The organism is Clostridium intestinale, from assembly GCF_035905475.1.
Taxonomy (GTDB): domain Bacteria; phylum Bacillota; class Clostridia; order Clostridiales; family Clostridiaceae; genus Clostridium_T; species Clostridium_T intestinale.
Map to the genome: position 1 here is coordinate 2,303,911 of NZ_CP121166.1, position 230,686 is coordinate 2,534,596.

The 230,686-nt window shown below is 30.7% G+C and carries 235 protein-coding genes, 1 other RNA gene, 2 pseudogenes, 1 riboswitch and 1 other annotated feature (1 of these 240 cut by a window edge); of the genes and pseudogenes, 41 read left to right on the plus strand and 197 right to left on the minus strand.

From position 1 onward, the window contains the following. Positions 1-518, minus strand: partial view of a 50S ribosomal protein L11 methyltransferase gene (locus P8F83_RS11965; protein WP_326514758.1) — the 5' portion only. The gene continues 364 nt to the left of window position 1, outside the view; the window shows 518 of its 882 coding nt (coding positions 1-518); the start codon lies at positions 516-518; its stop codon lies beyond the left edge, outside the window. Between the two features lie 69 nt (positions 519-587). Continuing rightward, on the minus strand, positions 588-1,850 hold the full coding sequence (locus tag P8F83_RS11970; protein ID WP_326514759.1) for a metallophosphoesterase: 1,263 nt from the start codon (positions 1,848-1,850) through the stop codon (positions 588-590). 161 nt (positions 1,851-2,011) lie between these two features. Between P8F83_RS11970 and P8F83_RS11975 the strand changes: the two genes are divergently transcribed. The 4 genes and pseudogenes from P8F83_RS11975 to P8F83_RS11990 all read left to right on the plus strand — a co-directional run. Beyond that, positions 2,012-2,569 carry a hypothetical protein gene (locus tag P8F83_RS11975; protein WP_326514760.1) on the plus strand — a complete coding sequence of 186 codons (558 nt, stop codon included), beginning with the start codon at positions 2,012-2,014 and terminating at the stop codon, positions 2,567-2,569. A 91-nt stretch (positions 2,570-2,660) separates the two neighbouring features. After that, a complete protein-coding gene (locus P8F83_RS11980) occupies positions 2,661-2,837 on the plus strand; it encodes a spore coat associated protein CotJA (protein ID WP_021800854.1) in 177 nt (58 codons plus the stop codon). 10 nt (positions 2,838-2,847) lie between these two features. Beyond that, positions 2,848-3,105, plus strand: coding sequence for a spore coat protein CotJB (locus P8F83_RS11985; RefSeq protein ID WP_326514761.1), 258 nt, complete (start codon positions 2,848-2,850; stop codon positions 3,103-3,105). A 20-nt stretch (positions 3,106-3,125) separates the two neighbouring features. After that, a pseudogene (locus tag P8F83_RS11990) lies at positions 3,126-3,332 on the plus strand (manganese catalase family protein); the annotation flags it as partial. A gap of 87 nt (positions 3,333-3,419) precedes the next feature. On the opposite strand, the gene P8F83_RS11995 reads toward P8F83_RS11990, so the two are convergent. The 3 genes from P8F83_RS11995 to P8F83_RS12005 all read right to left on the minus strand — a co-directional run bounded on the left by P8F83_RS11995 (position 3,420) and on the right by P8F83_RS12005 (position 6,387). Then, positions 3,420-4,607 (minus strand): phosphoribosyltransferase, encoded by a 1,188-nt coding sequence (locus P8F83_RS11995; protein WP_326514762.1) that lies wholly within the window; start codon positions 4,605-4,607, stop codon positions 3,420-3,422. Next, complete coding sequence (gene dprA, locus P8F83_RS12000) at positions 4,600-5,757, minus strand: DNA-processing protein DprA (RefSeq protein ID WP_326514763.1); 1,158 nt, start codon at positions 5,755-5,757, stop codon at positions 4,600-4,602. Before dprA ends, P8F83_RS11995 begins: the two co-directional genes overlap by 8 nt. Before the next feature lie 147 nt (positions 5,758-5,904). Further along, positions 5,905-6,387, minus strand: coding sequence for a hypothetical protein (locus P8F83_RS12005; RefSeq protein ID WP_326514764.1), 483 nt, complete (start codon positions 6,385-6,387; stop codon positions 5,905-5,907). A gap of 296 nt (positions 6,388-6,683) precedes the next feature. On the opposite strand from P8F83_RS12005, the gene P8F83_RS12010 reads away from it, so the two are divergent. From P8F83_RS12010 to P8F83_RS12020, 3 genes are all read left to right on the plus strand, one after another. Continuing rightward, positions 6,684-6,866 carry a type II toxin-antitoxin system HicA family toxin gene (locus tag P8F83_RS12010; protein ID WP_326514765.1) on the plus strand — a complete coding sequence of 61 codons (183 nt, stop codon included), beginning with the start codon at positions 6,684-6,686 and terminating at the stop codon, positions 6,864-6,866. A 61-nt stretch (positions 6,867-6,927) separates the two neighbouring features. Next, on the plus strand, positions 6,928-7,335 hold the full coding sequence (locus tag P8F83_RS12015) for a type II toxin-antitoxin system HicB family antitoxin (protein WP_326514766.1): 408 nt from the start codon (positions 6,928-6,930) through the stop codon (positions 7,333-7,335). A gap of 397 nt (positions 7,336-7,732) precedes the next feature. Continuing rightward, positions 7,733-8,455 carry a DUF421 domain-containing protein gene (locus tag P8F83_RS12020; RefSeq protein WP_326514767.1) on the plus strand — a complete coding sequence of 241 codons (723 nt, stop codon included), beginning with the start codon at positions 7,733-7,735 and terminating at the stop codon, positions 8,453-8,455. Positions 8,456-8,782: 327 nt separating this feature from the next. Here the strand turns inward: P8F83_RS12020 and P8F83_RS12025 are convergent, their stop codons facing one another. From P8F83_RS12025 to P8F83_RS12295, 55 genes are all read right to left on the minus strand, one after another. Beyond that, positions 8,783-9,751, minus strand: a complete 969-nt coding sequence (locus P8F83_RS12025) for a collagen-like protein (RefSeq protein WP_326514768.1) — start codon at positions 9,749-9,751, stop codon at positions 8,783-8,785. A gap of 226 nt (positions 9,752-9,977) precedes the next feature. Continuing rightward, positions 9,978-11,018, minus strand: a complete 1,041-nt coding sequence (locus tag P8F83_RS12030; RefSeq protein ID WP_326514769.1) for a peptidoglycan recognition protein family protein — start codon at positions 11,016-11,018, stop codon at positions 9,978-9,980. Positions 11,019-11,078: 60 nt separating this feature from the next. Further along, the gene (locus P8F83_RS12035) at positions 11,079-11,411 is read right to left on the minus strand and encodes a hypothetical protein (protein ID WP_326514770.1); all 333 of its coding nucleotides are present in this window, start codon (positions 11,409-11,411) and stop codon (positions 11,079-11,081) included. A 3-nt stretch (positions 11,412-11,414) separates the two neighbouring features. After that, positions 11,415-11,843, minus strand: coding sequence for a hypothetical protein (locus P8F83_RS12040; RefSeq protein ID WP_326514771.1), 429 nt, complete (start codon positions 11,841-11,843; stop codon positions 11,415-11,417). Positions 11,844-11,909: 66 nt separating this feature from the next. Beyond that, positions 11,910-12,176, minus strand: coding sequence for a hypothetical protein (locus P8F83_RS12045; RefSeq protein ID WP_326514772.1), 267 nt, complete (start codon positions 12,174-12,176; stop codon positions 11,910-11,912). 81 nt (positions 12,177-12,257) lie between these two features. Then, on the minus strand, positions 12,258-12,374 hold the full coding sequence (locus P8F83_RS12050) for a CD1375 family protein (RefSeq protein WP_326514773.1): 117 nt from the start codon (positions 12,372-12,374) through the stop codon (positions 12,258-12,260). Positions 12,375-12,379: 5 nt separating this feature from the next. Beyond that, on the minus strand, positions 12,380-12,781 hold the full coding sequence (locus tag P8F83_RS12055; protein ID WP_326514774.1) for a hypothetical protein: 402 nt from the start codon (positions 12,779-12,781) through the stop codon (positions 12,380-12,382). 12 nt (positions 12,782-12,793) lie between these two features. Beyond that, entirely contained in the window at positions 12,794-16,837 is a 4,044-nt protein-coding gene (locus P8F83_RS12060; RefSeq protein ID WP_326514775.1) for a gp53-like domain-containing protein, read from the minus strand. After that, entirely contained in the window at positions 16,834-17,397 is a 564-nt protein-coding gene (locus tag P8F83_RS12065) for a phage tail protein I (protein ID WP_326514776.1), read from the minus strand. The genes P8F83_RS12060 and P8F83_RS12065 overlap by 4 nt, the downstream gene beginning before the upstream one ends. Then, positions 17,398-18,555, minus strand: a complete 1,158-nt coding sequence (locus P8F83_RS12070) for a baseplate assembly protein (RefSeq protein ID WP_326514777.1) — start codon at positions 18,553-18,555, stop codon at positions 17,398-17,400. After that, positions 18,548-18,847, minus strand: a complete 300-nt coding sequence (locus P8F83_RS12075; RefSeq protein ID WP_326514778.1) for a hypothetical protein — start codon at positions 18,845-18,847, stop codon at positions 18,548-18,550. The genes P8F83_RS12070 and P8F83_RS12075 overlap by 8 nt, the downstream gene beginning before the upstream one ends. Positions 18,848-18,855: 8 nt before the next feature. Continuing rightward, the gene (locus P8F83_RS12080) at positions 18,856-19,545 is read right to left on the minus strand and encodes a peptidoglycan-binding domain-containing protein (protein ID WP_326514779.1); all 690 of its coding nucleotides are present in this window, start codon (positions 19,543-19,545) and stop codon (positions 18,856-18,858) included. A gap of 4 nt (positions 19,546-19,549) precedes the next feature. Next, positions 19,550-19,750 carry a hypothetical protein gene (locus P8F83_RS12085; protein WP_326514780.1) on the minus strand — a complete coding sequence of 67 codons (201 nt, stop codon included), beginning with the start codon at positions 19,748-19,750 and terminating at the stop codon, positions 19,550-19,552. Between the two features lies 1 nt (position 19,751). After that, positions 19,752-20,675, minus strand: a complete 924-nt coding sequence (locus P8F83_RS12090; RefSeq protein ID WP_326514781.1) for a phage late control D family protein — start codon at positions 20,673-20,675, stop codon at positions 19,752-19,754. 3 nt (positions 20,676-20,678) lie between these two features. Then, positions 20,679-20,891, minus strand: a complete 213-nt coding sequence (locus tag P8F83_RS12095) for a tail protein X (RefSeq protein ID WP_326514782.1) — start codon at positions 20,889-20,891, stop codon at positions 20,679-20,681. Beyond that, positions 20,884-23,376 (minus strand): tape measure protein, encoded by a 2,493-nt coding sequence (locus P8F83_RS12100; RefSeq protein ID WP_326514783.1) that lies wholly within the window; start codon positions 23,374-23,376, stop codon positions 20,884-20,886. The genes P8F83_RS12095 and P8F83_RS12100 overlap by 8 nt, the downstream gene beginning before the upstream one ends. Positions 23,377-23,531: 155 nt before the next feature. Continuing rightward, a complete protein-coding gene (locus tag P8F83_RS12105; RefSeq protein WP_326514784.1) occupies positions 23,532-23,849 on the minus strand; it encodes a phage tail assembly protein in 318 nt (105 codons plus the stop codon). 29 nt (positions 23,850-23,878) lie between these two features. Continuing rightward, positions 23,879-24,394: a phage major tail tube protein gene (locus P8F83_RS12110; protein ID WP_326514785.1), complete on the minus strand. Its 516-nt coding sequence runs from the start codon at positions 24,392-24,394 to the stop codon at positions 23,879-23,881. A 12-nt stretch (positions 24,395-24,406) separates the two neighbouring features. Next, positions 24,407-25,831, minus strand: a complete 1,425-nt coding sequence (locus tag P8F83_RS12115) for a phage tail sheath family protein (protein ID WP_326514786.1) — start codon at positions 25,829-25,831, stop codon at positions 24,407-24,409. A gap of 12 nt (positions 25,832-25,843) precedes the next feature. After that, positions 25,844-26,368 (minus strand): hypothetical protein, encoded by a 525-nt coding sequence (locus tag P8F83_RS12120; protein WP_326514787.1) that lies wholly within the window; start codon positions 26,366-26,368, stop codon positions 25,844-25,846. Further along, complete coding sequence (locus tag P8F83_RS12125; protein WP_326514788.1) at positions 26,369-26,962, minus strand: phage tail protein; 594 nt, start codon at positions 26,960-26,962, stop codon at positions 26,369-26,371. Between the two features lie 4 nt (positions 26,963-26,966). Beyond that, positions 26,967-27,281, minus strand: coding sequence for a hypothetical protein (locus P8F83_RS12130; RefSeq protein WP_326514789.1), 315 nt, complete (start codon positions 27,279-27,281; stop codon positions 26,967-26,969). A gap of 2 nt (positions 27,282-27,283) precedes the next feature. After that, positions 27,284-27,532: a hypothetical protein gene (locus tag P8F83_RS12135; RefSeq protein ID WP_326514790.1), complete on the minus strand. Its 249-nt coding sequence runs from the start codon at positions 27,530-27,532 to the stop codon at positions 27,284-27,286. A 12-nt stretch (positions 27,533-27,544) separates the two neighbouring features. Then, on the minus strand, positions 27,545-28,600 hold the full coding sequence (locus tag P8F83_RS12140) for a major capsid protein (RefSeq protein ID WP_326514791.1): 1,056 nt from the start codon (positions 28,598-28,600) through the stop codon (positions 27,545-27,547). A 15-nt stretch (positions 28,601-28,615) separates the two neighbouring features. Beyond that, positions 28,616-28,966, minus strand: coding sequence for a hypothetical protein (locus P8F83_RS12145; RefSeq protein ID WP_326514792.1), 351 nt, complete (start codon positions 28,964-28,966; stop codon positions 28,616-28,618). A gap of 1 nt (position 28,967) precedes the next feature. Continuing rightward, on the minus strand, positions 28,968-30,062 hold the full coding sequence (locus P8F83_RS12150; RefSeq protein ID WP_326514793.1) for a head maturation protease, ClpP-related: 1,095 nt from the start codon (positions 30,060-30,062) through the stop codon (positions 28,968-28,970). Continuing rightward, the gene (locus tag P8F83_RS12155; protein WP_326514794.1) at positions 30,055-31,674 is read right to left on the minus strand and encodes a phage portal protein; all 1,620 of its coding nucleotides are present in this window, start codon (positions 31,672-31,674) and stop codon (positions 30,055-30,057) included. Before P8F83_RS12155 ends, P8F83_RS12150 begins: the two co-directional genes overlap by 8 nt. A gap of 13 nt (positions 31,675-31,687) precedes the next feature. Next, the gene (locus tag P8F83_RS12160; protein WP_326514795.1) at positions 31,688-31,921 is read right to left on the minus strand and encodes a DUF6148 family protein; all 234 of its coding nucleotides are present in this window, start codon (positions 31,919-31,921) and stop codon (positions 31,688-31,690) included. A gap of 24 nt (positions 31,922-31,945) precedes the next feature. Next, positions 31,946-33,841, minus strand: a complete 1,896-nt coding sequence (locus P8F83_RS12165; protein ID WP_326514796.1) for a phage terminase large subunit family protein — start codon at positions 33,839-33,841, stop codon at positions 31,946-31,948. Then, entirely contained in the window at positions 33,828-34,343 is a 516-nt protein-coding gene (locus P8F83_RS12170; protein ID WP_326514797.1) for a hypothetical protein, read from the minus strand. Before P8F83_RS12170 ends, P8F83_RS12165 begins: the two co-directional genes overlap by 14 nt. 277 nt (positions 34,344-34,620) lie before the next feature. Further along, a complete protein-coding gene (locus tag P8F83_RS12175) occupies positions 34,621-34,836 on the minus strand; it encodes a hypothetical protein (protein WP_326514798.1) in 216 nt (71 codons plus the stop codon). 16 nt (positions 34,837-34,852) lie between these two features. Next, positions 34,853-35,608: a DNA adenine methylase gene (locus tag P8F83_RS12180; protein WP_326514843.1), complete on the minus strand. Its 756-nt coding sequence runs from the start codon at positions 35,606-35,608 to the stop codon at positions 34,853-34,855. 307 nt (positions 35,609-35,915) lie between these two features. Then, entirely contained in the window at positions 35,916-36,464 is a 549-nt protein-coding gene (locus P8F83_RS12185; protein ID WP_326514799.1) for a hypothetical protein, read from the minus strand. 23 nt (positions 36,465-36,487) lie between these two features. Further along, on the minus strand, positions 36,488-36,730 hold the full coding sequence (locus P8F83_RS12190) for a hypothetical protein (RefSeq protein ID WP_326514800.1): 243 nt from the start codon (positions 36,728-36,730) through the stop codon (positions 36,488-36,490). Next, positions 36,731-37,291, minus strand: a complete 561-nt coding sequence (locus tag P8F83_RS12195) for a 3'-5' exonuclease (protein WP_326514801.1) — start codon at positions 37,289-37,291, stop codon at positions 36,731-36,733. It abuts the gene before it with no gap. Between the two features lie 17 nt (positions 37,292-37,308). Further along, on the minus strand, positions 37,309-38,028 hold the full coding sequence (locus P8F83_RS12200) for a hypothetical protein (RefSeq protein ID WP_326514802.1): 720 nt from the start codon (positions 38,026-38,028) through the stop codon (positions 37,309-37,311). A 5-nt stretch (positions 38,029-38,033) separates the two neighbouring features. Further along, positions 38,034-38,564, minus strand: a complete 531-nt coding sequence (locus P8F83_RS12205) for a hypothetical protein (protein ID WP_326514803.1) — start codon at positions 38,562-38,564, stop codon at positions 38,034-38,036. A 62-nt stretch (positions 38,565-38,626) separates the two neighbouring features. Next, a complete protein-coding gene (locus P8F83_RS12210; RefSeq protein WP_326514804.1) occupies positions 38,627-38,980 on the minus strand; it encodes a hypothetical protein in 354 nt (117 codons plus the stop codon). 30 nt (positions 38,981-39,010) lie between these two features. Beyond that, complete coding sequence (locus P8F83_RS12215; protein WP_326514805.1) at positions 39,011-39,580, minus strand: hypothetical protein; 570 nt, start codon at positions 39,578-39,580, stop codon at positions 39,011-39,013. A gap of 6 nt (positions 39,581-39,586) precedes the next feature. Next, a complete protein-coding gene (locus tag P8F83_RS12220; RefSeq protein WP_326511364.1) occupies positions 39,587-39,859 on the minus strand; it encodes a hypothetical protein in 273 nt (90 codons plus the stop codon). A 29-nt stretch (positions 39,860-39,888) separates the two neighbouring features. Further along, positions 39,889-40,224 carry a hypothetical protein gene (locus P8F83_RS12225; RefSeq protein WP_326511365.1) on the minus strand — a complete coding sequence of 112 codons (336 nt, stop codon included), beginning with the start codon at positions 40,222-40,224 and terminating at the stop codon, positions 39,889-39,891. A gap of 11 nt (positions 40,225-40,235) precedes the next feature. After that, positions 40,236-41,378, minus strand: a complete 1,143-nt coding sequence (locus tag P8F83_RS12230; protein WP_326511366.1) for a ParB/RepB/Spo0J family partition protein — start codon at positions 41,376-41,378, stop codon at positions 40,236-40,238. A gap of 35 nt (positions 41,379-41,413) precedes the next feature. Beyond that, positions 41,414-42,169, minus strand: a complete 756-nt coding sequence (locus P8F83_RS12235) for a ParA family protein (protein WP_326511367.1) — start codon at positions 42,167-42,169, stop codon at positions 41,414-41,416. A gap of 2 nt (positions 42,170-42,171) precedes the next feature. Continuing rightward, positions 42,172-42,495: a hypothetical protein gene (locus tag P8F83_RS12240; protein ID WP_326511368.1), complete on the minus strand. Its 324-nt coding sequence runs from the start codon at positions 42,493-42,495 to the stop codon at positions 42,172-42,174. Between the two features lie 14 nt (positions 42,496-42,509). Continuing rightward, positions 42,510-43,034: a Holliday junction resolvase RecU gene (locus P8F83_RS12245; protein WP_326511369.1), complete on the minus strand. Its 525-nt coding sequence runs from the start codon at positions 43,032-43,034 to the stop codon at positions 42,510-42,512. Continuing rightward, positions 43,028-43,192, minus strand: a complete 165-nt coding sequence (locus P8F83_RS12250) for a hypothetical protein (protein ID WP_326511370.1) — start codon at positions 43,190-43,192, stop codon at positions 43,028-43,030. Before P8F83_RS12250 ends, P8F83_RS12245 begins: the two co-directional genes overlap by 7 nt. A gap of 10 nt (positions 43,193-43,202) precedes the next feature. Further along, positions 43,203-43,436 carry a hypothetical protein gene (locus tag P8F83_RS12255; protein WP_326511371.1) on the minus strand — a complete coding sequence of 78 codons (234 nt, stop codon included), beginning with the start codon at positions 43,434-43,436 and terminating at the stop codon, positions 43,203-43,205. A 13-nt stretch (positions 43,437-43,449) separates the two neighbouring features. Continuing rightward, a complete protein-coding gene (locus tag P8F83_RS12260; RefSeq protein WP_326511372.1) occupies positions 43,450-43,746 on the minus strand; it encodes a hypothetical protein in 297 nt (98 codons plus the stop codon). Next, positions 43,737-44,516: a rolling circle replication-associated protein gene (locus tag P8F83_RS12265; protein WP_326511373.1), complete on the minus strand. Its 780-nt coding sequence runs from the start codon at positions 44,514-44,516 to the stop codon at positions 43,737-43,739. The genes P8F83_RS12260 and P8F83_RS12265 overlap by 10 nt, the downstream gene beginning before the upstream one ends. Before the next feature lie 282 nt (positions 44,517-44,798). Continuing rightward, complete coding sequence (locus tag P8F83_RS12270; protein WP_326511374.1) at positions 44,799-44,975, minus strand: hypothetical protein; 177 nt, start codon at positions 44,973-44,975, stop codon at positions 44,799-44,801. A 30-nt stretch (positions 44,976-45,005) separates the two neighbouring features. Next, entirely contained in the window at positions 45,006-45,134 is a 129-nt protein-coding gene (locus P8F83_RS12275; protein WP_326511375.1) for a hypothetical protein, read from the minus strand. Then, positions 45,122-45,262, minus strand: coding sequence for an aspartyl-phosphate phosphatase Spo0E family protein (locus P8F83_RS12280; RefSeq protein WP_326514844.1), 141 nt, complete (start codon positions 45,260-45,262; stop codon positions 45,122-45,124). The genes P8F83_RS12275 and P8F83_RS12280 overlap by 13 nt, the downstream gene beginning before the upstream one ends. An 11-nt stretch (positions 45,263-45,273) precedes the next feature. Beyond that, positions 45,274-45,426: a DUF6906 family protein gene (locus P8F83_RS12285; protein ID WP_326511376.1), complete on the minus strand. Its 153-nt coding sequence runs from the start codon at positions 45,424-45,426 to the stop codon at positions 45,274-45,276. 98 nt (positions 45,427-45,524) lie between these two features. Beyond that, entirely contained in the window at positions 45,525-45,728 is a 204-nt protein-coding gene (locus P8F83_RS12290; protein WP_326511377.1) for a hypothetical protein, read from the minus strand. A 77-nt stretch (positions 45,729-45,805) separates the two neighbouring features. Further along, positions 45,806-46,024 carry a DUF739 family protein gene (locus P8F83_RS12295; RefSeq protein ID WP_326511378.1) on the minus strand — a complete coding sequence of 73 codons (219 nt, stop codon included), beginning with the start codon at positions 46,022-46,024 and terminating at the stop codon, positions 45,806-45,808. Positions 46,025-46,187: 163 nt separating this feature from the next. On the opposite strand from P8F83_RS12295, the gene P8F83_RS12300 reads away from it, so the two are divergent. From P8F83_RS12300 to P8F83_RS12320, 5 genes and pseudogenes are all read left to right on the plus strand, one after another. Continuing rightward, a complete protein-coding gene (locus P8F83_RS12300; protein WP_326511379.1) occupies positions 46,188-46,736 on the plus strand; it encodes a transcriptional regulator in 549 nt (182 codons plus the stop codon). Then, complete coding sequence (locus P8F83_RS12305; protein ID WP_326511380.1) at positions 46,727-47,068, plus strand: helix-turn-helix domain-containing protein; 342 nt, start codon at positions 46,727-46,729, stop codon at positions 47,066-47,068. Before P8F83_RS12300 ends, P8F83_RS12305 begins: the two co-directional genes overlap by 10 nt. 95 nt (positions 47,069-47,163) lie before the next feature. Further along, positions 47,164-47,625 carry an ImmA/IrrE family metallo-endopeptidase gene (locus P8F83_RS12310; protein ID WP_337250875.1) on the plus strand — a complete coding sequence of 154 codons (462 nt, stop codon included), beginning with the start codon at positions 47,164-47,166 and terminating at the stop codon, positions 47,623-47,625. A gap of 16 nt (positions 47,626-47,641) precedes the next feature. Next, the gene (locus P8F83_RS12315) at positions 47,642-49,177 is read left to right on the plus strand and encodes a recombinase family protein (RefSeq protein WP_326511382.1); all 1,536 of its coding nucleotides are present in this window, start codon (positions 47,642-47,644) and stop codon (positions 49,175-49,177) included. A gap of 16 nt (positions 49,178-49,193) precedes the next feature. Next, positions 49,194-49,568, plus strand: a pseudogene (locus P8F83_RS12320) (manganese catalase family protein); the annotation flags it as partial. 81 nt (positions 49,569-49,649) lie between these two features. Here P8F83_RS12320 and feoB read toward each other — a convergent pair. Continuing rightward, positions 49,650-51,776 carry a ferrous iron transport protein B gene (gene feoB / locus P8F83_RS12325; RefSeq protein ID WP_326511383.1) on the minus strand — a complete coding sequence of 709 codons (2,127 nt, stop codon included), beginning with the start codon at positions 51,774-51,776 and terminating at the stop codon, positions 49,650-49,652. A 13-nt stretch (positions 51,777-51,789) separates the two neighbouring features. After that, positions 51,790-52,011, minus strand: a complete 222-nt coding sequence (locus P8F83_RS12330) for a FeoA family protein (RefSeq protein WP_326511384.1) — start codon at positions 52,009-52,011, stop codon at positions 51,790-51,792. A 144-nt stretch (positions 52,012-52,155) separates the two neighbouring features. Here P8F83_RS12330 and P8F83_RS12335 point away from each other — a divergent pair, with 144 nt between their 5' ends. Together P8F83_RS12335 and P8F83_RS12340 are read left to right on the plus strand one after the other, a co-directional pair. Continuing rightward, positions 52,156-52,626, plus strand: coding sequence for a metal-dependent transcriptional regulator (locus P8F83_RS12335; protein WP_326511385.1), 471 nt, complete (start codon positions 52,156-52,158; stop codon positions 52,624-52,626). Between the two features lie 60 nt (positions 52,627-52,686). Continuing rightward, complete coding sequence (locus P8F83_RS12340; protein ID WP_326511386.1) at positions 52,687-52,998, plus strand: hypothetical protein; 312 nt, start codon at positions 52,687-52,689, stop codon at positions 52,996-52,998. A 41-nt stretch (positions 52,999-53,039) separates the two neighbouring features. On the opposite strand, the gene P8F83_RS12345 is transcribed toward P8F83_RS12340, so the two are convergent. From P8F83_RS12345 to P8F83_RS12370, 6 genes are all read right to left on the minus strand, one after another. Further along, positions 53,040-53,366 carry an energy-coupling factor ABC transporter substrate-binding protein gene (locus P8F83_RS12345; protein ID WP_326511387.1) on the minus strand — a complete coding sequence of 109 codons (327 nt, stop codon included), beginning with the start codon at positions 53,364-53,366 and terminating at the stop codon, positions 53,040-53,042. Then, a complete protein-coding gene (locus tag P8F83_RS12350; protein WP_326511388.1) occupies positions 53,366-54,118 on the minus strand; it encodes an energy-coupling factor ABC transporter permease in 753 nt (250 codons plus the stop codon). Before P8F83_RS12350 ends, P8F83_RS12345 begins: the two co-directional genes overlap by 1 nt. Before the next feature lie 26 nt (positions 54,119-54,144). Continuing rightward, a complete protein-coding gene (locus P8F83_RS12355; protein WP_326511389.1) occupies positions 54,145-54,966 on the minus strand; it encodes an energy-coupling factor ABC transporter ATP-binding protein in 822 nt (273 codons plus the stop codon). A 12-nt stretch (positions 54,967-54,978) separates the two neighbouring features. Then, entirely contained in the window at positions 54,979-55,809 is an 831-nt protein-coding gene (cbiQ, locus tag P8F83_RS12360) for a cobalt ECF transporter T component CbiQ (protein WP_326511390.1), read from the minus strand. A gap of 294 nt (positions 55,810-56,103) precedes the next feature. Then, positions 56,104-56,289, minus strand: a riboswitch (cobalamin riboswitch). 67 nt (positions 56,290-56,356) lie between these two features. Beyond that, positions 56,357-56,905: a BMC domain-containing protein gene (locus P8F83_RS12365; RefSeq protein ID WP_326511391.1), complete on the minus strand. Its 549-nt coding sequence runs from the start codon at positions 56,903-56,905 to the stop codon at positions 56,357-56,359. 1 nt (position 56,906) lies between these two features. Next, positions 56,907-58,235 carry a 4Fe-4S dicluster domain-containing protein gene (locus P8F83_RS12370; RefSeq protein ID WP_326511392.1) on the minus strand — a complete coding sequence of 443 codons (1,329 nt, stop codon included), beginning with the start codon at positions 58,233-58,235 and terminating at the stop codon, positions 56,907-56,909. Positions 58,236-58,587: 352 nt separating this feature from the next. Between P8F83_RS12370 and P8F83_RS12375 the strand changes: the two genes are divergently transcribed. Both P8F83_RS12375 and P8F83_RS12380 read left to right on the plus strand, forming a co-directional pair. After that, positions 58,588-58,830 (plus strand): hypothetical protein, encoded by a 243-nt coding sequence (locus P8F83_RS12375; protein WP_326511393.1) that lies wholly within the window; start codon positions 58,588-58,590, stop codon positions 58,828-58,830. 62 nt (positions 58,831-58,892) lie between these two features. Next, positions 58,893-59,588 carry a DUF2461 domain-containing protein gene (locus P8F83_RS12380; protein ID WP_326511394.1) on the plus strand — a complete coding sequence of 232 codons (696 nt, stop codon included), beginning with the start codon at positions 58,893-58,895 and terminating at the stop codon, positions 59,586-59,588. A 74-nt stretch (positions 59,589-59,662) separates the two neighbouring features. Here P8F83_RS12380 and P8F83_RS12385 read toward each other — a convergent pair whose 3' ends face one another. The 22 genes from P8F83_RS12385 to P8F83_RS12490 form a co-directional block, all read right to left on the minus strand. After that, on the minus strand, positions 59,663-61,072 hold the full coding sequence (locus tag P8F83_RS12385) for a glycoside hydrolase family 1 protein (RefSeq protein ID WP_326511395.1): 1,410 nt from the start codon (positions 61,070-61,072) through the stop codon (positions 59,663-59,665). Between the two features lie 23 nt (positions 61,073-61,095). Then, entirely contained in the window at positions 61,096-62,439 is a 1,344-nt protein-coding gene (locus tag P8F83_RS12390; protein ID WP_326511396.1) for a PTS sugar transporter subunit IIC, read from the minus strand. A 14-nt stretch (positions 62,440-62,453) separates the two neighbouring features. Beyond that, entirely contained in the window at positions 62,454-62,747 is a 294-nt protein-coding gene (locus P8F83_RS12395) for a PTS sugar transporter subunit IIB (RefSeq protein ID WP_315109282.1), read from the minus strand. Between the two features lie 15 nt (positions 62,748-62,762). After that, positions 62,763-63,086: a PTS sugar transporter subunit IIA gene (locus P8F83_RS12400; RefSeq protein ID WP_315109285.1), complete on the minus strand. Its 324-nt coding sequence runs from the start codon at positions 63,084-63,086 to the stop codon at positions 62,763-62,765. Between the two features lie 12 nt (positions 63,087-63,098). After that, on the minus strand, positions 63,099-65,765 hold the full coding sequence (locus P8F83_RS12405; protein ID WP_326511397.1) for a PRD domain-containing protein: 2,667 nt from the start codon (positions 65,763-65,765) through the stop codon (positions 63,099-63,101). Between the two features lie 565 nt (positions 65,766-66,330). Then, positions 66,331-67,380, minus strand: coding sequence for an ATP-binding protein (locus tag P8F83_RS12410; RefSeq protein WP_326511398.1), 1,050 nt, complete (start codon positions 67,378-67,380; stop codon positions 66,331-66,333). 142 nt (positions 67,381-67,522) lie between these two features. Then, positions 67,523-68,596 (minus strand): NADH:flavin oxidoreductase, encoded by a 1,074-nt coding sequence (locus tag P8F83_RS12415; protein ID WP_326511399.1) that lies wholly within the window; start codon positions 68,594-68,596, stop codon positions 67,523-67,525. A gap of 19 nt (positions 68,597-68,615) precedes the next feature. Continuing rightward, on the minus strand, positions 68,616-69,194 hold the full coding sequence (locus P8F83_RS12420; protein ID WP_326511400.1) for a TetR/AcrR family transcriptional regulator: 579 nt from the start codon (positions 69,192-69,194) through the stop codon (positions 68,616-68,618). Between the two features lie 264 nt (positions 69,195-69,458). After that, positions 69,459-71,798: a transglutaminase-like domain-containing protein gene (locus P8F83_RS12425; RefSeq protein ID WP_326511401.1), complete on the minus strand. Its 2,340-nt coding sequence runs from the start codon at positions 71,796-71,798 to the stop codon at positions 69,459-69,461. Beyond that, the gene (locus P8F83_RS12430) at positions 71,785-73,008 is read right to left on the minus strand and encodes a DUF58 domain-containing protein (RefSeq protein ID WP_326511402.1); all 1,224 of its coding nucleotides are present in this window, start codon (positions 73,006-73,008) and stop codon (positions 71,785-71,787) included. The genes P8F83_RS12425 and P8F83_RS12430 overlap by 14 nt, the downstream gene beginning before the upstream one ends. After that, complete coding sequence (locus tag P8F83_RS12435; protein WP_326511403.1) at positions 73,009-73,950, minus strand: AAA family ATPase; 942 nt, start codon at positions 73,948-73,950, stop codon at positions 73,009-73,011. It lies immediately after the preceding gene. Between the two features lie 289 nt (positions 73,951-74,239). Further along, positions 74,240-75,061 (minus strand): VanZ family protein, encoded by an 822-nt coding sequence (locus tag P8F83_RS12440; RefSeq protein WP_326511404.1) that lies wholly within the window; start codon positions 75,059-75,061, stop codon positions 74,240-74,242. 1 nt (position 75,062) lies between these two features. Next, positions 75,063-75,395 carry a PadR family transcriptional regulator gene (locus P8F83_RS12445; RefSeq protein WP_326511405.1) on the minus strand — a complete coding sequence of 111 codons (333 nt, stop codon included), beginning with the start codon at positions 75,393-75,395 and terminating at the stop codon, positions 75,063-75,065. Between the two features lie 130 nt (positions 75,396-75,525). Further along, complete coding sequence (gene cax, locus P8F83_RS12450) at positions 75,526-76,569, minus strand: calcium/proton exchanger (protein ID WP_326511406.1); 1,044 nt, start codon at positions 76,567-76,569, stop codon at positions 75,526-75,528. Positions 76,570-76,615: 46 nt separating this feature from the next. Beyond that, positions 76,616-77,149, minus strand: a complete 534-nt coding sequence (locus P8F83_RS12455) for an ECF transporter S component (protein ID WP_326511407.1) — start codon at positions 77,147-77,149, stop codon at positions 76,616-76,618. A 78-nt stretch (positions 77,150-77,227) separates the two neighbouring features. After that, positions 77,228-78,592, minus strand: a complete 1,365-nt coding sequence (locus tag P8F83_RS12460) for a sensor histidine kinase (RefSeq protein WP_326511408.1) — start codon at positions 78,590-78,592, stop codon at positions 77,228-77,230. Beyond that, complete coding sequence (locus P8F83_RS12465; RefSeq protein ID WP_326511409.1) at positions 78,592-79,290, minus strand: response regulator transcription factor; 699 nt, start codon at positions 79,288-79,290, stop codon at positions 78,592-78,594. Before P8F83_RS12465 ends, P8F83_RS12460 begins: the two co-directional genes overlap by 1 nt. 108 nt (positions 79,291-79,398) lie before the next feature. Continuing rightward, entirely contained in the window at positions 79,399-79,851 is a 453-nt protein-coding gene (locus P8F83_RS12470) for a GNAT family N-acetyltransferase (RefSeq protein ID WP_326514845.1), read from the minus strand. A 291-nt stretch (positions 79,852-80,142) separates the two neighbouring features. Beyond that, positions 80,143-80,577: a DUF3021 domain-containing protein gene (locus P8F83_RS12475; RefSeq protein ID WP_326511410.1), complete on the minus strand. Its 435-nt coding sequence runs from the start codon at positions 80,575-80,577 to the stop codon at positions 80,143-80,145. 12 nt (positions 80,578-80,589) lie between these two features. Then, complete coding sequence (locus P8F83_RS12480) at positions 80,590-81,027, minus strand: LytTR family DNA-binding domain-containing protein (RefSeq protein ID WP_326511411.1); 438 nt, start codon at positions 81,025-81,027, stop codon at positions 80,590-80,592. 181 nt (positions 81,028-81,208) lie between these two features. After that, positions 81,209-84,733 (minus strand): 5'-nucleotidase C-terminal domain-containing protein, encoded by a 3,525-nt coding sequence (locus P8F83_RS12485; protein ID WP_326511412.1) that lies wholly within the window; start codon positions 84,731-84,733, stop codon positions 81,209-81,211. A 198-nt stretch (positions 84,734-84,931) separates the two neighbouring features. Beyond that, positions 84,932-86,578, minus strand: coding sequence for a glutamate synthase-related protein (locus P8F83_RS12490; RefSeq protein WP_326511413.1), 1,647 nt, complete (start codon positions 86,576-86,578; stop codon positions 84,932-84,934). Between the two features lie 407 nt (positions 86,579-86,985). On the opposite strand from P8F83_RS12490, the gene P8F83_RS12495 reads away from it, so the two are divergent. Further along, positions 86,986-87,495: a GNAT family N-acetyltransferase gene (locus tag P8F83_RS12495; RefSeq protein ID WP_073018490.1), complete on the plus strand. Its 510-nt coding sequence runs from the start codon at positions 86,986-86,988 to the stop codon at positions 87,493-87,495. Between the two features lie 61 nt (positions 87,496-87,556). Here the strand turns inward: P8F83_RS12495 and P8F83_RS12500 are convergent, their stop codons facing one another. After that, entirely contained in the window at positions 87,557-87,802 is a 246-nt protein-coding gene (locus tag P8F83_RS12500; RefSeq protein WP_326511414.1) for a hypothetical protein, read from the minus strand. 167 nt (positions 87,803-87,969) lie between these two features. Here P8F83_RS12500 and P8F83_RS12505 point away from each other — a divergent pair, with 167 nt between their 5' ends. Continuing rightward, positions 87,970-88,749, plus strand: a complete 780-nt coding sequence (locus tag P8F83_RS12505; RefSeq protein ID WP_326511415.1) for a 3'-5' exonuclease — start codon at positions 87,970-87,972, stop codon at positions 88,747-88,749. Between the two features lie 38 nt (positions 88,750-88,787). On the opposite strand, the gene P8F83_RS12510 is transcribed toward P8F83_RS12505, so the two are convergent. The 12 genes from P8F83_RS12510 to P8F83_RS12565 form a co-directional block, all read right to left on the minus strand. Then, a complete protein-coding gene (locus P8F83_RS12510; RefSeq protein WP_238906485.1) occupies positions 88,788-89,951 on the minus strand; it encodes an aminotransferase class I/II-fold pyridoxal phosphate-dependent enzyme in 1,164 nt (387 codons plus the stop codon). Continuing rightward, on the minus strand, positions 89,948-90,427 hold the full coding sequence (locus tag P8F83_RS12515; protein ID WP_021800814.1) for an Lrp/AsnC family transcriptional regulator: 480 nt from the start codon (positions 90,425-90,427) through the stop codon (positions 89,948-89,950). Before P8F83_RS12515 ends, P8F83_RS12510 begins: the two co-directional genes overlap by 4 nt. Before the next feature lie 56 nt (positions 90,428-90,483). After that, positions 90,484-90,733, minus strand: a binding site (T-box leader). A 90-nt stretch (positions 90,734-90,823) separates the two neighbouring features. Next, complete coding sequence (locus P8F83_RS12520) at positions 90,824-92,194, minus strand: MATE family efflux transporter (RefSeq protein ID WP_326511416.1); 1,371 nt, start codon at positions 92,192-92,194, stop codon at positions 90,824-90,826. A gap of 111 nt (positions 92,195-92,305) precedes the next feature. After that, complete coding sequence (locus P8F83_RS12525; RefSeq protein WP_326511417.1) at positions 92,306-93,142, minus strand: HAD family hydrolase; 837 nt, start codon at positions 93,140-93,142, stop codon at positions 92,306-92,308. Positions 93,143-93,353: 211 nt separating this feature from the next. Next, entirely contained in the window at positions 93,354-94,781 is a 1,428-nt protein-coding gene (locus P8F83_RS12530) for a HAMP domain-containing sensor histidine kinase (protein ID WP_326511418.1), read from the minus strand. Beyond that, a complete protein-coding gene (locus tag P8F83_RS12535; protein WP_326511419.1) occupies positions 94,778-95,473 on the minus strand; it encodes a response regulator transcription factor in 696 nt (231 codons plus the stop codon). The genes P8F83_RS12530 and P8F83_RS12535 overlap by 4 nt, the downstream gene beginning before the upstream one ends. Before the next feature lie 18 nt (positions 95,474-95,491). Beyond that, positions 95,492-96,265: a hypothetical protein gene (locus P8F83_RS12540; RefSeq protein WP_326511420.1), complete on the minus strand. Its 774-nt coding sequence runs from the start codon at positions 96,263-96,265 to the stop codon at positions 95,492-95,494. Positions 96,266-96,277: 12 nt separating this feature from the next. Continuing rightward, positions 96,278-97,102 carry an ABC-2 transporter permease gene (locus tag P8F83_RS12545; RefSeq protein WP_326511421.1) on the minus strand — a complete coding sequence of 275 codons (825 nt, stop codon included), beginning with the start codon at positions 97,100-97,102 and terminating at the stop codon, positions 96,278-96,280. Continuing rightward, positions 97,102-97,854 carry an ABC transporter ATP-binding protein gene (locus P8F83_RS12550; protein WP_326511422.1) on the minus strand — a complete coding sequence of 251 codons (753 nt, stop codon included), beginning with the start codon at positions 97,852-97,854 and terminating at the stop codon, positions 97,102-97,104. The genes P8F83_RS12545 and P8F83_RS12550 overlap by 1 nt, the downstream gene beginning before the upstream one ends. Before the next feature lie 140 nt (positions 97,855-97,994). Continuing rightward, positions 97,995-99,953 (minus strand): glucose PTS transporter subunit IIA, encoded by a 1,959-nt coding sequence (locus P8F83_RS12555; protein ID WP_326514846.1) that lies wholly within the window; start codon positions 99,951-99,953, stop codon positions 97,995-97,997. Between the two features lie 202 nt (positions 99,954-100,155). Beyond that, positions 100,156-100,983 carry a PRD domain-containing protein gene (locus tag P8F83_RS12560; protein WP_073018477.1) on the minus strand — a complete coding sequence of 276 codons (828 nt, stop codon included), beginning with the start codon at positions 100,981-100,983 and terminating at the stop codon, positions 100,156-100,158. A gap of 243 nt (positions 100,984-101,226) precedes the next feature. After that, positions 101,227-102,165, minus strand: coding sequence for a metal ABC transporter substrate-binding protein (locus P8F83_RS12565; RefSeq protein ID WP_326511423.1), 939 nt, complete (start codon positions 102,163-102,165; stop codon positions 101,227-101,229). Positions 102,166-102,317: 152 nt separating this feature from the next. Between P8F83_RS12565 and P8F83_RS12570 the strand changes: the two genes are divergently transcribed. Beyond that, entirely contained in the window at positions 102,318-103,130 is an 813-nt protein-coding gene (locus P8F83_RS12570) for a metal ABC transporter permease (RefSeq protein ID WP_326511424.1), read from the plus strand. A 145-nt stretch (positions 103,131-103,275) separates the two neighbouring features. Beyond that, on the plus strand, positions 103,276-104,562 hold the full coding sequence (guaD, locus tag P8F83_RS12575) for a guanine deaminase (RefSeq protein ID WP_326511425.1): 1,287 nt from the start codon (positions 103,276-103,278) through the stop codon (positions 104,560-104,562). 140 nt (positions 104,563-104,702) lie between these two features. Here the strand turns inward: guaD and P8F83_RS12580 are convergent, their stop codons facing one another. The 13 genes from P8F83_RS12580 to fsa all read right to left on the minus strand — a co-directional run bounded on the left by P8F83_RS12580 (position 104,703) and on the right by fsa (position 120,682). Beyond that, positions 104,703-105,305: a DJ-1/PfpI family protein gene (locus tag P8F83_RS12580; protein ID WP_326511426.1), complete on the minus strand. Its 603-nt coding sequence runs from the start codon at positions 105,303-105,305 to the stop codon at positions 104,703-104,705. Between the two features lie 54 nt (positions 105,306-105,359). Then, entirely contained in the window at positions 105,360-106,175 is an 816-nt protein-coding gene (locus tag P8F83_RS12585) for a Cof-type HAD-IIB family hydrolase (RefSeq protein ID WP_326511427.1), read from the minus strand. A 219-nt stretch (positions 106,176-106,394) separates the two neighbouring features. Further along, positions 106,395-107,219, minus strand: a complete 825-nt coding sequence (gene manZ / locus P8F83_RS12590) for a PTS mannose transporter subunit IID (RefSeq protein ID WP_315109365.1) — start codon at positions 107,217-107,219, stop codon at positions 106,395-106,397. Between the two features lie 15 nt (positions 107,220-107,234). Next, positions 107,235-108,005: a PTS mannose/fructose/sorbose transporter subunit IIC gene (locus P8F83_RS12595; RefSeq protein WP_326511428.1), complete on the minus strand. Its 771-nt coding sequence runs from the start codon at positions 108,003-108,005 to the stop codon at positions 107,235-107,237. A 19-nt stretch (positions 108,006-108,024) separates the two neighbouring features. Then, positions 108,025-108,513 carry a mannose/fructose/sorbose PTS transporter subunit IIB gene (locus P8F83_RS12600; RefSeq protein WP_238907509.1) on the minus strand — a complete coding sequence of 163 codons (489 nt, stop codon included), beginning with the start codon at positions 108,511-108,513 and terminating at the stop codon, positions 108,025-108,027. A gap of 1 nt (position 108,514) precedes the next feature. After that, complete coding sequence (locus tag P8F83_RS12605; RefSeq protein WP_326511429.1) at positions 108,515-108,931, minus strand: PTS sugar transporter subunit IIA; 417 nt, start codon at positions 108,929-108,931, stop codon at positions 108,515-108,517. 176 nt (positions 108,932-109,107) lie between these two features. Next, a complete protein-coding gene (locus P8F83_RS12610) occupies positions 109,108-111,894 on the minus strand; it encodes a sigma-54-dependent transcriptional regulator (protein ID WP_326511430.1) in 2,787 nt (928 codons plus the stop codon). A 232-nt stretch (positions 111,895-112,126) separates the two neighbouring features. Then, positions 112,127-113,767, minus strand: a complete 1,641-nt coding sequence (locus P8F83_RS12615; protein ID WP_326511431.1) for a cellulase family glycosylhydrolase — start codon at positions 113,765-113,767, stop codon at positions 112,127-112,129. Positions 113,768-113,935: 168 nt separating this feature from the next. Then, positions 113,936-114,598, minus strand: coding sequence for a PHP domain-containing protein (locus tag P8F83_RS12620; protein ID WP_326511432.1), 663 nt, complete (start codon positions 114,596-114,598; stop codon positions 113,936-113,938). 101 nt (positions 114,599-114,699) lie between these two features. After that, positions 114,700-117,459, minus strand: a complete 2,760-nt coding sequence (locus P8F83_RS12625) for a DEAD/DEAH box helicase (protein WP_326511433.1) — start codon at positions 117,457-117,459, stop codon at positions 114,700-114,702. 100 nt (positions 117,460-117,559) lie between these two features. Next, entirely contained in the window at positions 117,560-119,281 is a 1,722-nt protein-coding gene (locus P8F83_RS12630) for an ABC transporter ATP-binding protein (protein ID WP_326511434.1), read from the minus strand. Between the two features lie 308 nt (positions 119,282-119,589). After that, positions 119,590-119,937, minus strand: coding sequence for a hypothetical protein (locus P8F83_RS12635; protein ID WP_326511435.1), 348 nt, complete (start codon positions 119,935-119,937; stop codon positions 119,590-119,592). 64 nt (positions 119,938-120,001) lie between these two features. Further along, positions 120,002-120,682 carry a fructose-6-phosphate aldolase gene (fsa, locus tag P8F83_RS12640; RefSeq protein WP_181601144.1) on the minus strand — a complete coding sequence of 227 codons (681 nt, stop codon included), beginning with the start codon at positions 120,680-120,682 and terminating at the stop codon, positions 120,002-120,004. A gap of 192 nt (positions 120,683-120,874) precedes the next feature. Between fsa and P8F83_RS12645 the strand changes: the two genes are divergently transcribed. Both P8F83_RS12645 and P8F83_RS12650 read left to right on the plus strand, forming a co-directional pair. Next, entirely contained in the window at positions 120,875-121,648 is a 774-nt protein-coding gene (locus P8F83_RS12645) for a DeoR/GlpR family DNA-binding transcription regulator (RefSeq protein WP_315109398.1), read from the plus strand. Between the two features lie 102 nt (positions 121,649-121,750). Continuing rightward, entirely contained in the window at positions 121,751-122,464 is a 714-nt protein-coding gene (locus P8F83_RS12650) for an HAD family hydrolase (RefSeq protein WP_326511436.1), read from the plus strand. 67 nt (positions 122,465-122,531) lie between these two features. On the opposite strand, the gene P8F83_RS12655 is transcribed toward P8F83_RS12650, so the two are convergent. Then, entirely contained in the window at positions 122,532-124,316 is a 1,785-nt protein-coding gene (locus P8F83_RS12655; protein WP_326511437.1) for an ABC transporter ATP-binding protein, read from the minus strand. Beyond that, positions 124,313-126,043 (minus strand): ABC transporter ATP-binding protein, encoded by a 1,731-nt coding sequence (locus P8F83_RS12660; protein ID WP_326511438.1) that lies wholly within the window; start codon positions 126,041-126,043, stop codon positions 124,313-124,315. The genes P8F83_RS12655 and P8F83_RS12660 overlap by 4 nt, the downstream gene beginning before the upstream one ends. A gap of 92 nt (positions 126,044-126,135) precedes the next feature. On the opposite strand from P8F83_RS12660, the gene P8F83_RS12665 reads away from it, so the two are divergent. Further along, on the plus strand, positions 126,136-126,963 hold the full coding sequence (locus P8F83_RS12665) for a MerR family transcriptional regulator (RefSeq protein WP_315109405.1): 828 nt from the start codon (positions 126,136-126,138) through the stop codon (positions 126,961-126,963). Between the two features lie 50 nt (positions 126,964-127,013). On the opposite strand, the gene P8F83_RS12670 is transcribed toward P8F83_RS12665, so the two are convergent. The 24 genes from P8F83_RS12670 to P8F83_RS12785 all read right to left on the minus strand — a co-directional run bounded on the left by P8F83_RS12670 (position 127,014) and on the right by P8F83_RS12785 (position 150,828). After that, a complete protein-coding gene (locus tag P8F83_RS12670; RefSeq protein WP_326511439.1) occupies positions 127,014-128,396 on the minus strand; it encodes a L,D-transpeptidase family protein in 1,383 nt (460 codons plus the stop codon). A 350-nt stretch (positions 128,397-128,746) separates the two neighbouring features. Beyond that, complete coding sequence (locus P8F83_RS12675; RefSeq protein ID WP_315115007.1) at positions 128,747-129,559, minus strand: glycosyltransferase family 8 protein; 813 nt, start codon at positions 129,557-129,559, stop codon at positions 128,747-128,749. A gap of 192 nt (positions 129,560-129,751) precedes the next feature. After that, complete coding sequence (locus tag P8F83_RS12680; RefSeq protein ID WP_326511440.1) at positions 129,752-131,413, minus strand: FAD-dependent oxidoreductase; 1,662 nt, start codon at positions 131,411-131,413, stop codon at positions 129,752-129,754. A gap of 149 nt (positions 131,414-131,562) precedes the next feature. Further along, positions 131,563-132,126 carry an alkyl hydroperoxide reductase subunit C gene (gene ahpC, locus P8F83_RS12685; protein ID WP_073018446.1) on the minus strand — a complete coding sequence of 188 codons (564 nt, stop codon included), beginning with the start codon at positions 132,124-132,126 and terminating at the stop codon, positions 131,563-131,565. Between the two features lie 169 nt (positions 132,127-132,295). Then, positions 132,296-133,714: an aldehyde dehydrogenase family protein gene (locus P8F83_RS12690; RefSeq protein ID WP_326511441.1), complete on the minus strand. Its 1,419-nt coding sequence runs from the start codon at positions 133,712-133,714 to the stop codon at positions 132,296-132,298. A 28-nt stretch (positions 133,715-133,742) separates the two neighbouring features. Beyond that, entirely contained in the window at positions 133,743-134,561 is an 819-nt protein-coding gene (gene eutJ / locus P8F83_RS12695; RefSeq protein ID WP_315115016.1) for an ethanolamine utilization protein EutJ, read from the minus strand. A gap of 12 nt (positions 134,562-134,573) precedes the next feature. After that, a complete protein-coding gene (locus P8F83_RS12700) occupies positions 134,574-135,212 on the minus strand; it encodes a phosphate propanoyltransferase (protein ID WP_315115019.1) in 639 nt (212 codons plus the stop codon). Positions 135,213-135,249: 37 nt separating this feature from the next. Further along, positions 135,250-135,528, minus strand: a complete 279-nt coding sequence (gene pduA, locus P8F83_RS12705; RefSeq protein ID WP_021800772.1) for a propanediol utilization microcompartment protein PduA — start codon at positions 135,526-135,528, stop codon at positions 135,250-135,252. A 24-nt stretch (positions 135,529-135,552) separates the two neighbouring features. Continuing rightward, on the minus strand, positions 135,553-136,422 hold the full coding sequence (locus tag P8F83_RS12710; RefSeq protein ID WP_326511442.1) for a DUF7973 family transport facilitator: 870 nt from the start codon (positions 136,420-136,422) through the stop codon (positions 135,553-135,555). A 21-nt stretch (positions 136,423-136,443) separates the two neighbouring features. Then, positions 136,444-137,643: a methionine adenosyltransferase gene (metK, locus tag P8F83_RS12715; RefSeq protein ID WP_326511443.1), complete on the minus strand. Its 1,200-nt coding sequence runs from the start codon at positions 137,641-137,643 to the stop codon at positions 136,444-136,446. Between the two features lie 30 nt (positions 137,644-137,673). Beyond that, the gene (locus P8F83_RS12720; protein WP_326511444.1) at positions 137,674-138,684 is read right to left on the minus strand and encodes a response regulator transcription factor; all 1,011 of its coding nucleotides are present in this window, start codon (positions 138,682-138,684) and stop codon (positions 137,674-137,676) included. Positions 138,685-138,688: 4 nt separating this feature from the next. Further along, a complete protein-coding gene (locus P8F83_RS12725; RefSeq protein ID WP_326511445.1) occupies positions 138,689-140,002 on the minus strand; it encodes a sensor histidine kinase in 1,314 nt (437 codons plus the stop codon). Positions 140,003-140,066: 64 nt separating this feature from the next. Continuing rightward, complete coding sequence (locus tag P8F83_RS12730) at positions 140,067-141,182, minus strand: 1-propanol dehydrogenase PduQ (protein ID WP_326511446.1); 1,116 nt, start codon at positions 141,180-141,182, stop codon at positions 140,067-140,069. Between the two features lie 16 nt (positions 141,183-141,198). After that, the gene (locus tag P8F83_RS12735; protein ID WP_326511447.1) at positions 141,199-142,548 is read right to left on the minus strand and encodes an aldehyde dehydrogenase family protein; all 1,350 of its coding nucleotides are present in this window, start codon (positions 142,546-142,548) and stop codon (positions 141,199-141,201) included. Positions 142,549-142,591: 43 nt separating this feature from the next. Continuing rightward, complete coding sequence (locus P8F83_RS12740) at positions 142,592-142,855, minus strand: EutN/CcmL family microcompartment protein (RefSeq protein WP_021800765.1); 264 nt, start codon at positions 142,853-142,855, stop codon at positions 142,592-142,594. 31 nt (positions 142,856-142,886) lie between these two features. Further along, the gene (locus tag P8F83_RS12745; RefSeq protein ID WP_326511448.1) at positions 142,887-143,519 is read right to left on the minus strand and encodes a BMC domain-containing protein; all 633 of its coding nucleotides are present in this window, start codon (positions 143,517-143,519) and stop codon (positions 142,887-142,889) included. 76 nt (positions 143,520-143,595) lie between these two features. Beyond that, positions 143,596-144,354 (minus strand): hypothetical protein, encoded by a 759-nt coding sequence (locus P8F83_RS12750; RefSeq protein WP_326511449.1) that lies wholly within the window; start codon positions 144,352-144,354, stop codon positions 143,596-143,598. A 25-nt stretch (positions 144,355-144,379) separates the two neighbouring features. Then, complete coding sequence (gene pduA / locus P8F83_RS12755) at positions 144,380-144,658, minus strand: propanediol utilization microcompartment protein PduA (RefSeq protein WP_021800762.1); 279 nt, start codon at positions 144,656-144,658, stop codon at positions 144,380-144,382. A 63-nt stretch (positions 144,659-144,721) separates the two neighbouring features. Beyond that, positions 144,722-145,513 (minus strand): propanediol utilization microcompartment protein PduB, encoded by a 792-nt coding sequence (pduB, locus tag P8F83_RS12760; RefSeq protein WP_326511450.1) that lies wholly within the window; start codon positions 145,511-145,513, stop codon positions 144,722-144,724. Positions 145,514-145,543: 30 nt separating this feature from the next. After that, on the minus strand, positions 145,544-146,464 hold the full coding sequence (locus P8F83_RS12765) for a glycyl-radical enzyme activating protein (protein WP_337250831.1): 921 nt from the start codon (positions 146,462-146,464) through the stop codon (positions 145,544-145,546). Between the two features lie 174 nt (positions 146,465-146,638). Beyond that, complete coding sequence (locus tag P8F83_RS12770; RefSeq protein WP_326511452.1) at positions 146,639-149,173, minus strand: glycyl radical protein; 2,535 nt, start codon at positions 149,171-149,173, stop codon at positions 146,639-146,641. 180 nt (positions 149,174-149,353) lie between these two features. Next, positions 149,354-149,929: a DJ-1/PfpI family protein gene (locus P8F83_RS12775; RefSeq protein WP_326511453.1), complete on the minus strand. Its 576-nt coding sequence runs from the start codon at positions 149,927-149,929 to the stop codon at positions 149,354-149,356. Positions 149,930-149,980: 51 nt separating this feature from the next. Continuing rightward, entirely contained in the window at positions 149,981-150,439 is a 459-nt protein-coding gene (locus P8F83_RS12780; protein WP_326511454.1) for a EutP/PduV family microcompartment system protein, read from the minus strand. An 8-nt stretch (positions 150,440-150,447) separates the two neighbouring features. Further along, positions 150,448-150,828: a BMC domain-containing protein gene (locus tag P8F83_RS12785; protein WP_181601165.1), complete on the minus strand. Its 381-nt coding sequence runs from the start codon at positions 150,826-150,828 to the stop codon at positions 150,448-150,450. Positions 150,829-151,040: 212 nt separating this feature from the next. Between P8F83_RS12785 and P8F83_RS12790 the strand changes: the two genes are divergently transcribed. The 3 genes from P8F83_RS12790 (at position 151,041) to P8F83_RS12800 (ending at position 154,462) form a co-directional block, all read left to right on the plus strand. Continuing rightward, a complete protein-coding gene (locus P8F83_RS12790) occupies positions 151,041-151,493 on the plus strand; it encodes a GlcG/HbpS family heme-binding protein (RefSeq protein WP_326511455.1) in 453 nt (150 codons plus the stop codon). Between the two features lie 101 nt (positions 151,494-151,594). After that, on the plus strand, positions 151,595-152,239 hold the full coding sequence (locus tag P8F83_RS12795; protein WP_326511456.1) for a flavodoxin family protein: 645 nt from the start codon (positions 151,595-151,597) through the stop codon (positions 152,237-152,239). 903 nt (positions 152,240-153,142) lie between these two features. Further along, positions 153,143-154,462, plus strand: coding sequence for an FAD-binding oxidoreductase (locus P8F83_RS12800; protein WP_326511457.1), 1,320 nt, complete (start codon positions 153,143-153,145; stop codon positions 154,460-154,462). Between the two features lie 72 nt (positions 154,463-154,534). On the opposite strand, the gene P8F83_RS12805 is transcribed toward P8F83_RS12800, so the two are convergent. From P8F83_RS12805 to P8F83_RS12890, 18 genes are all read right to left on the minus strand, one after another. After that, complete coding sequence (locus tag P8F83_RS12805) at positions 154,535-156,400, minus strand: APC family permease (RefSeq protein ID WP_326511458.1); 1,866 nt, start codon at positions 156,398-156,400, stop codon at positions 154,535-154,537. A gap of 284 nt (positions 156,401-156,684) precedes the next feature. Continuing rightward, the gene (locus P8F83_RS12810; RefSeq protein WP_238903534.1) at positions 156,685-157,848 is read right to left on the minus strand and encodes an ABC transporter permease; all 1,164 of its coding nucleotides are present in this window, start codon (positions 157,846-157,848) and stop codon (positions 156,685-156,687) included. Between the two features lie 13 nt (positions 157,849-157,861). Continuing rightward, the gene (locus P8F83_RS12815; RefSeq protein WP_326511459.1) at positions 157,862-159,040 is read right to left on the minus strand and encodes an ABC transporter permease; all 1,179 of its coding nucleotides are present in this window, start codon (positions 159,038-159,040) and stop codon (positions 157,862-157,864) included. 9 nt (positions 159,041-159,049) lie between these two features. Next, on the minus strand, positions 159,050-159,988 hold the full coding sequence (locus P8F83_RS12820; RefSeq protein ID WP_326511460.1) for an ABC transporter ATP-binding protein: 939 nt from the start codon (positions 159,986-159,988) through the stop codon (positions 159,050-159,052). A 117-nt stretch (positions 159,989-160,105) separates the two neighbouring features. After that, a complete protein-coding gene (locus P8F83_RS12825) occupies positions 160,106-160,762 on the minus strand; it encodes a response regulator transcription factor (protein WP_326511461.1) in 657 nt (218 codons plus the stop codon). A gap of 27 nt (positions 160,763-160,789) precedes the next feature. Next, a complete protein-coding gene (locus P8F83_RS12830) occupies positions 160,790-161,983 on the minus strand; it encodes a sensor histidine kinase (protein WP_326511462.1) in 1,194 nt (397 codons plus the stop codon). Positions 161,984-162,113: 130 nt separating this feature from the next. Next, positions 162,114-163,292, minus strand: a complete 1,179-nt coding sequence (locus P8F83_RS12835; RefSeq protein WP_326511463.1) for an MFS transporter — start codon at positions 163,290-163,292, stop codon at positions 162,114-162,116. A gap of 169 nt (positions 163,293-163,461) precedes the next feature. Further along, positions 163,462-164,136, minus strand: coding sequence for a response regulator (locus P8F83_RS12840; RefSeq protein WP_326511464.1), 675 nt, complete (start codon positions 164,134-164,136; stop codon positions 163,462-163,464). After that, positions 164,129-165,733 (minus strand): sensor histidine kinase, encoded by a 1,605-nt coding sequence (locus P8F83_RS12845; RefSeq protein WP_326511465.1) that lies wholly within the window; start codon positions 165,731-165,733, stop codon positions 164,129-164,131. The genes P8F83_RS12840 and P8F83_RS12845 overlap by 8 nt, the downstream gene beginning before the upstream one ends. Before the next feature lie 148 nt (positions 165,734-165,881). Beyond that, complete coding sequence (locus P8F83_RS12850; protein WP_021800745.1) at positions 165,882-166,847, minus strand: 2-keto-3-deoxygluconate permease; 966 nt, start codon at positions 166,845-166,847, stop codon at positions 165,882-165,884. An 18-nt stretch (positions 166,848-166,865) separates the two neighbouring features. Continuing rightward, entirely contained in the window at positions 166,866-168,038 is a 1,173-nt protein-coding gene (locus tag P8F83_RS12855) for an NAD(P)-dependent malic enzyme (protein ID WP_315108767.1), read from the minus strand. A gap of 241 nt (positions 168,039-168,279) precedes the next feature. Beyond that, a complete protein-coding gene (locus P8F83_RS12860; protein ID WP_326511466.1) occupies positions 168,280-169,023 on the minus strand; it encodes a LytR/AlgR family response regulator transcription factor in 744 nt (247 codons plus the stop codon). An 18-nt stretch (positions 169,024-169,041) separates the two neighbouring features. Beyond that, complete coding sequence (locus P8F83_RS12865; RefSeq protein ID WP_326511467.1) at positions 169,042-169,371, minus strand: hypothetical protein; 330 nt, start codon at positions 169,369-169,371, stop codon at positions 169,042-169,044. Positions 169,372-169,393: 22 nt separating this feature from the next. After that, complete coding sequence (floA, locus tag P8F83_RS12870; protein ID WP_315108762.1) at positions 169,394-170,377, minus strand: flotillin-like protein FloA; 984 nt, start codon at positions 170,375-170,377, stop codon at positions 169,394-169,396. A gap of 27 nt (positions 170,378-170,404) precedes the next feature. Beyond that, positions 170,405-170,902, minus strand: coding sequence for an NfeD family protein (locus tag P8F83_RS12875; protein WP_073018396.1), 498 nt, complete (start codon positions 170,900-170,902; stop codon positions 170,405-170,407). 105 nt (positions 170,903-171,007) lie between these two features. Then, positions 171,008-171,853, minus strand: coding sequence for a sensor histidine kinase (locus P8F83_RS12880; RefSeq protein ID WP_326511468.1), 846 nt, complete (start codon positions 171,851-171,853; stop codon positions 171,008-171,010). A 138-nt stretch (positions 171,854-171,991) separates the two neighbouring features. Beyond that, complete coding sequence (locus P8F83_RS12885; protein WP_326511469.1) at positions 171,992-172,567, minus strand: cupin domain-containing protein; 576 nt, start codon at positions 172,565-172,567, stop codon at positions 171,992-171,994. Positions 172,568-172,627: 60 nt separating this feature from the next. Beyond that, entirely contained in the window at positions 172,628-173,164 is a 537-nt protein-coding gene (locus P8F83_RS12890) for a coiled-coil domain-containing protein (RefSeq protein WP_326511470.1), read from the minus strand. 221 nt (positions 173,165-173,385) lie between these two features. Between P8F83_RS12890 and P8F83_RS12895 the strand changes: the two genes are divergently transcribed. Next, entirely contained in the window at positions 173,386-174,021 is a 636-nt protein-coding gene (locus P8F83_RS12895) for a hypothetical protein (protein ID WP_326511471.1), read from the plus strand. A 50-nt stretch (positions 174,022-174,071) separates the two neighbouring features. On the opposite strand, the gene P8F83_RS12900 is transcribed toward P8F83_RS12895, so the two are convergent. Continuing rightward, positions 174,072-177,485: an FtsX-like permease family protein gene (locus tag P8F83_RS12900; protein WP_326511472.1), complete on the minus strand. Its 3,414-nt coding sequence runs from the start codon at positions 177,483-177,485 to the stop codon at positions 174,072-174,074. A 12-nt stretch (positions 177,486-177,497) separates the two neighbouring features. Next, positions 177,498-178,199 carry an ABC transporter ATP-binding protein gene (locus tag P8F83_RS12905; protein WP_286905233.1) on the minus strand — a complete coding sequence of 234 codons (702 nt, stop codon included), beginning with the start codon at positions 178,197-178,199 and terminating at the stop codon, positions 177,498-177,500. Positions 178,200-178,429: 230 nt separating this feature from the next. On the opposite strand from P8F83_RS12905, the gene P8F83_RS12910 reads away from it, so the two are divergent. Both P8F83_RS12910 and P8F83_RS12915 read left to right on the plus strand, forming a co-directional pair. Further along, positions 178,430-179,005 (plus strand): TetR/AcrR family transcriptional regulator, encoded by a 576-nt coding sequence (locus P8F83_RS12910; RefSeq protein WP_315108747.1) that lies wholly within the window; start codon positions 178,430-178,432, stop codon positions 179,003-179,005. Positions 179,006-179,182: 177 nt separating this feature from the next. Then, positions 179,183-179,932: a DUF975 family protein gene (locus P8F83_RS12915; protein ID WP_315108743.1), complete on the plus strand. Its 750-nt coding sequence runs from the start codon at positions 179,183-179,185 to the stop codon at positions 179,930-179,932. 75 nt (positions 179,933-180,007) lie between these two features. Here the strand turns inward: P8F83_RS12915 and P8F83_RS12920 are convergent, their stop codons facing one another. Further along, the gene (locus P8F83_RS12920; protein ID WP_326511473.1) at positions 180,008-180,970 is read right to left on the minus strand and encodes a tRNA dihydrouridine synthase; all 963 of its coding nucleotides are present in this window, start codon (positions 180,968-180,970) and stop codon (positions 180,008-180,010) included. 150 nt (positions 180,971-181,120) lie between these two features. On the opposite strand from P8F83_RS12920, the gene P8F83_RS12925 reads away from it, so the two are divergent. The 3 genes from P8F83_RS12925 to P8F83_RS12935 all read left to right on the plus strand — a co-directional run bounded on the left by P8F83_RS12925 (position 181,121) and on the right by P8F83_RS12935 (position 184,026). Continuing rightward, complete coding sequence (locus tag P8F83_RS12925; RefSeq protein ID WP_326511474.1) at positions 181,121-181,576, plus strand: hypothetical protein; 456 nt, start codon at positions 181,121-181,123, stop codon at positions 181,574-181,576. Between the two features lie 101 nt (positions 181,577-181,677). Beyond that, positions 181,678-182,355 carry a response regulator transcription factor gene (locus P8F83_RS12930; RefSeq protein ID WP_326511475.1) on the plus strand — a complete coding sequence of 226 codons (678 nt, stop codon included), beginning with the start codon at positions 181,678-181,680 and terminating at the stop codon, positions 182,353-182,355. Positions 182,356-182,358: 3 nt separating this feature from the next. Beyond that, on the plus strand, positions 182,359-184,026 hold the full coding sequence (locus P8F83_RS12935) for a sensor histidine kinase (protein WP_326511476.1): 1,668 nt from the start codon (positions 182,359-182,361) through the stop codon (positions 184,024-184,026). A 59-nt stretch (positions 184,027-184,085) separates the two neighbouring features. Here the strand turns inward: P8F83_RS12935 and P8F83_RS12940 are convergent, their stop codons facing one another. Beyond that, on the minus strand, positions 184,086-184,742 hold the full coding sequence (locus P8F83_RS12940; protein WP_326511477.1) for a DUF6796 family protein: 657 nt from the start codon (positions 184,740-184,742) through the stop codon (positions 184,086-184,088). 361 nt (positions 184,743-185,103) lie between these two features. On the opposite strand from P8F83_RS12940, the gene P8F83_RS12945 reads away from it, so the two are divergent. Then, a complete protein-coding gene (locus P8F83_RS12945; RefSeq protein WP_326511478.1) occupies positions 185,104-185,781 on the plus strand; it encodes a helix-turn-helix domain-containing protein in 678 nt (225 codons plus the stop codon). Positions 185,782-185,936: 155 nt separating this feature from the next. Next, positions 185,937-186,122 carry a hypothetical protein gene (locus P8F83_RS12950; RefSeq protein WP_073018374.1) on the plus strand — a complete coding sequence of 62 codons (186 nt, stop codon included), beginning with the start codon at positions 185,937-185,939 and terminating at the stop codon, positions 186,120-186,122. Between the two features lie 70 nt (positions 186,123-186,192). On the opposite strand, the gene P8F83_RS12955 is transcribed toward P8F83_RS12950, so the two are convergent. The 6 genes from P8F83_RS12955 to P8F83_RS12980 all read right to left on the minus strand — a co-directional run bounded on the left by P8F83_RS12955 (position 186,193) and on the right by P8F83_RS12980 (position 192,491). Beyond that, positions 186,193-187,308: an SLC13 family permease gene (locus P8F83_RS12955; protein WP_326511479.1), complete on the minus strand. Its 1,116-nt coding sequence runs from the start codon at positions 187,306-187,308 to the stop codon at positions 186,193-186,195. 193 nt (positions 187,309-187,501) lie between these two features. Then, the gene (locus tag P8F83_RS12960; RefSeq protein ID WP_315108726.1) at positions 187,502-188,308 is read right to left on the minus strand and encodes an ABC transporter ATP-binding protein; all 807 of its coding nucleotides are present in this window, start codon (positions 188,306-188,308) and stop codon (positions 187,502-187,504) included. Further along, positions 188,308-189,339 carry a FecCD family ABC transporter permease gene (locus P8F83_RS12965; RefSeq protein ID WP_326511480.1) on the minus strand — a complete coding sequence of 344 codons (1,032 nt, stop codon included), beginning with the start codon at positions 189,337-189,339 and terminating at the stop codon, positions 188,308-188,310. Before P8F83_RS12965 ends, P8F83_RS12960 begins: the two co-directional genes overlap by 1 nt. Next, on the minus strand, positions 189,336-190,334 hold the full coding sequence (locus P8F83_RS12970) for a FecCD family ABC transporter permease (RefSeq protein ID WP_326511481.1): 999 nt from the start codon (positions 190,332-190,334) through the stop codon (positions 189,336-189,338). Before P8F83_RS12970 ends, P8F83_RS12965 begins: the two co-directional genes overlap by 4 nt. Further along, positions 190,331-191,362 (minus strand): iron-siderophore ABC transporter substrate-binding protein, encoded by a 1,032-nt coding sequence (locus tag P8F83_RS12975; RefSeq protein ID WP_326511482.1) that lies wholly within the window; start codon positions 191,360-191,362, stop codon positions 190,331-190,333. Before P8F83_RS12975 ends, P8F83_RS12970 begins: the two co-directional genes overlap by 4 nt. A 244-nt stretch (positions 191,363-191,606) precedes the next feature. Next, on the minus strand, positions 191,607-192,491 hold the full coding sequence (locus P8F83_RS12980; RefSeq protein WP_326511483.1) for a cobalamin-dependent protein: 885 nt from the start codon (positions 192,489-192,491) through the stop codon (positions 191,607-191,609). Between the two features lie 151 nt (positions 192,492-192,642). Here P8F83_RS12980 and P8F83_RS12985 point away from each other — a divergent pair, with 151 nt between their 5' ends. The 3 genes from P8F83_RS12985 (at position 192,643) to thpR (ending at position 195,183) form a co-directional block, all read left to right on the plus strand. After that, positions 192,643-193,803, plus strand: a complete 1,161-nt coding sequence (locus tag P8F83_RS12985) for an ABC transporter permease (RefSeq protein ID WP_326511484.1) — start codon at positions 192,643-192,645, stop codon at positions 193,801-193,803. Next, positions 193,796-194,503 carry an ABC transporter ATP-binding protein gene (locus P8F83_RS12990; protein ID WP_326511485.1) on the plus strand — a complete coding sequence of 236 codons (708 nt, stop codon included), beginning with the start codon at positions 193,796-193,798 and terminating at the stop codon, positions 194,501-194,503. Before P8F83_RS12985 ends, P8F83_RS12990 begins: the two co-directional genes overlap by 8 nt. Positions 194,504-194,625: 122 nt before the next feature. After that, complete coding sequence (gene thpR / locus P8F83_RS12995; protein ID WP_326511486.1) at positions 194,626-195,183, plus strand: RNA 2',3'-cyclic phosphodiesterase; 558 nt, start codon at positions 194,626-194,628, stop codon at positions 195,181-195,183. 14 nt (positions 195,184-195,197) lie between these two features. Here the strand turns inward: thpR and P8F83_RS13000 are convergent, their stop codons facing one another. Then, entirely contained in the window at positions 195,198-196,016 is an 819-nt protein-coding gene (locus P8F83_RS13000; protein WP_326511487.1) for a helix-turn-helix domain-containing protein, read from the minus strand. A gap of 138 nt (positions 196,017-196,154) precedes the next feature. On the opposite strand from P8F83_RS13000, the gene P8F83_RS13005 reads away from it, so the two are divergent. Together P8F83_RS13005 and P8F83_RS13010 are read left to right on the plus strand one after the other, a co-directional pair. After that, complete coding sequence (locus tag P8F83_RS13005; protein ID WP_326511488.1) at positions 196,155-197,372, plus strand: MFS transporter; 1,218 nt, start codon at positions 196,155-196,157, stop codon at positions 197,370-197,372. Between the two features lie 14 nt (positions 197,373-197,386). Further along, positions 197,387-198,181, plus strand: coding sequence for a nitroreductase family protein (locus P8F83_RS13010; RefSeq protein ID WP_326511489.1), 795 nt, complete (start codon positions 197,387-197,389; stop codon positions 198,179-198,181). Between the two features lie 115 nt (positions 198,182-198,296). Here the strand turns inward: P8F83_RS13010 and P8F83_RS13015 are convergent, their stop codons facing one another. Together P8F83_RS13015 and P8F83_RS13020 are read right to left on the minus strand one after the other, a co-directional pair. Continuing rightward, the gene (locus tag P8F83_RS13015; protein WP_326511490.1) at positions 198,297-198,743 is read right to left on the minus strand and encodes a NanQ anomerase/TabA/YiaL family protein; all 447 of its coding nucleotides are present in this window, start codon (positions 198,741-198,743) and stop codon (positions 198,297-198,299) included. A 110-nt stretch (positions 198,744-198,853) separates the two neighbouring features. Beyond that, positions 198,854-199,861 (minus strand): hypothetical protein, encoded by a 1,008-nt coding sequence (locus P8F83_RS13020; protein ID WP_326511491.1) that lies wholly within the window; start codon positions 199,859-199,861, stop codon positions 198,854-198,856. A 265-nt stretch (positions 199,862-200,126) separates the two neighbouring features. On the opposite strand from P8F83_RS13020, the gene P8F83_RS13025 reads away from it, so the two are divergent. Further along, positions 200,127-201,866, plus strand: a complete 1,740-nt coding sequence (locus tag P8F83_RS13025; RefSeq protein WP_326511492.1) for an ABC-F family ATP-binding cassette domain-containing protein — start codon at positions 200,127-200,129, stop codon at positions 201,864-201,866. 247 nt (positions 201,867-202,113) lie between these two features. Here P8F83_RS13025 and P8F83_RS13030 read toward each other — a convergent pair whose 3' ends face one another. The 8 genes from P8F83_RS13030 to P8F83_RS13065 all read right to left on the minus strand — a co-directional run bounded on the left by P8F83_RS13030 (position 202,114) and on the right by P8F83_RS13065 (position 209,196). Then, positions 202,114-202,776 (minus strand): SDR family NAD(P)-dependent oxidoreductase, encoded by a 663-nt coding sequence (locus tag P8F83_RS13030; protein ID WP_326511493.1) that lies wholly within the window; start codon positions 202,774-202,776, stop codon positions 202,114-202,116. Between the two features lie 218 nt (positions 202,777-202,994). Beyond that, entirely contained in the window at positions 202,995-203,813 is an 819-nt protein-coding gene (locus tag P8F83_RS13035; protein WP_326511494.1) for a M55 family metallopeptidase, read from the minus strand. Between the two features lie 94 nt (positions 203,814-203,907). Then, positions 203,908-204,765: an AraC family transcriptional regulator gene (locus tag P8F83_RS13040; protein ID WP_326511495.1), complete on the minus strand. Its 858-nt coding sequence runs from the start codon at positions 204,763-204,765 to the stop codon at positions 203,908-203,910. Positions 204,766-204,780: 15 nt separating this feature from the next. After that, on the minus strand, positions 204,781-205,644 hold the full coding sequence (locus P8F83_RS13045) for a transglutaminase-like domain-containing protein (protein ID WP_326511496.1): 864 nt from the start codon (positions 205,642-205,644) through the stop codon (positions 204,781-204,783). 172 nt (positions 205,645-205,816) lie between these two features. After that, positions 205,817-206,140 (minus strand): PTS sugar transporter subunit IIA, encoded by a 324-nt coding sequence (locus tag P8F83_RS13050; protein WP_326511497.1) that lies wholly within the window; start codon positions 206,138-206,140, stop codon positions 205,817-205,819. 11 nt (positions 206,141-206,151) lie between these two features. Further along, positions 206,152-206,454, minus strand: a complete 303-nt coding sequence (locus P8F83_RS13055; protein ID WP_326511498.1) for a PTS sugar transporter subunit IIB — start codon at positions 206,452-206,454, stop codon at positions 206,152-206,154. 38 nt (positions 206,455-206,492) lie between these two features. Continuing rightward, positions 206,493-207,791 (minus strand): PTS sugar transporter subunit IIC, encoded by a 1,299-nt coding sequence (locus P8F83_RS13060; RefSeq protein WP_326511499.1) that lies wholly within the window; start codon positions 207,789-207,791, stop codon positions 206,493-206,495. A 16-nt stretch (positions 207,792-207,807) separates the two neighbouring features. Beyond that, positions 207,808-209,196, minus strand: coding sequence for a glycoside hydrolase family 1 protein (locus P8F83_RS13065; protein WP_326511500.1), 1,389 nt, complete (start codon positions 209,194-209,196; stop codon positions 207,808-207,810). A gap of 211 nt (positions 209,197-209,407) precedes the next feature. On the opposite strand from P8F83_RS13065, the gene P8F83_RS13070 reads away from it, so the two are divergent. Further along, entirely contained in the window at positions 209,408-210,151 is a 744-nt protein-coding gene (locus P8F83_RS13070; RefSeq protein WP_326511501.1) for a GntR family transcriptional regulator, read from the plus strand. A gap of 162 nt (positions 210,152-210,313) precedes the next feature. On the opposite strand, the gene P8F83_RS13075 is transcribed toward P8F83_RS13070, so the two are convergent. The 16 genes from P8F83_RS13075 to P8F83_RS13150 all read right to left on the minus strand — a co-directional run bounded on the left by P8F83_RS13075 (position 210,314) and on the right by P8F83_RS13150 (position 230,536). Continuing rightward, positions 210,314-211,057 carry a YwqG family protein gene (locus tag P8F83_RS13075; RefSeq protein WP_326511502.1) on the minus strand — a complete coding sequence of 248 codons (744 nt, stop codon included), beginning with the start codon at positions 211,055-211,057 and terminating at the stop codon, positions 210,314-210,316. A gap of 235 nt (positions 211,058-211,292) precedes the next feature. Next, a complete protein-coding gene (locus P8F83_RS13080) occupies positions 211,293-212,033 on the minus strand; it encodes an NADPH-dependent oxidoreductase (protein WP_326511503.1) in 741 nt (246 codons plus the stop codon). Then, positions 212,030-212,194: a DUF1304 family protein gene (locus tag P8F83_RS13085; protein WP_326511504.1), complete on the minus strand. Its 165-nt coding sequence runs from the start codon at positions 212,192-212,194 to the stop codon at positions 212,030-212,032. The genes P8F83_RS13080 and P8F83_RS13085 overlap by 4 nt, the downstream gene beginning before the upstream one ends. 450 nt (positions 212,195-212,644) lie before the next feature. Further along, positions 212,645-213,796: a DUF262 domain-containing protein gene (locus P8F83_RS13090; protein WP_326511505.1), complete on the minus strand. Its 1,152-nt coding sequence runs from the start codon at positions 213,794-213,796 to the stop codon at positions 212,645-212,647. A gap of 3 nt (positions 213,797-213,799) precedes the next feature. After that, positions 213,800-214,552, minus strand: coding sequence for an FRG domain-containing protein (locus tag P8F83_RS13095; RefSeq protein ID WP_326511506.1), 753 nt, complete (start codon positions 214,550-214,552; stop codon positions 213,800-213,802). Positions 214,553-215,034: 482 nt separating this feature from the next. Beyond that, the gene (locus P8F83_RS13100) at positions 215,035-216,159 is read right to left on the minus strand and encodes a Shedu anti-phage system protein SduA domain-containing protein (protein ID WP_326511507.1); all 1,125 of its coding nucleotides are present in this window, start codon (positions 216,157-216,159) and stop codon (positions 215,035-215,037) included. Positions 216,160-216,467: 308 nt separating this feature from the next. Continuing rightward, positions 216,468-217,052, minus strand: a complete 585-nt coding sequence (locus P8F83_RS13105) for a hypothetical protein (protein ID WP_326511508.1) — start codon at positions 217,050-217,052, stop codon at positions 216,468-216,470. Positions 217,053-217,276: 224 nt separating this feature from the next. Further along, positions 217,277-217,629: a transfer-messenger RNA gene (gene ssrA / locus P8F83_RS13110) on the minus strand. 1,084 nt (positions 217,630-218,713) lie between these two features. Next, a complete protein-coding gene (locus tag P8F83_RS13115; RefSeq protein ID WP_326511509.1) occupies positions 218,714-219,154 on the minus strand; it encodes a GtrA family protein in 441 nt (146 codons plus the stop codon). Continuing rightward, positions 219,151-220,767 carry an N-acyl-D-amino-acid deacylase family protein gene (locus P8F83_RS13120; RefSeq protein WP_326511510.1) on the minus strand — a complete coding sequence of 539 codons (1,617 nt, stop codon included), beginning with the start codon at positions 220,765-220,767 and terminating at the stop codon, positions 219,151-219,153. The genes P8F83_RS13115 and P8F83_RS13120 overlap by 4 nt, the downstream gene beginning before the upstream one ends. A 128-nt stretch (positions 220,768-220,895) precedes the next feature. Beyond that, on the minus strand, positions 220,896-222,494 hold the full coding sequence (locus tag P8F83_RS13125) for a xylulokinase (protein WP_326511511.1): 1,599 nt from the start codon (positions 222,492-222,494) through the stop codon (positions 220,896-220,898). A gap of 122 nt (positions 222,495-222,616) precedes the next feature. Beyond that, positions 222,617-223,267: a TetR/AcrR family transcriptional regulator gene (locus P8F83_RS13130; protein WP_326511512.1), complete on the minus strand. Its 651-nt coding sequence runs from the start codon at positions 223,265-223,267 to the stop codon at positions 222,617-222,619. A 5-nt stretch (positions 223,268-223,272) separates the two neighbouring features. After that, positions 223,273-224,406 carry a class II aldolase/adducin family protein gene (locus P8F83_RS13135; RefSeq protein WP_326511513.1) on the minus strand — a complete coding sequence of 378 codons (1,134 nt, stop codon included), beginning with the start codon at positions 224,404-224,406 and terminating at the stop codon, positions 223,273-223,275. A 31-nt stretch (positions 224,407-224,437) separates the two neighbouring features. Then, complete coding sequence (locus P8F83_RS13140; RefSeq protein WP_326511514.1) at positions 224,438-225,916, minus strand: aspartate aminotransferase family protein; 1,479 nt, start codon at positions 225,914-225,916, stop codon at positions 224,438-224,440. A 321-nt stretch (positions 225,917-226,237) separates the two neighbouring features. After that, a complete protein-coding gene (locus P8F83_RS13145) occupies positions 226,238-229,654 on the minus strand; it encodes a fibronectin type III domain-containing protein (RefSeq protein ID WP_326511515.1) in 3,417 nt (1,138 codons plus the stop codon). 120 nt (positions 229,655-229,774) lie between these two features. Beyond that, a complete protein-coding gene (locus P8F83_RS13150; protein ID WP_326511516.1) occupies positions 229,775-230,536 on the minus strand; it encodes a MurR/RpiR family transcriptional regulator in 762 nt (253 codons plus the stop codon). Positions 230,537-230,686: the final 150 nt, after the last annotated feature.

Genomic DNA, 230,686 nt, shown 5'->3' on the forward strand with positions numbered 1-230,686 from the left:
GAAGCTGCTAAACTTAAAATTCCAGAACCAGCTCCTAGATCTAAAACTGACTCCCCTTTAAAATCTCTATCTAAAATATAACGTAACAAGTCTTGAGTAGTTTCATGAAGACCTGTTCCAAAAGATCCTTGAGATTCAAAATTAATCTTATTTAAACCATTTGGTGAATAATCCTTTTCTGCTATTATCCATCCATTATTTAAATCTATAGGTTCAAAACTTTGCTGCCAATTGTCTTCTGAAACCTCTACTAGCTCCAAAGTCTCTTTAATCTCAAATTCATCTTTTATCTTATCTACTAAACTTTCTGCCTCTGACCTATCCTCATCATAAAAATATACATGTAAATCTATCTCTTTATCCTCTTTTTCAAAATACCCATACCCGTTATCATCAACTGTAACCTCATAAGGTACATCATAATAGGTAGATGATACCCCTAAAATCTCAAGTTTTTCTATTGCATCGTTGATTAAAGAATTCTTAACCCTTAATAAAACTTCAAAAATAACAATCACTCCTACTCCATATTTTGCTTCATTAGTATTTTACACATATTTTGTAGGTTTTTAAACATATATATAAATTTAATCAAAATCTATACTGTTTTCTTCTATTCTTGATATTGAGAGAAGCTTGTTAAAGTTTATTAAAGAATCAGCTATACTTAAAGTCTTAAAGTCAGTCTGCAGATAGTTTTCACTCTTGTTTCCAAATGATTCTATAGCTTTTATTCTGACAGTATACTCCGTGTTTGGAAAAAGCCCTTTTATCTTAAAGCTTAATCTCGACTTTATATATTCCATATAAAAATCTGAAAAAATCATCATCTTTTTAAACTCTTTATTGTTCTTTCTATTAACTACGCTAATCTCATAGGAATGAATGAAATCCTCATGCATAGCTTGAGTGAAACTTATCTTTGCAACATTGTTAGTAACATATTTAATGTGAACTGAACTTTCTTTTTTAAAATAAGGCTTTTTTCTTAAATTCCTTCTATTATCTATATATAGAAAGTTATCCTTATTCCATGGTTCATTTATTATCCATCTATCCTCATTAACTTGGTTTTTTGTAAAATCAATAGTAGATATCTTTACCACATTATCCTCTGATACTTTTACTATTAATCCTTGTGATACCTTGCCTGCCTTTGGCTGAATTGTCCCGTTTACCTTCCCCTTTTCTAACTCCATATAGCTAGTCGAGCCAGCACCTACAGAAGTAAAGTCTTTTTGATGAATGCTTCTTTCATCATTCAAGGGGTAATGAGAATGTCCAGAAAAATTTATTACTTGGGGGAAGTCCTTTAAAACTTCATATAAATCCTTGTTTCCCCAAGCCACACTTCCATAAACAGTGTTTTCAATATGCTGATGAACCCCTAAAAATATAGGTTTCTTATAATCATCATCCCTAGCTACCTCAAGTTCATTTTTAAGCCAAGCCAAAAGTTTTTTACTAAATAGTCCACTTAATCTTTTTCCTTCTGTACTTATTGAAATGAAATGATACCCTTTTATGACTTTGTGTGAATTGATGTCTTCATCTAAATTATCTTTAAATCTTTTCTGAGCTACTTTAATAGATACCCCACCCCAGCAGTCATGATTACCCATAAGAAATATCTTTTCTCCTAAAAACTCTGAATACTTATTATAAATCTTGTTAAACTTCTTGTATTCTTTCTCTCTTCCACTATTAGTTATATCTCCAGTAATAATTAATGCATCTAAATTTTGTTGATATTCTTTCAATCGGCTTAATGCTAAATCAAGTTTTTCATCTTCTTTAGAATTATGAGCTTTTACATGTATATCACTTATTACTGCAAAATTTAATTCCACAAAATCATCCTCCAAAATTTATTTCTAATATCAATTTAACAAATGAATGTTAATCAAAGATGTAAACTATGTTAAAACTCCAAGAACCCATTTTATAAATAATAAATAGTATATATTAAGAAAACAGAAATTCTCTGTAGAAATATTAGGAGGCAAAATAAGTGTCTAAGAAGCGTGATAAACCTAGTGGATCAAAAGATACTAAGAAATCTAAACATAATAATACCCCTGATGTAAATAAAGACAATTTTTCTAATAATTCAAATAAAAATAATCAGTCTTCTGATGATTCTACGAACTTTGATCCAGCCCAATATAGACATGATATGGGAGAATTAGTTCTTCTTAGTGACCAACTTTACGCATGTTATACAGGAATAGTTGCTTATCTACTTCTAATTAAAGCTACCCAGGAAACTATAGATCAAACAGTGGTTAAATATCAAGGTGGGGATGTAACTAAGCTTCGTAATCCGGCAATAGATGCAAATTTGTCTAGTATTTTTAATTTTTTTACTCTCCTTCAATTTACTAAAATTGGTTATTCAAGATTTGTACAAGTTTCTCGTGAATATGAGGAAGGAACAACTGATGTTGATCCAAAATTCAGACGTGAGATACTTTATGGACTTATAATAAGCTCTGTAAATATGTTCGACCAAAGAATGAGAGAATTAAATTCACCTTATTCACCAATATTAACTCCATTTCCAGGTTAATGTGTTCCTCTATTTGTAACAATAACAAGTACAACTTCATAAATTGTATTGATTGGTAATATAAGTAAATTTAATTTAGGAGGCCCATGTTATGTATGATAATAACGAAAGACATTCGAGTAAATCTCATAAAGAACACAAAATGGATTATGCTAAAGCCTATGTAAGACTTCAGCCTTTTGAAAATGTCTATGATGCAGACACTTCTCTAAAGCGTGGAACTATATTTAGAGATTTAGACAAACCTTATGCTAAACAATTACTTTAGGAGGATTACAATGGATAAAAAAGATCTACTAAAAAAAATTCAAGAAGTTGGATTTAGTCTTGTTGATGTAAATCTATATCTTGATAACTATGAAGATAATAAAGATGCCCTTGAATACTTTAACTGCTTATCAAAAGAACTTATGGATTTAAGAAAAGAATATGAAAAGAAATATGGTCCACTAACTAACTATGGTTTACAAACTGCGAAAGATTGGGATCAATGGGTTTCTGGTCCTTGGCCTTGGGAACGTAAATTTAATGATTAGAATTTGGAGGGAAAATTTTTATGTGGTATTATGAAAAAAGACTAGAGTATCCTGTGGACATAAAACAACCTGACTTACGTTTTGCTAAACTAATCTTAACTCAACTAGGAGGACCTGACGGAGAATTAAGTGCATCAATTAGATATCTTAGTCAAAGATATACTATGCCTACTGGTAAGTCAAAAGGTCTATTAACAGACATAGGAACAGAAGAACTAGCTCATTTAAGATATACGTTAAAAAGCCCTACTGTAGGGCTTTTTCTCTTTTATAAATTTCTTTATTATCTTTAAATATTTAATTTAAACATATTTTTATTTATGATCTTTAATTGTAAATATATTTTTAAGTTCAGTCAATTCTTCCCTAGCTTCATCGTTATACTCATCATCTTGTATAATTTCTTTATGTGATATTACATAATCAAAACCTTGTGCTTCAAACACATCTCCATTAATTTCATAATCTTGATATATGTAATCTCTCCTAAATTTCCCTAAAGATACGAATATTATCTTATCTGCACCCGCCTCTTTTAATAAATTTCTTAAAGCTTCAAAACTATTTCCATGAGTTAAATAATCGTCAAATATACAAACATTTTTTCCTTTTAGCTTACTTTTTAATTTTTTATCATAGTAAGCTGGATTAATGTTTATAGTCGAAAGATGTCTTGTAGCTCCTTGATTTATTCTTTGTAGTACAGATGTATGATGAGATTTGGTAACTGCCTCATTTCTAACAAAGATATTATTCTCTAATGGCTTATCTTGCAAGGCTTTAGGAATTTTCCCTCCCATAAAATATCTAACTCTTTCTTTAAATTCCAGCATATCTTTATTTAAGCTTAATCCAGAAGAAGGCATAATTCCCCAACAATTTATATCTCTAAATTCTTTACTGTTTGATATTGATGCAAGAAAGTGACACAACAATACCTTGTAATACTTTCCATTTCCTCTTTTTAAAAAGTCTTCAAATCCCTCAACAATTTCTTTCTCATCTGAAGGTATTGATCCTCTACTATGTGCACAAATCAACGAATATACTTTAGTTCCATCGGGTAATTCCGCTGAATAGTACCACTCATTTTGATTATTAATTGCCTTTATAACCTCTTCAAACATCTCAAGATCTTCAATCATAATTCCATACTTTTGTGATTTCTCATTTATATGCACAGTCCATTCAGGAACTAAATACAATAATTTATTTCTTACTGCAAACAGAAAATCTACATCTCTATTTCCCAAAACTACGAAATAGTGTTCTTTGCCAGTATTTTTTTTCATTGTATCGTCTAATTGATATCTTAATTTATAGTAAAATTTATCATTTCCTATTTCTTCTTTTATGTCCTTTAACTTCTTGGCATCTCTAGAGACAAAACACACCTGATTTTCCTCTTCAATTAAGTCTTCTAAAATTTCTACAAGTTCTACCCTACCATCTTCATCTAAATCTGAGTAAACTTCAGTTGAAATAATAATCGCCTTATTCATCTCTTTTCCCCTTCTTATAATTTTTAACTATATTTAATATGACAGCATTAAAAAACTCTTTTAAACTTAAATCATTCTCACTTAATATGCTTTTAAAGTTTTCATAGACTTCTTTTTCAACTCCAAAACTTGCTCGCTTATCCAAAGTAAGCGTATATATTTCTTTCAACAGACCATCTTCAGTATTTATTAAGCTTGACATCTTTTCGTGTTTATTTCTCATTATTAAATCTTTATCATTTTTAACTTTATAACCGAGTTCATTAACTATAACATCATAATTATCTTTTGTTTTTATCCCTATAGCTTTTTTTTCATTTAATAGCTTATATAAGCCTAGCGTTTGTTCTTCCTTCTTGACTGGCACTGGACAAAACACTTTCTTTTTTTGACTTAATGCAAAATTAACTGTATGCATTGTCCCACTTTTCTCCTTAGCTTCAAATACAATTAAGCCTTTAGATAATCCACTAACTATTCTATTTCTATCGACAAATCTAAATTTATCTGCTTTAGTTCCTACAGGATATTCAGATATAATAGTCCCATCATTTTTTAGTATTCTTTCTTCTAAATCACTATGCTCCTTCGGGTAAAGAGTATCTAGCCCATGAGCTAATACAGCTATTGTTTTCCCATTATTATTTAAGCAAGCTTCATGAGATTCTTTATCTATTCCGTAAGCTAAACCACTAATTATTGTAAATCCTTCTTTAGTAAGATTACTAACTATTGAAGCGACCGCTCTAGTTCCAAATTCAGTTGGAACTCTAGTCCCCACACACCCTACTGACTTCTCATCATCTTTTACTATATTTTTGCCTTTTAAATATAAAATAGCTGGAGGATTATCTATTTCTTTTAATATTTTTGGATAATTACGACTATTTATCGGTATTATTTTTATGCCTAATTCCCTACTTTTAGTTATTATCTCCTGAGCCTTAATCCTCTGTTTGTATACATTTGATTTATCATTTAGTGCTGAATAAACTTTACTTAAATCTAAAGAATATTTAAACTGAAAATTTAAACATTCTTCTGTAAAAAGTTTGCTTAATTCTTTTTTTGGTACAATATTAATAATATCAATAAGCAACTTATTATTTACTCCCAGTAAATATAGTGTAATGTAATATAAATTTCCCATCATATTCCCTCCATATATAGTTATATTTTAACACCCCTTTGATATATTGGGAATATAAAACACAAAGATGAAAATTAATATTTATATATAATAAATATTAGGCTCCAGTATATTTAACATCGAGGTAAATTATACTAGAGCTTATTGCTATTTAAAATTATTGAATACTTCTAATATTTTATCTTTTTTACTATGGTCATTAACTCTTCCTAACATTAGTCCATCTTTATAAATCACTGGTACATTAAACCCAGATACATCTATAGAACCATTCTTTGCTTGCTCTACTTTCTTTTTACCTTCTTCAGTTAAGTTATTTGAATCATAGTAATATGTTTCTATTAGTTCACCATCTAACTTATATTTATATCCACTTGTTGCTCCTACCATATCAAAAGCTAACGTTTCATTATCTCCAACTTGTAAGCCTGCATCTTTAAATGCTTGCTTTAATTTATCTAATTTATTTTCTTCCTTAACCTCTTCCTTTTTTGTATCATCTTTCTTTGTCTCTTCTTGCTTAACCTCTTCTTTGGTATCCTTTGATGAAGTATCATTATCTTTGCCACAAGCAACTAATCCAACCATCACTATTAATGATATAAGTAATAAAGCTATTTTTTTATGCATATACAAATCCCCCTTTATTTTCTATTTTAATATATCATGTTTGGGTTATTTTGTATATCTTTCAAATAATTTGTCCAAACTTTAATGAGGTGTATTTTATGAAAACAAAAAGTTATATTAGATTAGACATAGCCATATATTTATCTATCTTATCTGTTATTTTATTAGGACTTTTTAGTTTAGTTTTAAGCCTATTTTTCTAGGCTTATTTTTTTAAATTTCTTCATAATTTCTCCAAAAAACATTTGACACGTGTTATTTATACGTGTTATAATATACTTGTAAGGAGGAAGGAGATGAAAGTTAGAGAAATACTTAAAATTTTAAAAGATGATGGTTGGGAAATTAAAAATCAACGAGGTTCACACATACATCTGATACATCCTACTAAAAAAGGTAAAGTACAGATACCCAACCACTCAGGAGACATTAAGATAGGCACAATGAACAGTATACTTAAACAGGCGGGGCTTAAATAGCCCTAGCTTGTGAAAGCTTAAATATAAAGGTTGTATAAATTAATAAAGGATGTGAGTAAATATGAATAAAGAAAAGTATATTTTCCCAGCAATTTTTGAAGTAGCTGAAGAAGGTGGGTATTGTATAACATTCCCCGATTTACCTGGATGTATAACTGAAGGTGACTCTTTAGATGAGTCTATGTATATGGCTAAAGATGCATTAGAATTGTTTTTATGGAATATGGAAGATGATAATGAAGATATTCCTGAAGCCACTAAGCCAGAAAATTTAGAAGTTGCTAAAGGGCAATTTATAGTCCCTATAACTGTTTACATGAATGATGTAAGAAACGAAATGAAGAACAAAGCAACTAAGAAAACTCTAACTATCCCTTATTGGCTTAATAAATTAGCTGAAGGTGAAAAACTTAATTTCTCTCAGATTCTCCAAACTGCTTTAAAAGAAAGATTGAATATACGCGAATAAATAAAAAAAGCCACAACCTAGGATTAGTTTCCTTGGTTGTGGCAATAATTTTTTAATCTGCATATATTATACTAAGGTCATACTTAGTTGAATAAGCTATAAATATCATCTCCACTCCTGTATCTTAATTGATGCAGGAGCTTTATTTTATTCTTTCTGCCTATACCACTTTACATCATTATTTATTATAGGGAAGAAACTTGAAATTCCGTGTTTTAGAAATATTGAAGTAGATATGAGAGAACAAAAAAAATTTTTCCGAGAAGATAATATATTCTCAGACTAATTGCAATATAGAGTCAGTAAATAAACTAAAGTTTTTTAACTCATAATACATGTGAAAGAAGCTTGAATGGAACTGAATTATATTTTAAATATATGAGGAGTTATTAAATATATGGGTAATGTTTTTATAATAACAATTGCAAAATGTGTTTTTGTATATTTTATAGCTTTATTTCTAAGTAGAATGGTTGGTACAAAAATTATTTCTAAGATGAACTTTTTGGATTTAGTAATGGGAGTTTCTATGGGATCGATGATTGCTAATGCAGTAATTGATAAAGATTCACCAATAATATCCGAAATAACAGCCTTAGTATCATTTTCTATTTTAACTATAGTGGCTAGCTATATAACCTTAAAAAGTTTTAAAATAAGAAGATTTTTATATTCAGAGCCAATTGTATTAATTAAAGATGGTACTATACTAGATAAAAATATGAAGAAGCTTAGAGTAACAATAGGTGAACTTATGATGAAACTAAGAGAAAAGAGTGTGTTCAACTTATCTGATATTGACTTTGCAATAATGGAGAGCGATGGAAAAATATCTGTTTTATTAAAAGGAGATAAGAAGCCTTTAACCCCTTATGACATGAATATAACCGTTCAGAGTGGGGGCTTTTTAAAAGATTTAATAATTGATGGGAATTTAATTGAAAGAAACTTGGATATAGCAGGAATAAATAAAAAATGGTTATTAGATAACCTAAATAAAAGTAAGATAAAAGATATTTCAGAAGTATTTTATGCTGGGATAGATTCAAATAAAAAACTCATTATGTCTAAAAAAGGTGAAAGAGTATCAACGTCAAAAGATGAAGATTGGATAGAGTAACAATTTTAAAATATAATGTGTTAAGTTAAGCTCCTGTATCTTAATTTATGCAGGAGCTCCTATATTTATATTACAATCTAAGAAATTTCTTCAAGTGTTCTATCCAACAACATCTTGATATTTGCATATCATTATCAAATCTATTTTTTAGGTGTTTCGAATAAATTTCTACATACATTAATAATGTCTACATTTATATATTTATATCCTCAAGAGTATTATAAATATTTGTTTAAAATTTAACATTTTAAACATCATAGTAACAAGAATAAATAAACTTTTATTCATTTCTATAATAGGAGGCTATATGAATAATTAGTTACTATTTTAAGGATTAATTACTTCAATATGACAAGTTGCTATTGCAGTATCTGTATTAGTAGGCGAAACTCCAGCAAATGCTACTCCAACAGCAATGTCATTAATAACTCTATTACCAGTAGAGCTTCCACCTGCCCTTATGCTATACTCTGTTCCAACTGCTAAACTACCTCTAATAGCAGCTTCACAAACTTCTGCACAACTTGTTACAGTAGGTTCAGGTAAATCTAATGGAGTTATACCTCCAAGGGATTCAAAAGAATCTCCTCCTGTAACTCTTATCCATGCTATTTTGCATAAAGATATTATATCACCATTATCTAATGTTATTATTCCGTCACCTACCTGTGCAGGATTACTAACAGTCCCAACTACAGTTCCTCCATTTTCTACATTTATTTGAAGCCCAACTGGATCTCCAGAGGTAGCAGCAGCTGTAGCGATTTGTTCCAATACATTCTCAATTTGAGCGGTACAATCACATCCAACATTCTCAGCTGTAGGTCCTGTTACTCCTGTTACTCCTGTTGCTCCTGTTGCTCCAGTTGCTCCAGTTGCTCCTGTTGCTCCTGTTGCTCCTGTTACTCCTGTTGCTCCTGTTGTTCCTGTTGCTCCTGTTGCTCCTGTTGCTCCTGTTACTCCTGTTGCTCCTGTTACTCCTGTTGCTCCTGTTGCTCCTGTTGCTCCTGTTGCTCCTGTTGCTCCTGTTACTCCTGTTACTCCTGTTGCTCCTGTTGCTCCTGTTGCTCCTGTTGCTCCTGTTGCTCCTGTTGCTCCTGTTACTCCTGTTGCTCCTGTTGCTCCTGTTACTCCTGTTGCTCCTGTTGCTCCTGTTGGACCAGTAGGTCCAGTTACTCCTATTCCAGGCCCTGTAGGACCAGTGGGTCCAGTAGGACCGGTGGCACCAGTAGCATTGGTTCCACTTCTAAATACAAGAGTGCAACACTTATTATTATTTACACATTTGTTAAGCATTTTTTTCCCTCCATGTTTATCACCTTTTATAAAATATTCTCCATATATTTTATGAAATATATCAATTTTGGGAACATATTGTCTAAAAATATTCAGGATTGCAACAATAAATCTAAGAAATATTACTTTTTAGCAATACATGTCTATATTTTATTCTTAATATATTTTTACTCTTATTAATAGCAATCTTGACTCCTACACTTCTAAAGATGTAGGAGCTTTTATATTATATACCTAAAAGCTTTCTCCAAGTATTTTGTCCAACTACTCCATCTGCTGATAATCCTCTTGATACTTGGAAAGCTACTATTGCAGCTCTAGTCTTTTCTCCAAAAACTCCATCTACAGCCCCACAATTAAACCCTAAATAATTTAATCTATCTTGCAGCCATTTAACTACATTTCCTGAAGAACCTTTCTTAACTAAAGGACATTTGCTTAATGTAATTGATCCAGGAATATTATCTTGACTTACTCCAACAAATCCTTGTAATCTTCTAAAATCATATTCCTTAATCTTTGTTTTATTTGAAAGTAATTCATATAATTTATTAAATGTATTAGTACCAGCTAAACCATCTACCACTAATCCATTATCTTTTTGAAATTTAAGAAGTGCATTATATGTTAACTTTCCAAAATCTCCATCTACTCCATATGTTCCTAAGTCATATCCTAATGCAATTAACTTTTCTTGAAGCTCCTTGCACCTATCCCCTATAAATCTCTTTCCTTTTGATATTGGATCATCTTGCACTGGTGTAGTCACTACAATATTTCCTATAGCTTTTCCTCCTACTGCTTCTTTAAATTGACCCCATAATTCAGGATGGTCTTGTATCATATACTTAGGACATATCTTTCCAGAAACATCATGATGTCTTATCACATTCTCTACTGGTATATTATACTTATTCATTAAATACTTAGTTAACTCAATTCCATTTATTAATGTCTTAGCAAAATCATTGTCCTCATTAACACAAAGTTCTATACCTATACTATTAGAATTATTTATTTTAGGATTATAGACATCGCCACAATGCCACCCTCTCCATATATCCTCTAATACTTGAATAATATTATCTTGGTCTACAGTATAATGAGCTGAAGCTTGAGCATCTGGATGATTAGCAAAATAGTCTCTATTTGCCTTTGCATTAGCTCCTCTATTTCTGTTATCTGTGTCATGAATAACTATATATTTTGGATTTATAGTTACTCCTTTTGAATAGTTCACTGATATTAATTGCCTTTGAATATTCATAATATATTCCTCCTAGATTTTATATTTTTATAATTTAAAAGGAGCCCTAAAGCTCCTTAACTACTCTGATACACTATTATTAAATTCTCCATCGTCTATATAATCTTTAGCTTTAACATATAGAAAATCAACTATCTTAAACATTAACTCTTCACTTATAAATAATGTTATAGGCTTAGGTAGAAATTGTTGCATTTTTTTAACTACCCATTCCTCTTGTTGCTTTCCACTCTTTAGAAATGCATCTTTAGCTAGTCTTTTAGCCTGAAGCATTAAAGAATACGCCTTTACCTTGGCCCTTTGCCACTCAAACAATGAATAAACTGCTACAGCAGCCACCACAATAACTATATATCTCCATTCCCAAACTAAACTTAATAATTTATCACTCATTTTTTATTCCTCCTCATTATCCTTTTTGTAATTTCCTAGACATCCATAGGTTCTATCATCTATTCTTATAACTCTTTTCTGTGTATCTGTGACTGTAGTAAGAATATTATCCAGTAAGCTAATAGTTACTTTTTGATCTTTATCATTTGACAACAAAACCTCATTTAACTTTTGTGTATAACTTGCATTACTTGTAATCAGACCATCAATCTTATCACATAGCTTTTCAATTTTATTACTATTTCCCTCTGTTTGAGTTTGTTGTGCCTGATTTATTGTTTGTTGAGCTTGGCTTATTACTGCCTGTAATGAGCTACTTGTTTTGCTATTATATCTAAACTGTAAGACTATAGATATAAGCACTATAAGTAATGCCCCTCCCGCAACCCCTAACTGTATATATAAATTTGCTACCCCGTCTGAAACTGGCATGATGCACCTCCCTTTATTTTTATAAAATAAAAGAGAGCTGATTTAATCAACTCTCTACTTACTTCTTTATATCTTCCACAGCAGCCACTTACAGGTTAATATTTCAAATTTCAATTCATAGACTTTCATAACATTATTAATAAGGCTCTGGCACGTAAATACCTTCATTGGATTCCCTGCCAACTTTTCCTCTTCATAAGAAATTACTTTATCAACTTTAATTACTGAATTAGATTTATCATCATTCTTCAACCTAAATCTTACTGGATTTATTTCTCCAGCTTTAGTAAACCATGCTATGACCTCAATCTCTTGTGCAATTAATTTCATCATTTATCTACTCCTTGATAACAACTCAAATCAAATTACTAACCCCATTATAGCGAACTGGTGTTTCCATGTAAAGAATCAATTTTAATCTTCTTCTTCAGTTTTGTTTAATATATCTTCAACTTTTGTTTTCCATGTACTAGGTACTTTATCTATGGTCCATAATCCAGCTTGTATCAAATCAACATAAAGTTTTACCATATACTCTACTCACCTCCTAACAATGTACTTGTAAGCTCTGCAATTGCTAACTGGGTTTCTAATTTATCTTTCTCCCTTTGTGTATCAAGCTCAACCATAGCTAATTTTAAACTTTCATTCTCTTTTCTAAGACTTTCAACTTCTATCTCTAAATTAGATTTTGGTATTTCTATAGTCTCTGTTTCTTCCGCCTCTATTTCTTCAAATAAATCCTTGTCTTTTATCGTATATATTGGTGGATAGACTTCTTTTCCTACAAATTTATATAATCCATTTAGTAAATATTGATGCAGCTCTCCGTCTATACTTATACTTTTATCTGGTAAATCCTTATATAGATCCAACATATCAAGGGGATAAAACCCTTGCAACTTATTATCCTCTGCTAGTCCTACTAAAAAAAACATCTTTTCTCCCCCTTAATGCCCTACCGCAAACCAGGTTACGGATATCGGATTATTATTGTCTGTTCTTCTTACGTTTGCTATGAAATTAGCGGCTTGCATTGAAGATGGTGTCGCGTCCATCATTAAAGGTATCGCTCCATGGGGTACAATCACTATAGATCTACAAGCGTTAGGGAACACTATTGGGAAGTTTACTGTTTGGGATACCGTAGCCCCAACTGTAGTAGGTGTGATTGATAAACTGCCCCATTGTTCAATTTTTCCTCCAGGATACTTTTGATACCCACTGGCTCCTAATGAGTTTACAAAATCATCGTCAGTTATACTTCTTCTCCATGTTTTCCACACATTACTATGTAATGTTCTAGTGTATGTTTGACCTGAGTTCGTATCGACGTAAGTTTGTACAAGGCTTAAAAGTCCACTTGCAAGAAGTCGTTTTTGTACAAATAATACTCCGTATATTCCCCCCGAAAAAGGCGCATTAGTTATCGCCGTAGTCGAAGAGATTGCATATATACCTGTTTGCGTTACGTTATTAAAATCCGTAACCCCTGACGCTGTAGGAAAACCGTCATACGTGGTTAATTGAAGTTGCTGTATGTTACTATTACCGTCTATAGACTCAACCCAATTAGACCATGTAACAGTACTTGGGTTGTAGCTTCTCGTATACCTACAACCTCCGTAAGATCCTATATAATCTTGATCGTAAGTAAACTCTTGTATAATTCTCCCTGTGTTTAGCTTTTTAACCTCTAATATTCCTCTAGCTGAGGTGCCTTGTCTTGGATTATTGTCGCATGTACCGTCAATAGTGTATTGACCAGGCGCTAGCATTGTATTGAAATTAGATGTACCCATGTAGGACTTACCTGTACCGTCTGCACTAGTTAATTGATAACGCTGTAAATTCCCCCAACTTGACCAGGTAGATCCTGATTTCGCCCTGTTCAATATATCCCCACTATCAAAATATATAGTTTGTGCTAGTCCTGTACTTGTTCCGTAAACAACCTCTAAAGTACCGTATATAGCGGAAGTAGGTCCATTAGTATAGTTACTACCTTGTAGCCTATAAAAGCCTGTACTTGTCATAGCGTTTAGGTCTGTAGTACCTGGATCTTTAGCAGCTCCGCTAGGTTGTGTTAATGCATATGATTGATTACTTAAGCTAGCATCTAATGATTGTATGTTAGTTAATCCTGTTTCACTAGCTATAACCGATATGTCCCAACCAGTATCCCAGCCAGTTTGGTTAGAAAATGCTGCTAAAACTTCAGATATTATTAATTTGGGGTAATTCCATGTCGTAGTTAAAGTACCCAATAGGATACAACAATTTGTGCCATCATGAGCGAAACGTACTTGTGTAAAAGGTGCCTCCCTATTAAGTACAGCTGATAATTGTTGCCAAATAGGACCCGAAGCGTAGTTATAACCACCTAGTCTAAGTTCCCAGGCTCCTGACCCAATTCCCCCATGAGTATGACCCTTTATAACTAGATCAAGCATGGTATTAGACCAGCTCTTAGGAAGTTTAATTTTTAAGATTCCTGTAACACTTGTATTGTTGTTATTGTACGTCGCTACGTCTCTGTAATGTACTCCCGCGCTATTACCTCCAGCTACTAAAGGCATAGGGGTGTTTTTAGGCAAATATAGGGCGTCTGAGTAAGCTTGTGTCATTATATAATCCCATGAACTCCAAGACCCAACGGAAGAAGCTTTTTTCCTCCATACGGGATAGTTATTTCTTTGCCACAAAACTTGATTAACTGCGCCGTTTGACTCTGTGGTTACTTGCAATATGCCGTAAGCTCCACCGCCGCCCCAATTTAGAGGTGACGCTATACTTAACGCATAAAATCCAGTACTAGTATAGTTATTTAAGTCTTTTTCAGAAGATACTAACCCGCTTCCGTCAGCGTTAACTAGTTTGTAGTTATCAGCTCCCGCTACTTTCCAATCCGTCCATGCCCCAGTAAGACCTCTTGATCTTGTAGCCAATCTAGCTGTGCCATTTACGTCGTCGAAAGATACTATGGTTTGAGTAGTAGCTGTTACATTAGATCCTACAACGGTTAAAAAAGCATTAGAAAAACCTTCGTCAGGTACATTTACGCAACCTGGAGTCACCTGGTAAAAGCCTGTACTTATTATGTTATTTAAGTCTACAGAATTTAAGGTGCTAGACGCTCCCATGTCGCCTAAGTCACTTTGCGTTATAGATTTTCTCCAAGCTGTCCATGTACCCGCATAATTGACTCTATTGTATATATCACCTGACATGTACTCTACTGCTAATTGTGATACATAATTATTATCATGTTTAGCAACCATAACGTACCACCATTTTGAGCTGCTATGCAACCCCGATTTATACGGTGGGGAATTAGTTAAATTGCTACCTCTATAAAAACCTGTTATGGTATAACTGTTCCAATCTCCAGTTACTATTTGGGCTATTGTACCTAACCCAAACCCACTAGGCGCGTAAAGCGTATCAGCATAATTCTTGTTTAGTATTCTTTCCCAAGGTGTCCAAACAAGCCCCGAGCTATGACTTTTTCTAATCCACATCATATTCCCGCTGGTGTTAGTCATATCAAAGGCTAATTGTGTTACGTACTTAGGGTCGCCCGAACATACTACAATTACACTTGTCCACCCAGTACCGATTTCGGGAACTCCATTTGTTGCGTTGTTTACATCGTACCACCCATTATTAGTTAATGTGTTTAAATCGTAGCCTGTAGCTAATCTCTTAGCAACTCCTCCAAGTCCATATCCACTAGGCGCATGTCCAGTGTGGGGCGCATCTGCAAATATATGATTTTTTGCGTCAACTAATGTAACAGATGGTGTTGTATACCAACTAGCCCCACCTGTTACACGCTTTAACATGTTTGCTAGCTGTCCTAGTAAAGATGTTAAACTATCAGCAGCCCCTGAAGTCTGTGGGGTAGCGTCATTAATAGTCCTAACTCCTATCATTCCATCACTAACAGCCCCGCCACCTATCGCTAGAGTGTTTCCTGACTTAACCAACCCTCCACCAGCTACTATTTGACCAGCTCCCGAGAATTGTACCCAATTTATAGCCGTAGTTCCAATGGTAATTGCTCCATCTGTAGTCATTAAAAAGGAACAATCTAAATTAGATGTCCCTTGTTGTACCAATACAAAAGCTGAAGCTAATTTTGCTGACGTATTTGCATCTGATGCTCTACTCCATGAAGTAGCTGATACTACATATATTCCATTTAGACTAGCTGTAGTTTGATTCTTAACTAAAACCCTATCACCAGCAACTACTGCTACCCCATCTATTGTCTGAGTTCCACTTAATGTTATATTTACTGTTGTCGCAACCTTTACTGGTGCTTTTATCGCTAATCCTTGTATAGCAGCATCAACATAAAGCTTAAAATTAGCTAAAACTGTTTCTACATCATTTCCAGCTACTCCCGCTATTGATGGAATACCTATCTTTTTAGCTCCGCTAGCTCCAATTGTAGTTGAGCCTAATTCATCTTCAGTATAGTATCTTCCATCATGATCTCCGCTCTCTTTATGCTCACTTAACATTTCTAAAGTAGCATACACCAAAGATTCATCTATAACTGCTGAAACATTAGAAGCATTTCCTATAGATGCTACTACCTGAATATTTTTTTCAAATATATCTGAACCATTTACTCCAGGAATATATTCTGCTAAGTTTCCTGCATTGCCATAACAATATAGTATCTCTCCTATGTCTGGATCATTGGCATATAGCCCAAGCTCTCTCCAAAAAAATCCTGATGCTAAATCCTGATTAGTAAATACCCCTCCTACAACTACTTTTCCCTCTGTTAATATCTTTAGTTTATTTATCTGTAAAGATTTAATCTCATGTATAACCGTATTTAAATCGCTTATAGATTGACTTCCTAAAGTTCCATCTCCTAGTACTATTCTTGTAAATTTAAGTAGATTGTTTCCTGTTTGAACTTTAGATTGAAGCATTCTTCCTTTGTTAGTAAAATAAATTCCTCCGAATGTACTCATTTGTCCACCTGCCTTACTTGTATATTATCTCCAACATGAACTATTCCACCATAAAATATATTAAGATCTGCACTTAGAGAAATAACAATCTGCTCTAAATGAGATCTTGTATTTTTTACTGTATTTAAAACTTCTATAAATTGATTTGCCAAATCCGTAGTTACTGAAGGATTAGATATTAAAACTTTAAACATGTATGGTTCACCATCATACTCATACCATTCCTGAACTTCACCGTCTCCAAAATATATATTAATTACCTCTTCTACTGCATATGGAGTACCTATATGTCTAAATACTTTTATAGCCTTTTTTACAAGACTTCTTTTAATTTCTGTATCTGCATTTGCGTTGTACCAAGTTATATCCATTTGCCATGCTAATTCATCAAGAGCCTTTTCATCTAAATTATCTAAATTAGAATATATCAAAACTTTCTTTACATCTTCAGCTAATTGTTGAAATTTAGGATTTAAAGCAATACATAGAGCTTGCGTTGTAGGATCGTTTTTCATATGAGTAGTTTGGAGGTCTAATAAACTGACATTCTTTAAGTCCATTTATTCTAACCCCCCATATACAACATTAATAGTTCCTACCTTAGCTACCTCTGATGCTTCAATCTCTCCAAAAGTGGGAAGTGTTATTTCTATTCTTCTAACTACAGTATAATTTTTCCCATCTGAATTAGTATATCCTGCTGCTGTTTGTATTCTATATCTTAGTTCATCTGGATTTATTGCTCTGCCAAGCTTCTCCTGTTGCCAGTTTATATAATCCCTTATTGCCCCATTAGAAAAGTCAAAGTTATCCCCTTCAATTGTCTTTCTATATTTTAATTCTTCAGTTTTATATAATTTATCCAGGTAATATTTAATATTTATATTGTAACTAACTATAGTTGGCACTCCTACTTGGACATTATCAGTTAAAGGTCTCCTGTCTTTTGTACTACATACTTCTCTTACCTTTTCTAATATATCTTCTGTAGGTATCTCTCCATCTTCCAATAAGACTATAATTCTTACTACTCCAGGAGAAGGTGAGTCTATAGATACATCTGATACTAAAACATCTGCTGATTTAGCCCAATACTCATATGCTCCCTCTGGTCCTGCTGTACTAAAAGCTTTTGGAGCTAGTCGTATTCTCTCTAAGTACCTTTCATCATCTTCAGTATCAGAACCACCATAAGAAGTTTCTAAATTAACTATTGATTGAACATATAAACTAGGATCTACAATATTTTTTATTTGCCCTGGAACAAAATCATTGTATTTACTCCCTGCACCTATACTTATGAATTCAGTATCAACACTTATGGCTCCTTTAGGGATAATTACATCATTTTCTAAAACGAAAAAAATAACTCCATCTGGAGTTATCCTTAAACCTTTATTTATTTTTGTATCGTTTGGTTGAGCTGATGAAAGGGTTATTCTACATAAAATTTTTGAATTCTGCGCTTCAAGTCTTAATGTATCGTAAAGCTCCCCTATTGCATCTAACTTCTCTCTCCTTGCATATCTTAAATAGTTTTGTCTTGCACTATCATTAATATCATTTTGAAGTCCAATAATAACTTGTACTAACTGCTGAAGAAATACTCTTCTCTCATCTGCTGGATAAAATGTTTCTCCAATAGCAGCTTCAAAAGCATTTATAAGCTCATTATTTATCTTTTGTGCATCTATTTCTATAAAATTAACTTCACTCAACTCTTATCACCACCTCTATTGTTGGCTTTCCTTCTTCACTATTTACAACTTCAACATTTATAATCGTTGCTCTAGGCTCATATTCTGTTATAAGCTCATATGTCTCCGCAATAATTAGTGGTATCATATCACTTGTAGGTTTATCTAAATTAGCGGGATTTCTTCCTAAAATTCTATTATAAGCAACTTCATACCTAAAAGTATTGAGGAGATTATACACATTTTGAACTATTCTTTCTGCTCCTTTAGCATTCCAATTTATCTTCATACCTTCTGATACTTTATACTCCATCTAATCACCTACCCAAACAACTTAGCCCATGTAGCAGGACCTACAATTCCATCTTGTTTTAAGCCGTTATTTCCTTGAAACCTCTTAACTGCTGCTAAAGTATTATTCCCAAAATATCCATCTGCTGTTAACCCTCCAAGTTTTTGTTGTATCTTTACAACATTGTTATCTTTTTTGTTAGGATTATACATAATTAAGTATCCTGGATAACTACTTTGTCCACTTGAACCCGCTGACTTTGCAGCATCTGCATTAGTATTTTCTCTTTTTTTATCGCTATTATCTTCCTCTTCCTTTTTCCCATATCGTGCAAACTCTTTAAATTGTAATTGTATATTTGCTTTTTGATAGTCTCCTGATACATCAAGAACGACATCCTGAACTGATACATTTACTAACAAGAATTTATTTTGGCTTACAGCCTTATTAGCTAGTAAAAGCATATAAGGTGTAGCTGTCTCTTTTATCTTCTTCCATTTATCAATTTCACTCTTTATATTTATAGATTGTTGAGCTATTAAAGGAACTGTAAAATTAACTTCATCTAACTGTGAACCTTTTATATATGTTGAAGGTTTTTGTCCTTCAACTTCCTGCTCCTCAATATTTAATCCACTTGTTATTGCCAATTCATTAAGTGAATATATTTTATTAAGACTTACATTAAAAATCATATCCCCAAAACAAGCTATAGCCACAATATCACCTCATTTTTGCTATTATTACACCCTCTGATACATCATTGTTTAAAAAAGCTATAACCACCTTATCTCCTGGGCTAAGTTCCTCTATATGTTCTCCTATAGGTAATTCGCTAGTTACTAGTCCATCAAGATCTGGGAGCATAACTCTTGCTAGGGATTTAGTATTATCTGCTGTTGATACTATACCTCTTTTATTCATTTTATCCCTCCATTAACTTTCTAGCTTTTAAACTAGTCTTGTCCTCAGTAAAATAGTGTTTAGTTTTTTCTACAAAATACTTTCCACTAAAGTTACCCAAACCTACAATCTCTATAACATTTCCTGAAGCTACATTGGTATTTAATCGTATAGATAGTGAAGCAGTAATTTCATTTTTATTATGGAAATTTAATAAATTCATAGAATATCTTTCTGCTTCTGCATGATTCATCACTCTAACTTTAGGCTTTAATATAGGTCCTTGTGGAGCATTTACTGGTTTATATTCATAACTGATAATACTATCTTTATAGACATCTGAAACTAAACAGGATGAATATATACCACTAGATAGATTTTTAAATTCATAGTTAGCTGGAAGATCCGCTTCAGTTAATTTTAAAACTGGTTCTGATTTTTCTAATATATTCTCACTATAAATTATAGCTTTATTATCACTTACTTTTAACCTATATCCCTCCAATATACATCTCATATTCAAGAGATCTAGACTATTTTGATTAATCTGTTCTACTCTCTCATATATCCAGTCAGTATTAAGATTATAGGTAGCCAACTCCAAATCTAAATCCTTAATTAGATCTTTAGCTAACTTACTAAAACTAATATTTTCCCAAGTTGCATTTTTAGGAGTTTTTGCTTTTAAAGGAGTAGATATAGCTTTTAGCCTATACAATCCTTTTTTCATATATATTTCATCCAAATACATTACCCCACTTGAAAAATTATCATTTTTTATAATAATTTTATTATTCTTGCTAGGGTTCCATTGTCTCCAGAGTTTATTTTCATCATTGAATATTAACTCTAAACTATCTGCTATGCCACCTGCACTATCTTCTATAGCTGCATAATTTATATTTATATCACTTGTAATATCAACATTTTCATATATTATATTCATATATTAGCTCCTCTTCCATGGCGGTAATGTTGATGTGTTTTGTTTTTCAATAATTGGTATCTTTAATTCTATATCTGCATCAAATATCAATGTTTTTATATAATCCTTATTAGCATTCATAAGTTCAGTTACATAAAATTCACTATCATAAAAATCAAGAGCGATACTATCCCAAGTATCACCCTCTAAAGTTTTATATACATAGTAATTATCCATCAAATCTCACCCTATCTTCTTCCTGGAAGTATCTTTCTATATATGCTTTCCACTTTTCATAATCATCCTCTAATAGCTGTTTAGTCTCCTGAGGATTATTAGAATTAATTTGAGGAGAGTATATAAAAGTATTTCCTCCACCTCCTGAAGGACTTCCTTCTGGCTTCTCTGCTTTCTTATTAAATAGTGAAATAGACCTAGGCTTTTTAGCTTCTAATGGAGCAGGTGCATCTAATATATTTGGTACTTTAATATCTAAAATATTAGATGTATCTTTAGACTTTTCTTCTCTTGATAACCCCATCATTTGTGTAACCTTTTTAAGTAAATCTATTGATTTAAATGGAGTTTTCTCTGATATAGTAGATGTATTTCCTGTACTTGCTTCTCCATTTGTAAATCCTATCATTTGAGCCGCCTTTTGTAGTAAAGCTATTGATCTAGGATGTTTATATTTTAATGGGATAGCCATTTCTGGACCAGCTTCTCCAAAGATTGAAGGTCCTGTTGCTATTCCCCCCTTTGCAAACGCAGGTATTTTAGCTATACTAAAGCCTAATTCACGCCCTCCAACTAGTGGTACCCAATCAGGGACTTTAATATTTAAAGAATTAACTGCATCAATCATTTTATTAAGCCCACCAATAACCCAGTTTACAACTCCTTTAAATCCACTCCCTATTCCTTCAAATACTTGGTTAAACCAACTTGCTATCCCTTGAAAGAATGGAACTACGTTATTTTGCCATACGCTAACTAGCGAAGCACTTATTGTCTCCCAGTTTTGATAAAGCAAATATACTATTCCAATTAATGCAACTATAGCTACAATAACTAATCCAATTGGGGAAGTTAAAAATGCTATAGCTGCTCCAAAAGCCCATGTAAGTCCTGTAGCTATTCCACAAATAACATTCCAAGCTCCAGTTGCTACTGTCATAGCTGTAGTTGCTACAGCATTAGCTATTTTAGCGGCTGTATTGGCCACAAAACTAGCTGTTCCACTTATTATTGCAATAGTTCCAGGTATTAATGTACCTGTTAAAAATGCATAAGCTGTACTTAATGCTGCTGATGCTGTTGTTTGTGCCCATGTCGCAGCTGTCATAGTTCCAGTTGCTACTGCATTTGCAACTTTCGCAGCTGTGTTAGCTATAAAACTAGCTGTTCCACTTACTATAGCAATAGTTCCAGGTATCAATGTACCTGTTAAAAATCCATGAGCTGCACTTAATGCACTTGTTGCTGTTGTCTGCGCCCATGTTGCAGCCGTTTTTATTCCCATTGCTACAGCATCTTTTGCATACAAACCCATTAGATATAATGTTTCTATTTTATCTTTTGATTTAGCTATTGATAATAGTATATATTGATTTTTTAATGTTCCTAGTGCTTTAGATAATACTCCAATAGTTTGTATTGCTGAAGCTATCCCACTCAATGCCTTCCATCCAATAAACCCAATTGCTATTTTATCAATAGTACTAATTATCTGTGGTCCATTATCTATAACCTTTTGTCCAAACTCTATAACCTTAGGTACTATTTCCTCAACCTTTTTAAGTCCATTACTTGCTAAGTTGGATAATTGCTTTTGAAGTTCTTCAAACTTACCGCTTTCCTGAAGCTCTGAAAACTTATCAGCTAATTGAGAAACTTTTTGTTTAGCTATATCAAAAGCACTATTGGGTATAATTTCACCATTTTTTGATATACCAGCTATTGTAGCTAGGCCTGATGAAATAGTTCCTTGAATATTAGACATAATACCTTTCCATGATTTAGATTGTATATCCATAGAACCTTTATATCTATCTTCCATGAGGCTCATTAATGCTTCATTAAATTTTTGCTGATTAGTAATCTGCCCTTTATTATTTACTATTTCAATGCCTTGCATCTTCTTATTTGCCTGTTCAATTATCATGTTTTTTGTTATACCAAATTCTTTTAATCTTTCAAGTTCTCCAGTCTGGGCATCTGCTATAGCTTCTACTGCTTGATCCATACTTTTACCCATTGCTGATGCCATATCCCCGATTATAGGGAGTGTTTTTTGAGCTTCTACCCCATAACTTTGAAGTTTTACAGTTGCTTCTACTATTTCATCTGTTTCAAAAGGAGTTTTATTAGCAAAATCTACAGCCCAAGCAAATATTTCACCCGCCTTTTGTTGGTCTTTCATAACAACATTAAGCGTATTCTTGTATTGCTCTAAATTGGCTGCTTGATCTAACATTGCTTTACCGCCTAATATTGCTGCTCCACTCAATGCTCCACCTACTACGCTTATTGTCTTAGCAATATTGCCTACACTAGAAATCTTATTTCCTAATATCTCTGCTGAGTTGCTAATACTAGAATTGGTTTTTTCTATGATACCTGCAGCTTTACTGGCATATTCTCCAGCGTTAGCGAAAGCCTTTTGTAAACTAGGGTTTATTTTGCCTCCTATGACTATATTAGTTTCAAAATTCTTAGCCATGGACTCCCCCCTCTACCTCTTACTATGCTTTTCATATTCTTTATTTTGTCTATCTGCCTCATTTGCTAAATCTTCATAATACTCTATTAAATCAACAAGAGACATGTCCATACAGTCTTTTCTGCTGTTCGATGTCTCTAAAGTAATTTGAGTTACTATTGTTCGGAGGTATTCTTTTGTTGGGAATCCACCGAATCTACCATGAAAAAATCCCTTACACAACCTGTTGCTCTCATATAGTCTTTATATTTCAATCTTTTTATATCTTCATAGTCTAATCCTGAAGCTTCTGCAAATATATGAGCTTGCATTATAGGATCTAATTCCTGAACTGTTGGGACATACCCCTTTTTCTGTAGTGCCTTCATTGCATTCTCTACAGCTCCTCCACTTAATTCTTCAAGATCATAGGTTATTTCATTTACTACTTCTCCATTTATTTCTACTGGTTTTCCTAATTTTAATATACTCATTTTAATCCCTCCAATAATTAAAGCAGCCCTTATAGAGCTGCATTCACATTTTTCAATAAGTTAACGCCGTTAACTTCAAATATTCCATTAAATTTATCTATATTAATTACTGTCTTTCCATTTACTATTCTCTTATATGAAAAAACTTCATAGTCAAAGGTTCCATCTTGTGGTGAACCCGGTTCAAGTTTTCCCTCATCAAACTTCTTATTAATACATTTAATAAATGCTTTATGAGAATTAACTCCTACACTTACGTTATTAGTGTCAAACACATCTGTAACCCATCTAATTTCTACATCTTTTAATGCTACTAAAATTGGTAGTTGGTCATTTGTAGCTCTAACATTTATAGTTAACCCCATAGATCCTGGTTGATAAAGACTTGGAAAGTCTACTTCTCCAACTATTCCAGCACCCTTAATTGTATCCGTTAAATATTCTATTGAAGGTAATTGCACTCCCGTTGAATCACATATTTTTGTTGCTGCTGTTCCTTTTCTTTCATACACATTATAATTAATTACTTTATTAACTACATTCAATTATCACACCTCCTATAATGTGTCAATGCCTTGACTTGTGTACTGTATTCTATTCGTTAAGCTCTTTCCAGGTGGAGTATTAGTTACTGCTGTATCAAAAGTAAAATCTCCACTCATTATATCCTCATTTGTGTTATTCTTAGCAAGAAAATTAAACTTTCCATATAATAACTTACCATCTGCAACTAAAGCATTTAGTTTACTTTGTTCTGTGTGGATTAATGCGTCTACATCATTTCTACTCATAGGCGTATCTACTATATCCGTATTTCTTAATTGGAAGTCATTCAGTAAATATAAATTCATCCTTATATTTGAATCAAACATGTCTTCCACCTTTATAGATGTTCCATACTTAAAATTCGCCATATGTGGACCCCAAAGAACATACTTACCACCATTATATATAGCTGTAGTTATACCCTTTTCATTTAACTTATTACCGTTCGTTAGGTTAATTCTAATCATCTTATCACTTGCTATTGTTGATACTATATCAAGTTGCTTATTTGATGGAGTTTCATAAGGGACGCCATCTCCTATATAATCTGTCTGCATCATTCTAACAATAGTTAAAATAGACATAAACACATCTCTTGTTCCCATTCTTCCCTTTGGCCAGCACACTTTATTTCTTACCGAAATGTATCCTTTAGCTTCTTTCCATGCTATAGCCTTATCTATTGTTTCCTCTTCTGGGTCTATATCAGTAACACATATAGCCTCCCATCTTCCCCCTATTTTCGTACAAGAAGAAGTTAACGCTTTTTCTACTTCCTGAATATGATTAAACCCTGGAGCTGAAAGTATTGCAGGAATAACATTTAATTCTTCATACAAAGTATCTATACACTTCAACCCTGTTAATGTATCCTCATTTTGGTTGTAAGTTCCTATAATGTCTGTTGCTACAACCTTACTAGTGTCAATCTTAATGTAACTAACTTGTACTGGCGACGTTAACCCATTGCCAATACTTTCAACCAATGCCTTTCCATCCCCTGAATAGGAAACCTTATAATGTGTTCCTGCTGTTTTCCCATCTATCTCAATAGAATCTAAAATCACATCATCCTCTAAGGCTCCAATTCCATTTATTAATATTAATGATTTAGTAGTTTCCTCTGTTGCTTTATGCTTATTAGGATCTAGTACATTTATAACTACTATAGGACCTATTGGATTTATCGAATTACTAAAATGTGCATACACTACACCAGATAAGGTAAATTCCATAAAATCATCGTTAGGATTATATCCTAACTTTTTGTAAGCATCTTCTAAGCCAGAAATAAGCAAAGGCTTATTTAAATATTCATCCCACTCTGAAAGTCTATGAATCGGAGCGGTTCCAACATAAACAGGTATATTGGACCCTGAGGTTATACTAATCGAACTAGGTATTAAATCACTATAAATACCATGTTTATAACTCATATCTACACCACCTTATAAATATTTTTCTATATCATTATTCTCATAAACTAAAGAAGGAGTCACAACTTTAAATGTTATCCACCCATGCCAAAAGGGATAGTTTTGTTCTTCATACAATCCCCATTTAACAGGCTTTTCCACTGTCGTAACTCCCTCTATATTTATATTTCTTGAAAGTTCTGTCCTAATTATTGAGATTAAATTTAATGTATCTTTGTATCCTTTAGTATTGGGTTTAAGTTGCCCATTTATAGTTTCCCCTACGTCATAAGTGGCAACCCCAATCCTAATGTTTAGGTAAGCTTCTCCATCATCATCTTCTCCCCCATCTTCCATTACTAAAAGCCCTGGTACATCATAACCAAACTCATCTAAATAGTTTTTTGGAGGTATCCAACCTATATAAACAGCTGGCGGAACTAATTGAATTGTATCATCTATAGTTCCCTCTTCTGGTGGCTTCTCTAATTTTATCTTAGTAGCTACATTCTTAATTAGAAATGTCCTTATTGCCTCTAGTATAAGATTATCATTCACCTATTTACCTCCTTTTTTTGAAGCTGCTTTATTTAATCTCCATTCTATCTCATGATTTATTCTTTCTTGAAGTTTCTTTTGAGCAGCTTCTTGTATATTATTTAATATCTTTTCATTTGCTATCATCTGAGGAACAGATAAAGATCTTAGTTTGATAACAGGAAATCTTTTAGACCCTTTCCTCATGTAAATATCTGACTCACTTCCATATATCTTTTGTACAAAAGCTTTAGGATTAGTTTTTATAACCTTATACCCTTCAGCTTTTTTAATCCTTACATTAACAGCTTTAGGCTTCTTACTGTAGTTTCTCGGAGTATGTTGAAAGTTCCCTAGTGAAATAGTTGGTCCAGTACTAGATATATAAGCATAAAGAGAGTTTCCCCTTGCTCTAACCTTTTTCAAAGTACCTTTAACAGTTTTATTTTTCACTGTATATTCCTTTGTTACCTCTTTTACAGTCTTTGTATTAGTAAAATCTATAGTTCTATTAATAGCACTTGTAGTTGCTCCAGGAATTTGTTTTGAAATACTTTGTAAATCAACTCTTATTGAGCTTAAACCTTTAGTATCTATATAAAGATTAGCTGACATAATACTAATTCGTACTCCTCTTTAATATAATTTCATACATTCCTGAATCAATTCTTACATCAAAGACTTTACAAGGAATATTGTCATACATCTGTACTTCGTCTACTTTTGGTGCTTTTCCATAGTCCTCAGAAGTAACATAATAAAGGATGTCACCTACCATGACACCCTCATACTCTATCTTTGACCTATTCATTAGTTGATTATTGTCTACAACTATATTCAAGAGCCTTCCATTTATATTGTGCTTCTCTGAAAATTCATTATTATTGAAAAACACTTTTGAATCTTCAACTAAACACTCTTTAAAACTTTTCATTCTTATGCTCCAGGATATCCAGTATCAGGACCAGAGCTTTCTCCACCCTTATCTGAATTTCCATCATTACTCTTTGTATCTTTGCTATCAGTTTGAGTAGCTTTTACTTCTTTTGTATATTCTGCAAACCCTCTATCAACTAATCTCTGCTCTTCATCTTTAGTTAAGTCTAAAATTTCATCTGGCTCATACCCTTTAAGATTACCTTTTTTATCACGAGTACTTAATTTTATTAAGGCTTTTATTGACACTATAACCCCTCCTTATAGAACTGTAGAAACATACCAGCTATCTACTTCCTGAGGTGCTGGTAATGGTCTACTTTGCACTGCTAAATATCTAGCTGCTGGGTCTTTTTCTATCCAGGTATCAGCAATTTTATCACTTATAAATGATCTGAATTTAGTAGGAGAACTATCATCTGTTATAGTTAATTCACCATAGTAAATAGCACTCTTTGCATTAGTTGATCCAAGTAAGCAAGTCCCATTTGGCACTATTGGAAGCTCTACTGGAACTTCTGGGTTTGTCCAATCGTCAATATACCATTCATTATAAATATATATTGGCATATTGTATTTTAAAATCATACCTCCATATATTACATTCTCAGTTAATTGACTAGGTTTAATTGTTGCCAGTTCAACATTACCACTATATTGATTTGTATAACCAAGTGCTATAATTCTTTTAATAAATGCATTATGTGCATCTGCTGACATTAAGCAAACATTAGGCGTATGGTAACCATTTTTTTGGCACTTTACTACCCATCTATCAATATCAGCAAGTGGATCTGATGCATTAGAATCCCATTTAGCTCCATCAATCAGTGCTTCTTTATTAGTGAATCCAAAATCTATTGTATAATTCACGCCCTCACCAATTACAGGAATTTTGCCAGTTAACATTGCTTGTGAAGCCATCCATTCCTCTCTTCTAATTAGAGAATCATTAAACTCTGTCAATTTATCTGTTAATAAAGCTAAAGCTCTTTCTTCTCTTGAATATCCTCCATAAAGATTTTCGCCAGGTAATCTTACTGATAAACTCTCAATAGTTGTTACATCTTTAGGTTTTAATAGTGGTGTTTCAAAAGTATTAGTTTTATAACCTATTTTCTCCATAACTTTTGCAGTTGATTTAGGGTTAACAAAAGGAGCAATTCTTCTCTTTCCTTTATAAAAATCAACATCAATTTTTGTACCCGTAACTGGCACACGTCTTTTGAAGAAAGTATCTCTAAAGAAACCTCCACTTGATGGTAGTAATCTAACTACTTCGTCTAATACTCTTGGATCATAAATACTTATTGGCATTCTTTTATCCCCCTCTTATTGTCTTTGTGCACTAGTCAAATATATTGATTTATCTGCTAGTATATCTTTATTGTTATCTACTGTTGAAGCTCCACCGAACCTCATAGCATTTGAATTAAAATATCCTGTTCTATAACCGATGCTTTCTACTGTTGTAGATGCATCTGTTTTTATATTTTCTGAGGCAATTACTATAACATCCGTAGCTATTACAGCAGCTGAAGCCTTTTTATACTTTCCTGATGCCTTTATAAGAACATCGCCTCTTAAAATATCTTGTGAAGAATCAATTGTTATCGGTTCTGTGACTAAACAATAATCTCCTGCTATAAGATTGTCATATTTAAGCGAATCTAATTGTGACATACTATTTCCCTCCTCTTCCTAATGTTTTGCTTGCTGTATTTTTTACAAAATTTAAAATACCAGCTTCTTCATCTATATCTTCATCAGATGTCGAACCTGGTACTTCATTAACGTTTTGAGCATCAATTAATGTATTTTTTATAAAGGTTGATGTAGTATTTATTAATTTACCTTCTTGCATTGCTTTAAACAATACACTTTCAGCTGTTACTCCATCTTTATATTTTTCTTCATTTAAAAATACTGGATCTACTTTTCCATTTAAAATATCAAAAGCTTTAATTCTTTCCCTTTCTGCTTTAATACCTTCTGTATTCCCTGAATTATACACTTCATTATGTATATCAGGATGTTGGTTTTTAAAATCTACTGAATTTTTAATAGACATTTTTTCTCCTCCATTTTCTATAATTTCTGGTTGCTTACTTTTATTTTCAAAATCAATAAGGGTTTTAAGTGCTTTATTTGCACTATTCACTATAGCCAGCCTATTATATGCTAAATTCATTACCTTTGTAGTGTCTGTATTTTCTTGATAAAGAACAGAATCCGCAAAACCTTCTTTTACTGCTACATCTGCGCTCATCCATGTTTCTTTATCCATCATTGATGATATATCATCTCTGGACCTTTTTGTTTTACTCTCATATGCATTTATTATAGTTTCCTTTACCATATCTAACACTTCTGCTGTCTTTCTTAAATCCCTAGAATCTCCCTCGACTCCTGTAAGTGGATTATGAATCATCATAATCCCAAGTGGTGACATTAATATTTCATCCGCTGCCATGGCTATTAGCGAAGCGGCTGACATGGCTTTAGTAACTTTAGCTGTAACTTTGCCCGTATGTTCTTTTAGAGCATTGTATATTCCTGCTGACGCTAATACATCTCCCCCATTACTGTCTATCCATAGTGTTATTTCTTGCCCCTTATAATTGTTAAGTTCATTTCTAAACTTATTAGGCTCAGTTGCCTTTATTCCATACCACTCATAAATCCAACTTTCATCACTACTTATTATTTCACCTTCAATCCTTAACTCAACTTTATTATCTTCAGTTTGATTTTTAATGAAGTTCCAAAACTTAGACATTTATATTCTCACCTCCTTTCAAAGTTGTATTATCCTCAATTAATCCTGCATCTTTCATTTTATTTTGCTCCCTTTTCGCTTGCTGAATGTTTTTATCAAAGTTCCCCCCATTTATCTCCATGGTTTCTTGCTCTCTTGTAGATATACCATTATTTATTCTTTTCTCAGCTGCATTAATTTCTTTAAGTGGATCTATTTGTCCTGGAGCTGGTCCATTCCACTCTGCCTCACACCAAGCTTTTTTTATTACAGGATCATCAAAGAAACCAGGTGCTTTTATTCTGCCCATTGCTATTGCTTGAGATAACCATTCTTCATATATTGGTTGGCAAAAGTCACTAGAAATCCATGTCCTTCTCATTCTAAACATTTTCCAAGCTTCTAATAATGCCGCTCTAGCTGCTGAATAACTAGACTGAAACGCCTTTTGTAGTAACTCCTGTGGTATTTCAAGAGCAGCTCCTACATATCTAGTTAATGAACTAACGAAACCATCAAAATTAGCATTTGGTCTTGCGGGATTAGCAATCTCTACCGACTCTCCAGGAGCAAGTACATTCACAGCACCAGGAGCCATCTCATAAGAATAGTCACTAGAATCTACTTTGTCATCATCACTCATCATACTTCCTAAAGGATTATCTCCACTTGAACCCTCACTTTTTATGAAAATTGTAAACATCCCCGATATTACAGCTGCCATTAATTCCGCTTCTGTATATCTAGTAATTTGTTTAAGAGGTTCTATTACAGCTGCTAAGAATGGAACTCCTCTTCTTTGCTCTGGTCTTTCTGACTCCATAAGATGTAATATGTTTCTTCTTCCTGTAAGTTTTCCAAAGGCTTCAACCCTAGTCCACTTAATAGTTTCTGCATTACCCATTAAATAAAAGCTTTGAGGATATCTATTAGATACATGATATGCAACTACTCCGCCCTCAGAATCTATCTCAACACCTGAAACAATTCTATTTCCATTGCTACCTTTTCCTTCTATAGCAAATAATCCATTACTAGTAACATTATTTAAACTATTTGGAGTACTAACTCTATCAGCTTCAATTAAATGTATCCTCAATCCATAAGGCATATACGGCAAAGGATTAGTTTGCTTTAGTAATGCAAATACATCGCCTGATTGCATCCAAGATAATTGAGCTAATTGTTGTTGCTCATAAAAATTATTTAATCTACATGAATCACAATGAACTGAAGAAGCCCATAAATCAAATTCTCTTTCAGCATTCTGTTCCCACTCGTCCGCCTCTTCCTCTGTTAATCCCAAAAACTTAAAATCTATTCTCGACTTTAACCTTAACCCTGAACCAATTACATTAGTTCTTGTTGTATGAATTGCGGATCTACCTAGTGGAGAATTATATAAATCTCTACATCTATTCCTCAAAATAAATAAATTTAAATCTATATCTTCTTCTGGGCTACTGCTTAAAGAATTCCATCCTTTCATAGACTTCTTTTTTGTACTTGCTCCACTTTCTGAGTAACCTGTATTCATAAACTTTTTTACCACTGTAGCTTGTGCTCTTGCAACTTCACGTTTTAATCCTGCCTGAGGGTTTATATAGCTTATTGCTTTATCTATAATATTCAAAAAATATCACCTCTTAATAATCTCTAGGGATTATCCCAAAAACTTTATTTCTACCTTTCCCACTTGCCTTAGATTGCTCTATTCTAAATTCTCTTTCTAAATACTCAATCATTTCCTTTATGTGCGATAAGTTTGCTCTTGTTAGCTGCTTCTCACCTATTTGATATGATTGAGCCCCTCCTAATATAGCTTCTTCAGCTTGATAATACATATCTAACCTTTGTTTTAATCTTTCTAATCTTGTCAACTCGGCCAAAATATTCACCTTCTCCTATAAATCTATTCCTCTTGAAACATTACCTCTTCTGAGTTTTTTATTTTGCTCTTTTGATTTAATTACCTTATGTTCATTTTTAACTATATTTTCATCACAATTTAATTGCTTATATAAAACATCTAATGGTGGATTTAATATTTCTAGTGCTGCTGTTGCATAGTTACGTAAGTCAAAAGGTTCATTTCTTGAACTTGTTGTCTTTTTAACCCATCCTATTACTGTTCTTCCTTTTCTATAAGAAATAACTCTTCGCTCACTAGTCAACCCCTCAAAATATGCCTCATCGTAGCCTTTATTTATTTCCATAGGAAAATGACAAAAGCCTGGTTTCCCAGGCGACTGTACTTTTAGCCTTGATGTTATTGTATCTTTACCAACATCAACTCCTATATTAAATAACCATACTCCAGCTGCATTTTTCTTTTTAGGTCTTTGTATGAAAGGTATACCATTTCCCCCTTTTCCTTTTATAGCCCATACTCTTTTATCAACATGTTTTTTACAGTATTCGTAAGTCTCTGTAGTATAGTGACCACCTGAGTCAATGCATGTTGTCATTATCTTTAATTCTAATCCATCAATCCTTATATATGTCTTTTCTAATATCATCGTTAATGAATCCCACACAAAAGATTGTCCAGGATCACCCATAATTACACCATACCTTACACCCCATGTTTCTTTTTCTAAACCCCATCCAACAATTTCATACTCTAGTCTATTGTCTTGTACGTCTACACCTGCAGTTAAAACTAAAACATCCTTAGGAACATCTTTTTCTTTTAAGTTATACATTTCCCTTCTTCTTGCAAGAAGCTCATCCATGTCTAACTCTCCAAATTCCTCCCAGGGAAGTCCAAGCGATGTATTCCACCAAGTCTTTAATTTTTCATTTTTATCTTTTGCTTTTAAGTAATCTTCAACTATTTCACCCCATGTTTTCCAAGGGGAAGTGAGCTCATTTAAATGGAATCCTCTTTTTTTAAATCTATCTGGATATTTAGCTATCCATTTTCCTTTTAGTAAACCTCTTTTCCACTCATGTTCACTTCCAATAGCTCCACAACTAGGACATACCATACCATCAACGCTAATAAGTTCATCATTGTTAGTGTTATACTTTACTCTATCCCACTCTAAAGTGTGATAGTCTCCACAATGAGGGCACGGTAAATGCCATTGCTCCATAGTACTACTTTCATATTCATCCTCAATTCTTGAAGCTCCCTTTATAGTTGGAGTTGAAACAGAAAATATTTTCCTATTCCAGAATGTATTAGTTCTTTTTGTTGCAAGTAAAACTGGATCTCCTTCACTTCCTGCTGATACTGGAAATCTATCAACTTCATCAAACAAGACTATTCTTATTGGCCTACTTGCAAGTTGAGAAGGAGCATTTGCTCCAATCATTGTTATGTGTCCACCATTAAAAGATTTATGAAGAATTGTATTCCCTGAATTTCTCGATTTAGCTTCTTGAACTTTATCACTTAGCTTAGGACAGTCTCTAATCATTGGTGAAAGTCTATCCTTCGAGAAAGTTTCGGCCATAGTGTCTGTAGGTTGTACTAACATCATTGGAGCAGGGTCATAGTCTATATGATATCCTATTGCATTTAATAAAAGCTCCGTCTTACCTACCTGCGCCGATGACATTACAACAATAGACTCTGTTTTACTATCTGTTATTGCATCTAATATCTCACGTTGATATGGAGCCCTATCAGTTCTCCATTGTCCAGGTTCTGCTGAAGCTTCTCTAGATAATTTTCTATATGTGTCAGCCCACTCCGATACAGTTAAGTCTGGTGGTGGAGCTATACTTTTTATTAACTTTTTCCAAAGTTTTAAGCTTTTTTCTTCAATATTTCTTAAATCAATCGTCTCCATCATCATCTTCCTTGATGGATTTATGAAAATTATCAGGATTATATTCAGCTAACTCAGTTAATATTTCATCAACTTCTTTTCTTATAACTGAATTAATTTCTTTTAAGTCTGTTAATACAGTGACTTGTGGAGAAATCTTAGTAGGCAATGACCGTATTTTAGATTTAAAGTTTGATATACTCCAATTCCATAGTCTTTCTATATCTTCTGCTTTATGCATAGTCCCTTCCATTTCAGCAACAATTATCTCAAGTTTTTTCTTTTTTGCTCTTTCTAATAGGACTTTTTCAATCATCAATTCTTGTTCCAATTTGTCCATGTCCTTGTCCATCAAGTTCTGTTTTTCAGTTATATGTTTTATATAACGATTTGTGCAATCGACAATATCGTACTGTCCATTTTTTACTTTATTTAATACGCCTTCTTTTACTAACCTTCTAACTGTCCTGTCACTAGTTCCTATCGCAGCTCCAATAGTTTTTGCATCAACTAAAATTTCCACACTCTCACCTCCTGGACGGCGGACACGCCTTAAAAATTTTTTTGCGACTAGAATTGTTTCGGGGGTCGGAGCCTCCGCAGTGGTTCCGAACTTCCCAAAGTACCTATTGCTAGGTGTTTTGGATTTTTTTACAAGTATTTTTTTCTTATAGAGCTCTACTCATTCCTCTTCTTGCTATCAATTAATTACTTCTCTTTATCAATCATTTATTTAATATAATAAATAATATTTTATATTCCCATACAGTACATAGGCACATGCATACCTATTAAGCTCTTTATCTTTGAACGATTACTCCATGAATTCTTTTATAACTTCGTTCTCTCATACATTCTTTTATACTATTTGATGTTCCCACATTCTTTACTCTTTTAGAATTACAATAAGGGCAAGTAATATACTTCCCCTCTCTTGATGCTGCTTCTAGTTCTTCAGTTATTAAAATAAATTCTTTCTTATCGCTAATACATTCATAGACTGTATACTCATCCATGCCCTCACTTCCCTTATTAGTAATTGCAGATAATTAACTCTTTATATTTTTTCCTTGCCTTATTTTCTCTGGAGACTGAATAACCCACCTCAACCTCTTCTATGCTAAATCCTTTATACATATCTCTAATCACATCATGATCGTTTATAGTTAAAAGGAACTTACCCTTTATATTCCCTAATTTATTTCTAAGTAGTATGTGCTCCTCTTCTCCAAATGTATTACCATATCCAGCGGTTTCTAAGTATGGAGGATCTGCAAAGAAAAAGGAATAATCTCTATCATACTTATCTATTATCTTTTCAAAAGATAGATTCTCAACGTAAGTATTTCTTAATCTTGCTTTGAGCTCATCTAATACTCCCTTATAGAATATCTGAGGGCTAGGTCTTGTATTAGTTCCATATCCATAGTCCTTACCCTTTCCTGCGAAACTTTGACTTATTAAATATAAAAATCTTACAGCTCTATTTATTTCCGTAAGACTCTCTATACTATAATTCTTATACTCTTGAAAAATATCTCTTCCTGAAAATTCATATTCTAGCATTCTTTCGACTTCTGGTGCATGATGTTTTATCATTCTAAATAAATTAATAAGCTCTTTATCTATGTCATTTATAACTTCGACCTTAGACATTTCCTTACCAAAATAAACCCATCCAGCACCGAAAAATAGTTCAATATAACATATATGCTCTGGAATTTTCTCTATAATAGTTTTTCTTAGTTTTGATTTTCCTCCCATTCTTGTAATAGGAGGTCTTAACATTGTCATTAATACCACTTCCCCTTTTATTTTGATATTGGGTTAAACACACCGCCCATTACACCAAAATAAAAAAGACACTCAATATGAGTGCCTTTATGCAGTAACCACGTTGTAAGTCCCTGCCTACTGCTTATATAATACAAGCCAAAACTTAATTATATACAAAATCAATCCTAATTTTTCCTAATATCATATTACTATATTATATATATCCTTTCAATCCCACCCAAAAGGACATAAATTTCAGCCCTTTTTTATATAACTTTAGCTATATTACTAACTTCATGCTTAATATTAGAAGGACATTTTAAAGCCTAATTCCATCTATCCCGAATAATAAAATTGATAAATCATTTATAGCTGATTTAACATCTCTTCCAACAGTCTTTATAGTAATGTTAAAATGTTCAGCAACTTGTTCATATGTTGGTACTGTTTCTAAGCTTAAATCTAAATACATATAATTTATTATCTTATATCTTCTTTCTTTAGCTTTATCTTCTGATTCACATATAGTTTTATAATATCTGCAAGCTTTATTTATGTGCTCAACCATAATTAATGTCCTTATCTTGGTCCTACTTAAAGCCTGTACATATTGTTCCTCATCATCTATTGCTTCTATATCATCAAGAATATCAACCGCATTTTCTTTAAATATTTTTATTGTAGTATTTTCTGTAATGTTATTGTGTTCATATAAGGCTCTAAAGTGTTTTAGTAATAACTTAGTGTTTCTTAGCCTTCTATCATATCTTTTTGTAGTCTTGCGGTACTCTTGCTCCTTTATATACTTAATACCTTCTCTTATCCCTATTTTTACAGCTTCTTCTAAACTTATATTTGTTTCAGCCATATACATCCCTCCTACTTGTCACATCATTCCTCTTCTGTATTACCTTTATTTAATCTACTTGCTCTCCCTGTATCTACTCCATGAGCTTTAACTATCTCTAAAGCTTGCACTTCTGTAAAACCCGCCTTAACTAATTCATCAAAATACGCTTTCTGTACCTGCGAATGTATTTTTATATTTTCTATTATCATATCTAGGCTATCATTAAGCTCTTTTATTGCATTTTTATGATTAATTCTCTCTAATTCCTTGTCAAATTGATTCATTTAAAAATTCTCCTTCCATATAAACTTTTTTAACTTTTCATATAGCTTTATAGCTGCTTTTGTGTCCTCTAGTGCTGTATGTCTAGAATTAGTTTCTATATCAAAATATTTTATAGCTGCTTCTAAACTTGCACTTTCAATATCTATCTTTCCTGATAGCATTAGAAAATTTATAATACTGCATGTATCCAGTTTTCTATGAGAAACATATCTATTAAAATAGTCTCTTTCTCCTGAGAATAATCTTTCTATAAATTTAATGTCAAACTCAACATTGTGTCCTCCAATTACGGGCTTCTCCTCTTTGAAGTTTTCTTTTATAAATTCAATTATCTCTTGAACTACTATTTTAGGATCTTTAGCATTTGTATCATGTTGTACTAGATTTATATTATTTATCTTTAATGCCTTTGCAGTAACAATATATTCTTTATGTCTTATATCTATTTCTTTTTCCGCTACTATTTTCCCATACTCATATACCGCAAGTCCAATCGTTAAAAGAGAATGTTTTTCTGGATTTAATCCACCTGTCTCACAATCTATAAATAGAATTTTCATATTTCCTCTTCTCCCCTCTAATCAATAACTTCTATATTATTTTTATTTGCTAAAATTATTATTTGTTGTACTGTCAACTTATCATCCCTAACATTGTTTATCCACCAGTCAAGCAACTTTCTCTTTTTTATCTTCGTCACATTTAAACTCTCGAAAATTGATAGTGAAAGATCCATTCTTTGAGTCTTTACTCCTTTAGCTGCATCAATTTTCTTTATAGCTTTTTGGTATAAGTCTTTATCCACTTCCTTGCACATATTTATACTATGCTGAACTTTTGTATAACTAAAGTTTAATTGCTTTGCTAGTTCACTTATATTTAAGTCACACTCTACAAAGCTTGTTACTATCTTTATAATTGACTCAACGCTCTCTTTACTTCTTTCTCTCTTAGCACGAGGCTTTCCTATTACTCTTTTTCTCCTCTTTGGAGCTACACTTGTTGTGTCAACTGGTTTCACCTCTTCTTGTGTTTTTGTCAACTCTTTTGTTTTTGTCTGCTCTTTTGTTTTTGTCTGCTCTTGTACCATTTCAAAATGTTCAAAAAACCAACTATCTTTATCCCACACTCTTTTATCATCTGTTGCAATTATATGTTCTTGTCCATCATCATCTAATACAACTAAATCCTCTTCACCGCCAATACATTTATATCTAGGTACTATAGAGTGTATTGGATATCTCTTTTCTTTGGTGAATGCCCTACACCCTTTTATACATTCAACTTCTATTCTCATTGTTTTTACTCCTCTACTAACTCCCTGTATCTTTTAAACAGTCTTTCAATGTCTTGATATCTATAATGACACCAAAACCTTTCTCCATCTTCATATTCTGCACATACTCCAATATCAAGTGTATCTCCAGAAAACATTGCAATTTTAGGTATAATATCTTTGCAATATCCAACTATCTTAATCTTATCTTTTATACAATACTGAGCCATTTCATAGGGTGTTCCATATAGCCATGTATTCCACCCCTCATGGTACCCAATCTCATCTAAATGTAATTTATTTTTTATATTCTTCAAAATTTCCTTTGCAGTTTCTTTATACTTATCTTTAAATTCTTGCTGAGTCATTTCAATATCAAATAAGCTTCTGGAATCAATTTTTTCTTCTATTTTTCCCCATTTTAATATAGTTACATAAGCTGGGTTAATAGCCTTAACAATAGCACTATAAGAGCTTGATAAATTTTCTAGTTTATGACCTTTAATTTCTTGTCCTATTTTTAGATTCTTATATGTTACACTTTTCTTTTCACTCATTATCTTAACTCCCTCACAATAATTTCTTTACCCTCGTCATTATGACGAAGGTAAAAATTCATTTAAACATCTATTTCTATCAATTTATCTGATTCATACGTTATGTTTGTACTAGGGCTTCTTCCTAAAATCCTGTCAAATATAGCTTGCAAGTCATTTATGTCTTCAACTGTAACGTAATAATTGATATTATCGTCCCAATCCTCATACATTCCATTGCATTGTTCATTTTCTATTGCATCATCTAAAATGCTTTTAGCATCAAAAGAAGCATGATGCTCTGTAGTAGTATACAATTCCTTTTCTCTGTAATACTCTAAATCATTTAAGACCTCTTCAACATCAATAACACTTGTTACTCCTTCAGCATATACTACAGTGTCTTTTGATAGTGTTGATATTTTAACCTTTTCCATTTCCTATTCTCCTTTTCAATTACTTTATATTTAATAGTCAGTTGAAGCTATAATATAAGGAGTCTCTGAATCTCCTTGAAGCTTTATAACTTCTCTAAATGACATTAACCTTTCAACTATATTTTTATCTTCTCTTCCTTTTCTCAGATCACCTATTCCGCCTTTGCAACTTTCATCATTATCTCCTAATTCCTCTATATCTTTTGGATTATTGGTTTCATACCACATACAGCCGTCATTCAAATCGCATTCTTCCAAACATTCTGCTATATCTTCATCTAAATATAATTTTTCAATTAACCAATCTATAGTTTTTTCTTTATCCCAAGGAGTTGCATACCATGTGCTATCTCCATCAAAATACACTTTTAAATTACTCTCCCTAATTTTTGTAAATCTTATTCTGCCCACTGTTCTAAATAAACCAACAACAACACTTCCCCACTCCCCTTCAATAATATTTCTAAAGGCAATGGCGCTACTATATAAGTGAGGTTTTACAATCCCATATAGAGTATCATAATCAATCTTTTCTACCTCCACTGACTTTTCAACATTATTTGAACCAAGTTCCTTTACTTCTATCTTAAAATTCGCCACTTCAACTCACTCCTTCACAATCATTTCATTTTCAGTTTCTACTTGTCCTGATTCTTCTAACCATTTTTCAATACATTCTAAACAAGTATAAGCTGCTACTGCTCCATCATCAGTAAAACCAGTTTCACATAATGCTTCTTCTCCTACTTTTATATCCCTTTCACAAGATACACACTTATGAGGCTTTCTACATTTAACTATTTTCTCTTTTTGGTTTCTTATCTCTTCATCAAATCCATAAATGCCACTATCGACATATAAACCTTTATCATATTTCATAAAATTCACTCCTTTACACTGATATCTAACTAAATCATTTTGAATTTTCTTCTTCTTCTTTCTGCTTCACGTTCTGTATAATAATCTGACATTTCGAATTTATCACAGTTAAACTTAACCACATGCATACTCAAGCTATTATCATCCATTCCATAGTAATAACATTCATCACAATTCCAGCAACTTCTATCGCCTACCTTATCACATTCTTCTTGCTTTAAATTTGGATCTATCTCTACGCTTAATCTGCATCTATGGCAACAACACATGTAACATATGTTAGCGTTATATTCTATGAATGGATCTTTATTCTTTAACTTTTCTACTTCCATCTGTTCTAAAAATGATAATTGCTCGCCTTTCAATTTATCACCTTCTAAGCTTCATAATGATATTGATTAATCTTTATTCCTAAGATTACATATCCTTCTGGAACATATATCTTCTCATCTTCATTTCTGCCTAGAATATAAGTAATTTCAGCTTTAATCTGATCTACTAAATATCTTCCCTTGTCCCACTTACTTAGTACTAAAGTATCTCCAACTTGATAGTCTCTATCGTCTTTCCTAACTTCGAAAAGCTTTATTCCTTTTTCGATAGCTTTAAAATACTTAGGTAGTACTTTTAGATTATGTTCATTTATTATTTCTCCTGTACTTGGATCAACCACAATTGTTTCTGAGTTCTTTTCACACCCATTTATTGATTCACATTCTTCTTTTTTACCTACTTGCAAATCTTCTTTATCGATATTTAAAACCTCTTCAACCGAAACTTGTCCTTCTATTATTTCTATATCTTTATTTTCAATAGCTGCATCTTTAACTCTTCTAATTGTCAAACTTTCCTCTTCCTTGTTTTCTTTGTATATCTCTTTTTGCTTTTCTACAGGTAATTTAGAAAGCTCATATGCTGCTGAAATTTTAATCTTATCTCCTTTTAGTTCTTCTTTATATTCATGTATCAATTTTTTATCCACACTTTCCATTCTGGCTATTTGTGTAGATGAAACATTAAGAATATTTGCAATTATATCTCTAGTTCTTCCAATTATCTTTTCTCTTTTTTTATATTCTGTTAATAATTCTCTTAATTCTTTTACCTGTGTGATCTTTTCCCAATCGCTAAGTTCTCTAGTTGTGGAGTTAGTTATTATAAGTCTTAACTTGTTTTTTATATTGTCATCTTCTTCTACCTTACAGGGAACATATTTAAAGTTTTGATTCCCTTCTTCATACAGTTTCTTAATAGCCCTATATCTTCTATGTCCAGCTATTATTTCATACTTACCATTAGATTCTTTTTTCACTACTAAATTTTGTTGCAATCCAACTAGCTCAATAGTATCTTTTAAATCCTTTATACTTTCCTGTTCTATAGAATAGAAATTGTCTTTAGATGGCTTCAAGTCATTTATGTCTACTTGAACAATTTTAAATTTATTTATATCCTCTTCTTTATCCACTGTATTTTTTGAGTTATCATTTAACAAATCCATCATGTTAAACTTAACCATACTATCCTCCTTTTTGTGTCCGATTCGGACACATTTTATTTACTTAAATATTCCTTTACTAAAGAAATATAGTCTTTAGCAGCTCCACATCTCTTGCTATATTCAAGAATGGGTATATTAGCAAATGTACTTTCATCTATCTTTGCAGTCCTTCTAATATGAGTGTTAAACATCTTATATTTTTTATTACTGTTTAATAAGGCTTCTCCTTGTAAGTTCACATCATTCTTAACAAATAATGTTACAAAACATCCTCTGAAATTCAGCTCTGGATTCATTTCTTTTGCGTTTTCTATTTGCTCTATTAATTCCTTCATTCCATCAAATGCAAAATTGTCTATCTTTATAGGAATAATAACATCATCACTTGCCACTAGAGCGTTTATAACACTAACGTTTATATCAGGAGGATTATCTATAACACAATAATCATATTCCTCCTCTATTTTCTTTAAGTGCTTTTTCAATCTAAATTGTTGTGGCTTAGATACATCCATAATTACGTCTAAATTTGCTTTTAATAAACTCATATTGGCTGGTATTAAGTCTAAATTCTCAAAGTCCGTTTTAACTATTACCTCCTTTATGCTACATCTGTTAGTAAGTAAATCAGCTATGCTATAGGCATTTTCATTGTGTCTATTAAAAAACTTTGTTGTATTTCCTTGTTTGTCATTGTCTATTATTAAAACTCTCTTGTTATATACCGTAGCTAATATATGCGCTATATTAGTACTACTCATTGTTTTCCCTACTCCACCTTTTAAATTGATTATTGATATTCTTTTCATTGCTATTCCTCCCTACAATACTCTTCTTCAATTTCTTTAATTATTTTTTCGCCTCTTCTTAAATCAACATCTGAAAAATAGTTTATTTCTCCTGTACCAGGATCTATAGAATAAGATATATTTTCTCTATTAAATCTTTCTAAAATTTCTCCAGCTACATAATCTTCATTCAAATCAGACTCTTTTGTTATCTGTAAAATTTTAATGTCTCCTATATTCACAACAGAACTCCAGCAGTCATAATATTCATTCTCTTCATCCTTAACTATAACTTCCATATCATCATCTAAGTCTTTTATGATCTCTTTTAATTGTTTAATATTCATAATTAACCTCACCTTTACTTTTTTAAAGCTTCTAAATAATCTAAAAATAAATCATCATCAAAGAAGATCTCTTTCATTTCACTTAAAGGAATATAGTTATATCCTTTTTTCCCTTTGTTCGCTTTCCACCTGTCCCAATACTCAATAACTAAATTACCAGGAATATAAAATCTTCTATCAATTGCTTTCATCAAACATAAGATAAAGGTTGTCTCATTCACAGCTATAGCACTTCTCATATATTCAACTTGATGTTCTTCTATATTGCCTAGTGGTAATCCCTTTTCTTTTTGTGTTTCCTTGCAATCAAAGCTTATTGATACCCCGCCTTTTACTGTTCCTCTAAAGTCAACAGTACTCTTTCCCTCAGGAGTCGCTGATACTATTATGTTTCTTCCTCCAACCAACTTTCTTACTACTTTCCATGGAGTACTTATTTTCTGTACTAGTGCTTTTCCTATAAATGAATAGTGTTCATTAGCTATTTTCACTTCAAGCTCAAATCCCATCCCTTTATTCGCCATATCCATATTTACCATTTATGATTCCTCCTAGTTCTTTCAGGTTGTAACCTTTTATTTATCCTTAATGCGTTCTCTATTGAATGATCTCTTGCGTCCCGTTCTCCCTTTTCTTTAAGTAGCTGCTTCTTTTTAATCCGATAATTTGCATACTGCATAAACTCGGCTTTGCTCATATATGCCTCCTTAGTACCATGTATTAGGTCCAGTTACATGAAGCCACTTCTTACGCCCATAAATCATATAATCAAATCTTAAATAAGACTTACCTTTTACTTTTGAAACCTCCAAGGGAACTATTGTATTCCTAGCACCTTCTCCCCAGGCACTTATAAATTTATTTAGAAATGTTTTGAACATATTTTGACTAACTTTTAAAGTCTCAAATCCCTTAACCTCTTCTGCTTTTATTCCATCCATAGTTTTATCCTCCTTAACTTCTGCTAAATTTCCTAACATCATTATTGATTGAATTGAATATTGCTCTGCTCTCTACATGCACATATTCCATAACCTTCATTTTGGATCTTATATACTCTTTTAGGTCTGACTTTGTTTTATCCTGAGTTACCTTTACTGTATTAACCTGTATTCTTATTTCATTTAACCGATCATACATAGATAGTGCTAATTGACTTAACTTAAAAGCTCCTACTCCATCTTCTGGTGATAAGTTCATATACTGTTCTAATATTTCTCTGCATAGCTTTAAATCTTCTTCTATATCCATTCTCCATCTCCCCACTCTAACTTCCGCATTTTCAAATAAATATATATTTCCGAGGTTTCCTTATTAACTTCAACACTACACTTTGTAAGAAAATACCCTGGATATAATCTTTCAAACATTTCTCTATCCTCTGGAGTTTTAGACATCTCAACTATTTTTTTCTTGCTGAATCTAAAGTCATTTATATCTGGTATTGGTGGTTTTAAGTTCTTTGATGGTACCCATCGCTTTTTCCCTTGAGGATCTTTAGTAACATACCTTGCTAACGCTTCATATCCGTACTCATCTGCCTGCAGCCTATCAACATTAGCTCTTCCTTTTTTCCATAAATCTTCTAAAATATCTCTATCCATATCATTGATGATTACATGATGATGAATTCTAATTGCTTTTTTACCTTCAACTTGATCTCTATACTCAATAATTGCTATATATTTCAGTTCCTCTTTTATTCCATTCTTTTTTCTCCAACGTCTTACCCTTAGTAAATAATTCTTTATATCTTTTCTCGCCTCTTCTTCACTTTTAGGTAAATATTTATCTATATATGTGAGATGAGCAATTAAATCTTTATCCGTAAAGTTATGATTAATTATTCTTATTAAATACTTCTTTGCATTTTTATCATTTAAGTTCTTCTGCTTTGGTATTGTTTCTTTTTTCTTATCTTTTCTTCTCTTACTTCTTTCTTTAAAACTTATTGGGAAATGTTCAACTTCTAAGTACTTTCTAGTTGATCCTAAATAAAACTTCTTCTCTCTATAAGGCACTCTTACCCCTCCACTCTTTAGTTAAATACTTTTACCTCTCTCTTCTCTTAAGAATACTTACTTTATTACTTCTACTATTTAATCTCTTCTACTCATCTTTATATCTAAGTAATTATTCTTAATGTTTGATATGTTAATACCAATTACGAGGGCGGTAAAAGCCTTTAAAATCGCATTTTTTATTGATTCTGAGTGCCATATATAGTAAAATATATATATACCTAACACTCAGTTTTTAAGAAAACACATTACGCTACCGCCAAGTAAATGTAATGTGTTTTTTCATGCTCTTTTTTCTTTTTTCATATGCTTTCTAAAAGTACAGTGAATCCAGCTTGTCTCATCATTAAGCCATTTACATTTAAAGCAATGACTCATACAAACTTCATCATTTGCCTGAGGACAATGTACTGTACTTTTTACTTCCTTTAAATTCTTACAGCAAATAATACAATTCATTATGTTAACCTTTGATTTAAACCAATCTTCTTATTTATAGTCAAAGTCCTCCTCTCTCTCTTTTTTAATTAATTCAACATCAACTCTAATTACTTCCGCTATTGCAGCTAATACTATAGCTACCCAAAATAGAGATATGATTTTTACTACTTGTTCCATCCAAGCTTCTCCCTTTGCTCTATTACTATAATTTCATCTAGTTCCTGACTTTTCTTTATTACCTCTGGATCTAATAATCCACGTTCTGCTACTAAATCATTTAACTCTTTTCTTAAAACTTCCCCCATCTTATCCACCCCTATCTCCTTATATCCACTATTTGTTTAGTGTTCCTGTGGAAAAACTTATAGTTCTCACTAGTACTCTGCATAATTAGAAATTCTTCTGGATTAAGTCCTTGCTCTGATAAAAACTTCTTATGTTTACGAGTTAACTTCTTAGGATTTTTCAACCCTCTTCCCCCCTTTTTAAATTTACAAATTATGTTAACTTTTAGTGTAAAGGCTACTCTGCCTATTCATCTTTTTGTTTCCTAATCTCTTACCTTAGTTAGCCTAACATTTCTTTATCTTGTTTCTGTTTTTTCAAAAGAAGATTTTTCTTCTTAGTTTCCTCTGTTGTATAAAAACATTCCCTCTTATCTCTAAACAACTCATTGCAAACGTCATAGCATCTTTTTATATCCTCTTCTTTTGCTACAGTTTCACGAATTATAATAGTTGTATTTCCAATTTTAAAAGTTTGCCCTTTCATTGTTTCACCCCCCTAGATTATGCTATGAAATCGCCACTGTTTTAGTTCTTAAAAATTTCAATTTACATTAGTTCAATTTATTGAACTTCTTTCTCAAAAAAATAAACTTGAATCTTATCTGCACCTATGTTTAATAGCTCGGAACCCTTTGTTATTTCATCTTGGGAGAAGAATATTTTATTATTTAACTTTAATGATAAAGTTCTTTCAGAAACTCCTAAAGCCTCTGCAAAACTGCCTTGAGTTCCATATTTCTCTTTTATTCTACCCCTAAGTTTATTGTAATTAAATGACATATCTTCACCTCCAATTCAAAAGTTCAATTCTTTGAACAATTTAATATTAACATCCATAAAAATCAGTGTCAATACTCCAGTTCAAAATTTTTAACTTTTTTGTTTTATCTCTTGAACTTTTGTTCAAAATAATGTATTATATTCACATAAAGGGGTGTGTATTGTGCAAATAGAAAATTCTTCAACTAGATTAAAACAAATAATGCAAGAAAGAAATTTAAGGCAAGTAGATTTATTAGAATTAGTTAAACCTTTTTGTGAAAAGTATAAGGTTAAAATGAATAAATCAGATATTAGTCAATATTTATCTGGTGTAGTCAAACCAGGACAAGAAAAGCTTTCAATGTTAGGTATGGCATTAAACATTAATGAATCTTGGCTAATGGGCTTTGATGCTCCAAAAGAAAAACCTAACTATACTGACCAAACTGAGCTAACTAAAAATGAGAAGCAATTATTAGACTGTTTTAATAAACTAAATGATTTAGGTCAAGTTGAAGCTCTTAAAAGAGTTGATGAACTTACTTATGTAAATAAGTATTTAAAAGCTGATAACATAATTGAGCTTCCTAAAAACAAAAAAGAAATTTGGGAAGAAAAAGATAAAGGACATCTCATGCCTCAAGCTTCACACGATAACGATGGCACTTTTAGTGAAGAAGATTATAAACATGATGATGATATCATGAAGAATGATGATCTATGGAAATAACCGAAATTATATATAAAAGACGTAAAGAATTAAACTTAACTTATGAACAATTAGGAACCATAATTGGAGTTGGTAAGAGCACCGTTAGAAAATGGGAATCAGGACTTATTCAAGATATAAAAATAAATAATTTAATTTCTTTGTCTAAAGCACTAAATATTCCATTAAATCAATTAATTAATCATAAAGAATATGCTATAGACAAACAAAGTCTAGTTTTATCTTTAGAAGAAATTACTTTGCTAGAAACTTTTAGAAAATTAGATATCGATAACAAGCAAAAAATACTTACTTTCATCACTTCTCTATCTTTTCACGATAACTATAAATAAACTCAAAATAATAAATAGAAATAATTGAATATAAGAGAACTATAAACATAATATAAATATAATAATTTATGAGAATAACTTTGACATAAAGGGTGATGTATTTGACTTACGAAGAACTATTAGTAGAAGCTGATGAACTTGGTATAATGGTTAATGAAATTAATTTAAAAACAAGAAAAGGTCATTGTTATGGCAAAAGAATTGCTATACACAAAAACTTATCAAATTATGAAAAAGTTTGTGTCCTAGCTGAAGAGTTAGGACACTATCATCTTACAGTTGGTGATATTACCAATCAAGAAAATATTAATAATAGAAAACAGGAGTTGCTTGCTAGGAGATGGGGATATGATAAAAATATAGGTCTTTTGGGACTTATACATGCTTTTGAACATGGTTGTTCAAATAGGTATGAGATTGCAGAATATTTGAATATCACAGTAGAATATTTGAATGAAGCTTTAGAATATTATACTAGTAAATATGGTTTAATGCATTCTATAGATAATTATATTATTTATTTCTCCCCAACACTTTATATAGGTAAATTTTTTTAATCAATGAGGTGATTAAATGATTAATAAAGATCTATTTGCAATATATCTTAGAAAGTCTAGAAAGGATTTAGAAAACAAAGACTATGATGTATTAAAAAGACATAGAGAAATCTTATTAGACTTTGCTAAGAAAAAACAAATAGTTATACATGAAGAAGATATATATGAAGAAGTAGTATCTGGTGAAACTATTCAAGATAGACCTGTGGTACAAGAACTCTTGAAAAAGATTGAAACTGGATACTATAAAGCTGTGTTAGTTATGGAAATTGAGAGACTTGCTAGGGGTAACACAATAGATCAAGGCATAGTTGCTCAAGCCTTCCAACTAACTAATACTCTTATAATTACACCACTCAAAACTTATGATACTAGGAATGAATTTGATAATGAATATTTAGAGTTTGGATTATTCATGTCTAGACGTGAGTATAAAACTATTAGTAGAAGAATTCAAACTGGTAGAATACAGTCTTGTAAAGAAGGAAATTTTGTAGGTTCCGTTACCCCTTATGGATACAATAAAGAAAAGCTTAAAGGTGAAAAAGGTTATAAGCTAATACCTAATGATGAAGCTCCTAATATAAAACTAATTTTTGATTTGTTTTTAGAAGGTCTTGGTACTTCTAATCTTTCCTATAAATTAAATGACCTTAATATAAAATCCCGAACAGGAAGTTCATGGACTCCTGCTATGGTTAGAAATATCTTAATTAGTAAAGTATATATCGGTATTCTTACCTGGGGTAGAAGGGCTAATGTAAAAACATTAGAAAATAATTTAGTAAGTAAAACTCGACCAATTAATAGTGATTATATCGAAAGCAAAGGAAAACATGAACCTATAATAGATGAAATCACGTTCTATAAAGCACAGGACATATTAAAATCAAATTCATGGAAAAAAGTTCATAAAGATAAATCTCTCCAAAACCCATTGGCTGGAATTGTTGTTTGTAAGAAATGTTTTACCAATATGACTAGACGTCCCTATAAAAACATTCCTGATACTTTACTTTGTAAAAATCATTACTGTGATAATATTTCTAGTTATGTACATTTAGTAGAAGAAAGATTGATAAACTCTTTAAATTCAACATTAAAAGAATATTATTATTATATAGATAACTATGAAAAAGAAGATATGAAAATTAAGAAAAACTACGATACTCAGTTAAAAAGAATAGATAAAGAAGTTGAACAGCTTAAAAAGCAGCACATAAAAGTATGTGAATCTTTTGAAACTGGAGTTTATTCTTTAGACCTTTACAAAGAACGTTCTACATCTATTAATCAAACTATAGAAAGCCTAAATAATCAAAAAGAAGAACTAATAAAGTTAAATTCAAGCAATAAAACTCAAAGAATAATACAAGCAATTCCTAAACTAGAAAACTGTCTAAAAACTTATCACACATTAGATATTGAAGGTAAAAATAAACTTCTTAAAACAATTATAAGTAAAGTTTACTACCTTAAAACAGAAGCAGGTGGTCGTTGGAACAAGGAGGCTCAAGATAAGTTTACCCTTGAAATAGAGCTATTACTTTAACATACATCATTGATGTTCTAAAGAGCTTGCACATGTAGAAATAATTTCTACAATGATGTACCAATTAACAAAAGGCACTTCTATAGAAGAACTAAAGAAACATGGTTTTGATACGAACTATGCAGTACATGGAAAAGCCATATATCCTTCTGACCCAGGCGGAGTTCCTTGGACAGCAGCTTATATTCAAGCTACTGGAGATCCAGTTGCAGACCTTACTGAAGATATGGCTGCAGAACAAAAAGCAAGAGCTGCTTATGAAAGACTAATTCTTTTAACAGATGATCCTTCTGTTAAAGATGTATTGAAATTTTTAAGAGAAAGAGAAGTCGTACATTTCCAAAGATTTGGTGAAGCTTTAGTAATGGTTCAAGATCACTTCCAAAAATAAATTTATAGTGTAAATTACTTATTTTATTACTTAGAATTACACATAAAACTCCCATTGAAATTTCCTTCAATGGGAGTTTTATTATACAAAAAGTCTGTAAATTGTAGTTGTTATAAAACATAAACCTACTCCTATAACTGTAGGAAGTATTGCTGCTAAAATTGTCCACTTTATGCTTCCAGTTTCTTTTTTTATAGTTAATAATGTTGTTGCACAAGGCCAATGCAGTAAGGTAAATATCAGCACATTTAATGCTGTTAGTGTGGTCCATCCATTAGATACTAATATTTGACGAAGAGAATCTATACTCTCAAACTCCACCATAGATCCTGTTGATAAATAAGCCATAAGCAGTATAGGTACAACTATCTCATTTGCCGGTAATCCTAAAATAAAAGCTAATAATATAAATCCATCTAGTCCTATATACTGCGCAAAAGGATTTAATAAACTTGCCGCATGGCTTATTATACTCATATCACCTATATAAATATTACCAAGTATCCAAATGGCTACTCCTGCAGGGGCAGCTATAGCTACTGCTCTTCCTAAAACGAATATTGTTCTATCTATTATTGAAGTATATAAAACACTTCCAAACTTCGGTTTTCTATAAGGTGGTAGTTCTAATGTAAAACTTGAAGGAATTCCTTTAAGAAGAGTTTTAGATAATAAATATGATACCCCTAATGTTATAAAAATTCCTAAAATAACTATTAATGAAACCATAAGTGCTGGTATTATACTTGATTTATCATTTATTGTTGCAACTCCAAAAAATACGGTAGAAACAGCTATCAAAGTAGGAAATCTACCATTACAAGGTACAAAGTTATTGGTTAGAATAGCTATAAGTCTTTCCCTTGGTGAGTCTATAATTCTACAACCTATTACTCCTGCTGCATTGCATCCTAACCCCATACACATAGACAAACATTGTTTTCCATGGGCACAAGCTTTTTTAAATACATGATCTAAATTAAATGCTACTCTTGGAAGATACCCAAAATCCTCTAACAAAGTGAATAACGGAAAAAATATTGCCATAGGCGGAAGCATAACAGAAATAACCCAGGCCATGGTTTTATATAGACCTAATATTAAAACTCCATGAAGCCACTCTGGTGCATTTAGTTTAATGAAAATATCGGTTAATACATCTTGAAATTTAAATAAAATATCAGCTAAAACTTGTGAAGGAACGTTAGCTCCTGCTATTGTTATCCATAAAACAACTGCTAACATAAGCATCATAAGTGGAATTCCAAATCTCTTTGAGGTTATAATGTCATCTATTTTCTTATCCCTATCAACTTTCTTATTTGTTATTTTTACATAACTGTCCCTTAAAAATTCTGCTTGTTTATAGTTTTTAGAAGTTATATCTTCTCGTATTTCTTTATTATTAATTGAATCAATCAAATCTTTGTTCTTTTCTATAATATTCTTTATTTCATCATTTCCTAAATACTCTTCTACACCCTTTATTATAGATTCATCACCATCAATTAATCTTAATGATAACCATCTAGAGTTTAAATCAATACTTAATTTCTCAACATCCTTTTGAATTATATCTATAGCTTTTTCAATTTTGGAATCATATTTTATATAATTATGCTTAACTGTCCCTAAACTTTTAAGTTTTTCAGCCACCTTTTTATCTATTTCTTCTTTTAAGTTATCCATTCCTATATTGTTTCTTGCAGAGGTTAAAACAACTGGAATTCCTAAATCTTTTTCTAAGCCTTTTCCATCTATAGTTATTCCTTTTCTTTCTGCTTCATCTATTAGATTTATACACAAAATCACATCAGCGGTTATCTCCATAACTTGAAAGGCTAGATTTAGATTTCTCTCTAAACTGGTTGCATCAACTACAACTATAGTTAGGTCAGGTTTTCCAAAACATATAAAATCTCTTGCTACAGCTTCCTCAACAGATGTTGCAAATATAGAATAAGTTCCTGGAAGATCTACTAAAATATATTTTTTATCTTTATATTGAAATTCACCTCTAGCGTTGACTACAGTTTTTCCCGGCCAATTTCCAGTATGCTGATGCAACCCAGTTAAGGTGTTAAACACAGTACTTTTACCGGTGTTAGGATTACCAGCTAAGGCAATCACGTATTCACCATCATTTTTATCTATATTAAACATGTCTTTTAAAGCATCTTTTTTAACAGATTCATAAGTAAGCCCCATAATATTTACCTCCTTATGCAACTTCTATTAATAAAGATTCTTCTTGCCTAAGGGCAATCATGGTTTCTCTTACCTTAAAAACTGTAAGATTATTTTTAGGTCCTTTTCGTACAATTTCAATAACTGTCCCCTTAACAAAGCCTAAAGCTAACATTCTTTCCCTTATTAATCCATCGCTTAATAAATTTTTAATCATAACTTTTTCTCCAACTTGAAAATCACATAATCGTTTCATAATCTTACTCCTATCGATTGTTTTATTACTGAGGTTAAACATCTTAACCTCAGCTAACTCTTACTTAATAACCATAGTATGTATTTTATCTAAAGTAGTGAATATATTTTATTAATGGAGAACTAATAATAAGGATGGTTTTAAATGCAGGAAAAATTTTTTACCTTCTCTCAATATATGAAAAATGACACTAATATAATTTCAGCTTCTGCTGAGGATTACATAGAGATGATTTATAGACTTTCTCTAAAAAATGGTTTTACAAGGGTGAATGAACTTGCCATTTCATTAAATGTTCAACCGCCATCTGTAACTAAAATGGTAAAGAAATTATCTTCTCTTAATTTAATCAAATATGAAAAGTATGGAGTTATAATCTTGGAGGAAGAAGGCAAATACATTGGAAAGCTTTTATTAAAGCGTCACAATACAATTGAAAATTTTTTAAAGCTTTTAGATATTAATGATAAGGTGCTAGAAGAAACTGAAAAGATGGAACATACTATAAGCAATGATGTACTTAGTGGAATATGTAAGCTTTTAGATTTCTTTGAATCAAATCCAACCTTAAAAGAAGAGTTATCAAAACATATTAGAAGTGATATTAAAGAATAGCATCTTATTAATTTGGATAATATAACCTTATAAGCTACTGTTGTTGGAAGGAATGATATTATGAACACAGAAAACCCTATAATATGCACAAAATGTAATACTAAAGATTTTGTTATGAAACGTGAAGCTACTTACTTATACACCTATGATATAGATAATACGAATATCTTAAAGTCACTTATGAATACTGAAGAAACGCCTTATACCTTTAATAATAGAGAGATGGTTTGCGAAGATGATTTTCTTATATGTAAAAATTGTGGTGAAAGATACTCTTACTCTTTAGATAAAGTTAATTCAAAAATCAAACTAACAATTGTTCAAAGAGCAATTAGATCTGATCATCAAGATGTACCTGAATTTTTAGGATGATAGAAAAGATGGGCCTTAATTTAGGCCCATCTACTTATTTTTCAATTTATATTATTACTTTCTAATTTTTCTTTTTTAGTTCTTTCAACAAATCGGCCCATGAAGAAGGCAATTATCCCCACTCCTATAGCTGTTTGTACACAAAATAATAAGCTTTCAGTTTCACCTGGAATTTCTCCACCTATCCATCTTTCCATAACAGGAGTAGCCCACGGCTCATATTCTTCCCCTGTAATTTCAGAAATAGCTTGGCTCCCAGCATCATCAGAGCCTCCAAATTCAGCACCTTTTAAAATAAATAATGGTACAAGAACAATAAGTATTGTAATAAGTAATAGTATGATAACTTTTTTCTTAGTTTTTGTCATTATTTCTCACTCCCCTTTAAAAACCCTATACCCTTTAACTCTGACTTTGCATATGTTTCAAGGCCTATGATAATAATTACACTTAAGATTCCCTCAATAATTGCAAGTGGAATCTGAGTAGGTGCAAACACTCCAAGGAATTTAACTGCTGATGCTAAAACTCCACCAGTTTCAGATGGATATGCAATTGCAAGTTGAATACTTGTTACGCAATAAGTAAATAAGTCTCCTAATGCCGCTGCTAAAAAAATTGAGAAGTGTTTATTAACCTTTAATTTTTGAAATAATTTATATATTCCATAAGCAAGAAATGGACCTGCTATAGACATAGAAAAAGTATTAGCACCAAGAGTTGTTAAACCACCATGAGCAAGTAATATAGCTTGAAATAAAAGTACAATTATTCCAAGAATACTAACTACACTTGGTCCAAATAAAATAGCACCAAGACCTGTACCTGTCATATGAGAAGAACTTCCTGTTACTGATGGAATTTTTAAAGATGAAAGCACAAAAACAAAGGCTCCTGCCATTGCAATAAGTGTTATAGACCTTCTATTTTCTGCTATAGTTTTCTTAAGTGAAATATACCCTAAAACTAAAAATGGAAGACTTATAACTCCCCATAAAATACAGTACTTTGGTGAAAGGTATCCTTCCATTATATGCATAGCATTAGCTGCTGGCGTTATTCCAAAAATTATTGCAAATGCTATCGCAATAATTATAAACTTCTTTTCTTTTTTATTCATATTATTAACCCCCTTGATTTCTTAATCTAAAAAATATTCTTTAATTCCTGAACTGTTTTAGGATAGAGATTTTCATCTTTTAATAATTCTTTTTCTAAAAGTAGTTCATACACCTCTAACATAGTTGGCTTTTTAAGGTTTGCTTTTTTTAAAACTTCTTGATCCTTAAATATCTCTATAGGTGTACCATCAGCTATTATTTTTCTATCAGAAAAAACAACAACTCTTTCTGCCCATCTATAAACAAAATCAACATCATGAGTGGATATCAGCATGGTCTTTCCTTCTAATCTCAGCTTATCTAAAACTTCCTCAAGCATTATGGAGTTTACAGGGTCTAACGATGCTGTAGGTTCATCAAAAATTATGATTTCAGGTTTCATAGCGATTATATCTGCAATACTTACTCTTTTCTTTTCTCCTCCACTTAAATAATGAGGAGGCCTATCTTGAAAATCTAATAGGTTCATGTACACTAGGGCCTGATGCACCCTATCTATCACCTCTTGTTTTGAATGTTTTAGGTTCATGGGCCCAAAAGCGACTTCTGATTTTACAGTAGATGCTATTATCTGATTATCAGGATCTTGAAAAACAATCCCTATATTTTTTCTTAATTCTTTCATGTTTTTCTTGTTTATGATGGTACCTCTATATGTTATTTCTCCATCATCAGCCATGAATACCCCATTCATGTTTAAGAAAAAAGTTGATTTCCCAGAACCATTAGAGCCTACTACGGCTATTTTTTCTCCTTCATGAACCTCTAGATTTATTCCCTCTAAAGCAACTTTTCCATTTCCATAGGTGTAATGTAAATCATCTATTTTTAATATTACTTTCTTCATAAAAATCTCCTCTTATTTTGTAAAACTCCAAAGTCCAACTAAAAAAATTATAAAGAGAAATGCCCAAAACACTAGCTTTTTATCTAACTTCTTTTCTTCCTCTAAAAATATAAGTTCTCCATCATAACACCTTGCTTCCATGGCATCATAATATGCATTTGCTTTCTTAAAAGAAACAATCAGCATGTTGCTCCCAATCCTTCCAAAGGTATAATAAGAGGTTTTGATGTCACAGTACCCAAGACGGGCCTCTGCTGAATTTTTCATTTTACTTGATACATCCATCAAAACAAAAATGTATCTATAAATCATATTCATAAGTTCTATAATAAGTTTCGGAACATGGGCCTTTCTAAGTACATATATGATATCTGAAGATGGAGTAGAAAGTGACATCATTTGAAGAGCACTTATGGCTCCTAAAATCTTCAAAAGTAAAAATACCCCTTTTGTAAGCATCTCTTTTGAAGTAAACACATACCCAACACCTAAGTAAAGGTTGTACTCTCCTATTGGATTTCTTGAAATATCCACACTTATGGTAAAAATACTTATTAAAATAAAAACAATAGGAATCATAAGTACCGATAGATAATCTCTTAAAGAAAGACCACCTTTTATAATAGTAAGATAGTCCATCCCCAAAATTACTGAAACAGATACGTATGGATTATCTAATAAAATACACATAGCTATCATGGCAATTGAAAAAAGTATCTTAAAGCTTGAGTTCCAATGCTTCATTTTTGAAGCATAAGCATAAAAATCAATTGAAATATTTTCTCCATGTTTATGTCTTATTCTTTTATTACTTTTTTTCCTTAAGATATTGTTTTTTCCCACCTAATGACTCCTTTGAATCTTATTTCATCTACTCTACAAGCCTTAACTCTATTCATAAATACTTAAATTCCCCCTTATCTATATACTAATAATATTGTATCTTCATTCCAAAATAACATGTACAGAAACAAGTAAATTAATTAAACCCATCATGAAGTCTTTAAAAGACTTCTACAGCAATAATGTGTAAAAAAAATCCTCCTAACTCAAAGTTAGAAGGACACAACAAAAAACTATACCCATATAAGTATATTAAGTACATATTTATTATGACTCCTCCATCGCTCGTAGAGACTTTAGTCAAAAATATAGGCAGGTCTTCTGACTCAAAGATCATAATTTAAGTACGTCTTCCCTAAAACTTAAGTGACATCTTGTACCTAAACTCCCTTAATACAGCTACGGGATAGCTCAGGATTTTCACCTGATTCCCTTTTAATCAATCACGTTACTGATTAAACCTATATTTCATTATTAAATTTACTAATAGATTCCAATATTATCATGGTAAGAATACCATTATTATGCTGAAAAATCAATACTACATTTAAAATAGAGTTTGAATAAGTCTATCAGATGGTGATGGAATAACTTCAGCATTAACAAGTAAACCCTTCTCTTCCATCTCAGCTTTCCCTGCTTCTATCCCTACTTCTACTGCTCCTACATTACCTGTAAAAGTAAAGTAGGATTTCCCTCCAAGTCCTGTACCAAGCCTAAGTTCTATAGGTTCTAAACTTGCAGATTTTAAAATTTTATCTGCTGCAACTACCATGTTAGCTATTGAAAAAGCTTCAATTATCCCTAAAGCTTGAACTTTCTCTGGCATTGTTGCCCCAGTAATTGCTGGAAAAACTAGAGGACTTACATTTGGTATAATTATTGAATCAATCCAAAACTCATCTGCTGTTTTCTCTCCAACACTTACTGATTCCTTAACAGATTCAACATCTCCAGTAACTATTGCAATATATTTTCCTGGGCATGTGGAACTTGCAGTAACTATCTCAACATCAGAAACCTTAACCATTTGGTCTGAGGAAAAAATACCTCTTGATATACTTGTAAATTCAACTATTCCTATTGCGTTAGCCATATTAATTCCTCCTTATAGATATAAAGTCATTTGTGATTTCTGTTATAGTTCCTGATATACTTGCATGAATAGGTGCACCTAAACTGCCTTCTGGTATATCACCTATCAAATCACCTGCTTCAACATGGGCCCCTACTAGAACAACTGAAGTTGCTGGCGCACCAACATGTTGACTTCTTAGTACATGTACCTCTTCAGGTTCAACAAAACCATCTATAAAAGGTGCAGGTCTATCAAAACTTTTTAATCCAAGTCTTGCAATAAGTCTTTTACTTGGTACTAATCTATATTGACGGGCCTTTCTTGGTTCAAACTTATCCTTGATGGGCCTATACTTAATCTTTTGCTCAAAAAGCTTTTCTTTAAAATATACATTAGAGGCCTTAGGATAAAGTCCTGCTGGGCAAGAAAATAACTCACATAAATTACATTGACAACATAGCTGAGCATTCTTTTGCCCTTCTACATTCTCTAGATTATAAGCCATCGCTCTCATCATTTTATGAGGCTGTGTATCATGTCCTAAAAGATAACGTGGACACATATCTGTACACATTCTGCATTGTTCACAAGAAGCTCTATTTACTCTTCTAGCTTGATTCATTTCTGTTGATTTTTTACGTATTAAAGAATGTTCTTTTTTAAGTATTACAAAACCCTTGTTTTTCTTAGTAATATATCCATCTAGATTTTTCATAACTGGGCCCATCATAGGTCCACCATCAATAACTGCATAATCATCAAAATCTGTTACCCCACTAAGTTTTAATACATCCATTATCTTAGTACCAACTGGTACACAAGCTGTTACTGGACTTGGTACATCACCTGAAACAGTTATATATTTTCTGGTTACTGATTTTCCAAGTGATGCATTATAAATGTTTAGTGAAGTTTCGCTATTTACAACTACACATCCTACTTGAATCGGAATTCCAGCCTCAGGAACAACTCGTCCTGTTAATTCATAAACTAAAACCTGTTCATCTCCAGCTGGATAGATATCTTGAAGTTCTTTAACCTCAATCTTTTCATTAAGGTTAAGTTCAATTATTCTATTTCTCAAAATAGAAATTACCTCTTTATGTTTTTCTTTTACACCTATAATTCCTTTCTTTGCTGAAACTAATTCTCTAGCAGCTTCAAACCCCTTAATTATTTCATTAGGATAGATTTTCATAAGCTGCTGATCCACCCTTAATAAAGGTTCACATTCGGCTCCATTTAAAAGTATAAATTCTGCCTTCCCAGATAGTTTTGCATGAGTAGGAAATCCTGCCCCTCCTGCACCAATAACTCCTGCATCTTTTACTTTATCTAAAAGATTCATAGTTTGTACTCCCCCCCTTAATTCTTTTATGCCACGACGTTGTTAATTAATGACTTTAATGAAATCCTTACAGGATTTCTACAGCACTAAAGTGTATAACGTTTTCAAATTGTCTATTTAAGGGTATTGTAGCACAAATTTAAAGTTGACAGTTAGTAATATTAAGTACTCTTGAAGGTCTGTTTTTTACCTAAAAAAGTCTCTATGAAAATTTAAATACTCCACATATTCCTTTTTAAGACCTTGGTCGATTATTACTAAATTTCGTGCTTTTATTACATAATTTTAGCTTGTACGTATATACATGGTATAATATAGTAAAGATTATTTATATTAAAAGGAGGAGTTATTTATGTTTTCATTTAAAAAAGAAGATGTTTGGATTGGCTACTCTTTAAAGGATTTATCAAAAGTTATTAGAGTATTATTAGATAATAATATAGAATATACAAACAATAAAGTTAGTACCTTAAAAAATGATGAAAATACAAATTTAAGAAGAAATGATGAAACTCAATATACTATAACTGTAAGTAAAAGAAATGCCAAGGAAGCTAAATATCTTATAAATAATGTTTTAAGTAAAGATGTCTAACTAGTGCTTTCTTTTAATTATCTAATATAAAATACATAAATACCATAAAAGGAGGCTTTCCTATGTCAACTATAGGTGAGAGAAGCTTTGAAGGTTTCTCGAATGAAACTATAGATTTTTTAAAAAATCTAAAAGAAAATAATAATAAATTGTGGTTTGAGGAAAATAAAGAAAAATATATACATCATTTACTTACTCCAATGAAATACTTAGTTATGGATTTAAGCAGCTTTATCCTTTCTATTGACCCTTTGCTGGAGGTAACCCCATCTTCTGGATACACAATCTCAAAAATTTACCGTGACACAAGATTTTCAAAGGATAAATCTCCTTATAAAATTAGGATGTGGATAACTTTTAAAAGAAGATCAAAAGAATGGTCCTCAAATCCAGCCTTCTTTTTTGAGTTGTCTCCTGATTCCTATAGATATGGAATGGGTTTTTTTCAAGCTAATCCAACTACTATGAAAATATTTAGAGAAAATATCGATGCCTCCTTAGATACATTCAAAAATGCAATATCTTTTTACTCAAAACAAGATGTTTTTGTTGTTGAAGGAGATAAATATAAACGAATTTTAGACAAAGAAAAAACTGAAGATATAAATGAGTGGTATCAAAGAAAAAACTTATATTTAGTTTGTAATAAAGAAATAGACAACTTATTATTTTCAAAAGAACTTGTTGATAAGCTAATCGCTGATTTTGCACTAGTAAAAGATTTCTACAGTTATTTATATGATATATCAAATAAATAACTAACATATGTAATAAAAAGGGATTGATAGATAACCTAAACTATCTATCAATCCCAAATTCTATTGATTATAAATCAATATTCTAAGCTTTCTCCATTGGTAGCTATAACTTCCTTATACCAATAGAATGACTTTTTCTTATATCTTTCTAATGAACCTGTTCCATCTTGATTTCTATCAACATAGATATAACCATATCTTTTCTTAATTTCAGCACTTGCAGCACTTACTAAATCAATACATCCCCAGCTTGTATATCCCATCACATCTACTCCATCTTCGATAGCCTTACCAACTTGAACAATATGGTCATTTAGATACTTGATTCTATAATCGTCATATACAGTTTTATTTCCATTCTCATCAGTAACTAATTCATCATTTGCACCTAACCCATTTTCTACTACAAACAGTGGCATCTTATACCTATCATAGAAATGGTTTAATATAACTCTAAGTCCTATAGGATCAATTTGATTTCCCCATTGAGTGAATTCTAAGTGCTGATTTTTTAGCCCTCTAAAGACATTTCCACTAACATAATCATATTTTGATTCATCAGCTGCTGCACATTTGCTATTGTAGTAACTGAAAGCCACAAAATCTACAGTATGCTTAAGTATTTCCCTATCTCCTTCTCGTATATCTAATTTTACATTGTAATCTTTAAATAATTTTTTAGTATAATGAGGATATTCTCCATTAACGTGAACATCTGTAAAAAACATTAGCTCTCTTTGTTTTTCATAAGCAGACATAACATCTTCTGGATTAGTTGTCATTGGGTAAACTGGCGATGCCACTACCATACATCCAATCTTAGCATTTGGCATTATTTCATGGCCTAATTTTACAGCTAATGCACTTGCTACTAATTCATGGTGGGCAGTTTGATAAATATCTTGTTTTGTAAGTTCTGTCTTAGGAGTCAAAACTGATGCTCCTAATAGTGGTGAAATAAGCACCGCATTTATTTCATTAAAAGTTAGCCAATATTTAACCTTATTTTTGTATCTATTAAACACAGTTCTACAATACTTTTCAAAATATCCAATCAAATCTCTGCTTCTCCATCCATCATATTTTTTAGCTAAATATAATGGTGTTTCATAATGAGATAGAGTAACTAATGGTTCAATATTATATTTTAAGCAAGTATCAAAAACTTTATCGTAAAATTCTAGACCTGCTTCATTTGGATTTTCTTCAATACCATTTGGATAAATACGAGTCCAGGCAATAGATAGTCTGAATACTTTAAAGCCCATTTCAGCTAACAACTTTATATCCTCTTCATAGCGATGATAAAAATCTATCGCTATAAGCTTTAAATTATCTTCTGTCGGCCCCTCTGTAACTGGTCCTCGTGGACCTTTTGGCATACAATCTTGAACAGAAAGTCCTTTTCCATCTTCATTATATGCACCTTCACATTGGTTTGCAGCTGTAGCTCCACCCCATAAAAAATCCTCTTTAAACCTCATGTCTTCTCCTTTCTAATCAAAAACTAGCTTGCTGATTTTTCTTGTGCATTTTCTTGATCTAATAATTGTTTTTCATATACCTTAAAGAATGGATAGTAAATTAACGCTGAAACTATAACTAATACCCAACATATTATAAAATTTCTAATATCTAAAGTACTTAAAAATGCAGAGAATCCATTAGGTAAATATGCTTTAACATATACCTGATAGCCACCTATTAATCCTAAATTACCTGCTAGTATACCTAATAAAACATTTACAATAGGTGCAAAAACAAAAGGAATTAGCATTATAGGGTTAAGCATAAGCGGTGCTCCAAATATTATTGGTTCATTAATAGAGAAAAGGGCTGGTATTAAACTAGCTTTAGCTAATACTTTCATCTGTACTGATTTACTTCTAAGCATAAGGAATGCTAAACCTAAAGTTGCACCTGATCCACCTATTAAAGCAAGTCCAAATGCATGTACTGGATGATATATTGCTGTTCCACCGGCTGCAACAATTTCAGCATTTTCTGTAATAAGTTGCATACTTAATGGCATTATTATTGGATAAACTATTGCCATACCATGAATACCAAAGAACCATAAGAACATTCCAAAACCTACTAAGAAAGACATTCCTAAAGGAGTATTAACACCTTGAAGTCCTGGAGATAATACTTTTGTTAGTCCAGTTACAAGATTCAATCCTGTTGTTTTAAGTAATACTACATTGCTACCATAAATTACAATTATATTTATTAGCAACGGAATAACTGTTGAAAAAGATTGTGCTACAATTGGTGGAACTGAATCAGGAAAACTTATTTTAATTCCTTTATTATTACATAACCTAGTAATTTCTACAGATATTATTGCTACTAGCATTGCTGTAAATAAGCCTGCTGTTCCAAGTCCAGAAGTTGGAATAATACTAGTAGCAGTATCTTTACCAGTTGCAAGTGTTGATGAAAGTACACCTGTTGTCATAGATCCAGCAACCATAAAGAATAAACAAAATGATACAAGACCATTTAAAACTGCTGACATTTTATATGAAGTTGAAAGTCTATATGCTATGGTAAAAGAAGATAATAATCCAAATAAGTTCATAGTCATATTATACGGAACTTTTAATACATCACCATAATTAGTTGCTAAACTAATCCAACCTTTAAGAAATCCAGAAAAGATTCCAGACTGTTCTGCTAATTCTATTGATAATGGTTGTGTTGAAATTATATTAAAAATAGCTCCAACTAAAGTTAGCGGTACTAATAATGCTAAACCTCCAGAAATTGCTTGTAAATGTCTTTGATTTGCTATTTTTGCTCCAAATGGAGCAAGTTTTGCTTGCATAAATTCAACAAATTTTTTCATTTATATCTCTCCTGTTACCCTAATATTTTTTTTGCAAGATTAATTACTTTTTCTGCATTTCCTAACGCATAATCTAAACTATCTATAACAGCTACTGGTTTAGACGTTTTCCCTTTTAGTTCAGCTAACTTATATGAAATTTGCGGTCCTACTAAAACTGCCTCAAACTCACCTATAACATCATCAAACTCTTGAACAGCATGAGCTTCAACCAAAAGATCAATCCCATTCTGTGATGCATAATTCATCATTTTCTTCATTAATATACTTGTAGAAACTCCACCTGCACAAACTAATAATATTTTCATTTTTTCTACACCTCTCTATCTATCTTCTTTACATTCATGTAATTCTATAATCTCTTTAATAAGTTCTTGAGCCAATATACTTGTCATCAAATGATCTTGAGCATGTACTAGTAATACGCTCATTTCTGTGGTATTTCCATTGGATTCATTAAACAAAAGTTTTGATTGAGCCTTATGAGCAACTAAAGAACTTTTCTCTGATCTTTCTAAAAGTGCTTTTGCCTCTTCAAACTTTCCGCTTTTAGCTTTTTTCAGTGCCTCGAAAGCCAATCCTCTAGCTTCTCCAGAGTTAACTATTAACTCCATTGAAATTTGTTCTATATTAAGTTTATCTTCCATATTAAAACCTCACTATAATTTTTTAATGATACTGATGATATTCGCAACTTCGCTATCTGTAAATATAATATTGAATTCCTTTTCTAATTTTGATAGTGCCTTATTTATAATCTTAAATAAGTCTTTATACTTTCTAATAATCTCTATGGTATGAATATTTTCATACATTTCTTCCTTAGAAACTAGTCTATTTACGCTACAAGCTATATGAACAAATAAACCTAATTCTTGTTCATTACTTATATCTTCAATATTACTTATAATATCATTCATTACAAATGGCATAATATCTTTAAGTCTCGAAACATCAATGTGTGTTAACTGCTCATTTAAATATTCATATATTCCTTCATATATATCATTATTTAATACATTTTCAGGTTCTATCTTTAGTAATTTTTCAAAATTTAGAGATTTAGTTTCAAATATTTGTTTAATTGATACAAACGGAATACCATATAACTGTGGATCATAAGTTCCAACTAAACAAAGTATATTTTTATCTTTTCTTATTTCATTTACCTCTTTTAACAAATAACTTCTATCTGAAATTGCAAGAGATATTATCTCTACATTCTTGTTACTTATATTATTTTCAATATAACTTTTAAGTTGAACCGCCCCACCTTCACCACTCATGCATAAAGTGATAATAACATTTGAACTTTTATTTCTATAGTATATTTCGTTATTAAGCCAAGCTGTCTTCTTATATGAATCAATAACGTTATCATATATGGTGTCAATATTAGTCTCCATCATGGCTTTTCTAGAACAATCAAGCCCTAATAATGTTACAGGCATTTCTATCATTTTTATCTTTATATTTAATTCATTCGAAATCATTTCTACTATAGTTTTTAATGATCCCATATCATATATGAATATAATGCCCTTACCTCTATGAATGTTAGTTATGAGCTCTTTCATTTCCTCATAAGCTGTTTGTGGATTTTTATCTAGTGAAAGATCATAAGAATACGTGTTATTTCCCTTTACTAGAGTATTAATAACTTCAGCTATAGAGGATGCTGTATTATTACCATGCATAGCTACTAAAACAACGGGTTTATTATCTGTAGAATCTATAACTGATTTTTCGCAAACAAACATTGTTATAAAAATTACTTCATCTATTGGTAGCCTTATATTATATACAGACTCTAATTTTGTAGCAAAATTTACACAGAAAGTATATTCTTTTTTATACCTTTCAATAATATCAGTTATCTGAGTATTACTTAACCTTTGAGTAAAGGCTTCTCTTTGTAGAGCAGCACCCAAATGAAGGCACAATCCGTAAAATACAGAAGTAGAATAAACTCTATCGAAAAGATTACCCGCTTCATCTAGAAAGTTACTTACTAAATTTATTATTTTACTATCTACAATTTTTGTTAGTTGTTCTCTATTATCAATTTTATTGGAAAGCCTTTTTGTATACTGTTTAAACTCATTTTCAATGTCTACGCTTACAATAACATTTATATCCTCATCAGGAATTCCTCGTTTTCTAAGTTCCTCAGCTTTTCTATCAATAACACTATATACTGTTTGTGAATCCTCATAACTAGGTTCAGTAACTTCTATTCTTTCAACATTCTCAACTGAATAAGAATAACTATAGTTTTGTGGAATAAGGTTCTCAACCTCTTCTCTGTTATTCTTATAATTTAAATATCCTTTTCTTATATAATGTTGAAAATCTGATAAGTAGAGTTTCAATGTTTTCTTTTCTGAAGAATTGAATTCTCTTACATATGCATTAGCACAACCAATTTGTATATCTTTTCTTAGTTGCTTTATATTAAAATCACACTCATACAATAAAAGGCATCTTAAAACTTCAGAATTTATTTCTATGACTTTTCCTATATGCATTGATTCAACAGCAAAAAAGTGCTGAATTAATTCTAATCTTTCTTCTAACGGTCTATCCTTTAAAGTTGGAATATTGATATGAACAGTAAACTTATTCATATAAGTTTCTAAAGTATCATTTTTATTAGAATCGTTCATAGCACAAATTATTATAATTTTACTTTTTAAGCTATCACTTTTCTCTTCAAAACTTCCAGTTTCCATTAAGTCAAAGAGATAGTTTCTTGATTTAACCGTCAAAAGCTCTATATTATTTATAAATAACACTCCACCATTTGCTTGTTCAACGATGCTATTATCTTTTAGGAACAATTCATGATCCATTTTAGCTAAATCATTTACATAATTTTTGCATGAAAATTTTATAAAAGGTGCTTTTTCATTAATAATGTTGTTTTCTATTGCAAATTGATGCATCAAATTTGCAAAATAGCTCTTTCCAGAACCACTTTTACCTAGAATCAAAGAATGCAAACTTTGAGTAGGGTAAAGTATAGCCGCTTTTGCAAGTTTCACTCCATTTTTTAGACTTCCATAGTTTCCTATTAATTTTTTAAAACACGAGTACTCCCTATCACTAGTTGCAGAATTTTTTATACGATATAGAACTGGTCGACCATTTATTTTTTCTATCTCGTTTTCTAAAACTAATTGATTTAAAACCCTGCTTACATTGGTACGTTGCATTCCTAATTTATTTGACAGATATTGTGTAGAAACACCTTCTACAGTCTCTCCAGTAACAGAATTGGAATACTTTTTAATAAAATCTAGTATTAACTCTCTATTGGATTTCATATTTTCCCTCCTCTGAACTTATACACAATACACTGTACAAGTTCATTCTAAAATCATTTTCATAACATGTCAATCGCTCTAAATTTGCCATTTTAATCCTATATATACACTTAATCAAATACATAATTAGTGTATTAATATAGTTCAATTAAAATACTACTGTATATAGTGTGTAAACATATTTAATACTATCATTTTAATCAATCTGTATCAAATAAAAAAATAGTGTGCAAGGATTAATCTAATAATTCATGCACACTATTTTTTATTAGTATTTTATATTTTTAAATAAAATCTAATAAAAAATAAATTGCCCTATTGTGTTTAGAAAACTCTATTGTTATAATATAATTACAAGCTGATATTACAATATAAGTTTTATCTACAAACTCTTATACATATGAAGTTATATACGCAGTTTAAATGTAGCAATTATCAAAATATAATTTATTTCAATATTCATATTAAGAATGCAAGTTTTCAGCTTGCAGGCAGAGTTTGTAAACGACTTCCCTAAAAATGTATATTATAGGAATAGGATTCTTTATGAAACCTATTCCTTTTTTTATATAAGTTTGTATTTTTGCTTTCTACTCCTTATGTTTGATGGTACAGTATAAGTTATTAACTTATGTTCTAACAACTTACAAATAGCTCTTTTTAGATTCCCACTCTTATCTCCATATCCTAGATAGTTTGATAGTTCTTTCTTTGATAAAGGTCCCTGAGCCAAAAGTTCTAATATCTTCTCTTCTCTTTTGTTTAAAAGAATATCTCTTTGTTCCTTTTTATTTGATTGCACAGCTTGTTTTTCTTTTTCATCCATAAAATGAGAATTTACATATAATTTGACCATGAAATATGATCTCTTCTCATCAGTTTCAAATATAGGTTCTTTTGAATTATTATTTTTCATTGCTTTCATGATTTTTGATAGACCTGTAGCTATCCCCCTTGATAACTTAAGGTTTTTTAAACTTTCACCTATTCTCTTGTTTCTATATCTTCTAACTAAAACTTCGCCTTTATATATATCCTCTTTTTTTATAAACTTATCTGGTCCTGGATAATTTATAATAACAATTTTCTCCCTATCTATTTTTATTTCTGTAGGTGTACCATTTAAATAGTCTCTATGATAAAAAGCATTTACAACAGCTTCTTTTATCGCCTCTAATGGATAGTTGTAAATTCTATCTCCTTCTATATATTTTAACATTATCACGTAGGTTTCCATATATCTTAAAACCCCTCTTATCTTCTCATAAATAGGCCCATCAAAAGTCTGTTTTATGATCTTATCAGAAGTAAGTCCTACAATGTGTACCAACTGTAACTGACATCCTTGAATAAAGTTTTCTGGTTTCTCATTAAACATCAAAAGTCCTATGTTTTTAGGTTTTAGTTCATCATCAATCATATCTAGCTCTTTTAGTAACTTTTCTTTTGAAGTCTTTAATTTTTCTTCAAATAATGGACTTTCTATATCATAAAGATATTGTCGTATGAATCCCAATCTTAAATCCTCAATATTTCCTTTTGGATGTACCATGTCATCATAAGAGGTTACTTCAAACTCATTTGATTTTACCTTGTTGTTTTCATATTTTCTCATAGACCTCATCATCTCCTAATTAAAGTTCCATGTATTATATGTTAAGGTATTAATTTCGGTTAAAAAGACAAAAAACTCAGCTTCACTGAGTTTTTTATTTTTGATATTGATTGTACCAATCAAAATATCATACTATATGATTTTATTTATTAAATATGCATTTTGTTTCTACACCAAAACACTTGGTACATGAAATACATTTTGCTGGTGTCTTATCACCACTTATCCAACGATTAACAAGCTCTGGTTCTCTTATGAAAGGTCTACTAAGAGAAACGTACTCAATTTTTGTTTCCTTAATAATATCTGTTAAGTTATCTATATCTCTATGACCGCCAACACATATAACTGGAATGTCAACTTCTTCTGCAATTTCTTCTGCATACTTTCTAAAATATGCTTCTGTTTCTGAAGTTACTCTTCTAATTGTTCCTTCATTAGCTCTAGATCCTGCTGTCCCCCCGCTAATTTCAACAGCACTTAACCCTGCTTTCTCTAACACTTTACATACATACTTACACTCTTCAAGATTTAGTCCTTGCTCCATAAAATCTTCACAATTTATTTTTGCTAGAATAGGATAATCAGTACCAACTGCTTCTCTAATACCGCTACAAATCTCCACAACCACTCTTGCCCTATTTTCTATATTTCCACCATATTCATCAGTTCTTCTATTAAAATAAGGAGTTAAAAAGCGGCTAAGTAAATATCCATGTGCTACATGTAATTGCACTCCATCAAAACCAGCTTTTTTTGCTCTTACTGCTCCATTAATAAAGCTTTTTTTCATAATTTCTATATCATCTTTAGTCATTTCTTTTATTCCAGGCATTGATGCTAAATCTTCAATTACAGTAGGCGCCCATAATGCACCTTCATTATTACTTCTGTTTTGAGCTCCATTACAAACAAGTTGCATAATAATATTAGCACTATGCTTATGCACGGCATCTGTAAGTTCTTGGTACTCTGATATAAAGGAATCATTATAAATTGCCATTTGTCCTGGAACAATTTTTTCTATATCTGTTACATTTGTTAACCCAGTTATAATGGTTCCAACACCGCCTTTTGCAAGTTCTTCATAATGATTAACAAGCTTTTCTGTAACATGTCCTAAGCTATCAGCTCTACCATCATGGGTTGCTGAACGAACAAATCTGTTCCTCATATTCATTCCTGACAATTGTGTTAAATCAAATAATGTTTTCATAAAAATACTCTCCTCTTAATTAATTTTTAAACATTGCTAATAAATTATTTACTATATGATGTAACTTTTCTTTGCTCACTGAAGTTCTAGTATATACCCTAATTCCAAGCAGTGTGCTATGTAAAATTCCCGCTAAATCATCCGCATTAAAGTTTTTTGAAAATTCTCCTGTCTGTTGTCCTTTTCGAACAAGTTCCGCAAAAAGACTCTCTGTTCTTAAAAAAGACTCTTCTGTCTTTTCCTCAACCTCTCTATCTCTTAGCGCCAGTTCAGTAGTTGCATTTACAAGTAAACATCCTAATGATTTATCTTTTTCTCCTCCAATAGCATATTCAAAGATAGTTTCTATAGCTTTACTTGAAGTTTCAGCATTTAGCGTTTTTTCTTTTATCTTCTCTTGAATATATTCTTTATAGCAATCTATAGCTTTAAGATATAAGGTATGTTTATCACCAAAGGTATCATATAAACTTTTTCTATGTATTCCCATATGATCCACTAAGTCTCCCATAGATGTCTTCTCATAACCTTGCTCCCAAAATAATTCCATCGCTTTATGAAGAGCAACTTCTTCGTCAAACTCTCTGCTTCTTCCCATTTTTACCTCCCAACATATACTTTCTTTATTTGAACTTATTTTCATAATTTAGAATTAAAGAATGACCGTTCTTTAATTTATATACTGAGTATATCAATAAGAGAATGAACGGTCAAGTATTTTTTTATTTAATTAAATTGTTAAAACCCCAATATAACAATCACTACAAATGATCTCGTTATATTGGGGTCTTTATAAAGTTTTTATTTTACTATGACTGCTACAGCATTAACTCAAAAACGCGTTCTAAAAGTAATCTACTATTTATATCACTCCAAGTATCTTGCTATAAAGAAAATACTTAAATACTCCTATTCTCTCCTTAGAGTACCGTGGAAACTTACAATAAAAATCCATTATAAATTTTAGTTCTTTCTCATCAACCGAAGTATTACTATATCTAGCCTTTATAAATATATAAGTTACTCTATTAAATTCTGATAAATTAGAGTTTTCTGCTACTCTCATTGAATATTTTAGTGGAGTCTCTCCCGGTTCAAGCTTAAGTCCTTGAACAGAAAGAGCTTTTAAAAAATAATCATAAAACTCTATTACTTGTTCTTCAGTAGTTAATTTTTTTAATTTATCCATATAATATCTTCTTTTAATTGGAGAAAAGCCTGCTATCCATAATACTGATATTAAAAATATAGCTAAGCCAACTTTTAAACCTAGGTTTTTAGGATCAGAGCTTTTAGTAACTGTTTGAGTTTCCTCTTCCTTCTCTTCTCTTAAATTATTGTTGGTACTTGATGAACCTTCATTTCTCTCAGGTTGATTTTCTCTATTATCTACAGGATTATTTATAGGATTAGCAACAGTTTCCTGACTTAAATTTTGTGAAAATGCTGCTGTAGGTTCAAAAGGAATCCACCCTAAACCATCGAAATAAACCTCAACCCAAGCATGTGCTCTATTATTTGTAACTTGATATGTTGTACCATAAGTTGGGCTATTGGGAAGAACATATCCCTCAACATATCTAGCTGGAAGTCCTAAGGAACGAGTTAAAATCGTCATAGCTGAAGCAAAATATGTGCAATAGCCAACTTTTTTATCAAACAAAAAGTAGTCTACAAAGTCGCTACCTTGAGGTACACTTCCAGGTTTTAAGGTGTATTTATAGTTTTGAGATAGATAACTTTCGATGGCTTTTACTTTACCATAATCATTTTTAGGCTTAGATGTTATTTCTAACGCTAGTTCTCTTACTCTACTTGGTACACTAGCTGGAACTTCTAGATATTTCGAATACCTATCATTTGAAATATCATCATACTTTTTAATATTCCATTGTGATGATGAACTTAAAGCATACTGACCACTCTTTTTAGTTCCACTTAAATAATCTCTATATAGTCCTCTGCTGCTTTTTGAGCCTAGATAATCCAGTTGTTCTCTATTTTTATTGATATCATAAAGATTGACCATATACTCAAATTGTCTATCAAGTAAAATGTCACTAGATACTACTCCATAATTATCAACAAAAACCCCTGTATTTTTATCACCGAAATTTAACTCCTCTGTTTTTGATGGTACAAAAATCGTATTTGTTTGTAGATTTTCATAAGTGATTTTTATTGGTACCTTATCAAAGAGTTGATCTAAAACAATAGGCCCATCAAGTATAAGTTTGCTTCCTTCTGATAGTTCAAGCAAATCCTCATTAAATGATACAAGTGTATTCACTTCTCCTAGATTCGTAAGCTCTGAATCACTAGTTTCCCAGGAGTAGCCAGTATATGTATCTCGTACTGCACCTTTTAAATATATACCTCCCCTAGGGGATTCCACACTCATTACTAGTGTATTATCAAGATCTGTATCGCCTCCTAATTTTGAACCTTTAGGATTAAACCCTGTAGAACTTAAGTTAAAAGGTTTTGTGGTATTTATATTTAGTTTTGTTCTAACATAGCTATGAGCTGATTTTATCTTTAAGTCCATCCACTTCCACTTTATATCTTCATTGCTTAAAGGAGGAATCATATATGCAAATATGAAAATCACTAAGCATATTGGAAGAGCTGAAAGTAAAAATGATGCTGGAACTTCACTAGAACTTCTTTTCTCTTTAGGAATATTTCTTATATATATATGCTTAAAATAGGAAAGCAAAATCAGAAATACATAAAGATAAAAAGATGATTTAATAAAGAATTTATTAATCCACAGTATGGAAAATAAGGCTCCCCCCACAATCAATAGAAAATAGAAGTTAAACTTTCTAACTGTAAATATATATACTAACAGTGAAACAACAATAGCTATTCCAAAAAAGATATATTTTTGATGTTCTATTGTAGGAGTTTCTTCACCAGCTATATAACTTTCTATAATCTTAAAGGTTTGTTGATTTTTGATAAAATAAAGAAATAAACCTAATGAGATTAAGAAAAAAGCTGAAGCTGAAACTTTTTCACTTCTTTTATCTCTTAATATGATGGTGTATATGGAGGTCAATATAGAAACTACTATAAAAACATATAATGAGCTATAACTTGACTTCATAACTGTAATCTGAATAATTGAGTGAATAAAGCTGAAGCTAAAAAATATACTAATTATTATATTTGTAAAAGTATTTTTAAAGTTTTTCATCTATTATATCCCCTCCATTTTCAAGCACAGTTTTTATATCACTTGTTATATTTATATAATATAAGTTTATTCCAATCTCTTTTAATCCTATAAGAATTCCACTTATATCCTTGCCTTCGCCTTCAATTTCTTTAGGAGATACATAAATTAACCCTATATTATTACTAGCCCTTTTTACCTTATATAAAACTTCATAAATTTCACAACTTATATTTGAAGTTGCTATAAGTATGTTTTGCATATTTACATTTTCATCTACCATAAGGGAGATAATATCTTCAATATTTATATCTTGATTAAACTTAACTGTGGAAAAAAATCTATAAAGATTTTCAAAATCCATAGGGCTTCTGCATTCCAAATTAACTATCTTTTTGTCGTAATAGGAAAATTTAACTTCAGCACTAGTATCTATCAGATATTTTAAAACCCCAATTGAAGCCTCAATTTGTTTATCTTCAATTAGGTTATTGCTTTCTTCTTTATAAGAGTTTTTCTTAAGATCAAATATAAACAGTAGATTCTGAGCTTCAGTTCCTTCAAACTTCTTTACCATCATCTCATTCATCTTTGCTGTAAGCTTCCAATGTACCCTGTTTAAGCTATCTCCATAATTATATTTATTTATTTCATCAACTACAGAAGTATCCTCATATATACCCTTGTGATTTAAAGAGTTATAAGCGTGCATATCTTCCCTTACATAAAATCTTTCTATATTTATAACTCTAGGATAAACCTTGACTTTAAGAGGTTTTTTAGCTTTATATCTTAACCTAAATATTCCGAGGAAGTCCCGCATTTCAATGCTCTTAACCCCTACTTGAAATTCTCCTCTATATTTATAAATATACTCAAGCTTAAATCTTCTTTTACTAAAAGGAGGGATAAACACATTTTTACTTGAAGCCTTTCGTGATTTGTTATTAGCGCTGTCATGTAATTCTATATTCACATATGGAAGAAGAAACAATCCATTGTTTATAACAGTTAGGGTGTACCTTACCTTTTCTCCCTTTTCAACTGACTCGCTCTCTACTTCTTGTGAATATTTAAAACCAAAGTATCCAAAAACAAGATTTGAAAATGATACTATAGGAAGGGTTAGTACTGTATATAAAAGCATATATGGAACCTTGCCTCCATAATAGTATACAAACATCAGTACCATGAAAAGAATGAATATATATGAGACTCTATTTGCTTTCATCTATCTCACCATAGGAACGCGTACACTTTGTACTATATCTTTTAGAATATCTTCTGGTCCAATTTTCTTAAGCTTTGCTCCTTGGCTTAAAACTAATCTATGAGAAAGTACTGGTACCATCATTTTTATGATATCATCAGGAATCACATAATTTCTGCTATTATAGAAAGCCCACGCCTGTGCTGCTCTAAATAGAGAAATAGATCCTCTTATACTTGAACCTATAACTACATCAGGATGATTACGAGTTTTCTCAACTATAGCTACTATATAGTTTCTTAAGCTTTCATCTAAGTGAATCTTTTTGATTTCTTCTTGAACCCAAATTATATCACTGCTATCTGCAACAAAACTAAGATTATTAAGGGGATTTTCATACTGAAGATTTGCAAGTATTCTACTTTCATCTTCATTTTTAGGATAACCTATTGATATCTTCATAAAGAATCTATCAAGTTGTGCCTCTGGAAGGGGATAAGTACCTAGGTACTCTATTGGATTTTGAGTTGCAAGAACCATGAAAGGTTTAGGAACCTTATATGTTGTACCATCAACTGTTACTTGATTTTCTTCCATTACTTCAAGTAAACTTGCCTGAGTTTTAGGAGAAGTTCTATTTATTTCGTCTGCAAGTATTATTTGACTCATTATTGAACCATGACGATACTCAAACTCCCTAGTCTTTTGATTAAACATAGTAAATCCAGTTATATCTGATGGTAAAATATCAGGTGTAAATTGTATTCTCTTAAAACTAGCATTTATTGATTTTGCAAGAGCTGAAACAAGACTAGTTTTCCCAACTCCAGGTATGTCCTCTATAAGAACATGTCCATTACATGCCAAAGAAATTACAACTAACTCAACAGTTTCTCTTTTTCCTATTATTACATTCTCAATGTTATCAACAATTCTTTGTAGTATGTTCGCAATATCCTTCATTATTCACCTCGATTATCTAACTTTTCTGTAATTATATCCAATTTTCTTACATATTATAATTTTATCACATAATTCTACTTTTTTTCAGTTAATATGTGTTATCATGTTGTGAAAAAATGGTTACAAATTATGGAATCAGACTTGTATTTGGAATATTATTTGACCAATTAGCACTTGGACTATGTCTCGGTATCGTAATTGGACTTGCTTTAGACAATAAAAAGAATAAATAAAAAGGAGTTACTTGAACTCCCATTTAAAAATGTTTCTGAAGTTAATGAATACACAACTAAAAGTTGAGCTTCATATGCTTTTTAGAAATACTATATATACAATATCCCAATAAAGATCCAATAATATTAATTATCAATAAATCAATAAAAATAGCTCTATACACTCCCATACCAAGTAATGATATAATTACTACAAAAATACTTTTTATAACAAGAAATAAGACGGTGAGAAATATAACTTTTTTTAGAGATTTAAATCTTTTACTAACAATAGGTGTTAATGCCCCTAAGGGAATAAAATATAGAATTTCTCGTATAATTGTAGTTATCTTATAAGATAAAGGTGCACAAATATCTGGAAAAGAGCTTTTAGATAAATCAGGATACATTTCTACTGGAAATAATAGTTTTCCAAATAAAATTACTAAATAAACAATAAAACAAAACTTTGTAAATTCATAAAGTTTATTTATAACAATATGCTTTTTTAATTTTATAATAATTAATAAAATTGTATAAATACTATATACAGGAATTAATATAATCAAAAGACTAATTCCTGAAAATGTACCTGGTCCTGTAAAATAAGCTATAGAATATGCAATTGGTATATATATTAATGATAATAATATCAATGTTATTGTATTATCTTTTTTTATATTAAATACTTGAGTAAGTTCTCCTTCAAGATGAAATTTATCACCAAACTTTTCAAGAGCTATTGTTATACTTTCATCCTCCGAATAACCTTCCTCTTTTAATTCTTTAATAGCTTCAACTAAATGACTCCTCATCTCTGATTTTAAATCATTTAATTCTGAACTATCAACTTTTAAATTTCTATAAATTGAATTTATATATTTATCAACTCTTTCCATATTAACACCCCTTATAAACACTATCTAAAATTTCTTTAAAGAAAATCCATTCTTGTTTCTTAATAGATAGATATTCTAAACCCTTCTCAGTTATTTTATGGTACCTTCGTCTTCCACCACCACTGTCATTATCATTCCAATATGAAGTGATTAACCCTTGCAATTCTAGTCGCTTAAGAACAACATATAAGGTACCTTCCTTAACTTCAAAATTATTATGGCTTATTTTTTTTATACTTTTTAATATTTCATATCCATAATTATCTTCATCCTTTATAATACTTAAAATTATACTTTCAATATATCCCTTAATTTGCTCTTTATTTAATTCCATAAAATTACCTCCTAAAGAAAATTATAGAACACAGTACTCTATTCTGTAAAGTACTATATTCTATAAAATATTAATCTATTCTAAAATAATAAAGGAAGCTAAAAAGCTTCCTTGTATTTTTTATTTTATTTTAAAATATGAAAAACGCTGCCCCAATTATTGCATATACTGCTAACAGCTGAACTCCTTCAAGCCAGTTTGATTCTCCATCACTAGCTACTCTATTAGCTATAAGTACTGCAACTATAAGGGATATAAGTTCAAACTCATTAAAAACTATATCCATAGGAGTAAATAATAAGCTTAAGAATATAAGTACTGGAGTTACGAATAAAACTATTTGTAAGCTTGATCCTATAGCAATTTCAATAGCTACATCCATCTTGTTTTTTATTGCCATCACTATTGCAGTGCTGTGCTCAGCTGCATTTCCTATGATAGGAATAAGAATTATACCAACAAAGAAAGTGCTTAATCCCAAAGCTTCTGTCATTGGTTCCACTGCACTTACTAAAAATTCACTTTCCACAGCTATTAAAACTGTTGCAAATACTAAAACCAAAATAGATTTCTTTAAGGACCACTTAGCTTCCCCCTCTTCTTCATGTTCAACTGCATATACATCTTTATGAGTATAGAAATTAAAAAACAAACTCAATAAATAAATTATAAACATGATTGCAGCGACTACAATACTTAACCCCTCATATGTACTATTTAGAAGTTCTGGATTCACTGTATGAGTAAATATTGCAGGTATAGCAAGTCCAATTACTGCAAATAAAAGCATACTTGAGGATACTTCTACTACCTTTTTATTGAAGGTTTGAGTTTTATACTTTATTCCTCCAGCGAGTATACTAGCTCCAAGTACTAAAAGTATATTTCCTATAACAGATCCTGCTATAGAGGCTTTAACCACATCAAATAGTCCTTGTTTAAGTGCAAAAAATGATATTATAAGTTCAGTAGCATTACCAAAGGTTGCATTTAAAAATCCTCCAAGCTTAGGGCCTGTGTAAACTGATATTTCCTCAGTTGCCTCTCCCATTAATCCTGCTAAGGGCACTATTGCAAGAGCTGCCAGTAAAAACATAATCGTAGGTGAAAAGTGTAAGAATTCTCCCACTATGCTGATTGGAATAAAAATTAATAAGTATCTTAATATTTTCATAAGTCTTCACCAATATGTAGGGTGTACTAGATAATTCTAGTACATCTTAGATAATAACCTTTCTTTGTTTAAGTATTTTTATAATAATCACAGTTATAATTCCACCTGCAATTGCAGTTATAAATTGAGTAAAGCCCATTGACACTGCAAGTTTTACTAATATTTTCTCTGGTAAGTTTAATCCAAATACATATACAAGCTTTGTTGCTGATAAATATAAGAATATAAATTTAATAAATGCACCTACTACAATCCCTATATAAAGACCAAGGTTTTTATCTTTTAATAATCCAAATAAAACCACATATAAAATATTTCCTATCATTATAAAAGGTATAAAAGGCATCATTGGTGAGGCAAGTTGTCCAACAAGTAATGCCATTATAGGTGTTAAAGCTCCTGTTATTCCTCCCAATTTAGTTCCACAGATAAATGCTGTTAACAGAAGTACACTGTTTACTAAAGGACCAACTAAAAATTGGTTTACTTCTGGAACATTTTTTCCTATAAACTGTACCACTATAGCTATTGCTAATAGTATTGCTGCTCTTACGATATTTTTTGTATTTTTATTTTCCACGACATTCCCTCCTTTTAATAAAATTATATACTTATATTATATTATTTTCCATATCAAACAATTAGAAGCCATCAGAATTTAATTCCTAATGGCTTCTTCAAAATATATTCTAAAGGTAGTTCCTTCTCCAACTTCACTTTCTACTTCTATTTTTGCAGAATGCATCTGCAGTATACTTTTAACTACTGTAAGTCCAATACCATTGCCTTCTGTTTTGTGCCTGCTTTTATCTCCTCTATAAAGCCTTTCAAATATAAAAGGCAAATCCTCCTTATTAATACCTACTCCATCATCCTTAATCTCAACTATACTTTTATTGTTTTTTGAGTACAACTTTATTGAGATATTGCCTTTTCCCTTAGTGAACTTTATTGCATTGGATATTAAGTTTATAAAAACTTGCTTTAACTTATCAACATCAGCAGAAATACTAAAGTCATTTTTTGATTCTACAAAATAATTAAGTTGTATATTCTTCCTTTTGGAAATCATATAATAATCCTTACATATATCATCTAATAGTTCTTCTAAATTTATTACTTCAAAGTTGTATCTTATGCTTTCTGATTCAAATTCCTTTAGAGTATCTAGATTGTTTAGAAGTTTTCCAAATCTTATAACCTCTTCATTTAGATAGTTAAGTCTTTCATCTGTAACAGGGAAAACTCCATCTATCATTGCTTCTAGATTATTTTGAAGTACATTTAATGGGGTTCTTATTTCATGGGAAATATCAGAAATCAACTGTTTTCTAAGTTTGTCTTGATTGCTAAGTTTTTGAGCTAATACATCAATACTGATTTTTAACTCTTCTAATTCTTTGATATTAGTTTTCATGTTTGATGTACCTTCAAATTCCCCATTAGATAAATTTACAGACCTATCTATGACCGCTTTAATAGGAGATGTAAACTGTTTAGAGAAATACATACTTATCCCTATTATTAATATCATGGCTGATACTCCACTTAAGATAATACTCTTGTTTATAGATGATTTGAAGTTGATATCCTCTTCTGTTAATAATACAGATGAATATTGTCCTATATCCACATATCCAACTATTTGATTATCAACAACTATATCAAAATTTTTAGTTGAATATACTCCATTACTCTCCATCATCATAGAGTTAAACTTTATATCTTTAGGATCCATGCCCCATACAACATCCTTATTTTTATCATAAAGAGTGATGCAGTAGCTTCCCATATAAGCTTCATGAGCTAACTCTTTTCCCGAATTCTCACTCCACTTCCCATCTTTCTTATATACTTCCTGCATGTAGTCAACTATTCTTTCATACCTCTTATCTTGTATATCCTGCATGTATTTATTAAACTTGTTGTTTATAGTAAGATTAACAAACAGAATTATAAAAAGAATAGCTATAATAGAACATGCGACAAACAGTATACTTAATCTTCTTCTAATTGATTGCACTAACTATCACCACCAAATTTATAACCTACCTTCATTACAGTTATTATATATTTAGGATTTTTGCTATCTTCCTCTATCTTCTTACGAAGATTTTTAATATGTACATCTATTGTTCTATCATATCCATCAAAATCTAATCCAAAAACTCTATCTATAAGTTGTTCTCTTGTTAGTACATTTCCGTTATTTTTAGCTAATACATATAAGATATCAAACTCATTTGGAGTAACTGATATCCCTTTCCCATTTATCAAGACGCATCTTTCATCATAGTTTATTATGAGTTTACCATCATTAAAGGAAAGTATATCAGATTTATCTAAAGCACCTATTCTTCTAAACAATGCATTTACCCTTGCTGTAAGTTCTCTAGGGCTAAAGGGTTTAACTAAATATTCATCTGCCCCCATATTTAAACCTTCTATTTTGTTTTCTAATGATCCTTTTGCAGTTAACATGTACAGATATACCTCTGATTTATTGTCAGAAAAATTTCTTATCTTTTCACAAACTTCTTCTCCACTGATATCAGGAAGCATCAAATCTAATATAACAAGTTTAAAATCTATTTTCTTGAACAGTTCAAGGCCCATCAGTCCTCTTGTTTCATGGTACACCTTATATCCCTCTTTTTCTAGATAGGCCTTAATTACCTCTCCAACCTTTTCTTCATCTTCTATTATCAATATGTTGTTCATGTTTCACCTCTAGTTTTATAGATTCTCTTAAATTATATCAAGTTTTTTTAAAGATTATATGAAGAAAACAAAAAAGATGCTGTATGATATCACACAACATCTCTTATCTTATACAAACTTAGCCATCTTTATTATTCTTTCACCGAAGGTAATCTTATCATATATCTTTTTGTAATCTAACTTCTCATAGAATTTTGATACCTGTTCATTCTTAGCTAATAGCGAAACACCATTATAATCTTCCTTCTTAGCGGTTTGTTCAGCATATTTCATAAGAGCTTTACCTATTCCTAAACCTCTTGCTCTAGATGAAGTTGCAATATTAGATACATATAAATCACCTTTTTTACATTCACGAAATCTTATATAATTAACTCTTTTCATCAAAAAATAGAGCTTATCTCTTAATCCTTCAACCCAATTAATAACTCTAAAATCAGTTCTAATTGTTAGTTTATCTAAATCTTCATAGGGTATCATAACTATTGCACCTAAAACTTCATCATTAAAAGCAGCTACAGTTATATTTTCTTTACTATACCTTGAATCTTCTTCTCTGATTAATTCTTCTAAGTTTTCTAATGTTTCCTCAGGAGTTTCTCCCCCTCAAACGTATTTAGGATCTGGCTCAGTATTGTAAATAAGCGTCGCTATTTTACTAATATCCTTATCTTGTGCCTCTCTAATAATAATATCTTTCATAATAAAACCTCACTTTTCAATCATCTTACTTATATTATAGTAAAGAAGGTCCTATTATTAAATTCACTTATATGCTCACATATTAGTACTAAAGCGATGAATTCTACCTCTTCATAAACTTACCAAACCTACAAAAGTACTTTTAATTACTCATATCTTTCCTTCATTGTACTTACTAAGCTTTTCATTAAGCTGTTTTGCTTGTATATTTCCATTGATATTCATCATCACATATACTAGTACCTTTACAATACCTATCACTAAAACATAAAGTATCATGAGCCTTCTATCAATATTACTGTTAGTAGTAAATAAGAATAACCATATTATAACCATACTATATGCAAGAAAAGAGAATACAGAAAAATTAATAAGCTGAGCTTTTTTCTTGAAATCATATTTGTTTATAAGTGCAAACTTGTAAAAGGTATATGCACATGATAACAATATAGCCTGTAAAAGAAATGATATTTCGATCATATCTCTAGAATAAAGACTCGAAAATAAAACAATAGCACCAGTTAACAAACCACAAGTTGTAAAAATATCTTTAGTTATATCTTTAATATATCTACTTAAATTCATAATAAATCCTCCTCATAATCCTAATTTTTTTCTTAATACAGGAACATATTGTCTAGAAATAAGCACCTTTTCTCCATTTTGAAGTGAAGCTTCAAATTTTCCATAGAATATAGGACTTATAGATGCTATTTTCGTAATGTTCAAAATCGTTGATTTTGTAGCTCTAAAAAAATCTCCATTTTTATATTCTGCCTCTATCTCATAAAGCTTTAACCTAGATTCAAAAACCTTGTCCTTACAGTAAATAAAAACCTTATTATCCACTGACTCAAAATAAAACACATCTTTAGGATTGATAACATGCAATTGCGAATCTATAACTCCAATAAGTTTTTTATTAGATGATTTGATGGAATAAATAAGTTGTAATAATGATTCATCTGGCTCATTACATCTTATTATTATCTCTGGTTCACATTCATCTGGAATATTCTCAATAGTAATCTTCATTTCACTCCCCCTTGTCTTTCTCATTACATCTATAGTATATGCCTGTGATTTACTCCACTCAATAGTCTCTATAGTAAGTTGTAATATATGAATGGTAAGTTGCAATATTTAATACTTAACTACAAAAAAGACCCATCAAACAACTTTCTTGTTTGATGGGCCTCTTGATATCTGTTATAAGTTATGCTATTGTTTTTCTTCTTCTCTTTTCTCTAACTAATACAACTGTTCCAAGGACTGCTATAACTGCTCCCAATCCTCCCAAAGTATCTAAATCTATTAATGAACCTGTTTTTGGAAGATTTCCTCCTGATGTTTCTCCACCATTATTTCCTGGAGTTTGTGATTCTTCATTTCCACCTGATATTGGAGGTTGTCCAGCTATTGCATATTCTACTTTAGTAACTGATAATTCTTTACCCTTAGCTTTTAGTTCTTTTAAGCTTTCAACTAGGGCTTCTCTTATTGGAATTCCTGTATCTAATACATTCTTAGCACCAGTAAAGTCATAACCGTCTCCGCCAGTTGCCATAAAGTCATTAGTAACTACAGTATAGTACTTATCCATATCAACCTTAGTTCCGTCCATTAGGTACATTCCTAATATTCTGCTTCCTAAAGGTTTATTTATATCATAATATACCTTTACTCCTGTGAATTGTCCCCATCCTATGGATTCATTTCCTATAGCATTTTCTAAAACTCTTTTTAAATCTGAACCTTTAAGTTCCATTTTTACTAAGGTGTTATCAAATGGCATCAACTCATACATTTTACCCATAGTGATATTACCTTTTTCGATTAATGGTATTCTAAGTCCACCACCATTTGTTATAGCTATTTGAGTATCAGCTTTTGCTTTCATAACATCTGATGTCCATTGTCCTATTAGTGAAACTCCTGGAGCATTTTTATCATGAGTTAGATCCTTATCTGTGCTACCAACAACTTCATCAAGTATAGGTTTTAATTCTTCATTATATTTATCAACAATCCCCTTAACTGTACCATCAACTGCTAAAGTACCTACTCTTGTATAAAGATCGTCTCTAGATGGTGTTACCCCTAAAATCTTGTTGCTTGAATCTAAGTTTATAGTTAATCTCGCAAGTGATCTTCCATTATAATAACCTTCAACTATCGGAATGTTATTAACTGTTCCACTTACTTGTAAATGTGTATGTGCAGCAATTATTCCATCTATTCCAACTGCACCTTTAGCTAAATCTGCTGCTTCCCCAGTAATAACTCCAGTTTTTGAATCTTGAGCTGCTCCAAGATGAGTTAAAGCTATTACTACATCAACTTTACCTTCTGGAACTTCACCGCTTTTTAGCTTAGCAGCCCATTCATTACCAGCTTTAACTGGATCTCTAAACTCTAAATTTTTAACATTTTCAGGTTTTGTTTTGTATGCTGTTTCTGGTGTAGTAAGTCCAATAAGACCAACTTTTACTCCATCTTTTTCTATTACCTTATAAGGTTTTGCCCAAGTTACAGGTTTTCCTGTAGCTTTGTCATATATATTAGATGCTAAGAAATCAAATTCTCCATCTTTTGCCCATTGATTTATATAATCTAGCCCCCAATCAAATTCATGGTTTCCTACTGATGATGCCTCAATTCCTATAGCCTTAAGCATATCTGATACTGGCTTACCATATTTAAGATTTGACATAGCACTTCCTTGGTAAATATCCCCTCCAGCAACAACTATTGTGTTAGGATTTGATTTTCTTACATCATTTATAGCTTGAGCTAATTTAGCTGCTCCAATGTTTTTCCCCTCTTCTTTAAGTGAACCATGGAAATCATTAAAGGATACCACATCAATATTTTTATATCCTAATCCTTTTAAATCACTAAAGTTTATAGATTTAACATTTGGAGTTCTACCATCTTCTGATGTTGGTAATTTTAATGTACCATCATTTATTAACTTAACTGCTGTAGCTCTTTGTACAGAGTCCCAATTGTTGCCTATTATCTTCCAGTTATTATCAACTTCTGGAGTAATAGTTCCACCTTTTACATCTTTAATGTATTGTCCTATTAAGTCTCTTACTCCAACTCCACCTTGTACATCGCTTTCTATAAGCTTTGGAAGATCTTCTCCTTGTTTATATACTTCTCCAGCTTTTAGAAGATGTGAGTTAGCTCTATAATTATTTACTGCAATAATAAAACTTTCATCATCTTTAACTGCTTTTCCTGTATCTGCCCAGGTTAGATTTTTAATTCTACTTCCTTCTGGCTGAGATATATCAACATCATATTTAACTCCGCTAAACATATCATAGTTATATGCTCTTACATTTGGATTAAAGGATATTGTTAAATCTCCTTGTTTAAATTGATTATAGTATTTCGCTGACCATTCCATATAAGCTTTAAGTTGTTTTCCATTCATTTGAAGTTTATATAAAGTATTATCATATGGATAGATTAATGCTGATCCTGATTTTTGAATATTTCCTTCTTTGATGTTTGCATTAGCATTAAACATTGCAGAAGAAGCTACTTTTGCACCAGTGTAATTCATTTGAACATTATTTATAAGGTCAATCATAGCTGTATCTTGAACTTGAGCGCTAGGAATTCCACTTACCTCATTTGATGGTACTAAGTCTCCACCTTTAAGTGTTCCTATAACTGTTTCTGCATCTGCTTTCGCTCTTTCATGGTACGGCATAAACTTAGAAGATAAATCTGTATCTGCTTCATAGTTTATAGCTTTTGTAGTTTGATCTTGAACCCATACAAGTTTAGATGTAACATCTTTTGTTTTATCTTCAACTACATATTTATTATCTTTTTTAACAAGTTTTATATTCATTTGAGCTAAAGTTGCTGCTCCATTTTTGTTTTCGGTAGTTAAAATATTATTATGGAATGTTTGATTCATTGCTTTGTGTTCGTGTGCTGCAACTATTGCAGTTAAATCAGGGCAAGCATTTGCTAAATCTATAGCTCCTGACCCTTGTTCATCATATTCATTACTTTCTGACATATGAACTACCGCAATTATTACATCAGCTTTTTCTTTAAGTTCTGGTATTAATTTTTTTGCTTCATCAACAGGATTTGTTACTACGTAATCTTTTAAATTAGCAGCATCCCATCTTACAATATTAGGAGTAACCATTCCTAATATTGCAACTTTAACTGTATCACCATCTAATCCCGGTCTTTCAACAATTTTGTAAGGTTCTGCAACTCTTGTTACGCCATCTTTTTCGTATACATTTGCACATAAAGCTGTTGTCTTTGAATTTAATTCAGAAGTAATCTTTTTAAGAGTAGGAACTCCATAATTAAATTCGTGATTACCATAACTCCAAGTATCATATCCCATTTCATTCATGCCAAGAATCATTGGATGAATTGGATCGTTTAAGAATAATTGAGATGAGTTACCTTGTATAGTATCTCCAGCATCAACTAAAATGGAATTAGGATTATTGCTTCTAAGCCCTTTAAGTATAGTCTGAAGTTGCGCCATACTACCTGTCTTATCCTCTTTGTTAGTTGCATAATCCCATGTGAAAAACTTCCCATGTAGATCACTTGTAGCTAATAATTCTACATTTATGGAATCGCTACCAGTTTCCGCAAATGCCTTAAGTGTCGGTGTTGCTAAGTTAAAACCAATAAACAAAGCAACCAGTGAAGAAATAAGCTTTTTTGATTTAAAAAATTTAAACAAAATGTTTCCCCCTTCTTTTTTAGACTCTCAAGTATAGTCTAATTCAGTTCAAAGGAAAATGTTGTTAATATTATGTTAATTTTTAACACATTTGTAATCTTAATGTTAAATAAATTTTCTATATTTTATGTAAAGTTAAAAGATGCTGCAAACTAATTAAATATAAGTTTACAACATCTTTCCCTAAAGTTTGTTTAATTATTTTCTTTTTAATATTTCTTTTGCAATTTCATCTTTTACATCAGTCATGAATTTAATTCCAGTCTCTTTTTCCGTTTCTCTATTAGCTGAGAATATATCATCTCTTGAAATATCACTTACATTAAACTTTCTTACACCTGCCATAAGCTGTTGTAAGCCTGCTGAAAGTTTATCTGCTAAAGTCCATACAGCTATAGCCCCAAGTGGAATGTTTCTCATTTCCTCTTCCCCTATTTTTTTCTTTACATCGTAGTAACCTGCAAATATTTTTTCAGGAGTACCTCCAAATTCATCTAAAATATGTTTAGGCATTGAATTCCAATTACCATTTATCTCATCCTTTCTATCTGGATATAGAACCCCCTCTATATTTGCTCCTAGGAAGGCTGGTATCATTAATCCTCTTCCCATACAAACTAACTTAGTAAATGGACCACCTAATGCTAATGCTTTAAATATTTGATCTTCTTTAGCAAGTCCACCTGCAAATGCCATATCTACTACATCATAACCTAAGTCCTCTAATATTTTTCCATATTCATAAGCTTTAGCATGGAGATTTATTGATGGTACACCCCATGACTCCATCATGTTCCATGGACTCATTCCTGTACCTCCTCCTGAACCATCAATTGTAAGTAAGTCAAGTTTAGCCTCTGTTGCAAACTTTATAGCCATAGCTAAAGCTTCCATTCCATAAGAGCCTGTCTTTAAATTAATTCTCTTATAACCTAAACTTCTTAATCCTTCTATTGACTTCATAAACTCTTCTCTTACTTCATCAACACTATTTAAGTCTGTATATCCTAGTCTACTGTGTCTTGCAAAAGCTTTTATAGCACCAGCTTTAAAGGCTTCTTGAACTTCTTTTATACTTGGGTCAGGATCTACTATATATCCTCTATCTTTTAAGAACAACGCATATTCTAGGGAATTAACCTGTATTTCTCCACCTATATTTTTTGCACCTTGTCCCCATTTTAATTCTATAATTACATTATCTCCATATTTATTTATTACGTATTCCGCTACACCATTTCTAGTATCTTCAACATTCATTTGAATGATTATAGCACCATATCCATCATAATATTTTAAATATTCTTTAATTCTTCTATCTAATTCTGGAGCCTTAACTATCTTTCCACCTTCTATAACTGCATCTTTATCTATTCCTACTACATTTTCTCCAACTACTATAGGAAAACCAACTAAAGCTGCTCCAACAGCAAAAGATCTCCAATATTTTTGTGCAATAAATGTTGACCCTAATGCCCCTGTCATAATAGGAATTCTTGATTTTGTTTTATGTGTTTTTCCAAACTCAGTTTCTAAACTAACGTTAGGGAATATGCAATCATCTGCATTATTAGTCAGATTTACTGCAAGTCCACTTGCTCCGTAGTTATATCCTTGAATTCTAATATTACTATAACTGACACCAATATGATTTATATTAGAGCTTCCTGCTGTAACTTTTCCAAAATCTCTTGGATACAGTATTTTTCTTCCCTTCATACTTGACATCCAATTTTCACATTTTCCATTACAATCTGCTCTACATAGAGTGCATAGCCCCGATTCTGCTGGATTTCCTCTGTTAACGGTTCCTAAAACGTCGTTGTTTTTTTGATACTGTAACATTAAGTTTCCTCCTTCAAAATATACACTAAGTATTTAATTTATATATTAATGCCATTATTTATGGCCATTAAACAAAACTTAAAAACCAAATCCTAATCAGTTAATACATTTAAAATTATCAACAATTAATTGATATATTTGTATTATATCATTAATTTTCTTAATATTCTTTAATAAAATGAACATTTTTCTTTATGATTTGTTATTTTTCGTTTTATAAATCATCTATCTTTATAGTGCAGTACTGATTTAGAAGATAAGTTAAGATATATGCTAACTTCCGAAGTTAAACTTCCCTAACACTATTTTATCTATTTTACTAATCATAATTTTGGTGATAGTATTTCCATATAAGTGGAAACCTATTTTTATAGGTTTTTTATTATATTTTAAGGAGAGATGTATTAATGAAGGCTGGTAATGTGCTATTACGGCAGGAAGTTTTTTCATCAGATGCCTTTGAACTTATAAAATGGTTAGAGGATTCAGATGTAACTCAATATCTAAATGAAGATCAGAATGTAGGTAATAGCATTAGACAAGTCATGAGCAGGGTGAACCTGCCTGTTTTAACTCATTTATTTAGTCAAAATGGAAGTTTCTTTATTTTAACTATAGGTGATGATTCTCCAATTGGATTTCTTAAACTTATTCCTAAAGGAAAGGTTGTAGAAATGGTTATCGTTATAGGAGAAAAAGAAAAGTGGGGTATGGGTCTTGGTACAAATGCAATCTTCCAAGGATTAAAACACTCATTTTTTCACTGGAGGGCAGATAAAGTTATTGCAAAAATCAAATATAAAAATCATCGTTCCATGAATGTTTTTAAGAATATAGGATTTAAAAAAGAGAAAGATTTTAAGGTTGAAGCCCAATATTCAATATCAATAGATGAGTTTTTAAATATTGCTGCTTAAATATAAAAAGATGTATCATATAAAAACATTTGTGTTTTATGATACATCTTTTTAACGTTTGTTATTTTTTATCATCTATTTCTTGAATGACAAATTTATCAAAATCAATATCTTCTATGAAATTATGTTCATTAAATATTGTTTTGCTTCTTTGATTATATTGATCTAAATTTATAGGTAACCAGTAAGGTTTTGAGATATCAAATTTATCACATAACTGAATTAAGCATTGCTTTAAATTTTCTTGATAAGTCCCATCTATATCTGAAACAACAACATCATCTTTGATTATCTTGCCATTTTTCATAATTCTTCCCCAGATTTTCAACATATTCTATAGTTATCCTCCAATTATGTTTATATTTTTATTGAATTATAACTTAATACTATATTATTATCAATACTATAAGGCTTACATAAAGATATTTTAATAAGCTAATATTAATCTTATACATGTTTTTTAGGAGTAAAGAAATGAACTATATAATAATAGACTTAGAATTTAATCAAGCTCTTAACACTTCTGGAAATGAAATCAATTATAAATTTCCTTTTGAAATCATTCAAATAGGTTTGATTAAATTAGATGCCAACTTTAATACTATATCTACCATGAATTCACTTATCAAACCTGAGATATACCAAACATTAAATCCATATGTGGAAAAGTTAACAGGCCTATCAATGAATGACTTATCATCTTCAAAATCCTTTAAAGAGGTTTTTAATGATTTAACTAAACTTTTTGATGGTGAAAGCGTACTATGTGTTTGGGGAGTATCTGATATAAAAGAACTTTATAGAAATGCGCTTTATCATGATTTAGATGTATCTCTGCTTCCAAAACTATATATAAACGTTCAAAGACATGCCTCTAATAAACTTACCTTAAAAAAAGGAATGAATATAGGCTTAAGTTCTGCAACTGAAATATTTGATATTCCTACTAGCAATAATTTTCATGATGCGTTTTATGATGCTTTATATACAGCAGAAATCTTTAAAAAAATCAACTCATCTAATTCTGGTGAAGGCTCTTCTTCAAACTTAAATAAACTTATTTCACGTTATTCTTATAATAACTCTAGAAATACTGAGCCTAAAACTAAACTCGATAAAGATAGCTTATTTAATCAATTTGAAAAGATGTTTTCAAGAGAACTTACTAATGAAGAAAAGTCCATGATAGAATTAGCCTATAAAATGGGGAAAACAAATCAGTTTCAAATATCAACTTCTAAACAGAAAAACTGAGATTAACTTCAATAATCTCAGTTTTAAATATTATATACTTAATTATTTTTAACGAATCTTTCAATTCTTTTTAAGGATTCTATTATATTATCCATAGATGATGCATAGCAGGCTCTTATGAAACCTTCTCCACAATCCCCAAATGCATTTCCTGGAACTACTAATACCTTTTCTTGAATAAGAAGTTTTTCACAGAATTCATCTGATGACATTCCAGTGGATTTTATGCTTGGAAATACATAAAAAGCTCCTAAAGGTTCAAAACAATCTAATCCAATCTTTCTAAATCCATCTACCAAAACTCTTCTACGTCTGTTGTATTCCTTAACCATATTACTAACACTACTATCAGAATTTTTTAATGCCTCAATAGCTGCATATTGAGCAACTGTTGGTGAACACATTATTGCATATTGATGTATCTTCTTCATAGCTTCTATTAAAATAGGATGACCACAAACATATCCAAGTCTCCAGCCTGTCATCGCATATGCCTTTGAAAAACCATTTATAACAAGAGTTTTATCTCTCATTTCTGGAAAAGATGCTATTGAAACATGTTCCTCTCCATAAGAAAGTTCTGCGTATATTTCATCAGATATTACTATTACATCTTTATTTTTTAAAACTTCAACTATTCCTGCAAGTTCTTCTCTTGTCATTATTGCACCTGTAGGGTTATTCGGAAACGGAACTATAACCACCTTTGTTTTTGGAGTTATAGCTTCCTCTAACATCTGAGGAGTTAATTTAAACTCATCTTCTGCTCTTAAATTTAAAACCTTAGGTGTTGCTCCAGTAAAGGCAGTACATCCCTTATAAGCAACAAAACTTGGTTCTGGAATTATAACTTCATCCCCTGGTCCAACTAAAGCTCTTAATGCTATATCAATTCCTTCGCTTCCACCTACAGTAACTATTATCTCATCATCCGGATTGTATTTTAAATTAAATCTTCTATTTAAATAACCTGAAATTTCATGTCTAAGTTCAACAAATCCTGCATTAGAAGAATAATGTGTATGTCCTTGCTCTAAGGAATAAATACCAGCTTCTCTAACATTCCAAGGAGTTACAAAGTCAGGCTCCCCTACTCCAAGTGAAATAACATCCTTCATCTCATTTATCATATCAAAGTATTTTCTTATGCCTGATGGAGGCATATTTTTAACATTATCCAATATCATATTTTCTAAAATCATATAAATATAGCCTCCCTATCATCTATTTGCTTTTCTTTAAATATTGTTCCATGATCTTTATATTTTTTAAGAACAAAGTGTGTAGCTGTACTTAACACATATTCTTGAACTGCAAGCTTTTCAGATACAAACATAGCTACGTCCTTCATTGTTTTTCCTTCAACTATTACTGTTAAATCAAAACCTCCAGACATTAAATAACAAGCTTTAACCTCAGAAAACTTATATATTCTTTCTGCAACTTTATCAAAACCTTCCCCTCTTTGAGGAGTTACCTTTACTTCAATTAATGCAGTCACAGTTTCTTTTCCTGTATTTTCCCAATTTACTAAAGTAGTATATCCAGCTATTATACTTCTTTCCTCATAATCTTTTATGGCATCTCTTACTTCATCTACAGTTTTTCCCGCCATAACAGCTATTTGTTCATCTGTATACCTACTATTCTTTTCTAAAATCTCTAAAATTTCATCCATTTTAAAATGCCCCCTATTTATCAAATTTTTTTAAATAAAAAAAGTCCTCATCCCAATAAAGGGACGAAGACTTTACTCCGCGGTACCACCCTAATAAGCAATAAATTGCTCACTCAGTTAGAATACTTTTAATATTCCATCCTCTATAACGCGAGGTCGACGTTGACATCTAGTTTAAGAATAATTCTTAAGTTCTCAATGTAAGATTCAAAGACTGCTTCCATAAAGACCCCTTACTAAAGTTCCACCATTCTTCAGCTCTCTTAAAAGTTTTCTATATGTACTCTTTCTCATCATTATCTTTAACTATATCTATATTTTTATATTATAAACTTAAATATCAAAATATTTCAATAGTTTTGTGTAATAATTAATAATTTTATTACTTTTCAGCTATTAAGCTGATAAAATATCAATTTCTTTTACTTCATTCTTTTTCATACCTTTTATTTCTTTAAATATAAATATTCCAACAACTATTGCAGACATCAAATCAGCTATTGGTTGCGCCATCCAAACACCCTTTAGTTCAAACTTATTAGGCAAAATAATTATAAGTGGTATTAATAGTATAACTTGTCTTAACAAACTTAATATCATAGATAGCTTTGCCTTAGCTATTGCTTGGAAATAGTTAGTACACACTATGGCAAATCCTATAATAGGTAACATTATTAGAAGAATTCTTAATCCTTGTGATCCCATTTGAATTAAGTTTTCGTCAGTATTATTAAAGACCTTTATTATTGGAACAGAGAATAGTTCAACAACAATAAATCCTAAAACAGTAATACATGTTGCTGCTATTACTGAATATTTAAGAGTCTCTTTAACTCTATTATAATTTTTCGCTCCATAATTATAGCCAATTATAGGTTGAGCTCCTTGATTTATACCGAATATAGGCATAAGTATAAGCATACTTACACTATTTATAAGTGCCATAGCCCCTATTGCAGTATCTCCACCATAGCTTTCTAAACTTTTGTTAAAAGTAATTGTAACCAAACTTGCTGCAAGCTGCATGGCAAATGGTGACATCCCGACCGCTAATATTTGCTTTACTATATTAAAATCAATCTTTAAATTTACCTTCTTTAATTTTAATAAGCTCTTACCTCTAGTAAAATACATTATTGTCCAAGTTGATGATACTATTTGAGCAAGTACTGTAGATAAAGCTGATCCTCTAACTCCTAAATGTAGACCAAATATAAGTATAGGATTAGCTATAAAATTAACTATGGCTCCTATTAACATAGTCATCATAGAAACTCTCGGATTTCCTTCTGCACGTATAATGTTATTTAACCCCATGCTAATTACTTGAAATATAACTCCAAATAATATAATTGTTGCAAAATCTTTAGCATATGGTAAGGTTTCAGAACTTGCCCCAAAAATCTCTAAAATAGGATTTAAAAATATAAGTCCAGTTATAGTTATAAACAATGAAAATATAATTAATAATACAAATGTATTCCCTAAAACTTTCTCTGCGACCTCACCTTTATGTTGTCCAAGTTTTATAGAAACTACTGCTGCTGCACCTACACCACCAAGCATTGCAAATGCCATTATTATATTCGTTATTGGAAAAGTAACAGCAACACCAGAAAGGGCCATGGAGCCTACTCCTCTTCCTACGAATATTCTATCTACTATGCTATAAAAAATATTAACTAATAGTCCAATTACAGATGGAATAGAAAACTTAAAAAGAAGTTTTATTATACTCTCAGTCTCTAACTCGTTGTTTTTCTTCATATAAAATACCTCCTTTTATTTAAAAAATTAGTCACTTTTAATATTATATTAGTTCTTAGTTGCAAATGCAACTTTTCTTCCATAAGATTTTTCTCCAACAAAAAAATCCCTTTATTTAAGGGATTCTCTAACTCTTTTCTCAATAAACTTTGCAACTGCATCACTATTATTACCTTCTATTACTGCTGTAGCCATAGCTTTTAAAACATCATTTGCATTATTGACTGCATAACTTTCATCTGATACCTTAAACATAGGAATATCATTTAAGTTATCTCCAAAGCATATTACTTTATCTGTTTGTACGTACCTTGATAAAAATTTTATTCCATTAGCTTTGGATGCTTTAGAACTATATGCATCTAAATAGTACCAGCCTTTTCTATATATCTCTTCATAATAATCAACTGTTATTCCTTCTAGTTTTGAAAGCTCAGCATATATATTTTCTATAACTTCAAGTCTATCATAAGCTATAAAATTTATTATTTCAGAATTCTTAGTAGATTCAATATACTCATCTACCTTAAGAAAAGTTTTATATGGACTGTTACATCTTTCTTTGTAAAAATCCTTTTCTACTTCATAAACAAATTCTTTATAATATACAAAAAGCTCATCATCATTAATTCCATAAACTAAAGGACTTTTATTATTTTTCTCAAAAACCTTTAGTATATCTTGAACTAAGAACCTTTCAACTGATTCTATATTTATATATCTTTTCTCATTAATATCATATATTATAACCCCATTCATGAGAACTACGGGTAATTTAATATTTAAATCTTTAAGAATATCTATTACTGTAGCAGGTGTTCTAGCTGTTGCTACTGTAAAATTTATTCCTTCATCAATTAAATTATTTAGTATATTTTTAGAATAAACTGATATCTCTTTATTACTGTTTAGCAATGTACCATCAAGATCTGATATGAATAATTCCACTTAATCAACTCCAATTGTCTTTAGTATTTAATTTATAATATTACTTTTACGTCTTTATAGTTAAGCATTTTATTAAAATCTCATATTTTAGTATTTATTATACCTCTTTATTAAGATATTTGTAAAATAACAAAACCAAATTACTCATATCTTCACACTTTGTTATTATATATTATATGTTTTACTCTATACATGATTGATTTATCTACAATCACAAAAGTTGAGTTTTAATATAAAATTCAACACACGCTCCACCATCATCGTTGTTTTTCACCTTAATTTCTCCACCATGCTTTTCAACTATAATTTTAGCTATATTCATACCTAATCCAAAATGGCCTTTTTCCTTAGATCTGCTTTCATCTCCTTGATAAAACTTTTCAAAGATTCTTTTTTTATCTTTCGAGGAGAATCCTATTCCGCTATCTTCTATTTTAAAATGTAATTCATCAATATAATTAGTAATTTTCAACTTAATAAACCCACCTTCTGGCGTAAATCTATTACTATTTGATATTATATTATCTAAAACCTGACCTATCCTATAAACATCTATTTTGACATTTGATTTATCTTCATTAAAATCCATATAATCAACTGAAAACTTTATATTCTTTTTCTTACATATAACTTCATAATTACTTTTTATCTCTTCTACAAAATTTTCTAAGTGTACATCTTTAGGTGATAAATTAAAATCTATTCGTTCTAATTTAGATATTATATTCATATCTTCAATTAGTTTTATAGCTCTATTGGTATTGTTCGCTATAGTATCTATATATTTGTGTAATCTTTCCTTATTATCAAAATTACTCTCTTGTAGAACTTCAACGTGCCCTTTTATTACTGTAAGAGGTGTTCTTAAATCATGTCCTATTGCAGCAATCATATCACTTCTTTCCTGCTCTATTAACCATTGAGTATTTAATGAAGACTTAAGTTCATCTCTCATAGCTTCAAAAGCTTTAGTAAGCTCTCCTAATTCATTATCAGCTTCATATTCCATGTGAAAATCTAAATCTTTGTCTTTTATCTTCTTAGCTGCATTTATTAAATCATCAATAGGTTTATTTATATTTCTACTAAACCTTCTTACAAAAATCCATGTACATATACTTATATATATAAATGGAGAAAATAGAAGAGCTCCATCAGATGGAACTAAGAAATTCCACTTTTCATTTTTTGCTGTGGCCTTCAAAGAATATCTTATTAAAATTGCTCCTTTTATCTCTCCATCTTTCTTTATAAACTCAAAAATACTTATATTTTGTCCGTGTATATATCTACTTTCATTTTCTTCTAGTGATTTCCTTTCATTCGGTGATATCTTTTCTATATCTCCATATATAGGATTATATTCGTTATCTAAAACTATATATTCAATACCGCTTTTAGGAATCACAGTCTCTAATTCTAGCTGATTAACTTTATTTAAAACTGATGTTCCTTGCGACTCTATGTAATCTATGATACCAGGAACCATTTTTTCATAATAATTACTTGGAAGAATTAAATTTTTGCTCATAGCTATAAAGTATCCACCATAGGTTATAATTGACAACATCAAGCTTACAGAAATTATTAATACAAAACATAAAACAAACTGCTTTTTAATTGATAGGTATTTAATCATTTATTTTTCTCCCACTTATATCCTACTCCCCATACTGTAGAGATGTAATCTAAGTTCTCATTAATTACAAGTAGTTTATTTCTTATATTTTTCACATGTTCAGCAACAGATGAGGAGTCACCTTCAGCATCATATCCCCAAATCTTTTCATATATCTTTTCTTTAGAGAAAACTTGCATAGGATGCAAGCATAGAAGTTCTATAATATCAAACTCTTTTTTCGTAAAACGCACCTCTGTTTTCTCATTATCATAATAAAGTTCTCTACTTGAAATATCTATACTTAAATTTCCAAAATAAATAATATTTCTTCTTTCCCCTTGATAAGTTCGTCTATCTCTTCTTATATGAGCAGATACTCTTGCCTTAAGCTCTCTTATGCTAAAAGGTTTTGTTATATAATCATCTCCACCTAAAGCTAATGCTTTTAACTTATCCATTTCATCTTGTTTTGCGCTTAAGAATATTATTGGACAGTTTACTTTATCTCTTATTTTATTACAAACCTCATACCCATCTTTACCAGGCATCATAATATCTAGAAGAATTAAATCTGGTTGTTTATTAATCATAGCAACAGCCATATCTCCATCATAAGCTGTTATTACTTCATATCCTTCATCAATTAAAGCATCTTCAATGAAATCAACTATTTCTTTTTCATCATCACAAATAAGTATTCTTCCATGCATAAAATCACCTTCTTAAATTTAATACAAAAAGTCTTTTCTCTTCCATAATGTTAAAGTTGAAGTTATACCTATTATTATAAATGATACTATAATTATATAAAAATTATAAGATTGTACATTTCCTAAAACATCAAAGATATCTTTTCCACTACTCAAGAAGAAAAAGAAATCATCTCCTAATACATATATTCCCCCAATAAAAAATCCTACTATACTCATAAATGCTAAAACCACATTAGGTATTATAGTACATATAAGAGCACTTAATGAAAGAACAGAAATTAATATAACGAACTCAACAAAATAATACTTTGCTCTATATATAAAAGCTCCAAGAAAACTGAAGTTTCCTGATACTTTAAAGAACTCTGTACTATCAACTTTATTGAAAAATAAATTTCCTAAAATAGTTGTTAGTACAAACATGATAACAACTACTATAAATGTAACTATCATTTGAGTAATTATTTTAGAAACTATAAACTGCCACTTCTCATAAGGTCTAATCATTACATTTCTATAGTATCCTAAACTATGCTCCCCATTAAAACAATCTACATAAAGCATAGGTAATACAACAAAAACTAATAGTGGATGAATATCTCTAACAATAAAAACTCCAAAATTTAGAGAATTAAGTTTCATGATAGTATCAGGATCATAAAACCCCATATCAGATTGTTTCATAAAAACTCCCCACAAAATTGTTACGCCTATAAATAAAATTAGTAGCCCTTTAGTTTTTCCTCTACTCCAAACTCTCTCTAATTCACTAATTACTAAATCCTTCATAGTTCTCTCCTCCTAAATATTCTTATCACTTCTTGTAAATATCACATAAGATGTTGTTATAAACACAACTATATAAACCACTAATATTAAAGTGCTCCATCCAAAAAACAGAGACCTTTCACCTAATGCCATTGCTATTCCCATATGTTGAATATGGGTAATAGATAACATTTGAATCTTCATAGTTCCCACACCCTTTATGGAACTAAATATATATACTAACTGTGGATAAATAAGTGAAAATAGCAAAAATCCTACTCCTGATCCAATAGCTGTTGTTATACTTCTACTAATAATTCCAATAAAAATTCCTACTGATGCAAAAGCTAAAAGTGTTATAAATGAATAACTATAATATTTAAGTCCATATATAAAACTTTGAGATATAGTGAAAAACCCATCATAGTAGAATATCTTTATATTATCTACCCGTGGCATAAGAAAATATCCAATAACCAAACTACATATAAAATAAGTAATAAGCATCATAAATATAGTAGTAAATATAGCAAATATCTTACAAACAAATAGCTGTCCAAAAGACTTGCATCTAACTAATACCATTCTTATTTCTCCGGTTCTATATTCTTCTGTTATAGCTAAAGCTATAATTAAAAGTGCTGAAGCGTTAAAAAAAGTCATAAGTTGCTCTTGTATTGTAGCGGCTGGAAAGTTACCAACGGAAGTAAACTCTGCACTTGTTAAACCTACTTCAAGATTATGTGATAAATAATATTTACCCGAAGCTAGGATTACAAAAGGAATTAATAAAAACAAAAGCCAAGTACTTTTTTTACTCCATATCCTTTCAAATTCACATACAAATAAGTTTTTCATTAAATAATCCTCTCATTTCTTGTCATTATATTTATAAATGCATCTTCCAATCTTCCACTATTACTTGATTCCTTAATTAATTCTTCTGTAGTTCCTGTCCAAATTAATACTCCTTCCTTTATTAGCACTAACTTATTACAAACTTGTTGAAGTTCATCTAATAAATGACTAGATATAAAAAAGGTTATTCCTTTTGTTTCCTTAAGCATAATAATGAGTTCTCTAAGTTCTTTCATCCCCATTGGATCTAGACCATTTGCAGGTTCATCTAATATAACTATCTCTGGATCATTTAAAAGAGCCTGTGCAATTCCAAGTCTTTGCTTCATACCTAATGAATATGTTTTAACCTTATCCTTAGCTCTATCTTTTAATCCAACAATTTCTAAAACCTCTTCTACCTTGTCTAACTGCTTTTTTCTTTCCATTCCTTTATTGAGTCTAGCTAGATTTTGAAGATTTTTTCTTCCTGACATATAAGGGAAAAATATAGGGCTCTCTACTATTGCTCCTAAGTTTTCTAAAGCTTCTCCCCTATTACTTACTATATTTTTTCCTGATATAGTGATTTCTCCACTAGTTGCTTTTATAAGACCTGTTATCATCCTTATTGTAGTTGTTTTTCCTGCTCCATTAGGACCTAAAAATCCGCAGATATCTCCCTTGTTTACTTCAAAAGATAAATCTTGAATTATCTTTCTTCTCCCAATATTTTTATTAAGATTCTTTACACATAACTTTGTATTACTCAAAATAAATACCACCTTTATTCTTATTTTTTTCTTTAAAATAAGAATAAAGCTAATTTTTAAAGATTTTATAAGGTTTTCTAATATTTCCATCAAAAAAGGCCCATCAAAGCATAATTTACTTTGATGGGCCTCTATCAAATCTAGTTGATATGTACTGTTGCTACCTTATCACCATGATTTTTATTCCCTAAATCTAATTTTATGTCTGTTACTAGATTCATGTTAGTTATGATTACTGGAGTTATATTACTTTTTGCTTTTTCTTTAATAAGCTCATTATCAAATGTTAGTAATAAATCTCCTTTTTTAACTTTATCCCCTTGATTTACATGTGCAGTGAAACCTTCTCCATTTAAGCTTACAGTATCAATACCTACATGAACTAATACTTCTAAAGCTTCTGGCGTTTCTATTGCTATTGCATGTTTAGTTGGGAAAAGAACCTTGATTTCTCCGTCTGCTGGAGCATATACTTTGTTGTCTGATGGTACAACTGCATATCCATCACCAAGCATTTTTCCTGCAAAAACTTCATCTGGAACTTCTGATAATTCAACTGCTTTACCATCAATTGGATTAAGTAATTCAGCTACTGCACTAACTGCTGGTTTTGCTTCAACTTCTTCTACTTTTTCAGCCTTAGTTTCAGCTTTTTGTGAAACATATCCGCCATTTGCTATTATTGCTTTGATATCATCTTTAATCTTTTCTGCTTCTGTTCCAAATATTGCTTGAACATTGCTTCCAGCAACTAAAACACCTGCAGCACCTAAAGCTTTTAATGTACCTTGATCAACTGCCGCTGGATCTTTTAAAGTAAGTCTTAGTCTTGTTATACATGCATCTAAAACTTCTATGTTATCTTTTCCACCTATAGCTTCTAAAACCTTAGCTGCTCTTTCACTTCCTTTGAAGTTAAGAGGTGCTATATCTTCACTACCTTCATCTTCTCTACCTGGAGTTTTAGCATTAGTAGCTTTTATTACAAAGTAGAATACGAAGAAGTATAATGCAAAATAAGCTATACCTACAAGCCATATAAGCACAGGGTGTCCAGCAAACTTAAGTCCCAATAAATAGTCAATAAATGATGCTGAAAAAGTGTATCCAAGTCTTATTTGTAATAAACTAGTTATTATACCTGATAAGAAAGCTGCTGCAACGTGGAATACAAAAAGTATCGGTGCAACGAATATAAATGAAAACTCTATTGGTTCAGTTATTCCTGTTAAGAAAGCAACTAAAGCTGCTGATATCATCATACCAGATACTTTTTTTCTGTTTTCCTTCTTAGCTGCTGCTATCATAGCTACAGCTGCTCCTGGAAGACCAAACATTAAAACTGGATATTCAGATGCCATAAATATTCCGGCAGTTGGATCTCCATGGAAATATCTAGCTGTATCACCAAAGTAAGTTACTCCATTAGATACATATTCTCCAACTTGATAAAGGAATGTTGGATAATACATGTGGTGTAAACCAACTGGAATAAGAAGTCTTTTACCTGCCGCATATAATGCAGGACCAAATACTGATGAACTTGCCCATTGAGAGAATACATTAATTCCATCTTGTATAGGAGCCCATATTTGAACACCAACAGCTGCAAAAATTAAAGCTGCAAGAGATGTGATTATTGGAACAAATCTCTTTCCACCAAAGAAACCTAAAACTTGTGGTAACTTAATATCATGGAACTTGTTGTATAAAACACCTGCAATTAAACCTATTATGATTCCACCAAAAACACCCATGTTGATATTTGTCTTAGAAACTATATCAGCATATGCGGAGGTTTGCATCAATGCATCTAAAGATATACCTTGCTCCGAAGCAGTTTTTGTAGCTAATGATAAAGCTGCGTCTGCACTTGCAACCTTTATAATTGCTTGAAGTATAAGCTGACCAACAACTGATGCTAATGCAGCTACTGCTTCTCCACCTGAAAATCCTATAGCAACTCCAACAGCAAATATCATTGGAAGATTAGTAAATATAGCATCTCCTGCTTGAGCCATGTAAGGAATGTTTAATAAGTCCGGCTGTCCAAATCTTAATAAAAGTCCAGCTGCTGGTAAAACTGATACTGGTAACATCAGTGATTTACCTATTTTTTGAAGAACTGAAAAAAGTTTTTTCAAAATAATACCTCCTAAAAATTATTAATATTTATATATAATTCTGTATTATTCCTATTTTTACAGAATTAATACCAAAACAAAAAAACACGAACTAAGAAACATAACTATACTTGTAGTTATATTTCTTAATTCGTGCCTAATTTAATAGTAACACTAATTACATTTCTTTAATCCTATTTATATGGAGTGCCATATATCCAATTTCATCTTCTGGCACCTTTAAAGAAAATATATTTTCAATTTTCATAGCAACCTTAATTGCAATGTCGTATTGATTATAGTATTCTTTTTTTATGTTGTCAAGCAGTTCATTTTTAATATATTTTTTCTTAATTACTCTTTCAATCATAAAATTCAGATGAGTTATAGTTCTTACATAACTTAAAGTTCCTCTATCAACCGGTTTATTTAAAAGTTTATATAAAAACTCCATAACTTCTCCAATTTTCCTAGTGTAAGCTAAAGTATCACTAACATTCTGATTACCCATAGCAGCTTTTATATGCATACATATAAAACCAATTTCTCCTTTAGGTAGGTTCACTTTAATATCTCTATTAATCATATTTAATGAGGTTTCTGCTAATCTATATTCTTTAGGATATAAGGCTTCTAATTCACTTAAAAAAGGATTTTCGATATTTATACCTTCTGAAACTCTTCTAATTGCAAAGTTAATATGATCTGGGAGAGAAACATGTATGGCTTCACTTAATTTCACATTTAATTCTTTTTCGCATAAGGATATTATTTCTTCGGAAATACCTATGATTTCACTACTAACATTCTCTAATACCTTATTAAAGTTTTCCTTATGCTTTTCAGATTGCTTTACAAAAATATTCTCTATTCTATTGTCTTCAATCTTTTTACCTTTATTAGTATTAAAACCTATTGCATTACCTACTAAGACAAACTCTTCTTTATCTTTTTCAGCAATTACAACATTGTTGTTTAACACCTTTTTAATTATATAATTTCCCATGTTTCCTCCGAGTATAACTGAATAATGATTTGCACTTCTGCTCTGTAGAAACTCTTCTTCTCAAGAGTTTCATTAAATTCCTTAACTAAATGTTTAGACTGAATCTGAGAAGGGCTTCTAATGTATTAATGTACAATTATTTTATACTAGCTTCTATTTATTATCAATATTTTGTTTTAAATTATTTTACAAAAAACTTAGTGTCAGAAATCTATTAATCAGACTTCTGACACTTTATTTTCTCTATTTAAGACTTTTATAAATCTTTTCTAAATTATCTCTCATGCTCTCAATATAATTTTTATTGTCTTCTTTACTCTCAATTGTGTATATCTTTTCCACAGTTGCTCCAACCTCTTTTGCAAGTGTTTCAGAAACTTTAGGGCTTGCAAGCTCTTCCATAAATATAGTTTTTACTTTATGAGTCTTTGAATACTCTATAAGTTTTTCTAACTTTTGCGGAGTTGGTTCACCTTCTGCAAAAACATCTTCAACACTGTTTTGTTCTAAACCAAAGTCTCTGCATAAGTATCCAAAAGCAGCATGACCAGTTACAAATACTTTGTTAGAAACTGAATCGAACTTCGTCTTATAGTCATTATAAAGAGTATCTAATTCAGCTGCAAACTCTGTATAGTTAGCTTCATAAAAATCTTTATTAGTTTCATCAACTTTAACTAAAGCATTTTTTATGTTTTCTGCTTCTATTTTAGCACTTTGAAGGCTTAACCATGTATGTGGGTCAAATTCCCCATGTTCATGTTCTTCTCCCTCATGCTCATCTTCACCTTCATGTTCATCAGTATTCTTAATTGGATCTATGTTATCAGATGCTACTACTATGTTTAAATTCTTATTCTTTACAGCCTCAAGAGTTTTTTCTACCCACTCTTCCATTCCAAGTCCATTATATACAAATATATCAGCCTTACTTATCGCTTCCATATCTTTTGCTTTTGGTTCAAAATCATGTGGTTCTGTCCCTTCTGGAATTACAGTTTGCACATCAACCTTATCTTTTCCTACAGCTTCCACAAACTCCTTTAATGGATTAAAAGAAACTACAACTTGAACTTTGTCATCTTTATTACCGCTATCAGCCTTATTAGTTTTGGTAGCACATCCTCCTAATATAGAGACACTTAGCGCCAAAACCATGGCAGATAAAAATTTTTTATTCATTTTTACACTCCTTTAGAAATTATTTGTTGCAATCCATTTGCATTTACACTTATAATATACTTATGGACAGTTGCTTGTCAATATGATTTTTTTAAGTAATTTCCATTAATATATTTTTTTGTTAGTAATAACTTTAGTCTCAGGAGGACCAAATGCTTCAATACGGTTTTATGCAAAATGCAATGATAATCTCATTATTAATATCAATATTATGCCCTTGTATAGGAATATTTTTAGTCTTAAAAAGACATTCAATGATAGGGGATACCCTTGCTCACAGCTCTCTAGCAGGTGTATCAATAGGTGTTCTTTTCGGGTTCAATCCGTTGTTAAGTGCTTTTGCCTTTACATCAGTTTGTGCGGTATTAATAGAAGTACTTAAGAACTATTATAAAAAATATGCAGAAGTAATATTAGTTATAGTTTTATCTCTAAGTGTTGGTATAGCCATAACTATAATGAGTTCTGGTAAAATTAAATCTAATGTTAACTCCTATCTTTTTGGTAGTATCTTAACAGTTTCAACTCAAGACTTAATAACAGTTGGGATTTTAAGTTTAATTACAATATTAGTACTTATATTTTTCTTTGATAAGCTACTTTATACAACTTTTGACGAAGAAGGTGCTCAAGTGGCTGGAATTAAAGTAAAGTTTATTAATTTTATTTTTTCACTACTAGTTGCTGCAACAGTATCAGTATCTATAAGAGTTGTTGGGGTTTTAGTACTTACTTCAATGATAGCTCTTCCTGTTGCTACAGCTCTTCAATTTAATCAAGGTTTTAAGAAAACTTTGTTTTTATCAGTAATTATAAGTATTGTAGATATTCTTTCTGGACTTATAATCTCCTATTATGCAAATTGTGCAGCTGGTGGAGTTATATCTTTAGTTTCTGTTGGAATGCTTATACTCGTAATTTTGTTTAAAATAGTATTCTCATCAGTATCTCATAAAGCTGCTTAGATATACTAATTGTAAACAGCTCTTTAAGGATGAATATAATTTATCCTTAAAGAGCTGTTTTATTTTCTTAATAGAATTATTTTTCTATAAGTGTTATCATATTTCTAATAAAAAAATAATATATAACTTGGGGGCGATGATAAACATGAATAATAATATTAAAATTTATCAAGGCAATGTTATTTTTACACCAACACCAAAAGAATTTAAAATTTACAATAAGGGCTATATAGTTGTTATAGATGGAAAAGTTGAGGGAGTTTATGAAAATCTTCCTGAAAAATATTCCTCTTATAATGTACTAGACTATGGAGACAAATTAATAATTCCAGGAATGAATGATCTTCACTGCCATGCGCCACAATTCAGAAACTTAGGTATGGCTATGGATAAAGAATTAATACCTTGGCTTAATGATTATACTTTTCCTGAAGAATCTAAATACAAAGACTTAGAGTATGCAAAAAAAATGTATGGAAGATTTATAAAAGAAATATGGAGACAAGGGACTACTAGAATAGCTATATATGCAACTATTCACAAAGAAGCTTCTGCTTTATTAATAGACATGCTTACAAAATCAGGACTTGGTGCTTTAGTTGGTAAAGTTAACATGGATAGAAACTCACCTGACTTTCTTATAGAAAGTTTAGAAGCTTCTCTTAAAGATACAGAAGAATTACTAGATAAATATAGTAGTTCACAACTTGTAAAACCTATAATAACTCCAAGATTTGTCCCAACTTGCAGTTCTGAACTTCTATCTGGACTTGGAGATTTAAGTGAAAAATATGCTGTACCTGTACAATCTCATTTATCTGAAAATAAAAGAGAAATTAGATGGGTACAAGATCTATATCCTAATTCAAACTACTATGGAGAAGTCTATAATGACTTTAAACTCTTTGGACAAAACCCTACACTAATGGCTCACTGTAGTTTTTCAACTGATGAAGAGCTTGAATTAATGAAGAAAAATAATGTAATGGCTGTACATTGTCCAAGTTCTAATTTAAATGTTGGAAGTGGTATGATGCCAATTAGAAAGTTTCTAGATAAAGGTATCTCTGTAGCCCTTGGTTCTGATATAAGTGGTGGACATACATCATCTATTTTTAAAACCATGGTATATGCTATTGAGGTTTCGAAACTATTTTGGGCAAACTCTGATAAAAAAATAGACTTTTTATCTAACTCAGAAGCTTTTTATCTAGCTACTAAGGGTGGCGGAAGTTTCTTTGGAAATGTAGGTAGTTTTGAAAAAGGTTATGATTTTGATGCTTTAGTTATAGATGACAGTGACTTAAATCATGATAACTATACTTTAGAAGAAAGATTAGAGAGATTTATATATATTGGTGATGATAGAAATATCCTTCATAGATATGTATGCGGTAACTTAATTGATGAATCTCAAATTTTAATGATTTGATAAACATCATACTTCTACCATAAAAATCAGCAACTCCAAAGAGTTGCTGGTTTTTATTAATCTATGTTAAACTATAAAAAAAGGATCTTAAGAACACTTGATAATTTAATAAGAGTTTTAACAGAATCTATAGTCTTATATTACTTATTACTTTCATTCTTTTTAAATCCCATTATCTCTTTTATATAATCAGTATTACTTTTAGAAGTTAAAAGTTCTAGAAGCTTAAATGCTACGTCTATTGCAGTTGAAGGATTCCAACAAGTTATTATTTTCCCATCTATAACTACTGGTTCATTAATTACATCTACCCCAAATTCTTTTAATTGTTTTTGTCTATTTCCGTTATTTAAATTATATGTGGTAGCCCTTTTATTTGTCAGAACTCCACTTTTTCCAAGTGGTAATGCAGCTACACAAATTGAGGCTATTACTTTATCCTTATTATAAAATTCTCTTATAAGATTTAAAAACTCTTCACTATAGGAATCTTCATAAAAACCATACTCTTCAAAACCTCCTGGAATTGCTAAAGCGTCATAATCATCAACATTAACTTCTTCAAGTATTATATCTGTATGTACCACAAGTCCAAATGTACTAACAACCTCTCTATTTATTCCACAGGTAACTATCTTAGTTGTTTTGTCTCCATCTAATAAGTTCCACCCCATAACATCAATAAATACGCTTGCCTCATAAGTTTCAAATCCTTTTGCTAATAACAATAATATCTTCTTCATGATTTCCCCTTTAAACTGTATAATTATTTCAATTATACACTAATCTTTAAAAACTCAGATAAAAAAATATTTTTCTAATGCTTTAGCAACACCATCCTCGTCATTTGTAGCTGTAATATCATCAGCCTTCTCCTTAACTATATCTGGAGCATTCCCCATAGCTATTCCTACCCCAGCATATTGAAGCATGTCCATATCATTATAGTTATCGCCTATTGCTATCACTTCTTCTTTCTCTATATTTAGCTTATTACATAAAAATTCTATAGCAGAAGTCTTTGATGCTTTCTTAGTCATGATTTCTAAATAAGTTGTTTTAGATGGATATATATTTAGCCCTTCAAATCTTTCTCCTTTTAGTTTATCTGCCAACCTAGAGATATTTTCTACATCTGACATAGATAGTATTTTATTTGCTCCTTTTTTTTCTTTTCTCCATACCTCTATTAACTCTTGAAAGTTTATTATTGTAGGAATTATTTTTGTTATTTCACTTTCCTGTCTTACCCATTCATCTATTTCTTCTACAAACCATTCATTATCCCTATATAAGCTAATATGAATATTCTCATCTTTAGCTGTATTATAGATATTTTTTATATCCTCTATCTCGATTTCTTTTGTTGTTAGCACTTCTCTCTTTTCATCTATTATTAAAGACCCACTATAACAAATAATCGGTTCAATTATTCCAAGCTCTTTTTGAAAAGGCAGTATTCCCTTAGGCATTCTAGCAGAAACTAAAATCACAGTAATGTTCTCTTCCTTAGAAATTATTTTTATGATATTTTTTGTTCTTTTACTTATTTTGTGCCTAGAATTTAATAATGTACCATCAATATCAAGGCAGACCATTTTAAAATTTCTCATATTACACTCCCCCATTTCCTTCTTAAAATTTAAGTAATAATAACTTCTATGTTATTTTTATTATAAAAAATCTATTAAGCACTTGTAGATGAATATAAAAAGCCTTTCTTTATAAGATAAGTTAACAATTTCTTTAGAGTTTATATGTATGTTTAAGCAATTGACTATGGCACCAAAAGCCATCACAACTAAATTGTGATAGCTTCCTTAATTTAATGATTATGCTAATACTCCTAATGCATATCCTATTATACCTACAGCAAATAATGAGAAGATTATAACTATAGGATTTACTTTTTTCTTTAATAATCTCATACAAACAAAAGTTAATATTAATGGTAATATTCCTGGTAATAATTGATCTAAAATCCCTTGAACAGTTGTTGTTACAGTTGTTCCATCTTGTGCCACATATTCTGAAAGTACATATGGTACATTTATACTTGTCCACTTTGAAACTAATGCACCCATTACAAATAATCCTAATATTGATGCACCTTGAGTAAGTTTTTGTAGTGTGTTACCAGCCATATCTGAAACAATTTCTGTTCCTTTTTGATACCCATACTTTAATCCAAACCACTTTGTTGCAAGTCTTAGTACATTAAAGATTACAAAGAACAATAATGGTCCAAGTAAACTTCCTCCAATTGCTATAGAAGCTCCAAGTGCTGCAACTACAGGTCTTAGAGTTCCCCAAAACACTGGATCTCCAACCCCTGCAAGTGGTCCCATAAGTCCAACCTTTACACCACTTATTGAAGCATCATCTATTTCTACCCCATTAGCTTTTTGTTCTTCCATAGCTGCTGTAACACCCATTATTGGTGCAGATATAAATGGTTGAGTATTAAAGAATTCAAGATGTCTTTTTAATGCTGCTTTTTGATCTTCTTTTTTAGTATATAATCTTTTAATTGCAGGTATTAAGGTAACACAAAATCCTACAGATTGCATTCTTTCAAAGTTAAAGGAACCTAATAAAAACCAAGAACGCACAAACATTTTTTTAATATCACTATTAGTTATTTTCTTTTCACTCATTTTTAATGCCCCCTTCTATAGTTCGTCAAAGTCATCTGCTGCAACTTGACTTTTATTAAATGTAGGATTTAATTGAATATAGAATATTGCAAATACAACTCCTAATATTCCGAATCCAACAAGATTTATGTTTAAAAATGCTGCTAGTACAAATCCAAAGAAGAAGAATGGCATAATGCTTTTTGCTTCCATCATGTTAATAACCATTGCATACCCAACAACAACTATAAATCCACCTGAAATTTGTAAACCTCTCGTTACTACTTCTGGAATAGAATTTAACATAGCTGTTACTGTATCTGTTCCTGCTACTGCCGCAACTAATGCTGCTGGTACAGCTACGCGTATACCTTGTAATAATAAGGCTATAAAATGACACATTTCTATTCCCTTAAAATTAGCTTCTTCTGCATATTTATCCGCAAGATGCTGGAAAAACACTGTTATGGTTCTAACAAATATAGTTAAAACTTGTCCAGCTGCTGCTATTGGTATTGCTACAGCTATACCTGCACCTATAGATTGATGTCCTACTATTACTAATATTGTTGATATAACACTTGCTAAAGCTGCATCTGGAGCCATTGCTGCTCCAACATTCATCCATCCAAGTGCCATCATTTCTAAAGTACCACCTAAAATAATTCCTGTTTTAATATCCCCCAAAACTAATCCTATAAGAGTACATGCTACTAATGGTCTGTGAGTTTGACCTTCATCTAATACGCTACCCATACCACAAATAGCTGCAACAAGTATAACTAATATCATTTGAATAGTATTCATTATTATTCCCTCCTAATATTTATTCTTTTAATGAATCCAATTTACTAATTAAATCTATTTTAGGATTGCTAGCAATTTGTCTAACTTCTAGCTCTACTCCTAACTCATGAAGTTTTCTAAAGGCTTTTATGTCTTTTTCATCTACTGATACTGCCCCAGTTATTTGGGTTTTTCCTTCTTTATAACACATTCCTCCAACGTTTACAGATTTTATATCAACACCTCCTTCTATTGCTCTTAAAACATCCGTTGGATTAGTGAATAAAAACATTGATTTGAAATCCTTATATTTAGGATTTTTATAAGCTTCTATAGCTTTATCAATTGATACAACATAGGCTTTTATATCTGCTGGTGCAACTTGAAGTAGCAAAGTTTTTCTTAATTTGTCTTGAGCAACCTCATCACTGCAGGCTATAATCTTATTACATTTTGTTTCCTTAACCCACACTGTAGCGACTTGTCCATGTATTAATCTATCATCAATTCTTACAAAATTAATTTGCATTTTATAATTCCTCCTCTATGTTAACAAAATTTGATTTAAAACTTTTTATTCCCATATTTCCCGCCGTTTCTGCAACCTTAACTAACTCTTCAATACTCATTGAATCTCTAACTGCAAAAACCTCTAATAACATGGGAAGATTTACACCAGTAACTATATCAATATGTTCTTCCTTAACAGCTACTCTACTTGCAGCATTATATGGACTTCCTCCAAATAGATCTACCATAAAAAGCAATCCATCCTTATAATCTAACTCTTCCATGATACTCTCATATTTATTTATAAGATCATCTGTACTCTCACCAGGATTAAAAGTAACGTACTGTATATTCTCCTGTTTTCCAAATATCATTTCTGATGATTTAACTATTTCTCTTGAAAATTCTCCATGAGTTCCTACTATTATTGCTACCATATTTGTCACCTCCATTATTTCTTTCTACACCATTTAATATAGCAATTGCCGTGCCAATCTCTTGTATTAGAATATTTTTGTGCATAACTTAGCTTAATTCTTAATATTTGAGCTTCATTTTTGAGTAAATATGATATCTTTGATACAAAACTTTTAGTTTTGATACAAGTTCATATTTATAAAAGTGCTTTTTGATACTTCTCAACTAAAATTCTGCAAATATAATATTTTTCATCATCAGTTAGATTTATCTTTAAATTTTTATTAAAAATCTTACAGGAATTATCTACTGCATTTATAACTCTTTCACTAAATCCATCCTTTTCATCACTATACATTAGTCCCTCTCCTATAATCATTCTTTCTAAGGCATATGCAACATGACTAATTAATGATATTTTCATGCTATTATCTAATTCCATTTCAAGATTTTTCTCTAGTTCTACTATAAATCTTAACAATATACCTATTATCTTATGTGGATTTAAATAAGTCAGGAATTCAACTAAGCTATTTTCACATAAGTCTTTTATTACTAGATTTTTATCTTCGGTTACTATAGTTAAGTTATTGTTAGTTAGAATTTCTCTTAACATCACTTCTCCATTAGCACCTAAAAGTTTTTCTACTGAAATAAAGGGAATATTCTCTGTTGGCTTTTTTATTCCTATTACTGCTAATATGTTTTCCTTTTTAAATTGTTTAATAGTTTTATCAAGTTCTTTTACGCCTACTGGAATGATATTAATATTTTCACCAGTTAAACTTATTACAGTTTTCTCAACTATTTCTTTAAGCTTTTCCGCAGTCCCCCTCCCTGAGGAACATACTGTTATAATGGTTTTATTTATGAAGTTACCCTTATTAAATAAATTGTCATCATATCCTCTAAAGTTTTTAAGAGAATGGTATATATCTTCAAGAGGCATATCTAAAATACTTGATTTTCTTACTGCCTCTAATATAATTGGAGTAGATACCATGTCTATACTTCTAACCTGTATTCCTGTTCTTTCAGTTATTGTGGATTCAAACATAGCTAAGGAGCCCATATCTACTAAAAGTAGAACTCCTTTTCCATCATCCATCTCTTGTACCTTGGCAATAACTGTTTCTAATATATCTTTGGGACTTACTTCTAATGGCATATCTACACCACATAAATTACAATTTCCAAGCAAACTCTTTACCACGTTAACCATACTACTGGCTGTAGAATTACCATGAGCCGCTACAATAATTCCAACTTCCCCGCCTTTTTCTTCTTGTACTGATTTTAAAAGAATTGCAATATAAGTAACTTCAACTTCTGGAACCTCTATCTTAAATCTTTCACTTATTAAGCTTCTTATTTTTACAGCTAAAAAGTGTTCTTTATCCATTTCATTTGAAGAGTTATAAACCTTCTGCTCTTGATATTTTTTATCCTTTATCCTCTTTAATAGAGAGCTTAAATGAAGGCTTAAAGCGTAAACAAATCTATCACTATACAATCTCTCCATTTCTTTTTCAGCTAATATTTTTATCTCTTTTGCAAAATACAATATCTCTTTATCAACAATTTTTAGTAAGCCACCTTTACTCTCTTTATTCTTAGCAAACTTATTATAAAAACTCTTTATGTGTATGTTTACATCTGTCGTTATAAAGTTATTTATATACTCATCATCCATCCCCTCTTCTTTTAATATAAGAAGCTTATCTTCTATGAGCTTATATAAATTAAAGGGAGGTTCATAAGAATCTTTTCCTTCATTAATGACCTTATATCCATCAGGATTTATATAAAGACTTGAATCCAAAATTGAGTTTAATTCCTGAAACTGCTTTCTATCTCTACCTATTTCAAAAAATCCATTTTTTATATTAGAAGATAAATCTTTAAAATCTAGTTCTATATAATCAGCCTGACTATTTATGCTATTTAAAAAACCTTTTGCACAAGTTAGTTGAATATTAGATTTTAGTTGACCTATGTTTCCATAGCTAGCACTTCCTATCAAAGCTTTTACTACTTCTGGAGATGCCTTTATTGATTTGTTTACCCTATGAGCTTCATTAAGAAATAAATGCCTTATTATCTCTATCTTTTCTTCATTGGTTCTATCCTGTAATGATGGGATGTTTATAGTTATAGGAATTCTTCTCATAAAGGTTTTAAGCATATAAGAATCTGTTTCTTCTGTAGTTGCTCCTATTATAAGCACATTAGCTTTTCTATCCCTCTCTGTTTCTCCCATTTTGCAATACTTGCCTGTATCCATAAAATAAAAGATCATTTCTTGACCTTCTGGTGGCAGTCTGTGTATTTCGTCTAAAAATAATATTCCTCCATTAGCCTTTTCAACTAATCCCTGCTTTTCTGAATCTGCTCCTGTAAATGCACCTTTTACATGTCCGAAAATATGTGATAAAAGTAGTTGAGGATTGTTATAATAATCAGCACAATTAAAAACTACAAAGGGTGCCGAATCCTTAAATATGTTCATAAACTTCCCATAGTTGTACATCATGTTAGCAAATAAAGTTTTTCCTACACCTGTTTGTCCAACTATTAATGTATTTAGACCATTAGGTGGATAAAGAATTGCAGCTTTGGCTTGCTCTATTTGATTTTTTAAACTCTTATCTGCTCCAATTAATAACTTAAAAGGTTCTTTTTTTTCACTATTTTCAAGCATTTCTTTTATACTTTTAACTTCAATGATTTCACCTTCTAAAGTAATATTAAGAATTTTTTCAACTGTTGCTTTATTTAAAAATCTAACTGGCCTAGAAGTTATTTTTATTATTTTGTTAGCTCTTAACAATTCATTAAGTTCTTTGCTTACATTATTTCTTAGTATATCTAGATCTTCTGCTATTTTATTTGAAGTAAACGCGATGTCGTTTAATAGTTCTTCTTTAGTTAGTTTTTCAGTATTTTCTTCAAGATAACTATAAATTTTATCTATTCTTTTCATAAGTACACCCCCTAAATTTAGTGTTTCTATTTATTTTATTAGCAAAATATATGCCAAAGTATGTATCAATTTTTTACCATGCTTATTTTTGATTGTTTGTGATTGCTTGTAATTATTTTATAATACTTTCAATATTTAAACAACCAATATCTATCACATATAATCATAGTTGCTAAAATAAAAAAGAGATATAGAAAATAATCTTTAAATTATTTTCTATATCTCAACATTGTTATTGTGCTGTGATAGTAAATGCTTCCCAAGCTCCTCCAACAGAATCTTTATTAGCATATAAAACTGCACCATTATTTATATCTGCAGACACATATTTATTGTTTGCCATAGCTTGAAGTGCTATTGTACCATCTGCAAGTTGTACTTTCTTGAATTTTTCCCACTGCTGAATAGATGTACTTCTTGCAATAAGTTTTGTACCTTGATCTATATCTGTACATACATATTTATTATTAACCTTAGATTGTAGTGATATTGTACCATCACTATTATTTATAACTTTAAAAAGCTCCCAATCTCCTGCTGATGTTCTGTTTGCTACTAATGGACTATCCCCATAATTATCTGCACTTATTATATTACCATTAGCTCTTGCTGTTAAATATGAGTATCCAGTAGTAACTGGAGGTATTGTTGTACCAGCAGTATATTTCTTAACTAAGTTCTGGAAGGTTGTATTTGGTGTAAAGTTTGAGGTATTAAATTTCTGCCACTTTGATGCTATAGTAGCTGAACTATCATTATTAATGTCTGGTACTGCATTAGTATTTTTATTGAAATATCCCCAATTTCCATAATCTGAAGTTACTTTATAGGTCCAATTTGTCCAAGATGCATTTACTGAGTTTAAGTTTCCTAGGAATTTCTCCCAAAGATCATTAAATTGGAATACACAAAATTCCCCTGCATATACTGGAACATTCCACATATTTTGATGTTCCTTGATTCCTCTAATTGCATTATCTATCAAGTTATTTTGCACATTCCAGTTAGTTGATTCACCTGTAGCCATTGCATAGTAATGCATTTCATAAACTACATTTGTCCATCCATATACTGATGGAGCATATAATTGATTCCAATCCCAAGCTGCTTCCATGTATATCATATGATCTGGATCTATAACACGTATAGCTTTATATAATCTATTATAAAAATTATTTAGTTGATCTTTTCCAACTTTATCTGGTTCATTTAATAAATCATATCCTGCTACAGCTGGATTTCCTTTATAATGATTAGCTATACCTTCCCATAACTTAACTGTTCTATCTTGATATTCTGTATTTTTCCATAGCTGTGGATCAGAATTAACTTCTCCGCAATTATCAAAAGTATTTTGTCCACCAAATGTTCCATGAAGATCAAGTAAAACATAAATTCCTCTATTAGAACATTCTCTAACTAGCCAATCTAGTTTACTCCAAGGGTCAGCTTTCCAATTCCCATACTTGTCCATAAGCTCTAAATATAATATTGGAACACGCACAAAATTCATTCCCATGTTTTTGATATTATCTAAATCTGCTGTAGTGAGCCATGAATTTTGATAGGTGCTTATTAAGCTTTCTTTAGTACTTTCTCCAAACCTATTTGTAAGAGTTTCTCTTAATGTCCATTCATCCTTAACTCCAAGTGGTGACATCCAACCTTCTTGTAACATCCATCCCCCAAGATTTGTTCCTCTTAGATTCACAACTTGCCCATTTCCATAGTTATCTTTTATTAATGTTCCATTAGTTTTTAAGAATCCACTAGTTCCAATAGCTGCTTTAGTAGTAATTGGAGGAACTAAAAACATTCCTAAAAGTATTAAGAAAGTAATCATAAGTGAAAGTGTCTTAGTTTTTTTTAACATTTTAACCCCTTCTTCCATTTAATTCCATACTTCATTTCAATTTTAATCCCTTTATTTCTTATAAACAAGGGTTCAAATTTATAAAATAGTATATCATTTTGTGGAATTTCTCTCTGAAAAATAAAACGTAAGAATTTAACAACATTTAAATTCTTACGTTTCTAATAATCAAATATTTCTATTCAAAAATTTTTCAATTTCCTCTTTGTTAAGAAATACATCTCCAACTCTTCCATGCCTTTTATCTAACCTTTTGTCTGTATGAAAATCTGAACCTGCAGTATAAAACCACCCTTTTTCTTTAGCTATTTTCTTAAAATAATCAGTTTCATCCTGAGAATTTTTCCAGTAAATAGCCTCTATACCATCAAGTTGCATATTTAAAATTTCTTCTAATATATAAGGCTTTATTTTTACAGGATGAGCTAACACTACAGTTGCTCCAAAATGTCTTAAAAAATCTATACCTGTTTGAGTGCAAACCCTGCTATTCATACAATCAAAATCTATAAAGACTTTATTACCTATGAGATTTTTTAACCCCTTCATGTCGTGGCTCTTCATATATTTTAATGAATTCTTAAACACCTCATCTTTATAACCATCATTCATAAAGTATCCTAATATATGAATTTTTTTGCCTTTATGTCTTGTGGATAACTCCATACCTGGAATTATTTTAACATCTATCATTTTTCCTATTTCTATAGCTTCTTCTACACCATTCATGGTGTTATGGTCAGTTATGGCCATAATATCTAATCCTCTTTCTTTACCCATAATCACAACCTCAGTTGGAGTATACTCTCCATCTGAATTAGTGGTGTGCATATGGAAATCTCCTTTTGTATACATACTCTTCCTCTAAAAGTGTTATCTATATATATTATCCATAAGTTTTGAAAAAGTTCATATGTTTAAGATTTAGATTATCATTCTCTGTTAATAACCTCTATTATTTCTTCTATGGTTAATTTATCTAAATTGTGTATATCTCTAAAATCATCTGTAATAACTTCATTAACTAGTTGTTTTTTAGCTTCCTGCAACTTTAGTATCTGTTCTTCTATTGTACCTTTTGCTATAAGCTTTGTAACTTCTACAATATTTTTTTGTCCTATTCTGTGCGCTCTATCTGTAGCTTGAGCCTCTACAGCTGGATTCCACCAAGGATCAAAGTGAATAACAAAGTTTGCTGAAGTTAAGTTAAGTCCTGTTCCCCCTGCTTTTAACGATATTAAAAACACCTTTATATTGTCCTTTTTATTAAAATCATCAACTAAATTAATTCTCTCTTTAGAACTTGTTGCGCCATCTAGATATAAGTATTCTATATTTCTTTCTTTCAACATTGGCTCTATTTTCTTTAACACTGAAGTAAATTGAGAAAATAATAATATTTTCCCACCTTCTTTGCTTTGTTGTTCTATAAGTTCTAAAGCAACATTAAGTTTTCCACTACCACCACTATATTCTTCAAATAAGATTGATGGATCTAAACAAACTTGCCTAAGCCTTGTTAAATAAGAGAAAATCTCTATTTTATTGCCTTTATTCTCCTTGATTTTCTTCTTAACATCACTAACATATTTCTTATATATGTTCTTTTGTTCTGATGTCATTGAAATTAACATTTTCTTTTCTATTTTGTCTGGAAGCTCTTTAACTACTTCATATTTCGTCCTTCTTAAGATAAAGGGTTTAACTAACAATCTAAGAGTTTCCATATCTTCTTTTCCTATAAATTTCTCCTCAAAGTATTTCCTAGGAAATAAATATCCTGGCATAATTAAGTCAAATATGGACCACAACTCTAATAAATTGTTTTCTATAGGAGTTCCCGTAAGCGCAAATCTTACTTTGCTTTTTATTTCCTTAACCGCAGTTGTATTTTTTCCAAGAGAATTTTTTATATTTTGTGCTTCATCTATGATGCAGTAATCAAACTCAATCTTTTTAAAACTTTGTATGTGATTTCTTACTAATCCATAAGTTGTAAGTATGATATCACATTCTTTTAACTCATCTATCAAAACTTCATTTGAGTGAAATATCCCAACCTTTAAATCAGGTGAAAACTTCTTAAATTCATTATCCCAATTATATATAAGTGATGTTGGTGCAACTATCAGTGTTTTCTTGCTTTTTTCAGATGAAAGAAAAGCTATAGTTTGAATTGTTTTACCTAGTCCCATTTCATCTGCAAGTATCCCACCAAACTCTAATTCACTTAAGTTTTTAAACCACTTAAATCCATCTTTTTGATAGTTTCTGAGTTTTCCTTTAAAGCTCTTATCTAATTTTCTTTCCTTTTTATCTAAGTTGGAAAATCTATCTTTTATGTTTTCTAAAACATCTAAACCTTTATTGATGTTCATTGATGTATTTTCTAATATAACATTTAAGTAACTTTCTTTGTTTTTATCTATTTCAATGATGTTTTTATCACTATTTAATATATCTAATAAGTTGAAAAAACTTTTTACTTCTTCATCTTCAAAATCTAAAAAACCTTTTGACCCTATTTTATAGGCCTTACTACCAGCCTTATAACTTCTTAAAACCTCTTTAAGTTCATCTTCTTCTAAGTCATCTATACTATAACTTAATACTACACTTCCGTTTCTCTCATGTAACTCTAGATTTATAGAAGATGAATCATATAATTTAGGTTCATCACTCTCTGATGGACCTAATTCTAAACTTCTGATATTTTCTGATATCATGATATTATCAGAAATGGAACTTAGTATTTCTAAAAGAAGTTTATAGTTCTTTTGTGTTTTCTTATAAAGAATAGTGTTGTTTTTCATGAACCTTTCATGAAACATCTTATATTTATCACATTGATGGTTTGATGGTACATATATGTTATCAAGAAAGAAATAAACTTCCTTGTTTTGATCTAAAGCTATGGGAATATTTTTATGAGTAGTTAATATTAAATTTCTCTCATTTCCCTTTAATGTAAAAGTTAATGGTAGATCTTTATTTAAAATATTAGCTTTATATTCTATTCCATTATATCTAAATAAGATTTTTCGTTTTCCTAAAGTCTTTAAGAAAGCTTTAAGTTCATTTTCCTTGATTATTATACTTCTATTTCCATTTTCCAAACTTTTAGGCCCATCAACTTTTTCTTTTAAGTAAAGAAAAAGAGTAATGTCTTTTTTAGATATCATTTTCTTTTCATCATTAAACTCTTTAACAAAGGCTTTTAAATCTGTTACTAAAACCTTATTTTTACTGCCTGCTCTAAACTCTAATATATAGTTATCTTCTTTTTCCCACTTTTTATATTCAATTTTTACATCAAGTTCTATTGCATCTTTCTCATGCCCTTGTACATAACTATTCTCTCCATGTTTCTTTTTATATAAAGAATCTAAAAATTTATATGATACTGCATTTATATGTTTGCACATAAATATTTTCTTATATCTAGATATTTCTCTATACTCCTCACAATTACAGCTTGAACCTTCTAAATTATTACCTTGAATATCTAGTTTTATATGTACCCTATGTGTTAAATTGAGATCCTTAACATCTCCATAAACATGGTACATATTTTCTATTCTTTTACCTTTTAAGTTTGAAACTAAGTTTTTTCTAAATATCTCTTCTCCATGTTTTTTTATTAAACTCGAGGAGGATTTAAAAATCATTTCTTCTAAAGCTTTTAAATTCATCTTCTCACCACCTAACTCATAACATTCAGCCTATATTATATCATGACAATAAAAAGAAGCTATTGCAAAATGATTTACAACAACTTCTTTACTATTTATTTTATGCACTTTGAGCTTCGTAAAAGCTCTTATATACTCCATGATTATTTATTAACTCTTCATGGGTACCTAACTCAGCTATTCCGCTTCCTTCTAATACAACTATCTTGTCTGCATTTTTTATTGTAGACAATCTATGAGCTATGATTATAGTTGTTCTTCCTTTTGATAAATCAGCTAATGCTTTTTGAATAGCTGCTTCTGTTTGTGTATCTAAAGATGACGTAGCTTCATCAAGAATTAGAATTCTAGGATTCTTAAGGAACATTCTTGCTATAGATATACGTTGTTTTTGTCCTCCAGATAACTTTGCACCTCTTTCTCCTACAAGGGTATCTAACCCATCTGCTAATGAGGAAACATATTCATCAAGTTGTGCTTGCTTTAATGCTAGCCATATCTCGTCTTCTGATGCACCTAACTTACCATACGCAACATTTTCTCTTATTGTTCCATCAAACAAGAAAACATCTTGTTGAACTATTCCAATACCACCTCTTAATGAGTCTAACTTCATTTCTTTGATATCTATTCCATCAATAGTTATCTTACCATCATTAATATCATAAAATCTTGGTAATAAACTTGTTAAGGTTGATTTTCCTGTTCCTGATGGCCCAACTAAAGCTACTGTTTCACCTTTGTTTATTTTTAAGCTTATATTCTCAAGGACCTTTTCTTCTTTTCCTTGATAGGTAAATGTCACATTATCATAGGTTATATTACCATAAGCTATTTCAACTTCTTTAGCTCCTGGCATTTCCTTAACATCTGGTTCTGTTTCTAAAAGTTCAATGTAACGTTTAAAACTTGCAATTCCTTTTGGATAAGACTCAATAGTTGCACTTATCTGCTTTATAGGTCCAAGAAATACATTAGACAACATAACAAAAGCAACAAAATCACCGTTACTCATTTCCCCATTAATTACAAACCAAGTTCCACAAACCAAAACAAATATGTGTACTAGTTTTGTAAGAATAAAACTTATAGCAGAGTTCCAAGCCATTATTCCATATGCCACACATTTAGTTAAAAAGAATTTATGATTATGCTCACTAAATTTTTCTATCTCGTAGTTTTCATTTGAAAAAGCTTGAACTACTTTCATTCCTAAAATGTTATTTTCAACACCTGAATTATAATTTCCTATATCCTTAAACATCTGCTCAAAAGCCTTTGCCATTTTACGATTAAAAAATATAGATAAATAACTCATTATTGGAATTATAAGAAAAGTAAGTAATGCTAACTTCCAATTAGTATGTACCATTATTCCAAAAGCACCTAAAAGAGTCATTATAGCTATAAATATATCTTCTGGTCCATGATGGGCAATCTCCCCTATATCCATAAGTTCATTAGTCATTCTAGATAATAGATGTCCAGTTTTATTATTATCAAAGAAATTAAAAGACAGTTTTTGAATTTTTTCAAAAAGTTGCTTTCTCATATCTGCTTCAATACTTATTCCTAATTTATGCCCCCAGTAAGTTACAACGTAGTTTAAAAAAGCACTAAAAGTATAAATAGCTAAAAGCCCTAAACAGCTATATAGTATAACATTCCACTCTCCTTTTGGAAGCTGATTATCCAAAACATTGCTGATAGCAAGTGGAAATATAAGCTCTAAAAGTGCAGATAAAATAGCGCAAGAAAAATCTATAATAAATAAATTTTTATACGGCAGGTAGTATGAAAAAAATTTTCTTAAAAGTATCATGAGTTATTGTTCTCCTTCATCTTAATGTTATTTTTGATATTTAGAAACAACTAATATGTCTTTACTGTTTTCCATATTTAATTTAGTTCCCCATAACGTCATCTAATTATAACAACCATATTATTTGCAGTCAATTCTCACTTGCAGTTAATAACTAATGTTAGTTAATTGATTGTATTCCTTAGACCATTGCTAATACTAGGTTTCTTTAATAAGGTATTAAGAATTTAGGAGTACTATTATATTTTTTAGGATTATTGCTTTAGAAAATTAAAAGGAGCACCCTAAACTATATTAGAGTGCTCCTCTTAGAATTTATTAAACATTATGGAAATATTATGGGCTAATTCTTTAGAAACCACTAGGGCATCAATGTGTATATCTTTAGGACTTGTTATTAGAGGATATTCTTCAATCCATACATTCCCATCAATAAGTAGATTTGAATTGATAGGTTTATCTGGATTTTCGTCATATACTTCCTCCAGTTCCTCATAGGGAGTCATTACAACTATTCTCCTACAAGGCTCCTCAACTTCACTATAAATATTGAAATAACTATTAAAGTTATCAAAACTCTTTATGGAAGTAACAAGTTTAACATGTAAGCTTAATTCTTTAGCTAAATCAATTACCTTAATATCTTCATTCATCATTAGATATACCTCTTAAATCATTAATTTATTATATATCAATTATATTAAGGATTTAGTCTATTGTCTATTTTGAATTGTAAGCTACCTTTCCTTCACCATATACCCCTGACCAGTCTTTAGTAAACTGATCTACGCTCCACTCTGTTAGTGGATGAGATAATAGTCCGTCCATTATTTCACTACCAACTGTTATTGATTGTGCTCCAGCTAGTGAAACATCATGAACTTGCTGCACGTTCTTAAAAGAAGCTGCTAAAACTTTACTATCTATAGCATATATATCAAATAGATGAACTATCTCTTCAACTACTCCTACACCATTTCCACTTATATTATCTATTCTATTTACATAAGGGGCTACAAAATCTGCTCCTGCCCTTGCTGCCATTAAAGCCTGATCTGCTGTAAATATTGCTGTAGCTGTTATATTCATCCCTTTTGCTTTTAATATCTTCATAGCCTTTATTCCTTCTGGAATTACAGGTATTTTTATATAAAAGTTTCCACCTATGGTTTCTTTTAAATATTCTGCTTCTTTAACTATCTCTTCTGCTTTAGTACTGATAGATTGTACATGAAGCATTTTATCTTCACCTATAGCTGCTCTTATTTCCTTTAATATCTCTAAAAAACTTCTTTTTTCTTTTGATATTATAGTTGGATTTGTAGTAACACCACTCATTGGATATAAATCAAAAGCTCTTTTTATTTCTTCTACATTAGCGGTATCTAATAAATATAACATATACATCATCCTCTTTATATAATTTGTTTACCTATAATTACATGTTACTACATGTTTTGTTAAACTTCAAGTATAAATATGAATAAACATTAATGAAAATGCACATTTACAAATTAATATATTAATAATATAATATATTAGATATAAAAAAACGCATAATCATGAATAAATAAAGACTATCGAGGGGTATTTATGTTTATAGAAGAAAGACATGAAAAGATATTACAAATGCTTAAAGATAAAAAACGAGTAGAAGTTCAAGAGCTAAGTGAGCTTTTTGAAGTTTCTGAGGATACAATCAGGAGAGATTTAAGAATAATGGAACAGAAAGGTAAGGTTCATCGAACTTATGGAGGTGCCATTCTTCCTGACAAAGTAAACAGCTATGAAAATTTCATTGTTAGAGAAAATATTCAAAATGATGTTAAGCAATCCATAGCCTCTTTAGCTCAATCTTTTATACAAGAAAGAGATACTCTGCTTTTAGATGGTTCTACAACTGTAGCTAAAATAGTTCCATTGCTTTCTGGATACAAAAATCTAACTGTAATAACTAATTCTATAACTATAGCCTACGATATTCTACATCAATGCCCTAATATAAATCTTCATATTATAGGTGGAATAGTTAGAAACGATATTGGGAATTCCATAAGTATAGAAAGTTTAAAAGATATAGAAAAATTGTATGTCGATAAAGTTTTTCTATCTGCTTGCTCTATTTCTCTTAAAGGAGAACTTACAACTCCAATAATTGAAGATGCTCACGTAAAAAAAGCAATGTTAAATGCAGGTAGAGAGATCTATATTCTAGCAGATAGCAGTAAGTTTGGTCAAAAATCCTTGATGGAGTTTGGAAAAATAAAACCTGAATACACTATAATATCTGACTCTGACTTGCCTGATGAGATAAATGAAGATTTGCAAGCTTTAATAAGCAGAGGTTTAAAAATATTAACTACTTAAAAAAATTTTAGTTTTTTATATGTCCTAACATCCTAATATCCTAACATTAGGACATTAGGATATTATAATATTAGGACATTTAATTATGAAAGGGGTATTAACATGATAAATACTATTATATTTGATTTAGACGGAACACTTTTACCATTAGATACGGAGAATTTTTTTAAGATATATTTTGAAGAAATAGCTCTTCATTTTAAGGATATTGCTGACCCAAAAGAATTAGAAAACAACATGTGGGCTTCTACTATGGTTATGATTAAAAACCTTGATGAAAAATTAAATGAAGAAGTTTTTATGGAGGATTTCGCAAATAAAATCAATGGTGATATAGAAGTTTATAAAAAGAAATTTGATGAATTTTATGATACTAACTTTTTAAATCTAAAAAAGTTTTGTTATGAATCTCAAGAAATGAGAAAGGCTGTAAGTCTTCTTAAAGAAAAAGGATACAATCTTGTTATAGCTACTAATCCTATATTCCCACTAAAAGCTATTCATCACAGAGTAAGCTGGACTGGATTTAAACCTGAAGATTTCTCTTATATATCTTCCTATGAAAGAAATCATTACTGTAAACCTCAAGTTAAGTTCTATGAAGAAATATTAAAAGACATCAATAAAGATTCTGAAGAATGTTTGATGGTTGGAAATGATGTTCAAGAAGATTTAGTTGCTTCTAAAGTTGGTATCAAAACATATCTAATAAATGATTATGTGATAAACAGAGTTCAAGGAGATATTGTTTCTGACTATCAAGGAAGCTATAATGATTTCTATAACTTTGCTCAAGAATTACCTACTTTAAAGTAAAATAAAAGGATTTTTCTAAAAGTCTCAATACTTTAGAAAAATCCTTTTTAAATTATAAACTTAATATCTAATCTTCTTCATCTTGATTTCCAAACTGACTATTATAAAGTTTCTCATAGAAGCCGCCTTTTTTCATAAGTTCTTCATGTGTTCCTTGCTCTATAATATTTCCTTCATTCATAACTAATATTAAATCTGCACTTCTAATTGTAGATAATCTGTGTGCTATAACAAAGCTTGTTCTACCCTTCATTATATTTCTCATAGCTTTTTGAAGTAGTAACTCAAGCCTTGTATCTACGGAACTTGTAGCTTCATCTAATATAAGTATCTTCGGGTCTGATACTACTGCTCTAGCTATAGTAAGAAGTTGTTTTTCCCCTTGAGATATATTTGATGCCTCTTCATTTAATATCATATTATATCCATCAGGAAGTGTCTTTATAAAATGATGTACATTTGCTATCTTTGCAGCCTCTATAACCTCTTCTTTACTAGTACCTAATCTGCCGTACTCAATATTTTCATGAATTGTACCATTATATAACCAGGTATCTTGAAGTACCATCCCAAATAAGCTTCTCAAATCTTCACGTTTCATATCTCTAGTATCAACACCATCTATTTTTATTGAACCATCTAAAACTTCATAAAATCTCATTAATAAATTTACTAATGTTGTTTTCCCTGCTCCTGTTGGCCCAACTATAGCAACCATTTGTCCACTCTTTATATCCACGCTTAAATCTTCTATTAAAATATTCTCTTCGCTATACCCAAACTTAACATGCTCAAAGGTAACATCTCCAACAGGATTATCAAGTTTAATTGAATCCTTCTTATCTTGAACCTCTTCTTCTTCATCCAATATTTCAAACACACGATTTGTAGCTGAAAATGCAGCTTGTATTGTAGAAGATAATTGAGTTACTTGAGAAAGAGGCTGATTTATCTGCCATATATAACGTATAAAAGCTTGAAGATTACCTACTGTTAAAGCACCTGCTATTGTAAACATAGCTCCAACTACTCCAACTACAGCTATAGTAAGATAAGCTATTAGAGAAACTACAGGAGACATTATACTAGATATAAACTGTGCCTTAAACCCAGTATTAAAAAGTTCTTCATTGATCTCTTTAAACTCTTCTATTGAATCTTCTTGTTTACCATATAGTTTTATCTCATTAAAACCAGTATAAGTTTCTTGAACTTTACCATTTAGCTTACCTAAAGCTTCTTGCTGACTATTAAATAAGCCCTGTGACTTATTAACTATAAATTTGGATGCTAAATAACTTAAAGGAATTATAAGTATAGCTATAAGTGAAAGCTTTATATTAAGTGAAAACATCATACTGACAGCTAATATTACTGATAATATTGAATTAACCACTTGAATAAAACTTTGTTGAAGGGCATTAGATACGCTATCAACATCATTTGTAATCCTGCTTAATATATTACCATAAGTGTTTTTATCAAAGTAGTTTACTGGTAATCTCCTAATCTTATTTTGAATTGCATCCCTTAAATCTCTCATAGTATTCTGAATTGCTTCAGTTAAAAGTGCATTTGCTAAATAAGTAGTTAAAGGTCCAAGAACATATATAACAGCTAATATTAATAATATTCTTATTACATATTCAAAGTTAATAGAGGCACCTGTTACCCCCTTCACTATGTTAGTAGCATCTTTTGATAGGCTTGTTATAATAAGCCCTTCTACCCTAGGTGATACAGTAGTAAATACAGCTGCCATTATTATAAATAAAATAGCTCCTATAAAAGATTTTCTATATGGTTTTACAAAGAAAGAAACTCTCTTTACTATAAATATTAACTTTTTCATCTTCTAAGTTCCTCCTCTGTAAGCTGAGATAATGCTATCTCTTTATAAATTTCACAACTATCTAAAAGTTCTCTATGGGTTCCTGTCCCAACTATTTCACCTTCATTTAAAACTATTATTTTATCTGCATCAAGTATTGATCCTATTCTTTGGGCAACAACTAGAACCACAGAATCTGTTACCTCTTCCTTTAATCTTTCCCTAAGAACTGCATCTGTTTTAAAATCTAAAGCTGAAAAACTATCATCAAATATATAAATTTCTGGCTTTCTAACTAAGGCTCTAGCAATTGATAATCTCTGCTTCTGCCCTCCAGATACATTTTTTCCACCTTCACTTATTGATTCCTCGAATTTTCTAGGTTTCTTACTTATGAAGTCATAAGCTTGAGCTACTTTAGCTGAATGTTCTAATTCAATTTTATCTGCATCTATTTTTCCAAACCTTATATTACTTCCTATAGTACCTGTAAATAACAAAGTTTTCTGAGGTATAAAACCAATCTTGTTACGTAATGCCTTTAAATCATATTCTCTAACATCTACTCCATCTATTTTGATGCATCCCTTTGTAACATCATAAAATCTAGGTATTAAGTTTATAAGTGTACTTTTACCACTGCCTGTACTGCCTATAAAAGCAATTTTCTGCCCTTTCTCAGCCTTAAATGATATATCTTTTAACACAGGCTCTTCTCCCTCTGGATAAGTGAATGTTACATTATCAAATTCAATTAATCCTCTAGTTCCCGTTTCCAAAACACCATTTTTAGGACTTTTTATAATAGGTTCTGTATTTAAAAGCTCCTCAATTCTGTTAGCAGAGACCTGTGCTTTAGGATACATTATAAACACCATGGAAAATAACATTATAGAAAACATTGCATGGAATAAGTATTCTATAAAGGCAACGAGTTGTCCAACTTGTAATGTTTGTGAACTTATCATATTACTTGATATCCAAAATATAGCTAAAATTGCCATGTTCAATAATCCAAAAAAGGCAGGTTGAGAAATTGCCATAAGCTTAAATAATTTTTTAGATATTTCAGCATAGGTGTTATTTATTCCTTCAAATCTTTCTTTTTCGTATTCATCATTTCCAAAAGCTCTTATAACTCTTACCCCCGTTAAATTTTCTCTAGAAATTCTGTTTAGTTTATCCATGTTTTTTTGTTGCTCTTCTGAAATAGAATGAGATATCTTTGCTATAATAGCAACTCCTAATACTATAAAAGGTACTGTTACTGCTAAAATTACAGATAAATTTAAACTTGTTCTAACTATCATTATTAAACTTACTATAAACATAACAGGCGTAAGTAGCGCTGTCCTAAGTACTACATTTGTAAACTGTAGTATTTGAAAAGCATCATTAGTAGTTCTGGTTATCATAGATGATATTCCAAATTTATCGTATTCACTATGTGAGAATTCCTGAGATTTTATAAAAATATCATTTCTTATATCTCTAGTTATACTAGTTGAAATTTTGGAAGAACAATAACCTAATAAAATTGTTCCTATTGTTCCTAAGATTGAAATTACAACAATTATACTTCCAACCCTTACTACATAATCTATATCATTATTAGCTATCCCATTATCAATAACCTTAGACATTATAGTTGGAATTCCTAATTCTACAAGTGCAAAACCAAAAACTGATATTATATTAAGAATCACTAACCATTTATATTTCTTCATGTATTTCAATATTAATTTCATTATAAATACTCCTTCTTGAAATGCTCTTATTATATCGCTATTATATAATAATAAGGTATCCGGTTACCGTATAGTCAAGAGGTGAATAAATTATGAATGAAAATCTAAATAAATATTTTAATACTGGAGAATTTGCTAAACTGTGCAATGTAAAAAAACAAACTCTTTTTCATTATGATGATATAGGTATCTTTTCTCCTGAGATCAAAGATGAAAAAGGTTATAGATATTATTCTTATCCCCAGTTTGATGTCTTTAATGTAATAACTATTTTAAAGGAAATAAATATGCCTTTAAAAGAAATTAAAACTTATTTAGATAATAGAACTCCAGAAGCTTTAATTAATTTATTTGAAGAGAAAATTCTACAGGTTGATAAAGATATAGAAGCTCTTAAAAGAATGCGTAAACTTATGGAAACTAAGCTCTCTATAACTAAAAAGGCTTGCAATATGGATTATTCAAAAATTAGCATAGAATCTTTGGATGAAGAGTATTTGGTTTTAAGTAAATCTATTGAAAATGTAAGTCATAAAGAGTATCTAAAAATTATTTCAGAACATATGAATTACTGCAATATAAGTAATCTAAATTCTGGTTACTCTATTGGAGCTATGATAAATAAAGAAAACATACTGGCTGGAGTTAAAGATAATTACTCCTATCTTTATACAAAACTATCTTCTAAAGAAAATCTTCCTTATCTCTTCACTAAACCTAAAGGTATCTATTGCATAGCCTTTCATCAAGGAGATTATAGAGAAATAGACTCTACTTATAAAAGAATATTAAAATTTTTAAAGAATCTAAATTTAGAAATATCAAGATATGCTTTTGAAGAGTTTATTTTAGATGAAACCAGTGTTAAGGGATATGAAAACTACGTAACTCAAGTTTCTGTTGAACTTTTATCTAAATAAAAAATAGGTATAGAACTATCTATAATTCTATACCTATTTTCACTACATTTTTAGTAATATAAAACTACTGGTACTCCAGCCGATATATTGTTATATATCGCACTAGCTAGAGCATATGGAGCATTTACACACCCATGTGATCCATTTGTTTTATATATATTTCCACCAAATTCATTTCTCCAACTCGCATCATGGATTCCTATACCTTCATTAAAAGGCATCCAAAAACTTACTGGAGCATTATAATCTTGACCTACTAAACTTGTATCTTTTTGTTTATACTTTAATTTATAAACACCAGCTGGTGTACCATGGTTAAGGCTTAAATTCCCTGTAACCACATTTCCGTCTGCAATAAGATCTCCATTTTTATAAAACCACATATGTTGTCCTGATAGGCTTATTTCCACATAAGTATTTCCTATATCGTTACTTCCAAAAGCTGCTGCTGTTTTATTATAGGTTGGTTCCTTACTTATAGGGTTACCTTCTTTTATTTTTGGTATTAGATCCTTAATTTCTTCCGAAGTATAAATTGACCACCCATAATCGCCACCGCCAACACTTATATTAGCACCTGATGAAGTTTTAAATTCTCTAGACTTTCCGACAGTTTCATAAGGATAAAAAATACCATCTAAATCTTTTCTCATTTTTCCTTCATCAAAAGATATTTCTAAATTTTCATTAACATTAATCCAAGTGTTTATTAAAGATTTATCTATAACTTCTTCACTATTTTGTATAGAATAGGTAATAGTTGATGCAATATACTTATTAAGAGTATTTTTAGTATCTATGATTTCTTTAGATTTAGCAGTATACTTAGGTTTTATATAGCAGTCTGCCTTTTCTATATTTAAGGTTTCTTCTCCATTATTAATTGCTTCTACTATTTTATTATACAATACATCTTTATCTACTCTATTCCCATAAATCTCGTCTACAATCTCATATCCATTACCTGTATACTTAAAAGTAGCATCTTTTGAATCAGTTATATTTTCTCGTTTAAATAAATCTAACTTATCAACCTTACTTTTTAAAAGTTCATGATTATAAGAAACATCCTCTTTCATTTCACTACTATCCCTGTTTATAAGAGCAAGAAGCCATTTAAATGCATTCTGTTCTTCTTTCAGTTGGGAAACTTGTCCATTTGGTTCGTATTTCAAATCAATATCTGATGCCTTTATTTCTTCAGTTCCTTCAGAATCCTGTAGCTTTAATGAATAAGAACTAAATTTATTCGCTATCTGCTTTTCAGCTTCTTCTACGGTTTTTCCTGACACATCAACTAGATTTATGGTCGATCCAAAATAAAAATGATTCCTAAAATGTAGTGCTAAAGAAAAATATGCCATAAGGAATATACAGTGCGTAACTATGACTCCTATTGCAATTTTATTATATTTTCTTTTTTCTATCTCCATAGTGACTACCCCCCGTATAATTATACCAGAATTTGTAAAAAATTTTAACATTTTTTTGCACATACTTAAACTTTAAGAAATTTGTAATAAAATTATTGTAAAATAAATGACCACTAACATTGTATGTACAAAAATATTTAATTAAAACAAATCCTACTAAAATTAATCGTAAATTTCTTCAATATATTTAAGTTTTATCTTTGCCATTTTTTGGGGCAGTATTCAAAATCTTATTTATAAAAATATTGAGAAAATATAGTTAGATTTTTATTGTTGGAATATAGTATAAAAATAATTTCAATAACAAATATTACAACATAATAATAATCATTAATAAATTATATCATAAACTAGCAATTTTTTCTAAAGGTTAATTTTTCATAATGCTTATATAAGGAATGAAATTCTCCGCTATAGTTTTTATTCCAAGGTTTTTTCTTACCACAAAAATGTATTATAGATGTATTATTGATTATATAATCCATATCAACACTGTTTTTGCTTATTACTTTATAATATCTGTAATATCTAGGATCATAGTTATATATTACCTCATCAAGTTTCCTAATTTGTTTTGAGTACAGTGAGTTTATAATATCTTGATCAGGTAATACTAGTCTATTTCTATTTTTATCAACAAAATCATATATTTCATTTTCTTTAACAACATCTCTCAATAGAGGAAGATTCATTAGTAATACTCCTGAGTTAAAATATTCTTCAATTTCATAAGGATATAATCTCAATCTATTTACTTCCTTTAGGGACACTCTATCATGATAGGCTGCCGCATATAAATATTCTGATATATCAATATGGTATAATTCTTCAATTGAATTTATTACTAGGATGTCTGGATCTAAATACAGAATTTTTTCTAGTTCTTGTGGAAGAACTTTAAATGCTAATAGTCTATAATACATTTCCTTTGTATAATGTAATATTACTGGCGCTTCACTAAATAGTTCATCTCCAACCTTCGCAGAAAATAAAGAACTACCATTTTCTGTTACAAATTCCTCTAACTCTAAAATTTCATCATCTGAAAGATTTGAATGCATAATATAAATATTAAACATACTTTTATTGTTAATAAATAATGACTTTAACATAACTTTTAAAGGCTTGATATAGTTTGAATTTAATGTTACAAGAATATTCATTTGAAGTTTTTCTCCTTTTTCTGGTTAGCTATTTATTTACACAAATTTCTATTTAATTTATATAAAAAAATATACCATATTATTGATCTTTAATAAATTTAATCTTTATGTGAAATTTTCTCATAATTATATAAATTATTAAAAGGGCGCTCAAATACTAATACATAGTCTTGTACCGCCCTTTAATCTAATCTATGCAATTATCTCTAATATTTCTTTAACCTTTTTAGCTCCAAAATACACCTTGTCATCATTAACTATAATAGCTGGAACACTCATTATCTTATACTCATCTTTAAGTTCTTTGAAGTTTGATACATCTATCATCTCTGCTTCTACATTTTCATTTTCTATAGCTATTCTTTGAGAGGATACTACAACATCAGGACATAGATGGCAGGATAGTGCTACGCAAACCTTAATATTTGTTTTATTACTTATTTTTTTCATATCACTTAATATATTATTATCCACCTGCTGACCTGATCCTCCAAGATTATATATAGCTAATATGAAGGAATTTAATTCATGTCCTCCTGGAACTCCGTGAAATTTTACCCCTCTATAGTTATTATCTTTATCTAAAAGCGCAACTATTGGATATTTATCTGAATTAATTTTCTTTTCAACATCTAAATTTTGACCTTTAATATATATATCTGCTTTTACTTTTTCTCCAAGATCTGCTATATCTAAAACTAAATCTCTAAGCTCAATAGATTTTGGAAGACTTTCATCTACAATTGATACTAATGTAACTTCATCTGTAAGCCTGTCTAACACACCCTTAAGTTGAGTTCTTAAAGCATCATTTAATAGTTTACTTCTCTTTTCTATTTTCCCTAAATCCTTAGTAGTTTCTTCTTTTTTATTATTAATCTCTTTTATAGGTTCTTCTTCTTTTATTCCTAATCTCTCTTTTAACTCAATAACATATCTTTCAGCTGTAGTAGCTGCAATAGCTCCGTCTGAAACAGCTGTAACTATCTGCCTTAATTGTTTTGGTCTTAAATCTCCTGCTACATATACTCCTGGTACATTTGTTTCCATGTTTTCATTAGTTATTATATAGCCTGCTCTATCTAATTCTAATATACCTTTAAAAAGTTTACTTTGAGGTTCATATCCTACAAAAACAAATACTCCAAAACCAGCATCGCCTGATTTTACATTATACTCTGATTCTTCTTTTGTAACATTATTAATAAGTTTTGCATGATTTACTAACTCTTCTCCAGTTACTTCAAGAAGCTCAGTATTAAATTTAACTTCAACCTTAGGGTGAGATAAAACTTTATCTGCTATAGACTTAGCACAAGTAAACTCTGGTTCTCTTGCTATAACTGTAACTTTAGTTGCATATTTAGTTAAAAACATAGCTTCTTCAGCAGCAGCAAATCCTGCACCTATTACTAATACCTCTAAACCCTCAAAAAACTGTCCATCACAAGTTGAACAATATGCAACGCCTCTTCCTGTAAATTCCCCTTCTCCCTTAAAGCCAAGTTTTCTTGGAGAAGCACCAGTTGCTATAACTACAGCTCTAGACTTAATATCCCCTCTTTCTGTCTTTAAAACCTTAACATCTTCTTTAAAGTTAACCTCAGTAACTTCTGCAGACATAAAACCTACTCCATAATCATTTGCTTGTTCTTTCATTTCTTCCATAAGCTTAGGTCCATTACTATTTCTAGCTCCTGGATAATTATATATATCATAAGTTTTATTAACCTGTCCGCCTATATCTTCTTTTTCTATTATTAATGTTTTTAGTTTTGCTCTTCCTGAATATATCCCTGTTGAAAGCCCTGCTGGTCCTCCCCCAATTATCACAAGATCATAAATATTCTCCATACCTTTTACCTCCTATTTTACTGTATTAATGAATAAGAGTGAAAAGTTCTATTAGAAATTCTATATCCTAGAATTTTCTTAATCACTATTCACTCTTATTAGTAAAGCTTCTTATGTTAATTTAAAGTACAAGCTTTATGTTAAATTTATTATAGTTTTCCTACTAAATCTAAGCTAGGCACTAAAGTATCTTCACCTGGTTGCCATTTAGCTGGACAAACTTGATCTCCATTTTCAGCTACAAATTGAGCTGCTTGAACTTTTCTTAATAATTCTTCTGCATTTCTTCCGATTCCATTATCATGAACTTCGTAAGCTTTTATTTCTCCTTCTGGATTAACTACAAATGATCCTCTTAAAGCTAATCCTTCTTCTTCAATCATTACTTCAAAATCTCTAGTTAGTTTTCCTGTTGGATCTGCTAACATTGGATACTTAATTTTTGCTATGGTATCTGAAGTATCAGCCCATGCCTTATGAACAAAATGTGTATCAGTAGATACTGAATAAACTTCACAACCTATTTCTTTAAACTTTTCATAGTTATCAGCTAATTCACCTAATTCAGTTGGACATACAAAAGTAAAATCTGCTGGATAAAATACGAATACTGACCAACTTCCTTTTACTGAATCTAAAGTAACTTCTTTAAATTCTCCGTTTTGATATGCTTGCACCTTAAAATCTGAAACTTTTTTGTTAATTAATGACATTCTCAATCACACTCCATATTCTAATTAATATTAATTTTCATTTACCTTCCTTATTAATAATAATTATTATTTAATAATTTGTCAACAGTATTTTGGAATATTTTATCTAAAATATTATGATAAATTTCAAAAACAAAAAGGTTGAAGCATAAAACTCCAACCTTTTTGTTTATCTTATATTAAAAGCATCAACCATTATACATCTACGTTTTCTACAGAAAGATTTTGCTGTAGTTAATCCTTCACCAGTAGGTCCTGCTATTGTAAATGTTGTATTTCCTTCGCCTCCTACTCCAAGTCCAGCAAAGGATGGAGCATTTTTTACAAATATGGTGGTCTCAAGAAGCCTAGCCATTTTTGTAAGTTTATCAACATTTTTTGAATGCATGATGGCAGTATGCCTATTTCCATTTTCAGCTACATAAGCATATTCTATAGCTTCATCAACATCTCTTGTTCTTACTATAGGTAATATAGGCATCATCATTTCCTCTTTTACAAAATGATGATCTTTATCAACTTCCATAATTATAATTTTAATACTATCATCAACATTAATACCTAATTTACTTAAAATATAGCTAGCACTTTTTCCCACAAAAGATACCTTTGGTCCACCATTTTCATTAGTAACTAGCTCTAATAGTTTTTGTATGGTGTTTCTGTCTTTTATTTCGTAGGCACCGTTAAGTTTCATATAATGAATTAAATAATCGCATATCTGATCCACGGCAAAAACTTCTTTTTCAGCTACACATGGTACATTGTTATCGAAGCTACATCCATTTACTATATCTATTGCTGCCTTTTCTACATTAGCTGTTTCATCTACAACTACTGGAGGATTTCCAGCCCCAGCTCCTATAGCTTTTTTACCTGTAGACATTACTTTTTTAACAATTGCAGGTCCTCCAGTTGCTACTAATACTCGAACTTTCGGATGGTCCATCATAGCATTGGTATTTTCAATAGAAGGCTCTTTAACTGTAACAATTAAATTTTTTGGTGCTCCCGCTTCCTCTAATGCCTTATTTAACATAGTAATCAATTTAATAGAAACATTTTTAGCTCTAGGATGTGGACTAAAAACCACGGTATTTCCTCCAGCTATCATTGACATAGAGTTACAAATAATAGTTTCTGTTGGATTTGTAGTTGGGGTTATAGACCCTATAACTCCAAATGGACAATATTCAATTAAAGTAATTCCATTGTCTCCTGTAATAGCTTCTGTAACAAGATCTTCCGTACCTGGAGTTTTTTCAGCTGCAACCCTATTTTTGATCAATTTATGTTCATATCTTCCTATTTCGGTTTCCTCAACAGCCATTCTAGAAATAAGCTCTAAATTTTCTCTTTTTAATACTGTCCCTTTTATGGTGTCTACATATTTTTGCCTATTTGCCATAGATGTATTTAATAGCTCTTTTTGCGCAACATCTGAAGCTTCTATAGCTTCATCCATTGTATTAAAAATGCCATAGTTATTTAAAGCCTCAACCTTATTAAAGGATATTAAATTTTTACTTTTTGCTTCTTCTATTGCTTGTCTAACTAGTTTTTCAACTAAAGTTGCATCTATACTCATTTATTCTACTCCTCTTTTCTAAAAATTTTCACACTCTATTACAATTCATTGCAATACCTAAAGGTGTCACAAGTAGAGGTTCATTAAACTTTATAGTCTTAACTCCTATAAATTTTTCAAAAACATCATTAAATTCTTCAAATGATGATGCCCCTCCTACAATATAGATCTCAGACACATCATAATTTTCTAAATATCTTTTTACTATGGATGCCATTTTCTCTACCACAGGTTTAATAATAGGGAAAATCTCTCTGTTCTTTTTAGGGTCTTTTTTAAGCTTCTCTGCCTCTTCAATAGAAATACCGTAATAGCCAGCTATAACCAAAGTCATATGAGTTCCACCTGTTGCTTCATCGGCAGTAAATATTACTTCACCATCTTTTAAAATGCTTATACCTGTGGTTCCTCCACCAACATCTACAACAGCTCCATTTTTAATGTCTATAACACTAGCAGCTGCAGTTGGTTCATCCACAACATTTATAACCTCAAATCCCGCTGCTTCTACAACATTAGATATACATTTTATATTTCCTTGAATAATACCAGGTGGTATAGCAGTAGCTGCCTCTAATAACTCTGTACCAATTATTTTCTCTACCTTATCTTTTAGTTTTTTTAAGATATTTATAGCTCCTACAAAATCAACCACAATACCATCCTTAACTACGGTAGAAGGATATGTTGCCCCTGCAATAGGTAAATCATTTTCATCTACTACAGATACAACTATATTAGCTGTTCCTAAGTCCACTCCAGTCTTAAGCTTTCCGCTAAATTTATTACATCTATCTTCTGAAACTAGCTCAGAAAAAATTGTTAGTTTTTCATCATTTATGACCATTGCCATCTCTCCTTAAATTTTGCGTAAGATAACAAAATCATTATTTTTTAAAGAACATGCATTAGCCTCATCTACATCTACATGCATTTCTAAAGAATACTTATCTGAAACACGAATTAAAACATTTCCTAAAACACCTTGTCTATCTCCGAAGGTTTCAACTTCTACTACATCTTTATCTTTAACACCTATTTTCACAGCCTGCTCTGGAGTCATATGAATATGTCTCAAAGCAATAATTGTACCTTGAGGAATTTCAACTGTTCCCTTAGGTCCTATAATTTCTAGTCCTGGGGTATTTTCTAATTGCCCAGACTCTTTTATAGGAGGTCTTACGCCCAAACGAAAACTATCTGTAATAGAAATCTCAACTTGGCTTTCTTCTCTTACTGGCCCTAATATACGAACATTTTCGAACTCTCCTTTAGGTCCTCTTATTGTAACTGTCTCATTAGCTGCAAATTGTCCTGGTTGTTTTAATTCACCTTTTTTTGTTAAATTATATCCTTCACCAAAGAGTTTATCTAAATCCTTTTGGCTAACATGTATATGTCTATTTGATACCCCAATAGGGATTTTATAACTTTCTATATCTTTCATCTTATCTACAACTATTTGGGTAATCATTTTTACAAATTTTTCTGTCTCCATTTTCATCAACTCACTCTCTAGTTATTTTACCTAACCTTTATATTGTTTTAGGTAAAATTTTTTCTGTGTCAGTATGAGGTCTAGGAATAACATGTTGTGATGCTACCTCTCCAACATTTCTAGCAGCAGCTACTCCCGCATCAACAGCTGCTTTAACAGCTCCTACATCTCCACGAACCATAACAGTTACTAATCCTGATCCTATTTTTTCATATCCTATTAACGCAACATTTGCTGCTTTTGTCATAGCATCAGCCGCTTCTATTGCACCTACTAATCCTTTTGTTTCAACCATTCCCAAAGCTTCATTACTCATAAAAAAATCCTCCTTATTATTTGATTAAATGAATACTGCATTTATTATAAACATCATTATGAATATTGTTGTAGCTGGTGGATCTATATATGTGTCACAATGACTATTAAATATATTTCCAGCTATTAACCAAACTACTGCACAAATTACTCCAATAATAATTCCTAAAAAGATATTACCCGTCATAATAGTTACAGCTGCAACTGGCAGTGTAATATGATGAGTTACTGGCACACCAAAACCCATCTGTAAAAACACTAAAGAAGTTGCACTTATTCCAAAACATACTATTGGGTACATAGCCATAGCCGCTTTTGGAACTCCTGAATTAAGCATAGATATTCCAACTCCACTTACAACTATAGCTACTGTAAGTCCAAGTACTATGTGGTGAATTAAAGTCTTACCACTAGGTAACCACTGTCTAGAACCTTCTCCTGTATATTTTCCTACAGGTCCAGTCTTTCCAAATACTAATCTTGAAACCATTAAGGTACTAAAAACAGATATTGCTGGAAGGTCTGTGTTGAATTTAAGAAGAGTACCATATAGGTAATGAAATAGAAATCCTATAACTCCAAATATTCCTCCCATGATTATTACTGTATAATCATTGATTCCATATAATGGAGTCAAGACATCATTTGGATTCTCCAATGTCTTTCTTTTATTTCCTGCAAAAGCTGCTGCTGCAACTCCACCAGTAAAAGCTATATGCGGTCCTAAAAATGAACCAAAAGTAATATTTCCAATTGAAGGTTCTGCTATACCTGCAAGTCCTAATAGTCCCCCTACTACAGCCAATATACCTGTAAGTATAAAAGCAGGTATAGATCCAACTAAAGCTCCAAAGGCTCCTCCCCCAAATGCTGCTATCAGCATATATATATCCATATTATCCACAACTCCTAAATCTTATTTAAAACTATCTGAGATACATTTTTTTGCTTTTTCTTTTAAGATTTGAACTTTATCTAGCTCCTCCCACCTAAAGTTTTGGTCTCCCCTTCCAAAATGTCCATAGGCAGCTGTTTTTATAAATTGTGGCTTTCTTAAATCTAATTCTTTTAGTATATTAGAAACTGAAAATGAAAAAGTATCTTTTACTATTTCATCAATATAATTAGTTTTTATAGTTTCAGTTCCAAAGGTATTGATAGTTATTGCTTCTGGCTCCGGTAAGCCTATTACATAGCTTAAAGATACCTCAACCTTTTTAGCTAATTTTGCAGCAACTATATTTTTAGCTACGTATCTTGCCATGTATGCTCCTGAACGATCTACCTTAGTAAGATCTTTTCCTGAGAAAGCTCCACCACCATGTTTACCTACTCCACCATAGGTATCCACCATTATTTTTCTACCTGTTAATCCAGTATCACCAGCTGGTCCGCCTATAACAAACCTTCCAGTTGGATTAATGTGTATTTTGGTATCGTATCTAATTAAATTACTATCTATAACACTATGAATTACATCATATTCAATTATATTTCTCATATAATCATATTCAATTCCATCATCATGCTGAGTAGAAATAACTATACTTGAAATACTCAGAGGTTTACCATCAACATCATATTTCATTGTAACTTGAGACTTTCCATCAGGTCTTAACCATGAAACACCACCTGTTTTTCTAAGTTCTGCAAGCTTCATTGTAAGCTTATTTGCTAAATCACAAGTTAATGGCATATAACTATCAGTCTCATCAAAGGCATAGCCATACATAATCCCTTGATCTCCTGCCCCTAGTATCTCATTAGATGAACTATTATTTTCCTCTATTTTATCTACACCTAAAGCTATATCTGAGGATTGCGTATTAATATTTGTGAATATTAAACATGATTTGTAGTCAAAACCTAAATCCTCTTTTGTATAACCTATATTTTTAACTACTTCTCTTGCTATATCTACTACATTAACTTTAGCTTTTGATCTTACTTCTCCAGCAATCATAATAGTATTTTTAGAAACCATAGTTTCTACTGCCACTCTAGAATTAGGATCATAATCTAAATACGCATCTAATATTCCATCTGATATTTGGTCACAAATTTTATCAGGATGTCCTTCTGTAACAGATTCTGATGTAATAAAATATCCATTCATACTTCTATCACCTACCTTGCCTTTGAGATTCTATAACATTTTCTTATACCTATAAACTGTCATATTCTCATACTTCTTAAACACTTTACTAAAGTAACTACTTTCGTTATATCCAAGTTTAAATGCCACATCTGTAATACTTAAATCTGTAAAGCAAAAGTAGCTTTTCGCCATATTTATTTTTCTCATATGCAAGTATTCCATTACGCTTACATTAAATTGCCTTTTAAAAATTCTGCTTAGGTACCCTTGGCTCACTGAACAATTATTTATTATTTCATTTAACCCAATATCTTCCTCAATATGATCTTCTATATAATCAAAAACCGTCTTAAGCAAACTATACTTTTTAATACTATTTTGTTGAAAAACATAATTAATAACTTTAAAAAGCCAAAACTCAAAATATCTTTTTTCCTTAAGTTGAAAATTATTAATAGGAAAAAGCTCTTCTATCTTTTCTATTTCATTTTTTGATAAACCTATAGAATCCATAAGTTCTTTTCCTATATCTATAAAATTTTCTTTTAATAACTCTACATCTGTATTTTCATTGTCATATATAGAGTCTACTATCTTAGGAATTTCATAGTATATCCTTTTGAAATCCTTTTCTTTCATAATTGAGAATATCTCATCGGACTTGACTTCAATTCCCTTTGAATTTTTAACTTTATTTTCACTTTTATGATTTTCTAGTAAAGCTTTTATCTGCTCAAAAGAAACTGGCTTTGAGATATATGCTTTTACTTTTGATTTTAATGCCTCAATAGCAAAATCAAAATTATTATATGAAGAAACAATAAATATAATAGTATTTGGATTGTGTTCGTATATTTTTTTGCTGCATTCTATACCTGATTCTCCAGGCATCATAATGTCCATAAACACTATATCTATACTATTACTTTTACATATTTGAACAGCTTGCTCCCCATTACCTACAGAATAAACAACCTCAAAACCATCTACTTTTGATATCATAACTTTTAGAGCCTGTCTCATTAACGGCTCATCATCTGCAATCAATACACGATACATTTATCTAGACATTCCTTTCGTTAAACTTTATTGGAAATCTAATAATACTTTTGGTGCCCTTACCTTCTATATTTTCTATAAAAGCATCGTACTTTTCACTAAATAAGGTTATGAGTTTTTTTCTTGCATTCTCAACACTAATCTGAATAGATTCCCCTTCATAATTACCTTTAAATAGCTTAAATCTTTTAGCTATTAACTCACTACTAAGCCCTGATCCGTTATCAGAAATGCTTATAATAACATCGTCATTTTCATAATAAGCCTCAATTTCAACCTTACCACCTTCATTTTTAGTTGCTATACCAAAATAAACAGCATATTCCACAAAAGGTATAATGATATGACAAGGTATTCTTTGCATATTCATGCTTTCAGAGATGTTTATTGAATAATCTAATAAATCTCCATACTTTATTTTTTGGATCTTTAGATATTTTTCAACATTTTCAAATTCCTCTGATAAATAAGCATAACTTTTTGAATGTGCTAAGTTCTGTTTTAAATACTCAGAAAACATTATTATCATCTCATTAGTTTTAGGTGAATCTTCTATGGTAGCTAAATTTGAAATCGAGTTTAAAACACTTACTAAGAAATATGGGTTTAATTGAGCCCTTGAATTTATTAATTCTATATTCTTTAATTCGTTTTCTATTTCTAATTGTTTGTTAGAAACAGTTAACTCCTCTACTTGCTTTTTCAAAGAACTTTTTTGTACTAATCTAAATGCTTCTTTTTCTCCCAATTGATTTATAATTAATGATATTAAATCTGCAACACTCATAAATTTCTCATATTCATATAAAGGTGTTTTATTAAACAGTTCCTGTTTATGTTTATCTTCTTTATAATTTTGAGAGTGTTTTATAACATTGCTAAGTTCACTTACTTCTGGCGGAGCATCTAGACACCTTACTTGTCCTCCAATGAATCCACCAAGATAATGTCCTCTTACTATTATTGGTATTGCTATTTCTAACAAACCACAAGGACAGAAATAGACACTATTTTTTTGTGTAACTGCAGCTTGAATGGCTCCAAAAGCATCTGAAGATTTACATATACAGGCAGCTTCTTTATTTTTTCTTATCTCACAGCAAAAATCTGTAAAGGATGTCATCTTTGTGATTGGTTCCCCCTTATAGTCTACTGTAACAAAAGCTAAGCCTGTTGCTTTAGATATCTTTTCTTGAATGTTTTCTAGTTTTTCTTTCCCAAACAAGTTAGCAATATTAAATTTATTGATTATCGCCTCATCTATTTCCTCGTTATTAGCAAAGTTTTCAAATTTTCCTCTGTTGTAGAATTCATTCATTTAATCCTCTCCTTTATACACCATAAGAATACATCTACATATATTCTATCATGTTAAGGTTAGGTTAGTATACTGATTCCAATATCATCTCTATTTCAAATTCTGACACTTCTCTAGGATTTGCTAAAGTACATCCATCCTTAAATGCAGCTTTTGACATTTGAGCTTTTGCTTTTTCAAACTCGCCTTTATCCACACCACATTCTTTTAAGCTCGCTGGCATCTTCATGATACTTTTAATAGATTTAATATAGGTTTTTAAAACTTCTACAGCAAATTCATCTGTTTGAATTCTTTCAACCATGCCCACTTTATAGGCAAGTTTAGCATATTTTCTTAAAACCTCAGTTTTTTTGCTGTTATAATCTATTACAGCCGTTAAAAGTAAGGCATTTGCAAGACCATGAGGAACATGAAACCTACCACCTATTTGATGGGCAATACTATGATTTATACCAAGTCCAGATATATTAAAGGCCATCCCTGCTATATTTGATGCTTCATGCATCTTTCCTCTAGCTTCAAGGTTATCTCCTTCTCTATAGCACTTTATTAAAGAGTCCATAACAAGCTCTACAGCTTTCTCTGCTAAAGCATCTGAATAAACATTAGCACCTTTTGCAACATAAGCCTCTATTGCGTGGGTTAAAACATCTATTCCTGTATTAGCTGTAATAACAGGGGGTACAGAAACTGTTAGATTTGCATCTAAAATTGCCTCATCTGGTAACATACAATCATCAAAAATTATATGTTTAGTTTTTGTTTCTGTATCAGTAATAACCGTTGCTGAAGTTACCTCAGAACCAGTTCCACTTGTTGTAGGTATTGCTATAAAATTAACTTTAGCAATAAAGTTCTTTTCTTTAGCAAAATATATTATTGCTTTAGCTGTATCTATTGCAGAACCTCCGCCATAAGCTACTATAACCTGTGGGTTAACTTGTTTACTAATGGCGACGCCCTTACCTATGACATTTAAAGGTGGATCTGGAACAACCTCATCAAAAATTGAAACTTTATTGCTACTATGAATAAAACTTAATAATGAATTTAAACTTCCGTTTTTAACAAGGAATCCATCACATATTATCCAAATACTAGTATCCTTAAATTGCTCTAAATGTTTTAACGAATTTTCTCCTGAATATATTTTTGTTTTTATATATATACTTTTCAACGATTTCCCTCCTGTTTTAACGGATTGAAAAACCACTTGTCAAAGAACAACGTCTTCTTCTTGCAAAGTGTCTAGCTGTTGTAGTCCCTTCTCCTGTAGCTGTGGCAATAGTAAAACTTGTATCACCCTCACCGTTAACTCCTATACCTACTAAAGATGAACCATTTTTCACAAACACTGAGGTTTGCATTTCTTTTGCTGCAATATTAAGCCTATCAATTGATTGAGAATGTATAGTAGCTGTGTGCCTAAATCCTTGTTCTATTTCTATAGCAGTTTCTAGTGCTATCTCAAAATTTTTAACTCTTATTAAAGGAATAAGAGGCATAAGCATTTCTACTGTAGCAAAAGGATGTTGCTTTATCGTGTTAACAACTATAAGCCTAATGTATCTATCACACTTTATGCCAGCTTTAGCTAAAATCTCATTTGCACTTTTACCTTCTAATATTTTATTTAAGGTTATATCGTTTGTTAAAGTTGCACGAGTAAGCTTAAGCATTTCTTCATCATTATTAACGTAATATACATCATTTCTTATAAGCTCTTCTACTAAAGAATCTGCTATACAGTCCACAACAACAATACTCTTTTCAGATATACACATAATGTTATTATCAAAAGAAGCTCCCTTTACAATATCTCTTGCAGCTTTTTTAATATCCGCAGTTTCATCTACAATTGTAGTAGGATTTGCAGGCCCTGCTCCTATAACCTTCTTTCCTGATGACATAGCTTGTCTTAGCACATTATTACCACCTGTTGTAACAATCATAGCTATATCAGGATGACTCATAATTTCATCTGTGCAAGTTATAGAAATTTCATTTAATGTTACAACTAAGTTGTCAATTCCACATGTTTCTCTTATTGCTACACTTATTATTTCAGTAACATATTTAGATACATTAACAGCTCTTGGATGAGGACAATGAACAACTGAGTTTCCTGCTGCAAGCATTCCAATAGTATTACTAATTAATGTAGCACATGGGTTAGTGCATGGATGAATTGCACAAATTACACCATACGAAGATAATTCATACAAGGTCATACCGTTATCCCCTGTTTTTACTTCTGTGATTAAATCTTCTACCCCTGGTGTTTTATTTATTGCCAAAGTAAGCTTCTTAATCTTATCTCCTACATTCCCCATATCAGTTTCCTTAACAGTCATATAAGCTATTTCTTCTACCTTATCTAGTAGCTTTTTCTTAACAGCATCTATAATCTCTTGTCTTTCATTTAAAGTCAGTTTATTATATTGGTTATATGCACCTAAAGCAGATAAAACAGCATCATTTACAGAAGGAAAAACTCCACTTTTTAGCTCTTTTCTATTAAAAAAATTATATCCTAATTCCATGTCTGCCTCCTTTCTAAGCTATTAAATTAAAATACCTTGATTTTTACACATCAATGGTATCTATAATTCCAATGATAGCCATATCGATGGCAACCTTATGTTTTTGATCATTAACACGAACAGCCGATCCTTTGCATAATAGCACATAATCTCCTATTCCAGCCCCAACATAGTCAGCTGCAACTTCTTCTGAATCTATAAATTCACCTTTAGCATCTATCTTTTTAACAACCATTAACTTATATCCAACCAATGATTCATCTTTTCTTGTGGCAACAACATTACCAACCACTTTTGCCATATACATGGTATTACAGTCCTTTCCTAATTAGTAGTTTTTAAGCTTTATCATCATTATCCTTTTTAGGTTCTTTCTTTTTTCTACTATTTTTTTTGTTCTTCTTTTCTTCTGACTGAGTATTTTCTGTATTAGGCGTTTCTTTTGATATATCTATCGAAGTTTGAATAGCTTCTTCTTTTATTTCACTTTCTTTTTGAAGAAATTTTTCTTCTTTAACTTCCTTTTTAACTCCCTTTAACTCTTCTATTTCTTGAGATTTTGTCTCTACCTTATTTTCTAGCTCCATTATTTTAGGTTCAGAGCTAGCAACTTCAACTATCTTAGAATCTGAGGTTTTTTCAGAAAATTCATTTTCTAATGGATTGTCTTCATTTTTAGGCTTTGTCTCTTCTTTCTTAGGCTGACAAAAGGTACCTTCTATATAATTTGAAGGTCTTGGAATCACTTTAGCAGAAACAAAAGCATTGTTTTCAAGAGCAATTTGCCTTCCTGCTGTTACAGCTGCATTTACTGCCCCTACATTTCCTGAAATCTTAATAGTCATATATCCAAGCCCCTTTGTATTTTCAATACCTATTATATTGACATTGGATGTTTTAACCATTGTATCAGCAACCAAAACTGCAGTTGATAGTCCTCTTGTTTCAACCAAACCTAATGCTTCTTTCATCTTGTCACCTCACTTTAAGTTTATTTAATTTTCATAAAACACGGATAAATCCGCATTTTATGAAAATCATTGATTCTTATAGCCCTTTTCTTACAATTTCAATATTTAAGCTACGAGCTTTATCCTTAGCCATCTCTGTAATAATATCCCCAGGTTTTAACACTATTTTGTTATACTCTTTAAGCTTTTCAATTTCATATTCTGTAATTATCTGCTTCCCTGTGCATTCGTGTGTAGTTTGTGTGTGTGTGACTTTTTCATTTACAATTGAGAAATTTTTTGAACTTACTTGGAATACATCATTAGTTATTTCTACATCAAATTCCAACAAGGTTCTATAATAATCTAATATCTTATTTCTATAAGCTACAGGCTCTTTACCGCTAAATTTTTCAAGACCAGATTGTATTAAAATTATTTTTTGCCCTTTTTCCATGCTATTAAAAATCCAATTCGTTTCAAAGGTATCTCCAATACATAGAGCGGTTTTAACTATAATGGTTTTCGATATTGTTGGAAACACTGTGAGGTATTCATCTAAGTCATTTGTGTTGACTTTGTCTCTAGAAATTACCTCTTTACAGAATTTAAACTGCTTTAAAGTATTTATTAATGCCTCGGTATATGTTTCTTCTGGGACTATAGCATAAGCTTCATATTCATTTTGTTTATCTAAATCTTCAAAAAAGGTTGAATACTTTTCATTAAATTCTTCCGTAAAAATAACATATAGTTTCTTTTTAGGAACAATGATATTTTGCCTAGAGCTTTCGGATTGAAATAATTCTATGACTCTATTCACTAATTCTTTGAGTGTTTTTTCATCTATTTCCATCCTATACCTCCTGCTCTATTATCTTCTATACAAATTTAGGAAGAATTTTTTCAGTGTCTGTATGTGGACGAGGAATAACGTGTATAGATACTACCTCTCCAACTAATCTTGCAGAAGCTGCTCCTGCATCAGTAGCTGCCTTAACAGCTCCAACATCTCCACGAACCATAACTGTTACTAACCCTGAACCTATTTTTTCATATCCTATTAAATTAACGTTAGCTGCTTTAACCATAGCATCTGCTGCCTCTATAGCTGCAACTAGTCCTTTTGTCTCAACCATTCCTAATGCATCTGAATTCATATATATGCCTCCTTAAATTTTAGGTAATCCTTATTTTTTTATTAATGAAGTTAAATCATAATCTTAGATATATGGTGTTGTAGATGACTTAGGTTCATCTCCTAAAGCCCCTAATAGTTTCTTACCAACCTCTATAGATGCTCTAACAGCTTGTCTAACAGCTCCGGAATCACCACTGAAAGTTAATATAACTTCGTTTGAATAACTAGTTCCACCACCTGGTGAACAATATCCAACAACATCAACATTTGCTGCCTTGACAGCAACATCTGCTAAAACTGTTCCTATTGCAGCTGGTCCTGCACAAACCATACCAAAAGCTTTTCCAAGTGGAGTTCCAAAAGCTTTTTCTAAGCAGTAACTTGCTCTAGCTGTATATTGAAACTCTAAATGTCCTGCATCGTTAGCATAAACGTCTCCAAAATACTTATCTAAGCTTGCAAGTGCTATTTCAACTGCTCTTCTAGCATCTGAAACATCATCAGCTCCTATATATATTAAGCTTCCGTGACCTGCGCCGCCTTTAGTATCTCTTGCCAGTTCAACAGAAATTACTTCTGTGTTTGTAGCCTTTACAGCATCATCTACTGCCATTATTTGTGGACCTGCGCCAGTTCTACCACCTATAATTCCTATAGAACGATATTTACCTAATTTCATAACGTCTGTAAGTAAAGGGTCTACGCTAGCAATAACTAATCCAATAGTATCACCAATTGCAGTACCTACAAATTCTGTAACTCCTATTCCAGAAGTTTTGCAGCTTTCTTTAACTTCACTTTTTTCTCCCTTTATAGGAATTCCTAATTCACTAGAAACCTGTTTCATTACTTTTTCGATCAATTGTTGATCCATTTTAAATCCTCCATCCTTAAAATATAATAATTAGCCACCAATAACACACTTAATTCCTTGCTCTTCTATGATTTTTTGAAGTCTTTCAACTTCCCCTGCAGCAAAAGCTCTTGTTTTTTTCATAAGATAATCTCTTCCAAGCAAATCATACTTATTTTCGCCATAAGTGTGATATGGTAATAAATGAACTGTATTAATATCATTAAGTGTTTTAACATAGTCACAAAGCTCTAAAATATCCTTCTCACTTGAGTTAAAATCAGGTACTAAAGGTACTCTAACCACCATTTTGGTTATTTTGGAAACCAGTTTAGCATTTTCTAGAATCTTTTCGTTTGAAACCCCTGTATACTTTTTATGCATTTCACTATTTGTACTTTTTATATCCATAAGAGCTAAATCAATATAAGGAAATATTTCTTCAATAGTTTCTGTATTTGCATAAGCTGTGGTTTCTATAGCTGTATGCCATCCTTGTGCTTTACAAGCTTTTAATAATTCTCTAGCAAATTCTGACTGAACTAAAGGTTCTCCTCCAGATAAGGTAATTCCGCCCCCAGAACGTCTATATACTATAGCATCTTTCTTAAGCTCTTTTATAACCTGTTCTACAGTCATCTTTTTACCCTTTAAAGTTAAAGCACTGGTTGGACACACATTTACACATTCACCACAAGCCGTGCAAATATCTCTATCTATAAAGTTCTTATTACTTGGATTTATAGCGCCTATCTTACATGCCGAAATACATCTTCCGCAATGAATACAATTCATTGATTGATACATTAAAACGGGTTTTAATTTTTGCGATTCAGGATTACTACACCATAAACATGATAAAGGACATCCTTTCAAAAATACTATGGTACGAACTCCTGGACCATCGTGTATTGAAAATCTTTGAATATCAAACACAGTTCCTTCAGTTCTATAATTAATTGTATCCATCATGCTCATCTCCCTTAACCTTATAAAATTTATCTGATGTCTAGCCACTGTAACACTCCCATCTTTATTAAAGTGAGAGATAACAGTGGCACGACCCTAGATTAGTTCAACTAACCTTCAGAGGGAGATTAAAACTCCCTCTGAAGCTAAGTTTCACTTTATAAGGGATTTTTAAGATTATAGTGTGTGTTCTGTACGGCTTATAATATCATCTTGTACTTCTTTTGCTAGAACTACGAATTGAGCACTATATCCAGCAACACGAACAACTAGATCTTTATATTTTTGTGGATCTTTTTGAGCTGCTAATAAAGTTTGCTTGTCAATAACATTAAATTGAACATGCATACCTTTATGATCAAAGTAACTTCTTACTACAGATGAGAAGTTTTGTAATCCTGTATCTCCAGCAACTGCTGATGGTAAGAATTTTTGATTATAAAGAGTACCATTAGAAGCTACGAAGTGGTCTAATTTAGCAACTGAATTTGCTGCTGCTGTTGGACCTGAATGATCTTTTCCTGATCTTGGTGATACACCATCTGCAAGTGGTTTCTTCGCTGGTCTTCCATTAGGTAATGCTGCAACATCTTTACCAAACAATACGTTTGCAGATACTGGGTAGATTCCTGCTTGGAATTGACCTCCACGAGGATTTGTGTATTTTTCTACTTCAAAGCAATATAATTGAGCACATTTACGTGCAACCATATCAACTTCATCTATATCATTTCCAAAAGAAGGAGTGTTATCTAAAAGTCTTCTTATACTTTCAAAATCTCCTGAAACTTGAGATTGAGATGCTTTAAATCCAGAAATAACTTGATTTTGGATATCAGCTAAATCTATAGAACCAGCATTGCTTAAAATCTTCTTAACTGCTTCATAGATTTGCATTTCTGTAGCATCCATAGTGCTAGTACTTGTGCATGCAACAGTTTCTTCACAAGCACCAAAGTTAGCATCTAATGCAGTTTTAAGTTGTTCCATAGTTATAGTATTATCTTCAAATACATGTTTTTGTATTGCATATACAGAGTCTCCAGTATCAGCAACTCCAAATGCTTGAGGACCAGTAAAGTTGTAGATTGCTCCACCTTCTTGAACTGATTTACCTCTTCCTATACAGTCATCAACCATAGCTGATAAGAATGGAAGTGGTGCTCTTTCTGCATGAGCATAATCAACACAGTTATCTGCTTCTACTAGGTAATACACGAAGTATTCCATTTGTTTCTTAAATGCTGCATAGAAATCATCTATACTCTTAAAGCTTGTCATTTCTCCAGTAGCAGGACCTAATTGTTTATCACCAGCTCTACCATTATTTAATGTAATTTCTAATACTTTAGCTACATTAAAGAATGCTGCATCATGCCATCCTTCTGTTTTATTTGGACATTGAGGTTCAACGCAACCTATGATACAGTAATTACGTGCATCTCTAAGTGAAACTCCTCTATTTACTAATGAAGGTATAATAACTTCATCATTGTACATAGCTGGAACCCCTAAACCTAATCTAGCTACTTCACAAGCTCTTAATAAGAACTCATCTGGAGTACCTTGCCATACACGGATAGAGAAAGATGGTGCCGGTAACTTAACGTGTGCAGTTGCTTCCATACACATATAAGAAACTTCATTTGTAGCATCTAATCCTTCTTCATTTTGTCCACCAACACAAAGGTTTTGGAACACTGCATATCCAGCAAATGCTTGAGCTGATATTTCGTCACGAGTTTTATTTATGTCGTTAAGTTTTATCCAAATACAATCAATCAATTCTTGAGCAAACTCTTTTGAAACTCCTTTATCAGCTTTTAAGTATGGATACATATATTGATCAAAACGTCCTGGTGAAATTGAATGTCCGTTAGACTCTATTTGAACCATTATTTGAATAAACCAGAAAGATTGACAAGCTTCATAGAAGTTACTTGAACCGTTTTCAGGAACTTTATCACAGTTAGCAGCTATTTGTAAAAGCTCAGCTTTTCTAGTTGGGTTTAATTCTACTGCTGCTAATTCTCTAGCTTTATTTGCATATCTATGAGCAAAGTTAATTGCAGCATTATAAGAAATAATTACTGCATTATAGAATTGTTGTTTCTTTATATAGTCAGGATCTTTTTTATCCATTCTATTCATTGCTTCAACTACTTCAGCAATAATCCCTCTAAAACCTTTCTTTAATATCTTGCCATAATCAACACATATATGACCTACTCCACCATAGAAATAGTTTCCTACAGTAAATACTCCGTTAGACATACAATCTTTAGCTTCTTGAGACATATAAGAATCTGCAAGAGCACTTGTAGTCTTTCCTTCCCAATAACTAAATGCTTCTTCTAACTCTCTAGCAGTTTCCTTTGGAATCTCAAATGGGTCTGCAACTCTTGTAGCCATTGTATCAAATTCTTTAGCCACCCACTCATATGAGAATTCTGGGCATATTTCAGTTGAACGTGGATTTTTAGTAATAGCACCTACTACTAACTCATCTGGACGAATAGTAACAGGTAAATTGTTGAATATTTTTTCTACAGCTTTAGCACGTCTTAATATAGGAGATAAACCTTCAGTTTCTTTATATGACTCTGTTACAAGCACCGCTCTTTCTGATTCTACATATGGTGTTGCATCAACAATCATTCTTTTTAATCTTTCTACTCTTTCAGTTGGTTTTGAAAATCCTTTAGATATCAATTTAATTCCTCCTTTAGAATTATAAAACTTTTTTCGTGCAACCTCATTATATAGTACAAGCTCAAAATCCATGTAATACTTTTCAAACTTAAATATTGTAAAATTAAAACTATGTAAAAATTAAAAAAAGCACAAAAGTAACTTAATATAAATTACTTTCATGCTTAAAAACTACCAAAATTATAATTTTATTTTAACCTCTAAAAGCTTAAGAAAATTTCTTAATATAGCAGTATTACCAGGCCATGCTGGAGCTGTTACCAAGTTCCCATCTACAATTGTTTCATATGCATTCTTATCTATAAACATACCACCAGACATTATAACTTCTGGTTTTATTGCATTATATGCAGTTAATTTTCTTCCCTTTACAACATCAGCTGCTGTTAGAATTTGAACCCCATGACAAATAGCAGCTACAGGCTTATTTAGTTCCATAAAATATCTTACTATATCTATAACTCTTTTATTAAGCCTTAAGTACTCAGGTGCTCGTCCCCCTGTTATATAAAGTCCATCATACTCTTCAAGTTTTAAATAATTAAAAGAACAATTAAGTAAAAAGTTATGACCAGGCTTTTCACTATAAGTCTGATCTCCTTCAAAGTCATGAACCGCAGTTTTAATATATTCCCCTTCGGTTTTATCTGGACATACCACATCAACTTTAAATCCCACCATCTCTAATGCTTGAAAAGGTACCATAACCTCATAATCTTCTGTATAATCACCTACCAACATCAAAATTTTTCTCATTTTCCTCTCCTTATTCAAAGTTTGTAAAATTTAAACCTTTTCATTGTAAATTTAAAACCTTTTTTCCCAAGGAAGTATATCTCCGTCTTCCTTTAAATAGTCTATTAGATTAGCTATTCCATCACCTGTGTAGGAACTTATATGAAAAATCTTTTTACAGCCTGCAAGTCTTAACCATTCCTCTGCTAAATCTGGTCTAGAATCCTTTTTATCTATTTGAGTTACAATTCCAATAATCTCTCTAGTTGCACCAGCAGCTATATTAGGACTATATAAAGAATATTCTTCAAGTGAACTCATAAGAAGTCCTACAATATCAGCCTCATATGAATATAATATTAATGCCCTAGCTAAAGTTCTATTTTCTGCATATTCTCCTGGGGTATCTATAATAACATCAAAATTATTAATATACTGGGTTTTGTGATAGCTTATTTCTTTTCCCTTTAAAGCCTGAGTTAATGTAGTTTTACCAGCTCCAGTTCTTCCTACAAACATAATCTTTTTCATTTTGTCACCTACGCTTTAGTTACATTACAAACATCAAAACCTAAAGTATTTTGTGCATAACTTAAAATAGATTCTAAAGCTATAGACACATCCGATATCATTCCTGTGATAATTAAAGTTCCACTAAATCTATCAATAAAGCCAATATCTATAGCAGAAGTTTTAATTGCAATATCTGCTGCAATAATAGCAGTTTCACTTGGAGTAACAGTTAATATACCTATCGCTGCCCTATTATAATCAATCTTAGGATCTAATCCAAGCTTTTTGTATATTATAGAATCAGGACTTGCTATCACATGAGCCATAGTTATTTGTTTACCTGGAACAGTTTCTTGTATTATTCTCATTAAATCTGCTTTATTTAATTCAATATCTTTTAATCTCATGATTATCCCCCTAGTTTACAATATCTGATAATTAATATGGTAACACATCCACTAAAAACATTAATAACACTATTGTAACTAAAATTAGGTAAATTTAAGTCTTGGTTTTAATTTTACAAATTATAAATTTCTAATTTACCTGTATAAAGATAATGCAAATTATATAATAGCTTTATGGTAGATAAAATTTATTTAATATAGGAGTTATTTAAATGATTAATGAAGATATGGTAAAAAAAATAACCTCAGACTTAGTTAGTTCCTTAAAACCAAATAAACTTACCTTAGATATAGCCAAAAAATTATTAGATAAAGCTGAAAATAAAGCTAAAGAAATAAATGTTCCTGTAGTTATTGCCCTAGTTGACGAGGGTGGAAATTTAATTGCTCAACATAAAATGGATGATGCTCTTTTAATAAGTGTTTCTTTATCTCTAAAGAAAGCATACACTTCCGTTGCAACAAAAATATCAACTGAAAATCTATCAGAACTTATATTACCTGGAAAACCTCTCTATACTTTAGAAAATATAAAAAATATCACTGCTGTAGGCGGAGGAATTCCTATTATTATAAATGGAAATATAATTGGTGCTATAGGGGTTAGCGGTGGAAGTGTTGAAGAAGATATTCTTATAGCTAAATCTGCTCTAGAAGAAATATAGATGTTCTTAAGGATGGTATATAAACTTAATACCATCCTTTTCTTACTTTTGATATAATTGTGTTAAAGTTAAACTATATTTTTGAGGAGTTGATTTTAAACATGAAAATTCTTGCTATTAATGGTAGCCCAAGAAAAACTAAAAACACAGCTACTTTATTAAACAAAGCCTTAGAAGGAGCAAGTTCTGTAGGTGCCCAAACAGAGTTAATACATTTATATGATTTAAACTTTAAAGGTTGTATTAGTTGTTTTGCTTGTAAAAGAAAAAACACAAAATTTATAGCTAGATGTGCTATAAAAGATGATTTAACTGAGATTTTAGAAAAAGTTTCTGAATGTGATGCCTTGATTTTAGGTTCTCCTATATACTTTGGCAATATTACTGGAGAAATGCAGTCCTTTTTAGAGCGTTTATTATTTTCTAACCTTTCCTATAATGAGGGTTCACGCTCAGTATTCCCTAAAACAATATCCTCTGGATTTATTTATACTATGAATGTTCCAAAAGATTTTATAGAAAAAATAGATTATGATGTTTTATTTAATAGATATAAGGGAAGTCTTCAGATTCTTAATGGAGAGTCAGAATATTTAGTTTCTGCAGATACCTATCAATTTGACGATTATTCTAAATACGAATCCACTAAATTTAATGAAGTGCATAAAGCTAAAATAAAAGCTGAACAATTCCCATTAGATTGTGAAAACGCCTTTAACCTCGGAGTTAAATTAGCAACAAGCTAATGGCTTATTCCTAAATCCTCATAAAAGTCATTTTTAAAATTATTGCTTCTGGGGCTTCTTCTTAAGCCCCAGAAGCTTCATTTTATAATTCTCGCTTTCTTGCTTTCTTGCTTTCTTGCTTTCTTGCTTTCTTGCTTTCTTGCTTTCTTGCTTTCTTGCTTTCTTGCTTTCTTGCTTTCTTGCTTTCTTGCTTTCTTGCTTTCTTGCTTTCTTGCTTTCTTGCTTTCTTAGCGCAGTCTACTTTTTCTGTGACTTATTTGCAAGCTTTTTATAAAAAAGGTTACTTTCTTCTTAAAGTATAAAAGGATTAGATTGAAGCTGAGGAGAGCTTCTACCGATTATTGGTGCAATTCTTCAATTCTTCAATTCTTCAATTCTTCAATTCTTCAATTCTTCAATTCTTCAATTCTTCAATTCTTCAATTCTTCAATTCTTCAATTCTTCAATTCTTCAATTCTTCAATTCTTCAATTCTTCAATTCTTCAATTCTTCAATTCTTCAATTCTTCAATTCTTCAATTCTTCAATTCTTCAATTCTTCAATTCTTCAATTCTTCAATTCTTCAATTCTTCAATAGGGATTTTGGCTTTTCCGTAATTTATTAGCAAGCTTTTCTTAAAAATTTTTCACTTTTCTTTTTAACACTGTGAAAAGAATCTAATGAAACTCTTCGAGTTTCTACAGGGCAGATGGGAAAATGATTTGATGGAGCTTAAGAAAAAGCTCCTACAATGTAGAAGTTAAAAGGAATTTAATGGAGCTTAAGAAAAAGCTCCTACAATGTAGAAGTTATAAGGAATTTAATGGAGCTGGAGAACGCTCCTACAGTGTAGAAGTGTGTAGATTTATTGGGGGTAATGGCATATTAATATATTACCAATTATTTTTTAAGAGGGTGATAATATGGATTTTAGTGAATTAACGGGAAAAGTTGTAACTCCGTATGATAAAGAGTATCCATTTTTGAGGCTTGTTTATAATAGAGCTATTAGTAAGTTCCCCATTGCTCTTGTATATTGTTACAGTAGCTTCGATGTTTCTAATGCAATTAAGTGGTGTAGAAAAAATAATGTTGAGCCTCGAATCCGCACTGGCGGCCATAATTATGAGGGTTATTGTACGGCTAATGGTATATTATTAATAGATACCACCTATATGAATACTGTTTATATAGATACTAAAAAAGATATTGCAAAAATTGAGTCAGGTACAAGACTATGGAAAGTATACTCCTCTCTTGCTAAGGAAGGTTATGGTTTTGCAGGAGGTACCTGTCCAACAGTAGGTATCTCTGGCTTAGTTTTAGGAGGGGGTATAGGTTTATCTTCAAGACTTTTTGGATTAACTTCTGACAATTTATTATCTTTAGATTTAATAAATAGTAAAGGAAATTCAATTAGAGCAGATAAAAAGATTAATTCTGATTTATTTTGGGCCTGTAATGGAGCTGGAACTGGTAACTTTGGGGTTGCTACAAGTTATACTTTTAAAGTATATAAAGTTAGCAAAGTAACTGTTATTCAACTTAGGTGGGATAACACATCTAGAAGCGAATTTATAGAGCTATGGCAAAAGTGGTTAAAAACTGCTGATGATAGAATTAGCTGTTTTGCTGGTCTTAATAAAGAAGGAATTTATCTAAATGCATTTTTTTATGGATACGAATATGAGGCTGAAGAAATTTTAAAAGATTTTCTTATGCTTCCTAATTTATTGGAAGAATCATCAATTAAATATGTACCTTTTATTGATGCTGTAAAAGATATTGGATCTTTTTATGGACCTCCTAATAGTTTTAAGGCAACTGGAAGGTTTGTATATAGGCCTCTATCTAAAGAAAATATAACTAGATTAATCGATTATATTGATAATAGCCCTGAAGGTGCTATTTGTAATATTAGGTTATATAGTTTAGGTGGAGCTGTGAAAAAAGTTCCTATAGATGCCACTGCATATTTTTACAGAAATTCATCCTATATTTTAGGAATTACGGCTGAGTGGGAAAAAGATATTAGAGAAGGACTTTACGTAAATTGGGTTAATCAGGTGTTTAACTATGTAGAACCTTTAACTCGAGGCTCATATGTCAATTTTCCTTATTCAGAATTAAAAGACTATGGTTATGAATATTGGGGGAAAAATTATTGTGATCTTAGAGAAGTAAAAAGCAAATATGATCCTGATAACTTTTTTAGATATCAGCAATCTATAGAACCCTATTAATAACAAAATATAAGAGGACCGTTATAGAGTTATTAAAATTAATCTATAACGGTCTTTTTATATTTCTTTAATCTATTTATCTAACTCACAAACATCCTCATCTAATAAATGGTATGGATATGTTGCTACAACTACATCTTTATTTCTAAGTAATGTTTCTCTTATAAAGAAACTTGTGTGATTATGTAAAACCTCACCCCAACGTTCATGGGTAACAAACTGCGGAACAATTACTGTAACTTTTTCATCTTCTTTAGTTTCGTCTAATATCTTAACTATATTTTTTAATAAAGGTGTAACCACAGCTCTATATGGAGAATAGTGTGAAACTAATTGAATATCAGTATCTAATTCACTCCATCTCTTTTTAAGTTTTGCCATTGATTCCATATCTGGAGATATATTAAGTGCAATAACTTCTTGACCTATGCTTTGTGCATACTGAAGTGCACCTATGGTTGCTTTGTTTAAGCTTGCTATAGGTACTATAACAATGTGTTTATATTTAATTTTAAAGTTAACTTTACTAAGCTTTAATTGGCTCACACTTAAACGACAAGCAACTCTGTCATAGTGAGCTTTAATTCTCATCTGAATTAAAATTATAATTGGTATAAGGATAGCTACTATAAATGCCCCTTCTTGGAATTTTTCAATTAAAATAATTATTGTTGTTATTAACGTGACTACTGCTCCAAAACCATTAATTAAAGCACGTTTCACCCAGCCTTTTTCTCTACTCTTTCTCCAATGATTAACCATTCCAATTTGTCCTAAAGTAAAGGATATAAATACACCTATTGCATATAATGGAATTAATCTATGGGTATCAGCTTTAAATATAATTACTAAAATACAGGCTATAAAAGATAAGGCTATAATTCCAAAAGAAAAACTAAGTCTCTTTCCTCTAATAGTGAATTGTCTAGGAGCAAATCCATCTTTTCCTACTATATACATAAGCATAGGGAATCCTGTATATGAAGTATTACATGCCATAAGAAGTATTATTGCTGTACTAAATTGTATTATGTAATACATTACTCCATTATTAAAAATTCCGAAAGCTATTTGAGAAATAACTGTAGGTCCATTTGGAATTGGTACTGCTGTATAAAATATAGCGAGTACAGAAGTTCCTCCAAATATAAAGAATATTAAAGCTGCTAAAAGTATCATTACTATTTTAGCATTTTTTTGACTTGGTTCCTCAAAGTTTGGAACTGAGTTACTCACGGCCTCTACTCCAGTTAATGCCGAACATCCTGAAGAAAAGGCTCTAAGTATAAGAAACAAACTAACATTTTGTACAGTTTGTGTAGGGATTTCATAAACTGGTTCTGGATGAATTCCTAACACTAAGTATTTAAATAGTCCGTATAAGATCATGAAGATCATACTAAATATAAATATGTATGTAGGTATAGCAAATATTTTTGATGACTCGCTTATACCTCTTAAATTCAAAATAGTTAAAACCACAATTATAATTAAAACAAAAGGAACCTTATATTCAGCTAACCCACTAAATGCAGATATAATAGCATCGGCTCCTGCACTAGCACTAACAGCAACAGTAAGTATATAACTTATTATAAGACCAGCAGCTGCTGATAATCCTGCTTTTGTACCTATGTTTTCTCTTGCTACTTTATAAGCACCCCCACCTTGTGGATATGCTCTTATGATTTGAATATATGATATTGTTAAAATAAGTAACAATCCTATAATCATAAATGAAGTCCATGTTAACCACTGATAAGCTGTTGCTCCAAGAACTATTAAAACAAATAAAATCTCTTGAGCCGCATATGCTACTGAAGATATTGCATCACTTGCCATAATTGCTAATCCAAAAGGAATATTGTATTTTTCATGACTACCTTGCTCATTGGACAAAGGCTCTCCTAATAACACATCAAAAATATTTTTAAGCATCTATGTGTCCCCCTATTATTGTAGAAAAAAATATTATATAGTAATATTTGTGCTCTCGAAATCAATATTTTATAGTAATAACATGGTTTAAACAATATGAAAATCTATATATATATAAGTGAAATTTATCCATATATCCTCATTATTTAAAACCTTACCTATATTATATCTTTATTCGTATTTGTTATTCTTATTATCTTCCATTTTCATTATTTACTAAAAATTCAATAAAAAATAAAACCTTTCAAATATGTTGAAGGTTTTATTTTAGAAATATATATAAATTAATTTTGTGCTACTTTTCTTAATGATGAAGCTGCTGCGGTGAAAAATGCTGCTGCAAAAAGTAATAGTATTCCTATAGAAGGAAGCACTGAATATATCCCTTTATTATTCAACATTACTTCTGTAAGAGCATTTAATACCCAATTTTGAGGTGTAAAACTAGCTATTTTCTGAAAAATTCCTGGTAAGTACTCTACAGAAACAAAACATCCACTTACGGCACCAGTTAGTGTTGCTACCATATTAACTACTATTGCACTTTGCGTTTCATTTTTCATCCATCTTGATAATAATAACCCTAAACTTAATATTACAAGAATAAATGCTGTAAATACTAAAAATAAAGCTGCATATGAGGTTCCCCAGTTTACTTTTAATACTATCTTTGTGAATCCCACCATAACAGCTACTTGAATCCACTCAGTGACTAAAAATGATAATAGTAAAGCTCCACCTATAGTAATATTGCTATTTGGAGTAGATATACTTCTCCTTAAAGTTCCATTCCTCTTAATCTCCATAATCTCATTAACAAAGTATATCATAGTATACATCATGAAACTTATCATTACACCAAGAAAAGCCATGTTAACTGTTTTTGTTTTCTCCTCAGTTGAAAATGTACTTTTCTCAACCTTAACTTTTGAATCTTGAATATTATTAATTAACTTATTCTTTAATTTGTCAGAATTATCACTGTTAATATTGTTTGCTACTTTAGTTGCTAATTTATTATTAATTATAAAAGAATTAATTTTATTACTTACTATATTATCTATATTTCCTTGACTTAGCTTTAATATGCTTACTTCTGTAGCTTCACTATCAGCTTGCTCTAAGGCACTAGAAAACTTTTCTGGGATTATTATAGCAAAGGAACTATTACCACTTTTTACTCTTCGTTCACCATCTTCAAGGGTAACTTTAGTTAAGTTTATAACTCCTGTATCTTCTAATTCATTTATAAGTTCTTCTCCTTTTAGTCCAGTATCTTGATTAACCACATCCACATATATACTAGAGGAGGATACATTTTTACTTTTATTTGTAAAAAACACTACAAGACTTACAACTAAAGTCGGCATAAGCATACCTAAAAGTAATATTTTTTTATCTTTAAGAATCCTCTGCAAATGCATAAAGGAATACTGTATTATCTTCATTTAACTCACCTCTCTAATTATCAAACTTAAATTTCATTGTTCCAATAGCAAACCCAATAACCCCTATACTTAATAAAATGACTATATTAGTACTTATATTAGAAATATTGGATCCAACCATTATATTGGTATAGCTATTTGTGAGCCAGTAATTAAGAGTAGTCTTTATTACATTTCTCATAAACCCTGTTACTGAATCTATTGAATAAAAGGTTCCACCAAAAACAGCCATAATCATAATTACTATTGGTAGTACTGTCTTTAAGCTTTTTTGACTCTTAAATATGCTACCAGCTAATGTTGATATTCCAGCTATGGCAGCTCCATGAGATAGTATTACTATACTAAGTGAACTTATATTACTTCCCCAGCTAGTTTTTAATATAGCACTAGTTAAAAGTATATACACTCCAACTTCTATCACTGCAATTAAAAATATTGCCATAGTCTTTCCTAATAAGAAATTCATTTTGCTCATAGACGTAGACTGTAGTCTTTTTAGAGTTCCACTTTCTCTTTCTTTTATAATATTTGAAGCCCCTACAGTTGTTAAAAACAAACTAACCATAATAAGCATACTAACTGCATAATATTGTTTTGAATTTATAACCTTATGGTTTTCAAACAGTCCTTCCTTAATATAGTTTTGACTCATAATCTTGCTTAGTTCATTTTGAAGCTCAACTGAATCAATATTTATCACCTCTTCATTTAAGGTTTTATTTATTGCTATACTCATATTTAAGTTATTTGTATAAGCTTCAACTATTTCAGAAACAATAGATCCATTTAACTCTTGTGCAGGAGATTTTATCACCTTAAGTGAAGTATTTTCTCCTAAAAGAGTTTTTTTACTAAAATCCTTTGGAACTATTATCGCAGCACTTATATCTCCTTTTTCTATACCTTCTTCTATGCTTTCAAAATCTCTGTCTTCTCTTAAAGTAATGCTGTCTTTTAAGTTACTTCCTTTAAATATCTCTTTTATCGATAAAGCTATCTGTCCCTTATCTTCATCTATGATAGATATTTTAAATTCAGGTAACTTAGTCTCTTGATTAAAATACTGTTCATATATAACTCCATTTAATGCAGCTAAAGCAAAAGGCATTACTATATATACAAACACATTAAATTTTATTCCTGATAAAATTTCTTTTAATTCATTCATAAAAATATATAAAAATCTCATTGTTTCCCCCTAATCCCTTAATGCTTTACCAGTAAGACTTAAAAATACAGTTTCAAGAGTAGGTTTTTTTATACTTATATCTTTTATTCCTATCTCTGCTTTAATTAAAACTTCAATAATCTGCTGTATACTTCTTTGGGTATCCTGCATTATTACTGTTAACTTAGAATCCTTATAAACTACTTCTCTTACACTATTAAGCTTCTTAAGTATTAAATCTATCTCGGGTTTATATTCGCTTATGGTTATTTCAACTCTCTCTTCATTCATTATCATCCTCTTTATATGATCTTGATCTCCTTTTGCTATAACCTTTCCTTCATCTAAAATACATACCTTACTACAAAGAGCTTCAACTTCCTCCATATAATGACTTGTATATATCAAGGTTGAACCATGTTTTTTATTTAATCCTTTGGTAAACTCTAATATATTATTTCTTGATTGTGGGTCTATTCCCACAGTAGGTTCATCCATTATTACTATTTTGGGATAATGCATAACTGCACAAGCTATATTAAGCCTTCTTTTCATTCCACCTGAGAATTTTGATACTTTTTCTTTTCTTCTATCTTTTAATCCTGTAGCTTCTAATACTTCTTCTATCCTCTCTTTTAATAGATTTCCTTTTAGAGAATACATTTTCCCCCAAAACTTTAGATTATCTATTGCACTAATGTTTTCATAAAGAGCTATCTCTTGAGGAACAAGACCTATATTCTGCTTAGCCTCTATAGGGTTAGTTTTAATAGAGCTTCCATTTATTATAATATCTCCTTTATCTAATTTCGTAAGTCCGCATATCATAGATATAAGGGTTGACTTCCCAGCTCCATTTGGTCCTAATAAACCAAACAGTTCTCCTTCTTCTATATCCAAACTTATATTATCTACAGCTAATTTATCGTCATACCTTTTAGTAACATCTTTTAATTGAATAATTCCCATATTTATTACCTCCAAATCTTATACATTCATTATAGACAAATCACTAGTCATTACAGTACTGAGTTAAGTCACCTATAAAAATAAAAACCATGACTTAAGTCATGGTTTTTATTAAATCTAATCTACCAACTTATTTTTAAAAGCAAATATAGCTATCTGAGTTCTATCTCTTAACTCTAATTTACCTAGTATTTCTGTTATATTATTTTTAACAGTTCCCTCAGTTAAAAATAACTTTTCTCCTATTTCCTTATTTGAAAGTCCTGAACTTATTGCTTCAATAATATCAATTTCTCTTGAGGTTAATTTATTTCTACTTTTTATTTCTTTTATTCTCTCCTCTTGAGAAAGCTCATCTCTATTTTCTATCATCTTATTCGCAACCTCAGGATGCATGATTATATTGCCTCCATAAACACCTTTTATTGCTTCAAAAATTCTTTCATGAGAAGTATCTTTTAGCATATACCCGCTAGCCCCATAGCGCATAGCCCCTATAATATACTCATCATCTTTAAAGGTAGTGAGTATTAAAACCTTTGTTTCTGGAGAAATACTTTTCACAAGCTTAGTTCCCTGTACACCATCACAGCTAGGCATTCTTATATCCATGAGTATTACATCAACCTTCTGATTCTTACATAATTGGTAAGCCGCTTCTCCATCCTCACATACTCCTACAACTTCAATCTCCTTATAGGAGCTAAGTATTATTTTCAATGCTTCTCTTATAAGATTCTCATCATCTGCTATTGCAATTTTTATGCAAGACATTATTTAAGTCACCTACTTCTTTCAAAATTATAGTATTTTTTTCTTCTTAGGGAAAATTATATTTATCTCAAATCCACTATTCTTTTCACTGAAAAACTCTATCCTACCATCTAGATTATTAACTCTATCTTGCATACCTCTAAGCCCAAAGTCAGGTGTTAAGTTTTCTACACCTTCACCATTATCCTTTATATTTAACCCTACCTCCTTTTCAGTAAAGTGTAGGTTAATTTCAATAACAGTTGCTTTCCCATGCCTTAATGAATTATTCAAAGCCTCCTGAATTATTCTGTACACAGAAAGGTTTTGATCTGATGTAAAAATATACTCACTTTTAGATGTATTAAATTCAACTCTAATCCCTGTATTCTTTTGAAAATTATTAACGAGCTCCTTAAGCACAAATATACTATTGTTATTTTCAAAGCTCATAGGGCTTAATTCTCTAACAGCTCTTCTTACATCTTCTAAGCCGTCTTTAGAATATGTATACATATCATTTAACATTTCTATAGCCTTATCTTTATCACTTTTAACTAAAAAGGGTAGAGCTTGAATCTGAATATTTAGAGTAGATAAAGTATGTCCTACTGTATCATGTATTTCTCTAGATATTCTATCTCTTTCTCTAAGTACAGAAAGTTCCTCCACTGTATTTGAATATTCTTCTAACCTATCATAAGCCTCTTTAAGTTCTTGTTCTGAAACTCTTATTTTATCATATAGAAGTTGAGCTTCTTGTTTTCTTGCTTTCTCCTCTGCAATAAATCTTCCAAGACCTCCAAATCCCATAACTATTACAGTATTAAAAATAATATTTGCTATAGGGAATTCCTGAAGATTTTTATAAAGAGGTGTCATACTCTGAAATATAACTGCTAAGTATAAAATTGAAGTTATTATATATGAATATCTTCTATTAAGCATAAGTGATGCATCAATTATCGCTACAAAATAATAAACAAAAGTAAATCCTCCAAAGTTATAGTACAGAAGTGATATTATTCCTATTTCTACAATTAATGATGTTATAATGGCATATGTTGTGTCTGTAAAAAAATATATTCTTACTTGAGTATTTATTATATAAAGCAATAAAAATACTACAAGAGATTTTATATTAGTATTATCTATCTTATTTAAAACAACTATGGACCCTATTACAGCAAAATATATAATATATCTTACTATAAGTATAAAATCCCCTGACTTTTTCTCCATTTATATACCTCTACTTAAACTCTATTTATGAAAATTATACCACAAAGACTACAATCTACTGCTACTAATTCACTATAAAAAATAAAGATGTCCCTATTTATGAGACACCTCTTTATATATTAAATATTAACTATACTTTATTTATACCAATACCCTCAAAATTCTTTGTTCTAATTAAGATAATTAATGCAATTATAAATGCACCTGTGCTTATCATGAAAATCATATAACTATTACCATATTCGTATACAAATCCAAATATATATCCAAATAGAGCTCTTCCTATTGAAATTGCAGCATTAAATAATGTAATTGCTGTCCCTAAAACTGCCGAATTTACTGAATTTCTAATAAAAGTTAGATTACCTACAGTTACGATAGAAACTCCTAAACAGTGCACAACACTAACTGCTAAAAATGCATATTGATTTTCAACCAATGAATAAACTCCAAACCTTAAAATCATTGAAGCTACAACTAAAATATAAAATCTCTTAAAACCTAATTTATTAATAAACTTAATTGCCACCATTAAAAATATAACCTCTGGCAACACCATAGTAAAAGTAAGCCAACTTATAGAAGACTCAGATCCACCTAAAGTTGATACAAGATGGTTTCCTGCATAGCTCATAGAAGAGTCTACAATCACAGTCGTTAAAATAGTAATAATTAAAATAAATATATATTTTCTATTTGTTATTAGCTCTTTAAAGCTTCCTTTTTGTAATTTCTCTTTACCCTCAGTTTCTCCTAATGTAGAATCCTTAGGTAATCCAAAACAAATTGGAATAGTAATAAGTAATAAGAAGGCATAACTTGCAAATATTGTTCCATCTAATCCAAATTTATCTGCTAAAAATCCTACTGACATACTTACAATCATATATCCTAGCGATCCCATTGCTCTAATTGAACCATAATTATCACCACTTTCATGACAATAATTAGTAGCTAAAGTATCTGCCATAGGCATAGTACCTAATCTTATCATTTCTAATCCTATTGCACATAAAATTATCATTGGATAAGTTGCAGCTTTCCAGTATATAGCTACCATTACTAATGCTCCAGCAATTGAAAACTTTAATAATGCATTATATCTTTTGGTTCTATCTCCAACTACTCCCCAAACAGGAATAACACATACCCCAAACACCAAACTCAAGGCAGTAATTAAACCTATTTGAGAACCGCTTAAACCAGCACTTTTTTCTAAATATACATTTATGTAAGGCATGAATGCTCCAATTGCCCCCAAATATATAAAGTAGAATAGCTTAAAACTTAGACTATACCTATTTTTCATTACTCGTTCCCCCTTCATCTTAAAATGTCTTCAGTACTTCTTTACCCTTTGTACCACATCTATTATATATCAATATACTCTTAAATTCTTTTCTTTTTTTGAAATAAGAAAAACCATGTTGTTAAACATGGTCCTACACTTATATTAACTTTTTTAGTCTTTTATTATATTAAGTTTTACGATACTTATACTGAGGTCTTCCCACTTTACCATATTCCACTAACTTTTCAACCATATTTTCCTTTTCCATATAGTCTAAATATCTTCTTACAGTTACTCTAGCAATGCCTAGTTTTTCAGCTAAATTCTCCGCTGTAAAGTCTTCATAATCAATTTTCTCAATCTCTTCCCATATAGATCTATAAGTGTATTTATTTAACCCTTTAGCAAAATCATCTTCGCATTGTAAAGTGTTTGAGCTAGATATTAAAATATCTAATTCCTTTTGTTCCATTTCATCATTTTTCTTGAATTTATCATATCTGCTTTTAAACTGAAAAAGAGCTTCCTTAAATCTTTCAAAGTTAAAAGGTTTTATAAGATAATCTATAACCCCATATCTAAAAGCTTCTTGTATTCTTTCAATTGATTTATCTGCTGTAATTAAAATAATGTCTATGTCTATTTCTTTTTCTCTTATCCATTTAAGAAAATCAATACCATTTTCCTTTGGAAGATAAACATCAAGTAATATCAAATCTGGTTTTCTTGCTGATAAAAACTTTTCTGCATCATTAAGATTAGATACTGCTTTATATAAAGTAAATCCTTCTACTCTTTTCAAAAATTTAGAATTTATTTCTCTAACCATAGGGTCATCCTCGATAATCATTACCTCAATCAATCTTATTCCCCCTTTTTATGGGTATTGTTATATTCCAATTAACTCCTTTATCACTATCTAACTTTATTGTACCATTAAAGTCATCAATTATTTTCTTTACTATATACATACCATTTCCTCTTTGTTCTTTTTTAGTAGAAAAACCTTGAACATATATCTTTTCTCTATGCTCTTTTACAATTCCATTTCCATTATCTTTTATGTTTATATTTAGAAAATCCTCATTTTCTAATATCTTTACATATATGACTCCTGTTCCATCATTTTTAACCTCATCTAATGAGTTTTCTATTAAATTACCTATAATAGATACTATTTCTTCAGATGTCATGTGTTCCGGTAATCTACTAAGCTTTGAACTCTCATCTATTTCTAACTTAACTCTACATTCTTCTGCCTTACTATATTTTGCAAGTAATAAAGCAGATACTGAGGTGTTTTTTATATTTTGAGTTAAAACCTGACTTATATTATTTCTCGTTTTAGCTATATCTGAAATAAAATCAAGTGCATGATCATATTCTTCAAGTTGAATAAGTCCAGAAATAGTATGCAATTTATTCATAAACTCATGATTTTGAGCCCTTAGTGACCATGCCATTTTTCTTACTCCAGTAAGCTCCTCAGCTAATCTTGTTACCTCTGTTTTATCTCTAAAACTTGCAATTACACCTACTATTTTTCCCCTATTAACTATTGGAATTCTATTAGTTACTATTATGGTATCATTTATTCTCTGCTCTTTTTCAAACTCTGATTTTCCTGTCTCTAATATATTAATCATTTCTGTATTTGGTATAAGTTCTTCAACATTCCGTCCTAATATATTCTCCTTATTAATCTTATCTTTGAATTGTAATATATTTAATGCGGAATCATTTATAAGGGTAATTCTCCCTAGATTATCTACAGCTACTAATCCTTCATGAATAGCATCAATAATTCCCATCTTTTCATTATAAAGTTTTGTTATTTCCTCAGGTTCAAGCCCTAATAAGGTATTTTTTATATTAGTTGATAATAAAAAAGCCCCTAATATTCCTACAGCCAATCCACCTATACTAATTAAAATTATATACATAATAGCTGTGTGTTTAGCGGCTTCAATACTATTAGTAAGTGTTCCTACAGATACAAAGCCTATTTCTTTATTAGATTCATCATATATAGGAACAAACGCTCTAAGGGCTTTCCCTAAAGTTCCTGTAGCCTCAGAAATGTATTCCTTCCCTTCTTTCGCAACCATATATTCATCTCCACCTACAAAGGCTTTCCCTATCATGTCTGGATTAGGATGTGAATGCCTAATTCCATTCATATCTACTACAATTATATATTCAATTTGCTCTAAACTTTTAAGTTGCATATTAATGTAGGGAGCTATCTTTCCATCACTATCTTTATTTTCTAGAGCATTTATTATTTCCTTAGAATGTGCTACCATATTTGCTACATTCATAATATTAGTTTTTGCTTTATTTTCTATATTTGTTGTCATCCAAGAAGCTACAAAATAAATAATTATTGATATAGAAACTATAACCACCATTATAACTAGCAGAGTAAGTTTAGTTTGTAATTTAATTTTTTTTCTCATATCTTTTACCTCAAGTCTATACTTAAATAAAAACACGGAAATAGAATTTGTTAGTTTAGATTAAATTCTATAATAGAAATCATTTCATTCCTATTATATCATTTCTTGACTAACTATCTTCTATGTTTTCCGTGTCTATTAAAAGCCTTTATGATACAACTGTAGTATTATTTAATTTTCTATTTCTCAAAAATTTAAAAGCATAGGTAACTACAAATGGACAAATTATTGCAGATACTACACAAGCAGCTGCTACTTGAGCTGTCGCAACTGTAGCTATAACTGCTAGACTTGGATCTGCAGCTGCTACTGCTGCTGGTGTAGCTACTGCATTTCCTGCTGTAGATCCCGTTGCTAATCCTATTATAGGCTCCTCTTTAAATAATTTAAGAAGTACATAAGCACCTATTCCTGTAAAAGCTGCTACAACTCCTAATAATATTCCCGGACCTCCAGCTGTAATAATGGTTTGAAGATTCATACCAGCTCCAAGTGGAAAAGAGAAGAATGGAATTAATAACATTTTGCTACTTCCAAGAAATTTTCTCATATCAGGATCTAAATTACCTAATATCATACCTATTACTATAGGAACCATAACAGCTACTAAAGCCATAAAAGGAACTTGAGCAAGTCCAGATGCTCCTAATGCAACTAATGTAAAAAATGGACCATCTTTTAACGATAATAAAGCATATGCACCTACATCTGTTTCATCTCCGTATTGTGAAGCTAAAGATGCATACAATCCGCCATTACAGTTTGTTAAAGCTGCTAAAATGGCTAATGGTGACAATCCAAGTACACCTGCTGTTCCAAAAACTTTACCTACAAATATACCTATTCCAGCTCCAACTATAAACTTTCCTGTTATAAGTAACGCTCCTTTTTTTATAGCTTTTGGAGCTAATTTAAAGTTAATCTGTGAACCTATTAAAAACATAAAACAAGCTAAAATTGTAGATGATGCCTTTGCATCAAATAATGCTGTTGTAAAACCACCTATTTTTAAAAATTGTGGGAAAAATGTATTAACTAGTACACCTAGAAATAATGGAACAACCATCATTCCTCCTGGAATTTTATCTAGCGTCTTTTTAATTGGAATTTGCATTTTCTATACCCCCGTATTTTATATTCTTGCTACGCCTGTTTCTATTGCAGCCTTTTTAATTGCTTCAGCAATATTAGCTGCTACAGTTTTATCTAAAGCATCTGGAATTACATTGTTTTCATTTAAATCTTCATCCTTTATCATAGAAGCTATAGCATAAGCTGCAGCTATTTTCATCTCTTCATTTATTTCTTTTGCTCTTACATCTAAAGCTCCTCTAAATATTCCCGGGAAAGCAAGTACATTATTAACTTGGTTTGGAAAATCTGATCTTCCAGTGCCAATAACTCTTGCTCCTGCCGCTTTAGCTTCATCTGGCATTATTTCTGGTGTTGGATTAGCCATTGCAAATAATATTGAATCCTTATTCATTGATTTCACCATAGCTTGGCTAACTATTCCTGGTGCCGAAACCCCTATAAATACATCTGCCCCTACTAAAGCATCTGCTAAACTTCCTTTTAATTTGTTTGGATTAGTTATTTTCCCAAGTTCTTTTTTAGCATCATCCACTTCTTCTATTCCTTCATAAAGTATTCCAACCTTATCACAAGCAATTAGATTTTTTACACCTGTAGAAAGTAACAACTTAGCTATGGCAGTTCCTGCTGCTCCAGCTCCATTTACTACAACTTTTATATCTTCTATTTTTTTATTTACTACCTTTAATGCATTTATAACTCCTGCAAGAACAACTATAGCTGTCCCATGTTGATCATCATGAAATACTGGTATGTCTAACTCCTTTTTTAATATTTCTTCAACTTCAAAACATCTTGGAGCTCCAATATCTTCAAGGTTAATTCCACCAAAGCCTGGTGCTATAAGTTTTACTGTCCTAACTATTTCATCAACATTTTTGGTATCTAAACATATAGGTACAGCATCAACATTAGCAAACTCCTTAAATAATATTGCTTTTCCCTCCATAACAGGAAGTCCTGCTTTAGGACCTATATCTCCTAATCCTAATACTGCTGTTCCATCTGTAACTACTGCTACTAGGTTCCCTTTTGAAGTATACTTATAAACATCCTCTTCATTTTCATGAATTTTTCTACATGGTTCTGCAACTCCAGGAGTATAAGCTAAACTTAAGTCCTCTCTTGTTGTAATCTTTACTTTTGATGTTACCTCAATCTTTCCAGAATTCTTTTCATGTAATTTTAAACTTTCTTCAAAATAATTCATAGCTAACAACTTCCCCCTAATTCTTGATTAATTTTTTGTAATCGTTATTTATGTGTAAATGATAACATCAAGCTTTAGCCATTGAAATATTATGAACTTTAAGAAATAGTTATGGTCATAAAGAATACTTTGTTTGTTTTTTAACAATTCTTAAGCGCAAAAACAGAGGTTATCACCCTCTATTTGTGATAACCTCTGTTTTTATTATGATTTATTGTTTTAAATCTGTTCAGTAAACTTACTATAATCTAAAAATCCTCTTTATCTCCTCATACTTTTCATGAGTAAGCAACGCATCTTTATCGTTGTTTTTTAGTTTTACAACATAAGTCCATCTTCCATATGGATATATTTTTGTAATTAATGATAAATTTATTATATAAGATTTGTGACTTCTAAAAAATTGATTTTTATCTAACTTATCCTCTATGTCTGATAGAGAAATAGATGTGGTAAAGCTATCTGTTTTTGTGTATATAACAGTTGAGCTCTCTTCTCTTTGTATAAGCATTATTTCATTAGTATCAACAAAACTTATACCTTCCTTATTTTTTATCATAAGCTTATCTAAACCTTTTTCATACTTTATAATTTTATCTATCCCATCTCCATAGTTAGGTTTATTTAAGCTCTTTATTCTATCTAAAGTCTGCATAACTCTATCTATTTTAAAAGGCTTAACTAAATAATCAAATGCATATAGCTGAAAAGCTTCAGACATATATTCTTGGTGGGCAGTTGCAAATATAATTATTGTTTTAGGCTCTATGTCAGCAAGTCTTTTAGCACATTCAATACCGCTGCATCCTGGTATTTCAACATCTATAAATACTACCTCTGGGCGTAATTCATTAAATACCTCTATAGCCTCTTCTCCATTATCTATATCTCCAACGACTTCAAATCCACCAGATTTTTCTAATATCTTTTTAATTATAGTTCGTATTCCTTTTTCATCATCAACTATAAGCACTTTTATATCCATAGTAAATTCTCCTACCCTTTAGAATCTTCTTCTTTTTCTAGTTTTGCTTTTGGGTTTCCCAACTATTTCTGAAAGTATAATTGCCTGCTGAAGTCTCACTGAAGTCAGATCCTCAACAATAGAATCTATTACTCCTTGTGGATTTCTACTTACAAACTTTGGATTATTATCCACGAGTTTTTCTTCAATAGGTTCATCAAACTTCTCATAACTCTCTTGCGTGAATTCTAAACCTGTATCTTCTTTTGCTCTTATGGTTGGTTTATTAAACCTATTAGCTACCTTCATAGGATCATTCAGTGCTATTGAAAGGTCATTCACTATTTTCATAGCTTCTTTAAACTTCATGTTACCTCACGCCCCTATAAGTTTATTTTTTATCCTTATTTTCTTTATCTGTATTAGCTAAACTTTGAGACTTATTTCCTGCGCTAGATATAGAACTTCTCATGCTTGTATCTGCAATAACATTTTGCATATCATAGTAGTCCATTATTCCAAGTTTACCTTCTCTAAGTGCATAGGCCATGGCTCTTGGTACTTCTGCCTCTGATTCTACAACAGCTGCTCTCATTTCTTGTTCTTTAGCAACCGCCATCGCTCTTCTCTCTTCGGCTTTAGCCTGTGCTATATTTTTATCAGCTTCTGCTTGAAGTGTTTGAAGCTGAGCTCCTATATTTCTTCCTACATCTACGTCAGCTATATCTATAGATAAAATCTCAAAAGCCGTTCCAGCATCTAATCCTTTATTTAATACTGTTTTGGATATAGCATCTGGATTTTCTAATACTATTTTATGGCTATTTGAAGAACCAACAGTAGTTACTATACCTTCTCCAACTCTAGCTAAAATAGTAGCTTCTCCAGCTCCACCAACCAATCTTTCAAGGTTAGCTCTTACTGTAACCCTAGCTTTAACTAGTAGTTCTATACCATCCTTTGCAACAGCTGAAACATTTGGTGTTTCAATTACTTTAGGATTAACACTCATTTTTACCGCTTCCAATACATCTCTACCAGCTAAATCAATAGCTGCTGCCTTTTCAAACTGTAGATCAATATCAGCTCTATGTGCTGCAATTAATGCATTTACTACATTGTCTACATTTCCACCAGCTAAATAGTGAGCTTCTAACTGATTTACAGTTAGTCCCATACCTGCTTTAGTTGATTTTATAAGAGGAATAACAATTTTAGAAGGTACAACTCTTCTTAATCTCATACCAATTAAATTAAATATACTTACCTTAACATTAGCTGCCAAAGATGACACCCATAATCCTAATGGAACAAGTGCAAAAAACACAACAAGAATAATGACAACCACTACTGCTATTATAATTGACTCAATCATTAATAATCTCTCCTTTGAAATATTAATTTATATACTTACTTTTTTGACTAACAACTTTACTCCACTAACCTTAAATATTTCTACCTTTGTTCCAATAGAAATATATTCTCCATCTGAAATCACATCAAACTTAACTCCATCTATATCTACAGAACCTGAAGGTCTTAAGTCAGTAATTGCAACCCCTCTTTTTCCAAGTAAATAATCTAAATCTGAAGAACTTATATATCCATGTTCTTTTTTCTGCTCGTCTGATAATATTAACGGTTTAAACAACTTTCCTTTAGCAAAAAAAGTCATAACCACTCCAAGCATAATTCCTAATACAGCTAGTATACCTAGTGACATTACTAAAACTTGTGCAAAGTTCTGGGCTGTTAATATAACTGCGAGTATAAGGCATATTGCACCTATTATACCTGGTACTCCAAAACCAGGTATATGCATTTCTATAAGCACAAGTCCAAATCCAACTATAAGTAGTAAAATTGTTATAACTGTAATATCTGGTAAAAATACATTCATTCCCTTTTACCTCCCTCCTTACTATAAAAATACAATACCATCACTAGGACGACTTATTAATATAAACTCTCTAAACAATACATTTTTTGATCCAAACTGTCATTACTAACTCTTTTTAGGTAATGTTACTTCAAAACATGTCCTATTTTCATCTGATTTCACAATTACTTTTCCAGCTGAATTTTCAACAATCTCCTTAACAATTGATAACCCAAGACCCTCACCTTTAATTCCCTTAGTTGTAAAACCCTCATCAAATATCTTATCTATAATCTCTTTAGATATTACATCACCATTATTTGATATATTTATTTTTATATTTTCTAAATCTTCCATAAATTCAACTAACATATATCTATTATCTGGTTTTAATTTTAATGCAAATATCCCATTATCTATTATGTTTCCTATTACTCTGCAGAACTCCCAAGGTTCAACATTAAGATGTTTTAAATCACTTTTTATTTCTAATTCCATATCAATTTTATTTTTTTCTGCCATCTGAAGTTTTGCCTGAAGCAGTGCATTTACAGCAGGTTTTGAGGTCTTTAATGCCTTACTAACTCTTACTATGTCCTTGTATACTGGCTCTATATAATTTCTTGCTTCGTCATACTCTTCTAACTCCATAAGTGAGTATATAACTTGAATATGGTTTAAATAGTCATGTCTTTGAGATCTCAAAGTCTTATTGAGATTTTCAAGATATTTTATTGTATCTATTAAATTAGTACTACCTTTTTTAAATAAAAGATTATAAAATATAATACCAGTAATAATACTATTTATTCCTATACTTACTGCTATTACATAAATAATAAAATTACCATCTACAATGTATGAGTTTTTATTCTTATAATAGATAAATAACGTTATAAATATAACCTGTATAAAATTTAATACTATAGATACCAAGACTATTTTAGAGATATTGTAATTCTGCTTTTTCATTCTTCTGCACTTCCTAGCTTCCATATTTATTGTATATACATTTTACCATATTTTTCTTTTAATATCTTATTTGTTATAAACAAAAATAAGGAAGTCCTATTATCTATTCAATAAGACTTCCTTATTTTAACAGTCTCTCTAATTAACTGCTTCTTCAGCAGCTTCAGCTATTGCTTTAGTTTGATGAACAGTTCCACGGGGATGCTGCGGTGGTGCATATATTGAATAGAGCTTAATTGGTGTATCGCCAGTATTAATTACGTTATGCCACTTTCCTGCTGGCACCATTATTGCAAAACCATCCTTAACTCTTCTTTGAAAATCTAAATTCTCACGACTATCTCCCATCTGCACAATTCCACTGCCTTCTTCAATTCTAAGAAATTGATCATGAGTTGTGTGGACTTCCAAACCTATATCTTCACCAACGTTTATACTCATTAAGGTTACTTGTAGATTCTTTCCAGTCCATAAAGCTGTACGATAATTATTATTTTCAAGTGTCATCTCTTCTATGTTTCCTGCAAATGGCTCTGGACCGTAGTCCATTAAATTCATTTGACTGTCGCTTCTTTCTAAATCATCCATATCATCAAGAAATGGATGGTGCATTTTAATGAATCCTTTAGACATTCTTAATTCATCAAAGTATTGGTACATATTATAAGTGTTATATGGATCATAATAGAATGGATTGATGTAGTTTCTATACATATTTTTATTCCTTTCATCGATATATACCACTATAATATTTTAATACTTAAATGATTGTTACTAACTTATCACAAAATAGGTTTCTATATAAGTAACCATCTGATCTCCAAGTGTTAAATAGTAATATACAGGTATTAAATACCCTGAATAAAACAATTTTTTTGCCTCTTCTTGGTTTAACTGCAATTGTCTTATTAAATTTTGCTGTTGTCTTATACTTATTATATAACTTTCTGCTATAAATGAAACTTCTTCTGCAAAAAATACATCTGGAAATGAATCTTTATATGTAATTTTATGTTGCTCTAAATTTCTTTTAGATTTATTAATTTCATTTAAATAAGACTCTAGGTCTTTGTTTAATGCTTGTAATTCCTCATTGGTTGAATTTTCTTTTATAGCTACAACAATTAAATTTGCTCTTATTCTCTTGATATTTTCTAAGTTTTTAATAATTTCATCTTTCCCTTTTAAATCCTCTATCTTTGGTCCATACGGCATTGTTTCTACTGATATGGACTTAGCATATACTATATTATTCATGGCTAATATCATAAATATCACTGATAATAGCAAACAACTTATTTTTCTTTTCATATCCCTAATCTCCTTCTATATTATTACAACTTTATTTTGTCCTATATAAGTTTCTTAATACTAATTCATATTAAAGAAATATTGATTAACAAAACCCTATATAATATTCTGTAAAGTTATGCTAAAATATAATTTCTCTGGTATAACTTTAAACTAATGAAAACGTATTATGTTAGGTTATACTAAAAATAGAATATTAAATATATGATAGGAGTTTTAAAATGGATAATACTAATTTCTTAGAAATCTTAGGTTATATTGCTTCTTTAATAGTTCTAATTTCGCTACTAATGAGTTCAATAATAAAACTTAGATGGATTAACTTATTGGGGTCAGCTGTTTTTTCTCTATATGGTTTTTTGATAGGAGCTTTTCCTGTAGGTTTTATGAACCTATGTATCTGCATCATTAATATATATTATCTTTATAAAATTTATGGAACAAAAGAATATTTTAAAATTCTTCCTCTTAAGGATAATTCACAATATCTTGATTATTTTTTAGATTTTTATAAAAATGATATTAATAAATACAGTAATTTAAATACTTTTAATTCAATTGATGAATCAATTAGTTTTTTTATTTTAAGAAACCTAGTACCAGCTGGAATTTTTATTGCCTCTAAACATGATGATAAAACTCTTAAAATAGAACTGGATTTTGTTATTCCTGAATATAGAGATTTTAAAATAGGAGCTTATATATATGAAGCTAATAAAAGCTATTTTTTAGATAAAGGGTACTCAAGATTTATCTGCTACTCATCAAGTGATACTCATATAAAATACCTAAAAAAGATGGGATTTAAAGAGGTATCAGAAAATAATACAAACACTTTTGTTAAATCTATTTCCTAATTCTTTTAAATATAAAGAGATAGCCTTTTAAGACTATCTCTTTATATTTATTATTCAACTGACTTTAATGCATCAATCATATTTACGCTCTTTAGTTTAATATGCATCATAATCATAACCAAAAGTGAAAATAACAAAGTTATCAGTCCCGAATATATATAACTACTAATATATATATCAGGGAACATCATCATGATATCCGTTTCTGCAGTATTTATTATAAAGATATATAATATCCTTCCCATAAATGAACCTGCGAGTATCCCTAATAATGTTAATATCACATTTTCTCTTAAAATGTACATTGTAACCTCATTATCAAAAAATCCTAATACTTTTATAGTTGATAACTCTCTTATACGTTCAGATACATTTATGTTAGTCAAGTTATACAGTACTATAAATGCTAAACTTCCTGAAGAAATGATTATAACTAGCATTACCAAATTAAGTTTGCTTGCAGAATCTTTACTTGCATTTGATATTGTTGATGTTAATGTTACATTTATTACTTTTTTGCAATCCATAAGTTTAGTTGATATTTCATCCTCTTTTCCATCAGCTGAATCTAATTTTAAGAATTGTGCATTATATACTGCCTTCTCCCCAAATATCTGCTCATAGTATGATGGCGACATATAGATGAAATGAGCAAAATAATTTTCTGCTATTTCTTCAACCTTTACTGTATACGAATTATTATCTTCATCCTTCATAGTAATCATATCTCCAACGGATGCCTTTAGAAGTTTGGCTAACTTCTCGTTAATAATTACACCGCTATCTGATAACTTGTATTCTTCTTTTGTTTTTCTATCATGTAAACTTAAAAACTCATTTAAGCTTTCTCCATCTTGTGGCACATACATACTAACAGTTTGTTTGTTCATTCCTTCTTTACTAAAGGTTACTGATTGTTGATGTATGTTTATACTATTTTGATATCCTTCAATCTTATTTAAAGCTTCATTATATTCTTTATTGTCTTCTTCATTATGCTCATCATTAAAAATCACAATAGCTTGATATTTCCATATGTTATCAAACTGTTTCCCTATAACCACATTGTTGGCGTTTAGAAGTGCAAATCCAGTAACAAGCATCGCCATACACCCTGCTATTCCAAACACAGTCATTATCATACGTTGCTTATATCTGAAAATGTTTCTAAGTGTAACCTTTTGATTAAAGTTTAGTCTTTTCCAAAGTATTGTAATTCTCTCTAAGAATATTTTTTTACCTAATTTAGGTGCCTTAGCTTTCATTAAATTAGATGGATTTTCTTGCAGCTCTACCTTTAATACAAATAAAGATGCTCCAACTGTACATATTATTGATGCTGCTAAAGATTGAATTATATAAGCAGGATAATAATATATTTTAAGAGCTGGTAAGCTAAACATCATTCCGTAAGCATTATTAATTACATATGGGAATACATTACTTCCTAGTAATATTCCAAAAATGCCTCCAAAGATACTAGCTAATGCCGCATAAATCACAAACTTTCTTGATATTTCTAAATCACTATATCCTAAAGCTTTGAGAGTTCCTATTTCAACTCTGTTTTCTTCCACCATTCTTGTCATAGTAGTTAAACAAATTAATACTGCAAGTAAGAAGAAAAATACAGGAAATACTTTAGCAATATTGTCTATGCTTTTTATAGCATCTTTAAATCCACCATATCCTGGATTATCAGTTCTATCAAAGAAATAATACTTACTCTTATCTAAATCTTTTAACTTATCTTTTTCTTTATCTATTTTTACTCTTGCATCAACTAATTTTTGCTTATTTTCATTTATTTCTTTTTCACCATCAATAAGCTTTTTCTCTGCATCTTCTAAATCTTTTTTGGCCTTATTAAGTTCTGATATTCCTTGCTTTTTACCATCTTCAAGCTCTTTTTGCCCCTTAGATAATTCTATTTTTGAATTATCTATCTGCTTTTGAGCTTCTTGAATTTGTAACTTACCATCATTAAGTACTTTTAGCTGTGTTTCATATTGTGATTTGCCTTGCTGATATTGATTGATTCCACCAACTAAAGTTGTAAGTTTAGTTATATTTTCTCCCAAAACCTTACTTGCAGAGTCAATACCATTAGCTATATTAATAGCTAAACTAACATTACTTGGATTTTGCTCTAATCCACTTACTAAATTACTTAAGTCTTGTAAGCCTAAGTTAGGATTTGATATTATAGCTTTCCAGTATTGAATTTTATCTTGAGGAATCGCCTCTCCATCTTTAATCTTACTAGTTGTATCTCTTATATCCTTAGATAAAGAACCGTAAGTAGCATTTAAAGTATTAAGTGAGGATATTTGATTCTCATATTCACTAGTTCCTTTGTCAGGATCAATACCTTGCTTTATAAACTCGTCTTTAGCTTTATCTATTTGAACCTTAGCTTGATTAAGCTGATTTTCTCCATCAATTAGCTTTTGCTTTTGTTTATTAAGTTCAGTTTGCCCGTCATTAAGCTGCTTTTCACCATCTTTTAGTTTTAATTCGCCATCTTTAATTTTCTTTTCGTAATCTTTTAAGCCTTGTTCATACTGTTTTTTACCATCGTTAAGTTTTACTTTTCCATCGTCTATTTCTTTTTGCGCATCACTAAGTTTAATTTCACCATCTTCTATTTCTTTATAACCTTTATCTAATTCTACCTTAGCATCTGATTTTATTTCTTCTATTCTTTCTACTACTCTGTTAGAAAATAAACTTTCAAGATACTGATTATTTTCTTCCATCTTGTCTTTATATTCATCGCTATATCCATTAACTCCTTGTACATTTTTAAATCTCACATAGATTTCTGTATATACATCCATGGATATATCTGAACTATTTAATACCCCAAAGTAATCAATACTTCCTTTTCCTACTGAAGTTGTTCCTCTAGATTCTTTTTCTATATACATTGGGTTTTTAACAAACCCAACCACCTTAAAGGTATTTCCCTTAAAGTATTTCATAGTATCTTCATCAGCATCAACTTTATAGGTATCCCCTATTTTCAAGTTATCATCTAAATTGAGCACTTTCTCATCTAATGCTATTTCACCACTATTTTCAGGCAATCTTCCTTCTACAATAATAGGAGTGTTTATAACTTTAGAATTGTTGGGATCATAAGTCATAAATTTTACTACACTATTTTTACTTATAAGATTTACATCTATGCTATGGGTCCCATAATAGTCTAATATTTTATCATTATCTTTAAGTAAATCTAGGTCCTTATCTGTAAGTCCTATACTAGATACAATCTTACTATCCATAAGATTTTGGTTACTATAGAAATTGCTTATAGATGCTTTCATATCTGGCCCACTTGACTTTATACCAGAATAAAAAGCTACACCTAAAAATATTATTGCTAATATTGAGGCAAATCTTGCTTTTGACGATGCTATCTCTCTTACTATTGATTTTCTATATGCACTATTTTTCATTTTTCTCCACCTCTACCATTCTATCTCTTCAATTGGTACAGGATTTTCATTAACTTCAACACTTCTAACTTTGGCATCATTAATTTTTATTACCCTATTTGCAATAGGTGCAATGGCTGAATTATGAGTTATAACTATAACTGTTGTACCTGTGTCTTTACAAGTATCTTGTAGAGTTTTCAAAATTTGTTTTCCTGTTTTATAGTCAAGAGCTCCTGTTGGTTCATCACAAAGTAGTAATTTAGGATTTTTAGCAATAGCTCTTGCTATTGACACTCTTTGCTGTTCTCCCCCAGATAACTGTGCTGGGAAATTGTCTTTTCTATGTCCAAGTCCAACTAATTCAAGCGTATTGTCAACATCTAATGCATTTTTTGAAATTTGTGCAGCAAGCTCTACATTTTCCTTTGCAGTTAAATTCTGTACCAGGTTATAGAATTGAAATACAAATCCTACATCATGCCTTCTATATCTAGTAAGTTCTTTTTTATTGAACTTTGATATATCAGTATCATCAATTATAATTTGACCTTCATCACAAGTGTCCATGCCTCCAAGTATATTAAGTACTGTTGATTTTCCTGCACCACTAGGTCCTAAGATTATAACAAACTCGCCCTTTTTAATGGAGAAATTAATTCCATTGTTGGCTACAACAGTGTTATCTCCAATTTTGTATCTTTTATGCTCATCAATTATTTGTATATACGACATTTTCTCCCTCCATTTTCTTTAGTAATTCTTCTATTTATACTAAGAGTTATTAAATAGACATATTGTTGATTCAATAGTACAATATTAGTATAGTTAATTAGAAAGCTACTGACAATAATCATATAAAATTTTATTGTTATTAAATGTACATAAATTTTATAATTGTTTAATTGATAATATTTTATTCATAAATATCTAGTTAAATAAGTTCTATAAAAAGGAGGATATACATGCCTGGAGTTAAAGGAAATCGTAGAATTTTGTACACAAAAAATATAATTAAAGAAAGTTTAATAGAGCTCCTTGAAACTAAAGAAATTCATCAAGTTACTGTTACTGATATATGCAAAAAAGCTGATATTAACAGAGGAACCTTTTATAGTCATTATAAAGATGCTTTTGATCTTCTTCAATCAATGGAAGATGAATTATTTAATCAAGTTATTGTATATCTCACAGAAATTCCAGTTGAGGACTATACCGATATACTTTTAATTAAAGTCTTTGAATTAATTGCGGAAAATAAAGAACTTTGCAAAGTACTATTTTGTAAACAAAACGATAGTAAAATACTAGATCGCATTCTTTATGTAGCTAATAAAGCAAATTTAGATAAAATAATTAATACTCCAGGGTTTACTGATGCATATTTAAATTACTTATTAAAATATGCAATAGGCGGTATTATTGCAGTTGTACAAACTTGGTTAGAGAATGATTTAGTTGAATCGCCTAGAGAACTCCTTGCAATTATTAATAATATTAATAGGTTTAGTAGCAGTAATTTTGTTCAAAGTCTCAAATAACTTAGAAAATTTAAGTAATTGAAAGCAATTTAAACCTACCTGTATCTAATAGCGTATTTCAACTAAAAATAACATTCTCCTATATATTTAATAACTTGTTTTAAGTTATTAAATACCATATAATATCATCATAGCAATTATTTAAATAGTTCGATTAATAATTTTATGGAGGATAATATGTGGTCTAGAAAAGAATTAAAAAGTAAAGCTAAAGAAGTTTTAAGAAGAGGATATTTGAGTGCATTTGGAGTTAGTATAGTTATAACACTAGCTGAAGGTGGTTGGAATTCTAGGTCTAACTATAGATCTAGATTTTCAATTGAAAACCCTGATAATATAAACTCAGTTTTTCATTATTTCATCAATTGGAAAATTATTTCTATGTTATTAATCTTTTTTCTAATTGCATTGGTACTACGTATTCTTATTGGATACTGCCTTGAAGTTGGAGGAAGAAAATACTTCATTAAATCCGCTCAATATGATGATAATACAAGATGTTTGCGTTTTGGATTTCAAGATGGGAATTACAAAGGGATAACAACTACAATGTTAGTTAAAAATATTTATATTTTCCTTTGGACTTTACTCTTAATTATTCCTGGTATAATTAAATCCTACGCATATAGCATGGTTCCATATATTCTTGCTGATAATCCTAATATAGGAATTAATAAAGCTATAGAACTAAGTAATGATATGACCAGAGGTCATAAACTTGATATGTTTGTGTTGGACCTATCCTTTATAGGATGGTATTTGCTTGGAATATTAGCTCTAGGAGTTGGAGTGCTATTTGTTAATCCTTACTTTAATGCTACAAATGCAGAACTTTATTTGGTTTTAAGAAAAGAAGCCTTAAATAATAATTTGTGTAGTTATGAAGATTTAGCATTAGTTTCATCTAATTCAAACGATATTTGGTAATACAATTTAATCCATCTTAAGTAAAGACTGCCTATAATTAAGCAGTCTTTATTTTAATCTTATATCTTCTTATAACTATTGATTATAAAATAATCCCGCCCCTTGTATAATCTCTTGCTCTTCAAATAGGCTCAAAATAGCTTCATTATACTCAGCAAGCTTTTGTGCTTTCTTAATTTTCTTGCCGTATTTTTTGTTATCTGAAAAAATATAAATCATATATCCCCATAATTCTTTCATTCTAAATATGGCGTTTTTCTCTTCATTAAATATCTCAATATAGTTATTAAAGATCTCATCATGGAAATCTTTTAAATCCGCTTTATCCAAAGTGCTATTATCTTTTATAAGATTTATTAGGCAAGGATTAGCTAATACCCCTCTTCCAAGCATTATTTTGTCTACAGATGGAAACTCCTTTGTGAATTTACTATAATCTTCCTTTGTGAATATATCTCCATTGTAGCATATGGTATTAGTACTTAATGATAATGCATCTTTAAAAACTTCTAAATTAGGTTTATTTCCATAAAAGTCTTCCCTAGTTCTCGGATGAATGATTAGTTCTTCCATAGGATACTTATTATATATCTTAATAAGCTCATAAAACTCCTCCGGACTCTCTTTTCCTATTCTAGTTTTTATAGAAATTTTCATATCATCTATTTTAAATATATCATCTAAAAATCTATCAAGTTCTTCTCTTTTAGCTAAAAATCCTGAACCTCTATTTTTTGAAACAACAGTCCCAGCTGGGCATCCTAAATTCAAATTTACCTCATTATAACCTAGTTGCTTAAATTTCATAGAGGTTTCACTAAATCCTTCTGAATCGTTAGTTAATATCTGAGGAACCATGTTTATCCCCTTATTGTTTTCAGGTAAAATATCTCTAAGTTCTTTAGTTTTAAGACTTCTACTCTTGTTTGGTGTAATAAAAGGGGCAAAGTATTTATCTATATTGCCAAAAATCCTCTCATAAGAATTTCTATATATGTATCCTGTAATTCCTTCCATTGGTGCTAAATAAAATTTCATCTACTAACTCCTTTATCTCTTTCTAGAGAATATTATATCAGCCTTCCTTTTTCTTATCTACCCACTTCTCATCATAAGCTTGTTTACAATAAATTCCCTATAGTTTATTATGGAAATATATCCAAATTTTCTTCTGAAAGGATTGTTTATATGAAAAGAAAACATCTTATATTTTTATCTACTATTATTTCTATAATTATAATTTCAACATTTGCTTATAAATCAATAAATACAGTAAATGTAGTTAATATGTCTACAAATACATTAGATAAAATATTTTCAGAAAATGTACAACCTGAATTAAATAAAAGAGAAGATTTAAGAGCCGTTTTTATATCTGAAATATACTACACACGAGAGATAATTGTTTGCGAAGAAAAAGGCAACAAAGTTTATATATATGCTTGGCTTAATTGTTCTGGACATAGTTCTGATGACCCAACTCTTACTAAAGCTAAATATCCTGCTATCATAACACTAGAAAAAGTTGATGATGATTACATATTTGATAAACTTGAACTTTCAACACTAGATGAAGGATCAAATACAATAAAAATATTCCCTTATAGAATAAGGAACAATTATATAAAAAATAGAATATCGTAGGGTTGGAGTTAGTAGAATATCTCCAACTTTATTTTGTTTTAACATTAACTAGGATACAGAAAGGATATATTGACTTGCTAATATATCTTTGGAGGTGAAAAATGGTATATAAGTTTTTATTAGTTGAAGATGACAAGGAAATAAGAGAAATCATAACTGACTATTTTACAGCTAAAAGTGGAGGTAAATTCAAGATATACTCTGCTGAAACTGGAAATGAAGGTTATGAAAAATGTATTGAAAATGAATATGATGCAGTGCTTTTAGATGTTATGCTTCCCGAGCTTGACGGCTTTACAATATGTAAGGAACTTAGAAAAAATAGTGATGTTCCTATTATCTTTTTAACAGCAAGAACTAATGAACCAGATAAATTATATGGTTATAACCTTGGTTGTGATGATTATATATCTAAGCCATTTTCATTAGCAGAACTTTACGCAAAGTTTACAGCTCTAATTAGACGTACAAAAGGTACCATAAGAAATGACATCATGATCTCTGGAAAAATAAAATTAAACCCTTATCGCTACACAGTTTTTGTAGATGATAAAGAAATTCCCTTAGCTCCTATTGAATTTACTCTATTAAAAATACTAATGGAGAATCGTGGTAAAATAATGAGTCGTGAAACTCTTTTGATCCGAGTGTGGGGATATGACTTTGAAGGTAATGATAGAGTTGTTGATAATCATATAAAGAAGCTTAGAAAATCTCTTGGAGCTGCATCTAATCAAATCAAAACCATTATTAAAGTTGGTTATAGATTGGAGGATTAGAAGTTGAAAGAAAATCAAACAAAGAGAACAATTTATGTGCGTACTTTTTCTTCTTTATTTACAGCATACCTTATACTTATGATAGGGTTTAGCATATTTCTTATAAATAAGGAGAAAAAAGTACAAGAATTACAGTTTAACTCATTAGCATTACAGATTAATCATACAGCTAATAATATTATCAAAGATAATATTACAGACTTCCCTAAGCTTAAAAGAAAAATGATAGGAAGTTTGTCTCTTTATGCTAACTCTGGAACAGAAATTGGAATATTCACAAGTAACTATAATCTAATTTTTAACACTAATGAAAATTGGCTTTGCAGTTATACAGAAAGTATTGAAGGTAACACACATTATACTGGTTATGCATCTTTAAACCCATACGACTGGTTTAGTGATGAAGATATATCAGAACTTGAAGGTTATCTCTCTTCAGAACCTAAGGTTGAGAAAGTCGGTGATCTTTCTGGATATATTTTAGACATAGATGGATTTTGGTTAAAAGATGAAATGATTATTCCTGATAGAATAAATGTCACTCCTATGTATGCAACTAAGCTCAGTGAAGATAATGGAATATCCTCATGCTCTGGATCTAATGTAAGTAAGGTGTTCATTCCTAATAATAAACCTACAGAAGACTTACCTTATTTTAAAAATGGCTCCATAAACCCTCTTAATAAAAATAAAAAAGATTATACTAATCTTCGCAACTTGGCATCAAATGGAGATAAGTTGGAAAAAAACGTTAAAAAATCACTTGGAACATCAATTGAAAAAGTAGGTTTATTTACTTATCAGTATTATTACCCAGTTCCATATCAGAACACTGTAAGAACCTTAACCTTCGATGGTAAAAATTATTACAGTGAATATTGGACAGTTTGTGCCACTGAAGTTAATTTATTAAAACTCACTTATCCAACGTTAATCTTTGTATGGATAAGTTGCTTCTTAACATTTTTTATAGCAGCTCTTATCATATCTACTCAAACTTATAAGCTTTATAAAAGGAGAGATGACTTAGAAAAATATAGAATAGAGACAACAAATTCACTAGCACATGATTTAAAAACACCACTAAGTATCATATCAGGTTATGCTGAAAATCTTATAGAAAATGTTCATACGGAAAAGAAAGACTATTATGCCGCAAATATTCAAGCTAATGTGCAACGTATGGACAAGATAGTTCTAGGTATGATTGAATTATCAAAATTAAAATCTGATTCCTTTAAAATCAAATATGAAGATGTTTCTCTTTCTGAAGTATGCGATAAATTAATTAATCACTATGGTCCAATCTGTGATGAGAAACAAATTGTTATAAATATGGAGGGTGATGAGATTATAAAAGCTGATTTTACATTAATGGAGAGAGTTATTAATAACTTTTTTGTAAATGCACTTGAACACACTCCTAATGGTGGGTCAATTTATATCACTATAAATGAAGATATTCTTGAGTTCTACAACAGTGGAAGTCATATACCTGAAAAATATTTAACTGAAATATGGAAACCATACAAAAAAGTTGATTCCTCACGTAGTAATACTAAAGGTACAGGACTAGGTCTTTCTATATCCAGTAAAATACTTGAATTATATAATTTCTCCTATGGCGCAAAAAATTATGATAATGGGGTAATTTTCTGGTTTAAGTGGTAGCAAATATATAAAAAACTCCTAAGCTAATAAAGTGTTTAGGAGTTTTTTTGATTTAAACATTACATAAGCACTTTATCTTTTTGTTTAAGAACAACCCATTGACATATAAAAAAAATTAAGGTCGATATATTAAGAAAAGCTGGAGCAATAAATCCTCCAATAGGATAAGGCAATACCAACATCATAACAAAAACACAAATTAAAATGCCAATTGGATTTAGAAACGCCATCCACTTAGGATACAAGGTTTCATACCTTATAACTATTATTATATATAAAAGGGAACTAACCGTTGCTTCTACTCCTATTATAATTAATGTTATAAGCCAATAATTATCGAACATTTTCATCATATCTCTAACTATCAGATTAGAAGCCCCAGTTTCATAATAAAGTCTCCACCCACTTGCAATATATGCATAAGCTATATGAAATCCCACAGCTAACATTAATGCATGTGCAGTTGAAATGACTACTGTAAGTGACTTAAATTTACCTGCTGGCTTAAGAGCGTAATAAACCATACCTAATCCAGCTATTTGAAATGGAATTACTATAACTCCAAGAAATGTACCAACAGTTATTCTCCATTGAGATAATCCAGCCATGCTTTCAGTGCCAAGTTTCAAAAAATCCATAGCACTATTAGGCCTACCTATTAATATAAAATCACTTATTATAGTTATTATTACAGCAATAATGCCTATTACTCCCATACTAATTATTATTTTAAATTCTTTTGTACCTTTTATAATTCTATCCTTATATAACGAATTTCAGTAAAATTCACTATATATTTTCCTTTCTATATATTTCAATATTGTTTATTTTAATTACATATTATATGCCTCTGATATCTTTTACAGTATACTATACCAATTTATCCTATTACAACTTTTTCAACCTCTAGAGTTAAAGTTCCAATATTAATAGTATAATAATCTTATGATAAATAGAAACATACTCTTATTAAATTTAAACTTGCAACTATAGGTTGCGAATATTCAAGGTTTATTTGGTAGTGGTGAATTGTCATAATTAGTATACTGATAATACTAAAATAAGGGAGGTCTTATTATGACATTAGGCAAAAGAATACAAGAACTTAGAAAACAGAATAATTTTTCTCAGGAGCAATTAGCTGAAAAACTTGAGGTTTCAAGACAGGCTATTTCAAAATGGGAGTTAGATCAGTCAATTCCAGATACAGATAAAATAATTCAATTAAGCTACTTATTTAGAGTTTCAACAGACTATCTTCTTATAGAAGGATTAACTCTACCTTCAAAAGGAAATACGGATAACTCAACTAATACATCTTCTTTAGATTGCTATAAGGATTTTCTTGGGCGTTGGGTAAAGATATTTTTAGATGACAGGGGTTTTGGAGGACTTTATCAAGTAGCTATGCTTAATACTGATGATGATTACCTACTTTTCCATGATAAAAAAGGCAAAAAAGGAATATTAAAAATCAAAAGTATTCTTTCTATTTCAGATGCAGATATATACAAAAAAACTTCAACAAAGATTCCAGACATATACTTAGATAACCTACCTTTATCAAGTCCTTTTAAATACTTTGAAGGTAAACGCTGCATGATTCGCTATATATGTAAATCAATGTTTACTACACCACAAGGGCATTTTGATGTTTTGGTGGAGAAAATAACTCATGATGAAATTCTAATAAATAATAAAGATAAAAAGAGTATTATAAAGCTTAATAGAATTCTTATGATAAATGAAAGATAGAATATTTAATTAACCTTATTAGAGCTTATATTTCATATATTCTCCTTTTAATTTTATGTAATGCCATATTCTTTATAACATCAAATGCTCTCAAGTTTTAGTGTACATAAAAAGCAATCATATGTACAAAATAACTTTGAAGGTGGTGATATAGTATGGCTAATAAAAATAATAATTCAAACTTTAAACAACAAAATAGTTGCTCATCTTCTAAGGAGCAAGGTAGCACATTTAATTCAGAGAATGAGAGCAAAATTGCTAGTCAATATAAAAATGTTGAACCTCTTCCTGAATCCTTCCGTCCAAGAAGAGATGGTCCTGGAGGAGAGGATGGAGAGTAATTTATCCTAAATTAAAAACAAGTGACGCTATCCCTAAATATCGTCACTTGTTTTTTACAGATATTATTTACTATATTGGTAAAAATACAAACACCAAGAATAAGGCTCCAAATACTAACAAACTTCCAAAATTGTATTTTGTAAATTTAGATAAATACTTTTTCCCATCATACTCTTTAATGTAAATTTTATAAGATATCAAACTTGCTAGTGAAGCTATAATTGTACCCATTCCTCCAACATTAACACCAATTAATATAACTTGCCATGAAGTAGTAAATTTTGATAAAAGAATAGCACATGGTACATTACTTATTAACTGGCTAAAAAATATTGCAGAGAAATACACTCCAATATTATTACTTAATAAGATTTTCATAATCTCATTTATACTTTTCATATTAGAAATATTTCCTATTGAAATAAAAAAACATACAAAAGTCAATAAAAGTACATAGTCTAACTCTTTAAATAAACTTCTTTTTATAATTAATGTTACAATAATGGTTGTAATAAAAGCAACCTTATAATCAATAACATTAAAAACTGACAAGAGTATAAATATAAATAAAATACAGTATATTATTGCAACTTTTTTATTTCTAACTTCTATTTTGTCTAATTCAAACTCTAGTTCTGAATCCTCAACTCTATAATTTAAAATAAATAACCACACCATTCCTGCCACAGCTATTAATATTGTGATTTTAAAAAATGTCAGGATATTTATATTAAAAAATGAAAAAAGATATAGATTTTGTGGATTTCCCATAGGCGTAAAACTACTTCCTATGTTAGCTGCTAAAGTTTCTAAAATTACTATCTTTATAGGATCAAATTTAGCTTTTTTAGCAATAATCATAGTTAATGGTACAAAAGTTATAAGTGCAACATCATTAGTTATAAACATTGAAAAAACAAAACATAAACTAATTAATATACCAGAAATCATTCTAAGATTTTTATTCTTTCTTAAAATCCCAATAGCTATCTTGTCCAATAATTGTACATTTTCAAAAGCAGCTATTACTATCATTAGATTGAAAAGAAGCATCAATACTGGAAAATCAATATAACTTAATTTAGGACTAATTATTATGGATGTAACGATAGATAAAGCCAATGTAATGCTAAATACCATCTCTGCTTTCATCATTGTCATTGCTTTATTAAAAAAATATTTCATATTATAAATTCCCCCAATACTTACTTCAAAACAGCATTTTTCATTATATCACAGTTAAATTTATTTACAAAATGAATTTTCTCACTGAATGTTTATAATAAATTAATTAAACCTAGTTTTTATCTTTAAACCACAAAACAAGTGATAATATTAAACATATAATCACTTGTCTCTTAAATAAATCTATTAACTTTTATGCATTAGCATGATGCCTTCCTCTTGGTACAATAAAAGGTGAATCAGACACTGGATCTTGTATAACTACACAATCCAAATCAAATACAGTATCTATTAATTCTGAAGTTATAACCTCTTCCGGTGTCCCTTGACTAATTAATTTACCTTTACGTAGAGCAAATATATAATCGGCATATCTAGCAGATAAATTAATATCATGAAGTACCATCACAATAGTAGTTCCTCTTTTACGATTTAGGTCTGTTAATAAGTCAAGAATCTCTACTTGGTATGCTATATCAAGATAAGTGGTTGGTTCATCTAAAAGAAGTATATCTGTCTGCTGGGCAAGAGCCATTGCAATCCATACTCTTTGACGTTGACCACCTGATAACTCATCTACACTACGGTTAGCAAGTTCTGTTATTCCCATGATCTCAAGTGCTTCTTCTATGGCGTCAAAATCTGTTTTATCCATACTTTTTAAAAATGATTGATATGGATACCTACCTCTTGAAACTAAATCCCAAACAGTTATTCCTTCTGGAACTATTGGGGATTGAGGAAGTAAACCTAAGACTTGTGCTAATTGCTTAGAAGGTATTGAAGTAATCTTCTTACCATCAATTACAATATCTCCCGAAACAGGTTTAATAAGTCTAGCAAGGGTTTTAAGTAGGGTTGATTTACCGCATGCATTAGCACCTATAATAACGCTAATCTTATTACTCGGAATAGTTATATCAATTCCATCTATTATAATCTTTTTATCATATCCAGTTACTACTTTTTTTGCTTCAAATAACGGTTGTTTTTTAGTCATTATGCCTCACCCCTCCTATTTATAACTATTAATAGAAACAGCATATATGGCGCTCCTAAAATCCCTGTAATTACTCCTACAGGGAATCTTGTACCAAATGCAAATTGACCAATAAGATCTGCACTAAGTACTAATAAAGCTCCAACTAGCCCTGCTGATAAAACATTTGGCGATCCCAGTCCAACAAGCCTTGCTGCTATTGGTCCAGCTAAAAATGCTACAAAGGATATAGGGCCTGTAACAGCAGTTGAGAAAGCTATTAGAAATACAGCACTAAGAATCAGCATAATTCTTACTACATTAATTCTAACCCCAAGTGTAGTTGCAAACTCATCTCCTAATTCCAATACCTGAAGCTGTTTTGTTAAGCATAAAATAGTAACTCCAAATACAACAACAACGACAAATAAAAATGGTACATCTTCAATAACCATTCCATTTAAACTCCCATTTAACCATCTAAGTGCAGTTGGTACATCATGCTGTGAAGATTTTGCAAGCAAATATGATATTATAGCATTTATCATTGCCTGCATTCCAATTCCTATAAGTATAAGTCTTCCACCTGAAAATCCTGAACCTTTAGATAACACATATATAAGTGATGCTACTAGAATTCCAGAAACTACTGCTGCTATAGAAACACCAGTACCACTTATACGAAGAACTAATATACAGAATACCGCAGCTACACTAGAACCTGAACTTATACCTATAATATCAGGACTTGCTAATGGATTCCTTAACATAGTTTGAAATGTATTTCCTGCTATACCGAAAGCTAATCCAGCTAAAAGTCCACATAACATTCTTGGTAAACGTAGAGTACCTATAGTAAAGGTTGCCCCTTGTATCTGTTCTCCACTAAGAACTCTTATAACTGTATTTAAATCATAAACATTTTTACCATATACAAGCATAATGCCACACAATAGTAAAGTTAATACAATCAAAATAATATTGACGCTAATCAAACGAGTTTTTCTTCTAGTATAACCTTGTCTAATCGTATTGTGATTAGTTTGTATCATATAGCTCTCACCTTCGCTTTCCTAGCAATCATAATAAGAATTGGCGCACCTATAAATGCTGTAATAATTCCTACCTGAACTTCACCTGGGCTGCCTATTACTCTTCCGATAACATCTGAAATTATTAAAAGTGCTGCACCGCCAATAGCTGATAAAGGAACTATTCCATTTAAGTTTGAACCAAAAATAAGACGTATAGTGTGTGGTATCATTAATCCTATAAAAGAAATAGGACCAGCTATTGCTGTAGTTGCACCAGATAATATTACCCCTGCAACTGCACATATAATTCTAATAACACCTATATTTACACCTAAACCAGTTGCAACATCGTCCCCTAAAGCTAATACATTTAATGCTGGTGTTGCTGCTATACTTATTATTAATCCAACTATTACAAAAGGAAGTATCAATCTAATACTATCCCAATTAGCTCCACCTATACTCCCAACCTGCCAAAATCTAAACTTATCCATAGCATCACTTCTCGGAAGTATAATTGCACTTACTAAAGAAGTTAAGACTGCACTAGTAGCAGCTCCTGCTAAAGCAAGTTTAATAGGCGTCGCTCCTCCATTTCCAATAGAACCAATAAAATAAACAACCACTGCTGTTATCCCTGCTCCAGCCAGTGCTAGCCAAATATATTGATTTGCTGAGTTGATATTAAAAAATGCTATTCCTATTACAACAAACAAAGATGCCCCTGTATTAACACCTAAAATACTGGGGTCAGCTATTGGATTTCTTGTTATAGATTGCATAAGGGCTCCTGATATTCCAAGAGAAGCTCCTGCCATAATACCAAAAATTGTTCTCGGGATACGCTCACGAACCACTAATGCAGAAAAGGACAAATCAGTAGAATTTAGTAAGGCATTAATAGCCTGACTAAATCCTACATTTTTTGATCCCCATGCTAGTGATGCAAGCACACATAAACCTAGAAAAAGAATACTCCCTAAATATATTCCTATTGTTTTTGTAAGCTTCATTTTACCTTATCTGCTGCCTCTCCGATTAGCTTTAAATATTCATCTATAGTTGCAGGAATAGATAATGCACTTGGAGTAGCTGCTGCTGCTAAATCTGAAGTTTCATCAATTAACGCTACAGATCCATTTTTAATTGCTGGAAGTGTTCCTAATAGCTTATCAGCTTGAAGTTGTTTTAATAATTCAGTATTTCCATAAGCAACAATTACTTCAACATCTGCTAATTTATCAATATTTTCTGAACTAATTGTAAGAGCAAAACTATCTGAAGATTTTGCAAGTTCTTTAACACTATCAGCTTCTACTAATCCAAGATCATTTAAGAATGCCGCACGTGGATCTGTTGAAGTATATATGTAGAACTTACTTAAATCAGTTGGGCTAAAGTAACAGAAAGCAACTTTTTTACCTTTAATGCTAGGATATTCAGCAACTTTATCTGCTATTAACTTATCTAATTCTGAAACTAATTTAGTTCCCTCATCTTTTTTACCCATTGCAGTTGCATTAGTTGTTATTTGATCTCTCCAATATGTTTGCCATGCAAGTTTAGGATAAGCAACAACAGGGGCTATTTTGCTTAACATATCATATTCTTCTTGAGTAAGACCTGAATATGCAGCTAATATAACATCTGGATTAGCATTACTTATAGCCTCATAATCTAAACCATCAACGTCATCAAATACAACTGGTTTGTCTACTCCTAAATCAGTGAACTTTTTATCTGTCCATGGTAATAATCCTTTTTCAGTAACTTTACCATAGTTAGCTTTGGATATACCAGCTGGTACAACTCCTAACGCTAAAGGTGTATCTGGATTTCCCCAAGAAATTGCAACAACATTTTTAGGTTCTTCTTTTATTACAGTTTCACCATAAGCATGTTTAATTGTTATTGGATAAGAAACAGAAGAAGCAGTGTCGCCTCCCTTAGATGTATCTTCAGTTTTGTTTGCTTTGCTAGCACAGCCAGTTACTAATAAAGCACAAGCAAGGATTATAGTAGTTAGTCCTTTTAGTTTCATTTTGAATCTCCCTCCGATTGTTATATTAATTTTTAATAACCTCTTTAATTGGTAAAAGATAATGAAAGTAATTATCATTTACATCCCTGTATTATTTTATAGTGATTCGTAAAATTTGTCAACATTCTATTAACAGTTTGTTATAAAATTATTTTATTGTGCATAAGTATATGTAATACTAGCTTAAATTAAAAAAACAAGTGGAGATATTTAAACATCCTCACTTGCTTTTTTAATACTATTATTAAATATTTATAAAGGAAATCAAATCCTCTACACTGTCTGAATACTGATCTGCCCCAGTTGATTGCCAGAGCTTTGGATTGTTTTTAAAAGCTCCTCCACCAACAACAATCTTTGGCACCTTACCCTTAACATTCTCTCTTATGGCTTCAATCATATATTTTACTGATTCTATATGATGATCTATTGTTACTGATATAGCTAATAAATCAGGTTTTTCACTTTTAACTGCATTCACCAAACTTTGAACTGGTACATTAGAACCTAGATAAAGCGATTTTCCACCTTCTATTTCTAGAGTATCTAAAATCATTTTAAGTCCAATATTATGAAGCTCTGCCCCAGCTGTTACCCCCATTACATAACACAAATTTTTCTTTTTTCTTTTCTCCTTACTTTTTATTTCTCTCATTAAATCCATAGTTACTTCAGAAATAAAGTGCTCCTGCCAAACCTCTATCTTACCACTCTCCCAAAAAGTCCCTACCTCCTTTAATGATTTTTCAAAAATATCAAAATATATAGATTTCATAGGCAATCCTTGATGATATAGACCTATTACAAACTCTCTTGCATCTGTGCCCTTCCCTTCCAAAAGTAAATTTAAATATATTTTAAAAGATTCCTCTTTATTATTTATTAATGATAATTTCTTCTGAATTATACTGCTATTCTCTTTTCTATTCTCCCGTCCTAATAAATTGTCTAAAGACACCTCAAATATATCTGCAATTTTTTGAAGTTTCTGAGCATCAGGAACTCTAAGCCCATTTTCATAATTTGCAACAGTAGTTTGTGCTACTCCCAGTAAAGAAGCAAACTCTTTTTGAGTGTATTTTTTTAAACTTCTTAAATACTTTATATTATCAGAAATACTTTTTTCCATAGCAGTCACCTCTTCATATAATCTTAACACATTTTGAAATATTTTTATATTAAATATATTGATTTATTTCATATTGTAATATACTATTAATATATAAATAATAATAGTTATTAATAAATAATGCAAATTAAATTATAAGGGAGCGATTAAGTTGAAAATTTCGTTTAAAATAGCACTCAGATTCTTAAAATCTACAAAAGGTCAAACTGCTCTTATAGCCTTAGGAATAGCAGTTGGTGTTTCAGTTCAGATATTTATAGGCTCCTTAATACAAGGGCTTCAGAAAAGTTTAATTGATAAAACAGTAGGTAATTCTTCTCAAATAACCTTATCATCAGATACTTCTGATAGATTAATATCTGATTATGATAGCATAGTAGATAATATAAAAGAATCCGATTCAAGAATAAAAGATGTTTCTGTAGTATCAGATTCGCCTGCACTTATTAAAACAGATCTTAAAACATACTCAGTTCTAGTACGTGGTATGAACATTGATGATTCAGATAAAATTTATGATCTCAAAGATAGTATTTATGAAGGTAAAGTTCCAAACAACAAATTTGAAACGTTAGTAGGAAAAGATTTAAAAGATGAGCTTAACCTTAACCTAAATGATAAAATTGACTTAATAACAAACTCAGGTGATGTAAAAACTTTAATAGTAACTGGCTTTTATGACTTAAAAGTTGCTAGCATAAACAAAGCATGGCTTATAACTGATTTATCTTCTGCAAAAGAATTATTCTCTACTGGTGATAAAATAACTGGTATTGAAATGCAGGTAACAGATGTATTTAAAGCAGATGAGATTGCAACAGTTATAGGTTCTGACATTAGTAGAAGTGACATTAAAGTTGATAACTGGAAAGATCAAAACGCATCATTATTAAGTGGTTTAAATGGTCAAAGCATATCAAGTTATATGATTCAAGTATTTGTTATGGTATCAGTTATATTAGGTATAGCAAGCGTTTTAATTATAACTGTAGTACAAAAATCAAAACAAATTGGAATACTTAAAGCTATGGGAATTAAGGACAGACAATCAAGTTTAATTTTTCTCTTTGAAGGATTTTTATTAGGTTTAATGGGAGCAATACTTGGAGTGGCTTTAGGTTTAGGATTAAGCTTTATCTTTACAAAATTTGCTCTAAATCCTGATGGAACTCCTGTAGTTGAATTATATATCAATTACAACTTTATAATAATATCAGCTGTTATAGCACTTATAGCTTCAACATTGGCAGCATTAATCCCTGCAAGAGGTTCTTCAAAATTAAATCCAATAGAGGTGATTAGAAATGCGTAATATTATTGAAATGAAAAATATAGATAAAGTATATGGTCAAGTACTTAAAACTCAAGTTTTAAACAATGTAAATATATCCTTTCAAGAAGGTACCTTTAATTCAATTATTGGTGCTTCTGGAAGTGGAAAAAGTACACTTCTTAATATAATGGGAACCTTAGATAAACCAACTAATGGAGAAATATATATTGATGGAATAAGAACAGATACAATGAAAAAGAATCAATTAGCTGATTTAAGAAACAAGACTATTGGTTTTATATTTCAGTTTCATTATCTTCTTCCTGAGTTTACAGCTCTTGAAAATGTTCTAATGCCTTTTATGATAGGAAATTCAAAGCCTTCAAAGGAAATCAAAGAAAGAGCTAATGAACTTTTAGATTTAGTAGGCTTAAGTAAAGTTAAAAATAACATGTCAACCAACATGTCAGGAGGCCAACAACAAAGAACTGCTATAGCAAGAGCTTTAATTAATAACCCTAAAATAGTACTTGCTGATGAACCGACCGGAAACCTAGATTCAGAATCTACTGAAAGTATTTATAATCTTCTTAGGGATATAAATGAGAAAATGAAAACCACTTTTATAGTTATAACTCATGATAATAGAATAGCTGAAAAAGCAGATAGAATCATTGAAATAAAAGATGGAAGAGTTACTAGTGACTTAATAAATAAAAACCTTCATATTGTACTTTAACCTTAATAGGAGTAAAAGGGATTAGAAATTTTAAGAAATTTACTATTCCCCTTTACTCCATTATAATTATTTGTTAAAAATAACTTATACACACTATCATTTGATGAAAGGGATATAAAAATATGAGAATCTATATTGCTATAGCTTTTGAAGATAAAGTTAAAGATTATTTGGAACGAATAACCTCAGATATAAAAAATCACTGCACCGAAGGCAGCTTTACCCGTAAGAATAACTTTCACTTAACAGTTTGCTTCATAGGAGAAGCTGATGATATTCAAATTGAAAAGATAAAAGAAGTTATAGATAAAGCAGTTTTAACTATTCCATCTTTTGAATTATCCTTAAGTAACTTAGGTATTTTCAAAAGAAAGAATACCAATATTCTATGGATAGGCACAAGAGAAAGCTCCGTTCTCTCTAGGCTACATAAAGAGCTGTCTACACTATTATCAAAAAACAAAATAGGATTTTATGATAAACTTTTTACACCTCATATAACCCTAGGACGAAGAGTTGTATTTACCGAAGAATCTATAGATTTGGATAACTTAATTCAATATGACCGAATTAAGATTCCAATAAAAGCAGTTACCTTGATGGCAAGTAAAGAAGTCAATGGAAAGTTAGATGGTGTACCTGTTTATGAATCTGAGTTAACCGTGCCAGAGCACAATTAAGGCACGGTTTCAATTTATAATAAAATAAGCTTCTCTAGCTTATTTTTTGTATCATCATCTATAGCCATTTGAATGGTGATGTTTGCTCCGTCTATTTCTGTAGATTTAAAAGAAATATAACTTAAGTATAAATCCCCTACTTCAGGATGGTGTAAAAGTTTTTGCCCCTCTGGTGTTCCCATAATCCCTTGATTATTCCACCACTTATTAAATAAAGGTTCTTTTTCAATTAATTCATCTATTATATTATTTATTTTACTGTCATTATCATAATAGTTATAATTAGCTCTCAATTGTTCAACACGTAATTTAGAATGTCCCTCCCAATTATCTAAAAGGTTCTTTATGTAATCATCATTGAAGGCTCTCCAAACAGAGTTTTTATCTTTTTCACTCATTTCTTCATAGTTACCGTAAACCTTAAGAGCTGCTTTATTCCATCCAATTATGGTTAGTTCACTATCTGTAACATAGGCTATATTAGGATTTTGATTATCTAAAAATTGTTGTAAGGTATTAGAAATTGTAACCTTTGTAAAGTCTTCAAAAGGCAATTTTTTATCTGATAAATCAAATAAATATCTCTTCTCTTCATTATTTAATTGTAAAACCTTACTCAAAGAGAGTAAAACTTCAACTGATGGATTAACATTTTGACCTTGTTCAATACGTACATACCAGTCATTGCTTACTCCTGCTAAGTCTGCAACCTCTTCTCTTCTTAAGCCTTTTACTCGTCTTCTTTTATCGAACTTAAGCCCAAATTGTTCTGGTCTTAGGGTTGATCTTTTCTTTTTTAAAAATAACCCAAGCTCCTTATTTTTAGATATCATAACGCCCTCTCCTATTTACATTAATTATTTCAGCTAAGCTAAACATAGTACTATTAATCATATGATAATCTAGATTCTGTTTAAAATAATAATTCCATTATACACTATTTTTATAACCTAAAGAGAGGAAGATGTAAAATGGATTCAGAAATAAAAAGCAAAAATTTTTCAAATAAATTATTATTCATTTTATCAATCATTTGTGCAATTATAGTAGCTAACTTATACTACGATCAAGTGTTGTTAACTAACATTTCTAAGGACTTCATGGTACCTGCTTCATCATCTGGTAAACTCGTAACAGCTATACAGATAGGATATACTCTAGGACTATTGTTTATCGTTCCATTAGGAGATAGATATAGTAGAAAAACCTTAATTACTTTAAGTATTACTTGTTCTTCTGTTTTATTATATTTAATGACTTTAGTACCAACATTTAATCTAATAGTAGCTGTAGGATTTTTTATGGGACTTGCAAGTGTTTCCGCACAGCTTATAATTCCCTTTGTTTCTTCAAACCTATCTTCTGAAAAACGAGGGGTAATAGTTGGTCACTTATTAACTGGCGTATTTCTTGGAGTTTTGCTTGGAAGAGTGCTTGGTGGTGTTATTGGACAAATGTTTGGATGGCGCGCCGTTCATGAAATAGCTTCAATAGTTTTATTAATCTTTGCAGCATATTTATATCATGCTCTCCCTAAAGACAATGTAAAAAAAGAAAATTCATATAAAAATATAATATTATCATTACCTCCTTTATTAAAGAAAGAAAAGGTATTAAGAGAAACTATAGTTTTTGGCGCTGCTGCATTTTGTGCCTTTAATATCTTTTGGGTATCATTATCCTTTATATTAGAAGGTTCTCCTTATAATTATGGAAGTGCTGTAGTTGGGCTCTTTGGTTTCTTAGGAATAGCAGGGGCACTAGCAGCTGGATTCACGGGAAAACTCACAAACAGCAAACATGTAAGCTTATGGAACATTTTTGCTTTAGCAGTTATGTTTATATCTTTTATGTTACTAGGCATGGGGTGGTCTAAACTTATAATTATAGTTTTAGTAACCTTTACTTTAGATGTTGGTTCAAGAATGAATATGTCACTAAATCAAGGAAGAATTTATAAACTCAATCCTCAAAACCATAGTAGATTAAATTCCCTCTACATGGTTGGATATTACTTAGGGGGCTCTTTTGGCTCTTGGATAAGTACCTCTGTATATCATTCATATAATGTTATTGGAATTACAATTGCAAGCTGTTCTGTACTTTTACTAGCTTATATTTATTATCTACTTACTAATAACCTTTTAAAAAGAAAAACTTCAAATATATTAACATCAAACAATCAATAAGAGGAGACGATTAAATGAATTTAATAACTGTTAATCAAGAGAAATGTATTAAGTGTGGTTTATGCGTAAATGAATGCCCAGAGCATATATTAAAACTTAAAAATAATGGACCTGTGGAAACCTTGTCTGAAGAATGCATAGCTTGTGGCCATTGTGTGGCTATATGCCCACGAGAAGCAATTGATAACATAAAAACCCCTTTATCAAATCAAGTAAGTTCAAAAAAATACCCAAAACTAACCCCAGAAGAGGCAGAAAACTTTCTTCGTTCAAGACGTTCCATTCGCTCATATAAAGAAACTCCTGTCCCAAAAGAAAAACTAATATACCTTGTAAACATAGCTCATTATGCACCTAGTGGCCATAATCTACAAAGTATCTCCTACGTTATAATAGATGACAGAGAGATGCTTGATAAAGCTGTTGAGCTTGTTATAAAAGAATTTGAAAAAAACAATGTATCAAGTGAATTTACAAAACCTTATCGTGAAGAAGGAATTGATACAATTTTAAGAGGAGCATCAAGTCTTATTCTTGCAATCTCTGACTCAAACTTTCCAAGAGGAAGAGAAAACTCTATCATTTCATTATCTTATTTAGAGTTATATGCACCAACACTAGGATTAGGTTCTTGCTGGGCTGGAATGTTTGAAAGAGTTGCAATGAAAGAAGATTCCCCACTTCTAAAATTATTTAATATACCGCTCAGCAAAAAAATCACCGGAGCTGTTATGGTTGGTTATCCTAAATATACCTACCCCAGACTAGTTGACAAAAACCCACTAGAGTTTACTTTTATAAATTCCTGATATAACTAAATAATTCTTATTTTTATATCATGCTGTAAGTAGATTTGTGTAACTGCAATAAAAAACCAAGTGATTATAGGTTTTATCATATAATCACTTGGTTTATTTATATTTATTAAGCTTCCACTGGCAATTTCATTACTATTTTAGTGTAACTGTGTTTTTCAGTTGTATGTCCTGTTGCTCTGTGTGCATCATGAGGAAATGCTATGTAAAACATACCTTTTGATACAAGAATATTGTGACTCCTGTCTCCTTCGAAACGTTCTGCATCTTTTGTATCATCATATTCAATTACTGTAGTAAGATCTTTAATATCTGCCCATGCAATCTCTTCACTACCATCTACAAGAATTTGAATATCTATATACTTACGATGAGCTTCAAAAGTTCCCTCATCTAAAGATTTAGTTTCACCTTTTTGAATCATGTAAAATCCACCTTCAAAGGTATACTTGCCTTCTTCAAAAACCTCTAATTGTTTTATAGCATTTAAACCAACCTCTAAATTAGGCACCATTGATTTATACAATAAGATATTGTCCATTTTATCGATTATCATAAACGTCTCTCCAATCTATTTATATGTTACAAAATCCGACTATTTTCTTACTAAATATTATCACATCTATTTCTAAAAACCAATATGTTCTATATCTATTTCATATATATTTAATTAATTGGAACTGTTATCTTGCATATTTTTCGACTTCCTCTTGTAAATACAACATTTAAGTTTTTGCTATCACTTTTAAGCTTAAATGTTACAGTTGCTGAACACTTTTCTCCTATTCCAATATTTTCAGGTATCCTACTTTCCTCAGATGTTGGATATGTATCAACAATATTTCCTTCATCATCTAAAACTTGAAAGGCAGATTCACCAATATAAAGCATAGTAACGTTATTTACCCCAAAGCTTATATTTTCATAATTATAATCTAAAACTACTTGATTAACACCAAATTCATACCACTTACCTGCACCTATTGCTTTTGCACCTTCAATAGTTAAATTATAATTTCCCATTTCAGTTTTTACTGTAAATGGAGTGTTTAAGCTCATTGCTTGTACTGCTTCTGAATCTTGATTTTCACTACCGAAAGTATATTCATCAATTCCTAATAACAGTTTTGATATTGAAGCACTTTCTTTAACTATCCAATCTTTATCAACCTTTTCCACATCAATATATGATACTCTATCACTATAAGTAACTTGATCTAAATATTTGTTCACCAAATTATCAAAATAAGCATTTTTTTCTTTCTCAGATATTTGAACTCCAGAAAGAGCTTGCTCATGTATGTAACTAAAAGTTTCTTCCATAGCCTTTCCTACAATAATATTAAAATCCATACCTTTTATATTAGCCCTAACCCTAGCTCTATCCCCATCAATATTTTCACTCTCTATCTTATAATCTATACCCTTTAGCTTTTTCAATAATTTATTTTGAGTTTCTTCTGAAAAACTATTCCCGTTAAAATCTCTCTTAATATTTTGATTTGATTCTTCTTCCATCATGGTAAATAACTTTTGAATATCAGTTCGACCTTTTTTGACATCTCCAAAGTAGCTATCTGTATTAACTCTAGGTGTTTCAAACCAACATCCATATAGCATTGTTGTTGATATAATTAAAATTAACCCCACTGCTAGTTTTTTCATTTTCTTCATAATCATACCCCTTTTATAAATTATTGCATCAACTAATTTCATCTTAATTACATCTAAATTCTTTGTCAATGACTCTACCATAATTTATAAGAAAGTTTATTGTATGAAATCATTGAACTTAGTAAAAAAAGGTGTTATGCTATCAATGTTAAACTTAATAAAATATTTTTTAAATAAACCTAAGTGTGAAATCAAAATTAGTAAATTAATATACTAAGAGCTTATTTTTATAGGCTCTTTTTTATTTACAAAGAGAGGTAATAATATGATAAAAGCTTACAACTTATACTACTCATATCCACAAAAAGATCTATATAATAATATTTCATTTACATTAGAAGAATATCAACATTGTGCCTTTATAGGAACAAATGGTAGTGGAAAGAGTACACTTATAGATATGATAATGGATCCAGAAAAATATATGTTTGATGGCATCCTAGATATAGACCCTAATTGTAGAATTGGTTATGTAAGTCAATTCCCTAAGTTAGATGAAGGGAAAGATGTTACAGTTTTCGAATATATAGGAGAAGATTTCATTAAACTACAAAATGAAATAACAGCTATATGCACTGAAATGGAAACTTCTTTAGATATTGATACTTTATTAGAAAAGTACCAAGAAGCTTTAGATGCCTTTGACGCAATTGGTGGTAATGATTTCGAAAATACTATAGATAAACAACTAAATCTTACAGATTTAATTAAGTATAAAAATTCAATGATGTCTGAGCTTAGTGGTGGACAATTTAAACTTATTCAAGTAGTTAAGGCAATGTTAAATAATCCAAGCTTAATTATTATGGATGAACCTGATGTATTTTTAGACTTTGAGAATCTAAAATCTCTTAAAGATCTAATCAACTCACATCAAGGAACAATGTTAGTGATTACTCACAACAGATATTTACTAAATCATTGTTTTAATAAAATTCTTCATCTTGAAAATATGGAAATACAAGAGTTTGATGGAAGCTATATAGATTATAACTTCTCCTTACTTCAAACAAAAATAGAACTTCAAGAACTTGCTGCTGAAGATGATGCAGAAATTGCTAGAAACGAACTCTTAATAAAGAAACTAAGAGATATAGCAACTGATAATGCCGAAGCATTTAGAGGAAGAACATTAAACGCTAGAGTTAAAATCCAAGAAAGATTAGAAAAACGTAGAATTAAGGCGCCATTTATAGAGATTAAAGAACCTAATATCAATCTATTTACATATGATGAAATTAAAGAGGGTCTTGCTTTAGAAGTTAATGATTATAGTGTTTCCTTTGATGATGTGCTTTTAGAAAATGTTAACTTTGAACTTAATCCTACTGAAAAAATAGCTATTATAGGTTCAAATGGTACAGGGAAAACCACTTTACTACAAGAAATCTTTGAAAATAATCATCCTGCTATAAAAATAAATGAAAATGCTACAGTAGCTTATTTATCTCAGCTTCAAAACAAAACACTAAATGAATCTAATACAATACTTGAAGAGTTCTTTGATGCTGGTTTTAAAACTCGTGATGATATTAAAGCTCATGTTTTAGACTATGGTTTTGATGAAGAATCTGTTAATCAGAAAATAAGCGCTTTATCTGGTGGAGAAAAAAACATGCTTCAATTAGCTAAAATCTCTGCAAGTCAAGCAAATATACTGCTACTTGATGAACCTACAAGTCATTTAGATACATATTCACAAATAGCACTAGAAAAAGCTATAAAAAACTATAAAGGCGCTATCTTAATGATTTCTCATGATTTCTATACAGTAGTAAACTGTATGGATTCTGTTTTAATCATTGAAGATAAGACAATTAGAAAAGTGCGTATGCGTAAATTTAGACAAAGAATCTATGCTAATCACTTTGGCAAAGACTATTTAGAAATTGAACAAAATAAAAAATTAGTTGAAACACAAATAGAAGCCGCCTTAAGAGTTAAAGACTTTATGCTAGCAAAAGAACTGTCTGAAACATTAGAAAAGCTTGTTAAGTTACTATAAAGTTAAGTCTATAGTAAAAAACTAAACAATAGATTTTTATCAAACCTGTTAATTATATTAAAAATACACCTACAGTTTAATCTATAGGTGTATTTTTCTAATCTATTAATTAAATAAATTTACTATATAAGCTTTCTCTTATTAAAAGGAGACATCATAAATCTTTTAGCCGACTTCATATTTGTAAGCCAAACTAAATGTGCATCTTGCTTTGTATTACTAAGAATTCTAGGAACGAAGAAATTAGCTACTGTTTCAGGCGTATCTGCAAGAGTATTAAAAACTTTTCTAAATTCATCATCTTGTGTAACAGATGAAACTTCGCCAGTAGGTGACTTGGTAATAAATCAGTAAGCATCATTCCTGGTGACAGTCTGCCTACTTTTACAGGTGAATCCTTTAATTCCTTAGCCAGCCCCTTAGTAAAATAAGTAAGTGCTCGTTTAGATGTACCATATAGAATAGTCTGCTCAATAATCATGTCATTTGAGCCTAAACCTTCCATATTCCATATCTGTCCATGTCCTTGTTTAATCATATTTTCAGCTGCAATCTTAGAACCATACATAACTCCCTTGATATTTGTATCCACAACTGCATCAACATACTCATCCGGTGTATTCCAAAAAGATTCACGAGGGCAATTCTGACCTGCATTATTAATCCATATATCTACACTCCCCCATTTATCAACTGATTTCATCCATAAGTTTCTAATATCCTCTTTGTTTTTAACATTACAAGTGATGTATATATATTTGTCATTATAACCATTAAGTTTTTCTTTTACATTATCAAATGATTCAGGCTTTGATCCTGAAATAGTCACATTACACCCTTCCCTCAAAAATCTCTTAGCCATTTCAAAACCCAAACCACGAGTACTTCCTGTTATTACTACATTTCTCATTTTAATACCCCTTCACCCTTTTAATTAATTATATTATTAATAGTCTTCACCATATCAATAGTCATATTCGTTAAAATTTACCAAATTCCTTCAAAATTTATATTATCAAATATTAAAGTTATTCAACTAATTATTGTGTAAAGTAATAAAGGAGGTATTGTCTCTCTAGAAATCTAGATTTACAATAACTCCTTTATATTACAGGCTACAATAATATACTAATTTATAGAACTCGCTATATGAATCATTGCCATTAAAGCTCTGTAGCTTTCTATAATATTATCTGCATTATATAAAACAACATTAGGCTCAATTAATTCTGTATGAGGCATAATTGATGCAACTTCAGCTAAACCACTATTTAAAAAACTAACTTTTAACTCAATTGCCCCACTGACTGTAGTTGAAGGTATATTATCAATCTTTGATAAGGCTGTTTTAACCTTTACTTTAATCATATCATGAACTATTTCTGGAGATATACACTTAGCCGCATATCTTCCTTGAGTTGTTTTTACAACAACTTTTTCTATTTTATCATTTATGGCTGAAACTTCATCAGATAATATGTTATCACCTGAGACCAAAACTACAGGAACATTAAAGTAAGCAGCAACAAAAGCATTAATGCCAAACTCTCCGACACTTTTCCCATTAATTTTTATATCTGAAACAACTCCTCCATGATATGAGTGAGCTAGAACCCCGGGGGAATTCATCTTAGAATGATATCCAATCAGAATAACCCCATCATAGGAATCATCAATTCCTTCCATCATTCCAAACCTTTTAGGTGTACCAGTTATTAGATTTGCTTTTGGATTTAAAGCTTCTATAATAATATTAGTCATAGGTCCATGAGAATCATTTACTACTATCTGCTTTGCCCCAGCTTCAATAGCACCCTCAATAGCTGCATTAACCTCTTTTGTCATAAGCATTCTTGCTCTTTGATAATCATATCCCTCTGGACTAAGCTGAGTTTTACTTACAACCCCACTTATTCCTTCAATATCAGCTGAAATATAAATCTTCAAGTTATCACTCCATTTCCCATCATATTTTCACTATTTATTACGTCTTCAAGACCTTATTAATGATATAATACCATAATCAGTAAACTTATAGGCTTTATCTTATTATAATAGGTATATAAAGTTCAGCAACAAGTTCACCGTTATTATAAAAGTAATATTCGATATCATCAGTGTTTCTGTGTTTATATTCTGATTCATTTAACCATATTGAATATATGTAGTCCCAAGTTTTTTGTACACTTTCTGTTATTGGTCCCATACTTCTAAAGACTGCATAAAAGGATTGTTCTAATTTATGGAGCACCATACCCTCAGGAATACTTTCTATACTCTTAACCTCGTGACCTATCATATACTCAAAAACATCATCCTGTGAAAATATACAAATACCCATAATTTCATCAGTATATTTACGCTCTATTATTTTTTCACTCTCTTTTTCGATATTCCACTTATGCCAAAACAATGGTATGTCTTGAAGATTACTACCATCTGCTTTTACCTTCCACTTCTTACCTACCACATATCTTTCAGGGAGCTTTCGAAATAAAGGTGTTAATCCTTCTTTTCTTAACTTCAACTGAAACATCATGTAATCAAAGTTCATTGGCTCTCTTATAAAATAAAGCAAGTTATCTCTTCTTACCTCTGAAGGGTTTCTTCCATAAACTTTTTCAAAGGCTCTACTAAATGCCTCTCTTGATTCGTACCCATAACTTATACCTATTTCCACAATAGACCTATTTGTACCCACTAGTTCCTTTGCAGCTTCAGTAATTCTTCTCTTCCTAATATAATCCTTGATTGAATCACCTACAACGCCTTTAAAAATACGATGAAAATGATAAAGAGAATATCCTGCTTCTTTTGCAATAGAAGATAAATCAATATCATCCTGCAAGTGACTTTCTATATAAACTAATGCTTTTTCCATGGAATCTATATAAGACATATTTATCCCCTTATTCTAGACTATTATAACCTTTCCTAAATCCTCAGGTACTTTTATCTTACCATTTATCAGCACATATTTATATAAGGAGTCATAGTTAATATCAACATTCAGAGCAAGTCTAGATAGATTATCCATTACCTCATAGTCTTCCTCGCTCCACTTTTCTATTGCCATACTTTTATAACCTTCCCACATATCCCATGGCTGCATTGGAATCTTTAATAATGAATTAACATCTAAAATTAAGTTGCACCTTAAATAGTCATATCCCCACCATTTAAAAATTCCAAATAACTCTGGATTAATTAATCCTTCTCTACACATTAGCCAAGCTCTTGGTCCTGTTATAAAATATTCTTCACTTACATCTAAAGGGTTAAAATTAATCTTTAGTTCCTTTTGCTGAAGGGTATCTAGCTGCGCATCTACCATTACCCACTGTTTCTTATCTTCGTTCCAATATTCAAGCACCCAATGATCAATATATTTTCCTTTCTCAAAATAACTAGCAAAACCGCATCTTGCTCTTGCAGGAATCCCAACCTCCCTGCAAAGTGCAGCTGAAACTACAGAAAAATCTCGACATATTCCTATCATTTTACTTTCATTAGACTTTTGCTCTGATATATGATTATACCCAAGTTTGCTTAAGAAAATCAGTTTGTCTTCAAAACTTCTTATAAAGGGCTCTTGCTTTCTTTCCTCTGTAAGTTTCAATCCATAAGCTTCGCTCCAATGCTGATGAAGTAATATATTTTGAACATAATCCACAATAGTTTTTATGTCCTTTTCAACGCCCCTAACCATATGTTTCATTGTTTTAATTTCTGTCATAATATCATGCTCTTTATAACGTCTAAGAGTATCTTCCATCATAATAATCACTCCTATCACTTTATTAATAACTAAGTAATTTAATTGTATCATCCTAAAAATGATGATGAGTGATATTTTATGCGGTTTTTATACAATTCACATCAATAATAAAAGCAAGTGACTATGTATGTAAATACAATCACTTGCTCTATTTTTTCATATTATTCTTTTACTACCTGTTCTTTAAATCATTAATTTCTGTCTGCATATATAATATCTCTTTAGCTAAAGATAAAATTATTTCTGATGCCATTAATTGGTCTTCTGCATGCATAAGTATTAGCGAAAGCTCTTGTTTATTTCCCTTTGCTTCCTCTTGTATAAGATGTGCATGTGGCTTATGTCCTTCTTTCAAAAACGAAGCTGCATCTTCAAGTAATTTTTCTGCTTCTTTTTCTTTTCCTTCTCGTCCTTTAATTAATGCCTGAATTCCCATGCTCTTTGCTGTTCCAACATTACTGATAATATTGAAAGCAATTAGTTCCATTCCGTCCATTTCAAACCACCTTATTTTATTAAATCTATAGCTAAAGCTAGAACTTTATCTGCATTCATTCTTCCATAATCAACCATATTAATAACTTCTACTGGTATCTTATTTTCTACTGTTTCTTTTATACTATCTTTCATAAATCCAATTTGAGGTCCTATTAGAATTACATCTGAGCTTTGCCAAAATTGAGATAAATCTGTTGACGGTATAGCCTCTATTATTACCTCTATGCTTTTTTGTTCAGCTACTTTCTTCATCTTTTGTACTAATATTGATGTTGACATTCCTGCATTACAAACTAACAATATCTTTTTCATTAAAACATCTCCTTTTATCTGCTTATACTTGTTTCTTCTTATTCAACTGCTTTTTTCTCTGAAATCTTTAAGAAAGGAATATATAATAAAACTGTAAGTCCAATCATAATTATTTGGAATACCGAAGCTCTCCAATCACCGCCTGTTGCTAAAAATCCTGATAAAACTGGTGGAGTAGTCCAAGGTGTTTGAATTACTACAGGTGACATTAAGCCTATCTTAGTTACAAAATATGCCGCTGTTAAACAAATTGGGGAAGCCAATACAAAAGGTATCATTAGTGTTAAATCAAATACTATTGGTAACCCGAATATAACTGGTTCATTAATATTGAATATCCCTGGTGCTGTAGAAAGTTTAGCTATGTCTCTATAATCTTTTCTCTTAGAGAATAAAAATATAGCAATTAACAATGCGATAGTATTACCAGAACCACCCATTACTCCAAATGTATCCTTAAATGCCATGTTTATTATATTAGGTATTGGTTGACCTTGAGAAAAAGCAATCATATTCTCATTCATAGTCGTATATAATACTGGATCCATAATTGGAGCAATTACTCCGCCTGGATGTATCCCTATTGCAAATAGTAAATTAGATAATAACATTAATATTATAAATCCTGGTAAGCTAGTAACTAGTCCCACTAGTGGTCTTTGTATTGTTTTTAAAATTAAAGAATTTATATCTGTTCCAAAAAGTTGCTTTATTGCAAATGATACTATAGCAAAAGTTAGAATAGTAATCATTATAGGAATTAAGACATTAAATGATTTTGTAACAGCTGGAGGTACTGATTCCCCACCTATGTTAATCTTAAGTTTTTCATTTTTAGTTAGCCAAATAAAAAATTCCGTAGATAATATAGCGGCAATTATTCCTACAAACATTCCTCCTGAATTAGTAGACCCAAAAGAAATAACACCTGCAACCTGAACTGCTTCTTTAGCACCTACTGGTGTAACTGTAGTTATAAATGGTAACATAATAACAAATATTGAGATAGCCAAAAGCGTTGGAGCAATTGGGTTTTCAAATTTTCTATTTAATGCTAAATGATATGCACATGCACCAGCTAGCAATATTGCTAAGAAATTTAGAGTACCGTTAGTAATAGAGGTTCCAACATCTTGCCAAGTAGTTAATGTTGCTGAGTTAATTATATTAGACATAAATCCTGTTGGTTCAATAACAACATAGTTAAAGAAAATCATTAAACCTGCAATAATTATAAATGGAATTAGCGATGCAAATGCATCTCTAAGTGACCTTAAGTGAATTTGTCCACCTAATTTTTGTGATAACATTCCTAGTTTATTAAAGAATTTATTCATTCTATATTCCTCCTTCTTATTCTTCAAAACCATTATTTTCGCCTAATAATTTATAAAACTCTCCACTTTTCTTTACTGTTCTCTTTTGAGTTTTTAAATCTAAACTAACTAGACCATATCTATTTTTATATGCGTTCATCCATGACCAGCAATCAATGAATGTCCAAAGGTGATATCCTTTTATATTGCATCCTTCTTCAATTGCTTTATGAACATATTTTAAATGACCTTTAATAAATTCAATTCTGTATTCATCATTAACTTGTCCATTTTCAATAAAACGTTCTTCGTCTGTGACACCCATACCATTTTCAGAAATAAAAGCTTCTATATTTCCATAATTCTCTTTTACATCCTTGCAAAGATCCAGTATTCCCTTCTCGTATATTTCCCAACCTCTATAGCTATTAAACTTTCTTCCTGGCATTACATATGAATCAAAAAACCATTCTGGCATAAATGGAGAATTAGGATTTACGGCATTTTCTCTTGCTTTCGCTCTTCTTGGTTCATAGTAATTTAATCCTAAAATCTGTGCTGTATTATCTTTAATTATCTTCAATTCCTCATCTGTATATATAGGCATTTGATTGTATTCTTTAAGAAGGTCTACTAATTTCTTAGGAAACTCCCCTTTTACACAAGGATCTAAAAAGCTTCTATTATAAAATAAATCACAATATTCTGCCGCCTCAACATCATACTTATTAGAACTTCTTGGATAGGTTGGACTAAGATTTAGTATTACACCAATTTTAGATTTTAAGTTGTGTTTTTTAAATCTTTCAATAACTTTTGCATGTGCAAGTATTGTATAATAAGCGGCTTGTGCTCCCCTTTTAAAATCTATTATGTTTGGATAGTGAAAGTCTTGCAGGTAACCTCCAAGTATTGGTCCTAAAGGTTCATTAAATGTAAACCAATGTTCAGCTCTATCTCCAAATAGTTCAAAACACTTATCTGCATAGTTCACAAATGCCTCAACTACATCTTTACTTTCCCATCCTCCTTTATCTTGCATCACTAATGGCATATCAAAGTGAAATAAGTTAATAAAAGGCTTTACATCATTAGCTATAAATGTATCAATTACCTTATTATAAAATTCAACCGCTTTTTCACTAACTTCTCCATCTCCGTTTGGAAATAATCTAGCCCATGAAATAGACATTCTAAATGAATTGTGTCCAAGTTCTTTCATTAATTTTATATCATCTTCGTACCTATTGAAGAAATCTGATGTTGTATCTGGACCAACTTCATCATAAAATCTGCTCTTTTCTATCTGAAACCAATAATCCCAAATTGTTTTTCCCTTATCGGTATTACCCTTACCTTCTGATTGTTCCGCTGATGAGGCACTTCCCCACCAAAATCCTTCTGGAAATTTATAAATTTTCTTCATAAGTAACTCCCATCTTAATATATTATGTTTCTCGTCGCGATCAGAAAACATTTTCAAGTTCAATTATATATTTCTTTTCTAAAATAATCAATATCTTTTTAAAAATAATCAGTATGTTTTATTAATTGATATATATCTTTTAAAAAAGATATATATCAATTAATAAAAGGCATATATAAATATATACTTTTATTTGTATATAGTATATAATATGTATAGCAACAATTTTAGAAAGGAAGATTCTATGCTACCTAAATATAAATTAGTATATGAAGATATAAAAGATAAGATAAATAATAATACTTATAAAACTAATGAAAAAATTCCAGATGGAAGCTCTTTAGCTGAACATTACAATTGTAGTAAACTTACAATTACTAAAGCATTAGACTTATTAGTTCAACAGGGGATGCTGATAAGACGACAAGGCTCAGGAACCTATGTTAAGGAAAATTTGTCTAATAAGACCACTGTAGAATTAAATCAAATTTCAAGTTATTCTAAAAAGTTTGGAAAAGAACACTTAAAATCAACAGTAATAGATTTTTCTATTACTACACCAACTAAAGATATTGCAGAAAAACTTAATATAACTGACGAATATATATATAGAATCTTAAGATTACGTTCTGTAGATAACGAACCTCAAATATTAGAAGAAACTTATATGCCTATTTATGTTATACCTGGACTAAAGGAAAAACATTTAGAAGGATCAATTTATGATTACATAAATAATGAACTTAATCTTAAAATCCAAAGTGCTCACATCTCTATAGAAGGTGATAAAGCTAATGCCAACGACCAACGTTATTTAAACTTAACTGAATCTGACTTTATTATGGAAATTGAAAAAATATGTTATTTAGAAAATGGTAAGATTTTTGAATATTCAATAACTCACCATAGATATGAGTTCTTTAAATTCAATACTGTTTTAGTAAATAATATTTAAAAAATCTTTTAAATAAGATCCATGGGCATAAAAAACCACGACAATACTTATACAGGTATTGTCGTGGTTTTTTATTGAATCTTGTATGTACTCTAGGATATTTGATGGGTGCAAGGAGTCTATTCTAACTCTTCAAAAGTGTCCTATAACTTGTCTTACTCATTAACAACATTGCCAATCATATACCACTTTTGAAAAATCTCTATTCTTCAAAGCATCCTTGGGAATGGAGAAAACACAGTTTCCAGAATCTCCAAACATAATGCCACATTCATCATCTATATCTAGCTGTAATAAAAGGAAATCCTCATCATCAAAACCTAAATCATCATGCTGAACAAAATATGGATAACCCCCAACTCTACTATCACAACTGTAGCAATCATCACTTAGCTTCTCATATTCTTCTGCTGTAAGCTCATCCTTAAAAATTTCTTCAAATAAATCTATTGAAGAAGATATAGGCATTTCCCTTGTTTCAAAATACATTTTCCCATTATGTGAAAAAGGAAGATTTGACTTATATTCTTTATTATTTTCATATGGATTTTCCTTTATTAAAAATCTCTCATCCTCTTCATAGTTTTCTATATATTTTACAACAACGGGATTATCTAAACCAAACATATCATCATTCATAACAAAAAACTGTAATAATCCCTTTTCTGGTAAATCATCCATTTTCTCAAGATCTGATATATTTATCTGTGCTAAAAACAACATAGGGTCTCCATCTTCATCTAATGGATACTCTTCAAGCTCTTTCAAATATGGACAGCCGCCTAACTTACTCTCCCAGGGTTTTGTTTCTTCACGTTTAAAACTTATTTCATTACTATATCTGTAAGTGCTTCTTATTGTATCTTCATACTTTTTTAATATTTCAGGAATTTCATATGTAATCATTTTATCTCCTCCATATAATAAATGTGCCAAATATAACATCTTTTTGAAAATTTATACTAAACTTATTATATAGTATTTTAGCTTATAAAACATCCTTCCCTAATTATTTTCAATAATTATAGAGTAAAAGCTCACTTATTTATGTTGTAGTTCCCACTAAGATAATTTAAAATCTAAAAAATAAAAACCCTGAGCTAATCAAATTAGTCCAGGGTTTCATGTACAATAAAATCGATTATTTAGTTTTTAATCCTTGTTTATTAATAGCCTCTTTAACCTTAGGATAATAAACTGATTGATAAACTCTTGAAGTTACAGTACTCCAGTTTGTTTCTTGCTCAACTCTTCCAATTTCCTTTAGATATTTATCCATCTGTTCATCATAAACATTAATTGAGTCTTCAACAGCTTTTATATCATAACCTTCATCATGCCTAAAACTTTCAAAAGGAACTCTAGGTTTTTTATGTGATTCATCAGCTGGATATCCAACTACTAATCCCACCATTGGAAAAGTATATTTAGGTAATCCTAATAATTCTATAACTTCTTCTGGATTTTTTCTGATACCACCAATAGGTACTGTGCCAAGTCCAAGGGATTCGGCAGCAACAACAGAAGCTCCTAATGCTATTCCAACATCTACAGATCCTGCAAGAATACCTTCTACATCTTCATGAATTACCTGCTTCATGCCAGTTTTTTCACCTGCAAGATGAGTTCTGTAAAAATCCATCACAAATACTAAGAATACTGGAGCCTTTGCAACATATGGTTGATTACCAACAAGTTCTGCTAATTTTTCTCTCTTCTTTTTATCCCTTACAACTATAACAGATGTTTGTTGTCCATTAATTGAGTTAGGCATAGCCTGAGCACTTTTAAGAATTTCATCGATTAATTCATTTGGAACCTCTTTATCTAGATATTGTCTTATTGATCTATGATTTTTTATTTTATCTATTGTATTATTCATAATACACAACCTCCTAAATTATTATTAATATCAAGAAGTTTACTATCTATATTAAAAGTTTTTCTAGCAACTGATGATTTAATAAAAAATATCTCAAGTAGCATTATAAAAATATGTTCAACCGCCACAGCAAAAACTAAAGTATCTAAGATAATCTGCATAATAAACTCCTTTGAACATTCACAACCTTACTTCCTTATAATTCTATATCTTTCACATGAACATCTGACTAAAACTATAAGTAATAGCTGCTTATTTTAAATTATATTTTGCACAATTTAATTTTATTCTAATTGATTATCATTGTCAATATATTATTCTCTTACAAACTATAGATGGAGAGTATTATTTATTAAAAAGTGCATGCTCTCAACTTAAAAACAAATAAAGCCCTTGAAATCAGGGGCTTTGCATTTTATTACAATTTATTTAACTATTTGATGGGGGCGAAGCAGGGCATTTAAAATATACCTTAATTTTAACAACCTTGTTTATGCCTGGGGTTGCTTGAGGGACTCAAAGAATACCTCTTGCTATAAAGATATTTGTTATACATCAATAAAAGCAAATGATTCTATATCTATATAAAGTCACTTACTTATTTTTATAAATTATAACTTAATATGATTAATTAGTTCTTTTATCTTTTTAGAATTTGTACTTGATGCATTATAGTCTGAGTCCTCTAAAAATGAATTTAATAAATTTCCCTCCATTATTTTCAAAAATAAATCACGTTCTTCATCCAGCTCTAATATTCTACTTAAAGAGTCACTTTTAAATAACTTTTCTTTAAATACTCCAGCTAGAATCATAGCTATAGAAATTTGAAATTTATAATTTCTACTTGATATTCCATATATTTCTTTAGAGAAAGGAAATTTAATTTTTTCTTGTAATCTTATAATAAATTTATTAAACAGTTCAAATGTTTTTACAGTATTATGAAAATCTAATTTTGATAAATTTTCATCTTCTTTTTCTAACTCTTTCTTTGTTTTCATATATTCTTCCGCATAAACCAATGATTTATCATAAGTAATATTAATACCACTTTCTAAAATGCTCAATATAACAAAAATACCTTCCTGAACTTTCTTTTTTTGTATTCTATCTTTAGATGCATTATACGCATCGTATAGCTGAGTTGGTGACTTTTCTTTAAATAATTGATATGCAAAATCATTTATGTAAGCATTTATTTTTGAATTATATGCTGCATGCCTAATTTCTTGTGGTGATAATGGTTTTGTTCCTTTATTATATCTGCTAAAAATCTCCATTTCGAATTCCAATCCTGGAAAATCTGAAAACGTTATCGTTAATAACTTTGCATCTAAATAATCGCTTTTGGTATCTATATCTAAATTATTAAAACTATTTCCATTCATATTTTCTAATAAATCTAATCCATCCAATTTAAATGAATTATTATAAAACCTATGAAGTGCTCTTAATCTATGTTGTCCATCAACTACATTTTTAACTCTTACACCCTTATATTTATCCGTGGCTAAAAAAATTGGTGGTATAGGGATTCCTAACAGAACAGATTCTATAAGCTTAACCTCATCTTCTAATTTAAATCTATACTCTCTTTGGTAATCCGGAGCTATTATTATAGAACCACTATATTTCAAAATTTCTTCTTCAGTTAACTCCGACTTTATTTCTTGTAATTCATATCCTTTATCAATATTTTCTATTAAAACCTTAATAGAAGTATCTTCATTTTTAGGATTTATTCTATATTTTTTGTTCATATATTATTCCCCCATCAAATACTGTTTTATATTATCTCTCATAAGAATATCTTCCGCAACTGAATTTAATTCTGGATAAATTTGTGTCATTCCAATTCCCATAGAGTATAGTGAAACTAAAATGTCTTTTTTACTCGTACCTTTTATGACAACTTTTCTTAAAATACACTCATCTTTTATTAAATCATTTAAAGCTTCGGACTTATCCTGAAAATAAATAAATACACCATTTTGAGCATTTATTCTATCATTTAACTTTCTTCCTTGAACTACGATTGGTCCATTACAATCATCTAAACTTATGCTCTCCTTTTCTGACAGTGCTATTATTTGAGATCTGCAGCAGCTAGAATTATTTAATTTAAGCGGATCTATAAACCAAACAACCCCATCTATATCATCATTATTATTAAATGCACTTTGTACAGAAAACATTAATGAAATTATATGTGAACTTGTAAAATCTAATAATCTTGTTGGAATACCATAATGTTGTGCGTGAATCATCCACTCATAATCATTTTTAACATCCCATGGTTTGTCCATATAATTATGACTATTAATTTTGAACTCTTTTAAAAAATTTGCAATAGATTGTCTTGTATATTTCATATTTCCAGATTCATCTCTTCTCAAAGCTCCAGGCAATAGTTTATATTTTAAGTTAGATTGACCTCTAGATAATGTAAATTCCTGAGGTAATTTTTCAACATAATCCATAAATTCACTCAATTTACTTATGTAGATTTCTTCCATTAATTCTTTTCTCCTTTTATGTAATATAAGTTATTTAATTATATCATAATTTGTACTTTTCAGGGAAATTTTCACTATTATAAAACTTATTTACTTAAATATATTAATTATTAACACATAAAGCTTTAACTCTAAGAAATGGACGATATCCAGAGGAATTATTAGAAAAGAAATTAGATTTTTATAACAGGTTTATTAAGATAAAATGAAGAACCACCACAATATTGTGGTGGTTCTCTTATGGTGGAGGCGATACGTGACCTTTATCTATTATCTAAAAATCATCTATACAATGTATATGTAGAATTTATCAATCTTTTATCTACTTGTATATCAGTTGCTTTATACTAAAAAATATTGATTTTTTACAAACGCTACTATTTAAGTTTTAATACCATTATAATTATTGTTCTAACTTTTAATATCCACTATATCTAATATTATATTTCATTAATTTAATATTACTTAATTTATTTCTGCTTTCATTGAAGTAAATTTTTCAACAACCTCTCTGAATTTAATAATAAATCATTAAATGTTAGTATTTCTATACTATGACTATTCTCATTATACTTTTTTAACTTTGCTTTTTGTTCTTCTGACATAGAACTTCTTCGCCCCATAATCAACATTCCCTTAGGTGATTTTATTCCGGGTAATTTTGTTCGTGCGTATGATATATTAATCTCTATCCAATTAATAAAATCCAATACTTGTCCAAATGCATGTGTAAATTTACTAGTAAAGTCATTATTAACTGTAAATATATTATCTTTAGGTTTCTCTATTTCAACTAATATATACTCTTCATTTATCAAATGAATTACAAAATCAGTTATATAGTCATCACCTAATCTGCTTTTATCTATTATACTTTTAGCCAACGGATTTAAAAACACTGGATGTTCATTTAAAAATATTTGATATTCTTCTTCTCTTAAATCTTGTTGAATTAGCTCCTGAAACTCTTCTATCATACCTGAAGAAATATTTATACTGGTTTGTGAAATTAAATTATAAAAACTTTTTATTAATTCCTTCTGATTTTCCTGATTATACAACACATAATTACTTTCCATATAAAAAAAATTTGTTATCATAGTAAATTTATCGTAATCACTTTTAGCTTCATAGAAAAAGTCTAATAGATATTTTTTAGATGCCATAATAATTTCATCATGAATTTTTATATTCCTTTCAAAATCTTCAAAACCATCTACTGCTTTTCTTGGGAGCAATCCTTTACTTAAATGCAGCAAAGTATTAAATAAAACATTTGCCCATGTGACTCTAGATGTTACCATAATACAGTCCTTTATTACTTTTATTCCATCAACACCTTTATTAATCAATGCTAAACATGTTAAATATGGTATTTTCCTTTTATCATATTCATATTTGAATCTAATTTTTAATATATGTTCTAACTTAACTATTGATTCCCTATCTTCTGACTTCCCCAACAGGATAATATTAGAATATAGTTCATTTTCACTCACTTCTTCACTTTGCAAAATTTCTTCTTCAAATTTAATAATGTTAATCATCCTCTCTTTATCTAAAAAAATGTATAATAACCATCCAACTTTTTTTATTTTAATTATCATCTAATAATATACTAGCTGCTGTTTTCACTAAAGAAATTACTACAATTACTTTGTTATTAAAAATCTTATTGTCATATCATACTACGCATGTTTTACACCATAATTTTACCATATAAGTTTTATTTTCACTATTTGTAAATATAAAAATCCACGATATTTCTATCGTGGATTTTTGGTGGAGGCGAAGCATAACCTTTAAAATACAATACAATCTACTATAATATATCCTGTTGTTACTTCACCCATATTTTTTAAATTAATGTTTGCCTTTACAGTTAATAGATTTTCAATTTTACCAAATCAAAGAATTATTTAATTTTCTTTGTTTTTAATATGTTATCTTCATTTTCTACAACCACTATTTTGATATTAAGCTCACTTTGAAGGCTTGAAAAACTCTTTATCTGGTTGATATATTTACTATCACCAGAGCTTAATAACTTATCTATCATAGGTATAATATCGTCTTTTTCTTCGCTTGTGAATTTCTTTCCCTTTAAATTCAAATTATTTATATAAGTTAAGGTATGCCAAATTTGTTCATAAGATATTTTATTAATATCTATTAGAACCCAAGTAAAATCTTTTCTTCTTGTATTTGGAGGATATGCTTTTTTAAAAAATTCAATAAAATGACTTGTTTTATTTTCTTCTTTGTCTTTCACATATTTACCCAAGGTGCTTTTTAGATGATTTTTCAAATAAAGTATTGTATTAGCTTTTACTTTGTCCTTCATTTCATCAATACTGTTATAAATTTCATTATACAAGCTTTGCATATCTTCATCATTTAATGTATTCTTTGAAGCCTTCACAGCATCTATAGCTTCCAATAAGTTCTTTTTTGTGGTTACTTCATTCTTGTATATTTCTGATATTTTTTTCTTTACCATCATTCTCTCCCTATATGTGCTAAATGCACCAACAAGTTATTATATCATTAAAATAAAATTTTTTCACAAAAAACACCTCTATATACTGTTGTTTTACACTTGGATTTACCTTTGTGCAATTACATATTATATTGTAAAAAGTATTAGCCTTCTCATTTTTATTTTAAACAAATACAAAATATCCAAAAATAATAAGAACCCTAGACAATCTGTCCAGGGTTCAATGGTGGAGGCGAGGGGTATCGAACCCCTGTCCGAAAGCAGACCAGCTTGACTTTCTCCGAGCGCATTCTGTAATTTAGGATTCCCTCCACAAGACGTCTACAGACAGACTTCCTGTTTCAGTAGCTTCATAAATACCCCTCTAGCTCAAAGCTTTGCTAAACTTCGTTTCCCACTCAATGACACCAGTGATCCAAGGCGTGGGCACCCTGGGCTGATGAGCAACTATATTAAGCTGCTAATGCAAAATTGTCTTCTGCGTTTATCTTTATTGCATAGTTGATCTCGTGGGACCATGCTTCCCCCGGCTCGCTTATCAAACCCATCTTACCCCCGTCGAAGCCAAAACGCCCCCATGTTAGGTATTTTAAGTTTTTCAAACGCAAATTGCATTATTTAATTGTAGATTTTAATTTTACAACAGCTAAGTCATATTGTCAAGTTAGACACTAATAAGGAGCGGCTTGGCTCCTTATATTTATAATAATATAACATATAAATCCTCCGTTCAATAGCTTCCTATTACCAACTCATAATACTACTGGTTATGTTGAAGTTAACTACCAATTAAGCTTTAGACTTATATATATTTAACACCGTAAAAGAATTTCTTACTTTCTTCTGGAAATGCTCCAATTCCAATAATATCTCCACAATATATTATTTCATCACATTCTTTGATATTAGTCCCTTTAAAAGCATTTTTCGACTCATTTTACGCTATACTTATATACTATTAAAACTGTTCTTAAAAGGATACTAATTTAATAAAATTCCTTTTAATCTCAACATAATTCAATATAATTACTATATTATGATATAGCGTTATTACGATATTACGACATTGTGACATTACGACATTAAGACATTACGATATTAAGACATTACGACATTGCGACATTAAGACATTGTGACATTACGACATTACGACATTAAGACATTGCGATATTAAGACATTACGACATTAAGACATTACGACATTAAGACATTGCGACATTGCGATATTAAGACATTACGACATTGTGACATTAGGATATTAAGACATTACGATATTACGACATTGTGATATTAAGATATTGCGACATTAAGACATTAGGACATTACGCACCTCTGCCCTGTAGAAGCTTTTCTTTTCAAAAGCTTCATTAAATTCCTTTTAACTTCTGCCCTGTAGGAGATTCCGCAGGAATTCTCCATTAAATCCCTTCTAACCTCTGCCCTTTAGAGCTTCTTCCCAAGCTCCATTAAACTCCTCTTAAAACCTTAAAATTGAAATTTTTTCAATAACTTGTGACAGAAATCCCACTATTTAAATATTATATAGAGTACTAATTTTATTAAAAGGCTAAAAGAATTATACTGATGCCTAAGAAATGCTTCTACCGAGAACAGCAGTGCAAAATCCCCTTAATTAACCCTAGTAATTAAGAGGATCTATATTATAGTGAGCTTTTCTTTGCTAGATGGTTTGTGTCTATGGATTTTTTGAATACATAAAATCGGTCATATAGGAATTCTAATATGAAGTTTGCTCCCATGTTTAGGAGGGTTACTAGGTATTCATTCCAGTGTAGGGTGTCTGCTAGATAGTTTCCTAATAGGGTTGATGCTGGTATATAAACTAGATAAAAGGCAAGGATTTTTGTCATTGCTACTGCTATATTGTTTGCGGATTTAAAGGTATATCTACGATTTAATGTGAAGTTCCATATTACTGATAGTATTACTGCTATCACATAGCTTGGCCAGTAAGGCCAGTCTGTTAATTCATTAAAGATTGAAAAAGATATTATTTCTATAATTCCTGCTGATATTGAGAATATACCGAATTTAATTCCACGAATGATTTCTCTTTTTAGGTTATCATCTTTATTTTTCATTTTATCCTCCTTTCTCTTATACTTTTTACTGCATGACCAGAAGTTTTTAGGGCTTCTTCATCTAAGAGTCCATTTTCTAATACTAGTTTTCCATTTATAAATACTTTTTCTATTCCAAAGGCTTTCTTTTGATCTGGAAGGGTATTTTTTAGTTTCTCTTCATTAAAGATTGTAATGTCTCCAAAGTAACCTTCTTTGATGTATCCTCTGTCTTTTAGGGAAAATCTATCTGAGGTTTGTCCTGTCATCTTCCTTATGGTTTTCTCCATGTTATCTCCTGTTCCTAATAGTGAGGCTCTTAGAAATTTGGGAAAACAATCGTATATAGCTGGATTTTGAACTCCCTTATCTTCCACCCAAGCATCTGTCATGTATATACAGCTATCCTCCTTTGATAGTTCGCTTATTATTTCTTCTGTGCTATAGGGCTTCATATTTACTCTTCCTTTAAAATCACTTTTTTCACATAAATAAAGGTAGGTATCTAAATCTGATTTATTTAATTCTTTCCCAATTTCATGTACTGTTTTTCCTTCAAACTTTTCATATCCTTCTCCTATATATGCTATTTCTATATCCTTAAACCCAAATCCTAGTAATTTACTTGATGCCTTACATAAAATCCATAGTTTAAATTTATTGATTAGTTTTCTTCTTTCTTTTAAGTCCATGGCTTGATACCATGTTGGAAGAATTACTGTTATAACTGATACTCCCATTAATTCATGGTAGATATCAAACCCAACATCCACACCCTCTTCACCTAATTTATGAATTATTGAAAGAAATTCATCCTTATCTTTAAAGGATCTTCTTCCTACAAATATTGCATGGGAATACTGCAGCTTTAGGTTTGTGCCTTTTGATATTTCCACAAGTTCATCAACTGCTCTTAATAAATGGGAACGCCCAAAGAGTTCAGGGTATGCCATTGAAACTGCGGAGTTTGCTCTTGGATGAATTGTAAGAGGTTTATCATATTTTATACAAAGCTCTGAAACCTTTTTTAGTTCCTTTGTATCTGCGTATAAACCTGGTTCATACATTAAACCTAAAGATATTCCACAGGCTCCATCTTCTAAAGCTTTTTCTAAGATGTTTAACATTTTTTCTTCTTCCTCTTGAGTTAAAGATTTATTTTCTAATCCAATAAGTCCTGCTCTAACTGAACAATGCCCTATTAAGGCTGCAATATTACAAGGATTGTTTTTGTGTATTGCTTCAAAAAACTCTTCCATATCACCATATTCTTTTGTTGCGTCTTTATGGGAAAATAGCCCCCCACCAATGTTTTTAATATAAGGACTGTTTTCCTCAAAACCAGCCTGTGATAGCCCACAGTTTCCTGTTACAAATGTGGTTATCCCTTGATTTATAAACTGCTTAAAGTAAGGTAGAGGTTCTTTTTTTATTGCATACCAATCATTGTGGGAGTGGGCATCTATAAATCCAGAGGATAGAGATAAACCTTCTAAATCATAAGTTTTATCCACGCTCTCTAATATATCTTTAGCTACTTTAACTATTTTCTCATCCTCAATTAATACACTTCCTATGTAAGGTTTATTTCCTGTTCCATCATAAATCTTCCCATTTTTTAAGAGTATTTTCACATGGCATCATCCTTTCTATTAATTTTTTCACCTACAAAACGCAAAATGGAGTCATCTATTTTAAGATGACTCCATTGTCTTCTAATTTATATTTCATTTTGTAGGTGATTGTATCATATAAATTACTTTTAAATACTATTTCTAATATACTTAAAATTATCTTTATTGGTTTTGTATAATCTTTTAAATACTTCAAAGTTTCTATCATAGATCTTTTTTGCTTCTTTATTAGGTTCTAATACTTTTACTGCTGGTATATAGTTTTTTATGGCTTTTAAATCTTCGATAACCCCAAGTCCTACCCCAACTAAGGCTGCTGCTCCAACTGCTCCTACATTTTGAGGATTTTTTACTATATCTATCTTATGCCCTGTAATATCTGCTAATATCTGAGCTGTGGTTTCTGATAAGGCTCCCCCTCCAACAAATCTAATTGTTTTTGAGGTTTTTATTTTCTCCTCCTGTCCCTCAAGCATCCACCTTAGGTGAAAACATATCCCTTCTAATACAGCACGTATAAGTTCTGTTTTTCCTGTTTCTAAGGTTATATTAAAAAACATTCCCGAGGCATTGGGATCTTCAAAGGGACATCTATTTCCATGTAGCCAAGGTGTAAAAATTACTCCACCTGCTCCTGGTCCTATCTCATTTATGGTTTTGATTAGATACTCATATAGACTTTTATAAATAGCCTCGTCACTTTCTATTATCTGCTTTTTCTCAAGATATATATCAATCTCATCTAAGGCTAGATGGTCTTTCACCCATTCAAGGCATTTCCCTGCTGTCTCCATTTCTGCAAAGTAGTTATAATATCTTGTTTGTGCTCCTACTATTGAGGCTATCATTCTTTTTATATCAACCTTTTGCTTGTCCACAACTGTTGAAACCCATCCAGAGGTTCCAGAATATATGTGAGTATCTCCAAGTTCAACACAACCTGCTCCAAGTCCTATTAATGAAGCATCTCCGCCTCCTCCAAATACAGGGGTTCCTTCTATTAAACCTAATTCTTCAGCAGGCTTTTTCTTAAGCCCTCCTACCATATCGGTAGACTTTATTATATTCGGCAGATGATTCATATCTACCCCATTCATCTTGCATAAAGCTTGACTCCAGCCTTCTTTGTCTTTTCTTGTGTCATATAAAAGAGTTGAGAAAGCTGAATCCTCAGTCATTATGAATTCTCCTGTACACTTATTTATGAGATATTCTTTTACATCTAACCACTTGTACACTTTTTTAAATTTCTCTGGTTCGTTATTCTGAACCCATTTGTATTTCCATACAGGATCTTTTACACTTGTTGAAGCAGCTCTTGAAATCATTAAACTTCTTACCAGTTTAAAGACATTTGCACCTGATACTTGAATACCATTTCCCATACACTCTTTTATTTCTTTTTCTGCCCTTTGATCCATGTAACTCATAGGTCTTCTTACAGGTTCTCCATCCTTATCTACAAGCACCAGCCCTTGCATTTGGGAGCAGAAGGAGATTCCTGATATTTCAGAAGGTTCTATTGAGGTTTTTTCAAATATCTTTTTGGTGGTTAAGCACATAGCCTCCCACCATTCTTCTTGGTTTTGCTCAGCACCGCCGTTTTCCATCATATAAAGATTATATCCTTTGTGGGCATGAGCTATTAATTCTATGTTTTTCTCAATACTAAAAAGGCAAGTTTTTACACCAGTTGTCCCAATATCATAAGCAATTACATATATCATACCATCACCTACTTTTCGTGCAATTGCACCCCAATTTATTTAATTTTCACTTTCACTTTCACTTGTGGAAGATTTTAACCTCTTCTATTGTTATTTGTGGAGGATTTATAAATATTCTATTATTATTTGTGTATAACTTCTGATTGATTGAAAGTAAATGCAGATTCTAGGAATTTAAGAAGCTGAGATATCATCTCTTCATCTCTATTTTCCACATCTTCACCACAGAAAATCTTCATTCTTTCCTTGTAGTAATCACAGCTATAGGAAAACTGCATCATGGTTAGTAAATTATCAAAGAAAAAGGCAAACATTCGAGGATTTATATCACTTCTTATATCTCCATCTCTCATGGCTTTTTCTATTAATTCACTATAGGCTTTTGAAGTTACTGTTTCTATTTCCTTGGCAAGGACCTCTGCAAACTTTTTACTTCCACCTGAGGTTATCTCGTTATACATATTTATATAGTTGCTGTGTTTTCTTGAATAAGCCTGTACTGCACGTATCATTTTTTCAGCCCTAACCAAAATCTTATCTTCACTATCAACTACTTCTTTAAGGACTGATTCTAAAACATTAAGACTTTTTCTAAGGCAAGCTAGGAAGAAGGTTTCTTTATCTCCATAATACTTATATAATACTCCCACACTTATTCCTGCATTTTTTGCAATAACATTAACGTTGGCTCTGTCTAAACCTTTTTCAGCAAACTCTGCTATTCCTGTTTCTAGAATTTCTTCTATTTTTTCTTCTGTCAATTTTCTTAGCATTTCTTTTATACCTCTTTATCTTTCTGTTTTGAATATTTTTTTACATATATAATGCGTTGAATATTAGCATCTAGGGAGCCTAAAGGAGATGGATTTAACTTGGTTCCATAAATATCTGCTATACACCCTTTGTTTAACACCATATCCACAGCTTCTGCTTCACTTTCTGTTATTCCTGTGCATAAAGCCCCTATTCCTTCTATTAAAATCGCATTTTTATTTTTTAATTCTTTAGCTATATTCTTTATATTATCTTCTGAATCTTTTAAACACTTTATATTTACACCAGCAATTTGAGCTAAGTCATCAAGATAGGGCTTAAGCACATGGCCCTCTCTGCAGACTTTTAATATAGCTTCTTCTTTTCCATGAATAATATTATTCACCTTGCTATGTTTATATATAGCTTCATGTAGTTTTACTACCTTAGGAGCTTCCTCTTTTACCTCTCCTACTATATATTCCTCAGTTTTCCCCTCATAATTTAGAACGAATTTTACCCCTTTACGATAACTTTTTCCATAATCCTTAAGTAGACTTATGGTTTCCTCTTTCTCAGAAAATATCTTATTAAACTTATCTTCTGAAAGTTTTTCAAGAGTTTCTGCAATATTAAATCCATCTTCTAAGTCTTTTCCATAACATACTGTTCCATGATATTTCATTAAAACAGCGTTGCTGCTTTTGTTTTCACTTATGACTTTTTCAACAGCTTTTCTAAGTTTTTTTGTGGAAGGCATTCCATAACTTGCACAAGGCACTTTTTCTCCAAGTACTTTTTTAAATTCTTCATCATAAACTTCTATACTTTTTCCATCTATACTAATAGCTGATGCCATTACTTGATGGGTATGAATAATGAAGTTTACATCTTTCCTTAACCTATAACCATCTGCATGAATTCCCTTTTCACTTGAAGGTTTAATATTTCCTTCATAAGAACAGTCTTCTATGTTTACAACTACTATCTCATCTGGGGTTAGGTTTTCGTAAGCTAAACCACTTGGTGTTATAACAAATTGTGTATCAGATATTCTTGCACTAATATTTCCCCAAGTTCTTGCAATAAGTCCACTCTGAACTAAGATCTTACCAGCCTTTATAACTAAGTCTTTACCCTCTTTTATAGAATATGCCATAATACCCTCCTTTCAAGGCTAAATCCCCTTTTTAAATCTGTCCACACTTAGAGAATACTCTATCAAATCTTACTAACAAATCATCAACCATTTCTTCTGTGTAAGCGGCACTTGTATAAAGTCTTGAACCTGCTAGGGTAACTATTCCTTCAGCCATATATGCTGCTCCCATGTGCTCCATTTCTTTTTGACGTATACCAGTTTCTTTTAATACATTTGGAATCTTCCATGGTTTCATTAGATTAACACTAAAGTGCATGGTTCCTGCATTGTCTAAGTGGCAGATTGATCCTTGATTAAATGCAACAAATGGTAGGTTATATTTCTTTATTGATTTTTGAAGTCCTGCTGTAAGTCTATCTCCCATACGTCCTGCTTTTTCACAGGCATTTGTACTTTCTATTTCTGAAAGAGCAACATATCCTGCTACACAAGAAATTGGGGTTGCTGCCATGGTTCCACCACACATAGCCTTAGATACTTTTTTACCAGAAGAATCAAGTCCTGCTCCTAGGTAGGCCATACAATCCTTGTGTCCACCTACTCCTCCAGCTCCTGGATATCCTCCTGCTATGATTTTTCCAAACACAGTTAAGTCAGGATCTACACCAAAATACCCTTGTGCTCCGCTGTTACCTATTCTAAATCCTGTTACAACCTCATCAAATATCAAAAGTGCTCCATATTTATGGGCTAATTCCTCTGTTCCTTTAATAAATTCTTTAGATACAGGTCTTGTCCCACTTTCTGGTCCCATTGGTTCTATGTATATTGCCGCTGTTCCGCCATAGAACTTATTTTTCCAAAGCTTTCTTTCTAAATCATTTAAATCATTAGGGAAAAATTCATCGGTATGCTTAAATACAAAACCAGGTACCCCTTTTGACATCATTCCCTTTGTTCCTGGAACTCTTATTCCATAGGCAAGCTGATCTGACCATCCATGATAAGCTCCGCCCATTTTTAAGATGTTTTTCTTCCCTGTTTTAAGTCTAGCAATACGAGCTGCAACCATACAAGCTTCTGTTCCTGAACCTAACATACGGAACATATCCACTGATGGCACCATGTCAGATATTTTTTTTGCAAGCTTGTATTCATATTCATGGAAAAGTCCTGTTGATGGTCCACAGGTATTTAAAAGTTCAATTACCTGATCTCTAACCTTAGGAGGATTGCTTCCAAGTATAGTTGGTCCACCTGCTTGTAAAAGGTCATAATACCAGTTTCCATCTACATCATATAATTTTGCCCCTTCTGCCTTTGTTATAACAATTGGAAATGGATAGTTAAATGCTAAATTATGCTGAACTCCCCCTGGAATAATATTTTTTGCCTCATCAATCATTTCTTTTGACTTAGTACATTTTTTATTAAAGTATTCTTCTATATATTCATCTAAATACTCTTTTTTTATTGAATGCACTGGCTTTTTTATAAGTTCATCCAGCTCTTTTGTAACTTTTTCTGCATCAAGATATTTATCAATTGCGAATCCCTTATATCCCATTATAAACTCCCCCTTTCTATCTCGTGAGTTAAAACTCACGTCTTGATAATATTTTAATATTATATTTGTATTAGTGTCAATATGTAATATAATGTTTATTTTTTCTCAACATATTATTAATGTTTTAGTGTTTTTAGTAATAATTTAATTTTAGACTTTTATTTATGTTAATATATAAATTTTTACGGGTTCTAATTGTTTAATTCTTCAAAGACATTGGTTTTTCTTAAGTTTATTCGCTAATCTAAGGCTAAAAAATATTTTAATATTAGGTATTATTTTAAAAAAAGAAGAAGCCCTAAGACTCCTTCATGTTAACTCTTATTCATTTGTTGGCTGATATCCTTGTTCTATTATGCTTCCGTTGAAGCCTCTAACAGTTCTACCATTTTTGTAGCTTAGGATGAATTTACGTGACCAGCCTTCTCCTTTTTCTCCTGTTACTTTGTCGATACCGCTGCTTACGCCTTCACCTGTTCCATTTATGATGTGATTAAATTTTTGCATTACTGCATTTTCATTTGCGAAGGTTTGTATGCAGGCATTTTCTACAACTACGCCTTCTTTGTTTGGTACTTCAATTGCATTTTCAAGTTCTATTTGTACTTCTGTTGAATCATAGGTTGGACCTGTGTATATAAATACGTTGTAGATTCCAAGTCCTACTGCATAGTGGTTATTTACATTGTTTGCTACTTTATAAGCTGCGTAGCCTTTTACAGTGCCATTGTGGGACATCCATGCTTCTTGGCTTATTGGATCATATGCCTTTTCATTTTGATAGAAGTAAGTTGCTCCATTTTCACCGTTCCATAGGGTATCATAATCTTGGAAATGTTCATTGAATAGTGCATAGCTAGTTACATCATCACCATTTACTATTAATCCATGTTTTGATGTGTTTCCATTCCAAGCTACACCTGCACCATGGTCTGCTCTCCATATCCAGAAGTGATCTCCTATTACATCATCACTATTTATTATTAAAGCATCATCTGCTTTTGTTAAGCTGCTTGTTGTTCCACCTACTCTAAAGAATAAATCTGATAAAAGTGTTGGATTTGATGAATGATCTTTATTTGCACCATCTTGTCCAACTACTAATAATGCTTTTGAGTGTGCTCCTGCATCAAATATTAATCCTGCTACTGTAACTCCATCTACGTCAGCAATTTTCATAGCTGCATCTCCATTATCAGGAATAATTGATGCCATACCAGTTCCTAAAACAACAGTGTTTGGATTATTAACATTTATTACTTGTTCTGCATGGTATACGCCAGGAGTAAAGAATATATTTTTGCCGCTGCTTAATTGCCCATTTATTTTACTAGCTGTGTCTCCTTCTTTTGCTATATAGAAGTTATTTAAGGAAACAACGTTACCAGTTCCCATACTGGTTCTAGACCATGAAATTCCTCTACTATTAGTCTTAAGTGAAGGAACAAATACTTTATATTCTCCATCATCATCTAAGAATAGGAAAGGTTTTTCTTTTATTTTTGGAGTGTTTGTAATACTTGTATTAACTTGTTGTTGATTATCTGAGGTTGGAATTGCCCAGTTGCTATAGCCGTTACCTTTTAGTAATTGAGTTCCTGTTTGTGCTGTTGGTAAGTTAGGTGCAATAACTCCTTGATAAAAGGCATTTAAGGTTGTTCCATATACTTTTCCAGTTACATTCGAGTTTCTTGTATAGAATTGTTGTCCTGAGAAGGTTCCTGAGCTGTTACCGTCACTTGTAACTCCTTCAATAAGACTGTCTGCAACATATCCACCGCTTGCCCATCCATAATTCCAGTCATAGCTTACTGGACGCTGAGAGTATATTCTTCTCATTGGTGCTGCTTGTGCTATTCCCCAGTTAAATTGATCTGGTCTCCAGCCTCCATAATAAGAGCTGTTATCTCCAGTTTTAATAACTGAGAAGTTCTCTACTGATCTCCAGAAGTTACAGGTTGCATTATTATTAGCTAAATATGCTGGTACCTCTAGATTGTTTAATTTTACATCATATGGGGTTTTGCCTAGTCCAGCAACCTGAGTATAAAATCCTACAGGCATAGTTCTTGTGCTTGTATAATCTCCTGGTTTAAAGTAAAGTGAGAAACGATTTTCATTAAATTGTGCATCTTTTTCTATGTCGTTTTGTAACTTAAATATATCTAATACTACCTTGTCAATGTTTGCTATATCATCAAATGGAGAGAAGAAAATCATGTTTTCACCAAACATCTCTTTTTCTAAAGAAGTGTATTCATCAGATAATCCTGATGCTCCATTTGAATTTACAGCTACAACTTTGTAGTAGTTATTGTACTTGCCTGAGTTTATATTAGTATCTGTATAGGTTAGTCCAGTGATTCCTTCTGCTATTTTCTTGTAGCCATCTCTATCATAAGCACTTCTAGCACGATATATTTGATAGCTGTTTGCTCCATTAACTGCCTTCCAAGATAGCTGAAGTCCTCCTTGAACTTCCTTAACACTTAAATTACTAGTTGTAACTGGTCCTGAACCATTTGTGGTTTGAACATCAATATTTACACTTTCAGATTGTGGACTATCTCCATTTACTGTACTAACCATTACTGTATAGTTAGTTCCAGGTGTTAAGTTCGTAACGTTTAGTGAGGTTCCACTTGTTTCTTTATTAAATACTTGCGCCAAGGTTGCTTTATTAATTACAACAACCTTATATCCAGTAATTATACTATTAGTAACACCGCTCCAAGAAACATTGAATGATGTGTCGTTTGTATTAGAAGCTTGTACATTTGAAACCATCTTTGGTTTTGTAACTGAGTGAATAACAAACTTTTCATTGTTAGTAAGCTCACCTGTGTAGCCTCTTCTCATCTTTTGATCAACTACAGTAATATAGCTGCCATTTTGTGAATCTTTAAAGGATACTGTTCCATCTCCATTAGGTGATACTATTATGGATTCCCATCCCCATGCTTTTACATCTGCATTTTGGAATACTTCATCTGCTCCACCTGACTTCCAAGCTAGGTTTGAAAATGCTTTAGAAACAAAGTTCATTACTGGAACCCCATCATATGAACCATACAAAGGGAAAAATCTTAGGTCATCTCCAATTGCTCCATTTGTTTTTTCTCCAGTAACCCTTATTGGATTACCATTAACCCCATCTGCTTTTATATATTTTCCTGATTGTTTATGTTCAATATATACACTAACATCGTTGTATTTAGGTGAAATTATATAGAATTTTTCTGCTTGATCTGAACTGGTTGTACCAATAGTTAATTTGTTGTTAGCTACATTTATATACTTTCCTTCGAAATTCTTTAATCTTAATAAACCTGAACTTCCATCAACTATTTCTGTTTGAAAGCCTTCCCACTTGCCTGTTGTCATCTCGCTTTGTTTTGCACCATTTGCTAATAGGTTTCCATTGTTGCTTACCCAAACATTACTAGGATTATCCACTCTGCTTATTTGAATACGATTAACAGCCTGGTATTGTTGGACTGTAAATAATGCATTGTCTCCAAGGTCATTTCCATTGGTTTGATCAACATTCTCAAGCAGTGAGCCATCTTGTGCAACGCTTATGACTTTTCCTGAGGTTGCCGAAACTATATAAGAATATGCGTCATTAGCCTGGTAGTTATTTTTATCAACTACCGCGTTCCCCTGTGCAAATACCAGATTAGCATTTGTAAAAATCATGCTTAAGGTCAAAACTCCAGTTAGAAATTTCTTTAACATTATCCTTCCCTCCTATATTTTTTTCTGTAAGCCTACACTTATATTATAAAAAATGTTTACATAAATTTATACATTTTACATAATCCTAGGAACGTATTCCAAAAAAAGAAACAAGAAAAATTAATCTTCTTGTTCTTTGTTCATTCTTATATAAGCTTGATGGGCTAATAATTCAATTAAGGTTACAACAGGAACTTGAGTTGTTAGGTTTAAGTATGTCTCTTCTTTGCTTTTCACTTCTGGCATATAATAGGACAAATTATAATCAGCAATTCTAGCTAAAGTTGATTCTTCATTGTTTGTAATGCTTAGAACCTTAGCTCCATATCTCTTAAAATCCTCAGCTTTCTCTATCATCTGTACGGTTTCTCCTGATACAGAAATAATTATGGCTAAGGTGTTTTCAAGTCCTCTAGGTGGAATTGGATAAAAGGGATCTGATATACTGTAGGCATTCATCTTCATGTTTGTAAAATATCTACTTCCATACTCTCCTAATATACCGCTAGTCCCTATTCCTGAGAAAGCTATATGACGAGCATTTACTATCATATCTATGGCAGGTTTTAAAACCTTTCTATAATCCTGTTTATTTACATCCTTTAAAAACCCCTTTATATGTGAACCTAAATCAAAAAACTCTTCAATTGCTTGTGAGTCGTATTCATCAACCTTTTGTTTAATCTTATACTTAAATTCGGCATAGCCAGAGAAACCCAATTTATTGCAACAACGTAGAATACTTGATGGAGATACATGACACACATTTGATAGCTCTCTTATGGTCATTTTTGATACTTCTTCTAAATTATCTACAACATATTGATACACAACTATTTCTAAGTCATTTAATGTCTTTACTTTTTTAGGATCAAAAATCATATTTACTCCCCCCGGCAAACTAATAGATATTGATCTGATTTTATCAAGTGAAACTTGATTCAGGTGGGGTTTGATCTCCATCTGAATCTTAGTTGAACTTATCTGTGGTCGTGCCACTGTTATCTACCACTTGAAGAAGTGGGAGTGTTA

Bases quoted from the DNA above. Each gene is read 5' to 3' on its own strand.
- P8F83_RS12880 (WP_326511468.1), bottom strand. From the start codon at position 171,853: ATGAAAAAGCAGAATTACAATATCTCTAAAATAGTCTTGGTATCTATA.
- P8F83_RS12965 (WP_326511480.1), bottom strand. From the start codon at position 189,339: ATGATACAAACTAATCACAATACGATTAGACAAGGTTATACTAGAAGA.
- P8F83_RS12535 (WP_326511419.1), bottom strand. From the start codon at position 95,473: ATGCATGGAAGAATACTTATTTGTGATGATGAAAAAGAAATAGTTGAT.
- P8F83_RS12505 (WP_326511415.1), top strand. From the start codon at position 87,970: ATGAACTATATAATAATAGACTTAGAATTTAATCAAGCTCTTAACACT.
- P8F83_RS12610 (WP_326511430.1), bottom strand. From the start codon at position 111,894: ATGAAAAGAATAGATAAAATTTATAGTTATCTTGAAGAAAATACTGAA.
- P8F83_RS12910 (WP_315108747.1), top strand. From the start codon at position 178,430: ATGCCTGGAGTTAAAGGAAATCGTAGAATTTTGTACACAAAAAATATA.
- P8F83_RS12420 (WP_326511400.1), bottom strand. From the start codon at position 69,194: ATGGGAAGAAGCAGAGAGTTTGACGAAGAAGTTGCTCTTCATAAAGCG.
- P8F83_RS12330 (WP_326511384.1), bottom strand. From the start codon at position 52,011: ATGAAACGATTATGTGATTTTCAAGTTGGAGAAAAAGTTATGATTAAA.
- P8F83_RS12490 (WP_326511413.1), bottom strand. From the start codon at position 86,578: ATGTTACAGTATCAAAAAAACAACGACGTTTTAGGAACCGTTAACAGA.
- P8F83_RS12650 (WP_326511436.1), top strand. From the start codon at position 121,751: ATGATAAATACTATTATATTTGATTTAGACGGAACACTTTTACCATTA.
- P8F83_RS13100 (WP_326511507.1), bottom strand. From the start codon at position 216,159: ATGATAATTAAAATAAAAAAAGTTGGATGGTTATTATACATTTTTTTA.
- P8F83_RS12065 (WP_326514776.1), bottom strand. From the start codon at position 17,397: ATGGACTTAAAGAATGTCAGTTTATTAGACCTCCAAACTACTCATATG.
- P8F83_RS12835 (WP_326511463.1), bottom strand. From the start codon at position 163,292: ATGAAAAATAGGTATAGTCTAAGTTTTAAGCTATTCTACTTTATATAT.
- P8F83_RS12990 (WP_326511485.1), top strand. From the start codon at position 193,796: ATGCGTAATATTATTGAAATGAAAAATATAGATAAAGTATATGGTCAA.
- P8F83_RS12480 (WP_326511411.1), bottom strand. From the start codon at position 81,027: ATGAAGATTACTATTGAGAATATTCCAGATGAATGTGAACCAGAGATA.
- P8F83_RS12555 (WP_326514846.1), bottom strand. From the start codon at position 99,953: ATGTTACCAGTATCAGTTTTACCAGCAGCTGGACTTTTATTAAGATTT.
- P8F83_RS13000 (WP_326511487.1), bottom strand. From the start codon at position 196,016: ATGATATCTAAAAATAAGGAGCTTGGGTTATTTTTAAAAAAGAAAAGA.
- P8F83_RS12130 (WP_326514789.1), bottom strand. From the start codon at position 27,281: ATGAAAAGTTTTAAAGAGTGTTTAGTTGAAGATTCAAAAGTGTTTTTC.
- P8F83_RS12585 (WP_326511427.1), bottom strand. From the start codon at position 106,175: ATGAGAAATTTTAAAATGGTCTGCCTTGATATTGATGGTACATTATTA.
- P8F83_RS13020 (WP_326511491.1), bottom strand. From the start codon at position 199,861: ATGAAGAAAATGAAAAAACTAGCAGTGGGGTTAATTTTAATTATATCA.
- P8F83_RS12205 (WP_326514803.1), bottom strand. From the start codon at position 38,564: ATGAGTGAAAAGAAAAGTGTAACATATAAGAATCTAAAAATAGGACAA.
- P8F83_RS12140 (WP_326514791.1), bottom strand. From the start codon at position 28,600: ATGCCAATAAGTATTTATGATCCAAGAGTATTAGACGAAGTAGTTAGA.
- P8F83_RS12785 (WP_181601165.1), bottom strand. From the start codon at position 150,828: ATGAGATTAAAAGATATTGAATTAAATAAAGCAGATTTAATGAGAATA.
- P8F83_RS12500 (WP_326511414.1), bottom strand. From the start codon at position 87,802: ATGAAAAATGGCAAGATAATCAAAGATGATGTTGTTGTTTCAGATATA.
- P8F83_RS12315 (WP_326511382.1), top strand. From the start codon at position 47,642: ATGATTAATAAAGATCTATTTGCAATATATCTTAGAAAGTCTAGAAAG.
- P8F83_RS12945 (WP_326511478.1), top strand. From the start codon at position 185,104: ATGACATTAGGCAAAAGAATACAAGAACTTAGAAAACAGAATAATTTT.
- P8F83_RS12415 (WP_326511399.1), bottom strand. From the start codon at position 68,596: ATGAAAACATTATTTGATTTAACACAATTGTCAGGAATGAATATGAGG.
- P8F83_RS12435 (WP_326511403.1), bottom strand. From the start codon at position 73,950: ATGAAGGATATTGCGAACATACTACAAAGAATTGTTGATAACATTGAG.
- P8F83_RS12100 (WP_326514783.1), bottom strand. From the start codon at position 23,376: ATGGCTAAGAATTTTGAAACTAATATAGTCATAGGAGGCAAAATAAAC.
- P8F83_RS13105 (WP_326511508.1), bottom strand. From the start codon at position 217,052: ATGGTAAAGAAAAAAATATCAGAAATATACAAGAATGAAGTAACCACA.
- P8F83_RS11995 (WP_326514762.1), bottom strand. From the start codon at position 4,607: ATGAATAAGGCGATTATTATTTCAACTGAAGTTTACTCAGATTTAGAT.
- P8F83_RS12495 (WP_073018490.1), top strand. From the start codon at position 86,986: ATGAAGGCTGGTAATGTGCTATTACGGCAGGAAGTTTTTTCATCAGAT.
- P8F83_RS12855 (WP_315108767.1), bottom strand. From the start codon at position 168,038: ATGAATTATTTTGAAGAAAGTTTAAAATTACATGAAAAGAATTCTGGA.
- P8F83_RS12845 (WP_326511465.1), bottom strand. From the start codon at position 165,733: ATGAGAAAAAAAATTAAATTACAAACTAAACTTACTCTGCTAGTTATA.
- P8F83_RS12905 (WP_286905233.1), bottom strand. From the start codon at position 178,199: ATGTCGTATATACAAATAATTGATGAGCATAAAAGATACAAAATTGGA.
- P8F83_RS12680 (WP_326511440.1), bottom strand. From the start codon at position 131,413: ATGGAGAATATTTATGATCTTGTGATAATTGGGGGAGGACCAGCAGGG.
- P8F83_RS12305 (WP_326511380.1), top strand. From the start codon at position 46,727: ATGGAAATAACCGAAATTATATATAAAAGACGTAAAGAATTAAACTTA.
- P8F83_RS13015 (WP_326511490.1), bottom strand. From the start codon at position 198,743: ATGATAATCGATAAAATGGACAATATCTTATTGTATAAATCAATGGTG.
- P8F83_RS13060 (WP_326511499.1), bottom strand. From the start codon at position 207,791: ATGAATAAATTCTTTAATAAACTAGGAATGTTATCACAAAAATTAGGT.
- P8F83_RS12665 (WP_315109405.1), top strand. From the start codon at position 126,136: ATGAATGAAAATCTAAATAAATATTTTAATACTGGAGAATTTGCTAAA.
- P8F83_RS12095 (WP_326514782.1), bottom strand. From the start codon at position 20,891: ATGGATAATTACTATGTATATAAAACTTTAGAGGGTGATACTTGGGAT.
- P8F83_RS12260 (WP_326511372.1), bottom strand. From the start codon at position 43,746: ATGGATATAGAAGAAGATTTAAAGCTATGCAGAGAAATATTAGAACAG.
- P8F83_RS12005 (WP_326514764.1), bottom strand. From the start codon at position 6,387: ATGCATAAAAAAATAGCTTTATTACTTATATCATTAATAGTGATGGTT.
- P8F83_RS12230 (WP_326511366.1), bottom strand. From the start codon at position 41,378: ATGGTTAAGTTTAACATGATGGATTTGTTAAATGATAACTCAAAAAAT.
- P8F83_RS12975 (WP_326511482.1), bottom strand. From the start codon at position 191,362: ATGAAACTAAAAGGACTAACTACTATAATCCTTGCTTGTGCTTTATTA.
- P8F83_RS13080 (WP_326511503.1), bottom strand. From the start codon at position 212,033: ATGAATAATACAATAGATAAAATAAAAAATCATAGATCAATAAGACAA.
- P8F83_RS13055 (WP_326511498.1), bottom strand. From the start codon at position 206,454: ATGAAAAAGATATTGTTAGTTTGTAATGCAGGAATGTCAACATCAATA.
- P8F83_RS12720 (WP_326511444.1), bottom strand. From the start codon at position 138,684: ATGTATCGTGTATTGATTGCAGATGATGAGCCGTTAATGAGACAGGCT.
- P8F83_RS12915 (WP_315108743.1), top strand. From the start codon at position 179,183: ATGTGGTCTAGAAAAGAATTAAAAAGTAAAGCTAAAGAAGTTTTAAGA.
- P8F83_RS12875 (WP_073018396.1), bottom strand. From the start codon at position 170,902: ATGAATGTATTTTTACCAGATATTACAGTTATAACAATTTTACTACTT.
- P8F83_RS12390 (WP_326511396.1), bottom strand. From the start codon at position 62,439: ATGAAAAAATTTGTTGAATTTATGCAAGCAAAACTTGCTCCATTTGGA.
- P8F83_RS12930 (WP_326511475.1), top strand. From the start codon at position 181,678: ATGGTATATAAGTTTTTATTAGTTGAAGATGACAAGGAAATAAGAGAA.
- P8F83_RS13050 (WP_326511497.1), bottom strand. From the start codon at position 206,140: ATGGACGGAATGGAACTAATTGCTTTCAATATTATCAGTAATGTTGGA.
- P8F83_RS12670 (WP_326511439.1), bottom strand. From the start codon at position 128,396: ATGGAGATAGAAAAAAGAAAATATAATAAAATTGCAATAGGAGTCATA.
- P8F83_RS13090 (WP_326511505.1), bottom strand. From the start codon at position 213,796: ATGAACAAAAAATATAGAATAAATCCTAAAAATGAAGATACTTCTATT.
- P8F83_RS12865 (WP_326511467.1), bottom strand. From the start codon at position 169,371: ATGAAGTTTAAAGAAGCTATGAAAATAGTGAATGACCTTTCAATAGCA.
- P8F83_RS12710 (WP_326511442.1), bottom strand. From the start codon at position 136,422: ATGGATATATATATGCTGATAGCAGCATTTGGGGGAGGAGCCTTTGGA.
- P8F83_RS13140 (WP_326511514.1), bottom strand. From the start codon at position 225,916: ATGGGATATAAGGGATTCGCAATTGATAAATATCTTGATGCAGAAAAA.
- P8F83_RS12630 (WP_326511434.1), bottom strand. From the start codon at position 119,281: ATGATACTTTTAAGAAAATTTTTTTCATACTACCTGCCGTATAAAAAT.
- P8F83_RS12560 (WP_073018477.1), bottom strand. From the start codon at position 100,983: ATGGGAAATTATATAATTAAAAAGGTGTTAAACAACAATGTTGTAATT.
- P8F83_RS12250 (WP_326511370.1), bottom strand. From the start codon at position 43,192: ATGAGCAAAGCCGAGTTTATGCAGTATGCAAATTATCGGATTAAAAAG.
- P8F83_RS12145 (WP_326514792.1), bottom strand. From the start codon at position 28,966: ATGTCACAATTAGATTCGCTTAAATATGACAATCTTATAGCAGGAGAT.
- P8F83_RS12020 (WP_326514767.1), top strand. From the start codon at position 7,733: ATGGGTAATGTTTTTATAATAACAATTGCAAAATGTGTTTTTGTATAT.
- ahpC (WP_073018446.1), bottom strand. From the start codon at position 132,126: ATGTCATTAATTAACAAAAAAGTTTCAGATTTTAAGGTGCAAGCATAT.
- P8F83_RS12310 (WP_337250875.1), top strand. From the start codon at position 47,164: ATGTATTTGACTTACGAAGAACTATTAGTAGAAGCTGATGAACTTGGT.
- P8F83_RS12395 (WP_315109282.1), bottom strand. From the start codon at position 62,747: ATGAAAATATTATTAGTTTGTGCAGGTGGAGTTTCTACAAGTATATTA.
- P8F83_RS13005 (WP_326511488.1), top strand. From the start codon at position 196,155: ATGGATTCAGAAATAAAAAGCAAAAATTTTTCAAATAAATTATTATTC.
- P8F83_RS12565 (WP_326511423.1), bottom strand. From the start codon at position 102,165: ATGAATAAAAAATTTTTATCTGCCATGGTTTTGGCGCTAAGTGTCTCT.
- P8F83_RS12940 (WP_326511477.1), bottom strand. From the start codon at position 184,742: ATGGGAGTAATAGGCATTATTGCTGTAATAATAACTATAATAAGTGAT.
- floA (WP_315108762.1), bottom strand. From the start codon at position 170,377: ATGATTGAGTCAATTATAATAGCAGTAGTGGTTGTCATTATTCTTGTT.
- P8F83_RS12545 (WP_326511421.1), bottom strand. From the start codon at position 97,102: ATGAAAAACTTATTTGTATGTGAATTTGAAAGGATATGGAGTAAAAAA.
- P8F83_RS13045 (WP_326511496.1), bottom strand. From the start codon at position 205,644: ATGATGGAAGATACTCTTAGACGTTATAAAGAGCATGATATTATGACA.
- P8F83_RS12795 (WP_326511456.1), top strand. From the start codon at position 151,595: ATGAAAATTCTTGCTATTAATGGTAGCCCAAGAAAAACTAAAAACACA.
- P8F83_RS13025 (WP_326511492.1), top strand. From the start codon at position 200,127: ATGATAAAAGCTTACAACTTATACTACTCATATCCACAAAAAGATCTA.
- P8F83_RS12010 (WP_326514765.1), top strand. From the start codon at position 6,684: ATGAAAGTTAGAGAAATACTTAAAATTTTAAAAGATGATGGTTGGGAA.
- P8F83_RS12150 (WP_326514793.1), bottom strand. From the start codon at position 30,062: ATGTCTAAGTTTTGGAACTTCATTAAAAATCAAACTGAAGATAATAAA.
- P8F83_RS12220 (WP_326511364.1), bottom strand. From the start codon at position 39,859: ATGAAATATGATAAAGGTTTATATGTCGATAGTGGCATTTATGGATTT.
- P8F83_RS12190 (WP_326514800.1), bottom strand. From the start codon at position 36,730: ATGAATCAATTTGACAAGGAATTAGAGAGAATTAATCATAAAAATGCA.
- P8F83_RS12340 (WP_326511386.1), top strand. From the start codon at position 52,687: ATGAACACAGAAAACCCTATAATATGCACAAAATGTAATACTAAAGAT.
- P8F83_RS12335 (WP_326511385.1), top strand. From the start codon at position 52,156: ATGCAGGAAAAATTTTTTACCTTCTCTCAATATATGAAAAATGACACT.
- P8F83_RS13085 (WP_326511504.1), bottom strand. From the start codon at position 212,194: ATGCAGATTATCTTAGATACTTTAGTTTTTGCTGTGGCGGTTGAACAT.
- P8F83_RS12800 (WP_326511457.1), top strand. From the start codon at position 153,143: ATGGATTTTAGTGAATTAACGGGAAAAGTTGTAACTCCGTATGATAAA.
- P8F83_RS12580 (WP_326511426.1), bottom strand. From the start codon at position 105,305: ATGAAGAAGATATTATTGTTATTAGCAAAAGGATTTGAAACTTATGAG.
- P8F83_RS12060 (WP_326514775.1), bottom strand. From the start codon at position 16,837: ATGAGTACATTCGGAGGAATTTATTTTACTAACAAAGGAAGAATGCTT.
- P8F83_RS12240 (WP_326511368.1), bottom strand. From the start codon at position 42,495: ATGAATATTAAACAATTAAAAGAGATCATAAAAGACTTAGATGATGAT.
- thpR (WP_326511486.1), top strand. From the start codon at position 194,626: ATGAGAATCTATATTGCTATAGCTTTTGAAGATAAAGTTAAAGATTAT.
- P8F83_RS12950 (WP_073018374.1), top strand. From the start codon at position 185,937: ATGGCTAATAAAAATAATAATTCAAACTTTAAACAACAAAATAGTTGC.
- P8F83_RS12825 (WP_326511461.1), bottom strand. From the start codon at position 160,762: ATGTCTTGCATAAAAATTGCAATAGCAGATGATGAGAATCTTATAAGA.
- P8F83_RS13125 (WP_326511511.1), bottom strand. From the start codon at position 222,494: ATGATATATGTAATTGCTTATGATATTGGGACAACTGGTGTAAAAACT.
- P8F83_RS12775 (WP_326511453.1), bottom strand. From the start codon at position 149,929: ATGAGAAAAATTTTGATGTTGGTAGGTGATTATACAGAAGATTATGAG.
- P8F83_RS12270 (WP_326511374.1), bottom strand. From the start codon at position 44,975: ATGAATTGTATTATTTGCTGTAAGAATTTAAAGGAAGTAAAAAGTACA.
- pduA (WP_021800772.1), bottom strand. From the start codon at position 135,528: ATGAGTAATGAAGCTTTGGGAATGGTTGAAACAAAAGGATTAGTAGGT.
- P8F83_RS12410 (WP_326511398.1), bottom strand. From the start codon at position 67,380: ATGAGAAAATATGAAAACAACAAGGTAAAATCAAATGAGTTTGAAGTA.
- P8F83_RS12290 (WP_326511377.1), bottom strand. From the start codon at position 45,728: ATGAAAGGGCAAACTTTTAAAATTGGAAATACAACTATTATAATTCGT.
- P8F83_RS12600 (WP_238907509.1), bottom strand. From the start codon at position 108,513: ATGCAAATTAATTTTGTAAGAATTGATGATAGATTAATACATGGACAA.
- P8F83_RS12655 (WP_326511437.1), bottom strand. From the start codon at position 124,316: ATGAAAAAGTTAATATTTATAGTAAAGAGAGTTTCTTTCTTTGTAAAA.
- fsa (WP_181601144.1), bottom strand. From the start codon at position 120,682: ATGTTATATTTATTAGATACCGCTAATGTAGAAGAAATAAAAAGAGCT.
- P8F83_RS12690 (WP_326511441.1), bottom strand. From the start codon at position 133,714: ATGAGTATAGATGCAACTTTAGTTGAAAAACTAGTTAGACAAGCAATA.
- P8F83_RS12180 (WP_326514843.1), bottom strand. From the start codon at position 35,608: ATGTTAAGACCTCCTATTACAAGAATGGGAGGAAAATCAAAACTAAGA.
- P8F83_RS11980 (WP_021800854.1), top strand. From the start codon at position 2,661: ATGTATGATAATAACGAAAGACATTCGAGTAAATCTCATAAAGAACAC.
- P8F83_RS12105 (WP_326514784.1), bottom strand. From the start codon at position 23,849: ATGAGTATATTAAAATTAGGAAAACCAGTAGAAATAAATGGAGAAGTA.
- guaD (WP_326511425.1), top strand. From the start codon at position 103,276: ATGAATAATAATATTAAAATTTATCAAGGCAATGTTATTTTTACACCA.
- P8F83_RS12295 (WP_326511378.1), bottom strand. From the start codon at position 46,024: ATGTCATTTAATTACAATAAACTTAGGGGTAGAATAAAAGAGAAATAT.
- P8F83_RS12200 (WP_326514802.1), bottom strand. From the start codon at position 38,028: ATGAGAATAGAAGTTGAATGTATAAAAGGGTGTAGGGCATTCACCAAA.
- P8F83_RS12050 (WP_326514773.1), bottom strand. From the start codon at position 12,374: ATGGTAAAACTTTATGTTGATTTGATACAAGCTGGATTATGGACCATA.
- P8F83_RS12025 (WP_326514768.1), bottom strand. From the start codon at position 9,751: ATGCTTAACAAATGTGTAAATAATAATAAGTGTTGCACTCTTGTATTT.
- P8F83_RS12900 (WP_326511472.1), bottom strand. From the start codon at position 177,485: ATGAAAAATAGTGCATATAGAAAATCAATAGTAAGAGAGATAGCATCG.
- P8F83_RS12385 (WP_326511395.1), bottom strand. From the start codon at position 61,072: ATGAGGTTTAAAGAGGATTTTTTATGGGGTGGAGCTACAGCTGCAAAC.
- feoB (WP_326511383.1), bottom strand. From the start codon at position 51,776: ATGGGGCTTACTTATGAATCTGTTAAAAAAGATGCTTTAAAAGACATG.
- eutJ (WP_315115016.1), bottom strand. From the start codon at position 134,561: ATGGTCATAAATGATGAAAAACTAACAATTTTTTCTGAGCTAGTTTCA.
- P8F83_RS12365 (WP_326511391.1), bottom strand. From the start codon at position 56,905: ATGGCTAACGCAATAGGAATAGTTGAATTTACAAGTATATCAAGAGGT.
- P8F83_RS12165 (WP_326514796.1), bottom strand. From the start codon at position 33,841: ATGGAGACGATTGATTTAAGAAATATTGAAGAAAAAAGCTTAAAACTT.
- P8F83_RS12400 (WP_315109285.1), bottom strand. From the start codon at position 63,086: ATGGAAGATAAACTTAATATAGAACAAATTTCAATGGAGTTAATAGTT.
- P8F83_RS12475 (WP_326511410.1), bottom strand. From the start codon at position 80,577: ATGAATTTAAGTAGATATATTAAAGATATAACTAAAGATATTTTTACA.
- cax (WP_326511406.1), bottom strand. From the start codon at position 76,569: ATGAAAATATTAAGATACTTATTAATTTTTATTCCAATCAGCATAGTG.
- P8F83_RS12255 (WP_326511371.1), bottom strand. From the start codon at position 43,436: ATGGATGGAATAAAAGCAGAAGAGGTTAAGGGATTTGAGACTTTAAAA.
- P8F83_RS12980 (WP_326511483.1), bottom strand. From the start codon at position 192,491: ATGGAAAAAAGTATTTCTGATAATATAAAGTATTTAAGAAGTTTAAAA.
- P8F83_RS12620 (WP_326511432.1), bottom strand. From the start codon at position 114,598: ATGCACACCACTAATTCAGATGGAGAGTATACTCCAACTGAGGTTGTG.
- P8F83_RS12955 (WP_326511479.1), bottom strand. From the start codon at position 187,308: ATGAAATATTTTTTTAATAAAGCAATGACAATGATGAAAGCAGAGATG.
- P8F83_RS13095 (WP_326511506.1), bottom strand. From the start codon at position 214,552: ATGGAAGAAATCTACATAAGTAAATTGAGTGAATTTATGGATTATGTT.
- P8F83_RS12440 (WP_326511404.1), bottom strand. From the start codon at position 75,061: ATGGAAAGAGTTGATAAATATATAAATTCAATTTATAGAAATTTAAAA.
- P8F83_RS12090 (WP_326514781.1), bottom strand. From the start codon at position 20,675: ATGAATATAATATATGAAAATGTTGATATTACAAGTGATATAAATATA.
- P8F83_RS13115 (WP_326511509.1), bottom strand. From the start codon at position 219,154: ATGAAAAATAAAGATGATAACCTAAAAAGAGAAATCATTCGTGGAATT.
- P8F83_RS12425 (WP_326511401.1), bottom strand. From the start codon at position 71,798: ATGAAAAACTTTAAAAATACTTTTACAAATATAATAATTAGTATATTT.
- P8F83_RS12350 (WP_326511388.1), bottom strand. From the start codon at position 54,118: ATGAATAAAAAAGAAAAGAAGTTTATAATTATTGCGATAGCATTTGCA.
- pduA (WP_021800762.1), bottom strand. From the start codon at position 144,658: ATGAATTCAGATGCATTAGGAATGGTTGAGACAAAAGGACTAGTTGCA.
- P8F83_RS12085 (WP_326514780.1), bottom strand. From the start codon at position 19,750: ATGAATAAAAGAGGTATAGTATCAACAGCAGATAATACTAAATCCCTA.
- P8F83_RS12790 (WP_326511455.1), top strand. From the start codon at position 151,041: ATGATTAATGAAGATATGGTAAAAAAAATAACCTCAGACTTAGTTAGT.
- P8F83_RS12345 (WP_326511387.1), bottom strand. From the start codon at position 53,366: ATGACAAAAACTAAGAAAAAAGTTATCATACTATTACTTATTACAATA.
- P8F83_RS12075 (WP_326514778.1), bottom strand. From the start codon at position 18,847: ATGGAGTATAAAGTATCAGAAGGTATGAAGATAAATTGGAATGCTAAA.
- P8F83_RS13030 (WP_326511493.1), bottom strand. From the start codon at position 202,776: ATGAGAAATGTAGTAATAACAGGAAGTACTCGTGGTTTGGGTTTTGAA.
- P8F83_RS12405 (WP_326511397.1), bottom strand. From the start codon at position 65,765: ATGAAATCCAATAGAGAGTTAATACTAGATTTTATTAAAAAGTATTCC.
- P8F83_RS12750 (WP_326511449.1), bottom strand. From the start codon at position 144,354: ATGGAAATAGATGAAAAAACACTCAAAGAATTAGTGAATAGAGTCATA.
- P8F83_RS12765 (WP_337250831.1), bottom strand. From the start codon at position 146,464: ATGATGGATACAATTAATTATAGAACTGAAGGAACTGTGTTTGATATT.
- P8F83_RS12515 (WP_021800814.1), bottom strand. From the start codon at position 90,427: ATGGATGAAATTTTAGAGATTTTAGAAAAGAATAGTAGGTATACAGAT.
- P8F83_RS12045 (WP_326514772.1), bottom strand. From the start codon at position 12,176: ATGATGAAATTAATTGCACAAGAGATTGAGGTCATAGCATGGTTTACT.
- P8F83_RS12520 (WP_326511416.1), bottom strand. From the start codon at position 92,194: ATGAAGAAAAACAACGAGTTAGAGACTGAGAGTATAATAAAACTTCTT.
- P8F83_RS12700 (WP_315115019.1), bottom strand. From the start codon at position 135,212: ATGGAGACAGAAAAATTTGTAAAAATGATTACCCAAATAGTTGTAGAT.
- P8F83_RS12820 (WP_326511460.1), bottom strand. From the start codon at position 159,988: ATGGGAATTATTCAATTAAAAGATGTTACTAAAAGGTATGACGATAAA.
- P8F83_RS12890 (WP_326511470.1), bottom strand. From the start codon at position 173,164: ATGAAAAGAAAAATAAGTTGTTTGCTATTATCAGTGATATTTATGATA.
- P8F83_RS12430 (WP_326511402.1), bottom strand. From the start codon at position 73,008: ATGAAAGCAAATAGAGTCTCATATATATTCATTCTTTTCATGGTACTG.
- P8F83_RS12625 (WP_326511433.1), bottom strand. From the start codon at position 117,459: ATGAATTTAAAAGCTTTAGAAGAAATGATTTTTAAATCCTCCTCGAGT.
- P8F83_RS12605 (WP_326511429.1), bottom strand. From the start codon at position 108,931: ATGGTAGCAATAATAGTAGGAACTCATGGAGAATTTTCAAGAGAAATA.
- P8F83_RS12895 (WP_326511471.1), top strand. From the start codon at position 173,386: ATGGATAATACTAATTTCTTAGAAATCTTAGGTTATATTGCTTCTTTA.
- P8F83_RS12920 (WP_326511473.1), bottom strand. From the start codon at position 180,970: ATGAAATTTTATTTAGCACCAATGGAAGGAATTACAGGATACATATAT.
- P8F83_RS12055 (WP_326514774.1), bottom strand. From the start codon at position 12,781: ATGTTTTTTTTAGTAGGACTAGCAGAGGATAATAAGTTGCAAGGGTTT.
- P8F83_RS12530 (WP_326511418.1), bottom strand. From the start codon at position 94,781: ATGATTAAATACCTATCAATTAAAAAGCAGTTTGTTTTATGTTTTGTA.
- P8F83_RS12725 (WP_326511445.1), bottom strand. From the start codon at position 140,002: ATGAATGAATTCTACAACAGAGGAAAATTTGAAAACTTTGCTAATAAC.
- P8F83_RS13150 (WP_326511516.1), bottom strand. From the start codon at position 230,536: ATGATTTTTGATCCTAAAAAAGTAAAGACATTAAATGACTTAGAAATA.
- P8F83_RS12810 (WP_238903534.1), bottom strand. From the start codon at position 157,848: ATGAAGATAATACAGTATTCCTTTATGCATTTGCAGAGGATTCTTAAA.
- P8F83_RS12015 (WP_326514766.1), top strand. From the start codon at position 6,928: ATGAATAAAGAAAAGTATATTTTCCCAGCAATTTTTGAAGTAGCTGAA.
- P8F83_RS13070 (WP_326511501.1), top strand. From the start codon at position 209,408: ATGTATAGCAACAATTTTAGAAAGGAAGATTCTATGCTACCTAAATAT.
- P8F83_RS12445 (WP_326511405.1), bottom strand. From the start codon at position 75,395: ATGGAATTAAATAAAGAGCAAATTAAGGGATATATTGAAAGTATAATT.
- P8F83_RS13135 (WP_326511513.1), bottom strand. From the start codon at position 224,406: ATGGCATATTCTATAAAAGAGGGTAAAGACTTAGTTATAAAGGCTGGT.
- P8F83_RS12115 (WP_326514786.1), bottom strand. From the start codon at position 25,831: ATGAGTTATAAACATGGTATTTATAGTGATTTAATACCTAGTTCGATT.
- P8F83_RS12125 (WP_326514788.1), bottom strand. From the start codon at position 26,962: ATGTCAGCTAATCTTTATATAGATACTAAAGGTTTAAGCTCAATAAGA.
- P8F83_RS12850 (WP_021800745.1), bottom strand. From the start codon at position 166,847: ATGCAAATTCCAATTAAAAAGACGCTAGATAAAATTCCAGGAGGAATG.
- P8F83_RS11985 (WP_326514761.1), top strand. From the start codon at position 2,848: ATGGATAAAAAAGATCTACTAAAAAAAATTCAAGAAGTTGGATTTAGT.
- P8F83_RS12510 (WP_238906485.1), bottom strand. From the start codon at position 89,951: ATGATTTTAGAAAATATGATATTGGATAATGTTAAAAATATGCCTCCA.
- pduB (WP_326511450.1), bottom strand. From the start codon at position 145,513: ATGGATCAACAATTGATCGAAAAAGTAATGAAACAGGTTTCTAGTGAA.
- P8F83_RS12370 (WP_326511392.1), bottom strand. From the start codon at position 58,235: ATGAATCTTTTAGATAAAGTAAAAGATGCAGGAGTTATTGGTGCAGGA.
- manZ (WP_315109365.1), bottom strand. From the start codon at position 107,219: ATGAGTGAAAAGAAAATAACTAATAGTGATATTAAAAAAATGTTTGTG.
- P8F83_RS12195 (WP_326514801.1), bottom strand. From the start codon at position 37,291: ATGAAAATTCTATTTATAGATTGTGAGACAGGTGGATTAAATCCAGAA.
- P8F83_RS13065 (WP_326511500.1), bottom strand. From the start codon at position 209,196: ATGAAGAAAATTTATAAATTTCCAGAAGGATTTTGGTGGGGAAGTGCC.
- P8F83_RS12675 (WP_315115007.1), bottom strand. From the start codon at position 129,559: ATGAATATTCTTGTAACATTAAATTCAAACTATATCAAGCCTTTAAAA.
- P8F83_RS12780 (WP_326511454.1), bottom strand. From the start codon at position 150,439: ATGAAAAAGATTATGTTTGTAGGAAGAACTGGAGCTGGTAAAACTACA.
- P8F83_RS12635 (WP_326511435.1), bottom strand. From the start codon at position 119,937: ATGATGAATGAAGATATTAAGGTAATTGATTTAGCTAAAGAATTAAGC.
- P8F83_RS12040 (WP_326514771.1), bottom strand. From the start codon at position 11,843: ATGCCAGTTTCAGACGGGGTAGCAAATTTATATATACAGTTAGGGGTT.
- P8F83_RS12540 (WP_326511420.1), bottom strand. From the start codon at position 96,265: ATGAAGGATTTAGTAATTAGTGAATTAGAGAGAGTTTGGAGTAGAGGA.
- P8F83_RS12815 (WP_326511459.1), bottom strand. From the start codon at position 159,040: ATGAGATTTTTATATATTTTTATGAATGAATTAAAAGAAATTTTATCA.
- metK (WP_326511443.1), bottom strand. From the start codon at position 137,643: ATGAATGGATATTTTATTACATCAGAATCTGTTACAGAAGGACATCCT.
- P8F83_RS12805 (WP_326511458.1), bottom strand. From the start codon at position 156,400: ATGCTTAAAAATATTTTTGATGTGTTATTAGGAGAGCCTTTGTCCAAT.
- dprA (WP_326514763.1), bottom strand. From the start codon at position 5,757: ATGGGAAATTTATATTACATTACACTATATTTACTGGGAGTAAATAAT.
- P8F83_RS12960 (WP_315108726.1), bottom strand. From the start codon at position 188,308: ATGACTAAAAAACAACCGTTATTTGAAGCAAAAAAAGTAGTAACTGGA.
- P8F83_RS13010 (WP_326511489.1), top strand. From the start codon at position 197,387: ATGAATTTAATAACTGTTAATCAAGAGAAATGTATTAAGTGTGGTTTA.
- P8F83_RS12245 (WP_326511369.1), bottom strand. From the start codon at position 43,034: ATGGTAAATATGGATATGGCGAATAAAGGGATGGGATTTGAGCTTGAA.
- P8F83_RS12925 (WP_326511474.1), top strand. From the start codon at position 181,121: ATGAAAAGAAAACATCTTATATTTTTATCTACTATTATTTCTATAATT.
- P8F83_RS12275 (WP_326511375.1), bottom strand. From the start codon at position 45,134: ATGGAACAAGTAGTAAAAATCATATCTCTATTTTGGGTAGCTATAGTA.
- P8F83_RS12465 (WP_326511409.1), bottom strand. From the start codon at position 79,290: ATGAACAACATATTGATAATAGAAGATGAAGAAAAGGTTGGAGAGGTA.
- P8F83_RS12235 (WP_326511367.1), bottom strand. From the start codon at position 42,169: ATGAAAAGAATATCAATAATCAATTTAAAAGGTGGAGTAGGGAAAACA.
- P8F83_RS12030 (WP_326514769.1), bottom strand. From the start codon at position 11,018: ATGAATATTCAAAGGCAATTAATATCAGTGAACTATTCAAAAGGAGTA.
- P8F83_RS12595 (WP_326511428.1), bottom strand. From the start codon at position 108,005: ATGAATACTATTCAAATGATATTAGTTATACTTGTTGCAGCTATTTGT.
- P8F83_RS12375 (WP_326511393.1), top strand. From the start codon at position 58,588: ATGTTTTCATTTAAAAAAGAAGATGTTTGGATTGGCTACTCTTTAAAG.
- P8F83_RS12380 (WP_326511394.1), top strand. From the start codon at position 58,893: ATGTCAACTATAGGTGAGAGAAGCTTTGAAGGTTTCTCGAATGAAACT.
- P8F83_RS12570 (WP_326511424.1), top strand. From the start codon at position 102,318: ATGCTTCAATACGGTTTTATGCAAAATGCAATGATAATCTCATTATTA.
- P8F83_RS13145 (WP_326511515.1), bottom strand. From the start codon at position 229,654: ATGTTAAAGAAATTTCTAACTGGAGTTTTGACCTTAAGCATGATTTTT.
- P8F83_RS13130 (WP_326511512.1), bottom strand. From the start codon at position 223,267: ATGCTAAGAAAATTGACAGAAGAAAAAATAGAAGAAATTCTAGAAACA.
- P8F83_RS12970 (WP_326511481.1), bottom strand. From the start codon at position 190,334: ATGAAGCTTACAAAAACAATAGGAATATATTTAGGGAGTATTCTTTTT.
- P8F83_RS12185 (WP_326514799.1), bottom strand. From the start codon at position 36,464: ATGGCTGAAACAAATATAAGTTTAGAAGAAGCTGTAAAAATAGGGATA.
- P8F83_RS12735 (WP_326511447.1), bottom strand. From the start codon at position 142,548: ATGGAATTAGGATATAATTTTTTTAATAGAAAAGAGCTAAAAAGTGGA.
- P8F83_RS13075 (WP_326511502.1), bottom strand. From the start codon at position 211,057: ATGATTACATATGAAATTCCTGAAATATTAAAAAAGTATGAAGATACA.
- P8F83_RS12830 (WP_326511462.1), bottom strand. From the start codon at position 161,983: ATGGAGAAAAAGTCAGGGGATTTTATACTTATAGTAAGATATATTATA.
- P8F83_RS12660 (WP_326511438.1), bottom strand. From the start codon at position 126,043: ATGAAATTAATATTGAAATACATGAAGAAATATAAATGGTTAGTGATT.
- P8F83_RS12885 (WP_326511469.1), bottom strand. From the start codon at position 172,567: ATGTATAGAAACTACATCAATCCATTCTATTATGATCCATATAACACT.
- P8F83_RS12745 (WP_326511448.1), bottom strand. From the start codon at position 143,519: ATGAAAGAAGCATTAGGTTTGGTTGAAACAAGAGGACTATCAACTGCA.
- P8F83_RS13040 (WP_326511495.1), bottom strand. From the start codon at position 204,765: ATGTCTTATATAGATTCCATGGAAAAAGCATTAGTTTATATAGAAAGT.
- P8F83_RS12740 (WP_021800765.1), bottom strand. From the start codon at position 142,855: ATGTATATGGCAAAAGTGGTTGGTAATGTTGTTGCCACAAGAAAAGAT.
- P8F83_RS12355 (WP_326511389.1), bottom strand. From the start codon at position 54,966: ATGAAGAAAGTAATATTAAAAATAGATGATTTACATTACACCTATGGA.
- P8F83_RS12035 (WP_326514770.1), bottom strand. From the start codon at position 11,411: ATGAGTGATAAATTATTAAGTTTAGTTTGGGAATGGAGATATATAGTT.
- P8F83_RS12175 (WP_326514798.1), bottom strand. From the start codon at position 34,836: ATGGATGAGTATACAGTCTATGAATGTATTAGCGATAAGAAAGAATTT.
- P8F83_RS12645 (WP_315109398.1), top strand. From the start codon at position 120,875: ATGTTTATAGAAGAAAGACATGAAAAGATATTACAAATGCTTAAAGAT.
- P8F83_RS12280 (WP_326514844.1), bottom strand. From the start codon at position 45,262: ATGGGGGAAGTTTTAAGAAAAGAGTTAAATGATTTAGTAGCAGAACGT.
- P8F83_RS12210 (WP_326514804.1), bottom strand. From the start codon at position 38,980: ATGGAAAAGGTTAAAATATCAACACTATCAAAAGACACTGTAGTATAT.
- P8F83_RS12615 (WP_326511431.1), bottom strand. From the start codon at position 113,767: ATGTTAAAAAAAACTAAGACACTTTCACTTATGATTACTTTCTTAATA.
- P8F83_RS12860 (WP_326511466.1), bottom strand. From the start codon at position 169,023: ATGGATATAAAAGTGCTTATAGTTGATGATGAAAAAGGAATACGAACT.